The 224,427-nt window shown below is 58.1% G+C and carries 222 protein-coding genes, 3 tRNA genes, 2 pseudogenes and 1 riboswitch (2 of these 228 running past the window's edge); of the genes and pseudogenes, 138 read left to right on the top strand and 89 right to left on the bottom strand.

Annotated features, from left to right (window positions below; genetic code table 11):
* The 11 genes in view from ctaD to F8B91_RS13870 are tightly spaced (at most 60 nt apart) and all read left to right on the top strand, a layout consistent with a single transcriptional unit that may run on beyond the window.
* Positions 1–418 carry the final stretch of a cytochrome c oxidase subunit I gene (ctaD, locus tag F8B91_RS13920; RefSeq protein ID WP_196504452.1) on the top strand. Its footprint begins 1,241 nt before the window's first position, so 418 of the gene's 1,659 nt are visible here — the last part of the coding sequence; its start codon lies beyond the left edge, outside the window; its stop codon occupies positions 416–418.
* Between the two features lie 9 nt (positions 419–427).
* Positions 428–1,369, top strand: a complete 942-nt coding sequence (locus tag F8B91_RS13915; protein ID WP_196504451.1) for a heme o synthase — start codon at positions 428–430, stop codon at positions 1,367–1,369.
* Entirely contained in the window at positions 1,369–1,518 is a 150-nt protein-coding gene (locus F8B91_RS13910) for a hypothetical protein (RefSeq protein WP_196504450.1), read from the top strand. Before F8B91_RS13915 ends, F8B91_RS13910 begins: the two co-directional genes overlap by 1 nt.
* Positions 1,515–2,087 (top strand): cytochrome c oxidase assembly protein, encoded by a 573-nt coding sequence (locus tag F8B91_RS13905; RefSeq protein ID WP_196504449.1) that lies wholly within the window; start codon positions 1,515–1,517, stop codon positions 2,085–2,087. Before F8B91_RS13910 ends, F8B91_RS13905 begins: the two co-directional genes overlap by 4 nt.
* A 19-nt stretch (positions 2,088–2,106) precedes the next feature.
* On the top strand, positions 2,107–2,958 hold the full coding sequence (locus F8B91_RS13900) for a cytochrome c oxidase subunit 3 (RefSeq protein WP_196504448.1): 852 nt from the start codon (positions 2,107–2,109) through the stop codon (positions 2,956–2,958).
* A gap of 60 nt (positions 2,959–3,018) precedes the next feature.
* Positions 3,019–3,390, top strand: a complete 372-nt coding sequence (locus F8B91_RS13895; RefSeq protein ID WP_246715265.1) for a DUF983 domain-containing protein — start codon at positions 3,019–3,021, stop codon at positions 3,388–3,390.
* Complete coding sequence (locus tag F8B91_RS13890) at positions 3,387–4,073, top strand: SURF1 family protein (protein ID WP_196504447.1); 687 nt, start codon at positions 3,387–3,389, stop codon at positions 4,071–4,073. Before F8B91_RS13895 ends, F8B91_RS13890 begins: the two co-directional genes overlap by 4 nt.
* A gap of 41 nt (positions 4,074–4,114) precedes the next feature.
* Entirely contained in the window at positions 4,115–5,506 is a 1,392-nt protein-coding gene (thrC, locus tag F8B91_RS13885) for a threonine synthase (RefSeq protein WP_196504446.1), read from the top strand.
* An 11-nt stretch (positions 5,507–5,517) separates the two neighbouring features.
* On the top strand, positions 5,518–6,786 hold the full coding sequence (locus F8B91_RS13880) for a M16 family metallopeptidase (RefSeq protein WP_196504445.1): 1,269 nt from the start codon (positions 5,518–5,520) through the stop codon (positions 6,784–6,786).
* Positions 6,783–7,361, top strand: a complete 579-nt coding sequence (locus tag F8B91_RS13875; protein ID WP_348641802.1) for a GNAT family N-acetyltransferase — start codon at positions 6,783–6,785, stop codon at positions 7,359–7,361. The genes F8B91_RS13880 and F8B91_RS13875 overlap by 4 nt, the downstream gene beginning before the upstream one ends.
* Entirely contained in the window at positions 7,362–10,529 is a 3,168-nt protein-coding gene (locus tag F8B91_RS13870; protein WP_196504444.1) for a putative bifunctional diguanylate cyclase/phosphodiesterase, read from the top strand. It abuts the gene before it with no gap.
* Positions 10,530–10,535: 6 nt separating this feature from the next.
* Here the strand turns inward: F8B91_RS13870 and F8B91_RS13865 are convergent, their stop codons facing one another.
* Positions 10,536–11,432 carry an NAD(P)-dependent oxidoreductase gene (locus F8B91_RS13865; RefSeq protein WP_196504443.1) on the bottom strand — a complete coding sequence of 299 codons (897 nt, stop codon included), beginning with the start codon at positions 11,430–11,432 and terminating at the stop codon, positions 10,536–10,538.
* Positions 11,433–11,465: 33 nt separating this feature from the next.
* Between F8B91_RS13865 and F8B91_RS13860 the strand changes: the two genes are divergently transcribed.
* From F8B91_RS13860 to F8B91_RS13850, 3 genes are all read left to right on the top strand, one after another.
* Positions 11,466–12,788, top strand: a complete 1,323-nt coding sequence (locus F8B91_RS13860) for an aspartate aminotransferase family protein (protein ID WP_196504442.1) — start codon at positions 11,466–11,468, stop codon at positions 12,786–12,788.
* Positions 12,789–12,790: 2 nt separating this feature from the next.
* Complete coding sequence (locus F8B91_RS13855; RefSeq protein ID WP_196504441.1) at positions 12,791–13,384, top strand: DUF1989 domain-containing protein; 594 nt, start codon at positions 12,791–12,793, stop codon at positions 13,382–13,384.
* Positions 13,385–13,413: 29 nt separating this feature from the next.
* Positions 13,414–13,490: transfer RNA gene (locus F8B91_RS13850), tRNA-Arg, on the top strand.
* A gap of 16 nt (positions 13,491–13,506) precedes the next feature.
* On the opposite strand, the pseudogene F8B91_RS13845 reads toward F8B91_RS13850, so the two are convergent.
* Positions 13,507–14,175: pseudogene (locus F8B91_RS13845) on the bottom strand (HPP family protein); the annotation flags it as partial.
* 80 nt (positions 14,176–14,255) lie between these two features.
* Here F8B91_RS13845 and F8B91_RS13840 point away from each other — a divergent pair.
* The 12 genes from F8B91_RS13840 to F8B91_RS13785 all read left to right on the top strand — a co-directional run bounded on the left by F8B91_RS13840 (position 14,256) and on the right by F8B91_RS13785 (position 26,520).
* The gene (locus F8B91_RS13840; protein ID WP_196504439.1) at positions 14,256–14,849 is read left to right on the top strand and encodes a 5-formyltetrahydrofolate cyclo-ligase; all 594 of its coding nucleotides are present in this window, start codon (positions 14,256–14,258) and stop codon (positions 14,847–14,849) included.
* Between the two features lie 41 nt (positions 14,850–14,890).
* The gene (locus tag F8B91_RS13835) at positions 14,891–15,343 is read left to right on the top strand and encodes an RbsD/FucU family protein (RefSeq protein WP_196504438.1); all 453 of its coding nucleotides are present in this window, start codon (positions 14,891–14,893) and stop codon (positions 15,341–15,343) included.
* A 33-nt stretch (positions 15,344–15,376) separates the two neighbouring features.
* The gene (locus F8B91_RS13830) at positions 15,377–16,354 is read left to right on the top strand and encodes a sugar phosphate isomerase/epimerase family protein (protein WP_196504437.1); all 978 of its coding nucleotides are present in this window, start codon (positions 15,377–15,379) and stop codon (positions 16,352–16,354) included.
* 6 nt (positions 16,355–16,360) lie between these two features.
* Complete coding sequence (locus F8B91_RS13825) at positions 16,361–17,257, top strand: PfkB family carbohydrate kinase (protein ID WP_196504436.1); 897 nt, start codon at positions 16,361–16,363, stop codon at positions 17,255–17,257.
* 5 nt (positions 17,258–17,262) lie between these two features.
* Positions 17,263–18,324, top strand: coding sequence for an ABC transporter ATP-binding protein (locus F8B91_RS13820; protein ID WP_196504435.1), 1,062 nt, complete (start codon positions 17,263–17,265; stop codon positions 18,322–18,324).
* Positions 18,325–18,328: 4 nt separating this feature from the next.
* Positions 18,329–19,138: a BtpA/SgcQ family protein gene (locus F8B91_RS13815; protein WP_196504434.1), complete on the top strand. Its 810-nt coding sequence runs from the start codon at positions 18,329–18,331 to the stop codon at positions 19,136–19,138.
* Positions 19,138–20,247 (top strand): M42 family metallopeptidase, encoded by a 1,110-nt coding sequence (locus tag F8B91_RS13810; RefSeq protein WP_196504433.1) that lies wholly within the window; start codon positions 19,138–19,140, stop codon positions 20,245–20,247. Before F8B91_RS13815 ends, F8B91_RS13810 begins: the two co-directional genes overlap by 1 nt.
* Positions 20,244–21,737, top strand: coding sequence for an FGGY-family carbohydrate kinase (locus tag F8B91_RS13805; protein WP_196504432.1), 1,494 nt, complete (start codon positions 20,244–20,246; stop codon positions 21,735–21,737). Before F8B91_RS13810 ends, F8B91_RS13805 begins: the two co-directional genes overlap by 4 nt.
* Before the next feature lie 147 nt (positions 21,738–21,884).
* On the top strand, positions 21,885–23,525 hold the full coding sequence (locus tag F8B91_RS13800) for an extracellular solute-binding protein (protein WP_196504431.1): 1,641 nt from the start codon (positions 21,885–21,887) through the stop codon (positions 23,523–23,525).
* Between the two features lie 48 nt (positions 23,526–23,573).
* Positions 23,574–24,680, top strand: a complete 1,107-nt coding sequence (locus tag F8B91_RS13795) for a carbohydrate ABC transporter permease (protein ID WP_196504430.1) — start codon at positions 23,574–23,576, stop codon at positions 24,678–24,680.
* Between the two features lie 3 nt (positions 24,681–24,683).
* Positions 24,684–25,553 carry a carbohydrate ABC transporter permease gene (locus F8B91_RS13790; protein WP_196504429.1) on the top strand — a complete coding sequence of 290 codons (870 nt, stop codon included), beginning with the start codon at positions 24,684–24,686 and terminating at the stop codon, positions 25,551–25,553.
* 13 nt (positions 25,554–25,566) lie between these two features.
* A complete protein-coding gene (locus tag F8B91_RS13785) occupies positions 25,567–26,520 on the top strand; it encodes an aldo/keto reductase (protein WP_196504428.1) in 954 nt (317 codons plus the stop codon).
* A 2-nt stretch (positions 26,521–26,522) separates the two neighbouring features.
* Here F8B91_RS13785 and ligD read toward each other — a convergent pair whose 3' ends face one another.
* Together ligD and F8B91_RS13775 are read right to left on the bottom strand one after the other, a co-directional pair.
* On the bottom strand, positions 26,523–28,961 hold the full coding sequence (ligD, locus tag F8B91_RS13780; RefSeq protein ID WP_196504427.1) for a DNA ligase D: 2,439 nt from the start codon (positions 28,959–28,961) through the stop codon (positions 26,523–26,525).
* Positions 28,961–29,797, bottom strand: a complete 837-nt coding sequence (locus F8B91_RS13775; protein ID WP_196504426.1) for a Ku protein — start codon at positions 29,795–29,797, stop codon at positions 28,961–28,963. The genes ligD and F8B91_RS13775 overlap by 1 nt, the downstream gene beginning before the upstream one ends.
* Positions 29,798–29,907: 110 nt before the next feature.
* Between F8B91_RS13775 and F8B91_RS13770 the strand changes: the two genes are divergently transcribed.
* Complete coding sequence (locus tag F8B91_RS13770; protein ID WP_196504987.1) at positions 29,908–30,063, top strand: DUF3309 family protein; 156 nt, start codon at positions 29,908–29,910, stop codon at positions 30,061–30,063.
* A 41-nt stretch (positions 30,064–30,104) separates the two neighbouring features.
* Here the strand turns inward: F8B91_RS13770 and F8B91_RS13765 are convergent, their stop codons facing one another.
* Together F8B91_RS13765 and F8B91_RS13760 are read right to left on the bottom strand one after the other, a co-directional pair.
* Positions 30,105–30,299, bottom strand: a complete 195-nt coding sequence (locus tag F8B91_RS13765) for a hypothetical protein (RefSeq protein WP_196504425.1) — start codon at positions 30,297–30,299, stop codon at positions 30,105–30,107.
* Positions 30,300–30,477: 178 nt separating this feature from the next.
* On the bottom strand, positions 30,478–31,113 hold the full coding sequence (locus F8B91_RS13760) for a ferritin-like domain-containing protein (RefSeq protein WP_196504424.1): 636 nt from the start codon (positions 31,111–31,113) through the stop codon (positions 30,478–30,480).
* A 591-nt stretch (positions 31,114–31,704) separates the two neighbouring features.
* Here F8B91_RS13760 and efeU point away from each other — a divergent pair.
* The 6 genes from efeU to rnhA all read left to right on the top strand — a co-directional run bounded on the left by efeU (position 31,705) and on the right by rnhA (position 36,966).
* Entirely contained in the window at positions 31,705–32,538 is an 834-nt protein-coding gene (gene efeU / locus F8B91_RS13755) for an iron uptake transporter permease EfeU (protein ID WP_196504423.1), read from the top strand.
* Between the two features lie 25 nt (positions 32,539–32,563).
* Positions 32,564–33,682, top strand: coding sequence for an iron uptake system protein EfeO (gene efeO / locus F8B91_RS13750; protein WP_196504422.1), 1,119 nt, complete (start codon positions 32,564–32,566; stop codon positions 33,680–33,682).
* A complete protein-coding gene (gene efeB, locus F8B91_RS13745; RefSeq protein ID WP_196504421.1) occupies positions 33,683–34,930 on the top strand; it encodes an iron uptake transporter deferrochelatase/peroxidase subunit in 1,248 nt (415 codons plus the stop codon).
* Between the two features lie 201 nt (positions 34,931–35,131).
* Positions 35,132–35,509 carry a hypothetical protein gene (locus F8B91_RS13740; RefSeq protein WP_196504420.1) on the top strand — a complete coding sequence of 126 codons (378 nt, stop codon included), beginning with the start codon at positions 35,132–35,134 and terminating at the stop codon, positions 35,507–35,509.
* A 27-nt stretch (positions 35,510–35,536) separates the two neighbouring features.
* On the top strand, positions 35,537–36,526 hold the full coding sequence (gene ispH / locus F8B91_RS13735; protein ID WP_246715263.1) for a 4-hydroxy-3-methylbut-2-enyl diphosphate reductase: 990 nt from the start codon (positions 35,537–35,539) through the stop codon (positions 36,524–36,526).
* Positions 36,523–36,966, top strand: a complete 444-nt coding sequence (gene rnhA, locus F8B91_RS13730; RefSeq protein ID WP_196504419.1) for a ribonuclease HI — start codon at positions 36,523–36,525, stop codon at positions 36,964–36,966. The genes ispH and rnhA overlap by 4 nt, the downstream gene beginning before the upstream one ends.
* On the opposite strand, the gene F8B91_RS13725 is transcribed toward rnhA, so the two are convergent.
* The 3 genes from F8B91_RS13725 to F8B91_RS13715 all read right to left on the bottom strand — a co-directional run bounded on the left by F8B91_RS13725 (position 36,956) and on the right by F8B91_RS13715 (position 38,613).
* Positions 36,956–37,195 carry a hypothetical protein gene (locus tag F8B91_RS13725; RefSeq protein WP_196504418.1) on the bottom strand — a complete coding sequence of 80 codons (240 nt, stop codon included), beginning with the start codon at positions 37,193–37,195 and terminating at the stop codon, positions 36,956–36,958. The genes rnhA and F8B91_RS13725 overlap by 11 nt on opposite strands.
* A 192-nt stretch (positions 37,196–37,387) precedes the next feature.
* Positions 37,388–37,861 (bottom strand): peroxiredoxin, encoded by a 474-nt coding sequence (locus F8B91_RS13720; RefSeq protein WP_196504417.1) that lies wholly within the window; start codon positions 37,859–37,861, stop codon positions 37,388–37,390.
* 23 nt (positions 37,862–37,884) lie between these two features.
* Positions 37,885–38,613 (bottom strand): protein-disulfide reductase DsbD domain-containing protein, encoded by a 729-nt coding sequence (locus tag F8B91_RS13715; protein ID WP_196504416.1) that lies wholly within the window; start codon positions 38,611–38,613, stop codon positions 37,885–37,887.
* Positions 38,614–38,689: 76 nt separating this feature from the next.
* Here F8B91_RS13715 and F8B91_RS13710 point away from each other — a divergent pair, with 76 nt between their 5' ends.
* A complete protein-coding gene (locus tag F8B91_RS13710; protein ID WP_196504415.1) occupies positions 38,690–39,256 on the top strand; it encodes a YqgE/AlgH family protein in 567 nt (188 codons plus the stop codon).
* Positions 39,256–40,335 carry a P1 family peptidase gene (locus F8B91_RS13705; protein WP_196504414.1) on the top strand — a complete coding sequence of 360 codons (1,080 nt, stop codon included), beginning with the start codon at positions 39,256–39,258 and terminating at the stop codon, positions 40,333–40,335. Before F8B91_RS13710 ends, F8B91_RS13705 begins: the two co-directional genes overlap by 1 nt.
* Here F8B91_RS13705 and efp read toward each other — a convergent pair.
* Positions 40,332–40,904: an elongation factor P gene (gene efp / locus F8B91_RS13700; RefSeq protein WP_196504413.1), complete on the bottom strand. Its 573-nt coding sequence runs from the start codon at positions 40,902–40,904 to the stop codon at positions 40,332–40,334. The two genes, F8B91_RS13705 and efp, sit on opposite strands and share 4 nt — an antisense overlap.
* Before the next feature lie 61 nt (positions 40,905–40,965).
* On the opposite strand from efp, the gene epmA reads away from it, so the two are divergent.
* The 5 genes from epmA (at position 40,966) to F8B91_RS13675 (ending at position 45,743) form a co-directional block, all read left to right on the top strand.
* On the top strand, positions 40,966–41,985 hold the full coding sequence (gene epmA, locus F8B91_RS13695; protein WP_196504412.1) for an EF-P lysine aminoacylase EpmA: 1,020 nt from the start codon (positions 40,966–40,968) through the stop codon (positions 41,983–41,985).
* A gap of 90 nt (positions 41,986–42,075) precedes the next feature.
* Entirely contained in the window at positions 42,076–42,438 is a 363-nt protein-coding gene (locus F8B91_RS13690; protein ID WP_196504411.1) for a VOC family protein, read from the top strand.
* Positions 42,435–42,857, top strand: a complete 423-nt coding sequence (locus F8B91_RS13685) for an EVE domain-containing protein (RefSeq protein ID WP_196504410.1) — start codon at positions 42,435–42,437, stop codon at positions 42,855–42,857. Before F8B91_RS13690 ends, F8B91_RS13685 begins: the two co-directional genes overlap by 4 nt.
* A 741-nt stretch (positions 42,858–43,598) precedes the next feature.
* Positions 43,599–45,368, top strand: a complete 1,770-nt coding sequence (gene xsc, locus F8B91_RS13680; protein WP_196504409.1) for a sulfoacetaldehyde acetyltransferase — start codon at positions 43,599–43,601, stop codon at positions 45,366–45,368.
* 57 nt (positions 45,369–45,425) lie between these two features.
* Complete coding sequence (locus tag F8B91_RS13675) at positions 45,426–45,743, top strand: hypothetical protein (RefSeq protein ID WP_196504408.1); 318 nt, start codon at positions 45,426–45,428, stop codon at positions 45,741–45,743.
* 10 nt (positions 45,744–45,753) lie between these two features.
* On the opposite strand, the gene F8B91_RS13670 is transcribed toward F8B91_RS13675, so the two are convergent.
* The 5 genes from F8B91_RS13670 to F8B91_RS13650 form a co-directional block, all read right to left on the bottom strand.
* A complete protein-coding gene (locus tag F8B91_RS13670; protein WP_196504407.1) occupies positions 45,754–46,086 on the bottom strand; it encodes a hypothetical protein in 333 nt (110 codons plus the stop codon).
* Positions 46,087–46,226: 140 nt separating this feature from the next.
* Positions 46,227–47,051, bottom strand: a complete 825-nt coding sequence (locus tag F8B91_RS13665) for a CarD family transcriptional regulator (protein WP_196504406.1) — start codon at positions 47,049–47,051, stop codon at positions 46,227–46,229.
* A gap of 241 nt (positions 47,052–47,292) precedes the next feature.
* Positions 47,293–47,628, bottom strand: coding sequence for a ferredoxin FdxA (gene fdxA / locus F8B91_RS13660; protein WP_196504405.1), 336 nt, complete (start codon positions 47,626–47,628; stop codon positions 47,293–47,295).
* Between the two features lie 51 nt (positions 47,629–47,679).
* Positions 47,680–47,964, bottom strand: a complete 285-nt coding sequence (locus F8B91_RS13655) for an RNA-binding S4 domain-containing protein (protein WP_281432949.1) — start codon at positions 47,962–47,964, stop codon at positions 47,680–47,682.
* Positions 47,965–47,977: 13 nt separating this feature from the next.
* Positions 47,978–50,920, bottom strand: coding sequence for a helicase-related protein (locus F8B91_RS13650; RefSeq protein WP_246715261.1), 2,943 nt, complete (start codon positions 50,918–50,920; stop codon positions 47,978–47,980).
* A 552-nt stretch (positions 50,921–51,472) separates the two neighbouring features.
* On the opposite strand from F8B91_RS13650, the gene rpmB reads away from it, so the two are divergent.
* The 3 genes from rpmB (at position 51,473) to F8B91_RS13635 (ending at position 53,190) form a co-directional block, all read left to right on the top strand.
* Positions 51,473–51,772, top strand: coding sequence for a 50S ribosomal protein L28 (gene rpmB / locus F8B91_RS13645; protein WP_196504404.1), 300 nt, complete (start codon positions 51,473–51,475; stop codon positions 51,770–51,772).
* 63 nt (positions 51,773–51,835) lie between these two features.
* A complete protein-coding gene (locus F8B91_RS13640; RefSeq protein ID WP_196504403.1) occupies positions 51,836–52,480 on the top strand; it encodes a DapH/DapD/GlmU-related protein in 645 nt (214 codons plus the stop codon).
* A 77-nt stretch (positions 52,481–52,557) separates the two neighbouring features.
* Positions 52,558–53,190 (top strand): NAD(P)H-dependent oxidoreductase, encoded by a 633-nt coding sequence (locus tag F8B91_RS13635; RefSeq protein WP_196504402.1) that lies wholly within the window; start codon positions 52,558–52,560, stop codon positions 53,188–53,190.
* A 49-nt stretch (positions 53,191–53,239) separates the two neighbouring features.
* Here the strand turns inward: F8B91_RS13635 and F8B91_RS13630 are convergent, their stop codons facing one another.
* The 5 genes from F8B91_RS13630 to F8B91_RS13610 all read right to left on the bottom strand — a co-directional run bounded on the left by F8B91_RS13630 (position 53,240) and on the right by F8B91_RS13610 (position 57,819).
* On the bottom strand, positions 53,240–53,773 hold the full coding sequence (locus F8B91_RS13630; protein ID WP_196504401.1) for a GNAT family N-acetyltransferase: 534 nt from the start codon (positions 53,771–53,773) through the stop codon (positions 53,240–53,242).
* Entirely contained in the window at positions 53,770–54,324 is a 555-nt protein-coding gene (locus F8B91_RS13625; protein WP_196504400.1) for a GNAT family N-acetyltransferase, read from the bottom strand. The genes F8B91_RS13630 and F8B91_RS13625 overlap by 4 nt, the downstream gene beginning before the upstream one ends.
* Positions 54,287–56,152, bottom strand: a complete 1,866-nt coding sequence (gene cobT, locus F8B91_RS13620; RefSeq protein ID WP_196504399.1) for a cobaltochelatase subunit CobT — start codon at positions 56,150–56,152, stop codon at positions 54,287–54,289. The genes F8B91_RS13625 and cobT overlap by 38 nt, the downstream gene beginning before the upstream one ends.
* Before the next feature lie 6 nt (positions 56,153–56,158).
* Entirely contained in the window at positions 56,159–57,142 is a 984-nt protein-coding gene (gene cobS, locus F8B91_RS13615) for a cobaltochelatase subunit CobS (RefSeq protein ID WP_196504398.1), read from the bottom strand.
* Positions 57,143–57,216: 74 nt separating this feature from the next.
* Positions 57,217–57,819, bottom strand: coding sequence for a J domain-containing protein (locus tag F8B91_RS13610; protein WP_196504397.1), 603 nt, complete (start codon positions 57,817–57,819; stop codon positions 57,217–57,219).
* A gap of 68 nt (positions 57,820–57,887) precedes the next feature.
* Here F8B91_RS13610 and F8B91_RS13605 point away from each other — a divergent pair, with 68 nt between their 5' ends.
* Positions 57,888–58,145, top strand: coding sequence for a BolA family protein (locus F8B91_RS13605; protein ID WP_196504396.1), 258 nt, complete (start codon positions 57,888–57,890; stop codon positions 58,143–58,145).
* A 6-nt stretch (positions 58,146–58,151) separates the two neighbouring features.
* On the opposite strand, the gene F8B91_RS13600 is transcribed toward F8B91_RS13605, so the two are convergent.
* Genes F8B91_RS13600 through F8B91_RS13590 form a run of 3 tightly spaced genes read right to left on the bottom strand, consistent with a single transcriptional unit; the run spans position 58,152 to position 61,157 of the window.
* The gene (locus F8B91_RS13600) at positions 58,152–59,450 is read right to left on the bottom strand and encodes an HlyC/CorC family transporter (RefSeq protein WP_196504395.1); all 1,299 of its coding nucleotides are present in this window, start codon (positions 59,448–59,450) and stop codon (positions 58,152–58,154) included.
* Positions 59,447–60,577 carry a 3-dehydroquinate synthase gene (gene aroB / locus F8B91_RS13595; RefSeq protein WP_196504394.1) on the bottom strand — a complete coding sequence of 377 codons (1,131 nt, stop codon included), beginning with the start codon at positions 60,575–60,577 and terminating at the stop codon, positions 59,447–59,449. Before aroB ends, F8B91_RS13600 begins: the two co-directional genes overlap by 4 nt.
* Positions 60,567–61,157, bottom strand: coding sequence for a shikimate kinase (locus F8B91_RS13590; RefSeq protein ID WP_196504393.1), 591 nt, complete (start codon positions 61,155–61,157; stop codon positions 60,567–60,569). The genes aroB and F8B91_RS13590 overlap by 11 nt, the downstream gene beginning before the upstream one ends.
* Before the next feature lie 88 nt (positions 61,158–61,245).
* Here F8B91_RS13590 and F8B91_RS13585 point away from each other — a divergent pair, with 88 nt between their 5' ends.
* From F8B91_RS13585 to F8B91_RS13570, 4 genes are read left to right on the top strand one after another with little or no spacing between them, the layout of a single operon-like run.
* Entirely contained in the window at positions 61,246–61,389 is a 144-nt protein-coding gene (locus F8B91_RS13585) for a histidine kinase (RefSeq protein WP_196504392.1), read from the top strand.
* On the top strand, positions 61,367–62,326 hold the full coding sequence (locus tag F8B91_RS13580) for a tyrosine recombinase (RefSeq protein ID WP_196504391.1): 960 nt from the start codon (positions 61,367–61,369) through the stop codon (positions 62,324–62,326). Before F8B91_RS13585 ends, F8B91_RS13580 begins: the two co-directional genes overlap by 23 nt.
* A gap of 54 nt (positions 62,327–62,380) precedes the next feature.
* The gene (locus F8B91_RS13575; protein ID WP_196504390.1) at positions 62,381–63,334 is read left to right on the top strand and encodes an acetyl-CoA carboxylase carboxyltransferase subunit alpha; all 954 of its coding nucleotides are present in this window, start codon (positions 62,381–62,383) and stop codon (positions 63,332–63,334) included.
* A gap of 41 nt (positions 63,335–63,375) precedes the next feature.
* Positions 63,376–64,776 carry a multicopper oxidase family protein gene (locus tag F8B91_RS13570; protein ID WP_196504389.1) on the top strand — a complete coding sequence of 467 codons (1,401 nt, stop codon included), beginning with the start codon at positions 63,376–63,378 and terminating at the stop codon, positions 64,774–64,776.
* Here F8B91_RS13570 and ggt read toward each other — a convergent pair.
* From ggt to F8B91_RS13550, 4 genes are read right to left on the bottom strand one after another with little or no spacing between them, the layout of a single operon-like run.
* Positions 64,773–66,350 carry a gamma-glutamyltransferase gene (gene ggt / locus F8B91_RS13565; protein ID WP_196504388.1) on the bottom strand — a complete coding sequence of 526 codons (1,578 nt, stop codon included), beginning with the start codon at positions 66,348–66,350 and terminating at the stop codon, positions 64,773–64,775. The two genes, F8B91_RS13570 and ggt, sit on opposite strands and share 4 nt — an antisense overlap.
* Before the next feature lie 27 nt (positions 66,351–66,377).
* Positions 66,378–66,776 carry a (deoxy)nucleoside triphosphate pyrophosphohydrolase gene (locus F8B91_RS13560; protein ID WP_196504387.1) on the bottom strand — a complete coding sequence of 133 codons (399 nt, stop codon included), beginning with the start codon at positions 66,774–66,776 and terminating at the stop codon, positions 66,378–66,380.
* Positions 66,777–66,780: 4 nt separating this feature from the next.
* The gene (gene argJ, locus F8B91_RS13555; protein ID WP_196504386.1) at positions 66,781–68,001 is read right to left on the bottom strand and encodes a bifunctional glutamate N-acetyltransferase/amino-acid acetyltransferase ArgJ; all 1,221 of its coding nucleotides are present in this window, start codon (positions 67,999–68,001) and stop codon (positions 66,781–66,783) included.
* 16 nt (positions 68,002–68,017) lie between these two features.
* Positions 68,018–69,031, bottom strand: a complete 1,014-nt coding sequence (locus F8B91_RS13550) for a peptidylprolyl isomerase (RefSeq protein ID WP_281432941.1) — start codon at positions 69,029–69,031, stop codon at positions 68,018–68,020.
* Positions 69,032–69,275: 244 nt separating this feature from the next.
* Between F8B91_RS13550 and secA the strand changes: the two genes are divergently transcribed.
* Positions 69,276–72,053, top strand: coding sequence for a preprotein translocase subunit SecA (gene secA / locus F8B91_RS13545; protein WP_196504385.1), 2,778 nt, complete (start codon positions 69,276–69,278; stop codon positions 72,051–72,053).
* 31 nt (positions 72,054–72,084) lie between these two features.
* On the opposite strand, the gene F8B91_RS13540 is transcribed toward secA, so the two are convergent.
* Both F8B91_RS13540 and F8B91_RS13535 read right to left on the bottom strand, forming a co-directional pair.
* A complete protein-coding gene (locus F8B91_RS13540; RefSeq protein ID WP_196504384.1) occupies positions 72,085–72,546 on the bottom strand; it encodes a DUF6790 family protein in 462 nt (153 codons plus the stop codon).
* A 5-nt stretch (positions 72,547–72,551) separates the two neighbouring features.
* Positions 72,552–73,472 carry an SMP-30/gluconolactonase/LRE family protein gene (locus tag F8B91_RS13535; RefSeq protein ID WP_196504383.1) on the bottom strand — a complete coding sequence of 307 codons (921 nt, stop codon included), beginning with the start codon at positions 73,470–73,472 and terminating at the stop codon, positions 72,552–72,554.
* Between the two features lie 62 nt (positions 73,473–73,534).
* A riboswitch (glycine riboswitch) is annotated at positions 73,535–73,624 on the top strand.
* 154 nt (positions 73,625–73,778) lie between these two features.
* Between F8B91_RS13535 and gcvT the strand changes: the two genes are divergently transcribed.
* Genes gcvT through gcvP form a run of 3 tightly spaced genes read left to right on the top strand, consistent with a single transcriptional unit; the run spans position 73,779 to position 78,101 of the window.
* Positions 73,779–74,906, top strand: coding sequence for a glycine cleavage system aminomethyltransferase GcvT (gene gcvT, locus F8B91_RS13530; protein ID WP_196504382.1), 1,128 nt, complete (start codon positions 73,779–73,781; stop codon positions 74,904–74,906).
* Positions 74,907–74,922: 16 nt separating this feature from the next.
* Positions 74,923–75,282 carry a glycine cleavage system protein GcvH gene (gene gcvH, locus F8B91_RS13525; RefSeq protein WP_196504381.1) on the top strand — a complete coding sequence of 120 codons (360 nt, stop codon included), beginning with the start codon at positions 74,923–74,925 and terminating at the stop codon, positions 75,280–75,282.
* Between the two features lie 5 nt (positions 75,283–75,287).
* Entirely contained in the window at positions 75,288–78,101 is a 2,814-nt protein-coding gene (gcvP, locus tag F8B91_RS13520) for an aminomethyl-transferring glycine dehydrogenase (RefSeq protein WP_246715259.1), read from the top strand.
* Between the two features lie 55 nt (positions 78,102–78,156).
* Here gcvP and F8B91_RS13515 read toward each other — a convergent pair whose 3' ends face one another.
* The 9 genes from F8B91_RS13515 to F8B91_RS13475 form a co-directional block, all read right to left on the bottom strand.
* The gene (locus tag F8B91_RS13515; RefSeq protein WP_246715258.1) at positions 78,157–78,636 is read right to left on the bottom strand and encodes an ATP F0F1 synthase subunit B; all 480 of its coding nucleotides are present in this window, start codon (positions 78,634–78,636) and stop codon (positions 78,157–78,159) included.
* 10 nt (positions 78,637–78,646) lie between these two features.
* Positions 78,647–79,186, bottom strand: a complete 540-nt coding sequence (locus tag F8B91_RS13510) for an ATP F0F1 synthase subunit B (RefSeq protein ID WP_196504379.1) — start codon at positions 79,184–79,186, stop codon at positions 78,647–78,649.
* A 68-nt stretch (positions 79,187–79,254) separates the two neighbouring features.
* Entirely contained in the window at positions 79,255–79,482 is a 228-nt protein-coding gene (locus tag F8B91_RS13505) for a F0F1 ATP synthase subunit C (protein ID WP_196504378.1), read from the bottom strand.
* Positions 79,483–79,524: 42 nt separating this feature from the next.
* Positions 79,525–80,277 carry a F0F1 ATP synthase subunit A gene (locus F8B91_RS13500; RefSeq protein WP_196504377.1) on the bottom strand — a complete coding sequence of 251 codons (753 nt, stop codon included), beginning with the start codon at positions 80,275–80,277 and terminating at the stop codon, positions 79,525–79,527.
* Entirely contained in the window at positions 80,277–80,678 is a 402-nt protein-coding gene (locus F8B91_RS13495) for an AtpZ/AtpI family protein (RefSeq protein WP_196504376.1), read from the bottom strand. Before F8B91_RS13495 ends, F8B91_RS13500 begins: the two co-directional genes overlap by 1 nt.
* A 166-nt stretch (positions 80,679–80,844) precedes the next feature.
* Positions 80,845–81,441, bottom strand: a complete 597-nt coding sequence (locus tag F8B91_RS13490) for an HAD family hydrolase (protein WP_196504375.1) — start codon at positions 81,439–81,441, stop codon at positions 80,845–80,847.
* On the bottom strand, positions 81,438–84,893 hold the full coding sequence (smc, locus tag F8B91_RS13485) for a chromosome segregation protein SMC (RefSeq protein ID WP_196504374.1): 3,456 nt from the start codon (positions 84,891–84,893) through the stop codon (positions 81,438–81,440). The genes F8B91_RS13490 and smc overlap by 4 nt, the downstream gene beginning before the upstream one ends.
* 20 nt (positions 84,894–84,913) lie before the next feature.
* Entirely contained in the window at positions 84,914–85,579 is a 666-nt protein-coding gene (locus F8B91_RS13480; RefSeq protein ID WP_196504373.1) for a DsbA family protein, read from the bottom strand.
* Positions 85,576–86,112 (bottom strand): DUF721 domain-containing protein, encoded by a 537-nt coding sequence (locus F8B91_RS13475; protein WP_196504372.1) that lies wholly within the window; start codon positions 86,110–86,112, stop codon positions 85,576–85,578. Before F8B91_RS13475 ends, F8B91_RS13480 begins: the two co-directional genes overlap by 4 nt.
* 58 nt (positions 86,113–86,170) lie before the next feature.
* Between F8B91_RS13475 and mutY the strand changes: the two genes are divergently transcribed.
* On the top strand, positions 86,171–87,178 hold the full coding sequence (gene mutY / locus F8B91_RS13470) for an A/G-specific adenine glycosylase (protein WP_196504371.1): 1,008 nt from the start codon (positions 86,171–86,173) through the stop codon (positions 87,176–87,178).
* On the opposite strand, the gene F8B91_RS13465 is transcribed toward mutY, so the two are convergent.
* The 4 genes from F8B91_RS13465 to F8B91_RS13450 all read right to left on the bottom strand — a co-directional run bounded on the left by F8B91_RS13465 (position 87,165) and on the right by F8B91_RS13450 (position 91,435).
* Complete coding sequence (locus F8B91_RS13465) at positions 87,165–88,826, bottom strand: vWA domain-containing protein (RefSeq protein ID WP_196504370.1); 1,662 nt, start codon at positions 88,824–88,826, stop codon at positions 87,165–87,167. The two genes, mutY and F8B91_RS13465, sit on opposite strands and share 14 nt — an antisense overlap.
* Positions 88,827–88,891: 65 nt before the next feature.
* Positions 88,892–89,572 carry an HAD family hydrolase gene (locus F8B91_RS13460; RefSeq protein ID WP_196504369.1) on the bottom strand — a complete coding sequence of 227 codons (681 nt, stop codon included), beginning with the start codon at positions 89,570–89,572 and terminating at the stop codon, positions 88,892–88,894.
* A 52-nt stretch (positions 89,573–89,624) separates the two neighbouring features.
* Positions 89,625–90,734, bottom strand: a complete 1,110-nt coding sequence (locus F8B91_RS13455) for a site-specific DNA-methyltransferase (RefSeq protein WP_196504368.1) — start codon at positions 90,732–90,734, stop codon at positions 89,625–89,627.
* A gap of 92 nt (positions 90,735–90,826) precedes the next feature.
* The gene (locus tag F8B91_RS13450; protein WP_196504367.1) at positions 90,827–91,435 is read right to left on the bottom strand and encodes a ribonuclease HII; all 609 of its coding nucleotides are present in this window, start codon (positions 91,433–91,435) and stop codon (positions 90,827–90,829) included.
* Between the two features lie 44 nt (positions 91,436–91,479).
* On the opposite strand from F8B91_RS13450, the gene F8B91_RS13445 reads away from it, so the two are divergent.
* The gene (locus tag F8B91_RS13445) at positions 91,480–91,905 is read left to right on the top strand and encodes a hypothetical protein (protein WP_196504366.1); all 426 of its coding nucleotides are present in this window, start codon (positions 91,480–91,482) and stop codon (positions 91,903–91,905) included.
* Here the strand turns inward: F8B91_RS13445 and glyS are convergent.
* Genes glyS through F8B91_RS13415 form a run of 6 tightly spaced genes read right to left on the bottom strand, consistent with a single transcriptional unit; the run spans position 91,902 to position 97,362 of the window.
* Positions 91,902–93,911 carry a glycine--tRNA ligase subunit beta gene (gene glyS, locus F8B91_RS13440; protein WP_196504365.1) on the bottom strand — a complete coding sequence of 670 codons (2,010 nt, stop codon included), beginning with the start codon at positions 93,909–93,911 and terminating at the stop codon, positions 91,902–91,904. The genes F8B91_RS13445 and glyS overlap by 4 nt on opposite strands.
* Positions 93,904–94,815, bottom strand: a complete 912-nt coding sequence (locus F8B91_RS13435) for a glycine--tRNA ligase subunit alpha (protein ID WP_196504364.1) — start codon at positions 94,813–94,815, stop codon at positions 93,904–93,906. The genes glyS and F8B91_RS13435 overlap by 8 nt, the downstream gene beginning before the upstream one ends.
* 32 nt (positions 94,816–94,847) lie before the next feature.
* Positions 94,848–95,486, bottom strand: a complete 639-nt coding sequence (locus F8B91_RS13430; RefSeq protein ID WP_196504363.1) for a methyltransferase domain-containing protein — start codon at positions 95,484–95,486, stop codon at positions 94,848–94,850.
* Positions 95,483–95,668, bottom strand: a complete 186-nt coding sequence (locus F8B91_RS13425; RefSeq protein ID WP_196504362.1) for a hypothetical protein — start codon at positions 95,666–95,668, stop codon at positions 95,483–95,485. Before F8B91_RS13425 ends, F8B91_RS13430 begins: the two co-directional genes overlap by 4 nt.
* Positions 95,669–95,694: 26 nt before the next feature.
* Entirely contained in the window at positions 95,695–96,531 is an 837-nt protein-coding gene (locus F8B91_RS13420; protein WP_196504361.1) for a S49 family peptidase, read from the bottom strand.
* A gap of 36 nt (positions 96,532–96,567) precedes the next feature.
* Complete coding sequence (locus F8B91_RS13415) at positions 96,568–97,362, bottom strand: tRNA1(Val) (adenine(37)-N6)-methyltransferase (RefSeq protein ID WP_196504360.1); 795 nt, start codon at positions 97,360–97,362, stop codon at positions 96,568–96,570.
* A 138-nt stretch (positions 97,363–97,500) separates the two neighbouring features.
* Between F8B91_RS13415 and F8B91_RS13410 the strand changes: the two genes are divergently transcribed.
* Positions 97,501–98,520, top strand: coding sequence for a polyprenyl synthetase family protein (locus tag F8B91_RS13410; RefSeq protein WP_196504359.1), 1,020 nt, complete (start codon positions 97,501–97,503; stop codon positions 98,518–98,520).
* Between the two features lie 140 nt (positions 98,521–98,660).
* Here F8B91_RS13410 and F8B91_RS13405 read toward each other — a convergent pair whose 3' ends face one another.
* Both F8B91_RS13405 and ppa read right to left on the bottom strand, forming a co-directional pair.
* The gene (locus F8B91_RS13405) at positions 98,661–99,008 is read right to left on the bottom strand and encodes a hypothetical protein (protein WP_196504358.1); all 348 of its coding nucleotides are present in this window, start codon (positions 99,006–99,008) and stop codon (positions 98,661–98,663) included.
* Between the two features lie 116 nt (positions 99,009–99,124).
* Complete coding sequence (ppa, locus tag F8B91_RS13400; RefSeq protein ID WP_196504357.1) at positions 99,125–99,676, bottom strand: inorganic diphosphatase; 552 nt, start codon at positions 99,674–99,676, stop codon at positions 99,125–99,127.
* Between the two features lie 90 nt (positions 99,677–99,766).
* On the opposite strand from ppa, the gene F8B91_RS13395 reads away from it, so the two are divergent.
* The 3 genes from F8B91_RS13395 to F8B91_RS13385 are packed head-to-tail and all read left to right on the top strand — an operon-like array spanning position 99,767 to position 102,522.
* The gene (locus F8B91_RS13395) at positions 99,767–100,222 is read left to right on the top strand and encodes an RbsD/FucU family protein (protein ID WP_196504356.1); all 456 of its coding nucleotides are present in this window, start codon (positions 99,767–99,769) and stop codon (positions 100,220–100,222) included.
* Positions 100,223–100,225: 3 nt separating this feature from the next.
* Complete coding sequence (rbsK, locus tag F8B91_RS13390) at positions 100,226–101,149, top strand: ribokinase (protein WP_196504355.1); 924 nt, start codon at positions 100,226–100,228, stop codon at positions 101,147–101,149.
* Positions 101,146–102,522, top strand: a complete 1,377-nt coding sequence (locus tag F8B91_RS13385) for an AMP-binding protein (protein ID WP_196504354.1) — start codon at positions 101,146–101,148, stop codon at positions 102,520–102,522. Before rbsK ends, F8B91_RS13385 begins: the two co-directional genes overlap by 4 nt.
* Here F8B91_RS13385 and F8B91_RS13380 read toward each other — a convergent pair.
* Complete coding sequence (locus F8B91_RS13380) at positions 102,507–102,731, bottom strand: hypothetical protein (protein ID WP_196504353.1); 225 nt, start codon at positions 102,729–102,731, stop codon at positions 102,507–102,509. The two genes, F8B91_RS13385 and F8B91_RS13380, sit on opposite strands and share 16 nt — an antisense overlap.
* 98 nt (positions 102,732–102,829) lie before the next feature.
* Between F8B91_RS13380 and ykgO the strand changes: the two genes are divergently transcribed.
* Both ykgO and F8B91_RS13370 read left to right on the top strand, forming a co-directional pair.
* Positions 102,830–102,955 (top strand): type B 50S ribosomal protein L36, encoded by a 126-nt coding sequence (gene ykgO / locus F8B91_RS13375; RefSeq protein WP_196504352.1) that lies wholly within the window; start codon positions 102,830–102,832, stop codon positions 102,953–102,955.
* An 85-nt stretch (positions 102,956–103,040) separates the two neighbouring features.
* Positions 103,041–103,643 (top strand): tetratricopeptide repeat protein, encoded by a 603-nt coding sequence (locus tag F8B91_RS13370; RefSeq protein ID WP_196504351.1) that lies wholly within the window; start codon positions 103,041–103,043, stop codon positions 103,641–103,643.
* A 55-nt stretch (positions 103,644–103,698) separates the two neighbouring features.
* Here the strand turns inward: F8B91_RS13370 and F8B91_RS13365 are convergent, their stop codons facing one another.
* The 3 genes from F8B91_RS13365 to F8B91_RS13355 form a co-directional block, all read right to left on the bottom strand.
* A complete protein-coding gene (locus F8B91_RS13365; protein WP_196504350.1) occupies positions 103,699–105,240 on the bottom strand; it encodes a DUF882 domain-containing protein in 1,542 nt (513 codons plus the stop codon).
* Between the two features lie 342 nt (positions 105,241–105,582).
* Positions 105,583–107,535 (bottom strand): L,D-transpeptidase family protein, encoded by a 1,953-nt coding sequence (locus F8B91_RS13360; protein ID WP_196504349.1) that lies wholly within the window; start codon positions 107,533–107,535, stop codon positions 105,583–105,585.
* Positions 107,536–107,632: 97 nt separating this feature from the next.
* Positions 107,633–109,102, bottom strand: a complete 1,470-nt coding sequence (locus F8B91_RS13355; RefSeq protein WP_196504348.1) for a sigma-54-dependent transcriptional regulator — start codon at positions 109,100–109,102, stop codon at positions 107,633–107,635.
* Positions 109,103–109,366: 264 nt separating this feature from the next.
* Between F8B91_RS13355 and F8B91_RS13350 the strand changes: the two genes are divergently transcribed.
* The 4 genes and pseudogenes from F8B91_RS13350 to F8B91_RS13335 all read left to right on the top strand — a co-directional run bounded on the left by F8B91_RS13350 (position 109,367) and on the right by F8B91_RS13335 (position 112,928).
* Positions 109,367–111,142, top strand: coding sequence for a M3 family oligoendopeptidase (locus F8B91_RS13350; RefSeq protein WP_196504347.1), 1,776 nt, complete (start codon positions 109,367–109,369; stop codon positions 111,140–111,142).
* A 36-nt stretch (positions 111,143–111,178) separates the two neighbouring features.
* On the top strand, positions 111,179–112,147 hold the full coding sequence (locus tag F8B91_RS13345) for a S1C family serine protease (protein WP_196504346.1): 969 nt from the start codon (positions 111,179–111,181) through the stop codon (positions 112,145–112,147).
* Positions 112,148–112,215: 68 nt separating this feature from the next.
* Positions 112,216–112,341 (top strand): annotated as a pseudogene (locus F8B91_RS13340) (ribbon-helix-helix domain-containing protein); the annotation flags it as partial.
* Positions 112,342–112,373: 32 nt separating this feature from the next.
* On the top strand, positions 112,374–112,928 hold the full coding sequence (locus F8B91_RS13335; RefSeq protein ID WP_196504344.1) for a GNAT family N-acetyltransferase: 555 nt from the start codon (positions 112,374–112,376) through the stop codon (positions 112,926–112,928).
* Here F8B91_RS13335 and F8B91_RS13330 read toward each other — a convergent pair whose 3' ends face one another.
* Positions 112,929–113,681: an SDR family NAD(P)-dependent oxidoreductase gene (locus F8B91_RS13330; protein WP_196504343.1), complete on the bottom strand. Its 753-nt coding sequence runs from the start codon at positions 113,679–113,681 to the stop codon at positions 112,929–112,931.
* Positions 113,682–113,777: 96 nt separating this feature from the next.
* Here F8B91_RS13330 and F8B91_RS13325 point away from each other — a divergent pair, with 96 nt between their 5' ends.
* The gene (locus F8B91_RS13325) at positions 113,778–114,203 is read left to right on the top strand and encodes a winged helix-turn-helix transcriptional regulator (protein WP_196504342.1); all 426 of its coding nucleotides are present in this window, start codon (positions 113,778–113,780) and stop codon (positions 114,201–114,203) included.
* Here F8B91_RS13325 and F8B91_RS13320 read toward each other — a convergent pair.
* On the bottom strand, positions 114,193–115,056 hold the full coding sequence (locus F8B91_RS13320; protein ID WP_196504341.1) for an MBL fold metallo-hydrolase: 864 nt from the start codon (positions 115,054–115,056) through the stop codon (positions 114,193–114,195). The genes F8B91_RS13325 and F8B91_RS13320 overlap by 11 nt on opposite strands.
* A gap of 75 nt (positions 115,057–115,131) precedes the next feature.
* Between F8B91_RS13320 and F8B91_RS13315 the strand changes: the two genes are divergently transcribed.
* The 8 genes from F8B91_RS13315 to F8B91_RS13280 all read left to right on the top strand — a co-directional run bounded on the left by F8B91_RS13315 (position 115,132) and on the right by F8B91_RS13280 (position 125,571).
* Positions 115,132–115,446: an ArsR/SmtB family transcription factor gene (locus tag F8B91_RS13315; protein WP_196504340.1), complete on the top strand. Its 315-nt coding sequence runs from the start codon at positions 115,132–115,134 to the stop codon at positions 115,444–115,446.
* Positions 115,447–115,453: 7 nt separating this feature from the next.
* A complete protein-coding gene (locus tag F8B91_RS13310) occupies positions 115,454–115,966 on the top strand; it encodes a rhodanese family protein (RefSeq protein WP_196504339.1) in 513 nt (170 codons plus the stop codon).
* Entirely contained in the window at positions 115,963–116,748 is a 786-nt protein-coding gene (locus tag F8B91_RS13305) for a sulfite exporter TauE/SafE family protein (protein ID WP_348641800.1), read from the top strand. The genes F8B91_RS13310 and F8B91_RS13305 overlap by 4 nt, the downstream gene beginning before the upstream one ends.
* 117 nt (positions 116,749–116,865) lie before the next feature.
* Positions 116,866–121,563: a glutamate synthase large subunit gene (gene gltB / locus F8B91_RS13300; RefSeq protein ID WP_196504338.1), complete on the top strand. Its 4,698-nt coding sequence runs from the start codon at positions 116,866–116,868 to the stop codon at positions 121,561–121,563.
* Positions 121,564–121,565: 2 nt separating this feature from the next.
* Positions 121,566–122,984, top strand: a complete 1,419-nt coding sequence (locus F8B91_RS13295; protein ID WP_196504337.1) for a glutamate synthase subunit beta — start codon at positions 121,566–121,568, stop codon at positions 122,982–122,984.
* A 24-nt stretch (positions 122,985–123,008) separates the two neighbouring features.
* Positions 123,009–124,127 carry a hypothetical protein gene (locus F8B91_RS13290; protein ID WP_196504336.1) on the top strand — a complete coding sequence of 373 codons (1,119 nt, stop codon included), beginning with the start codon at positions 123,009–123,011 and terminating at the stop codon, positions 124,125–124,127.
* A gap of 15 nt (positions 124,128–124,142) precedes the next feature.
* Positions 124,143–125,264: a hypothetical protein gene (locus tag F8B91_RS13285; RefSeq protein WP_196504335.1), complete on the top strand. Its 1,122-nt coding sequence runs from the start codon at positions 124,143–124,145 to the stop codon at positions 125,262–125,264.
* Positions 125,251–125,571 (top strand): DUF1272 domain-containing protein, encoded by a 321-nt coding sequence (locus F8B91_RS13280; protein WP_196504334.1) that lies wholly within the window; start codon positions 125,251–125,253, stop codon positions 125,569–125,571. Before F8B91_RS13285 ends, F8B91_RS13280 begins: the two co-directional genes overlap by 14 nt.
* Before the next feature lie 7 nt (positions 125,572–125,578).
* Here the strand turns inward: F8B91_RS13280 and F8B91_RS13275 are convergent, their stop codons facing one another.
* Genes F8B91_RS13275 through gabT form a run of 3 tightly spaced genes read right to left on the bottom strand, consistent with a single transcriptional unit; the run spans position 125,579 to position 128,256 of the window.
* The gene (locus F8B91_RS13275; protein ID WP_196504333.1) at positions 125,579–126,280 is read right to left on the bottom strand and encodes a polysaccharide deacetylase family protein; all 702 of its coding nucleotides are present in this window, start codon (positions 126,278–126,280) and stop codon (positions 125,579–125,581) included.
* Positions 126,281–126,312: 32 nt separating this feature from the next.
* Entirely contained in the window at positions 126,313–126,945 is a 633-nt protein-coding gene (locus F8B91_RS13270) for a glutathione S-transferase family protein (RefSeq protein ID WP_196504332.1), read from the bottom strand.
* A gap of 3 nt (positions 126,946–126,948) precedes the next feature.
* A complete protein-coding gene (gene gabT, locus F8B91_RS13265) occupies positions 126,949–128,256 on the bottom strand; it encodes a 4-aminobutyrate--2-oxoglutarate transaminase (RefSeq protein WP_196504331.1) in 1,308 nt (435 codons plus the stop codon).
* A 100-nt stretch (positions 128,257–128,356) separates the two neighbouring features.
* Between gabT and F8B91_RS13260 the strand changes: the two genes are divergently transcribed.
* From F8B91_RS13260 to F8B91_RS13245, 4 genes are read left to right on the top strand one after another with little or no spacing between them, the layout of a single operon-like run.
* Complete coding sequence (locus tag F8B91_RS13260; RefSeq protein WP_196504330.1) at positions 128,357–129,748, top strand: aminopeptidase P family N-terminal domain-containing protein; 1,392 nt, start codon at positions 128,357–128,359, stop codon at positions 129,746–129,748.
* Entirely contained in the window at positions 129,741–131,159 is a 1,419-nt protein-coding gene (locus F8B91_RS13255) for an amidase (protein WP_196504329.1), read from the top strand. Before F8B91_RS13260 ends, F8B91_RS13255 begins: the two co-directional genes overlap by 8 nt.
* A gap of 3 nt (positions 131,160–131,162) precedes the next feature.
* Positions 131,163–131,993 carry an alpha/beta hydrolase gene (locus F8B91_RS13250; RefSeq protein WP_196504328.1) on the top strand — a complete coding sequence of 277 codons (831 nt, stop codon included), beginning with the start codon at positions 131,163–131,165 and terminating at the stop codon, positions 131,991–131,993.
* Between the two features lie 30 nt (positions 131,994–132,023).
* Positions 132,024–132,629 (top strand): biotin transporter BioY, encoded by a 606-nt coding sequence (locus F8B91_RS13245; RefSeq protein WP_196504327.1) that lies wholly within the window; start codon positions 132,024–132,026, stop codon positions 132,627–132,629.
* 69 nt (positions 132,630–132,698) lie between these two features.
* Here the strand turns inward: F8B91_RS13245 and F8B91_RS13240 are convergent.
* Positions 132,699–132,775: transfer RNA gene (locus F8B91_RS13240), tRNA-Pro, on the bottom strand.
* Positions 132,776–132,920: 145 nt separating this feature from the next.
* On the opposite strand from F8B91_RS13240, the gene F8B91_RS13235 reads away from it, so the two are divergent.
* The 12 genes from F8B91_RS13235 to F8B91_RS13180 all read left to right on the top strand — a co-directional run bounded on the left by F8B91_RS13235 (position 132,921) and on the right by F8B91_RS13180 (position 143,357).
* Positions 132,921–132,995: transfer RNA gene (locus F8B91_RS13235), tRNA-Gln, on the top strand.
* Between the two features lie 94 nt (positions 132,996–133,089).
* Positions 133,090–133,854, top strand: a complete 765-nt coding sequence (locus tag F8B91_RS13230) for an SDR family NAD(P)-dependent oxidoreductase (RefSeq protein WP_196504326.1) — start codon at positions 133,090–133,092, stop codon at positions 133,852–133,854.
* Positions 133,855–133,988: 134 nt separating this feature from the next.
* Entirely contained in the window at positions 133,989–134,987 is a 999-nt protein-coding gene (locus tag F8B91_RS13225; protein ID WP_196504980.1) for a LacI family DNA-binding transcriptional regulator, read from the top strand.
* A 61-nt stretch (positions 134,988–135,048) separates the two neighbouring features.
* Positions 135,049–135,996, top strand: a complete 948-nt coding sequence (locus tag F8B91_RS13220; RefSeq protein ID WP_196504325.1) for a 2-hydroxyacid dehydrogenase — start codon at positions 135,049–135,051, stop codon at positions 135,994–135,996.
* Position 135,997: 1 nt separating this feature from the next.
* Positions 135,998–137,029: an L-idonate 5-dehydrogenase gene (locus F8B91_RS13215; protein ID WP_196504324.1), complete on the top strand. Its 1,032-nt coding sequence runs from the start codon at positions 135,998–136,000 to the stop codon at positions 137,027–137,029.
* A 10-nt stretch (positions 137,030–137,039) separates the two neighbouring features.
* Positions 137,040–137,807 (top strand): SDR family oxidoreductase, encoded by a 768-nt coding sequence (locus F8B91_RS13210; RefSeq protein WP_196504323.1) that lies wholly within the window; start codon positions 137,040–137,042, stop codon positions 137,805–137,807.
* Positions 137,808–137,831: 24 nt separating this feature from the next.
* Complete coding sequence (locus F8B91_RS13205) at positions 137,832–138,317, top strand: gluconokinase (RefSeq protein ID WP_246715257.1); 486 nt, start codon at positions 137,832–137,834, stop codon at positions 138,315–138,317.
* Positions 138,310–139,182, top strand: coding sequence for an NAD(P)-dependent oxidoreductase (locus tag F8B91_RS13200; protein WP_196504321.1), 873 nt, complete (start codon positions 138,310–138,312; stop codon positions 139,180–139,182). The genes F8B91_RS13205 and F8B91_RS13200 overlap by 8 nt, the downstream gene beginning before the upstream one ends.
* Positions 139,183–139,275: 93 nt before the next feature.
* Positions 139,276–140,769 carry a sugar ABC transporter ATP-binding protein gene (locus F8B91_RS13195; RefSeq protein WP_196504320.1) on the top strand — a complete coding sequence of 498 codons (1,494 nt, stop codon included), beginning with the start codon at positions 139,276–139,278 and terminating at the stop codon, positions 140,767–140,769.
* A complete protein-coding gene (locus F8B91_RS13190) occupies positions 140,766–141,824 on the top strand; it encodes an ABC transporter permease (RefSeq protein WP_196504319.1) in 1,059 nt (352 codons plus the stop codon). The genes F8B91_RS13195 and F8B91_RS13190 overlap by 4 nt, the downstream gene beginning before the upstream one ends.
* Before the next feature lie 24 nt (positions 141,825–141,848).
* Positions 141,849–142,958, top strand: a complete 1,110-nt coding sequence (locus tag F8B91_RS13185) for a substrate-binding domain-containing protein (protein ID WP_196504318.1) — start codon at positions 141,849–141,851, stop codon at positions 142,956–142,958.
* Positions 142,959–143,018: 60 nt separating this feature from the next.
* Positions 143,019–143,357 (top strand): hypothetical protein, encoded by a 339-nt coding sequence (locus F8B91_RS13180; protein WP_196504317.1) that lies wholly within the window; start codon positions 143,019–143,021, stop codon positions 143,355–143,357.
* A 12-nt stretch (positions 143,358–143,369) separates the two neighbouring features.
* On the opposite strand, the gene F8B91_RS13175 is transcribed toward F8B91_RS13180, so the two are convergent.
* The 4 genes from F8B91_RS13175 to F8B91_RS13160 are packed head-to-tail and all read right to left on the bottom strand — an operon-like array spanning position 143,370 to position 148,946.
* Positions 143,370–144,065 (bottom strand): ROK family protein, encoded by a 696-nt coding sequence (locus F8B91_RS13175; RefSeq protein WP_196504316.1) that lies wholly within the window; start codon positions 144,063–144,065, stop codon positions 143,370–143,372.
* Between the two features lie 20 nt (positions 144,066–144,085).
* Positions 144,086–145,462: a glucose-6-phosphate dehydrogenase gene (gene zwf / locus F8B91_RS13170; RefSeq protein WP_196504315.1), complete on the bottom strand. Its 1,377-nt coding sequence runs from the start codon at positions 145,460–145,462 to the stop codon at positions 144,086–144,088.
* Entirely contained in the window at positions 145,459–146,472 is a 1,014-nt protein-coding gene (gene gnd / locus F8B91_RS13165; protein WP_196504314.1) for a phosphogluconate dehydrogenase (NAD(+)-dependent, decarboxylating), read from the bottom strand. The genes zwf and gnd overlap by 4 nt, the downstream gene beginning before the upstream one ends.
* A 17-nt stretch (positions 146,473–146,489) precedes the next feature.
* Positions 146,490–148,946 (bottom strand): glucan 1,4-alpha-glucosidase, encoded by a 2,457-nt coding sequence (locus F8B91_RS13160; protein ID WP_196504313.1) that lies wholly within the window; start codon positions 148,944–148,946, stop codon positions 146,490–146,492.
* A gap of 136 nt (positions 148,947–149,082) precedes the next feature.
* On the opposite strand from F8B91_RS13160, the gene F8B91_RS13155 reads away from it, so the two are divergent.
* Complete coding sequence (locus tag F8B91_RS13155) at positions 149,083–150,456, top strand: MFS transporter (RefSeq protein WP_196504312.1); 1,374 nt, start codon at positions 149,083–149,085, stop codon at positions 150,454–150,456.
* Here the strand turns inward: F8B91_RS13155 and F8B91_RS13150 are convergent.
* Complete coding sequence (locus tag F8B91_RS13150) at positions 150,443–151,198, bottom strand: IclR family transcriptional regulator (RefSeq protein WP_196504311.1); 756 nt, start codon at positions 151,196–151,198, stop codon at positions 150,443–150,445. The genes F8B91_RS13155 and F8B91_RS13150 overlap by 14 nt on opposite strands.
* A gap of 92 nt (positions 151,199–151,290) precedes the next feature.
* On the opposite strand from F8B91_RS13150, the gene F8B91_RS13145 reads away from it, so the two are divergent.
* The 3 genes from F8B91_RS13145 to F8B91_RS13135 are packed head-to-tail and all read left to right on the top strand — an operon-like array spanning position 151,291 to position 153,271.
* Complete coding sequence (locus tag F8B91_RS13145) at positions 151,291–152,130, top strand: cyclase family protein (RefSeq protein ID WP_196504310.1); 840 nt, start codon at positions 151,291–151,293, stop codon at positions 152,128–152,130.
* The gene (locus F8B91_RS13140) at positions 152,130–152,480 is read left to right on the top strand and encodes a cupin domain-containing protein (protein WP_196504309.1); all 351 of its coding nucleotides are present in this window, start codon (positions 152,130–152,132) and stop codon (positions 152,478–152,480) included. The genes F8B91_RS13145 and F8B91_RS13140 overlap by 1 nt, the downstream gene beginning before the upstream one ends.
* Positions 152,477–153,271 carry an SDR family NAD(P)-dependent oxidoreductase gene (locus F8B91_RS13135; protein WP_196504308.1) on the top strand — a complete coding sequence of 265 codons (795 nt, stop codon included), beginning with the start codon at positions 152,477–152,479 and terminating at the stop codon, positions 153,269–153,271. Before F8B91_RS13140 ends, F8B91_RS13135 begins: the two co-directional genes overlap by 4 nt.
* A gap of 11 nt (positions 153,272–153,282) precedes the next feature.
* Here the strand turns inward: F8B91_RS13135 and F8B91_RS13130 are convergent, their stop codons facing one another.
* Positions 153,283–154,260, bottom strand: a complete 978-nt coding sequence (locus F8B91_RS13130) for a LysR family transcriptional regulator (RefSeq protein WP_196504307.1) — start codon at positions 154,258–154,260, stop codon at positions 153,283–153,285.
* Positions 154,261–154,376: 116 nt separating this feature from the next.
* Here F8B91_RS13130 and F8B91_RS13125 point away from each other — a divergent pair, with 116 nt between their 5' ends.
* The 14 genes from F8B91_RS13125 (at position 154,377) to F8B91_RS13060 (ending at position 167,704) form a co-directional block, all read left to right on the top strand.
* Entirely contained in the window at positions 154,377–155,339 is a 963-nt protein-coding gene (locus tag F8B91_RS13125) for a VOC family protein (RefSeq protein WP_196504306.1), read from the top strand.
* Complete coding sequence (locus F8B91_RS13120; RefSeq protein WP_196504305.1) at positions 155,336–155,974, top strand: alpha/beta hydrolase; 639 nt, start codon at positions 155,336–155,338, stop codon at positions 155,972–155,974. The genes F8B91_RS13125 and F8B91_RS13120 overlap by 4 nt, the downstream gene beginning before the upstream one ends.
* Complete coding sequence (locus F8B91_RS13115; protein WP_196504304.1) at positions 155,968–156,885, top strand: 3-hydroxyacyl-CoA dehydrogenase family protein; 918 nt, start codon at positions 155,968–155,970, stop codon at positions 156,883–156,885. Before F8B91_RS13120 ends, F8B91_RS13115 begins: the two co-directional genes overlap by 7 nt.
* Entirely contained in the window at positions 156,875–157,537 is a 663-nt protein-coding gene (locus F8B91_RS13110; RefSeq protein WP_196504303.1) for a DAPG hydrolase family protein, read from the top strand. The genes F8B91_RS13115 and F8B91_RS13110 overlap by 11 nt, the downstream gene beginning before the upstream one ends.
* Positions 157,538–157,605: 68 nt before the next feature.
* A complete protein-coding gene (locus F8B91_RS13105; RefSeq protein WP_196504302.1) occupies positions 157,606–158,874 on the top strand; it encodes an ABC transporter substrate-binding protein in 1,269 nt (422 codons plus the stop codon).
* Positions 158,875–158,918: 44 nt separating this feature from the next.
* Entirely contained in the window at positions 158,919–159,638 is a 720-nt protein-coding gene (locus tag F8B91_RS13100) for an ABC transporter ATP-binding protein (RefSeq protein ID WP_196504301.1), read from the top strand.
* Entirely contained in the window at positions 159,631–160,335 is a 705-nt protein-coding gene (locus F8B91_RS13095) for an ABC transporter ATP-binding protein (protein WP_196504300.1), read from the top strand. Before F8B91_RS13100 ends, F8B91_RS13095 begins: the two co-directional genes overlap by 8 nt.
* Positions 160,336–160,339: 4 nt before the next feature.
* A complete protein-coding gene (locus tag F8B91_RS13090; RefSeq protein ID WP_196504299.1) occupies positions 160,340–161,203 on the top strand; it encodes a branched-chain amino acid ABC transporter permease in 864 nt (287 codons plus the stop codon).
* Positions 161,203–162,207, top strand: a complete 1,005-nt coding sequence (locus F8B91_RS13085) for a branched-chain amino acid ABC transporter permease (protein ID WP_196504298.1) — start codon at positions 161,203–161,205, stop codon at positions 162,205–162,207. Before F8B91_RS13090 ends, F8B91_RS13085 begins: the two co-directional genes overlap by 1 nt.
* Positions 162,208–162,210: 3 nt before the next feature.
* Positions 162,211–163,140: a 3-keto-5-aminohexanoate cleavage protein gene (locus F8B91_RS13080; protein ID WP_196504297.1), complete on the top strand. Its 930-nt coding sequence runs from the start codon at positions 162,211–162,213 to the stop codon at positions 163,138–163,140.
* A gap of 1 nt (position 163,141) precedes the next feature.
* The gene (locus F8B91_RS13075; protein ID WP_196504296.1) at positions 163,142–164,173 is read left to right on the top strand and encodes a maleylacetate reductase; all 1,032 of its coding nucleotides are present in this window, start codon (positions 163,142–163,144) and stop codon (positions 164,171–164,173) included.
* 11 nt (positions 164,174–164,184) lie between these two features.
* Positions 164,185–165,939, top strand: coding sequence for an FAD-dependent oxidoreductase (locus F8B91_RS13070; protein WP_196504295.1), 1,755 nt, complete (start codon positions 164,185–164,187; stop codon positions 165,937–165,939).
* 2 nt (positions 165,940–165,941) lie between these two features.
* Positions 165,942–166,874: an intradiol ring-cleavage dioxygenase gene (locus tag F8B91_RS13065; protein ID WP_246715256.1), complete on the top strand. Its 933-nt coding sequence runs from the start codon at positions 165,942–165,944 to the stop codon at positions 166,872–166,874.
* Complete coding sequence (locus tag F8B91_RS13060; RefSeq protein WP_196504294.1) at positions 166,871–167,704, top strand: 3-keto-5-aminohexanoate cleavage protein; 834 nt, start codon at positions 166,871–166,873, stop codon at positions 167,702–167,704. The genes F8B91_RS13065 and F8B91_RS13060 overlap by 4 nt, the downstream gene beginning before the upstream one ends.
* 3 nt (positions 167,705–167,707) lie before the next feature.
* On the opposite strand, the gene psbQ is transcribed toward F8B91_RS13060, so the two are convergent.
* Together psbQ and F8B91_RS13050 are read right to left on the bottom strand one after the other, a co-directional pair.
* Positions 167,708–168,523, bottom strand: a complete 816-nt coding sequence (psbQ, locus tag F8B91_RS13055) for a photosystem II protein PsbQ (protein ID WP_196504293.1) — start codon at positions 168,521–168,523, stop codon at positions 167,708–167,710.
* A 132-nt stretch (positions 168,524–168,655) separates the two neighbouring features.
* Positions 168,656–169,663 carry a LacI family DNA-binding transcriptional regulator gene (locus F8B91_RS13050; protein WP_196504292.1) on the bottom strand — a complete coding sequence of 336 codons (1,008 nt, stop codon included), beginning with the start codon at positions 169,661–169,663 and terminating at the stop codon, positions 168,656–168,658.
* 178 nt (positions 169,664–169,841) lie between these two features.
* On the opposite strand from F8B91_RS13050, the gene F8B91_RS13045 reads away from it, so the two are divergent.
* The 6 genes from F8B91_RS13045 (at position 169,842) to F8B91_RS13020 (ending at position 177,333) form a co-directional block, all read left to right on the top strand.
* Positions 169,842–171,113, top strand: a complete 1,272-nt coding sequence (locus F8B91_RS13045; RefSeq protein ID WP_196504291.1) for an extracellular solute-binding protein — start codon at positions 169,842–169,844, stop codon at positions 171,111–171,113.
* Positions 171,114–171,221: 108 nt separating this feature from the next.
* Positions 171,222–172,085 (top strand): carbohydrate ABC transporter permease, encoded by an 864-nt coding sequence (locus F8B91_RS13040; RefSeq protein WP_246715255.1) that lies wholly within the window; start codon positions 171,222–171,224, stop codon positions 172,083–172,085.
* The gene (locus F8B91_RS13035; protein WP_196504289.1) at positions 172,085–172,924 is read left to right on the top strand and encodes a carbohydrate ABC transporter permease; all 840 of its coding nucleotides are present in this window, start codon (positions 172,085–172,087) and stop codon (positions 172,922–172,924) included. The genes F8B91_RS13040 and F8B91_RS13035 overlap by 1 nt, the downstream gene beginning before the upstream one ends.
* 26 nt (positions 172,925–172,950) lie before the next feature.
* Entirely contained in the window at positions 172,951–175,521 is a 2,571-nt protein-coding gene (locus tag F8B91_RS13030) for a GH116 family glycosyl-hydrolase (protein ID WP_196504288.1), read from the top strand.
* Complete coding sequence (locus tag F8B91_RS13025; protein WP_196504287.1) at positions 175,521–176,555, top strand: ABC transporter ATP-binding protein; 1,035 nt, start codon at positions 175,521–175,523, stop codon at positions 176,553–176,555. Before F8B91_RS13030 ends, F8B91_RS13025 begins: the two co-directional genes overlap by 1 nt.
* Positions 176,556–176,577: 22 nt before the next feature.
* The gene (locus F8B91_RS13020) at positions 176,578–177,333 is read left to right on the top strand and encodes a DeoR/GlpR family DNA-binding transcription regulator (protein ID WP_196504286.1); all 756 of its coding nucleotides are present in this window, start codon (positions 176,578–176,580) and stop codon (positions 177,331–177,333) included.
* Here the strand turns inward: F8B91_RS13020 and F8B91_RS13015 are convergent, their stop codons facing one another.
* From F8B91_RS13015 to F8B91_RS13000, 4 genes are read right to left on the bottom strand one after another with little or no spacing between them, the layout of a single operon-like run.
* Positions 177,334–179,778: a GcvT family protein gene (locus F8B91_RS13015; RefSeq protein WP_196504285.1), complete on the bottom strand. Its 2,445-nt coding sequence runs from the start codon at positions 179,776–179,778 to the stop codon at positions 177,334–177,336.
* 9 nt (positions 179,779–179,787) lie between these two features.
* Positions 179,788–180,714 carry a phosphotransferase family protein gene (locus F8B91_RS13010; protein WP_196504284.1) on the bottom strand — a complete coding sequence of 309 codons (927 nt, stop codon included), beginning with the start codon at positions 180,712–180,714 and terminating at the stop codon, positions 179,788–179,790.
* The gene (locus tag F8B91_RS13005) at positions 180,711–183,134 is read right to left on the bottom strand and encodes a GcvT family protein (RefSeq protein ID WP_196504283.1); all 2,424 of its coding nucleotides are present in this window, start codon (positions 183,132–183,134) and stop codon (positions 180,711–180,713) included. The genes F8B91_RS13010 and F8B91_RS13005 overlap by 4 nt, the downstream gene beginning before the upstream one ends.
* 51 nt (positions 183,135–183,185) lie before the next feature.
* Positions 183,186–184,442 carry a DUF3422 family protein gene (locus F8B91_RS13000; protein WP_196504282.1) on the bottom strand — a complete coding sequence of 419 codons (1,257 nt, stop codon included), beginning with the start codon at positions 184,440–184,442 and terminating at the stop codon, positions 183,186–183,188.
* A gap of 108 nt (positions 184,443–184,550) precedes the next feature.
* Here F8B91_RS13000 and F8B91_RS12995 point away from each other — a divergent pair, with 108 nt between their 5' ends.
* The 3 genes from F8B91_RS12995 to F8B91_RS12985 are packed head-to-tail and all read left to right on the top strand — an operon-like array spanning position 184,551 to position 186,545.
* On the top strand, positions 184,551–184,787 hold the full coding sequence (locus F8B91_RS12995; protein WP_196504978.1) for a hypothetical protein: 237 nt from the start codon (positions 184,551–184,553) through the stop codon (positions 184,785–184,787).
* Between the two features lie 4 nt (positions 184,788–184,791).
* Positions 184,792–186,084: a flavin monoamine oxidase family protein gene (locus F8B91_RS12990; RefSeq protein ID WP_196504281.1), complete on the top strand. Its 1,293-nt coding sequence runs from the start codon at positions 184,792–184,794 to the stop codon at positions 186,082–186,084.
* A gap of 2 nt (positions 186,085–186,086) precedes the next feature.
* The gene (locus F8B91_RS12985; RefSeq protein WP_196504280.1) at positions 186,087–186,545 is read left to right on the top strand and encodes a DoxX family protein; all 459 of its coding nucleotides are present in this window, start codon (positions 186,087–186,089) and stop codon (positions 186,543–186,545) included.
* Here F8B91_RS12985 and F8B91_RS12980 read toward each other — a convergent pair.
* A complete protein-coding gene (locus F8B91_RS12980) occupies positions 186,532–187,650 on the bottom strand; it encodes a glycosyltransferase family 4 protein (protein ID WP_196504279.1) in 1,119 nt (372 codons plus the stop codon). The genes F8B91_RS12985 and F8B91_RS12980 overlap by 14 nt on opposite strands.
* Positions 187,651–187,824: 174 nt before the next feature.
* Here F8B91_RS12980 and asnB point away from each other — a divergent pair, with 174 nt between their 5' ends.
* The 3 genes from asnB to F8B91_RS12965 are packed head-to-tail and all read left to right on the top strand — an operon-like array spanning position 187,825 to position 192,087.
* On the top strand, positions 187,825–189,747 hold the full coding sequence (gene asnB / locus F8B91_RS12975; protein WP_196504278.1) for an asparagine synthase (glutamine-hydrolyzing): 1,923 nt from the start codon (positions 187,825–187,827) through the stop codon (positions 189,745–189,747).
* The gene (locus F8B91_RS12970; protein WP_196504277.1) at positions 189,731–190,804 is read left to right on the top strand and encodes a glycosyltransferase family 4 protein; all 1,074 of its coding nucleotides are present in this window, start codon (positions 189,731–189,733) and stop codon (positions 190,802–190,804) included. Before asnB ends, F8B91_RS12970 begins: the two co-directional genes overlap by 17 nt.
* Positions 190,801–192,087: a hypothetical protein gene (locus tag F8B91_RS12965; protein WP_196504276.1), complete on the top strand. Its 1,287-nt coding sequence runs from the start codon at positions 190,801–190,803 to the stop codon at positions 192,085–192,087. The genes F8B91_RS12970 and F8B91_RS12965 overlap by 4 nt, the downstream gene beginning before the upstream one ends.
* Here the strand turns inward: F8B91_RS12965 and F8B91_RS12960 are convergent.
* The 3 genes from F8B91_RS12960 to F8B91_RS12950 are packed head-to-tail and all read right to left on the bottom strand — an operon-like array spanning position 192,033 to position 194,269.
* Positions 192,033–192,665 carry a class I SAM-dependent methyltransferase gene (locus F8B91_RS12960; RefSeq protein ID WP_196504275.1) on the bottom strand — a complete coding sequence of 211 codons (633 nt, stop codon included), beginning with the start codon at positions 192,663–192,665 and terminating at the stop codon, positions 192,033–192,035. The two genes, F8B91_RS12965 and F8B91_RS12960, sit on opposite strands and share 55 nt — an antisense overlap.
* Positions 192,665–193,972: a lipopolysaccharide biosynthesis protein gene (locus tag F8B91_RS12955; RefSeq protein ID WP_196504274.1), complete on the bottom strand. Its 1,308-nt coding sequence runs from the start codon at positions 193,970–193,972 to the stop codon at positions 192,665–192,667. Before F8B91_RS12955 ends, F8B91_RS12960 begins: the two co-directional genes overlap by 1 nt.
* Positions 193,973–194,005: 33 nt before the next feature.
* A complete protein-coding gene (locus F8B91_RS12950; RefSeq protein ID WP_196504273.1) occupies positions 194,006–194,269 on the bottom strand; it encodes a hypothetical protein in 264 nt (87 codons plus the stop codon).
* Here F8B91_RS12950 and F8B91_RS12945 point away from each other — a divergent pair.
* Genes F8B91_RS12945 through F8B91_RS12930 form a run of 4 tightly spaced genes read left to right on the top strand, consistent with a single transcriptional unit; the run spans position 194,256 to position 198,603 of the window.
* Positions 194,256–196,175, top strand: coding sequence for a polysaccharide biosynthesis protein (locus F8B91_RS12945; protein WP_196504272.1), 1,920 nt, complete (start codon positions 194,256–194,258; stop codon positions 196,173–196,175). The two genes, F8B91_RS12950 and F8B91_RS12945, sit on opposite strands and share 14 nt — an antisense overlap.
* Positions 196,175–196,774: a sugar transferase gene (locus tag F8B91_RS12940; protein WP_196504271.1), complete on the top strand. Its 600-nt coding sequence runs from the start codon at positions 196,175–196,177 to the stop codon at positions 196,772–196,774. Before F8B91_RS12945 ends, F8B91_RS12940 begins: the two co-directional genes overlap by 1 nt.
* Positions 196,771–197,406: an acetyltransferase gene (locus F8B91_RS12935; protein WP_196504270.1), complete on the top strand. Its 636-nt coding sequence runs from the start codon at positions 196,771–196,773 to the stop codon at positions 197,404–197,406. Before F8B91_RS12940 ends, F8B91_RS12935 begins: the two co-directional genes overlap by 4 nt.
* A gap of 3 nt (positions 197,407–197,409) precedes the next feature.
* Positions 197,410–198,603 (top strand): DegT/DnrJ/EryC1/StrS family aminotransferase, encoded by a 1,194-nt coding sequence (locus F8B91_RS12930; RefSeq protein WP_196504269.1) that lies wholly within the window; start codon positions 197,410–197,412, stop codon positions 198,601–198,603.
* Here the strand turns inward: F8B91_RS12930 and F8B91_RS12925 are convergent.
* From F8B91_RS12925 to F8B91_RS12890, 8 genes are all read right to left on the bottom strand, one after another.
* Positions 198,600–199,718 (bottom strand): glycosyltransferase family 4 protein, encoded by a 1,119-nt coding sequence (locus F8B91_RS12925; protein ID WP_348641813.1) that lies wholly within the window; start codon positions 199,716–199,718, stop codon positions 198,600–198,602. The genes F8B91_RS12930 and F8B91_RS12925 overlap by 4 nt on opposite strands.
* Entirely contained in the window at positions 199,715–201,052 is a 1,338-nt protein-coding gene (locus tag F8B91_RS12920; RefSeq protein ID WP_196504267.1) for a nucleotide sugar dehydrogenase, read from the bottom strand. The genes F8B91_RS12925 and F8B91_RS12920 overlap by 4 nt, the downstream gene beginning before the upstream one ends.
* Positions 201,012–202,040, bottom strand: a complete 1,029-nt coding sequence (locus F8B91_RS12915) for an SDR family oxidoreductase (protein ID WP_196504266.1) — start codon at positions 202,038–202,040, stop codon at positions 201,012–201,014. The genes F8B91_RS12920 and F8B91_RS12915 overlap by 41 nt, the downstream gene beginning before the upstream one ends.
* Entirely contained in the window at positions 202,041–203,261 is a 1,221-nt protein-coding gene (locus F8B91_RS12910; RefSeq protein ID WP_196504265.1) for a hypothetical protein, read from the bottom strand.
* Position 203,262: 1 nt separating this feature from the next.
* Positions 203,263–203,940, bottom strand: coding sequence for a J domain-containing protein (locus tag F8B91_RS12905; RefSeq protein WP_196504264.1), 678 nt, complete (start codon positions 203,938–203,940; stop codon positions 203,263–203,265).
* A 3-nt stretch (positions 203,941–203,943) separates the two neighbouring features.
* Positions 203,944–206,232 (bottom strand): GumC family protein, encoded by a 2,289-nt coding sequence (locus F8B91_RS12900; protein ID WP_196504263.1) that lies wholly within the window; start codon positions 206,230–206,232, stop codon positions 203,944–203,946.
* A gap of 167 nt (positions 206,233–206,399) precedes the next feature.
* A complete protein-coding gene (locus F8B91_RS12895) occupies positions 206,400–207,878 on the bottom strand; it encodes an O-antigen ligase family protein (protein ID WP_196504258.1) in 1,479 nt (492 codons plus the stop codon).
* A gap of 76 nt (positions 207,879–207,954) precedes the next feature.
* Positions 207,955–208,452 carry a hypothetical protein gene (locus F8B91_RS12890; protein WP_196504257.1) on the bottom strand — a complete coding sequence of 166 codons (498 nt, stop codon included), beginning with the start codon at positions 208,450–208,452 and terminating at the stop codon, positions 207,955–207,957.
* A 344-nt stretch (positions 208,453–208,796) separates the two neighbouring features.
* Here F8B91_RS12890 and F8B91_RS12885 point away from each other — a divergent pair, with 344 nt between their 5' ends.
* Genes F8B91_RS12885 through F8B91_RS12845 form a run of 9 tightly spaced genes read left to right on the top strand, consistent with a single transcriptional unit; the run spans position 208,797 to position 215,312 of the window.
* On the top strand, positions 208,797–209,078 hold the full coding sequence (locus F8B91_RS12885) for an STAS domain-containing protein (RefSeq protein WP_196504255.1): 282 nt from the start codon (positions 208,797–208,799) through the stop codon (positions 209,076–209,078).
* A gap of 3 nt (positions 209,079–209,081) precedes the next feature.
* The gene (locus tag F8B91_RS12880) at positions 209,082–209,447 is read left to right on the top strand and encodes a response regulator (RefSeq protein WP_196504253.1); all 366 of its coding nucleotides are present in this window, start codon (positions 209,082–209,084) and stop codon (positions 209,445–209,447) included.
* A 10-nt stretch (positions 209,448–209,457) separates the two neighbouring features.
* The gene (locus tag F8B91_RS12875; protein ID WP_196504251.1) at positions 209,458–211,671 is read left to right on the top strand and encodes a chemotaxis protein CheA; all 2,214 of its coding nucleotides are present in this window, start codon (positions 209,458–209,460) and stop codon (positions 211,669–211,671) included.
* A gap of 8 nt (positions 211,672–211,679) precedes the next feature.
* The gene (locus F8B91_RS12870; RefSeq protein ID WP_196504250.1) at positions 211,680–212,138 is read left to right on the top strand and encodes a chemotaxis protein CheW; all 459 of its coding nucleotides are present in this window, start codon (positions 211,680–211,682) and stop codon (positions 212,136–212,138) included.
* Complete coding sequence (locus tag F8B91_RS12865) at positions 212,138–212,992, top strand: CheR family methyltransferase (protein ID WP_196504249.1); 855 nt, start codon at positions 212,138–212,140, stop codon at positions 212,990–212,992. The genes F8B91_RS12870 and F8B91_RS12865 overlap by 1 nt, the downstream gene beginning before the upstream one ends.
* Complete coding sequence (locus F8B91_RS12860; protein WP_196504248.1) at positions 212,989–214,029, top strand: protein-glutamate methylesterase/protein-glutamine glutaminase; 1,041 nt, start codon at positions 212,989–212,991, stop codon at positions 214,027–214,029. Before F8B91_RS12865 ends, F8B91_RS12860 begins: the two co-directional genes overlap by 4 nt.
* Positions 214,029–214,418: a response regulator gene (locus tag F8B91_RS12855; RefSeq protein ID WP_196504246.1), complete on the top strand. Its 390-nt coding sequence runs from the start codon at positions 214,029–214,031 to the stop codon at positions 214,416–214,418. The genes F8B91_RS12860 and F8B91_RS12855 overlap by 1 nt, the downstream gene beginning before the upstream one ends.
* Positions 214,415–214,942, top strand: a complete 528-nt coding sequence (locus F8B91_RS12850; protein ID WP_196504241.1) for a chemotaxis protein CheD — start codon at positions 214,415–214,417, stop codon at positions 214,940–214,942. The genes F8B91_RS12855 and F8B91_RS12850 overlap by 4 nt, the downstream gene beginning before the upstream one ends.
* A complete protein-coding gene (locus tag F8B91_RS12845) occupies positions 214,929–215,312 on the top strand; it encodes a hypothetical protein (RefSeq protein ID WP_196504240.1) in 384 nt (127 codons plus the stop codon). Before F8B91_RS12850 ends, F8B91_RS12845 begins: the two co-directional genes overlap by 14 nt.
* Positions 215,313–215,322: 10 nt before the next feature.
* Here F8B91_RS12845 and F8B91_RS12840 read toward each other — a convergent pair whose 3' ends face one another.
* Positions 215,323–216,306 carry a diguanylate cyclase domain-containing protein gene (locus F8B91_RS12840; RefSeq protein ID WP_196504239.1) on the bottom strand — a complete coding sequence of 328 codons (984 nt, stop codon included), beginning with the start codon at positions 216,304–216,306 and terminating at the stop codon, positions 215,323–215,325.
* Between the two features lie 122 nt (positions 216,307–216,428).
* Positions 216,429–216,647: a hypothetical protein gene (locus F8B91_RS12835; protein WP_196504235.1), complete on the bottom strand. Its 219-nt coding sequence runs from the start codon at positions 216,645–216,647 to the stop codon at positions 216,429–216,431.
* A gap of 382 nt (positions 216,648–217,029) precedes the next feature.
* Between F8B91_RS12835 and F8B91_RS12830 the strand changes: the two genes are divergently transcribed.
* On the top strand, positions 217,030–217,734 hold the full coding sequence (locus F8B91_RS12830; protein ID WP_196504233.1) for a response regulator transcription factor: 705 nt from the start codon (positions 217,030–217,032) through the stop codon (positions 217,732–217,734).
* A gap of 54 nt (positions 217,735–217,788) precedes the next feature.
* Here the strand turns inward: F8B91_RS12830 and F8B91_RS12825 are convergent, their stop codons facing one another.
* Genes F8B91_RS12825 through F8B91_RS12815 form a run of 3 tightly spaced genes read right to left on the bottom strand, consistent with a single transcriptional unit; the run spans position 217,789 to position 220,671 of the window.
* Complete coding sequence (locus tag F8B91_RS12825) at positions 217,789–219,126, bottom strand: FliI/YscN family ATPase (protein ID WP_196504232.1); 1,338 nt, start codon at positions 219,124–219,126, stop codon at positions 217,789–217,791.
* A 31-nt stretch (positions 219,127–219,157) separates the two neighbouring features.
* The gene (locus tag F8B91_RS12820) at positions 219,158–219,886 is read right to left on the bottom strand and encodes a flagellar hook-basal body complex protein (protein WP_196504230.1); all 729 of its coding nucleotides are present in this window, start codon (positions 219,884–219,886) and stop codon (positions 219,158–219,160) included.
* Complete coding sequence (locus tag F8B91_RS12815; RefSeq protein ID WP_196504229.1) at positions 219,886–220,671, bottom strand: DUF1217 domain-containing protein; 786 nt, start codon at positions 220,669–220,671, stop codon at positions 219,886–219,888. The genes F8B91_RS12820 and F8B91_RS12815 overlap by 1 nt, the downstream gene beginning before the upstream one ends.
* Before the next feature lie 134 nt (positions 220,672–220,805).
* Between F8B91_RS12815 and motA the strand changes: the two genes are divergently transcribed.
* The 5 genes in view from motA to flhB are tightly spaced (at most 36 nt apart) and all read left to right on the top strand, a layout consistent with a single transcriptional unit that may run on beyond the window.
* On the top strand, positions 220,806–221,675 hold the full coding sequence (motA, locus tag F8B91_RS12810; RefSeq protein WP_196504228.1) for a flagellar motor stator protein MotA: 870 nt from the start codon (positions 220,806–220,808) through the stop codon (positions 221,673–221,675).
* Positions 221,676–221,711: 36 nt separating this feature from the next.
* Positions 221,712–222,599, top strand: a complete 888-nt coding sequence (locus F8B91_RS12805; protein WP_196504222.1) for a FliM/FliN family flagellar motor C-terminal domain-containing protein — start codon at positions 221,712–221,714, stop codon at positions 222,597–222,599.
* A 12-nt stretch (positions 222,600–222,611) separates the two neighbouring features.
* Positions 222,612–223,013, top strand: coding sequence for a FliM/FliN family flagellar motor switch protein (locus tag F8B91_RS12800; RefSeq protein ID WP_196504221.1), 402 nt, complete (start codon positions 222,612–222,614; stop codon positions 223,011–223,013).
* A gap of 2 nt (positions 223,014–223,015) precedes the next feature.
* Complete coding sequence (locus tag F8B91_RS12795) at positions 223,016–224,128, top strand: FliG C-terminal domain-containing protein (protein ID WP_196504220.1); 1,113 nt, start codon at positions 223,016–223,018, stop codon at positions 224,126–224,128.
* Positions 224,125–224,427: the beginning of a flagellar biosynthesis protein FlhB gene (gene flhB / locus F8B91_RS12790; protein ID WP_196504219.1), read on the top strand. The gene runs 780 nt beyond the window's last position; the window shows 303 of its 1,083 coding nt (coding positions 1–303); it begins with the start codon at positions 224,125–224,127; the stop codon falls past the right edge of the window. Before F8B91_RS12795 ends, flhB begins: the two co-directional genes overlap by 4 nt.

Below are 224,427 nucleotides of genomic sequence, written 5' to 3'. Positions count from 1 at the left end.
CTTCCACTACGTGCTGTCGCTCGGTGCCGTGTTCGCCATCTTCGGCGGTTGGTATTTCTGGTTCCCGAAGATCACCGGCTATATGTATAGCGAGGCGATTGCCAAGACGCATTTCTGGGTCACCTTCGTTGGTGTGAACCTGGTGTTCTTCCCGCAGCATTTCCTCGGCCTGGCCGGCATGCCGCGCCGCTATATCGACTATCCGGAAGTGTTTGCGGGCTGGAACATGGTGTCGTCGATCGGCTCCTTCATTTCTGGTTTTGCCGTGCTGATCTTCCTGTTCGGCATGATCATGGCATTCGTGCGCCGTGTGCCGGCTCCGGCCAATCCCTGGGGCGTGGGTGCCACGACTTTGGAATGGACGCTGCCTTCGCCGCCGCCCTTCCATCAGTTCAATGAACTGCCGGTCATCAAGTAAGAGGGCCGCTTGAGCCTCAACCAAACATATCACGCGCTGAACGAGGCCGAAGGCGGCCAGGGTTCGGCGCGTGATTATTTCGAGCTGCTGAAACCGCGCGTCATGTCGCTGGTGATTTTCACCGCCATTGTCGGGCTGTTTGCAGCACCGGTACATATTCATCCGTGGTTCGGCTTCATCACCATCCTGTGCATCTCGATGGGGGCAGGTGCGTCGGGTGCGCTGAACATGTGGTACGATGCTGATATCGACGCTGTGATGCAGCGCACGATGAAGCGCCCGGTGCCCTCGGGCAGCATTCTGCCGAGCGAAGCCTTTGGCTTTGGCCTGGTGCTGTCGCTGCTTTCGGTCGCCATGCTGGGGCTGTTCGTCAACATGCAGTCGGCGGCTTTGCTGGCCTTCACGATTTTCTTCTATGTCGTCATTTACACGATGGGGCTGAAGCGCCGCACCTCGCAGAACATTGTGATCGGGGGTGCCGCCGGTGCCTTCCCGCCGATGATTTCGTGGGTGGCTGCGACTGGCCGCATTGACCTCGGCGCGATTGCTTTGTTCCTGCTGATTTTCGTGTGGACGCCGCCGCATTTCTGGGCGCTGGCCCTCTGGCGCGAGGGTGATTATCACAAGGCGGGCGTGCCCATGCTGCCCAATGTTCATGGCCGCGCTGAAACCCGCAAACAGATTTTGATCTATGCGCTGCTGTGCATTCCGGTGGCTGCGCTTCCGGCTATGGTCGGTGTTGCGGGTTGGCTCTATACCGTTGGTGCTGCGGCGATGACTTTGGTGTTCGTGGCCAAGGCCGTGAAGCTTTACCGGCTTGGTGAGAATGATTTGAACAACAAGGTGGCCAAGGGCCTGTTCGGCTTTTCGATCATCTGGCTGTTTGCGCTGTTTGCCCTGATCCTGGTTGAAAAGATTTTGGGCCTCGCCGCCTTTGCAGGTGTGTTCTGATGGCTGACAATCGCAAGGTGCCGGCCTTCTCCGCGCAGGACATGAAGCGCCGCAAGACGCGCAACCTGATCATGGCGCTCGGGCTCGTCGCCTTCATCGTGATCGTCTTCGTCACCACGATCTTCAAGATCAAGGCGGGGATTCAATGATCAAGTATGTGAAGCCTGATGCCAAAAAGAACCGCCGCGTGGCGATTTCCGCCGCCTTGGTTTTCGCCGGCATGGTCGGCATGGCCTATGCTTCGGTGCCGCTGTACAAAGTGTTCTGCCAGCAGACGGGTTTTGGCGGCACCACCCAGCGCGCCGAAAAGGCGCCGGACAAGGCCACCGATCAATTTATCTCGGTGCGGTTTGACAGCAATTCTGCTTCCGAACTGAACTGGCGCTTCAAACCAAAGCAGACCTCCATGCGCGTGCGCATCGGCGAGCAGAACATGGCCTATTTCGAAGCCACCAATCTTTCCGACAAGGTGAAGACGGGCAGCGCCGTTTACAATGTGGCGCCGCCGCTGGCTGGCGCCTTCTTCAACAAGATCCAGTGTTTCTGCTTTACCAAGCAAACACTGAAGCCGGGCGAGAGCGCTGAATTCCCGGTGGTGTTCTTTGTTGACCCATCGATCCTGCAGGATGCCGACGCCAAGGGCACGCAGGAAATCACCCTGTCATACACTTTCTATCCTGCTGACGCGGATGCGCCCAAGCAGGTGAGCACGAATTGAGAATTTGAGGAGCGACACCATGGCTGACCCGCACGGCAAACATCACGATTATCACCTGGTCAATCCCAGCTGGTGGCCCTTTGTAGGCGCCATCGCCGCCTTTGTGACCGCCGTGGGCGCCATCACCTGGATGCATGGCGCGCCGTCCTACGTTCTGGTCATCGGCTTTGCCATGGTGCTCTACACCATGTTCATGTGGTGGCGCGATATCATCATCGAAGCCCATGCGGGAGATCACACGCCTGTTGTGTCGCTGCATCTGCGCTACGGCATGTTGCTGTTCATCGTGTCGGAAGTGATGTTCTTCGTGGCCTGGTTCTGGGCCTTCTTTGACGCATCGCTGTTTGCGGGTGAAGCCAATCTGGCGGCACGCGTTGCGGCCACCGGTGGCATCTGGCCGCCGAAGGGAACGACCGTGTTCGATCCGTTCCACCTGCCGCTGCTCAACACCATGATCCTGCTGACCTCGGGCACCACTGTCACCTGGGCGCATCACGCGCTGCTGGGCAATGACCGCAAGGGCCTCGTCTGGGGCCTTGGCATCACCATCATCCTTGGCATGATCTTCACCTGCGTGCAGGCCTATGAATATGCCCATGCAGCCTTTGCCTTCTCCAATGCCAATGGCGGCAATATCTATGGCTCAACCTTCTTCATGGCTACCGGCTTCCATGGCTTCCATGTGGTGGTCGGCACGATCTTCCTGTTCATCTGCTGGCTGCGCGCCCTGAAGGGTGACTTCACCCCGAAGCAGCATTTCGGCTTTGAAGCGGCCGCCTGGTATTGGCACTTTGTGGACGTGGTCTGGCTGTTCCTGTTTGTCTGCATTTACATCTGGGGCAATCACGGCGGAATGATGCCGCTGGAATAAACCGAGCATTTTTTGAGGCCCTCGCCATTGGCGGGGGCCTTTTTCTTTGAGGGCACTGCGTTGGACGAAAACTACTACCCCGATTTTTCAGCCGCCAAGACCGGCATGTTGGGCAAGTGCCCGCGCTGCGCGCGTGGCAAGCTGTTTTCCAGCTATCTTAAAGTGGCCAAGGAATGCTCCAATTGCGGGCTGTCCTATGACTTTGCCGATGCGGGTGATGGTGCGGTCTGGTTTGTCGGGCTGTTTGCCTGTGTGGTCGGTGTCGGCAGTATTTTTGCAGCCGAAGCGATCTGGCAACCGGCTTACTGGGTGCATGCACTGCTTGGCATCACGCTGATCATCGTTGCGCCCTTGCTGCTGTTGCAGCCGGTGAAGGGCTGGCTGATTGCCCAGCAATGGCGGCACAATGCCCATGAGGGGCAGCTGCATTGATCAAGAAGCGCCGCCTTTGGCCGGTGCTGCTGGCGGCGGCTTTGGGCCTCATCGTGCTGTGCTCTCTAGGCACCTGGCAGATGAAGCGGCTGGCCTGGAAGCAAGGGCTGATCGCTACTCTCCATGAACGCATGGCGCAGGAGGCCATTCCACTTGCCGATGCACTGAAGCGTTATCAGGCCGGCGAGGATGTGGAATATCTCAAGGTTTCGGCCAAGGGCACATTTGATCCCGCGCATGTTCAGCTGAAGCAGACCACTTTCAAGGGCCTGGCGGCCTGGGAAGGGCTGGCCGGTTTCCATGCTGAAGATGGGCAGGATGTACTGGTCGATCTGGGCGCTGCGCCGGCGCGTGACGTGGCGGTTAAGCCCGTTATGGAAGTCACCGGCATTATCCGCCTCCACAATCTGGGCCGGGGCACTTTCGATCCGACCAACAATCCCGCAGCCAATGAATGGTACTGGTGGGATGTTCCTGCTTTGCAGCAGGCCGCAGGGCTGAAAGCCGGCACGCCGCCGGTGATCCTGCAGGCGTTTGAGAATGCATCCGGCTTTACGGCTGCGGAGGCGAAGGTGGAATTGCGCAACAACCATCTCGGCTATGCCATCACCTGGTATGGTCTGGCTTGTGCCCTGGTGGGCGTGACCTTGGCCTTTGTGTTGAGAAAGGCTGACTTGCAGTGATTTTGCAGGAGCAGTAAGGCACCGCCCAAAGAGATGAAAAAATGAAATACATTTCCACACGCGGTGAAGCCCCGAAGCTCAATTTTGAAGGTGCCATGTTGTCTGGCCTGGCACGCGATGGCGGGCTTTACGTTCCTGAGAAATTTCCAAAATTCTCAAAATCTGAAATCAAGGCGCTGCGCGGCAAATCCTATGCCGATGTGGCTTTTGCGGTGTGTTCGCGCTTCACCGAAGGCTCCATTCCTGCAAAGGAATTGAAGCGGATGATCGGCGAGGCTTATGCCACCTTCGATCACAGCGCCACCACGCCGCTGAAGCAGCTCGATGCCAACCAATTCCTGCTGGAGCTTTTCCACGGGCCCACCATCGCCTTCAAGGATGTGGCGATGCAATTGCTGGCGCGGCTGATGGATTGGTCGCTGGCCAAGAACAAGCGCAGAGCGGTGATCGTGGCTGCCACGTCAGGTGATACGGGCGGTGCGGCGGTGGCCGGGTTTGAACACAGCCAGCATGCATCGCTTTTCGTGCTGCATCCCCATGGCCGCGTTTCTGACGTGCAGCGCCGGCAGATGACCACGGTGAAAAGCCCCTCGGTTCACAACATCGCCATTGAAGGCAATTTCGACGATTGCCAGGCCATCGTGAAGGCGCTGTTCAATGACCATGCCTTCCGTGACCGCGTGGGTCTTGCCGGTGTGAACTCGATCAACTGGGGCCGGATCATGGCCCAGATCGTCTATTACTTTTATGCCGCCCTGCAGCTCGGTGCGCCCGACCGCGAAGTGAGCTTCACCGTGCCCACGGGCAATTTCGGCAATATCTTTGCCGGACTGGCGGCCAAGCGCATGGGCCTGCCAATCGAGAAGTTGGTGATCGCCACCAACAGCAATGATATCTTGGACCGCACGCTGAAATCCGGCCGCTATGAAATTACCGGCGTGGTGCCGACCACCAGCCCGTCGATGGACATTCAGCTGTCGAGTAATTTTGAGCGGCTGGTCTATCTGGCCAATGACCGCGACACGGCGGCAGTGCGCGCGGCGATGGCGAGTCTCGCGCAATCGCAGAGCTTCACGTTAAAGTCAGCGGCCTTGAAAGACATTCGCTCAGAGTTTACGTCAGGCGCAGTGAATGAGCGCGAGACTGCGGAAACCATGGCCAAAATGCTGAAGGATACCGGCGAATTGCTTGATCCGCATACGGCGATTGCGGTGCATGTTGCGCTGCAGCAGAAAGTGAAATCACCGATGGTTTCGTTGGCCACTGCGCATCCGGCGAAATTCCCTGATGCGGTCAAGTCAGCAACCGGTCAGACACCGCGTTTACCATACAGGCTTGAGCACTTGATGAGTGCCACGGAAAGTTTCAAGGTGCTCCCCAACAGTGCCGCAGCCGTCAAGGATTTCATCCTGCAGCAGCAGGACAGGCGCTGAGTGGGAGGATCATGACGGTCGAAATCAGCAAGCTGGACAATGGGCTGACCGTCATCACGCAGACGATGCCGCATCTTGAATCGGTGGCTCAAGGCATCTGGGTGAAAGCCGGCGCGCGCGATGAGATGCCGCAAGAAAATGGTGTGGCGCATTTTCTCGAACATATGGCCTTCAAGGGCACGCTGCGCCGCCGCGCCAAGGACATTGCTGAAGAAATTGAAAGTGCCGGCGGCGAAATCAATGCCGCGACCGGCATGGAAAGCACCACTTATTATGCCCGCACTTTGAAGGGCGATTGGCCGCTGGCCATGGATATCCTGGCCGACATTTTCACCGCCTCTACGCTCGATGAAGAAGAGCTGGAGCGTGAGCGCGATGTGATCCTGCAGGAAATCGCCGCCGCCAAGGACCAGCCGGATGATCTGGTGTTTGAGCTGGCGCAATCGGCCTCTTACGGCCAGCACCCGCTGGGCCGCAGCATTCTTGGCACGGAAGAACTCGTGCAGAACATGACACGCGAGCAGATGCTGACCTGGCGCGACCGCAATTACTGGGCGTCGCGCATGGTGGTTTGCGCTGTTGGTAATGTTGACCACACCGAATTCGTCGCTGCAGCGAATGAGCATTATGGCAAGATCCCGCGCGGGCACATGCCGCAGCGCCAGCCGCCGGCCTTTGGCGCCGAGTCCCTCACCGAGCAGAAGCCGCTGGACCAGACGCATCTGGTTCTTTCGTTCCCTGCCCCCAATTACCGTGACCCGCGCATTTATCAGCTGCAGGTTCTGGCCTCGATCCTGGGGGGCGGCATGTCTTCGCGCCTGTTCCAGGAAGTGCGCGAAAAACGCGGGCTGTGCTACAGCGTATTCGCCTTCGGCACGACTTATGAAGATACCGGGCAGCTTGGCGTCTATGCCGCCACCTCGCCGGATCATACGCCGGAACTGATCGATGTGACGGCAGCCGTGATGCATTCGATGATGGATGAAATCACGCCCAAGGAACTCGAGCGCGCCAAGGCGCAGCTGAAAACTTCGATTGTGATGAATCTCGAAAGTGCATCTTCACGCGCTGACCAGATTGCGCGGCAATATCTGGCCTTTGGTGAAGTGCCGGATATCAAGAAATTGATCGCCCGCATCGAAGCGGTGACCGTTGAAGAGGTCTGTGCGCTTGCATCCGACATTTTTGGCGAAACCATTCCTTCGATGAGTGCTGTCGGCCAGCTTTCCTCGCTGGAAAGCCACACGGCTTTGGCGGCACGCTTCAAACGCGTACGGTGAGACGGCTGTTTTCGTTCGCGCGTGAAGAAGAGCAGGTGATCACCGGCAAACGGGTTTTCCTGCGCCCGCCGCGCTTATCCGATCAATCCGAATGGGCCCTCTTGCGGCAGAACAGCCGCGCGCATCTGGAGCGCTGGGAACCCACCTGGTCGCCCGATGAATTCACGCGTTCGGCGTTTCGCTTCCGCCTGCGCGTCTATGCGCAGCGGGCGCAGGATGACCAGAGCTATTCCTTCTTCATTTTCAACCGCGAGACGGGTGCGATGATGGGCGGGCTGACGATCAGCCATGTGCGGCGCGGTGTATCGCAATCGGCGTCGTTGGGTTACTGGATGGGGCTGCCCTTTGCGGGCCAGGGCCTGATGAAGGATGCGCTGCTGGCGGTGGTCCAGGCGGCCTATCCGGTGTTTGGCTTGCACCGGCTGGAGGCAGCCTGCATTCCACATAATCATCGCTCGCGGCAATTGCTGCTCTCTTGCGGCTTTGACCAAGAAGGCTATGCACGTTCTTACGTCAAAATCGCCGGGCGCTGGGAAGATCATCTGCTGTTTGGCCGGGTTGTGGACGGCGCGTGAATGGCGGCCTTTCTCCTTTCCGGCACAAGGCGCGGGCCTGATAATCCGCCGATGATTCGAAGGCTGTTCCTCGCCTCATTAATGGCCGTGCTTCTGGGCCTCATCAGCACCTTGCGGCCTGCTGTGGCGCAGGAGGCTTTGACAGTTAATGACAAAACACTGAGCACCTATATTTCCGACCAGCGGCAGCTTGTCGCCACCGATGGCCCGATGGCGAGCCTGCTGGGCATGCGCGAGAAGGAAGCCGTGGTGGTCAAGGCTGCAGGCGCGGGCCCGCGCCATTACTGGTCGGTGTTTTCCTTCAAGAACAGCAGCGACAAACCGCTGAATTTCGTCATGTCGTTCCAGCCGCAGAATTTCTCTGGCGCTGGTCTGCTCAAGCCCACCATGACGGTGCAGGACGTGTTGAGCGTGGCCAACCTGCATGACGGCTCGGCACTCAATGTGATTGATGCAGGCGCTTTGCAATATACCTATGTAGCCGTGGCGCCAGATGCCGTGACCAGTGTGGGTGTTGAGACCGATGGCCCGGCAATCCGCGCCATTCTTTGGAGGGCGGCGGATTTCGGATCGGCCAATGCAGGGCCATTATTCTTGACCGGGCTGATGCAAGGCATGGCCGTGCTGTCTCTGGTGGGCCTGTTCGGTCTCTACACATTCAATCCGCAGCGGGTGACGCTGGCGGGCGTGTTGTTTGGCTGCAGCCTGCTGCTGTTCGTGGAAGGTGACCTCGGTCTGTTCGGCATGCCGTTGGCTGGCGGGCGGATCAGTGCAGATACTTTGCGCGCCGGCACTGAAACGCTGATGGCAGGTTCGTTGATGCTGTGCGTCATCAGTTTTCATGGCGCGCTGATCCGGCGGCGTGGCGCATTTCTGGCTTTCGGTGGCGCCATCCTCGCTGCGGGCCTTGCCAATCTGGCTTACAGCCTGGTGGAGCCCATGAATGCCAGCGCTGCGGCGCGCGTGGTGTTTGTGGCTGCGGTGATTGCTGGTGGGTTGCTCAGCACGCAGATGAGGCGGCGCAAGGGAAGGCTGGGTTTTGCCTGGTTGTTCTGGCCCGTGCTGACGCTGTGGACGGCATTGGCGATCTACATTGCCGGCTGGGGCAATGCCATTCTCAATGGCCATCTCTGGATGGCGGCGGCCACCTTGCTGTTGCTGCTGGTGCTGGCTCTGGTTCTCATCCGCCATGTCACGGATTCACGCCGCAATGAAACACCGGCTCTGTTCCGCACCGAGTTGCGCAGCCTGGCTTTGGCGGCAGGGCAGCACATCATGTTTGAATGGATGCCTGCGCGGGGCCGCTTGCATGTCGGCCACGAATTGCCGCGCCGCCTGAACCTTGATCCCGCAGCCTGGGACGGCGATGCGCGGCGGCATTTCCACGCCGTGTTGCATCCGTTTGATCTCGCCTCCTATCAGAGCCTGGCGGAACGCAGCGATTTCAAACCGGGCGAAGCAGTTTCAATTGAGCTGCGCATGCGTGGACAGGACGGCGTGTATCACTGGTTTGAATTGCAGGCGCGCGCGGTGCGCGGCGCCAACCAGGGGGCCACGCGGCTGATCGGCACTCTGACTGATATAGACCGGTTGAAAAGTGCCACCGAACAACTGGCGACGGATTCGGTTCAGGATGCGATCACGGGCCTGCCCAACAAGGCGCTGTTCATGGACCGTCTGGAGCGTGTGCTGGGTCAATTGGGTGGCCTGCCGTTCCGGGTGATCATGCTCGACATTGACCGGTTCAAGGCCCTGAATGAGGGCCTGGGCCAGGAGGCCGGCGATAAGATTTTGAAGACGGTGGCTGATCGCATTTCCGGTTTGCTTGAACCAGATGAAAGCTTGGCGCGCCTGAATGGCGGGCAGTTCGTGCTTCATTGCACCGAGAGCCTGGCGCGTGGCGATTTCGCCAGCTTCCTTGCTGGGTTGGAAGAGACGGTCGCCGCACCCATCAAGCATGGATCGCAGGAAGTGGTGATCAGCGCATCGACCGGCGTTTCGGATTCCGGCTCGCATGGCATGGCGGCGCAGGACCTGCTGGATCAATCCATGGTGGCGATGCTGGAAGCGCGCAAGGAAGGCGGCGCGCGCACGGTATTCTACCGCGCGGATCTGACCGATGACCGGGCCAAATTGTTCTCGCTGGAGTCTGATTTGCGCCGCGCCTTGGCGCGCAATGAAATTGAGATTCACTATCAGCCGATTGTTGATCTGCTGACCTTGCAGGTGCGGGGCTTTGAAGCCTTGGCGCGCTGGCGGCATGGCACGCTGGGGCTTCTGCCGCCGGCTGATTTCATGGATATTGCCGAAACATCCGGCCTGATGGCGGAGATCACCCAGTTCATGCTGGCGGGTGCTGCGCGGCAGCTCGGCATCTGGCACCGGGTGCATGTGCGTGGGCAGCCGTTCTTTGTTTCGGTGAATGTGTCGGCCTCGCAGATCATCGATCCGCAATTCGTTGCGCGCGTGCAACAGGTGCTGGAGCGTGAGCAACCGGAACCGGGCAGCCTGAAGATCGAGATCACCGAAACCGTGATCATGCGGCAGCCGGAGCGCAGCGCCAAGGTGTTGCGGCAGCTGCGTAGCTTGGGTCTGGGTCTTGCCTGTGATGATTTCGGCACGGGTTTTTCCAGCCTCGCCTCGCTGCGTGACCTGCCCTTTGATATGCTGAAGATTGACCGCTCCTTCATTGCCGGTGGCGATTTTGAGGAGCGCAATGCCAAGATCATTGGCTCGATCACCGCACTGGCCGCAGGCCTGGGCATGGGAGTTGTTGCGGAGGGGATTGAGACCCAGGCGCAGATCGATGCGTTGGCGGCACTGGGCTGCACTTTGGGGCAGGGCTATCTGCTGGGCATGCCGGAAAATGCCGAGGCGGCAACGTTGTTGTTGAGCCGGCCGGTTTTAAGCGTGGTGCCGCCGGTTGAAGAGGCTGAGCCTGAAATCGAAGAGCCCGTAGTTGAGGAGGAAGAGCCAATTTCGGTCCTGGCAATGCCGTCAGATGTTCCGGCTGCGCCAGAGGTTGAAGCGGTGACTGAGGCGGAAGTGCTGCCACCGGTCATTGAGGTAAAGGATGAGCTGGAGGCAGTTGTTCAGCCTGAGCCAGAAACGCCAAAGCCTGTACGCAAGCGCAAGCCACGGAAGAAGAAGGTTGAGCAGACAGCTTAAGGGCTCTTACTTCTTCGCCAATCCGGCATTCTGCATCATCATCGTGATCAACCTGGGCACATAGCGTTCGCCGAAGCCCAGTGTGTCGGCCAGCACATAAGTTTGATGCACCTGTTCTGCGAGGTAGGACGCCACCGGCATGTTCTCGGTCATGTTGGTGTAGTAGCGCAGATCCTTCCGGGCATTACGGATGGCGAATTTGGCGTGGCTGTCATCATCCGACAAAGGCACATTGATCAACCTCCCGAACATCACTGAAGCGCCGCCGCCGCCCATGATCACTTCACGCAGCGATTCCATGTTCACATTGGCCTTGGCGGCCACGGTGATGGCTTCCGCCGCGATGGCTGCATGGCTGAGCGAGAGGAAATTGTTGATCAGCTTCACCTGATGCGCGGTGCCGACAGCGCCAGTGCGTACGATCAAATCAGAAAAGCATTTCAGCACGGGATCAATCTTGTCGAGGATGGCGGCATCACCACCCACCATCAGGCCCAGCTTTCCGGCCTCGGCTTCCTTGGGCGTGCGGGTCATCGGCGTGTCCACATAATGCATGCCCTTTTCCGCTGCCGCTGCGGCCAGCTTGATTGTCGAATGCGGCTCGGCGGTGGAGCAATCAGCGATGATCAGGCCTTTCTTGGCGTTGGCCAGAAGGCCGCCTTCGCCCAGCATGATTTCTTCGATCTGCGGCGAACCGGTGACGCAGAGGATCAGCATATCTGATGCCTTGACCAGATCGGCCATGCTGGCCGCTTCCTGCGCGCCAAAGGATTTCAAGCTTTCAATGGGTGCGCGGTTCTTGCGGGCCAGAACAGTGAGCGCAAAACCCTTGGTCACGATATTCTTGCCGATGCCATGGCCCATGAGGCCGGGGCCGATAAGGCCCACACTTTTGATGCTCATTGTTCTTCTCCCTGATGTTGATAGAGTAATCCGATGAGCACCCCCTTGCCAACTTCAATCCATGCCGTTTCCAACATGCCCAAGGTTTCCCACGGCATGGGGAGTTACCTTCACGATGTGGAGGGCAAGATTTATATCGACGGTTCGGGCGGCCCGGCCGTCTATGCCATCGGCCATGGCAATGAGGAAGTGAATGCTGCGATCACCGATCAGCTTTCGCGGCTGGCGCATGGCTACAGATTCCAGTTCACCACCGATGCGCTGGAAGAGCTGACCGAAATCATCGCAGCGCGTTGCGGTGGGACGCTCAAGCATATGGTGTTTGTGACCGGCGGGTCCGAGGCGGTGGAAAGCTGCCTGAAACTGGCGCTGCAATATCAAACCGGCATCGGGCAGAAATCACGCCGCAAATTCATCGCGCGTGAACGCAGCTGGCATGGCAACACGCTGGGGGCCTTGTCGGTCTCGGGCTTCCTTGAACGCAAGGCGGCCTTTGAAGGCTCACTTCTTGATGTGATCCGTATTTCTCCGGCGAATGCCTATCGTCCCATCGCTGGCGCCACGCCGGACACGCTGGCCGAAGTTGCGGCGCAGGAATTGGAGCAGGCCATTCTGAAAGCTGGCGCTGACAAAGTGGCGGCTTTCATTTTCGAACCTGTGGTGGGCGCAGCAGGTGGCTGCGTGCCGGCCCCGCCGACTTACGCCAAGCGGGTGCGCGAGATTTGTGACCGGCATGGCGTGGTGATGATCTCCGATGAAGTGATGTGCGGCGCGGGCCGCACCGGCACCTGGCGCGCGCTGGAGAAAGACGGCGTGTGGCCCGACATCATGTCCGTCGCCAAGGGGCTGGCGGCGGGTTATCTGCCACTGGGTGCTGCGATTTATTCCGACAGGATCAGCGAAGGCATCAGCCACGCGCCGCAAACCGGGCATACTTTCACCGGCCACACCGCCTGCTGCGCGGCGGGCGTTGCCGTGCAGAAAATCGTAACGCGCGAAAAGCTGGTGGAGCGCGTGGCGGCGCAGGAAGGCAAGCTGCGGGCGCTGATCGCCGAAGCTGTGAGCGGCATCGAGCATGTGGGCGATATTCGCGGGCGCGGCTATTTCCAGGCGATTGAACTGGTGCAGGACCGCGCCACCAAAACACCGTTTCCAGCCGCGCAGAAAGTATTCATGCAGGTGCGGCAGAAGGCGTTTGAAAACGGGCTGATCTGCTATCCGGTGGGTGGCAATGCCGATGGTGTGAATGGCGATGTGGTGATCATCTCACCGCCTTATAATGCCAGCGACGCAGAACTTTCCGAAATTTGCGACAAGCTGGGCAAATCCGTGCGGCAAGTTCTGGCGGGGCTGTGAGCATGGAGCTGATCGAAGTCCCCGGCGGCCATGGCAAGGCCGTGGCGATCAGGAAGGGGCAGCGCCTCAAGCTGATTAATACATTCGGCGGCCAGACGGTGGATTTCTGGGCGCTGAGCTGGAATGACACCAGCGAGTTCATGTCGGTTGAACATTCGCGCCGGCTTCTGGGCAAACTGTTCCCGCAACAGGGCGATATTCTCCTCACCAACCGCCGCGCGCAGATGCTGTTGATCGAGGAAGACACATCAGGCGCCATCCATGACACGCTGTGCCCGGCTTGCGACAAGTGGATGTACAAATATTACGGCTGCGCGCCTGGGCACCGGAACTGCCGCGACAATTTCATGGAAGCCCTGTTCGAAGCGGGCTTTGACGCGACAGCTGTGCCCAACCCGCTCAACATCTGGATGAATGTTGCAATCACCCATGACAGCGCCATGGAACTGAAGCGGCCAACGACCAAGCCCGGCGATACCATGGTGCTGAAAGCCTTGATGGATTGCATCCTGATCATGTCGGCCTGCCCGATGGATATCACGCCGGTCAATGGCGGCGACGGCACGCCAAGGCCTGTCCACTACACTTTGATTTGACACGAAACCCGTGCTAGCTCTCGCTCCACGTCTCGGTAGCTCAGCAGGATAGAGCACAGGTTTCCTAAACCTGGGGTCAGGGGTTCGAATCCCTTCCGGGACGCCATCCCTTATTTGGTTGTGCGCTGGGCGGCGCGTTGCTCGATGAGGCGCAGCAGGGCCTCAAGGTCACCGCGGTCGATATCGAAAGTTTCATGCATGTCGGCCAGTGCGCCGTCGATGTCTTGGGATGTGAAGCCGAGGCTTGGCGTGGGCGCCTTTACCGGCTTGTGCGGATAGCTGTGCTGCGAGAATTTGTGGAACATAAATCCCAACCCGACCAGAATAATGGAATTGAGCGCCACCGGCACAAACGGAAATACAAAGCCGCCGTCCCTGATCGCAGCGCCGCCGATCACCGCAGTCAGCGCCGCAGCCCCGCCGGGCGGATGCAGCGAGCGGGTGAAGGACATGGCGAGGATCGCCAGGCACACGGCGATGCCGGTGGCGTAAAGCGGATCGGGCACCAGTTGCACGGTGGCGACGCCGACAAGTGCGGAAATGGTATTGCCGCCGATCACCGGCCAGGGCTGGGCCAAGGGGCTGGCGGGCACGGCGAAGACCAGAACGGCTGAAGCGCCAATGGGCGCCACGATCAAGGGCAGCAGAAATCCATGGCCCAGCAAAAAGGCCGAGATTGATCCAGTCACGCAAATCGCCAGCAATGCACCGAAGCAGGCCCAGAGGCGCTCATCCAGCGATGCACCGGCAAGGATGGGGGAGAAGAATTTGAACTGTTTGGGCTCGGCCATGATGTCTCTGCTTTTGAATGCGGGCAGGCATGCCGGATTGTGCGTGGGCATTCAAGGGGCGACGGGCGTAAGTTGACCCTATGGCACTATCTGCTGAACTCGCGCAGTGGCGTTCGGGTGAACGCCAGAGGCTGAAGGCCGAACGGCTTGCTTTGACGGCTGACGCACGGGCAGCCCAGGCGCATGCTTTGGCGCGGCATCTTGATGCGCTGCTTGGCCAGAAATACGGTGATGTTTCAGGCCTCATCGTTTCTGCCTATTGGCCGATCAAGGCTGAATATGACTTGCGCTTCTGGATGCACCGGCTGCATCAGCGGGGCGCTGTCGTGGCGCTGCCAGTGGTCGAGACAGTGAAAGCGCCGCTGGTGTTCAGGCATTGGACGCCAGACACGAAAATGGAAAAGGGCTTCTGGAATATTCCGGTGCCGCCGGCATCGGCGGGGATTGTTTATCCTGAGATTTCACTCGCGCCACTCGTCGGCTGGGACGCTGCTTGCTACCGGCTGGGTTATGGCGGCGGGTATTTTGACCGGACGCTGGCGGCCGCATCGCCCAGACCATTTGTGATCGGCGTGGGTGCGCAATCCGCGCAGATCGCATCCATCCAGCCGCAGCCGCATGACATCAGGCTCGATGCCATCGTCACCGAGCAGGGCGTACAGGTTTTGCGGTAGCGGGCATTTGATGTAGGCTCCGCCGAAAAGGAAAGCCCGCCTTGCTCAAGAATGTCTCCTCCGCGCTCAGCCCCGATCTTTTGTGGTGCCTCGCTTCCATGGGCCATGCTGAAAAGCTGGTTCTGGTGGACCGCAATTTCCCGGCCCATGACGTGGCGCGCCATACCAGCACGGGCAAGCTGATCGAGCTGCCGGGGCTGGATATCCCGCAGGCTACCGAGGCGATCCTTTCAGTGATGCCGCTGGATGATTTTATCGAGCACCCGGTTTCCTGCATGCAGGTGGTGGGCAAGCCAGAGGAAATCCTGCCGATGCAGAGTGAGGTTCATGCGATTGCGAAAGCGGCGGAAGGCCGTGAGGTGGGCATGGAGCGGCTGGAGCGTTTTGCCTTTTACGAGGCGGCGAAGAAAGGCTTCTGCGTGGTGCGCACATCCGAGTTTCGGCCTTACGGCTGTTTCATTTTCACCATGGGTGTGATTTTCGACAAACGTTGATGTAAGGTCCCAGCGAAATCCAGGGAGAGAGATTTGGCATTCCGCTATCACTACGCCTCACGGCTCAATTCATTCCGCAATGGTGATTGGGGCGGCAAGAAGCCGACGACACTTGATCTCATCACGCGCGCTGCGAAGGTGAAGGGGCTGACGGCGGTGGACCTCAACTATCCCGATCATCTGCAGAACCATAAGCCGGCTGAAATCGCCGCTTGCCTCAAGGATAACGGCATCGCGCTCAACGGTTTTGCCATGCGCTATTATACCGAGGTGGGTTTCAAGCTGGGTGCCTTCACGCATCCGGATGCAAAAGTACGGCGTGCCGCGATTGATCTGACCAAGAAGGGCATTGATGAAATGCGCGGGCTTGGCGGTAATCTGATGACGCTGTGGATGGGCAATGATGGGTTCGATTATTCCTTCCAAGCCGATTACGCCGCGCAGTGGCAGCACACGATTGAAGCAATGGTGGAAGTGGCGGACCATGACAAGGCCGTCGATATCAGCATTGAATACAAGCCCAATGAGCCACGCTCCTACGCCTTGATGCCGGATGCCGCGACCACGTTGCTGGCGATCAAGGATATTGCCCGGCCGAATCTGGGCGTGACGCTGGATTTTGCCCATGTGCTTTATGCCGAGGAAATGCCGGCCTTCGCGGCCATGCTGATTGCGCGGCATTCACGGCTGCTGGGCATTCACCTCAATGATGGTTACGGCAAGCGCGATGATGGCTTGATGGTGGGATCGGTGCATCCGCTGCAGACGCTGGAATTGCTGCTGGCTTTGCGCAAGATGGATTACAGCGCCGCGATTTATTTCGACACCTTCCCCGATATCACCAATCTTGATCCGGTGGCGGAATGCGCGGCCAATATCGCCACGGTGGAAGCACTGGCGGCGATTGCCGAGAAGCTTGAAAAGCATAATGGCCTGGCCGAAGCGACGGCGAAGCAGGATGCCGTTGCGGCGCAAGGCATCATCACCCAGATGCTCTATGCGGCGCGTTAGAAGCTGATGGCGGGCGGGTTCGACATTGTCGTGGTGGGCAGCCTGCATCTCGACATTGTGGTGGAAGCGCAAAGCCTGCCGATGATTGATGAGACGGCGCGCGGCTCATCCTGGCGCATGGTGTGCGGCGGCAAGGGTGGCAACCAGGCCTGCATGGCAGCAAGGCTGGGTGCGCGGACGGCGATGATCTCTCAAGTGGGTGCGGATGATTTCGGGCAGCGGCTGCTGACCAATTTGAAAACCTGCGGTGTTGATTCCAGCGCCGTGACCACTGATCCCAAAATAGGCAGCGGCATGAGCGTGGCCATTCTCAATGCTCAGGGTGATTATGGCGCGGTGATTGTGTCGGGCTCGAACCTCACGCTGAGACAAGATCAGGTTTCAGCCGCACTCAGCAAGGTCGGTAAGTTTTCCGTTCTGGTGCTGCAAAATGAAATCGACGAGGCGATCAATATTGAAGCGGCGCGGTTGGCCAAGGCCGCAGGGGCGAAAGTGATCCTCAATGCCGCCCCAGCGCGGGCGCAGCCTGCCGCATTGGCTGCGTTCACGGATGTGCTGGTGGTCAACCGGGTAGAAGCGGCGATGATGTCGGGCCTTGAAGTCAATGATGCCGCCTCGACCATCAAGGCTTTGTCAAAACTCAAAGCGCTTGGGCGCGAAATCGTTATCACTCTGGGTGGCGATGGATTGGTGGTGGCACCGGCGCAAGGCGACCCTGTGATCATTGCACCCATTCCCATTCAGGTTGCATCAACCCATGGCGCGGGTGACTGCTTTATTGGCCAATTGGCACTCGCTCTTGCCCAAAAGCAAAATTTGATTGAAGCTGCCCGCGCCGCAAACCAAACAGCGGCGGCCTATGTCAGCGGCAAGCTGGTCATGGGACCACAAGGAAACGGGTGAGTGAAATGGCGCAAGTCGCAATCAATGCTGTGAAGAAATCCTATGGGTCGCATCAGGTGATCCACGGTGTTTCAATTGATATTCGCGACGGCGAATTCGTCACGCTCGTCGGGCCATCGGGCTGCGGCAAGTCTACGCTTTTGCGGATGATCGCGGGGCTGGAGCCGATCAGCGACGGTGAAATCAGCATCGGCACGCGGGTGGTGAACAATCTGCCGCCAAAAGACCGCGACATCGCGATGGTGTTCCAGACCTATGCGCTTTATCCGCATAAAACTGTGCGCCAGAATATGGGTTTCGCGCTGAAGATGCGCAACGCGCCCAATAGCGAGATCGACACGCGTGTCGGCAAGGCCGCCGACATTCTGGATCTGAAACCCTATCTCGACCGTTATCCGCGCCAGCTTTCGGGCGGGCAGCGCCAGCGCGTGGCGATGGGCCGCGCCATTGTGCGCGACCCGGCGGTGTTTCTGTTTGATGAGCCGCTGTCCAACCTTGATGCGAAACTGCGCGTGCAGATGCGCGCCGAAATCAAGGAGCTTCACCAGCGCCTGAAAACCACCACCGTCTATGTCACGCATGATCAGGTGGAAGCGATGACCATGGCCGACCGCATCGTAGTGATGAATGCCGGTGTCGTTGAACAATCCGGCACGCCGCTGGAGCTTTATGACAAGCCGGCCAATATTTTCGTGGCCAGCTTCATCGGCTCGCCTTCGATGAACCTGTTCAAGGGCAAAATCACCGGCGGAGCTACGCCCCGCTTTGTGACGGATGACGGCGCCGTGCTGCCGCTTGCTTCCGCGCCTGCGGGCTCTGAAGGCAAGGCGGCCATCTATGGCATTCGCCCGGAAAACCTGACCATCGGCAGCGAAGGTTTTGCGATGGACTTGAATGTGGTGGAACCGATGGGTTCGGAAACGCAATTGTTCGGCAAACTGGGCGAGCAGAAATGCGTGGCCCTGTTCCGCGAGCGTTTGAGCCTGAAGCCGGGGACGAAGATTCATTTGATGCCTGACTTGGCCACCGTGCATCTGTTCGATGCTGAAACCGGCAAGCGTTTCTGATCCCATGCAACGCTTTGGAAAAATCTTCGGCGGCACCAAGCCGGTCATCGCCATGGTGCATCTGGGTGCGCTGCCCGGCACGCCGCTTTATGATGCGGCGGGTGGAGTAGATGCCATCATCGAAGGCGCGCGCAAGGACCTGCGCGCCTTACAGGCAGCAGGCGTGGATGCCGTGATGTTCGGCAATGAAAATGACCGGCCTTATGAATTCGAAGTGGACACAGCCTCCACCGCCACCATGGCGCATGTGATCGGCGTGCTGAAATCCGAAATCAAAGTGCCCTTCGGTGTGAATGTGCTGTGGGATGGCATGGCCAGTGTGGCGCTGGCGGCGGCCACGGGTGCGGCTTTCGTGCGCGAAATCTATACCGGGCTTTATGCCTCGGACATGGGCTTGTGGCAGACCAATGCGGGCAAGGCGATGCGCTACCGCTCGCGATTGCAGCGCGATGATCTGGCTATGTTGTTCAATGTGTCGGCAGAATTTGCGGCGTCACTCGATGCGCGCAGCCTGCCGGACCGGGCGCGCAGTGCGGTGTTTTCCTCGATCCCCGATGCCATTCTGGTTTCCGGTGCGATCACTGGTGAAGCGCCGGCCATGTCTGATCTGGGCTCGGTGAAGCGCGTGTTGCCAGATACTCCGGTGCTGGCCAATACAGGCGTGAAAGCTGAAACCGTGGGTGAGGTGTTGAAGCTGGCCGATGGTTGCATCGTCGGCTCATCGTTGAAAGTTGATGGCAATACCTGGAACGCGGTGGATGGTGACCGTGCCGCGCGCTTCATGGCGGAAGCCCGCAAGGCGAGGGGGCACTAATGGCGCTGGCCAAGCGACTGACCGACCTCACTGTTGACCTGATGATGATCCCCGGCCTCTCCGGTTATGAAACGCGGGTGCGCAAGCGCCTTGCGGCTGAACTGAAAGTGCTGGGGCTGGACAGCCATTCGGATCGCACCGGTAATTTGATCTGCACGCTGAAGGGCGACGACAAGCGGCCTTCGGTGATGCTGTTCGCGCATATGGACCAGTTGGGGTTCGTGGTGCGCAAGATTGAAGCCAATGGGCTGATCCGGCTGGAGCGTCTCGGTGGCGTGCCCGAGCGGGCGCTGGCGGCGCAGGAAGTTTTAATCTGCGTGGGCGAGGGACGCGATGTGCCGGGCGTCATCGCCAACAAGAGCCATCACGCCACGACGCCCGATGAAAAATACAAAGTGCTGCCCTATGCCGAGCTTTATGTGGATGCAGGCTTTGGTTCTGCCGCTGCCGTGCGGGCGGCGGGCGTGGATGTCGGCTCGCCGGTTGTCTATGCGCCGCGTGCGTTTGAAATGGGCGATGGCAGATTATGCGGCACCAGCATTGATGATCGTGGCGCTTGCGCCGTGATGGTCGAAGTGGCGCGCGCGCTGCAATCAGTGGCGGCCAAACCGACGATCCATCTGGTGTTTTCGGTGCAGGAGGAATTCAACCTGCGTGGTGCTGTGACGGCAGCGCAAGTGTTGCGGCCTGATATCGCTATCCAGCTTGATCTCGTCCTTGCCACTGATACGCCTGACATGACGGCGCGCGGTGATGTGGCTCTGGGCGGCGGCCCGGCGATGAGCCTGTTCAGCTTTCATGGGCGAGGCACATTGAATGGCACCATTCCACATCCCGCACTCGTGAAGCTGTTTGATGGCACGGCTGCCAAAGCGAAGATCAACCTGCAGCGCAGCGCGCATATCGGTGCGCTGACGGATTCATCTTACGTGCAGCTGGTCGGGCAGGGCGTGGCTTCGATCGATATCGGCTTTCCCTGCCGCTATACGCATTCCGCGCTGGAAGTTTGCGCCATTGATGATCTGGTGAAATTGACCGAGCTGCTTAACGCGGCGATGCCCGCCATCGGTGCAGATTTCAGCTTGAACCGGGACGACTATCCGCAATGAGCCTCTATCTCGGCATCGATATCGGCACCTTTGAATCAAAGGGTGTGCTGGTCGATGGCTCGGGTGAGATCGTGGCGACGGCGGCGCATCAACACAAGATGCTGGTGCCGCAACCAGGCTGGGCCGAGCATGATGCTGAAGCTGACTGGTGGGGTGATTTCAAGCGCCTGACGCAAAGCCTGCTGGCGCAATCCAATGCCGATCCGAAAAGCATCAAGGCCATCGGCGCATCGGCCATCGGGCCCTGCATGCTGCCGGTGGACAAGGCCGGCAACCCGCTGATGAATGGCGTGCTCTATGGCGTGGATACACGCGCGGCGGAGGAAATCCGCGCGCTCACCGCTGAATATGGTGAGGCCGTGCTGCTGTCGGAAACCGGCAATGCGCTCACCAGCCAATCGGTGGGGCCCAAAATCCAATGGCTGAAGAACAAGCGGCCAGAGCTTTATGCCAAGGCCGACAAGTTCATCACTTCCACCACCTTTATCGTACACCGGCTTACGGGTAAGCATGTGATTGATCACTATTCCGCCGGATCGTGGCAGCCGCTTTACAGCCCGGCTGAAGAGAAATGGAGCCCGCGCTTTGCCAAAGGCATTTGCAGTCAGGACAAGCTCGCGGACGTGATGTGGACCACCGAGATTGCGGGCGAAGTCACAGCAAAGGCTGCGGCGGAAACCGGATTGGCCGCCGGAACGCCTGTCATCGCCGGCACCATTGATGCCGCAGCCGAAGCAGTGAGCGTGGGCGTGCTGGCACCCGGCCAGATGATGTTGATGTACGGCTCTACCATTTTCATTATTCTGGTCACCGCTGCACGCGGGCAGGATGCGCGGCTGTGGTATGCGCCCTGGCTGTTTCCGGGCCAGCATGCGTCGATGTCGGGCCTCGCCACCAGCGGCACGCTTACACATTGGTTCCGCGACCAGTTCAGCCATGAGTTTACAGACGCCAAGCAGGGTGCCATTGCGCTGGCGCAGGAAGCAGCTCTGTCGCCGCCCGGTGCCAAGGGACTTGTCGCGCTGCCTTACTTCTCTGGCGAACGCACGCCCATCCATGATCCTGATGCCAAGGGCATGATCTTCGGGCTGAACCTCACGCATACGCGCGGCGATGTATATCGTTCGCTGCTCGAAGGTATCGGCCACGGCACGCGGCATGTAATGGAGACCTATGCCAATGCCGGCCAGCAGGTGTCGCATATCGAAGCGGTGGGCGGCGGCACCAATAATGATGTGTGGCTGCAGGCCACATCCGATATTGGGGGCTTTGCCCAGGCGGTGCGTGCCAAGACGATGGGCGCGTCTTACGGTGATGCCTTCCTCGCCGCACTTGGTGTGGGCGCGGTGAAGGCTTCGGACATCAATGAATGGAACAAGGCGGCGCGTAATGTTGCGCCGAACCCGGCCGTCAAACCGCTTTATGATCGGCAGCATGCCACCTTCCGCGCGCTCTATGAGCGCAACCGGGACTTGATGCGCAGTGTGTGATCAGCCATTCGCGTTGCAGCATTTTTGAGCAGCAAAAACTGGTATGATCACGTTTGACGAAACGCTTCAAAGGTGTAACGTATCCACTGACTTTGAAGCCGAGAGAGGATGCAAAATTTCTCCGGGCACAGTCATTGGGAGAGAAAAATGAAAGTTCAAGAATACAATCTGATCATGAATCGCCGCGAATTGCTGGGCACAGCAGCGGCGGCCGGTGCGGTTGCCGTGACCGGTGCAGCCACCACCACCCCTGCAGCGGCAGCCGATGATCTGCGCGCTGCCATCCTGAAAATTCCGGGCGTTGGCAAAGGCCAGCCTACGGATGCCGATTGGCAAAAGGTTGGTGAAATGTGCCTTGGGCCGACGAAGGAAATGTTCAAGCAGGGCGAATTTGCCGGCGTGGAACTTTCCTTCATGGGTCTCAACAACCAGAACGTCCACAACGTGCTGTTCCGCGGTCTCTCGAAGGCCTGGGCTGACTACACCGGTGTGAAGATCAACTGGATCGATCTTGCCCAGGCCGACTACAATGCCCGCCTGCAGCAATCGATCGCCACCAAGACCGTCGATTTCGACGTGATCGAAATGGGCGCTCCGTTTGAAGGTGACGTGTGCGGCAAGGGCCTTGCCTCGGTCATGCCGGATTGGGTGAAGAAGCAGCTCGATATGGATGACATCGTGAACTATCTCAAGCCGCCGGTCGGCACCTGGGATGGCAAGCAATACCGCGTGACGGTGGACGGTGACTGCCACAATTTCAATTATCGTTCCGATGTGTTCGCCGACAAGGGCCTGGCTGATGAATGGGCCAAGGCCGGCAACAAGGAACCATGGGGCGTGCCGAAGACCTGGCAGCAGGTCAATGCCGCCACCAAGTTCCTCAAGGGCAAGAAGATCGGCGGCCAGGATGCCTATGGCTATCTCGACCCGTGCAAGGGCTGGGGCGGCTTCGGCTTCTACTTCCTCGAGTCGCGCGCCACCGCCTATGCCAAGCATCCAGACGACAAGGCCTGGCTGTTCGATGCCGACACGATGAAGCCGCGCGTCAACAACCCGGCCTTCGTGCGCGCCATTCAGGACGTGGTGGATTGCCTGCCTTCGGAACCGGCTGACCAGCTCAATGCTGATCCGGGCACGACGGGCTTCCAGCAATTCCTCGCCGGCACCGGTTCGATGCTGTCGTGGTGGGGTGACATTGGTTCGAACGTCAACACCAATGACTCGTCGGTCATCCAGGGCAAGACCGCATTCGACATCCTGCCGGGTTCGGATGACGTCTATAACGCCAAGACGGGCAAGTGGGACAAGCTGGCCTCGGGCCCGAACTATTCTCCCAACCTGGCCTATCTCGGCTGGGGCGTTTATGTGATGGCGCGTGTCGATGCCGATGAGAAGAAGCATAAGGCGGCCTGGTCGCTGGCTGCCCATCTCGGCGGCAAGGACATCGCGCTGTGGATGGCAGCCTATCCTTCGGGCTTCCAGTGCTACCGCAACAGCCAGCACAATGTGGATGAATGGGTGAATGCCGGTTACGACAAGGCCTTCATCTCGAACTATCTCGACTCGCAGTTCAACTCCTACAACCACCCGAACGGTGCTGTTGAGCCGCGCATTCCCGGCATCTTCCAGTATTACAGCACGGCCGAGGACATCCTCGCCCAGATCTATGCTGGCAAGGTGAAGGTGCAGGAAGGTGCTGACCAGATCGCCGCTGCCTGGGAAAAGATCACGGACCAGCTGGGCCGTGACAGCCAGATCAAGCTCTATAAAGCTTCTCTGGGCTTGTAATCGACACGCCCCTTCGCTCATAGTGAGCGGAGGGGCATTTTTGTTTCGATGAGCAACGACATCACTTCAGGCCGCGATGCAGTCATCGCATCCGTCTCTGCCAGCCGCCAAGCCCTCGGGACCTGGGCGATGCGGGTAGGGACATTTGTGTTCTTCGTTGCCGTGGCGCTGCAGACTTTGTTTGCCGCCGGCCTTACCAGTTTTGGTTTTGAGACCTGGTTTCCGATTTTCGTCGGTTTCGGGTTGTGGAGCGTGCTGCTCTGCGCCGGGAATATCCTGCGCTACGGCGAGGTGGGCTGGCGCGCGCTGTTTGTCTTGCCGGCGGTGTTTTTCACCGTGGCGATGGTGATCTTCCCGACATTCTTCGGACTCTATATTGCCTTCAGTGACTGGAACTTGGCGTCGGCCAGCGGCCAGCATTTCAACGGGCTTACCAATTTTTACCAAATGATCGGCGATGAGCGCGTGTGGAACGCGCTATTCAACATGATCTTCTATGTGGGCACTGTGCTGGTGCAATATGTCATCGCCTTTGGCCTGGCACTGCTGCTGAATGCCGACATCAAGGGCCAGCGGTTTTTCCGCGTGGCCTTCCTTCTGCCCTTCATGCTTTCGCCTGTGGCGGTGAGCTGGATGATCGGCAAGTCGATGCTGGAATTCCGCTTCGGGCCGGTCACCAATTTCCTGCGGCATCTGGGCTGGGAAAATCCCTCGTTGCTCACCACGCCGTGGCTGGCCAAAGCCACGCTGGCGGCGATGGATGCCTGGGTGTGGATTCCCTTCATGATGATCCTGATCCTCGCTGGCCTGCAGGCGCTGTCGAAAGAAGTGCAGGAGGCGGCGAAGGTGGATGGGGCTGGCGCATGGTCGGGCTTCTGGGAGATCACTTTCCCGCTGATGCTGCCGGTGAGTGTCACCACGATCATCCTGCGCATCATTTTCCAGCTGAAGCTGGCAGACATTGTGATCAACACCACATCCGGCGGGCCGGGTGGTGCGACTGATACTGTGTCCAGCTTCATCTTCCGCGAATATAAGGACCGGTCGAATGTAGGTTACGGCACGATGGTGGCCGAAGCCTATCTGATCTTCATCATCATTTTCATCATGCTTCTGTTGAAGCTGGCCTCGCGCTACATGCAGCGGCAGGAATAGGCGATGCCATCAGCCCTCAAGAAAGCGCTCATCTACGCCGCCCTTCTGGTCTGGACGCTGATTGCCTTGTTCCCGATCTATTGGACCTTCAGCACCACGTTCAAAGTGGCCAAGGATGTGCAACTAGGCAATATCGTGCCTTACTGGCAGTTCACGCCGAGTTGGCTGGGCTTGCGCGCCATCGGGCTTTCGCCGGATACGATCTTCACTGACTCCACGCCGCGCACGGAATTCCTGCTGCGCTTTAAGAATTCGATCCTCGCATCTTTCGGCGGTTCAGCACTGGCGCTGATCATTGGCAGCATGGCGGCTTACGGCCTGTCGCGCTTCCAGTACAAATGGATGATCTGGAAGAACCAGGACATTTCCTTCTTCTTCCTGTCGCAGCTGATCCTGCCACCGGTGGTGTTGGCGATGCCTTTCCTCGTGCTCTACAAGGAACTGGCGCTGCTGGATTCGCTGTTCGGTCTCATCCTGATTTACGCACTCACCGTGCTGCCCATCGTGATCTGGATCATGCGCGACCAGTTTGACTCTATTCCACTGGAGCTGGAGCAGGCCGCACTCGTTGATGGCTGTTCCACTTGGGGTGCCTTCCTCAAGATCATTGTGCCGATCGCACTTCCCGGCATGGTGGCGGCCTTCATCCTGGCGGTGATCCTGTGCTGGAATGAATACTTCTTTGCAGCACTGCTCACCTCCACCCATGCCAAGACATTGCCTGTGATGGTCGCCAGCCAGACGGGCTCGCAAGGCATTTCCTGGTGGTCGATGGCGGCGATTTCATCGGCAGCCATTCTGCCGCTGATCATCATCGGCATTTTCCTTGAGCGCTACATCATCAAGGGCCTCACCGCAGGTGCGGTAAAATAACCGGAGTTTTCTCGTGAGCAATATTGAAATCAAGGTGCCGAAGATTGTCATCGGCGGAAATGTCTTTGGCTGGAGCATTGACGAGGCCACGTCCTTCGCCATTCTTGATGCCGCAGTGGCAGGCGGGCTCAACACGTTTGATACGGCTGATATCTATTCGTACTGGGGCTCCGGCAACAAAGGCGGCGAGTCTGAAACTATAATCGGCAAATGGCTCAAGAAGACGGGCAAGCGCAATGAGGTGGTCATTCACACCAAGGGCGGCGCTCCGGGCGCTCCGGGCGAATTCGCCAATGGCAACGCCACTGCGGCCTATCTGACCAAAGCGGTTGAAGCTTCACTCAAGCGGCTGCAGATCGAGGCGATTGATCTTTACTATGTGCACTACGATGACAACGTCACGCCGCCAGAGGAAACGCTGACAGCGTTCCAGAAACTGATCGCCCAGGGAAAGATCAAGGCCATTGCGGCTTCGAATTATTCGGCCGAGCGGCTGGCGCAAATGCAGGATACGGCCGCGGCCAAGGGTTTGCCGGCGTTCTCCGGGCTGCAGACGCTTTATAATCTTTATGAGCGGGAGCCGTTTGAATCAGAGCTTCTGCCGTTGTGCCAGAAACGCGACATCAAGGTGCTGACTTATTTCTCACTCGCGCATGGTTTCCTCAGCGGCAAATACCGCTCGGCAGCGGATTCTTCCAAGAGTGCGGCGCGTGGTGGTGGCATGGCCAATTATCTCACGCCGCGCGGCTTCCGGATTTTGGATGCGCTGGCTGTTGTGGCCGAAGCGCACAAAGCGACGAGCGCGCAAGTGGCTTTGGCCTGGCTGGTCACGCGGCCCACGGTTGCCGCCGCCATTGCAAGTGCGACCAACCAGAACCAGCTCAGTGATCTCGTGGCGGCCGCGAAATTGAAACTGACGTCGGATGAGTTGGCAGCACTCGATAAGGCTTCGCGTCCTCGCGACTGAGCTTACGGCCAACGGCTTTTCAGGAAGGCAATCGCGCCAGCGGGGATCGCCTGTTTCTTAGTGAAGAAACCACGCCAGGCATTCGTGCTGGGGTGATCCTTGATCGTGTAGCGCGCCGCTGATTTGAAATTCGGCAGCTCCTCCCAAGTGATCGGCACTGCCACACTGGCGGTGGCGCGAGCCCGCAGTGACCAGGGCACAATCGCCGTTGCTGTCATCTTGTTGCGCAGCCAATCGACATAGATCTTGCCGCTGCGTTGCGCTTTTGAAGCGGTGGCGATGAAATGCTTGGGGTCCTGCTCGGCGAGGCCACGGGCGATGCCCTTGGTGAAAGTGCCAATCATGTCCCAGTCCTGCGTGCCATCGAGAGGTGCAATGATATGCACGCCTTTGCCGCCGCTCAGCAGCGGCCAGCTGGCAAGGCCAATCTCCTTCAGCATATCGCGCAATTGCAAGGCGGCGCGTTTCACTTCGGCAAAATCCACATTCTCGTCTGGGTCAAGATCGAAGACTACGCGGTCCGGCTTGTCGAGATGCGGAAGATGCGATCCCCAGCCGTGGAATTCCACGATGCCGAATTGTGCACAGCTGCGCAGGCCGGATTTGTCGGCGATGGCGAGGAAGTCATCATGCTTGCCTTCCGGGTCCGGCACGCGCTCGATGCCGGCGCGCATGCCGTTCAGTGCGTGGCGCTGAAAGAAGGTTTCCTTGGCGATGGATTCGGGTGCGCGCACGAAGCTCACCGGGCGGCCTGCCAGATGCGGCAGGACGAGCTCGGCCACTTCATCATAATAATCGGCGATCTGCTGCTTGGTGATCTTGGCATCGGGAAACACCACGCGGTCACCATGGGTGATCACCAAAGGCGTGGAGGATTTGGAAACGGCTTTCGGTTTCTTCGGTGGTTCAGCTTTCATCACCGGGGCTTTCGTTTCAGGCATTGCGCGCAAAGCCAGATAGCGAGGATGGCGCAATTGATGGTCCGGCGTCCAGCCCGCCATGGCGACTTCAACGCGCAATTCCGGTTGAACCCATTTGGTGCCGCGCGGTGCAAGCTGTGCGTTCCGCAAGGATGGCGGCGGGCCTTTGCGTTCCAAGCCCTTCAGTATTTCAAGAAGGCGCTTCTGTTCCACCACGCTGAAACCGGTTCCGATGCGGCCAGAATAGTCCAATGCCTTCTTGTTCTCCACTGCAGACACCAAAGCCCCAAAGGCCCGGCCTTTGGTCGAAGGCGTGTAACCAACCACCACCACATCTTCGCGCGTACCATGCTTGGCCTTCACCCAACTATCACCGCGCCCGGAAATATATTTTGAATCGAGGCGCTTGGAGACGATGCCTTCGGTCTCGTCCTTCAGGCTTTTGGCGAAACGCTTGGCGCCATCACCCAGAGTGAAGGGCGAGAGATGCAAGTATTTATCCTTCGCGGGCAACAGCTTTTCCAGCACCAGCTTGCGGGCGCTCAGTTTCTCACGGCGCAAATCTGCGCCGTCGTAAAACAGCGCATCGAAGGCCATGTATTCAATCTGCGCTGGAGACTCTTTCAGTGCTGCAACAAATTGTCCAAAGTCACTGACCTTGCTCTTGTTGAACACAACCGCCTCGCCATCGATGATGGCTGAAACCGCCTTCAGCTTGGCAGCGGATTTTGTGATGGAGGGAAATTTCTCCGTCCAGTCCAAACCCTCGCGGCTATAGAGGCGGATCGTGTCGCCATTCTTCACGATCTGGATGCGGTAGCCATCGTACTTGTCTTCATGCAGCCAGGCCGCACCATCGGGCGGCGCGTCCACCAGCTTGCACAGCATCGGCTTCACAAAGGCCGCACGCTCCTTGCTGGCACCTTTGGTCGGCGTGGTCTTCCAGACTTGCGTGCCGCCCGCGATCTCATCGCGGTTGCGGCCAGTCTTTACACTGGTGAGGTGTTCGCCGGGAAGATTACTGCTGCCCACCGCATATTCATCGCGCTCCTTGATCAGCAGCCAATTGTCATGCGACTTGTCGCGCGTATGCATGCGCACAAGTGCGTAGCCGCCCTTCATGCGCTCGCCGTGAAATTCGATTTTCAGCTTACCCCCGCGCAACGCTTCATCGAGATCATCGACCAGCGGGGTGTAATCGCCCCGGTCCCACACCATCACGGTGCCACCACCATATTGGCCCTTGGGGATCGTGCCTTCAAAATCCGAATAGGAAACAGGGTGGTCTTCCACCTTCACCGCCAGGCGTTTGTCGGCCGGGTTGGCGCTGGGGCCGCGTGTCACCGCCCAGCTCACCATCACGCCATTCATCTCAAGGCGTAGATCAAAATGCTCCCGTGTAGCCCAGTGGCGTTGCACGACAAAGCTGCGGCCTTTTTGTTTTTTGTGCGCGGGCTTGGGCTCGGAGGTGGCAGAGAAATTCCGCTTCCGGCCATATTCCGCCAGCATGCCGCCGCGCATCACGACGCCTTGGCGCGTTTCTTGGCTGCAGTTTTTGCGGGTGCCGCCGCTTTCTTCTTCTCGCCTTTGCCGACGGAATTGCGCAGGGCCTCCATGAAGTCGATCACGGGGGCGGATTTTTCTTCATTGTCATCCACCTTCACCTTGCCATGCTTCAGCTTGGCATTGACCAGTTCGCGCAAAGCGGCCGCATAATGGTTCTTGAATTTGGAAGGATCAAAATTAGTCGTGCGTTTGGCGATCAGATCGCGCGCCATTTCGGTGAGTTCGGGTTTCAGTTTGGATTTGCCTATGCCGGCGAACACGTCATCGGCTTCCTTGATCTCACTTTCATAGCGCAACGTTTCCAGCAGCAGGCCCGCACCGCTGGCTTTCAATGAAATCAGGTTTTCCTTACCGCGCAAAGTGAGCTGGCCAATGCCAGCCTTGCCTTCGTCGCGCAGCGCATCGCGGATCACGCGGAAGCCTTCTTCGGCCACATCGCCATCTGGCAGAAGATAATACGGCCGGTCGAAATAAAGCGGATCAATGGCGCAAACATCGACAAATTCAGTGAGCTCAATCGTGTGGCGGGTTTCAAGTTTCAGCGAATCAATCTCGTCATCTTCCAGCAACACATAATTGCCAGGCTCGACTTCAAAACCCTTGACGATGTTTTCATTGGCCACTTCGCCGACGCCCGGTGCGGTCTTTACATATTTGATGCGTTTCTTGCTGTCGCGGTCGATCTGGTGGAAGTGAATTTCAGCATCGGTCTTGGTGGCGGTCACCATTTGCACCGGGATGGTCACCAATGCCAAACGCAAATGGCCTTTCCAGAATGTCCTGCCTGGCATGACGCCCTCACTCACTTGATTGTCCTGTGGGACAACAGCGGGGTGCGGCATTTGTTCCGCCGGAACAAGCGGCTCATGCCTGCGTTGTGATCGAAACACAGGAGTGAAAAATCGTGTCCACCATTCTGATCATCATTGTTGTTCTGGCTCTGCTCGGTGCCTTGCCTACATGGGGTTACAGCCGCGACTGGGGCTACCGTCCATCCGGCGGCGTAGGTCTCATCCTTGTCATTCTGGTGGTCTTGCTGCTCATGGGACGCATCTAATCGACAGAGAGCGGCCCCGATGAAACCGGGGCCGCCGTTCTTCATCGCTTGTCAGAACCTTGCTGCCGGTCGGTGCCGGAATGGCCACCTTGTTGGCCGCCACCATCACGATGCACGCCGCCTTGCTGGCCATCGCCTTGATGCTTCTGCTCTTGCTGTTTGGTGAATTCGCCTTGGTCGTTGCGGCGAACGCCTTCATCCTTTTTTCCGGCGCTTGAATGCTGTTGATTTGGCATTGTGGACTCCTGATTGGGGTTGGTGATGCAAGCGCGGTGTTGCTGCTTGCCTGGGTGAACGACCCCAACGCGCCCTCAGTTCCGAAATAAATCATGAATTCGAGAAGCGCCTGATGGCGCAACAAAAAGGGGATGGAGCTTTCGCCGCATCCCCTGTGTGGTTGCTATCGTTGATCAGTTATTGCCACAGGCGCCAGTTGATCGCGCCCTTTTCCTTGCGTGGCTCACCGTCAGACAGCACGTTGCCATCTTCATATGAGTCGCTGCCGGCAGCTGCATAATCCACCCGGTCTTCGGCAATTTCTGAGAGCTTCTTATCAGCGGCCTTTTCCTGATCCAGGATGGACTGCAGGATGTTCGAGGCCTTGTCATAGCCCAGCACCTCGGCAAAAGTGCGCAGGCTGCCATAGCGGGTGATTTCATAGTGCTCCGCCGCCTGGCCGGAGAAAATGATCGCTGCATCAGCGGCAGAAGTCTTGCCGAAATCCTTCAGGATTTCTTCGGCTTCCGCTACGATGCCATCAATGGCGTCGCATTTCACGGCCTTGGGTGCCATGTCGAGCAATGCAAACACTTGCTCCACTTTCGTGACATGCCCTTCGGTTTCCTTCAGATGGCTGGTGAGAGCGTCGATCAAATCCTGCGACTTTGCCGCCTTGATCATTTTGGGCAGCGCCTTGGTCAACTTCTTTTCGGCGTAATAGATATCCTTGATGCCGTGCAGGAAAAGATCGGCAAGACCTTTGTCCTTGCCTGATGAAGTTTTCTTCGCGGCACCTGCCGCTTTGGTGGAGTGTGTGGATGTTGAGGGCATGGGATGTTTCTCCTGGAAAGTGACGGTTGATGATTTGAAAAGACCATGCTTGCCGTGTCCGCATTGGTCATGGACTCGCAACTCGCTCGCCTTGCAATTGTTCCGGAGGTCACGGGCTGCATGGCGACGAGAGGAACTTCATCTGCGATGTCGCGTTGATTTTTCGAACTGGTTTTTGAAAGGGTGAGCGACATGCTGAATGAGCTGAAAACGAGACCCACACAAAGTGACGGCTCGGAAGATGGCCTCCATTCTACAAGCCAAACCAACCGGGTGCGGCAAGGTGTGACCGGTCATAATGTGCGTTACGTCCTCGGTTTCAGCTTGCTGGCTGTCGTGGTGGCCATGGTTGTCGTGGGTATCTATGTAGCTTGGGCATAGGCGCATTTCACCGCAGAAATGGTCCATCTTTTAAAAAAAGCTATATATTACATGATTTTATGATGTATTTTGAAGTCTGAGTGACGGATATTCTGCGGCTTATGCTGCTCAGTCACCCTTGCCCACTAATGTCGCAGCACTCCAATCCGACTTGACTCCTCGGGAATGAAATAATATCCGAGCTTTATTGTCGGCTTTGCGGGTGTTGCGATGTTCATAGCTTTCCTGATCATGTTGCGTGAGGGTTTTGAAGCCTCACTGATCGTTGGCATCCTATCCAGTTATCTGGTGCAGACGGGCCGCCGCTCCGCACTTCCCTCGGTCATGGCCGGTGTGGCTGCCGCCATCGCGGTTAGCGTAATCATCGGTGTGCTCATCACCATAACTGGCAGCGAATTTCCACAGGCCGAACAGGAATTGTTCGAATCAGCAGTGGGCCTGTTTGCGGTGTTCATGCTGATCTCCATGGTCTTCTGGATGCGCAAAGTGGGCCGCACCATCAAGAAAGAGCTGCATGACAAAGTGGATGCAGCGCTGCAGAAGTCCACTTCCAACTGGAGCTGGCCGCTCGCTGGCACGGCTTTCCTCGTGACCGGCCGCGAAGGATTGGAATCGGTGGTGTTCATGATCGCCATTATCCAGCAAGCATCAGACTGGACGGTTTTTGCCGGGGCTGCCTTGGGCCTGCTGAGTGCTGCTGTACTTGGCTATGCGGTGTTCAAGGGTGGCATGAAACTCAATATGCGTGCCTTCTTCCGCTGGACCGGCGTTTTCATCATCCTCGTGGCGGGCGGCATTCTGGCCAATGTGCTGGTTCACCTGCATGAAGCCGGGATCTGGAACCTATTCCAGGAAACTGCCTTCGATCTTTCCAATGTGCTGCCGTCTGACAGTCTTATCGGTGTCTTGCTGGGTGGCTTCTTCGGTTACCGCGATGCGCCGAAGGTGGGCGAGCTCGGCATCTATTTGCTGTTCACCATTCCAGCACTGATCCTGTTCCTCATGCCGCAGTCCCCGGCGCCTGCGCCCAAGCCTGTTTCATAAATTCATTCAAGGGAAAGTCACCGTCATGAATCGCCACCTGTTTGCCGTGTCTGCTGCGGCCCTCCTCACCGCCGCAGCTTTCATTGCCGAAGTGCGCGCTGAAGATGCGCCCGCGCAGCAGACCATCACGGTGACCGACAAGGGCTGCGAACCCTACGATGTCTCGATCAAGGAAGGCGAAGAAATCTTCACCATCGTCAATGGCAGCAAGAAAGCGCTGGAATGGGAAATTCTTGACGGCGTGAAAGTTGTGTTCGAGCGCGAGAACATTCTCCCCGGCTTCAAGCTGGATTTGAAGCCCAAGCTCAAGGCCGGCACCTACGACATGACATGCGGTCTTCTCTCCAACCCAAAGGGCAAGCTGACCGTCACGGCCGGCACTGCCGCGCCGACAGTCGCCGTTGATCCTGAAATCACCAAGGCCGTGGAAGCCTATCGTGCCTATGCCCAGGGCGAAGCGGACATTCTGGTGAAAAACGTCACCGCTTTCACCGCTGCCATCAAGGGCGGCAAGCTGGAAGAAGCCCAGAAGCTGTTTGGCCCGGTGCGCGTGAATTACGAACGCATCGAACCGGTGGCCGAATTGTTCGGCGATCTCGATCCGGCCATCGACGCGCGCGCCGATGATTTTGAAAAGAAGGAACAGGACCCGACCTGGACCGGCTTCCACCGGATTGAGTTCAGCCTGTTCAGCGAAAAGAAGACTGATGGACTTTCCGATCTGGCCGACAAGCTGCTGGTCGATGTGACCGAGCTGCAGTCGCGCATCGCCGTCATGGACATTCTGCCCGCCACCATGGTGGCCGGTGCCGGTGCCCTGATTGAGGAAGTGTTCAAGTCCAAGATTTCCGGTGAAGAAGACCGTTACAGCGGCACTGATCTCTATGACTTCCAGGCCAATGTGGATGGCTCGAAGAAGATCATGGAACTGATCAAGGCGCCGCTGGAAAAGAAGGACAAGGCTTTGCTTGACGCGACCAGCGCCAACTTTACCAAGGTTGATGCCATTCTTGCCAAGTACAAGGAAGGCGAAGGCTACAAGTCCTACTCCGCCCTGACTGAGGATGATCGCAACGCTCTGAAGGGTGCCCTGACGCCGCTGGCTGAAGACCTGGCCAAGCTGACGGGCGCGCTGGGACTATAATTGAAAAGCTTCGGCACATCACGCCGCCGCCTGCTGCAAGCCGCAACCGCGAGCCTTGCAGCGGTCGCGGGCAGTGCTGTGGCAAACGCACAAACGCCTGATCCCGCCGCGGGTCCCGGCGGTCTTGAAGAGGTGCATGATTGCTTCGGCACTTATCAGGCCGGCATCGTCACGCCGCAGCAGCCTTATGGTGTGCTGGTGGCTTTCAATTGCGTGGCCGAAAACCGGGCCGGGCTTGAGCGCCTGTTCCGCCTGCTCACCACCGAGATCACCACGCTGACCAAGGGCGGCCCGGTGCCGGAAGTGGATGCGAAATTCCCGCCGCCTGACTCAGGCATGCTGGGCAAGACCATGTATCCTGATGGGCTGACCATCACGGTGTCAGTCGGCGCCAGCCTCTTTAATGACCGCTACGGCCTCGCCAATGTCAAGCCCGCCAAGCTGATCCCGATGGAACGTTTCCCGAATGACTCGCCCGATGCGAGCATTTGCCATGGCGATATCTTGCTGCAGTTCTGCGCCAATAGGCAGGAAACGGCGCTGCATGCGCTGCGCGCCATTATCAAGAACACGCCAGATCTTTTGGCTGCGCGCTGGAAGCTGGAAGGCCACCTCGCGCCAAAGGACAAGCGCGCCGTGGGCGAAGAAACCCCGCGCAATCATCTGGGCTTCAAGGATGGTACGGCCAATCCGCCCCACGGTGATGCGAGCCTGATGACCCAGCTGGTCTGGACCAAGGGCGGCCAAAATGGTGAGCCGCAATGGACCGAAGGCGGCAGCTATCAGGTGGTGCGCATCATCCGCAATTTCGTCGAGCGCTGGGACCGCACCGCGCTGAATGAACAAGAACGCATTATCGGCCGGCATAAATATTCCGGAGCACCGCTCGGCAAGACCGGCGAAATGGATGAGCCGGATTTCGTGGCTACGCCCGACAAATCCGCAATCGCGGCGGATGCCCATATCCGCCTCGCCAATCCGCGCGACGCCAAGGCGATGGCGACCCGCATCCTCCGGCGGGGTTACAACTACTCGACAGGCCTCAGCAAATCCGGCCAGATGGATATGGGTTTGCTGTTTGTTTGCTATCAATCAGACCTCGACCAGGGTTTCCGCGCCATTCAGCAGCGCCTCAATGGCGAGGCGCTCGAGGAATATATTAAGCCGGTCGGTGGCGGATATTTCTTTGCCCTTCCGGGGGTTGCCAATAGTGACAGCTTCCTGGGCGAAGCGTTGCTGCAGGCTTAGGCGTGCCAAAAAGCGGTTAACGAAAGCCTTCATCTGCCTCTCAACTTTCAATTGCTATTGAGCTTTTCCATTGCGGCGAAGGTAACCGCAAAAATCGAAGAGACGTGCAATTTGACTGCATATCTGCCAAGGTCATAGCTTCAACTTCTGGTATTTAAATCCACATTGCCTGTCAAAGGTTTCACTGAGGAAGGAGGAGCTATGCAAGTTACCACTGTAAGTCACACGCCCACTATTACTCAGATTCGTCAGGGCCTTGGTGAGTCAGCCCGGAGGAGTGCTGAAAAGCAGGTGCCGCCGGCAGAGTTCAAACCACGCGCCCAGGTGAATACCGACGTGCTTGCGATTGGAAACGGAACAGGTTCGGAAGACCTTCGTGCTGCCCAGGCCGATTGGCAACGCATTCAGTCCACAAAAGCAGTCAATGACCAACGGGCTGAAACCGAGCTTGCCGCCCAACAGCAGGAAACCGCGATGGCCGATGATCTGCGGATGATCGAACGTGCCGCTGGTTCGGGCAATGTCATCGAAGTGCTGGCCGCGCAGCAGCGCCTGGCCAAGCATGTGATGCAGGGCTAGGCCACTTCTTCACGGCTTGACAAGATCATGGCCTCAGCCCATTTCCGGGCGATGGCGAAGCCTGAACTCAAGATCCTGCTTGCAGCGCCGCGCGGCTTTTGCGCCGGTGTCGTGCGGGCCATTGATATTGTGGAACGCGCGCTCGAAATCTATGGCGCGCCCGTCTATGTGCGCCACGAAATCGTTCACAACAAATTCGTCGTTGATGATCTGAAATCCAAGGGCGCCATTTTCGTCGATGAGCTGGATGAGATTCCGCCCGGCGACCATCCGGTGATTTTCTCGGCCCATGGCGTGCCCAAGGCCGTTCCTGCCGAAGCCCAGCGCCGTGCCATGTTCCAGATCGATGCGACCTGCCCGCTGGTCACCAAGGTGCACATGGAAGCCCAGCGGCATTTTGAGCAGGGGTTGGAAATCATCCTCATCGGCCACAAGGGCCATCCGGAAGTGATCGGCACGATGGGGCAATTGCCGCCTGGTGCGGTGAGCCTGATTGAAACGGTTGAAGACGCTGAGGCTGTGCCAGTGCGCGATCCATCAAAGCTGGCCTTCGTCACGCAGACCACGCTTTCGGTGGATGATACGCGCGATGTGATCGTGGCTTTGCAGAAACGCTTCCCGGCCATCAAGGGGCCGACGCGCGAAGACATTTGTTACGCCACGACCAACCGGCAAGAAGCGGTGAAGAGTATCGCGGCCGGCATTGACGCGCTGGTGGTGGTGGGGGCGCCGAATTCATCCAATTCCAAGCGCCTGGTTGAAGTGGGCGTGAAAAGCGGTTGCCCGATTGGGCTGCTGGTGCAGCGCGCCACCGATCTTGATTGGGCGCAGCTGCAGGGCCTGAAAGTAATGGGGCTTTCCGCCGGCGCTTCCGCACCGGAAGTGCTGGTCAATGAAATCATTGATGCCTTCCGCGCGCATTATGAAGTGACGGTCGAGAAAGTCGTGCTGCGCGAGGAGAATGTGTCCTTCAAGCTGCCGCGCGAACTCAGGCCCGCTGCCGCTCCTGCCGCATGACAAAAGACGTTGTTGTTGTTCACACCGATGGCGCCTGCTCCGGCAATCCTGGCCCCGGTGGCTGGGGTGCTATTCTTGATTACAACGGCACCCGCAAGGAGCTTTCCGGCGGCGAGGCGCAGACCACCAATAACCGGATGGAGCTGACGGCGGCGATCGAGGCGCTGAAGGCACTGACGCGCCCGGTGAAGGCCGAGATGCATGTCGATTCGCAATATGTGAAGGACGGCATCACCAAATGGATTCATGGCTGGAAGCGCAATGGCTGGAAAACTGCCGATAAGAAGCCGGTGAAGAATGCCGAGTTGTGGCAGGCGCTGGATGAAGCCATCCAGAAGCACCAGATTTCATGGCATTGGGTGAAGGGTCACGCCGGCCATGATGACAATGAACGCGCCGACGAACTGGCACGCCAGGGCATGGCGCCGTTCAAGAAGTGAAGTCGCAGGCGGCCTCTGTGGGCTTCGGCTTGGATTCCTTGCTGGCCGTCTGATCATCCGGCAGCGGCACGCCATCCACTGAAATGCGGAAGACAAAATTCTGGCCCCCGGCACCGCCAGATACGGAAACCTGGTTTTGCGGGGCGGGCGCTGGCGAGCAAGTCAAAGTCTCCGCCTCCGCCATTGTGGCGAAACAGGCAAACCCCGCGATGACGCAAACTCTCAACACAGCCAAACTCCCGAATGGGAGCCTAGATGCGGGCGGGCCCGAGAGTCTTGGGTGTTAAGGAGTTATGCCTAACGGCCGCGGGACCATTCCGTCATCCCCGCGAAGGCGGGGATCCCGCTTCTTCTCGCGCGTTCAGACGAAGAAGCGGGGCCCCGGCCTTCGCCGGGGTGACGGACGTAAAAAGGGAGTTAGTTACAGCTGCTCGAGAATCGTCTCAGCGCCCGAAACATTCACGCCGGATTTTTCCTCGACATTCAGATGCGTGACCACGCCCTTGTCGACGATCATCGAATAGCGTTTCGAGCGCAGGCCCATGGCGCCCATCACGGCATCAAGGCCCACGGCCTTAGCAAAGTCAGCCGTGCCATCGGCCAGCATAACGATCTTGCCGTCAGCACCGGAAGCCTTGCTCCAGGCCTTCATCACATGCACGTCATTGACCGAGACGCAGGCGATGGTATCTACGCCCTTGGCCTTGATCGCCGCTTCATTGTCCACAAAGCCCGGCATGTGGTTCATCGAGCAGGTGGGGGTAAAGGCGCCGGGCACGGCGAACAGCACGACCTTCTTGCCGGCGAACACATCGTCACTGGTCAGCTTCATCTGGCCTTCGGCATTGAAGCTGAGGAACTCTGCTGCTGGAATCTTGTCGCCGATCTTGATCATGGGTCTCTCCTGTTGGGAGACGCTTATGCGACTGTGATCACCTGCACAAGCCCTTGGCCTTTGTTCGTTGCGGTGAAGGTGAGGCTTTCTCCGCTCAGCTTCTGGCCCTCATCCAGACCGTCTATTTTGAAACGGGCCGTGCTACCGCTGATCACGGGACGACGGAAATACAACCCCACTGGCCCTTCGGCGAGAATATCATCGGCCGGGCCGGTGAAGGTGAGAACAACTTCGTCCTTCTCCTGCGTCACGCCGCTGGCGAAAGTACCCGCTGCCGGCACCTTGGCGCGCCAAGCTTTGAGAAGCTCGGCATCCGCCTTGGCGTCAGACAGTTTGCTTTCGAACTTCGCGGGCGCGCAGATTTCCTTGCACACGCCGAAGAAGGCGGAAAGCGCAGCATCCGGCACTTTGCCTGCATCTTTCACCGAAATGCGGATGGGCAGCAGCACTTCATGGTGATAGCCGATGGCCTCGCCGCTCTCGTCATCAATGCGTTCGGGCAGGGGGAACAGAACTTCAAAGCCGGTGACATCAACGCCTTCCACCTTGATCTCCGGTGGGATGCCCGCCTCGCCCGGCACGCGCCAATAGGTTTTCCAGCCCTCGCCCAAAGCGATATGGAGCCCGGCCCAATAGTCATTGCCGTCAAAGCCGCCGCTGACCAGACGGGCGCGCCAACCGGTGCCATCGGCCTTGGCGGTGGAGGTGAGGGGCAAAAGCCCGAGGCCGATCAGAACATTTCTGCGTTTCATGGGTTTAAAATAGTCTCTGATGGGTTCACTTGCCAATCACCTTCCTGTCAAATTGTTTTGGGATTATGATTCTGCCATGAGCAAGCACATCTCACTGAACGGAAAACTGCTGATCGCCATGCCTTCAATTGAGGGGGATGATTTTGCCAAGTCGGTGGTGTTTCTGTGCGCGCATAGCGAAGACGGGGCGATGGGCCTCGTCATCAACAAGCCCGCACCTCGCATGGTGTTCGCTGATCTGGTCGAAAAGATGAAGCTGGATGAAACCTCCACCGAGATTCTCCAGCTCCCGGTCATGCTAGGCGGGCCGGTGAAGCAATTCCAGGGCTTCGTATTGCATTCCACCGATTACCATTCCGATGAAACACTCAAGGTGGGCACTGACTATGCGCTCACCGCCACGGTGGATGTGTTGCAGGCGATAGCCGATGGCAAGGGGCCTTCGCGCAAGATACTTGCACTTGGTTATGCGGGCTGGAGCCCCGGCCAGTTGGAGAGTGAGATCATGCATAATGGCTGGCTGCATTGCGATGCTGATCCTGGCCTGGTGTTCGGCACGCCGCGCGAGGCATTGCATGAGGCGGCGCTGCACAAGCTGGGGGCTTCCTCCGCCATGCTGTCCACGGAAGCTGGGCGGGCCTGATGAGCAAATTGCGGGCACGGACACTGGGAGTGCCGTTTCTGGGCGAACCCGGCAAGTTCAATACCATCACCGATGTGCCGGGGCTGGAAGTGGGTTACCACACGCTGATCCAGGGCGAGAATGTGCGCACGGGCGTCACCGCCATCCTGCCGCGCGGGCGTGCTGGTTTGGGCAATCCTGTGGCGGCCGGGTTTCATTCCTTCAATGGCAATGGCGAAGTGACGGGTGCGTCGTGGATCAATGAAGCCGGGCAGTTCAATTCCCCGGTGATGATCACCAACACCCATGCGGTGGGGCCGGTGCATCGCGGCGTGATTGATTGGATGGCCAAGCACAAGGCCGATGTGATCCCCGAATGGCTGCTGCCGGTGGTGGCGGAAACCTGGGATGGCTATCTGAATGATGTTTATGGCTCGCATGTCACACCCGAAATGGCGGGGCTGGCGATTGATGCGGCGCAGACGGGTGCGCTCGAGGAAGGCTCGGTCGGTGGCGGCACGGGTATGAATTGCTATGCCTTCAAGGGCGGCAATGGCACCGCCTCTCGCGTGGTGAAGTATGGCGGCAACGAATATATTGTAGGCGTTTTCCTGCAGACCAATTTCGGCGCGCGGCATGAATTGACCATCGCAGGGCATCCAATTGGTCAGCAGCTTCTGGCCGATAATCCGTATGCGGATCATTTTGCCCGCGAGGGAGATGGCTCCTGCATCGGCGTGCTGGCTACTGATGCGCCCTTGCTGCCGGGGCAGTTGCAGGCGCTGGCGCGGCGGCTGATGCTGGGCCTAGCCCGCACTGGCACCACCGGCTCGCATTTCTCCGGCGATATTTTCTTGGCCTTCTCGACGGCCAATGAAGCGGCCTTTTCCAACGGCTATCCGAAAGGCCAGAAGCCTGTTCTGTCAAAACTGGATTTTGTACCCTGGGGCGAGATTAACCCGTTCTATGCGGCAGCGGTTTATGCGGCCGAAGAAGCAGTGATCAATTCCATGGTTGCCAATGAAACGATGACGGGCCGCGATGGTCATCGCAGCCCGGCACTCCCGCATGATGCGGTGAGAAAACTTTTTAAAGCTTAGTCCTTGGCGCGTTCGACGTAGGAACCATCGGTGGTGTCCACCACGATGCGCGTGCCGGAGGTCACATGCGGCGGCACCATGGTGCGCACGCCGTTGGACAGCATGGCCGGCTTGAAGGACGACGACGCCGTCTGGTTCTTGATCGCCGGTTCGGTGTCGGTGATTTCCAGCGTGATGCGCTGGGGAATTTCAATCGAGATCGGGCCATCATTGAACATGGCGATCTGGCATTCCATGCCTTCTTGCAGATAGGGGGCGAAATCACCCACCATGTCGGCGGTCAGCGGGATCTGTTCGAAGGTCGTGGGGTTCATGAAGACGTAATTGTCGCCGTCCTGATACAGATAAGTATGCATGATGGTTTCGACGAAAGCGCGTTCCATCGCATCGGTGGTCTTGTAGCGCACGACCGTCTTCACACCGTCAGAAATGCGGCGCATGTCGATGGTGGTGGTGGGCGTGCCCTTGCCGGGATGCATGCTTTCAGCCTTCAGCACGACATAGAGCTTGCCGTCTTCATGTTCGATCACATTGCCTTTGCGCACGCCAGAGGCGATAACTTTTACCACGGGGATTATCCTGAAATTTGGGATTGAAATGGGTGTTGGCGCGCCTCATAGCAGGGGTGCCATGCAAAGCCAACCCCCGCAGGATACGCCCTGGTTTCACCCCTCGCGCCATGAGGACCGGCGGGGCTTCCTGCTGGCGCGGAACCGGATTCTCGCTGCGGTGCGTGGCTGGTTTGCCGAGCGGGATTTCCTCGAAGTCGATGTGCCCGCCATGCAGGTTTCCCCCGGTAATGAGGCGCATCTGCATGCGTTTGAAACGCGGCTGATCGGGCCGGATGGCAACGCGCATCCGCGCTACCTGCACACCTCACCGGAATTTCACTGCAAGAAGCTGCTGGCGGCGGGCGAGGAGAAGATTTTCTCGCTCGGCCATGTGTTCCGCAACCGTGAGTGCACGGATACGCATGCGCCGGAATTCACCATGCTGGAATGGTACCGCGCCAAGGCGCCGTACAAGGACATCATTGCCGACACGATTGCGCTGGTGCGGTTGGCGGGGCAGGGCGTCACCTTCAACTGGCGCGGCCGTGTGTGTGATCCGGCGATGGAAGTGGAATGGCTGACGGTGGCAGAAGGCTTCCGGAAATATGCAGGCGTTGATCTGTTGGCCACGCTCGACGACAACACGCCCAACCGCGATGCGCTGGCCGCGCAATCGCCCGTGGCGCTTCGCGCCGATGAAAGCTGGAGCGATATTTTCAGCCGCATTCTGGTGGAGAAGGTGGAGCCGCATCTGGGCAATGGCCGCATCACGGTGTTCTACGAGTATCCATCCTGCGAGGCAGCACTGGCCCGCGCCTGCGCGCATGATGCGCGCGTGGCTGAGCGGTTTGAGCTTTATGCATCAGGCGTGGAACTCGCCAATGGCTTTGGCGAATTGACTGATGCAAAAGAGCAGCGCCGGCGCTTCGAGGAAGAGATGGACATCAAAGCCCGCGTCTATGGCGAGCGCTATCCCGTCGACGAAGAATTGCTGCAGGCCTTGGCACTGATGCCCGAAGCCTCCGGCGTGGCGCTGGGCCTCGACCGTCTGATCATGCTGGCCACCGGTGCCACACGCATTGATCAAGTGCAGTGGTAAAACCCTGCTGACACTTTTTGGCACAAGCTGCTGACAGATGCTGACACAGCTGCATGTTACTTCTTTCTCCATCACCAAAGGAGAACTCAAATGCCCACCCATTCCATGATCCTGTATGTCGAAGACCCGATGAAATCGGCAGATTTTTACGAGAAGCTTCTGCGTGCCAAACCCGTGGAAGCCTCGCCCGGATTTGCCATGTTCGCGCTCACGGCACCCACCATGCTGGGCCTGTGGAAGCGTGCCGATGTGAAGCCCGCCGTCACTGCCGCCGCCGGCAGCAACGAGCTTGGCTTCCAGGTGGAGAATGATCCCATCGTCGATCAATTCTTCTCTGCGGCCAAGGGCATTGGTGCCGCCGTGCTGCAGGAACCTACGCATCTTGATTTCGGTTACACCTTCACAGTCGCCGATCCTGATGGAAACCGCCTACGCGTGTTCGCACCTTCGTGACGCACTACTGGATTGGCGTTGCAGCCGCCGACCACATCGCACGCGGTGTGGAAGGCGGCTTCATGCAGGTGAACCACGGCAAACTGGCGCCACTGAAGCGCATGAGCCCCGGCGATGTCGTCGCCTATTATTCGCCTGTCAAAGTGTATGGCGGTGACGAGAAGCTGCAAGCCTTCACCGCCATCGGCGTGGTAAAGGACGCAGCACCCTATGAGGGCGAAATGGGCAGCTTCAAAGCCTTCCGCCGCGACATCGGCTGGCATGACGCGAGCCCCTCGCCGATCCAGCCGCTGCTGGAAGCTCTGTCATTCACTCAGGGCCAGAAAAGCTGGGGCTACAAATTCCGTTTCGGGTTTTTCGAGATCGAGCAGGCGGACATGGAGGTGATTGCAAAGGCGATGGGGCAAACCGATATCTGATCCTTCCCTTCTCCCTCCCCGCTTCAGCGGGGAGGGAGGCATGTGAAGCATGACGGGTGGGGTGTGGCAGGTCGCTGACCTGAATCAATAAACTGGTATCGGGCAACCCCACCCCAGCCCCTCCCCTGTAAACAGGGGAGGGAGAAGGCTATAGAAAATATTCCTTGACAAAGGAATAATTGTTCTGCATACGTTCCTCGTCTTTTTCAAAGGAGGGGACGATGCTGATCACAGAGTTCCAACATTGTGGAAAAGAGAGCAGCGCCTGCAGGATGAAGAATAACTCACTTCATTCCTCCGGGGGCTCCGGTTCTGGACCGCAGGCACTACGACTTGCGCGCCTTCAATGGCTAACCAATATTAGCTCCGGATCTCAAATCGCTGCGCCTGCAAGCGGCTTTCAGCCATTTTGTTTTACTTCAGAAATTTCGCAGAGGCAGACGGCCGTGAACAGGCATTCCCCTCCATTTTCACTTTTGAAAGCGTGCCGATGAATTAGCGGCTGGCTCAGTCCCCTCATCCGCCTGTCGGCACCTTCTCCCCAGAGGGGAGAAGGGCAAAGTTGTGTGCATTCTGCCCTCGCCCCCTGGGAGAGGGACAGGCGCATGTCTTGGCGCCAGGGTGAGGGGATAGTGCGGGCCGCCTACAATCCAACTGCGCGGCGCCTCGCTTTCATCTGGCCCTATCATGGGGCCAGAGACGCGCTATGTTGCGGCAAATCCCACATCCGGAGTTCGCCCCATGAAAATGACCACCGAAGAAGCCTTCGTCAAAGTTTTGCAGATGCATGGCATCGCCGATGTGTTCGGCATCATCGGCTCGGCCTTTATGCCGATCTCCGATATTTTCCCCAAAGCCGGCATCAAGTTCTGGGACTGCGCGCATGAAGGCTCGGGCGGCATGATGGCCGATGGTTATACGCGCGCATCCGGCAAGATGAGCATGATGATCGCTCAAAATGGCCCGGGCATTACCAATTTCGTCACCGCGGTGAAGACGGCTTACTGGAACCACTCACCTGTGCTGCTGGTCACACCGCAGGCGGCCAACAAGACGATTGGCCAAGGCGGCTTCCAGGAAGTGGAGCAGATGGCTCTGTTCAAGGACATGGTCTGCTACCAGGAAGAAGTGCGCGATCCATCACGGATGGCGGAAGTTTTGAACCGGGTGATCATGAATGCCAAGCGCCATTCAGCGCCGGCGCAGATCAACGTGCCGCGCGATTATTTCACCCAAGTGATCGATATTGAACTTCCGGCGATTGTGGATTTCGAGCGCCCGTCAGGTGGTGATGATGCCATTGCCGCTGCGGCGAAGCTGCTGTCTGAAGCCAAGTTCCCGGTCATCCTGAATGGTGCGGGCGTGGTGCTGGGCGGGGCCATTCCGGCGTCCAAAGCGCTGGCTGAAAAACTCGATGCGCCGGTTTGCGTGGGCTATCAGCACAATGATGCCTTCCCCGGCAATCATCCGCTGTTTGCCGGGCCGCTGGGTTACAATGGCTCGAAGGCCGGCATGGAATTGATCCAGCAGGCCGACGTGGTGCTGTGCCTCGGCACGCGGCTCAATCCGTTTTCGACGCTGCCCGGCTACGGCCTCGATTACTGGCCGAAGCAGGCCAAGATCATTCAGGTTGATATCAATCCGGCGCGCATCGGCCTCACCAAGAAGGTGAGCGTGGGGATTGTTGGTGACGCAAAGAAAGTGGCGGAAGGCATTCTCAAGAAGCTTTCCACTTCGGCGGGTGATCACCAGCGCAAGGAACGCAAGGACACGATCGCTCAAACCAAAAGCCGCTGGGCGCAGCAGCTCTCTTCGATGGATCATGAGAATGATGATCCGGGCACCACTTGGAATGAACGCGCCCGCAAGGCCAAGCCGGAATGGATGAGCCCCCGCATGGCCTGGCGCGCCATTCAATCGGCTTTGCCGCGCGAGGCGATCATCTCGTCTGACATCGGCAACAATTGCGCCATCGGCAACGCCTATCCCACCTTCGATGAAGGCCGCAAATATCTGGCGCCCGGCCTGTTCGGTCCCTGCGGTTACGGCCTGCCGTCGGTGGTGGGTGCGAAGATCGCCTGCCCGAATGTGCCGGTGGTCGGCTTCTCGGGTGATGGCGCCTTCGGCATTGCGGTGACCGAACTCACCGCCATTGGCCGCAAGGAATGGCCTGCCGTCACGCAGATCGTGTTCCGCAACTATCAGTGGGGTGCCGAGAAGCGCAATTCGACCCTGTGGTATGATGACAATTTCGTCGGCACAGAACTCGACGAGCAAGTGTCATACGCCGGCATCGCCAAGGCCTGCGGCCTGCAGGGTGTCATCGCGCGCACCATGGACGAGCTGACGGCTGCCCTGCACAAGGCCATCGAAGACCAGATGAAACACGGCAAGACCACGCTGATCGAAGCGATGATCAACCAGGAACTGGGCGAACCGTTCAGGCGCGATGCGATGAAAAAGCCCGTCGAAGTGGCGGGTATCAGTGCTGGGGATATGAAGGCGCAGTGAGGGCTTGAATAAAGCGCCGGCAGGAGTCAACTTCGTCATTCGTGACGGAGTTGCGTGATGCTGAAATACGCCATTGCCTTTGTGTTTCTGTTTCCGGCTGCGGCCTATGCCGACAGGATCGACGGTACGTGGTGCAACGCGGCGGGCGCGCAAGTCACCATCGAAGGTCCCAGGATCACGCTTTCATCCAACACGGTCGTGGACGGTCAATATTCCCGGCATGAATTTCTATACACCGTGCCACCAGGCCGGGATCATGCTGGAGAACAGATTTATATGCGGGTCATGGATGACGAAGACATGACCTCTTTCATTGTCAAGGATGGTAAGGGCATCGACCCGATGGCCTGGACCAAATGTGCGCAGACGAGCTGATTGGCGCTGGCTAGACTTCCCGGCCATGGGCGCGCCAAAGTGCATGGGCCTCGTTCCAGCCCGGTGGCTGATCGGTTTCAAATCCCAGAACGCTGCCGGAAGCGATTGATTTGAAAGTCTTCATTGCTTTGATATGGGCGCCCGTGACCAGAAACGCACGCATCGCTTCCCTGGTCTCCCAAATGGTGAGCGTGTGATGCACACCGTCTATGGTGCGGGCATCGGCACTGATCAGCCCTGGTGCACTCTTGGCCTGTGCCATTGAACGCAGTGCATGCCACCAAAACCGGGGAGCGTGGATCACGCTGGTGAGGCGCAAGCCCGTGATAGAAACATAAGCCATGACTGTAGTACGATTGCGAACCCTACCTGGATCGCATCAGTTCCGGCTTCTCATTGCGAGCGCCCCGCGTCACGATGGATCAAGAAAAAGGCCGGGATTGCTCCCGGCCTTGAAGGGTCTAGTGCTGTAAGTCTAAAATCTTACGCGGCTTCCTCAGCAGAGTCCTCGTCGGACTTGGTGCTTTCGGTGGCGCTGCGCTTGGCGTTGCGGGCCAGGTATTCTTCCAGCTCGCGGATGCACTGGTCTTCATCGACCTTGCGCACGGCAGCGAGTTCACGGGCGAAGCGTTCCAGCGCCTGCTCGAAAAGCTGGCGTTCGGAATAGCTCTGCTCGGGCTGGCGCTCGGAGCGGTAGAGATCGCGGACCACTTCGGCGACCGAAATGAGATCGCCGGAATTGATCTTTGCATCATATTCCTGGGCGCGGCGCGACCACATGGTGCGCTTGATACGGGCACGGCCGCGGATCACCTTCATGGCTGCTTCGACCATGGCGCGATCGGCCAGGTGACGCATGCCCTTCTGTTCTGCGCGGTTGGTCGGCACCTTGAGACGGAGCTTTTCCTTCTCGAAATCGACGATATAGAGTTCCAGCTTCACGCCGGCGATTTCCTGCTCTTCAACGTTGGAAATCTTGCCAACGCCATGGGCCGGATAAACCACCAGTTCGCCGACCTTGAAATTGATCTTCTTCGGGGCAGGCGTGGCAGCGGCCTTGGCGGCCGGAGCAGCTGCAGCAGGCTTAGCAGCAGGAGCAGGCTTGGCGGCAACGGGTTTGGCTGCAGCGGCGGCCTTCTGGGTGGCGGCATGCTTGGCGGCAGCGGTTTTGGCCATCTGCTTGACGGCAGCCTTGTCGATCTTCTTCGGCTCGGGCTTTTTGGCCTTGGCGACAACAGCAGGCTTGGCCTTGGCCTTCACCACGGTCTTCTTGGCTGCTTTGACGGGCTTTTTCTTGGATGTGGGCATATGTGGGTACCGCCTGTTCACGAAAAGTCTGATCAACCCATTGACCGGGCGTTAAAAAATCCGAGCGGCGAGGCCCGGATCGTCAGACTGGTTGGGATTGCTACATGGACCTACATAGCACGGTTTTAAGGAATTTTAAAGACTGGATGCTCCGTACACGGCCTAAAACCGCCGAATTCGGCGCGGCATGGTTAATAGCAGTTAAGAAATAATCTTCAAAAACAGCGGAAAAGCGATCTTGTCAGTCGCCTTGGCCGGGCTTGGGCGAGAGCAGCGGCAGCTTGTCGGGCTTGCCATCCCATTCCTTGGAGTCCGGTTCGTGATCACGCTTGATGGTAATATTGGGCCATTTCACTGCATATTCGGTGTTGATCGCCAACCAGGTTTCGAGGCCAGGCTCAGTGTCTGGCTTGATGGCGTCAGCCGGGCATTCGGGTTCGCACACGCCGCAATCAATGCATTCATCCGGATGGATGACCAGGAAGTTCTCGCCCTCGTAGAAGCAATCCACGGGGCAGACTTCCACGCAGTCCATGTATTTGCACTTGATGCAGTTTTCGGTGACGATATAGGTCATTGCAGCTACTTGTGTGAGTGTTTCCGGGGCCTGATAGCAGGCCTCCTTCGCTTATGCACCCAGATTTTCCGGGGCGCTCGCATGCGAGGGCTGCGGGGCCAGATCTTCATAGAGCTGCTGGGCCTGGGTGGCGGGGCCACGCTTTTCAGCCTCGCCCAGCACGCGGATGACGCGCACTTCGCGCGGCAGATTGAGGGTCAAGATGTCACCCGGCTTCAAAGCATGGGCCGGCTTGGTGATGCGCTGGCTGTTGAGACGCACCAGGCCGTTTTCCACCAGTTCCGTGGCGGTGGAGCGGTGCTTCACGAAACGGGCATAGACCAGCCATTTATCCAGGCGTTGCGTCAGCTCAATTGCCTTTCATCTGCTCTTTGAGAGCCGCCAGCTTGGCGAAGGGCGAATTGGGGTCCAACGGCTTTTCCGGGCGCGGCGGGCGCTCGGGCTGGCGCGGGACTGCAGCATTGGGTTTGCCAGCGAATTTGCGGTCGCCGCGCTGGAACTCCGGACGCGGCCGGCGGGGCTTCTGATGGGCAGCGGGCTTGCCTTCGGGGCGCGGTGCACGTTCTGGCTTGGCGCGGAACGGGCCGGTGTCCTTAGGCCACCAGACATTGACGTCGATGAGTTCCGGAGCAGGATCTGCAGGTACAGCTTCTGCGGCGGGGGTTGCTTCGACCTCAACTGGGCCCGGAACTTCGGTGGCAACGACCTCGGCAGCGGGTGCAGCTTCAACAGGCTCTGCCACAGGTCCTTCCGGAGCAGCAAGTTCAACAACTACTGGTGCCGCAACCTTCGGCGCATGCTGCGGCTTGGGCATCTGGCGGGTTTGCGATTTGAAGCCGAGGCCTTTGAGCATTTCGCTGAACTCATCCGCCGAGGAGCCGACGAGGGACAGCATTTCCGGCACAACGACGAAGCCGCCGCCTTCCACGCTGCCAGCAGGGCGGGTTTCGGTCTCAACGCGCGGCTTCCAGAATACGCGGTCACGGATCAGGTCAGACAGGCGCTCCAGCATGTCCACGCGCACGGCGCGGTGGCCACAGATACGGTAGCCGCAAAGGCGGTAGAAGCCTTCCGGCAGATTGGCATCGGCTGCGACTGAAGTGAGGCCATTGGGCGGAGGGCTTGGGATGATCTCTTCGCCCTTGTGGTTCTGCAGCCACCAAAGCAGCAGACGCAGCTCAGTGGCAGCGGGCTTCAAAAGGGCAGGCAGGAAAATCGTATAGGCACCGAAGCGCACGCCATTGGCGCGCAGGCGGGCGCGGTCTTCCTGGCTCAGCGCCTTGACCTCTTCGGCCACTTGCTCGCGCGGCAGAACGGCAAAGGCTTCAACCAGGCGGAAGGCCATGCCACGGGCACCACCTTCAAAACCTTCAGCCTCTTCCAGCTTGAACAATGGCTCAAGCAGGCCTTGCACATGGCGCTGCAGGAATTTCTGCAGGCGGTCACGCACTTCCTCGCGGGCGGGGCCTTGCAGAACGTCTTCAGCCAGAACATCAGCTTGCGGGCGCAGCGGCTGGTCACCGGCGCGCATACGGCCCACGGCGTGGCCGGCCCACATGATGTAACCGTGGCGGTCCAGCTTCAGCTCAGTATCGGGCGTGGCGGCAAGTGACTTGGCGCGGGCCAGAATCTCGGTGGTGACGGCAGCAATGCTGGCCGTCTTCAAGGCATGAAGTTCGGTGGCGGCGGAGGCGGCATCCAGGCGGAACCCCAAGCCCTCGATACGGCCGACGAATTCGCCCTCAACATGGACTTCGCCGCCTGCATCAATATTCGTCATCAAGCCTTCCTTCTTCGCCAGACGCTGTAACAATACGCTGGTTCTGCGATCAATGAAACGCTGAGTCAACCGCTCATGCAACACATCAGATAAACGATCTTCGATCTCTTTGGTTCGGCTCTGCCAGTAAAGCGGTGCTTCCAACCAATCGGCTCGGTTGGCGATGAATGTCCAGGAGCGTACATGCGAGATGCGGGTGGCCAGCGTGTCGATGCCGCCTTCGAGATTTTCGCTGTGACTCAACTGGCGCGCGAACCAGTCTTCGGAAATGAAGCCATTGCCGGAATGGAGAAATTGAATGAGCCGTGTGACGAGATGCACATGCTCGGCCGGGGAGATATTGCGATAGTCGGGGACCTGGCAGACTTCCCAGGCGCGCATCACATCGGCGCGCGACTTGATGAGATCAGTGATTTCACCATTCCGGCAGATGGCTTCCAGCGCCAGAACGTCGGATGCGTTCTGGGCGCGTGTCAGGCCGTCTTCCTTTGGAAAATACCCCAGGCTTTTGCGCAAGCCATCGAGCGAGCGAAAATCCAGATCACGGTTGCGCCATTGCAGCACGCGCACCGGATCGAATTCATGGTTTTCGAGTTGCTCGATCAGATCCTGATCGAGCGCATCGGCTTCGGCGGAGACACCAAAGGTGCCGTCATTCATGTGGCGGCCGGCACGGCCAGCAATCTGGCCCATTTCAGCGGCGTTCAGATTGCGGAACTGGAAGCCGTCAAACTTTCGCGTGGCGGCGAAGGCCACATGATCGACATCCATGTTGAGGCCCATGCCGATCGCGTCGGTGGCCACCAGGTAATCCACATCGCCGCTTTGATAGAGAGCCACTTGCGCATTGCGGGTGCGGGGGCTGAGCGCGCCCATCACCACGGCGGCGCCACCGCTTTGGCGGCGGATATGCTCGGCCACCGCGTATACCATGTCTGCGGTGAAGGCGACGATGGCGGAGCGGCGCGGCAGGCGGGAGAGCTTTTTCTGGCCGGTATAAGTGAGCTTCGAGAGCCTCGGTCGCGACATGAAGTGAATGCCGGGGATCAGGCGTTCCAGAATGGGCTTCATGGTGCCTGCGCCCAAGAGCAGGGTTTCCTCGGTGCCGCGCCGGTGCAGCACACGCTCAGTAAAGATGTGGCCGCGCTCCAGATCGGCACAGAGCTGCACTTCATCAATGGCGAGGAAGGGCACTTCAATATCCGGCGGCATCGCTTCCACGGTGCATACCCAGTAATTGGGCTTGAGTGGGACGATTTTTTCTTCGCCGGTGATCAGCGCCACCTGGTTGTCGCCGGCACGCAGGCGGATACGGTCATAAATTTCGCGAGCCAGCAGGCGCAGCGGCAGGCCGATCATGCCCTTGCCATGGGCCAGCATGCGCTCAACGGCGTAATGGGTCTTGCCGGTGTTGGTTGGCCCCAGAATGGCAGTCACGGGGCGGCGGTTGGGCATGGAAGTCACTGTGCTGGAAAGATGGAGGATGGAAGCCTGCCATGCAAGACCGCTCATTGTGTGGCCGCGGGCGTGCCATTCTGAAACAAAGGCTTAAGCAATGGATTCAAAGGCGAACATTCCGTGCCCGAATCGCTGATGGGGTCGGATTCATTTTTTGTTCCACAGGGAATGCGAGGGGTGCTGTGGATAACTTCCGGTGCGTATCCAGCGAATAGGCGTGGAGGGGAGGCCCCGGCGTTAAGGCCTGTCTTCAAACCTTAACAGAACCTGCTGCGGCAACCCTCGGAATCATCTCCGATTTTAACAAAGTGTTCTCCGGCGGAACAGACCGCGCCCGAATCGCTGATGGAACGGTTTTCGTGGTTTGTTCACGCCATCCCTTGTGGGTGCAGGCTGATCCGACTACCAGAGCGTTGCCTTGCGCCGGATTTCGGTAGGCATTCGGGCGCTGGCCGTTAACCATTTGTGCCATTTTGGGAATATGGGTTGGAAACAGCCTGTTTTGCCGGGCGGCTCCTAAAGCTTGACAAGCCTGCCTTGGTCCGTTACCTCACGCCCAACATTTGGCCGGAATGCTTTTCCGGCCCATTTTCATTGGAGTATTTCATGTCGCGTCGTTGTGAATTGACTGGCAAGGGCTGGCAGGCCGGTAACAAGGTTTCCCACGCCAACAACAAGACCCGCACCCGTTTCATGCCCAACCTGTGCCAGGTGAGCTTGATGAGCGATGCGATGGGCCTTTCTTATAACCTCCGCGTTTCGGCGATTGCGCTGAAGTCGGTTGAACATGCCGGCGGCCTCGATGCCTTCCTGCTCAAGGCCGACATTGCCAAGATGTCCGACAAGGCCGCCACGCTGAAGCGGTCGGTTGCCAAGAAGGTTGCTGCCCAGAAGGCCGCTGCCTAAGCTTTCTTAATAGCCTTTGAAAAGGCCGCTCCTTTCGGAGCGGCTTTTTTGTTACGCTGAATCATGACAAAACAACCCGGCAATCACGGCAACAACGCACCGCGCGATGGAAGCCCGCGCGTGCATTCATCCGCGCAGTTGCGGGATTGCGTGCTGGGCCAGTTCACAGATGTGGCCGAGCGCGTGGTGATGGCGGAATGCGCGCTTGGCGATTATTCTTACGTCGAGCGGCAGGCTGAGGCGATCTACACGGACATTGGCAAGTTCTGCGCGATTGCCGCCAATGCGCGCATCAACGCGCTGGGCCACCCGATGGACCGCGTGTCGCAGCACAAGATCACCTACCGGCCCAATGAGTATTTTCTTTACGCCAAAGTGGACAAGGATTTCCGCGAAGCCCGCCGCACCAAACGCGTGAGCATTGGCCATGATGTGTGGATCGGCCATGGTGCCATTGTGATGCCGGGGATTTCCATTGGCCACGGCGCAGTTGTGGCAGCAGGTGCTGTGGTGACCAAGGATGTGGCGGCTTACGAAATCGTTGGCGGTGTGCCTGCCAAGCGGATCAAGTGGCGGTTCGAAAAGCCCATCCGCGAGCGGATCGAGAAACTGGCCTGGTGGGATTGGCCGCATGACAGGCTGGGCTTCGCTGTTGAGGATATGAAGAAGCTTTCACCGGAAGAATTTCTCGAGAAGTATTCCGAATAGCTCCCTTGCAAATAATTCATTTGATCATATGTAACTTATACGATTACATATAAATCATTGAAGCAAGGACACCGGATATGAGCCTGATCCCCGACCTGAACTGGCGTTACGCCACCAAGAAATACGACACCGCCAAGAAGGTTTCGCAGAGGCAGCTTGATGAAATCTTGGAGGCGATCAGTCTTGCACCTTCGGGCAGCGGCTATCAACCTTATGACGTGTTGGTTGTCACCAACCCGGAAGTGCGCGAGAAATTGCGCGCTGCAGCCAACAATCAATCACAGGTGACTGAGGCTTCGCATCTTCTGGTCTTCGCGGCCTGGGATAACATCACCGCCGAAAAGCTCGGCAAGGTGTTCGATAACATGGCGCTGATCCGCGGCAAGAGCGACAGCCTGGATGAACGCCGCAAGGGTGCGATTGCCGGATTTGAAGCGAAGTCAGCCGAAGAGAATTTCCACTTTGCCGCACAGCAGGCCTTTATAGGGCTCGGTGTTGGCGTCTCCGCCGCTGCCGCACTGAAGGTTGATGCCACGCCGATGGGTGGATTTGATCCGAAGAAGTTTGACGAGATCCTCGGTCTGAAGGCCAAAGGGTTGCGCAGTGTGGTGATCCTGCCGATTGGCCATCGCCATGCCGACGGTGACTGGCTGGTGAACTTGAAGAAAGTGCGCCGCCCGAAGAATGAAATGTTCATCGAGGTGGCTTGATCCGCGACTGAATTCCAAGAAGGGCGGGGCCGTGGCCTCGCCCTTTTGTTTATGATGGGCGTTGGCGCAGCAGCACCAGATGCGGCACATCATTGTAGGGGCCTTCGGCGATCGTCTTGAAGCCGATCTTCTTGGCGAGATGAATTGAAACCGTGTTGCGCGCGGCGACGATGCAGGACGTTTCGGGCCCAGCTAGTTCCTTGTCGCCCCAGGCTTGAATGGCTGTGACCGCTTCGGTTGAAAGTTTTTTGCCGTGGTATGGGCTGGCCAAAGCCCAGCCGAATTCCGGCTTGCCGGAAATGTCCGGCGTGATGGTGCGGTGAAATTCAGCAAAGCCGGCGATGCCTGCCAAAGTGCCGCTCGCTTTATCTTCCAGCGCCCAATAGCCATAGCCGCTGAGCTCCCACAGGCCAGCAAGGCGCAGCATGCGCGCCCAGGCTTCCTCGCGCGAGAGAGGTTTGCCGGTAAGAAAGTTATAGACCAGCGGATCGGCATACATGGCGTGGAAGGCTGCAAGGTCTGATGCCTTGAGGCCGCGCAAATTGAGGCGCTCAGTTGCAAGCGATGGGGCTGATCTGTTCATGGGGCTAATCGCTTTCGATGGAATAGCTGGATTTCGAGTTCCGGTCTGTCGAGGAAATGAGTGTCGGCGCTATAGGTATAGCCTATCTTGCGGGCGACATTGGCCGAAGCCGTGTTGACGGTGTCGATGATGCAGGCGGTCTTGTCGGCATCGATGTTGGCGTCACCCCAACAGGCGCAGGCGAGTGCGGCTTCGGTGCCAAGACCTCTGCCTTGATGGGTGGTGGTGAGCGCCCAACCCAGTTCAGGTTCTGGCATGGGCACCAGCATTTCGCGTCGTAAAAACAGATAGCCACATTGGCCAAGCAGTTGGCCGGTTTCGCGGTCCGCCACTGCCCAAGTGCCAAAGCCATTCAGCGGCCAATGACCCATCAGGCCGGTGAGGCGGCCCCAATGTACGGATTCAGATTGCGGCTTGCCGGCAATGTGGCGGTAGACACCTTCCTCGTTCCAGATTCGGCAGAAATCAGGGAAGTCTTCCGCCGTGAAACTGCGGAGCGTTAGGCGCTGCGTCTCAATGACGGGCGCGGCGGCGCGGGGAGTGTTGTTCATGTTCTTCAAACAACTCTGCCAACTTCTCGGTCATGGCGCCACCCAATTCCTCGGCATCAATGATTGTGACTGCGCGCTGATAATAGCGCGTCACGTCATGGCCGATGCCGATGGCGATCAGTTCGACGGGTGAGCGGCCTTCAATATCAGTGATCACCTGACGCAGATGTTTTTCCAGATAGTTGCCGGAATTCACGCTGAGCGTTGAATCATCCACTGGTGCGCCATCGGAAATCACCATCATGATGCGGCGCTGCTCTTGCCGCGCCAGCAGGCGGTTATGGGCCCAGATCAGCGCTTCACCGTCGATATTTTCCTTGAGGAGGCCTTCGCGCATCATCAGGCCAAGATTCTTGCGCGCACGGCGCCAGGGCTCATCGGCGGATTTGTAAACGATGTGGCGCAGGTCATTGAGGCGGCCGGGATTGGCCGGTTTGCCATCGGCCAACCATTTCTCGCGCGATTGCCCGCCCTTCCAGGCCTTGGTGGTGAAGCCCAGAATTTCGACCTTCACGCCGCAGCGCTCCAGGGTGCGTGCCAGAATGTCGGCGCAGGTGGCGGCCACGGTGATGGGGCGGCCGCGCATCGAGCCTGAATTGTCGAGCAGCAGGCTGACGACCGTATCGCGGAATTTGGTGTCTTGCTCTTGCTTGAAGGACAAGGCATGCAGCGGGTCAATCACCACGCGGGTCAAACGCGCGGCATCCAGCACGCCTTCTTCGAGATCGAAATCCCAGGAGCGGTTTTGCTGTGCCATCAGGCGGCGCTGCAGGCGGTTGGCGAGGCGCGAGACAACGCCTTGGAGATTGGCAAGCTGCTTGTCGAGATAGGCGCGCAGGCGCGTGAGTTCATCGGGATCACAGAGATCGTCGGCGCTGATCACCTCATCATAGGCATTGGCATAGACCTTGTAGAAGTTATCATTGCTGAGCGACGAGAAGGGCAGCTGCGGGCGCCATGGCTCCTCGCCGTCATCCATTTCCTCGCCTTCCAGATCATCAGGCAAGTCATCGGATTCAGCGGATTGCGCTTCCATTTCGGCGGATTCGGTTTCGCCTTCAGCGGATTCCATTTCCTCGGATGCAGATTGTTCGCTTTCCTGGTCCTCGCCCTGCGGGGTTTCGGATTGCTCGCCCTGATCGTCGGAGGATTCTTCCTCGTCATTCTCCTCGGCCTTGTCGGGGTCATCACCCAACTCATCGGCCATATCGAGCGAGGCAATCAGATCACGCGAGAGGCGGGCAAAGGCCTGCTGGTCGCGTAGGGCATCTTCCAGACCCTTGAATTTCTCGCCGGCGCGTTCTTCCACCCAGTCGCGCCAGAGATCGACATATTGCTTGGCAGCAGGTGGTGGTGCAGCGCCCGTGAGCTTCTCGCGCAGGAGCAGGCCTACGGCTTCTTCGAGCGGCGTGTCCTTGCGGTTGTTGGACGGCCGGTTGACAGTGAGGCGGCCATATTTGTCATCCAGCATCGCGGCCAGATTGTTGGCTACGCCCGGCATGGCGCGCGCGCCGATGGCTTCAATGCGCGCCTGTTCGACCGCATCAAAAATGGCGCGGGCATTCTTGCCTTGCGGCAGATAGTGACCGTGCACTTCATCGGAGTGATTGGCCAGTTTCAGGGTGAAGCTGTCGGCCAGGCCGCGGGTGATGGCGATGTCTTTCTTGGACGCGGCACCCGAAAGCTGCGGCAACTTGGCCTTGTGGCCGACCAGCTGCGGCTGGTCAGTGCCGAAGGACACGACCAGTTCCGGATCAAGCGCCATGGATTTCATGGCCGTGCCGAGCACTTCCTTGAAACGTTCGGCGCGGTCTTCCTTGGCCGCCATCGGCCTTTACGCGATCTGGATGCGGGCTGCGGATTCCGGCAGGTCTTCGCCGAAGCAGCGCTGATAGAATTCCGCCACGATGGAGCGTTCCAGCTCATCACACTTGTTGAGGAAGGTGACACGGAAGGCAAAGCCGACATCGCCGAAAATCTCGGCATTCTGCGCCCAGGTGATCACGGTGCGCGGGCTCATCACGGTGGAGAGGTCACCCTGGATGAACGCATTGCGCGTGTGATCAGCCACGCGGACCATGTTGGCGATGGTCTTCTTGCCCTTTTCGTTCTGGAACGATTTGTTCTTGGCCAGAACGATGCTGACTTCCTCGGCATGCGGCAGATAGTTCAGCGCGGTGACGATCGACCAACGGTCCATCTGGGCCTGGTTGATCTGCTGCGTGCCGTGATAGAGGCCCGTCGTGTCACCAAGGCCAATCGTGTTGGCGGTGGAGAACAGGCGGAAGGCTGCGTGCGGATGCAACACGCGCGACTGGTCGAGCAGCGTGAGCTTGCCGGCAGCTTCGAGAATGCGCTGGATCACGAACATCACGTCCGGGCGGCCGGCATCATATTCGTCGAACACGAGAGCAATGTTGTGCTGGTAGGCCCAAGGCAGGATGCCTTCCTTGAACTCTGTAATCTGCTTGCCATCCTTCAGCACGATGGCGTCCTTGCCGATCAGGTCGATACGGCTGATATGGCTGTCGAGATTGATACGGATGCAAGGCCAGTTCAGGCGTGCGGCCACTTGCTCGATATGGGTGGATTTGCCGGTGCCGTGATAGCCTGTCACCATCACGCGGCGGTTATAGGCAAAGCCCGCGAGGATCGCCATCGTGGTTTCACGGTTGAACAGATAATCCGGATCGACATCCGGCACATGCTCGCTGCGCTCGGAAAACGCACTGACATCCATGTTGGATTCGAAACCGAAGAGCTGGGCGACTGAAACTTTCTTGTCGGGCAAGCCCGTGAGCGTAGGAGATGAGGACATGATTGGTCTTTTTTCTGAGCTTTCGCGCGGCTTGTAAAGGGTTCAGGGCGCCAGGGCAAGTTAGGCCAGTTTGGCTAGCAGAAGCCCGTGGCCCGCAGCGTGTCATAGGCCCGGATCACCGCTTGCAATGCGTCTTCATTGGCGCGGCTGCCCTGGTTGGCATCGGGGTGAAGGCGTTTCACCAGTGTCTTGTATTTGGCCTTCACTTCTTCGGGCTTGGCATCCTCGGTCAGGCCCATGGCACCCAGAGCTTCGATCTCATTGCGGCGCAGCTTCTTGCCATGCTTGGCATGGGTGCTGATCTGCTCCTTGATCATGATGTTCAGCGGATCTTCGATATATTTTGCCGTGCGGCGGCGTGCGCCTGCGAAGGTTGGGCCATTCTGGCCGAGCTTCCAGGTGGGCCTATGGCCCGTCTGTGCGTCCTTCTGGAAGGCCTGTTCGGAGGCATTGTCCATGCCGGCGAAGTAATTATAGGTCTTGTTGTATTGCTGGGTATGCGCCGTGCAATAGTTCCAGAACTGGCCTTCAGCGCCACGGCCCTTTGGCGCCTTGTGGCGCGCGGGCTTGTCGCAGCCGGGCCATTCGCAAGGCTTTACAGCCGCTTCGGCCTTTTCCTTGGCGGTGGGTTCAGGCTTGATACGGATCTTGTCGAAGATTTTTGAATGGCTGGTCATGAGGGACATAAGTATAGTTTTTAATACTGATTTTTTCAACCAAAAGGACGGATGAAGAGGTGAATTCAATGGGGCCAGTCGCCACGATCATGGCAGGCAAATTGCAGGTGGCTTTTGCGCCGCGAAAGCTTCAGCTGATTGATGAATCGAACCAGCATCATGGCCATTCCGGTGCGCATCCTTCTGGCGAGAGCCATTTTCGCCTGCGCATTTCGGCTGAAGCGCTGGACGGAAAATCACGGGTGGCGCAGCACCGGATGATTCATGAGGCGTTGTCGGTTGAACTCAAGAACAGGGTGCATGCCTTGGCGATTGAAGTTTCGTGACGTAATTTACGCCACGCCCTGCACGGGTGGTGCAGGTGTTGTATCCAGGCGTGAGACTTTGATCACCGTCAATTGCTGCTTGCGCTTCTTTAGTACTTCGAAGCGGAAGCCGTAGAAATTGAACACCTGGCCCGCATCTGGGATCATGCGTGCTTCGTGGATCACCATGCCCGCCAGCGTGGTGGCCTCGCGGTCCGGCAGGTCCCAATCCAGGGCACGGTTCAAATCGCGCAGCGGCACAGTGCCGTCCACCATGTAGGAGCCGTCTTTCTGCTTCCTCACGCCGTTGGACACCGCATCGAATTCGTCTTCAATATCGCCGACGATTTCTTCGATAATGTCTTCGAGCGTGACCAGGCCCTGAAGTTCGCCATATTCGTCCACCACGATCGCGAAGTGGCTTTTCCGGCGCAGGAAGGCGGTTAACTGGTCTTCGAGCGGACGCGTGTCGGGCACGAACCAGGGATCAGTGATGATATGATCTATCTTCACTTTGCTCGCATCGCCTTCATGCTGCTGCAGGGCCTGGAACAGCATCTTGGCGTGCAGAATGCCGATAATGTTGTCCTGATTATCTTTCCACACGGGCAGGCGGGTCTTGCCGCTTTTCAGCACGTCTTCGACGATCTGGCTCATCGGGTCTTGAGCATCGATCATGATCATCTTGGTGCGGTGAACCATCACGTCATGGATTTCGAGATCCTTGAGGTCGAGAAGGCCGCCCAGCATGTCGCGATCCTTCTTGACGATTTCACCTTCCTTGTGATGCAGGTCAATCGCGCCACGCAATTCATCATGGGCCGAGAGAATGCTTTCGACATTTTCGACATCGACGCCGAACAGCATCAATGTTTTTTTGACGATGAATTCCACCGCAAGAACAAGCGGGCCCAGAATCGCAGTGATGATGCGCATCAGCGGTGCCACAGCAGTGGCCACCGCTTCGGGATAGGCAATTGCGTAAGTCTTCGGCATCACTTCGGCAAAGACCAGCAGCAGGCTCGCCATGGCGGCGGACGCGATGAAGGCGCCGTATTCGCCGAAAATCTTGGTGAGTGACAACGTGGCCAGCGATGAGGCCGACACCATGGCCAGCGAACTGCCCAGCAGAATGGAACCGATCAGGCGTTCCGGCGCATTGGTCAGGCGCAGCACAAGGTTGGCGCGCTTGGAGCCACGGCGTTCCATTTCCGTCAGTCTGGCGCGAGAGGCAGTAGTGAGGCTGGTTTCCGAAGCAGAAAAAAATGCGGCGATGACAATGCAACTCGTGACCGAGATGATGCCAACCCAGATTTCGTTCGTCATGGTTTTGCGAGGCCCTGTTTGGCCGCGTCCTCTTTCAGGAAGCCAAGAACCTTGGCTTCGTCGATACCTTTAGCAATGAAGGTTTTGCCAATCGCTTCCGCCAGAATGAATGTCAGGCGGCCGCCTTCAGCCTTCTTGTCTTGATACATTAGTTTCACCAAGGCTTCCGGCTCTGGAAGCTTCGCCTTGATCTCGCTCATGTGGGTGGGAAGGCCAGCGCGCTTGAGGTGAGCGGCCACCTTGCGGTTCAGGCCCTGCTGGCAATGGCCCAGCTTTTCCGAAAATCCAAAGGCCTGCACCATGCCGATGGCGACGGCTTCGCCATGCAGCAATTGATCGGAGTAACCCATGGCCGCTTCCAGCGCGTGGCCGAATGTGTGGCCGAGATTGAGAAGGGCGCGAACTCCCGTTTCGGTTTCATCTTCGGTGACGATGCGGGCCTTCATCTCGCAGGAGATTTTCACGGCCTGGGCGGTGGCCTTGATGTCACCTTCCATAATGGCTTCCACATTCTGTTCCAGCCATTCGAAAAACGGCGCGTTGCCGAGCAAGCCATATTTAGCCACTTCGGCATAGCCTGCCGCGCGCTGACGCTGGGGTAGGGTGCCCAGCACATCAAGATCTGCCAGAACCAGAATGGGTTGATGGAAGGCACCGACTAGATTCTTGCCGTGCCTGGAATTGATGCCAGTCTTGCCGCCCACAGAACTATCGACTTGCGCCAGAAGCGAAGTTGGAATCTGGATGAAGTTGACGCCACGGCGCAGGATGGCGGCTGCAAAGCCGGTCAGATCGCCGATCACGCCGCCGCCCAAAGCGATCACCGCGTCCTTGCGTTCCACACCGAAGCCCAGCAAGCCGTCACAGGTTTCAGCCAGATGCGCATAAGCCTTGGTGCTTTCGCCCGGCGGCAGGACCAATGATTTGCTTTCGATGCCAGCGGATTTTAGCGCCGCTTCCAGCGTTTTCAGATGCGCCTTGGCGACATTCTCATCGGTAACGATGGCAGCGAATTTGCGCTTCAGCAGCGGCTGGATATGGGTTGCCGCCTGCGCCAACAGGCCTTGGCCGATTTTGATATCATAGCTGCGGCCCGCCAGATCAACGTGCACGTGGTCAATCGTCATAACGAGAAACCTTCAGGCCAGGCCATTCGCCGATGGCGCGGATCACTTCATTGACCATCTGAGTGTGCTGCACATCGCGGCTTTCCACTGTGACGTCGGCCAGCGAATAGACCGGGTAGCGCAAATTCATCAGTCGGCTCAAAACTGCGGCTGGGTCATCGCGCTTGAGCAAGGGCCGGTCATTGCGCTTGGAGACGCGCTTCAACAGCAGATCAAGATCGGCCTTCAGCCAGACTGATATGCCGTGATCGCGGATGCGCTCGCGGGTTTCGCCATTCATGTAGGCACCGCCTCCAGTGGCCAGAATCTGGCGTCCATTTTCGAGAAGCCGTGTGATGACGCGGCGCTCGCCTTCGCGGAAATAATCTTCGCCATGATCGGCGAAAATTTCTGAAATGGATTTTCCCGCTGCGGCTTCAATTTCGTGATCAGCATCCACAAACGGCATTTCCAGCTTTTCGGCCAGCCTGCGGCCGATTGAGCTTTTGCCAGCACCCATCAAGCCGACAAGCACGATGGCCCGGTTTCCCAGGGCCTCGCTGATATCACTTATGGTTTCACTCACAGATCGTTTCGCCATCTCTAGTCTTTTAGATTATTGCAGCGTCCTCGTGCAATCAATTGCATTTGCCCCCTCGGGCCTTGTATTATGCGCGCCGAGGAGCGTGATGCCGGATACTTTCAAATTCCTGCTGGTGATAGGCGTGTTGGCTGGCCTGGTTTATGGCGGGGCCTTTGCCTTGGCCAGCTATCCACCGTCACAAATAGAAATCACCAAAGCATTGCCGCATGACAGGCTCCGCACCCGCTAGTCACGATCACCGCCATCTCAGCCGGTTTCTGGAGATGATGAGTGCTGAGCGGGGCGCTGCCAAGAATTCGATTGCCGCTTACCGGCGTGACCTGGAGCTTTGGATCGCTTTCCTCAAAGCGCGAGGCACATCAGTGCTGGAAGCTTCCACGCAGAATGTCCGTGATTTCCAGGCTGAGGCCGAAGCGCATGGTTTGGCGCGGGCTACATCGGCGCGGCGGCTTTCGGCGATCAAGCAATTCCATGGCTTTCTGCATGGCGAAGGCAAGGCGAAAGAGAATCCGGCGGCGATTGTCGAAGGGCCGCGCGCCAGCCCACGGCTTCCGAAAATTTTGAGCGATGCTGATATGGCGGCGCTGTTACTCACGGCGAAAGAGCAGGCCAGCAAAGCGGAGGATGCGGCGCGTTTCAAGGCGCTGCGCCTTTATACCTTGTTGATGATTTTGGCCGCTTCGGGCTTGCGCGTTTCGGAACTGATTACGCTGCCCTATCGTGCGCTGTCCGGCGGTGATGAGTTTCTGTTGATCAAGGGCAAGGGTGGGCGCGAAAGATTGGTGCCGCTGTCTCCCGAGGCGCGGCAAGTCGCTGGCACCTATATGAAGCTGCTGCGCGAAACTTATGAGGAGGAGCCGAAATTTCTGTTCCCTTCGCGCGGCGCCCAAGGCTGCCTGACGCGGCAGCATTTCGCGCTGGAGCTGAAAGCGCTGGCGGGGGCGGCCGGGGTTGATGCTGAAAAGGTTTCACCCCATGTGCTCAGGCATGTCTTTGCGTCCGGGCTTCTGGCTGCGGGAGCGGATTTGCGCGCGGTGCAGCAGATGCTGGGCCATGCCGATATTTCGACCACGCAGATCTATACCCATGTGCAGGCCCAGCGGCTGCAAGAAGCGGTTGCAACCTATCATCCGCTTGCGCGCAAACGCAAAAGCCCGGCGGGTTGACTTTGCCGCCGCCAGACGCCAGTAACATGCCGTTCAGGGGATATTTGAGGCCATATGATTGAATTTCTCGATTTTGAAGCTCCGGTCGCCGAGCTGGAAGGCAAGATTGCCGAGCTTCGCGCCATGGCCCAAAGCGATCCCAAGATTTCGATTTCCGACGATGTAAAATCGCTGGAGAAAAAATCCAGTAAGATTCTGTCTGATCTCTATCAAAGCCTCTCGCCCTGGCAGAAGGCGCAAGTGGCGCGCCATTCGCAGCGGCCGCATGCGCTTGATTATATCCATGCATTGATCACCGATTTCGTGCCGATCGCGGGTGACCGCAAATTTGCCGAAGATGAAGCTGTGGTCGGTGGCCTGGGCCGCTTCAACGGCCAGCCCGTCATGGTGATCGGGCAGGAAAAGGGTTCTGACACCGAAAGCCGCCTCAAGCATAATTTTGGCATGGCCAAGCCTGAAGGCTACCGCAAGGCGGTGCGCCTGATGGAAATGGCTGATAAATTTGGTCTGCCCATTATCACTTTCGTTGATACGTCGGGTGCCTATCCGGGTGTGGATGCCGAGGAGCGCGGCCAGGCGGAAGCTATTGCGCGTTCCACCGATTGCTGCCTGCAACTGGGTGTGCCGCTGATTTCGGTCATTATTGGTGAAGGCGGTTCAGGCGGTGCGATTGCCATTGCCACGGCTAATTGCGTTCTCATGATGGAACACGCGATTTACAGCGTGATTTCACCCGAAGGTGCGGCCTCGATCCTGTGGCGTGACCCGGCACGCAACAAGGACGCCGCGACGGCACTCAAGATCACCGCGCAGGATTTGAAAAAATTCGGCGTGATTGATGAAATCATCCCTGAGCCGCTGGGCGGCGCGCACCGATTGCCGGTGGACGCGATCCGCACCACGCGTGATGTGCTGTCGCGCGTGTTGTCGAGCTACAACGGGCTTTCCGGCGAAGTGCTGCGCACGCAGCGGCGCGAGAAATTCCTGGGGATTGGCCGCAGCCTTTAAGGCTGCCGCAGTTCAGTCTTAATTTCCGTGGATCGTTGCGCATGATCAACCGAAGGCATTTTCTGCAGGCGGCGGCGATGCTGCCTTTTACCAATTTGGCGCGCGCTGAAGATGCGCCGCAGAAACTTTTGATCGGCGCGAGAATCCTCGAAGTGAAGGGCAAAGCGGCCAAGGTTTTCGGAATTACCAATGCGCAGAATTCATCTGGCCTCAATGTGCTTTACGGCAAGCCATTCAGTGTTGAACTGACCAACGGCCTTGCCGAAGAGACCGCCATTCACTGGCACGGCCTGACGCCGCCTACCGCGCTTGATGGTGTGCCAGGGCTTTCAGCACCCGCACTCAAAGCTGGCGAAACCCGGCGTTACACATTCGACAACAAGCGCGTTGGCACGCATTGGATGCATTCGCATCTGGGCCTGCAGGAGCAGCTGCTGCTGGCTGCCCCACTCATTGTGCGCGAGACAGAAAAATCTGCAAATGACGAGTTGGAGCATGTGGTGATGCTGCATGATTTTACCTTCCGTGATCCGGCAGAGATTCTGGCCGAGCTTCAGGGCGGAGGCGGCGGCCATGCTGCACATATGAATATGAGCATGGATCACAGCGAGATGGCGATGCCCGGCATGCCCGCGATGCTGAGTGATGTGGCCTATGACGCGATCCTCGCCAATGACCGCACGCTGGATGATCCCGAAATCCTGGATGTGGAGCAGGGCCGCAGCTTGCGCCTGCGCCTGATCAATGGCGCATCCGCCACCAACATGTGGGTTGATCTCGTTGGGCTTGAGGCCGAATTGATTGCGGTGGATGGCAATGTCATTCGCTTCCAGAAGGTGAAGCGGTTTCCGCTGGCCATTGCGCAGCGCGCCGATCTGCGCATCACGTTACCGCGCGAGGCAGGGGCGTGGCCTATATTGTTCCAATCAGAAGGTGCGGCGTTGCGTGGCGGGCTTGTGTTGCGCGTGAAGAATGGCGTGGTGGAAAAACTGAGCGATCAAGGTGAGCCGGGTGCTGCCATTGATCTGGCTTTCGAGACCAGCCTGATCGGCGCTTTTGATTTGCCGAAATGGAAACTGGGCCTGCGCAAGACCATCATGCTGACCGGCGGCGACAGTGGTTATGATTGGGGTTTCAATGGCAAACCCTCGATGATGCATGACGTATTGTTTCGCGTAAAAGCGGGCGAGCAGGTTGAGCTTTCGATGCATAACATGACGGCGATGGCGCATCCGATGCATCTGCATGGGCATTATTTCAAAATGGTGGCTGTGAATGACAAGAAGGTTGAAGGCCCGGTGCGCGACACCGTGCTTGTGCCGCCGGGCATGATGGTGACGCTGCGGTTCAATGCCGATAATCCGGGTGCATGGGCGTTCCACTGCCACCATCTGTACCACATGAATAGCGGCATGATGGCCGCCATGGACTACAAAGCTTAGTAACCCAGCGCGCAACCGTCCTTGCGCGGCTCGGAACCGGCGGTGAGGGTGCCTTTATCCCAATCGATCAGGATGGCTTGCCCGCCGCCCAGGGGCTCTGGGGCCTGGACCACTTTGTGACCCATGCTAGACAAGGCGCTTCGCGTGCTGGACGCGATGCCATCTTCGGCTTCGACTGCGCCTGCCGAAGCGAAAACGCGCGGCGCATCAAGCGCGGCCTGCGGGTCCATCCCGAAATCGAAAATGTTCTGCAGCAAATGCACATGGCCGAAGGGCTGATAATCGCCGCCCATCACACCGTAGGGCATCAACGCCTTGCCATTCCTGGTAACGAAGCCGGGCATGATCGTGTGCAACGGGCGTTTACCCGGCGCGATGCAATTGGGATGCGCGGGATCGATCTTGAAGCCCATGCCGCGGTTCTGCAGCAGCACGCCAGTCTTGGGGCTCATAATGCCGGAACCGAAGGAGTGATAAACCGAGTTGATGAAGCTCACGGCATTGCGGTCGCGGTCTACAATGGTGAGATAGACGGTATCGGATTTTTCCAGCTTGATGGGTTTGATGTCTGTCATCGCGGTGGCGGTATTGATGCGCTTGCGCAAGCTTGCGGCAAAATCCTTGCTGAGCAATTCAGCGGTTTTGATGTCGGCCTGACGCGGGTCTCCGATAAATTGATCGCGGATGTAATAGGCCAGCCTTCCGGCTTCGATTTCAAGATGCAGGCGTTCAGGCGAGAGTGCTGCGAGTTTGGTGAGATCAAAACTCTCCAGCAGGTTCAGCATGACTAAAGCAGTCAGGCCCTGATTGTTCGGCGGGATTTGATGAATTTCGTGGCCGCGATAGCTGGTGCTGATGGGCGCGACATATTCGCCTTTGGCTGCCACGAAATCTTCCACGCTGTGAAGGCCACCGAGCGCGTTCAAATGCTGCACCATGTCTTCGGCCAGTGCGCCCTTATAGAAGGCATCGCGGCCATGTTGCGCCACGGCTTTCAGCGTTTGCGCCAGAACTGGTTGCCGGTGAACATCACCAGCGTTAATCACGGGCGAAAAGACGCGCGCAGAATTGGCATCATGCGAGATGGTTGCGGTTTCGCGGTTCCAGTCGAAGGCCACACGATCCGCAATGACATAGCCTGCTTCAGCATAATGAATGGCGTCTTCCAGCACGCGGCCCAGTTCCATCGTGCCGTGATCGCTGAGCACTTGTGCCCACATGTCGATCAGGCCGGGAATGGTCACGCTATGCGGGCTGTGGCCGCCGATGGAGGTGATACCCTGCGACTGAAACCACTTTACATCCGCTTTCTGCGGCGCCTTGCCGGAGCCGTTGAAGCCGATGATCTTGGCCGACCCCTTTGGCGCGTAGAGCATGAAGCCATCACCACCGATGCCGGTGGATTGCGGTTCAACCACGGCCAGCACGGCACCAGCCGCAACGGCTGCGTCAATCGCGTTGCCGCCGGCGCGCAGAATTTTCAATGCGGCGCTGGTGGCCAAGGGATGTGACGTGGCGGCGGCCGCTTCCGTCACACGAACAGGGGAACGGCCGGGACGCTGGAAATTTCTCATGCCAGTGAAATTGGCAGAAATTGGAATCTAGAGCAAATCCACGAGATGCGGGATCAGCGGCAGGTCTGCGGGCGGCATGGGATATGTGTGCAAATCACGTGGGAAAGCCCATTTCAATTCCTGGCCTTCCAGTGCGGTCGGAATGCCCTTCCAGCGGCGGCAGACATAGAGCGGCATCAGCAGATGGAAGTCGTCATAGGCATGTGAGGCAAAAGTGAGCGGGGCGAGGCAGGATTGCTCGACATTGATGCCCAGCTCTTCCTTGAGTTCACGGATCAAAGCTGTCTCGGGGCGTTCGCCCGCTTCGAGTTTGCCACCGGGAAATTCCCACATCCCGGCCAGCTGTTTGCCCTCCGGCCGCTTGGCGATGAGCACGCGCCCATCAGCATCCACCAGCGCCACCGCGCAAACGAGTGTGACTTTCATCGCGCTAGCTGCGGTAGGAACCATTGATGTCGATATAGCGGTGGGTGAGGTCGCAGGTCCACACGGTGGATTTGCCCTTGCCTACACCAATGTCAGCCTCGATCCTGATGTCGCGGCCTTTCATGTGGGGCATGATGTCGGCTTCCTTGTAGTTCGGATCCTTCATGCCCTTGGCCGCAACAAGAATGCCGCCGATCTTGATGCGGAGCTTGTCGCGGATAGCCTTCTCGCCGGATTTTCCGATGGCCATGACGATGCGGCCCCAATTGGCGTCTTCGCCAGCAATCGCGGTTTTCACCAGGGGTGAATTGGCGATGGTCATGCCAATCTTGTGGGCAGCCTTGTCATTCTCGGCGCCGGTGATCTTGATCTCGATCAGCTTTTCCGCGCCTTCGCCATCCTTGGCGACTTGCAGAGCCAAGTCGAGGCAGAGCGCATCAAGCGCCTTGTTGAAGGCCTTATGGTCGGCGGGTGATTTCACCTCGGCGCCTGCGCCGGTGGCAAACAGCAGCACCGTGTCTGAGGTAGAAGTATCGCCATCCACCGTGATGCAGTTGAAGCTTGGGTTTACTGCGGCCGTCAGTGCCTTTTGCAGCGGCTTGGCTGCCATTTTCGCATCGGTAAAAATGAAGACCAGCATGGTGGCCATGTCGGGTGCAATCATGCCCGAGCCTTTGGCGATGCCGTTGATGGTGATGGTCTTACCGCCGACCTTGGCCTTCACTGTCGCCATCTTGGCGAAGGTGTCGGTGGTCATGATGGCGGAGGCCGCCATGCTCCAGGCGTCTTCCTTCACATCGGCTTTGAGCTGTTCCAGCGCGCCGGTGATGGGGGCGGGGTTCAGCGGTTCGCCGATCACCCCGGTTGAGGCCTGGAAAACTTCGGCAGGCTTGCAGCCGATCAATTTGGCGGTGGCCTGGGCCACGGCCTTTACGGTGGCGATGCCGGCTTTTCCGGTGAAGGCATTGGCATTGCCGGCATTGACGACAAGTGCCCGCGCCTTGCCCTGTTTCAGGCTGGCGACACACCAATCAACTGGGGCCGAGGGAGATTTGGATTTGGTAAGACAGCCGGCCACCGTAGTGCTCTGGGGCACGATTGCCAGCAGGACATCGGGGCGGCCTTTATAGCGGATGCCGGTTGCCGCAGCGGCCAAAGAAATGCCCGCGATTGCGGGCATCTCTGGAAAGCTGGTTGGCGCAAGGGGTGAAACGGCATGCGCCATTATGGATCTCCGTGGATTAGTTTTGCTGCTGGTCGTCGGTGCCGGGCAAGCTCAAGTCGCCCTTGCCGCTCTGGTCGGTGCTTCCATCGCCTTCGCCCTGAACAGCGGCGGCGGCACCATTCTGCTGTTGCTTGTCTCTCAGGGCTTTCTGCTGGGCCTGAGCTTCGGCTTGCGCCTTCTTCAGATCCTCATCGAGAATTTCAACCTTGGCGGTGCCCTGCAGCGAAGCCAGCAAAGCCTGCACCTTGTCGCGCACCAACACATTCTTGATCGCGTCCTTCACCTGGTCGTAAGGCTGGGCCGAACCCATCTTGCGGTCATCGAGGCGGATGATGTGCCAACCGTAATCGGTTTTCACTGGGGCAGAGACTTCACCCACTTTGAGGGCGAAGGCGGCCTTGGAGAAATCCGGCACCATTTCAGGAGCGGTAAAGTAACCGAGGTCGCCACCGTAATCCTTGGAGCCGTCCAGGCTGTATTGCTTGGCCAAGTCTTCGAACTTGGAGCCAGCCTTCAGCTTGGCTTCAATGTCATTGGCTTCTTTTTCGGTGGCCACCAGAATGTGACGAGCGCGGATACGTTCAGTCTGAGAGACTTTTGCGCTTTCCTTGTCATAGGCAGCCTTGATTTCGGCCTCGGTGACAGAGGGGGCGACTTTTTCCGTCAGGTAGGAATCACGCAGCGCCTTGGCCTGATAGGCAGCGAGGCGGCGCTTGTAGTCTTCGCTATCGGCGATGCCTTCCTTGGCGGCAACCTGGGCCAGCAAATGGCGCTCAACCAGGAATTCCACTACGAAGGGGAAACGCAATTTGGCGGGCATGTTGGGAAGCTGGCCCACCACGTCATCAAAGGCCATCCGGACCTCGGACGTCTTGATTTCGTAGCCATTGACCGTGGCAATAACCTTGTCTTCCTTTGGATTGGCGGCGGTTGCGGGTGCAGCGGTCTGAGCCAGGGCCTGGCCCAGAACTGTAAGGCTGAAGAGACCAGCCAACAAAGCGGTTTTCAGGGAAAATTGCATCTGGTTCATGAAATCCATCAAGTCTATGAGGCGGGGTGGCGTTCGTATATTGGGCCCTTGCCCCGCAAACAAGGCAAGAATATGCCTTTTGCAGACCATGTTGCCGCTATGCAACAGGTTGAAACCGTACGGTTCAACCCCTATTTCAATCCAATTGGATGAGAGGCTTTCCCCAAGCCCCATCCCTGGGCTATATGCGGCCCAAATCGCTTAACCATTCTAAGGGCTTTTGCGCCCGCCAGGAACGAATCACATGCTCGGATTGGGAACTCTCGCCGCCAAGGTTTTTGGGACGACGAACGGCCGCAAGTTGGTGACCTACCAGAAGAAGGTGCCGGCCATCAATGCGATGGAGCCGGAGTATGAAGCCCTAAGCGATTCCGAGTTGATGGGTCTGACTGCCAAATTCCGTGCCGAACTGGCCGAAGGCAAGACGCTGGATGATCTGCTGGTGCCGGCCTTTGCTGCCGTGCGCGAAGCCGCCAAGCGTTCTCTTGGTCTGCGCCATTTCGATGTGCAGATGGTGGGCGGCATGGTGCTCAATGCCGGCATGATTGCCGAGATGAAAACCGGTGAAGGCAAGACGCTGGTCTCCACGCTTCCGGTCTATCTCGCCGCCCTTGCTGGCAAGGGTGTTCACGTGGTGACGGTGAATGACTATCTGGCCAAGCGTGACTCGGCCTGGATGGGCAAGGTGTTTGCCACACTTGGGATGACCACCGGCGTGATCGTGCACGGGCTGGATGATAATCAGCGCCGTGCGGCCTACGCTTGCGATGTGACTTACGGCACCAACAACGAGCTGGGTTTCGATTATCTGCGTGACAACATGAAGTATCATCTCGAAGAGATGGTGCAGCGTGAGCACAACTTCGCCATCGTTGACGAAGTGGACTCGATCCTGATCGACGAAGCGCGCACGCCGCTGATCATTTCAGGCCCGGTGGACGACAAGTCTGATCTCTACAACACGCTGGACAAGTTCATTCCGCAGCTTCTGGCGGAAGACTTTGAACTCGATGAAAAGCAGCGCCAGGTGACGCTGACGGAAGCCGGCAATGAACATCTCGAGCAGATGCTGCTGGCGGCTGGCGTGATCAAGGGCGGCACGCTGTATGATGCGGCCAACGTGACCGTGGTGCATCACATCCAGAACGCCCTGCGCGCACACAAGCTATTCACGCTGGACAAGGACTATATCGTCAAGGATGGCGAAGTGGTCATCATTGACGAATTCACTGGCCGCATGATGCCGGGCCGGCGCTATTCGGAAGGCCTGCATCAGGCCATCGAAGCCAAGGAACACGTGCAGGTTCAGCCTGAAAATGTGACGATGGCTTCGATCACTTTCCAGAATTATTTCCGCATGTATGACAAGCTTGCGGGCATGACTGGTACAGCACTCACCGAAGTGGATGAGTTCATCGACATCTATGGGCTTGATGTTCTCGAAGTGCCGACCAACGTGCCGGTGGCACGCCTCGACGAAAGCGATGAAGTTTACCGCACCGAGCGCGAGAAGTTTACCTCGATCATCGAGACGATCCGCGTCGCCACCGCTGGTGGACAACCGGTGCTCGTCGGCACCGCTTCGATTGAAAAATCAGAGCAGCTTTCGGCAGCACTTACCGCTGCAAAAATCCAGCATAACGTTTTGAATGCGCGCTTCCATGAACAGGAAGCCCAGATCATCGCGCAGGCCGGTGCGCCGGGTGCTGTGACCATCGCCACCAACATGGCCGGCCGCGGCACCGACATCAAGCTGGGCGGCAATCTGGACATGCGTGTTGAGCAGGAGCTCGCACATTTGCCGGAAGGACCTGAGCGCAATCGCGCCATCCAGAAAATCGTTGATGAGATTGAATCCAACAAGCGCATCGTGCTCGATGCTGGCGGTCTCTTTGTGATCGGCACCGAACGCCATGAAAGCCGCCGCATCGACAACCAGTTGCGTGGCCGTTCCGGACGCCAGGGCGATCCTGGCCGTTCGCGCTTCTATCTCTCGCTGCAAGATGATCTGATGCGCATCTTCGGCACCGATCGTCTGGATGGCATGTTGCAGAAGCTGGGCCTTAAGGAAGGCGAGGCGATTGTTTCCACCTGGATCAACAAGGCGCTGGAAACGGCGCAGAAGAAAGTGGAAGCGCGCAACTTCGATATCCGCAAAAACCTGCTGAAATTCGACAACGTGATGAACGACCAGCGCAAGGTGATCTTCGACCAGCGCGTCAGCATCATGAAGGGCGAGGAAGTTTCCGAAACCGTTGATGACATGCGCCATGACGTGGTGAGCGAGCTGGTTTCAAAGCATATCCCTGAAAACGCTTATGCGGAATCTTGGGATGCGGTGGGCCTGCGCGAAAAGCTGCGTGACGCAGTGGCGATTGATTTCCCGGTCGATGACTGGGCCAAGGAAGAAGGCATTGCGGAAGAACAGATCCGCGAGCGTGTGCTGGAAACTGTGGACGGCATGTATATCGCCAAGCGCGAGGAATGGAACCAGGCCATGCCCGGCCAGAACCTGCCGCATCAGATTGAAAAATCAGTACTGCTGCAGACATTGGACAAGCTATGGCGCGAGCACATCATTGCCAATGATTACCTGCGCCAGGTGATCCATTTGCGTGGTTATGGCCAGCGCGACCCGCTGAACGAATACAAAACCGAAGGCTACAACATGTTCCAGGACATGGTGTCAAACCTGAAGGAAGCGGTGACCAGCCAGTTGATGCGCGTGCAATTGCAATCACAGCCGCCAGATGGTTTGCCGGATGAAACGCCCTTGCCCCCGATGGAAATGCATCACATCGATGCGACATCGCACCAGGATGAAGGCGGCGATCAAAATGTTGTCGTTGGCCAGATGACGATGGAGGCTGCGGCCCCGGCGAAGAAAAAGGCTGCGCTGAAGAAGGCAGCGGCGAAATTCAATCCGAAGAAGCCGGAAACCTGGGGCAAGGTTGCCCGCAATGACGATTGCCCCTGCGGCTCAGGCAAGAAATACAAGCACTGCCATGGGGCTTTCGTTTGACGCTTTGGGCGTTCAGCGCGCAGTCAGTCAACTATGAAAAGACCGATCCAAGCACGTAGACAGCCAGAATGAGCGCAATGAAAAGATCGCTGATCATGGCGATGTTTTCGTTGAGCAAACGTCCGGGCCGCATGACATGCGCCCATCCTGCATTTGCATAGAAGATCAGCGCATAGATGGCAGCGGGAAGCACGAAGCTGGGCATGACGAGCGAGAGCAGGCCCGTGACGCCGGCGGCAAGATTGGCTGCGCCGAGCTCTTTCACCAAGGGCAAGGCTTCATCGCCTTTCATGTGGAAAATGTTCCGCGCCGTGAATTCAGGGCGGAGATATTGGCGGAAGCCGGCAAGACCTAATCTTGCGCCCACGCCCCAGAACACGAACCAGCGGCCCAGCAGCACTATCCATGGAAGAGACGGCTCCATGCCATGATGAACCAGCATGGAAGCAACCGGAAGAACCAGCATGGTGAGCAAGACGATGGCGAGATACATAAAGTTTATCTTGTGCCGTTGACCGACAGATAGACCGAATAGAGCGATGTGGTGCCGCAGATGAAGAGGCGGTTCAATTTTGCGCCGCCCCAGCTGACATTGGCGACCAGTTCCGGAATCAGCACTTTGCCGATCAGCGTGCCGTCTGGTTCATAGCAGTGCACGCCATCGGCGGCTGAGGTCCAGATGCGGCCATCGCTATCCAGCCGGAAGCCGTCAAACAGGCCGGCCGTGCAGGTGGCGAAAACTTCGCCGCCGCGCAGCCTGGCGCCATCCACCTTGAAACGGCGAATGTGTTTGGGGCCGTTCACCAAATGGCTCGCACCGGTGTCGGCGATATAGAGCAGGCTTTCATCGGGCGAGAAGGCGAGGCCATTGGGCTTTTCGAAATCATCGGCCACCAGCGTGATATCACCGCTCTGGCCATCGATGCGGTAGACATTGCAGCGGCCGATTTCGCTCTCGGCACGGCCACCTTCATAATCGGCGAGGATTCCGTAGCTTGGATCGGTGAACCAGATGGAGCCATCGCTCTTCACCACCACGTCATTGGGCGAGTTGAAGCGCTTACCATCGAGATGCGATGCGAGAACAGTGATCGAACCATCATGCTCGGTGCGCGTGACACGGCGGGCGAGATGCTCGCAGCTGACAAGGCGGCCCTGAAAGTCGCGGGTGTTGCCGTTGGAATTGTTCGAGGGCTGGCGGAAGGTGGAAACGCTGCCATCAGTCTCATCGAAACGCATCATGCGGTTGTTGGGAATATCCGAGAACAGCAAATACCGGCCGGCGGGAAACCACGCAGGGCCTTCGGTCCAGCGCGCACCCGTCCACAGGCGTTCAACGCGGCCATGGCCGGTCTTCAGCTGTTCAAAACGCTTGTCGAGAATTTCGTAACCGGTACCCTCTGGTTCCCCGTAAAACATGGCATTTCCTGCTTTTCTTGACTTAGTTGCTGCAAGTTCTATCATCGGTCCTGTTCTGCGTCACCACTATTGCGGGAGAAATCGGGTTTATTCCCGATGCCGAAGGAGCAACCGCCCCGGAAACTCTCAGGCAAAAGGACCGCGAAGTGGATTGAACTCTGGAGAGCAAAGGCATCCTGCCTTTCACCGAAGGAGAAAGCTTACCCTGTGTCGGAGTGACAGGGCAGGCGGAAACTCTCAGGTTCCTGACAGAGGGGGCAACATGGTTTTTTGAACCGTGTTTGCTTTGCTGTCAGGAGAGTTACAATGGACGAAACCGCGCTGAGGCGCACCCCGCTTTATGATCTGCATGTGGCCCTGGGCGCCAAAATGGTGCCCTTTGCGGGCTATTACATGCCGGTTCAATATCCCACCGGCATCATGGCCGAGCACAAATGGTGCCGCGAGAATGCGGGTCTGTTTGAAGTTTCGCATATGGGCCAATGTTCGATCACCGGGCCGGATTTCCAAACCACCGCGCGGGCGATGGAAATGCTGGTGCCCGCCGATGTGCTGAGCCTAGCTCCCGGCCAGCAGCGCTATTCGCAATTGATGAATGTGCAAGGTGGCATCAGCGATGATCTGATGATTACGCATTCAAATTGGGAAGGGCTGGAAGGCTCGCTCTATGTGGTAGTCAACGCCTCGCGCAAGGGTTTTGACTTTGACCATATCGAGGAAAACCTGCCGCCTGGCTTGAGTTTCAAACGCTATGACTCGCTGGCCCTCATGGCGCTGCAGGGGCCGAAGGCCGAAGGCGTTCTTGCGGCACTCAATCCTGCGGTGAAGCAATTGGCCTTCATGAGTTCGGGGCGCTTCATGCTGGGTGGCATGGAAGTGCATGTGTCGCGCTCCGGCTATACCGGTGAAGACGGCTTTGAGCTTTCGGTTGAGGACAAGGATGCGGCCACGCTGTGGAACAGGCTTCTGGAAAATGCTGATGTGAAGCCGGTCGGTCTGGGTGCTCGCGATTCCCTGCGGCTGGAAGCTGGCTTGTGTCTTTATGGCCATGACATCGACAAGACGACTTCACCCATCGAGGCCGGGCTGCAATGGTCCATCGCCAAGCGACGGCGTGTGGATGGTGGCTTTCCGGGCTCGCGCCGCGTGCAGCGCGAATTGCTGGGTGGCGTATCGCGCAAGCGCATCGGCATCAAGCCGGAAGGTCGCGCCCCGGCGCGCGACGGTACAGAGATTCAGGACGAGACGGGACGTAAGATTGGCGTGATCACCTCGGGCGGCTTCGGCCCCACAGTGAATGGCCCGATTGCCATGGGCTATGTGGAAACCGCCTATGCCACGCCCGGCACGCCCTTGCAGCTGATCGTGCGCGGGCAGGCGATGCCGGCGCAGGCTGTTTCGCTGCCCTTCATTCCCAACCGCTTCAAAAGATAACAGAGGAAATAACAAAATGAAATTCTCCAAAGACCATGAATGGGTGACCGTTGAAGGTGGCGTGGCTACCATCGGTATTTCCGAGCACGCACAATCGCAATTGGGCGACGTGGTGTTTGTCGATCTTCCGAAAATCGGCCGCCAGGTGAAAGCCAATGAAAATGTGGCCACGGTGGAAAGCGTGAAGGCTGCTTCGGATGTCTACGTACCCGTCTCCGGCGAAGTCGTCGCGGTGAATGAGGAGCTTTCCGGTGATCCTGCTCTGGTGAACCGCGCGCCTGAGAGCGACGGCTGGTTCATGAAGGTGAAGCTTTCCAATGAAAGCGAATTGTCCGCGCTGATGGACAAGGCGGCTTACGACAAATTTGTAGGATAATGCCCATGACAGTGCCTTTCTCCTCACGTCATATCGGACCCAATGAAACTGAAACGGCCAGCATGCTGAAACTGCTCGGCTCATCTTCGTTGGATGATTTCATCGCCAAGGCTGTGCCGGAAAAATTGCGAAGCACGCGCGCGCTGGAGATGGAACCGGCGTTGAGCGAGCATGAGGCGCTGGCCAAAATGAAGGCGATGGCGGAGCAGAACAAGGTTCTCACCTCGGCTATCGGCATGGGCTATTACGGCACGCATGTGCCGCCGGTGATCCTGCGCAATGTGCTGGAGAATCCGGGCTGGTACACGGCTTACACGCCTTACCAGGCGGAGGTGAGCCAGGGGCGGCTGGAAGCGCTGCTGAATTACCAGCAGATGGTGATGGACCTGACCGGACTCGATATTGCCAATGCCTCGTTGCTGGATGAGGCAACCGCCGCCGCCGAAGCGATGGCGATGGCCAAGCGCGTGGCGAAGTCCCAAGCCAATGTGTTTTTCATCGACAAGGATACGCATCCGCAGACCATTGGTGTGCTGCAAACGCGCGCCAAGGGTTTTGGTATTGAGCTGCAGATTGCCGATGTGGCGCAGCTGGATGCGGCCAAGGTGTTTGGTGCGCTGCTTTCCTATCCGGGTTCATCGGGCGCGGTGCGGGATATTTCTTCCATCACGGCCAAGCTGCATGAGGCGGGCGCATTGGCGATTGTCGCCACTGATTTACTGGCGCTGACGCTATTGAAATCACCGGGTGAAATGGGAGCTGACATTGCACTGGGTTGTGCGCAACGCTTTGGTGTGCCGATGGGCTTCGGTGGGCCGCATGCCGCTTTCTTTGCGGTGAAGAATGAGTTGAAGCGGGTGATGCCGGGCCGCCTGATCGGTGTGTCGGTCGATGCTGCGGGCCACCGCGCCTTGCGCATGGCGCTGCAAACGCGCGAGCAGCATATCCGCCGCGACAAGGCGACGTCGAATATCTGCACGGCGCAAGTTCTGCTGGCGGTGATGGCCGGGTTCTATGCTTGCTGGCACGGTCCGGAAGGTTTGAAATCCATGGCTGAGGGCATTCACGCCCACGCGCGAAAACTGGCGGGTGCAGTGAAAGCGGCGGGGCATGAGCTGTTGTCAGAGAATTTCTTTGATACCGTGACGATTAAGGTGAAGGGCGGCGCGAAATCTGTTTTTGCAGCGGCGGCCAAGGCTGGAATCAATCTGCGTCTGGTGGATGCAGATCATGTCGGCGTTGCGCTGGATGAAACCACGACGGATGAAACCATCCGTGTACTGATCAAAGTGTTCGGCGGCACTGACGGCGGCAACGCTGGTGGTATTTCGCTGAACCTGCAGCGCCAGTCTGCGTTCCTCACGCATCCGGTTTTCCACCGCCACCGCACGGAAACCGAGATGATGCGCTATATGCGGTTGCTGCAGGGCAAGGATTTGGCGCTGGATCAGGCGATGATTCCACTTGGCTCTTGTACCATGAAGCTGAATGCAGCGGCGGAGATGATCCCGGTGACTTGGCCGGAGATTGGGCAAATCCATCCCTTCGCACCGCCTGCACAGACCAAAGGTTATGCGGCGATGTTTGCCAGCCTGGAAAAGATGCTGTGTGAGATCACCGGTTTTGATGCCGTGTCGCTGCAGCCCAATGCGGGCAGCCAGGGCGAATATGCGGGCCTGATGGCGATCCGCGGTTATCTCGACAAAAACGGCGGCAAGAAGCGTGATGTGTGCCTGATCCCGATTTCAGCACATGGTACCAACCCGGCTTCGGCTGCGATGTGCGGCATGAAGATTGTGGTGGTGGCTTGCGATGCCAAGGGCAATGTGGAAGTGGCTGACCTCGAAGCCAAGGCCAAGCAACACGCGCATGACCTTGCGGCGTTGATGATCACTTATCCGTCGACGCACGGCGTCTATGAGGATTCGATCGTGGATATCTGCCGCATCATTCATGAGAATGGCGGTCAGGTTTATCTCGATGGCGCCAATCTCAATGCACAAGTGGGATTGATGCGGCCTGCCGAGTTGGGTGCTGATGTGTGCCACATGAATTTGCACAAGACGTTCTGCATTCCGCATGGCGGCGGCGGGCCGGGCATGGGGCCTATTGGCGTTCGCGCCCATCTGGCACCGCATCTGCCGGGGCATGCGGTGATCAAGCAGAAGAGTGGTGCCAAGGGGGCTGTGTCTGCTGCACCCTACGGTTCTGCGTCGATCCTGCCGATCTCATGGATGTATATCGCCATGATGGGCGGTAATGGCCTCACGCTGGCCACCAAGATGGCGGTGCTGAATGCCAATTACATGGCGGCGCGGCTGAAGAACTCGTTCCCCATTCTTTACACCGGGCCTGCCGGCACGGTGGCGCATGAATGCATTCTCGATCTGCGCTGGTTGAAGGAGAAGGGCCTGTCGGTGGAAGATGTGGCCAAGCGGTTGGCGGATTATGGCTTCCATGCGCCCACCATGTCTTTCCCGGTGGTTGATACGCTGATGGTGGAACCCACAGAGAGCGAAGCCAAGGGCGAGCTGGACCGGTTCTGCGATGCGATGATCGCCATCCGCAAGGAAATCGATGATGTGATCGCTGGCCGTGCCGACAAGACGGACAATGTACTGAAGAACGCGCCGCATACGCACAAGGATCTACTGGGCGAGTGGAAGCACCCGTATCAGAAGGCGCAGGCCTTCTTCCCGCTGGGCGATCATGGCTTCAAATATTGGCCCCCGGTGAAGCGGGTGGACAATGTTTATGGCGATCGCAACTTGATCTGCGCCTGCCCGCCGATGGAAGATTACCTGCAAGCGGCAGAGTAATAGCGCACAAAAAAGCCCCGCATGAGCGGGGCGTTTTCAATTCAATGTATGAAGCTCAGTACGACTTGGCCTTCACGGCTGCGATTGAGTCCGCGATAAGTTTGGCGTTGCCCTTTTGGGCGCTGATGAGGGAGCCTGCGGCTGCGATCGCCAGGTCAGCGGCGCGGTGGCGGACTTCTTTGGTGGCGGCTTGCTCGGCTTGCGAAATCTTGATCTCGGCCTGTTTGGTGCGGCGGGCCAGGGTTTCCGTCAGCTTGGTCTTGGCTTCCTTGGCGTATTCGCTGGCCTGCGTCTTGGCAGAAGCTATGATGTCGGCGGCTTCCTTTTCGGCGTCCAGCTTGCGCTGCTTGTAATCGGCCAAAAGCTTTTCAGCGTCTTCACGCAGCTTCTTCGCATCGGCCAATTCCTTGGCGATGGTGGCGGCGCGGTCATCCAGTGCCTTGCCGGCTTTCTTGTGGGCACCGGCGTAAAACACAACGCCGAGGAACAGCACCAGAGCGACGAAGGCGTAGAAGGTTTGATCCATGAATTGCATGTTCTTCCCCTTAGCCCTTGGCCGCAGCAGTGACGGCCTTGGCGGCCGCCGTCTTGAGCACTTTGCCGCCGGTGAGCGAGCTTACAATATCAGCGGCGCTATCGGCCGCGATGTCATTCACCGCATCCATCGCCTTGGCTTTGGCCTTGGCGATCTTGTCTTCGGCGGTCTTGATCTTGGTGGCGAGCGAGGCATCCAGCTTGTGCTGTTCAGCCGTCACTTCCGCCGTCACGTCATCACGGGTTTTCTTGGCGATGTCGTTGGCATTGTTGCGGGCATCCGCCAGCGCCTTCTCATAGGACTTGAGTGCGGCTTCGGTTTCATCCTTCAGGGCCTGGGCCCTGGCAATGTCACCGTCGATCTGGCCTTTGCGGGCGCCGAGGATCTTGCCGAAACGTGGCAGGACCAGGCGGCTCAGCAGCAGATAGAGAAGGGCAAAGAAGATCACCAGCCAGAACAGCTGTGACGGAAAGGTGGTCGTATCCAATGGCGGGAACTTACCGCCTTCTTCGTGACCGGTTGATTCCGTTGTTTCAGTGGTGGTTGCCATAATGCCTGATACCCAAATGCCTCAGCCGGCCCGGAATGGGCCGACTGTATCCAAACGTTCTTCTTCGACTACGACACGAAGAGGAGGAGGAGGGCGACAACGAGCGAGAAAATGCCGAGGCCTTCAGCCAGAGCAGCACCGATCAGCGCGTTGGTGAACTGGGCACCAGCAGCAGCCGGGTTGCGCAGGGCGCCCGACAGGAAGTTACCGAAAATAATGCCCACGCCGATGCCTGCACCACCCATGCCAATGCATGCGATACCTGCGCCGATGAGCTTTGCTGCGTTTGCGTCCATTTTAGTTCTCCTTGAAAAAATGTTGGATTGTTGAAGGGGTAATTAGTGATGGGTGTGAAGCGCGTCATTGAGATAGACGCAAGTGAGAATGGCGAAGACGAAGGCCTGCAGGAAGGCCACCAGGAATTCCAATGCAGTGAGGGCAACAGCCATGAGCAATGGGGCCAGAGCGCCGATTATGCCGCCCAGTCCCAGAGCTACGAGGCTGACCACGAAGCCGGCGAACACCTTCAGCACGATATGGCCAGCCAGCATGTTGCCGAACAGACGCAGGCCCAGCGAGATGGGGCGCGACAGGAAGGAAATGATTTCGATCAGCGAGATGAAGGGCAGGATGGCCATGGGCACGCCCGACGGCACGAAGAGTTTGAACCAGCCGAGGCCGTGCTTGTAAATGCCGATCACCACAACAAGGGCGACAACGAAGACAGCGAGCGAGGCGGTCACGATCACCTGGCTGGTGACGGTGAAGAAATACGGGAACATGCCGAGCAGGTTGGCCACCAGCACGAAAGAGAACAGCGAGAAGACCAGCGGGAAGAATTTCGCACCCTCATGGCCCAGCACATTATCCACCATGTTGTGGATCAGATTGTACCAGAGCTCACCCACCGACTGCATGCGGCCCGGCACCATGGCGCGCTTGGCGGAAGCAGCGAGCAGGAAGCCCACGGTGAGCAGCACGATGATGCCCATGAACAGGTTTGAATTGGTGAAGCCGATCTCGTGGCCAAAAATGTTCCACGGGCCGAAAATATTGTGAATGCGGAATTGGTGGATCGGATCGTTTACCACTACTTGTCCTCGTCTTCATCGTCTGCCGGCTTCGGCATTTTGGCCAGCTCTTCAGGCGTTGGTGGCGTTCTATTCGCCGCGCGTGACATGTTGACCATGCCGGCGCCAAAGCCTGCGAGCAAAAATATGATCAGGAACAGCGGAAGCGTGTTGAACAACCGGTCCAACCCATAACCAATGGCCGCACCCACCAGAATGCCAGCAACAAATTCGCTGACCAGGCGGTAACCCTTGGAATAGTCCGAAGCCCCTTGGTAACTCGCCGGCGCCTTTTCTGCCTGGGTTTTGGTGCTCTTTTCAGCCGCGATACGGCTGGTCAGGTCACTCAAACGGGCGGAAATGTCGCCGAGCTTTGCAGGATCCTCGTTGTCCTTGCCCTTCCCGGAAGTCGGTCGTGCCATTGTCCACACCTCTCCCCAGAAAGGCCCGAAAAAGGCCCCTTTCAAAGCGCGCTCCTGATACTTACCGGTCTTTCATGTGTCAAGGCAAGGATTCACCTTGTAAGACGCTGTTTCAATGCTGTTTTTGAGAGCGGTATGGCGGAGCGTCAAGGGATTGGCGGGAATCTCAGAGAATCCCTCGCTTTTGCAAGTCAGTGCGCAGGCTTTCCGGGCCGGTAAAGTGGTGCGCCCGCATGCCGACGGCCTCGGCGCCGTGCACATTTTTGAGATTGTCGTCGATGAAAAGGGAATCTGCGAGGTTTAGGCCATTGCGAGCGGCGAGAAGCTGGAAAATTTCGGGCTGCGGCTTGATCAGCTTTTCATCGCCGGAGACCACGATGTCACGGAACAGCTTCAGGAAGTCGAAGCGTTTCTCGGTGGCGCGGTAGGTGTCGCTGTTCCAGTTGGTAATGGCATAGAGGGGTGTGCCCTTGGCATGCAGTTCCTTCAGGATGGCGACGGAGCCTGGAATGTCGCCCGGCACCATGTCCATCCAGCGGTCGCGGTAGAGGGCGATTTCCTTGGCCAGTTCCGGGTGGCGGGCGGTGGCTTCCTTTACGCCATCGTCGAAGGAGCGGCCACGGTCCTGTTCCAGATTCCAATCGCCGTGGCAGACTTCCGCGAGAAACCATTCCATCTTGGCGTCGTCGTTGAAGACCTGGCGATAGACATGACGCGGGTCCCATTCGATGAGAACCATGCCGAGGTCAAAGACGACGTTCATGCTGCGTCGATCAGTTGCTCGGCTTCTTCGAGGTTCACGGACACCAGCTGCGACACACCGCGTTCCATCATGGTGACGCCGAACAGGCGGTGCATGCGGGCCATGGTGAGCGGATGGTGGGTGATGATGAGGAAGCGGGTTTCCGTCCGCTGCAGCATCGCATCAAGCAGGTTGCAGAAGCGCTCGATATTGTGATCATCGAGCGGTGCGTCCACTTCGTCCATCACGCAGATGGGTGATGGATTGGTGAGGAACACGGCGAAGATCAGCGACAGCGCCGTCAACGTCTGTTCACCGCCGGAGAGCAGCGACAAAGTGGTGGCTTTCTTGCCGGGCGGATTGGCGAGGATTTCGAGGCCGGCTTCCAGCGGATCATCCGACTCGATCAATTGCAGTTCGGCCTTGCCGCCATCAAACAGCGTGGTGAAGAGTTCACTGAATTTGGTGTTCACTGTTTCAAAAGCATCGAGCAGGCGCTGGCGGCCTTCGCGGTTGAGTGAGCCGATACCGCCGCGCAGCTTGGCGATGGCTTGAACCAGTTCGTCCTTTTCGGACTTCATCTTGTCCACTTGCTCGCCGACGGCTTGGGCTTCTTCATCGGCGCGCAGGTTGACGGCACCCAGACGCTCGCGGTCTTCGCGCAATTCGTTCAGGCGCTTTTCGATCACATCGGTGGCGGGCAGGTTTTCTTCGCTGAGTTCAGCCTTGGCGAGAATTTCCTGCGGCTCGCATTGCAGTACTTCGGTGATGCGGGCCACGGATGTGTGATGGCGGGCATTAGTGGATTCGAGCACGGCACCCAAGCGCGCATGGCCTTCACGCGAGGTGGCAGCCTGTTCCTGGGCGACGCGCAATTCCTTGTCGGCCTCGCGCACGGCATTTTCAGCTGTGGCCAGATTGTCGGCGGCGGCGCGACGTTCACCCTCGGCCTCAGCCAAGGTGTTCATCAGCTTCAGGCGTTTGTCAGCCAATGCCTGCGGCATGGCCTGCATTTCAGCGATGGCGGCCTCGGTTTCATCGAGGCGGGTGTTGAGCTGGCCGGCCTGTTCCTGCGCCTTGGCGGCGCGGGTTTTCCAGTCGCGCTGTTCGCCTTCGATGGTGCGCAGACGGTCACCACGGAGTTTGGCTTCGCGTTCCAAACCATCATGGCGGGCGCGGGCCTCGGCATAAATACCGCGCTCACCATTCATCGCGTCACGCAGGCGCTGTACTTCTGCACCGAGACCATCGCTGGCGGGCAGGGCGGCGAACTGGCTGGCAGCACCCTGATGCTGTTCGCGCGCTTCGGCCAATTGAGCGGCAGCGTTGCGGGCGGATTCTTCCAGCGCCGATGTTTGCGCGGCGTTCTCGGCCATGCGGCGCTCATGCGCCTGCAGGGCTTTGCGTGCCACGTCGAGTGCGGCTGTCGCCGTGCGCCAGGCTTCGCGCTTGTCGCGTTCGGCGCGCTGGCCGGATTCGACATTCAGGCGGGCCTGTTCGAATTCGGTCTTGGCAGTTTCGGCATCGGCTGCCGCCTGCTTCATGTTCTCTTCGATTTCAGTGAGGCGGTTGCGCTCGGCCAAGCGCTTGGCAGCGGCACTGGGCGCATCGGCGGCGGAGGTGAAACCATCCCAGCGCCAGACATCGCCTTCGACCGAGACCAGTTTCTGGCCCGGCTTCAATTGCGGCTGCAAGGCAGCGCCCACGGCTTTCGAGACAACGCCGATATGGGCCAGCACGCGTGAGAGTGCGCCGGGGGCGACGACGAAATGGCTGAGTGATTTGGCATCGGCGGGCAAAGCCGCGGTGTGATCCAACGGCGGCAGGCCGCGCCAGAAAACGGGGGCACCCTCATCGGCGGAAGCTTCGATATCTTCGCCCAGGGCTGCACCCAAAGCGGCTTCATAACCGGGCTGCACGGTGATCTGGTCGAGCAGCGACGGCCAGAGATCGCCACCGCTGGCTTTCAGCAAATTGGTGAGGGTGCGGACTTCCGTCTGCAGACGATCAGCCTTGCGGCGTGCTTCATCATGGGCGGCGCGCTTGTCGGTTTCGATATTGCGGGCCACGCGGATCGCGGCTTCGGCATGGCCAGCGGCGTGCTCGGCCTCCGAGACCACGGTTTCGCCGTGCGACACAGCCTGAGCAAGCGTTGCGCCATCTTCGGTGGAGCCGATGCGGGCGCTGAGATCCTGCTGGCGCTGGGCGATTTCGGCAGATTGCTTTTCGATGCGGGCAACGCGGGCCTGATGTTCGCCCACAGCACGCTCGAAGGCGCTGCGCTGGGCGGAGAGTTCGGCCAGCTTGGCACCGGCGGCATCGGCAGCTTCTTGCGCGCGTGCCAGCGATTGCGCGGCGGCCTGCAAGATGGTGGCGGCTTCTTCACGCAACGTTTGATCACCCGACAGGGCTTGGGTGAGCGCCTCCGCTTCGGTGGCCAGCTTGGCGATGACGGCATCGGTGTCGGCTACAAGGCCTTGCTCACGCAGCAAGTCATTGTTGGCTTGCGTGCGGCGCTGCTTCAATTCGTTCAGGCGGGCTTCGACTCGTTTTTCTTCTTCGTCGAGGCTGGTGCGCTCCATATTGATGCGCTGGAGCATGGCGGCCTTATAGGCCTCCTGCTCACGCAGGCCCGGCAATTGCTCGCCCAGCTCATCGCGGATGCGCAGTTTTTCCGAAGCGGAAAGTGTGTGTGAGGCCAGTGTGCGGGTGGCGAGGTTGAGGGCTTCGGTGTCATGTTCCAAAGCCGCCGCCGCTTCGCGCCACGCCACATAGAGGCTGGAGGCTTCGAGCTTGCGGATTTCGGCGGAGACCTGCTTGTATTTGATCGCCTGGCGGGCCTGGCGCTTGAGGCTGGCCAACTGGGTTTCCAACTGCGCCATCACATCATCAAGGCGCGCGACATTGGCTTCAGCAGCCTTGAGCTTGAGCTCTGCTTCATGGCGACGCGTGTGCAGCCCGGTGATGCCGGCGGCTTCTTCGAGAATCAGGCGGCGGGCTTGCGGCTTGGCATTGATCAGTTCAGCGATCTGGCCCTGACGCACAAGTGCTGGCGAGCGCGAGCCGGTCGAGGCATCAGCGAACAGAAGCTGCACGTCACGGGCGCGCACTTCGCCGCCATTGACGCGGTAAGTCGAGCCCTGATCGCGGACGATTTCGCGCGAGATTTCCAGCATCTCGGCGTCGTTGAACGCTGCAGGCGCCGTGCGGTCATCATTCTGCATGGTGACCAGAACTTCAGCCATGTTGCGCGCCGGGCGCTGGGTGGTGCCGGAGAAGATCACATCTTCCATGCCCGACGCGCGCATCGACTTGTATGAGTTTTCACCCATGACCCAGCGTAGCGCTTCCAGCAAATTGGACTTGCCGCAGCCATTGGGGCCGACCACGCCGGTCAGCCCTTTTTCAATGATGAGTTCGGTGGGCTCTACAAAGGACTTGAAACCTGTCAGCCGCAGTTTGGCAAATTTCATGGTGCCCCTTTGAGTAGTGTTTATTTCAGCAGCGGATCGATAACGGCCTTCACAGCGTCATAAGAGGTTTCACCCTCGAACGCCTTGCCATTGATGATGATGTAGGGAATGCCGTTCACGCCGTATTTCTTGGAACCCTTGTCGCGAACATCGAGAATGGCCTTGGCCACTTTCTCGTTTTTCAGGCAGGCATCGAAATCATCCGACGACATGCCAGCTTGCTGAGCGATGTTCTTGAGCTGCACGAGCGCATCCGGCACCCAGACGGCTTGAGTTGTGAAGAACACGTCTAGCAGCGGGAAATACTTTTCCTTCGGCGCGCAGCGGGCCACCATGAAAGCTGCAAGGCCCTGATCATTGTGCGGGAATTCGCGGAAGATGAAGCGCACTTTGCCGGTGTCGATGTAATCGGTCTTCAGCTTCAGATAGGTGTCTTTGTAGAACGCGGCGCAATGCGGGCAAGAGGCAGAGCCATATTCCACGATGGTGACCTTGGCGTCATCGGGGCCTTGCGTCATGTCGCCTTCAGCAGGCGGGGTGAGCAGGTCCGACAGGTCAACCTTGCCTGATCCGCCATCAACAGCGGTGGAAGTATCCTGGGCAAAGGCGAAGGTGCCAAAGCAGGTGGCGCTCAAGGCGACAGTGCTCAAGCCCAACAAAAGCTGGCGACGGGAGAGTTCAATCATGGGAGTTTCCTACTCGAAGTTGGTTGGGTCTCAAATCCCGAATTTCCCCCTGTGGAGAAAGCGGAAGTGGTGGGTCCGGCAGGGCTAACCTCAAGGGCCAGACGCGCCAGGGCGGATTTCAAATCGTCATCTTCAAAGCCATCGATGGCACTGTTCCAGGCCGTGACGGCGGCCTGCGTTTTGGGCTTGGCCGGAAGCTTTGGCATGGGGGGAAGTTCGGAAGACTGCACCACTTTGATCGCCGCAATCGCGCCGTAGCCCAGAAACTGGTTTACACGCTCGATGATACGGGGAATTTCGTAGTGCACTTCAAGGGCGAGGCCGGCGGGTGCGCGCAGCACCAGCGTACCGCCCAGCTTCTGCTTCTGGGCTTCCGCGGTGCGTGGCCATTTGATGCGCTCTGGCCGTGCAGCGGCAGCAATCGCCTCGCCGACAATGGCTGGCCATTGCGCAGCGATCTGATCGCTGGCAAAGCCGTGGCGCTGAAAAGTCTCTTTGGCTATCGCAGCGAAATGTTTGTTCAGGGATTCCATTTTGTCCGGCGATCATTCACCGAAAACCGTGGCGGAACAAGGGCGGGTTGAGGCCGGAATGGCCGCTGCCCTGCTGAAATGGTATGACGCCCATGCGCGTATTTTGCCCTGGCGCGAGAAGCGGCCGGACCCTTACCGTGTATGGCTTTCTGAGATCATGCTGCAGCAAACCACCGTTGCTGCGGTGAAGGATTATTTCCTGAAATTTGTTGCGAAATGGCCGAATGTGCAGGCCTTAGCGGCAGCACCTTTGGATGATGTGCTTAAAGCATGGGCGGGGCTGGGTTATTACGCGAGGGCGCGCAACCTGCATGCCTGCGCCAAAGTGGTGGCGGGGGAGCACAATGGAAGGTTTCCGGAGGCTTTTGGAGGCCTTTTGGAGCTGCCGGGGATAGGGCCTTATACGGCAGGTGCGATAGGGGCGATTGCCTTCGATATTCCCGTCGCGGCGGTGGACGGGAATGTGGAACGGGTGATCAGCCGGTATTACGGAATCGCTGACCCGTTGCCCGGGACCAAGCCGCTGATCAAGAGGCTCACTGAGACTTTGGTGCCGCAAAAGCGCGCCGGGGATTTTGCCCAGGCGATGATGGATCTGGGGGCCACGATCTGCACCCCCAAATCACCCTCGTGTTTGGTTTGCCCCTGGAATGAGGGTTGTGTGGCGCGGGCGCAAGGCATCCAGGCCGAGCTGCCACGCAAGGCGGCGAAGAAGACGGTGCCGACCCGGACCGCGCATGTTTATTGGGTGAGCAACAGCAAGGGCGAAGTGCTGGTGCGGCAGAGGGCGATGAAGGGCCTGCTGGCCGGGATGACGGAGTTTCCCTCCAGCACTTGGCAAGAGGGTGAGCAGGATTTTGTGGCGCCGTTTGCGGCTGAATGGAAGCGCGTGCCCGGCATTGTCGAGCACACATTCACGCATTTTCATTTTGAAATGATCGTGTGGAAGAGCGTGAGCGATCAGCCGGTGCTCGACGGGCGGTTTGTGCCCGTCGAGAGCTTGATGGATGAGGCGCTGCCTTCCGTGATGCGCAAGGTGGCGGCGCATGTGCTCAAGGGAAAGTGACTTCGGACCTTTCCCCGGCTTTCACCTCCACGATCTTTTCGCCGAGCAGCGCGTCATCCTTGAAGGACTGAACCTGATAGCTGCCTTCATTGACGGCGAGGTTGAGCGCTTCGCCATAGATGGTGGTCAAATATTTGCGCTTGCCATCGATACCGGCTTTTCCTGCATTGATGACAAAGCTGGTGGCACCGCTGACATTGGATGCCAGATAACCCGCCTTGGCGTCGATGGTGATCGTGGCGTTCTGGCCGGGTTTGATTTCCACTGGCTGTTCGGCCTGCGCGATGCCGACTTTCATCAGCACGATGTATGGCCCGGCGGGCAGGGTGAATTGCGACTTGGCGTCATAGAGGGTTGCCAGCGAGTCGCTCTTCTGGCCGTCCTTGTCGGGCTTTCGCACTTCGAAGGACATGCCGTTTTCCACCGGATCGCCATTCTCGGCGAAGACGGCTTGCGTAGTAAGTTTGCCTGCGCCGAAACTCAGCAGCTGATCGCGAATCTCGCCAGCTTTCACTTCAACCGGAGCCTCCACCGCAGCACTGCCCAAGCTGAGTTGCACTCTATAGGTGCCAGCACTGAGCAGAAAGGTTTGGACGGCGCTGTAATTATAGGCTGCAGTCTTTCCGTCTGGCTTGGTGACTTCCCAGAAGGCAGCATTGTCGGTGAGCTTGTTGGTATCATCCATCATGGCGGAGAAGGTGATGACGCCTGCATCCAGAACCGGGCTCAGATTGATCTGCTTTCCGGCCTCAACAATCAGCGGCAGTTTGACGGAGGCCGAGCCCACATCAATGGTCAGCACATAGGTGCCGGGCTCGACATGGATTTTGAGATCATCGGAATAGCGATAATCAACGGATTCGCCCGGCGTGCCATCGGCATTGTCGGGCTTTCTGATTTCCCATTTGGGCTGGAACGGCTTGGGAATTTCGACGCCATCCGCCAAGGTGGCGTGGGCTTGAACATTGAGCAGCTCGACGGGTTCGGGGGCAAGTGCTGGCGGGGGCGGCGGCGCTGCGGCGACGGTCTTTTGCAAAGCCTTCAGAAGATCATCGGCATTGTTGGCTTCGGTGAAGGTGCCGCCGGTTTTATCTGCGAGGCATTTGAGCTGGGCGACGGCACCCTTGTTGTCGAGGCCGAAGCCGACGGTGTGGACCTTCAATTCCACGCCCGCTTTTGCGAGATCGGCGGCGACCGCGCACGGGTCGGCGTTGCAGGTTTCGATGCCATCCGAGACGAGAATCACGGTGGCTTTCTTCTCGGTATATTGCAGCGCCTCGGCGGCTTGTTTCACCGCGTCGGTCATCGGTGTCTGGCCCTTGGGCTCAATGGCCTTCACCGCTGCCATGTAGTCTTCGGCGTTTAGCGGGCCTGGTTCCTTCACCGTTTCAATGTCGCTGCATTCGCCCTTTTTTCGGTGGCCATAGACCACAAGGCCCAATTCATCTTCGGGCTGCCAGCCGGCCACGATCTTGCCGACCACTTCCTTGGCGATGTCGATCTTCTGCTTGCCATTGATCTTGGCGCGCATGGAGCCGGAGCCATCGAGCACCAGGATGACGCGCTGGCCGGGCGTGTCTTCGGCCTGGGCGGGAATCAGAAATGCAAACAGGAAAAAGAGCGCGAGCAGGACTGACTGCAGCTTCATGACTACCACCTCATCATCGGCCCACTCTCAGAGTATGAGGTTACACCGCCCTCGCGGGCTGTCAATCAGCGGCGGCCGCCGAGCTCATCGATGTGATCCAGCATGTCGGCCGGGTCCTGGAAGACGCGGTAGGCGCCGGCGCGGATCAGTTCGTCTTCGCCGTAACCGCCAGTCAACAAGCCCACACCAAGGCCATGCGCGCGTTTAGCGGCCAGCATGTCCCAAATCGCATCGCCCACGATGCAGGATTCTTTGATGTCTACGCCCAACTTTTCGGCGGCGGCGAGGAAGAGGTCAGGATCCGGCTTGGCATAGCGCACCAGATCACGCGTGATGACGACGTGCTTGGCCGGGTCAACACCCAGCTTGTGGAGCACAGGACCGGCCGTCTTGATATGGCCGGAGGTGGCGATGGCCCATTGGATGCCATTGGCGCTCAAATATTTCAGCAGTTCGATGGCACCCGGCAGAGTCGGAATTTTAGCGGAGACGGAACTGTAGATTTCGGCATGGCGATCGCGGATGCGGCTTCTCACATCCTCCGGCAGATCGCGGCCCAGTTCGCGCACGAGAGCGGCAGTAAAAAGTCCACCCGACATGCCGATGCGGCGATGGATTTTCCAGACGGGAACTTCGATATTGTTTTCGCGCAGGGCCTGGCCCCAGGCCATGACGTGATCATAAACGCTGTCGAGCAGCGTGCCGTCGAGATCGAAAATGAAAGCGGTTTTGGTGCGGGCTTGCATGATGCTGCTCCCTTACGCTCAACCGCCTATCAGTTCAATGGCGATACCGCGATTAGGCCGCTGCCTGTGCCAGTTCCTGCCGCACTTGCTGGCGCAACAGATCAATCGGCACGAGGTTGGTGCCGCGGCGGATGTGCCAGAAGGTCCAGCCATTGCAGGCTTCCGCACTTTGCACATGAGCCCCCACCTTGTGGATGGAACCCGATTCATTCTTCGAGGCGATGGAACCATCGGCACGCACGATGGCGGCAATGCGCTGGGTGTGATCGAACAGGCGGTCACCGGCTTTCACCAGGCCGCGCTCAATCAGCACACCGAAGGGAATGCGCGGTTCGGCGCGTTTGCTGGTGGTGGTCTTTAAGGCCTCCTCGGTGAGCGGCTCGACATTCTCGATGCGCTCCAAAGCTGCGGCTGCATACACTTCTTCACGCTCGATGCCGATGAAATGGCGGCCCAGAGAACGCGCTACAGCACCCGTGGTGCCCGTGCCGAAGAAAGGATCAAGCACGATGTCGCCCGGATTGGTGGTGGAGAGCAGTACACGCTGCAACAGCGCTTCCGGCTTCTGCGTGGGGTGCAGCTTGTTGCCTTCATCATTCTTCAGGCGCTCGCCGCCGGTGCACAAAGCCAGTGTCCAATCGCTGCGCATCTGCACGTCGTCATTGAACACTTTCATCGCTTCATAATGGAAGGTGTATTTCGAGGTTTGCGACTTCGAGGCCCAGATCAGCGTTTCATGTGCATTGGTGAAGCGGCGGCCGCGGAAATTCGGCATCGGATTGGTCTTGTGCCAGATCACATCATTGAGCAGCCAGAAGCCGAGATCCTGCAGCGTGGTGCCGACGCGGAAAATGTTGTGATAGGAGCCGATGACCCAGAGCGCGCCATTGGGCTTCAGCACGCGGCGGCACTCTGCCAGCCAGGCCTTGCTGAAGGCATCATAGCTGGCCATGGAATCAAACTTGTCCCAGTCATCATCGACAGCGTCGACCTTGCTTTCATCCGGGCGCTTCAACTCGCCACCGAGCTGCAGATTGTAAGGCGGATCGGCGAAGACGAGATCGATGGAGTTGGACGGGATTTTCTTCAGCTGCTCGATGCAATCACCGATCAAAACCTGATCAACCAGCGGCCTGACATCGACTTTGGACTCGAAACCCATAACGCACTCCACACACTTGAAGTGCTGTTATGAGTCCTCGGAGTCACCGTGTGAATCGAATGCTTAAGTCATGGTTAATTGAAGGGCTGGGCTCATGCGAGCAGCGCCCGGATCGGTGCGAAGCTTTTGCGATGTTCTGCACAGGGGCCGTGGGTTTTGAGGGCCTGCGCGTGATCGGCCGTGCCGTAGCCTTTGTGTTTGGCGAAACCGTAATGCGGGAACAACTGATCTAGATCGGTCATCAGGCGGTCCCGCGTAACCTTGGCGATGATTGAGGCGGCGGCGATGGAGAGCGAGATCGCATCCCCACCGATGAGGGTTTGGGTTTTGCAGGCCAGCTTCGGCGCACGGTTGCCATCGATCAGCGCCAGCGTGGGCACGGCCTGCAACGCCATGACGGCGCGGTTCATCGCGAGATAAGTGGCTTGCAGAATGTTGATCTCATCAATCTCGGCGGCAGACGCAAAGCCGATGCCGAAATCCGCCACTGCAATGATTTCGGGATAAAGCTCTTCGCGCCTTTCGTGCGTGAGGGCTTTGCTGTCATTAATCCCCTTCGGGATGCGCTTGGGATCGAGGATGGCGGCGGCGGCATAGACTGGCCCGGCCCAGGGCCCGCGGCCGGCTTCATCCACGCCGCAGACGATTACATGGCCTTCAGCAAAGGCGAATTTTTCGGTGCGGAAATGCGGTTTGGGCATGAGGCTCTGGAATCAGCGAGTGAATTGCGCCAAGTTACGGCGTCATGTTCCAGGATGTAAAGAAGACGCGGCAGATTGTTGGCATCGCAGCACTTGTGCTGTGGCTGGCTTCGCTTGCGCTGCCGGCGGCGGTGACCACGGGTGATGATCAGTTTCCCGGCTTTCTCATTTTGCTAATGGGCTTCTTCGGGCCATTCATTCTGCAGCCCGGCTGGTATGCCAATCCACTGTTTCTGTTCTGCGCGGCATGGCTGATTTTTTGCGGCGGGATTTACCGTTTTGCGGCGGCGATCATCGCGGTGCTGGCGCTGTGGAGTTTCAGCTGGGACAAGATTGTGATGGACAATGGCGATATGCCGATCAGCCATTTCGGGTCTGGGTTTTACGCGTGGGAATTGGCGCTGATGGGGCTCAGCGTCTATGCGTTTGCGGAGCCTTGGTTGGTGAAATCGGGTAGGCTTCGCGCTTAGCCCTCAATCTTGGTGAAATCGGCGACTTCTGCCGTGGCCTCGCGGATGCGGTTCAACAGGCGCAGGCGGTTGGCGCGGTAGTCGCGGTTGGGATCGTTCACCGTGACGGCTTCGAAGAAGGCATCGACGGGCGCGCGCAGCTTGGCGATGGCGCTCATGGCGCTTTCGAAATCTTCTGCTGCGATGGCCTTGTGGGCCAAAGATGCGGCGGCTTCCACGGCGCGGTGCAGGTCTTTCTCCTCGCCCTTCACGAGAATCGACTGGTTGACGGTGCCGGAAATGGTTGCGCCATCTTTCTTTTCTTCGGCGCGCAGGATGTTTGATGCGCGCTTCACGCCGGCGAGGAAATTCTTGCCATCATCAGTGGCGAGGAATTTCGACAAAGCTTCCACACGGCGGGTGACCATCAGCAGATCATCCTGCCCGCCAAGCGAGAACACCGCGTCGATCAGATCGTGCCGCGCGCCCTGGTCCTTGAGATAGACTTTCAGGCGGTCGGCGAAGAAGGCGAGCAAGTCCGGGCCGCCTTTGTCGAGCGGCAGGCGCAGGCCCTTGTCGAGAATGATACGCACAACGCCCAATGCAGCGCGGCGCAAAGCGTAGGGATCCTTCGAACCCGTTGGCTTTTCGTCGATGGCCCAGAAGCCGGTGAGCGTGTCGAGCTTGTCGGCCAGTGCCACGGCCATGCCGATTTTTGAGACGGGGATGGAGTCGCTGGGGCCTTGTGGCTTGTAGTGATCACTCAGCGCCTCGGCCACTTCGGCGTCCATGCCTTCATTCAGTGCGTAGTAGCGGCCCATCAGGCCTTGCAATTCGGGAAACTCGCCGACCATGGCGGTGACGAGATCGGCCTTCGCCAAACGCGCGGCCGCTTGTGCCTTGGCGGGATCAGCACCGATGGTTTTGGCGATTTCGCCGGCCAGTGTTTCGATACGCTTCACGCGCTCGCCTTGCGTGCCGAGCTTGGCGTGGAAGGTGATTTCATCGAGCTTGGGCAGCAGGGTTTCCAGCTTTACCTTGCGGTCCTGGTCCCAGAAGAATTTGGCATCCGACAGGCGCGCGGCGATGACCTTGTTGTTGCCGGCGATGATGGTTTTGCCGCCATCGGTGGCGATCTGGTTCGACACCAGAATGTATTTGCTGGCCAGCTTGCCGTCCTTGGTTTTCAGGCAGAAGCATTTCTGGTTGTTCTTGATGGTGGTGATGATCACTTCCGGCGGCACGCTAAGGAAGCTTTCATCGAAAGAGCCCATCAGCACCACCGGCCATTCCACGAGACCAGCGACTTCCTTAAGCAGCGCTTCATCCTCGATCAGATCGAGGCCCTGCGCCATAGCCAGCGTGCGCGCGTCATGGCGGATGGATTCGAGGCGGGCTTTTTCATCGACGATCACATGCGCCTTGTGAAGGGCGGCATCGTAATCCTCAAAACGCTTCACGCTGAAATCGCCTTTCGACAGGAAACGATGGCCGCGCGTGGTGTTGCCGCTCTTGATGCCATCGACTTCCAGCGGAACGACTTCACCGTCAAAGGTGCAGATGATGGAATGCAGCGGGCGCACCCAGTTCAGCGTGCCGGAACCCCAGCGCATGCTTTTGGGCCAGGGGAAATTGCGGATCACTTTTGGAAGAAGCTCGGCCACGATCTCGGTCGTGGCGCGGCCATTGCGCTTGATCTGGGCGATGTAGAATTTGCCCTTCTTGTCGTCCTGCACGACGAGTTGATCAAGGCTCAAGCCCGTTGATTTCAGGAAGCCGTCAATCGCCTGCTGGGGCGCATCGATGCGTGGGCCTTTGCGTTCTTCCGACACGTCCTGCGCCTTGGCGGCGAGGCCTTCGACCGACAGAACAAGGCGGCGCGGGGTGGCGTGCTGCTGTGCGCCTTCGTAAACAAGACCGGCATCAACCAGACCATTGGTAATCAAGGCGCGCAAGTCTTCCGCCGCCTTCACTTGCATGCGGGCGGGGATTTCGTCGGAGAAAAGTTCAATGAGAAGTTCAGACATTGGCGCGGCCCCCAGCGGTCTTGCTCCAGGCGACACAGCAGGCTTTCGCCAGTTCGCGCACGCGGGCGATGTAATTGGCGCGCTCGGTGACCGAGATCACGCCGCGCGCATCGAGCAGGTTGAAGGCGTGAGACGCCTTGATGCATTGGTCATAAGCGGGCAGGGCGAGTTCATGCTTGCCGTCCTTCTCGCCTGCAGTGAGCAGGGCCGCGCATTCCTGCTCGGCATCCTTGAAATGCTGCAGCAGGATATCGGTGTTGGCGTATTCGAAATTGAAGCGCGAATATTCCTGTTCGGCCTGCAGGAAGACTTCGCCGTAGGAAATTTTCTGCGCGCCTTCGCGGCCGTTGAAGTTCAGGTCATAGACATTGTCCACGCCCTGCACGTACATGGCCAGGCGCTCGAGGCCGTAAGTGAGTTCGCCCGAGACCGGATTGCAGTCGAGGCCGCCGACCTGCTGGAAGTAGGTGAACTGCGAGACTTCCATGCCGTCGCACCAGACTTCCCAGCCGAGGCCCCAGGCGCCCAGAGTCGGGCTTTCCCAATCGTCCTCGACAAAGCGGATGTCATGCAGCGTTTCGTCGATGCCGATGGCCTTGAGGGAGCCGAGATAGAGCTCCTGCAGGTTGGGCGGCGAGGGTTTCATGATGACCTGGTATTGATAATAGTGCTGCAGGCGGTTGGGGTTCTCGCCATAGCGGCCGTCCTTGGGGCGGCGCGAGGGCTGGACGTAAGCGGCGTTCCAGTGGCGGGGCCCGACCGAGCGCAAGGTGGTGGCGGGGTGGAAGGTGCCGGCGCCCACTTCCATATCATAAGGCTGCAAAATCACGCAGCCTTGGGCCGCCCAATATTGATGGAGCGTGAGGATCAGGTCCTGGAAGGATTTGGTGGGCTGCAATGTCATGGCGCGCCAATTAGATGACTGCGCGGGGCCGTTCAAGCCCGCTGATAGACGTGTGCTCTTGTGGTAAAGTGGCTCTCGGTCCTGGAGTGGGGCATGGGATGGTAGGGCGCGCTGACCCAGACCGGGCGCAGCAGGCCCCGCTGGCACAGGCCTTCGAGCTTGGTGGCGAAACCGTTGTCAGCCCAGACCGTGGTGCCCATGGTGAAGATCAGATGGCCGTTCTTGGCCACAAGACGGGTCAATTCGTCAAAACCTGATGCTGGCGCGTGACCGGTGGTGAAGGTGCCCGTTGAGATGATGGCATGGAATTGACCGGTGCCCAGCGCAAGTGTTTCGCCCAGGATTCCCTGATGCAAAGTTTGATAGACGTTGCGCGCCTTGGCCTTGGCCAGCATGCCTTGCGACATGTCGAGCCCATGCAGGCTGCCATAGCCCAAAGCGTTGAGCAGCGTGCCGACATTGCCGGTGCCCACACCTGCATCGAGAATAGGAGATGATAGATCGGGGACGAAGCGCGCCGTCAACCCGCAGATGACAGCGGGGTGCGCATAGCCGGTGGCCAGCATGTCAGCGTCATAGCTTGACGCCCAGTCATCATAGGTTTTGGAAAGGTGTTGAGAAGAGGCGGTGGTGTAAACCTCCGCCAACCTTGCTTCGACGTCTTTGATCACGCTTCCGGGGTGTAAACGCCGGTGATCGGATCAAGCTTCAGGCGGGTGCCCTTGAGAGCCGTGTCAGCCTTTGCCTTCACTTTGACCTTCTGGGCTTCGAGGTTCTGGAGAAAGCGCTTGGCCATTTGAGCCACAAGGAGGCCCACAACCAGCATCATCAAACTGCGCAAGATCATCTTCATGTTCTCCACTATACCACGAAACCGTATCACAAACCAAACCGTGCCCACAAGGCACGTTCTTCAAGCACATTCAGCGCAGCTTCGGTGACCTCTGTGGCCAAACCATGGCGTGAACCGAGGCCCAGCCAACGCGCGCCAAAGCCTTTGCTTTCCTTGATCTCTTTGATTTCCACCTTGTCGCCGAAACGCTGTTTCAGGGTGGGAACCAGATGGCCGATGCCATCGACCAAGCCCAAATCATGGGCACGGATGCCCGTCCAATAGGCACCGGAGAAAAGGTCTGATTCCTTGCCCTTGAGCTTGGCGCCGCGGCGCGTGCGCACCAGATTCTTGAAGCTGGCATGCATGTCTTCCAGCAGCACTTTCAGCTTTTTCACATCTTCCGGCTTTTCCGGCTTGAAGGGATCATTGGTGCTTTTGGAAAGCCCCGCCGTATGCACGCGGCGTTCGACGCCCAGCTTGGACAACGCCTTGGGAAAGCCGAAAGTGGAGGCAATCACCCCAATTGAGCCTACGATGGAATTTTCATCGGCATGGATTTCGTCGGCCGCGCAGGCCAACCAGTAGCCGCCCGATGCGGCCACGTCTTCACAGAAGGCCAGAACCGGCGTGTTGGTTTCCGCCGCCAACGCGCGGATGCGGCTGGCGATGAGGGCCGACTGCACCGGCGAGCCGCCGGGACAATTGATGGCCAGCGCCACGGCGCTTACTTTTTTGGTGAAAGCCTTTTTAAGGATGGACTCAAGGTTTTTGGCATTGAGCGTGGCCTGCAGGCCGCGGCCCGAGGAGATGGCGCCTTCCAGGCGCACCACATGCACCACAGGGTTTGCCTTGCCGAACCAGCCTTTGATACGTTTGATCATCCAGCAGATTTAAGGAGCGAAAGCCTGAATATCAAGTTAGCGCAAACGCCAGGCCGCACCGCCGCGCAAAACGGCCTCAGCTTCGGGGGTGAATGTATTGTCCTGATTGTGCAGATTGAGGCCGGGCAGGATTTGTAGCGGCGCCTTGGACGCCTTGATACCCTGCACGATGATGCGCGAGGCGGGTGCACCCTGGCGCGGAAACAAAGGAGCGATCCGAATGTCACCGAATTTGCCACGCATCGCATCGAGAATGTCACTCAGGCTATCGGCGCGGTGGATCAGGGTGACGGTGCCGCGCGGTGCCACCATGGCATGCAGCAGCTTGACCCAGAGTTCTAGGTCTTCCGGCCCAAAGGCATGGGCCCGGGATTTCATTAAGGTAGGGGACGCTGTAACTTTACCTTCGTCATAGAAGGGCGGATTGGCGAAGGCATGCGCGAAGCTGCCATGCTCCGGCATAGTGGTGAGGTCGCGGCGCAACGCCTCTTTGACATCGGCATGAATGACGCGCAGCGCATTGCCGAAATTGTTGCGCTTGGCATTCTGCTCGCAGAGCAAGGCATACCGTGTGTTGATTTCAATACCGGTGACATGGGCCTGCTTCACGCGGGCAAGCATGCAGAGTGCTGCCACACCCGCGCCTAAACCTACTTCAAACGTGGCCTCGCCGGGCAGAGTTGGAATCGAGGCGGCCAGAAACACGGCATCGATGCCCGCGCGATAGCCTTTTTCAGGCTGCAGGATTTGCAGTTTGCCGCCGAGGAAAGCGTCATCCGTCATTGAAGCTGGGGCGGTGGACGCGCCGGGGTTTACCATTTGTTGAGCCATTTGCATTGCTCCTCAAGCTAGGACGCCAGGGTTACGCAAAGCTTACTTTGTCACGTTCAGCAGCGCGGCAAATCTGCCCCTTCCCGCCTTGTCCTCACTCCGGCATAGTGTTTAGAAAGCGGGGCGAAGGGAAGTTGCATGGGCGTTGTCATAGCATTTGATGGAGCGGGCGAGAAGCCAAAGGCCACACTTGATCAGTTGGTAGGTTTGACTGCAGCCGACATGGCGCGGGTGAATGACCTGATCCTGGAAAAGGCCCAGAGCCATGTGGAGCTGATTCCTGAACTTGCCGGGCATCTGATCAATTCCGGCGGCAAGCGCATTCGCCCGATGATGACGCTGGCCGCCGCGCGGATGTGCGGTTACCAGGGCATGCATCATCTGAAGCTGGCCATGGCAGTTGAATTCATGCACACGGCCACGCTGCTGCATGATGATGTTGTGGACGAAAGCGACATGCGGCGTGGCAAGCAGGCTGCGCGGGTGATCTGGGGCAACCAGGCCTCGGTTCTGGTGGGCGATTATCTTCTGGGCCAGGCCTTCAAGATGATGGTGGAAGCGGGCTCTCTCGATTGCCTGCGCATTCTATCGGAAGCGGCCTGCACCATTGCCGAGGGCGAAGTGCTGCAACTTTCAGCCTCGCAGGATACAGCGACGACGGAAGATTCTTATCTCAAAGTTGTCGGCGCCAAAACGGCTGCCCTGTTCCAGGCGGCTGCACGAGTGGGTGCTGTCATCGCCGGGCGTCCGCGCAATGAGCAGGAAGCTTTGGATTCCTATGGTCGCAATATCGGCATTGCCTTCCAGCTGGTGGATGATGCGCTGGATTATTCCGGCAAGCAGGCCAGCCTGGGCAAGGCGGTTGGCGATGATTTCCGTGAGCGCAAGATTACGCTTCCCGTTGTGCTGTCTTTCCGGCGCGGCAATGACAAGGAGCGCAGTTTCTGGAAGCGGGTGATGGAAGAGGGAAACCAGACGCCCGATGACCTCGTCTATGCGACCAAGCTGATGGAGCGTCATGGTGCGCTGGCCGATACGATCGAGCGGGCGCGCCATTATGGTTCGATTGCCTGTGACGCGCTGGCGATTTTCCCCGAGAGTGAATGGAAAGAGTCACTCATCGAGGCTGTGGCCTTCTGCATTTCACGGGCGCATTAGTTTAGCGCACGCTGCCCCTTTTATCGTCATCCCGGCGAAGGCCGGGACCCCGCTAAAATCACGCATTCCGAGCCAGCCGGAGCGGGCCCCGACCTTTGCCGGGGTGACGAATGAAGTGATGGTGGGCGAGGACGTGAAGCTTACTTCTGCACCTGTACGTTGATGCTATTGGCCCAAAGGCAGCGGCGGCGGCCTTCGTGGTAGGCGCGACGGTAGTCGTGCAGGTTTTCCCAGGCGGTTTTGGGCGCGAAACCCTGAAGTGACGTCTGGCGCTGCGGTATGTAGATTTTCTGGCCAGCGCCAATCATCAGTACCTTGCCGGGCTCTGCTGTATCGAAGGCACCTGCACGCTGCATGTCATCGCCCGTTGCCTCATCGGCATAGGCGGTGGCAAATTCATCGCAGGTGAAAGTTGGCTTCTGGTCAGCAGCTACAGCCGCTGAAGACAGGAGGAGGGCGGCGGTGAAGCCCATAAAAATATTACGCATGACAAACCCAAACAAAGATCAAACCGCACCTGGTTCATCCTGCATTGGCACATGTCGTTAGTAAAGAATTAACTATGGTTAACCGCGTCTTTTGAGGCGCTGGTTTCGTTAAAACTTTATCTTTTTTTCGCCTTGGCCTTGGCCTCATCGTGGCGCTTCAAGCCTTCGAGGATCAGCTGTTCGGCTTCGATGGCATTGCCCCAGCCGGCCATCTTCACCCATTTGCCGTTTTCGAGATCCTTGTAGTGCTCGAAGAAATGCTCGATCTGCTTGATGGTGATTTCCGGCATGTCGAGATAATTGTGGATGCCTTCATAGCGCCGGGTGAGGCGCGGCACCGGAACGGCAATTACCTTTTCATCGCCGCCGGCCTCATCGACCATGCGCAACACGCCGATAGGCTTGCAGGCCACGACAGCGCCCGGAATGATGGCGCGCTGGTTGGCGATCAACACATCCACCGGATCGCCGTCATCCGACAGCGTATGCGGGATAAAACCGTAATTTCCGGGATAGCGCATGGACGTATAGAGGAAACGGTCGACCACCAGGGTGCCAGCCTCCTTGTCCATTTCATACTTGATCGGCTCGCCGCCCACCGGCACTTCAACGATGACGTTGACCTCCTTGGGGACATTGGCGCCGGGGGAAATGGCTTCGATGCGCATGGCTGCTCCTTATGGTTGTTGCCTCCCTATTATCCTGAATTGCCAAATTGATGAAGGCTGAATAGTGTCGATCTCCAGGAGGAAACAAAAATGCTCAAGACCGTACACCCGCTGCTGAATTCAGACCTGCTCTATGCGTTGCGGCAGATGGGCCATGGCGAAGATCTGATCATCTCGGATTCGAATTTCCCCGCAGAAGGCATTGCAGCAGAAACCACTTTTGGCCGGGTGCTGCGCCTGGATGCCGATGCCGCCACGGCGGTGAAAGTGATCCTTTCGCAATTCCCGCTGGATACATTTGTGGACGATGCGGCCTGCCGGATGGAAGTGGTGGGCAAGCCCAATGAGCTTCTGCCGATCCACAATGAAGTGCAGAAGGAAATCGATGCGGCGGAAGGCGGCAAGTTCAAGCTGGTGGGCGTGGAACGCTTTGCGTTTTATGAAAAGGCCAAGAAGGCCTATGCCGTGGTGCAGACGTCTGAGCGCCGCTTCTATGGCTGCTTCATCTTCAAGATGGGCGTGATCTCGCCCGACCAGAAGTTCTAGGCCATGGCAAAATCAGGTGTAGCGATTCTTGGCATTTATGCCGCCGATCTGGCCTTTTCGGCTCCGCGCCAACCCGCGATCGGTGAAACGCTGATCGGTTCCAAATTCGGTTTGGGGCCGGGCGGCAAGGGCTCGAACCAGGCGGTGGCCACTGCGCGGGCTGGCGGCAAGGTCACCTTCATTTCGCGCGTAGGCAAGGATGCCTTTGGTGACATCGCGCTCAACATGTATGCCAAGGAAGGCATCAATGCCTTGGTGCCGCGTGATGAGAACCATGCATCGGGTGCCGCCTATATTTTCGTGCAGGAAGGCACGGGTGCGAATGCCATCATTGTGGTGCCGGGTGCGGCTGGCCAGATCAGCAATGCCGATATTGATGCGGCGCGTGAGGCGATTACATCTTCAGCCGTGTTCATGACGCAGCTCGAAACACCGGTGGCGGTGGGGCATTATGCGCTCAAAATGGCGAAGGAAGCGGGGGTGACCACCATCTTCAACCCGGCACCGGCGATGCCGCTGGATGATTCCATCTATGCTTTGTGTGACTATGCAACGCCGAATGAAACCGAAGCCACGATGCTGACGGGGGTGGAAATCACAGGCGTGGATTCCGCCAGAAAGGCCGGTGATGTGTTGCTCAAGAAAGGCGTGGGCACGGCGTTGATCACTTTGGGCGGGCAGGGTGCTTTGCTGCATGGCAAGGCAGGTTCGTTCCATATTCCGATCTATTCGGCAGGCAAGGTGGTGGATACGGCAGGTGCTGGCGATGCCTTCAATGGCGGCTTTGCGGCGGCCTTGTCCAAGGGCATGGCACCCGAGGATGCGGCGCGCTTTGGCAGTGCGGCAGCTGGCATTTCGGTGACGCGCTATGGTACGGCCCCTTCCACGCCGCATCTGCATGAGATCGAGGCGTTGCTGAAGAAGTGACCTTCTCGCGCGTTGCTGCAGCCCGTGATCCGGATGCGCTGTTCATCCGGGGCGATGATGGGCGGGATTTTACCTATGGTGAATTCTGGGCGCTGGCGGGAAGGCTTGCAGCTGGGCTGGTGGCGGTGGGCGCGAAGCCCGGTGACCGCATCGCCGTGCAGGTGGAAAAATCGGTTGAGGCCGTGGCACTGTTTTATGCCTGCGCGCGCGCCGGGCTTATCTTCCTGCCATTGAACACGGCTTATACGCAAAGCGAGATTGCGTATTTCCTGAGCGATGCTGAGCCTGCCTTGTTCATCAACAGCCAGGCGCAGTTGATGGAACTGGCACAGGGCGGTGAGTTTGACGATGCGGTGACTGATGCCAGCACCATTTGCGCCATTCTCTACACATCAGGCACGACCGGCAAATCCAAGGGTGCCATGCTGTCGCAAGGCAATCTGGTGTCCAATGCTGAGGCTTTGGTATCGGCGTGGCGTTTCACGTCGCAGGACAAGTTGATCCATGCGTTGCCGGTTTATCATACACATGGTCTGTTCGTGGCTACCAACACGATTTTCCTGTCTGGTGGGCAGATGTTCTTTCGTGAGAAGTTTGATGCAAGCGATGTGATCGGGCTGATCCCCAAGGCCACTGCGCTGATGGGTGTGCCGACTTTCTACACACGCCTGTTGCAGCGTGAGGATTTCACCCGTGAGCTTTGTGCTTCGATGCGGTTGTTCATTTCGGGCTCTGCGCCTTTGCTGGCGGAAACGCACCGCGCATTTGAGGCGCGCACGGGCCAAGCCATTCTCGAACGCTATGGCATGACCGAAACCAATATGAACACATCGAACCCTTATGACGGCGCGCGCAAGCCTGGCACGGTGGGCAAGCCGCTGCCGGGTGTTGATCTGCGTATCCGTGATGGGATGATTGAAGTGAAGGGGCCCAATGTGACCAGCGGTTACTGGCGCAATGAGGCGAAGACAAAGGCCTCGTTCACCGACGATGGCTATTTCATCACCGGTGATCTCGGCGCGTTTGATGAAGATGGCTATGTGGTGATTTCGGGCCGGGGCAGTGATCTGATCATTACCGGGGGCTTCAATGTTTATCCGAAGGAAATTGAAGAGAAGATCGATCAACTGCCCGGCGTGGTGGAGAGTGCGGTGATCGGCCTGCCGCATCCGGATTTCGGCGAGGCGGTGACCGCAGTGATCGTGCCGGAAAAGGGCGTGACGCTTGATGCGGCCGCGATCATCGCCAAGCTGCGCGAAACGCTTGCCGCATTCAAAGTGCCGAAGACCTTGCATTTCGTGGATGAGTTGCCGCGCAATGCCATGGGCAAGGTGCAGAAGAAGGCGTTGCGCGAGACTTATGGCGCGCGTTGAGGGATTGTGAAGCCGAAAACCACTGTGAGCAGGTGAACGGCGGCACCCAAGGCGATCAGCATACCGATCAGCAGAAACAAGGTGGTCGGGAAGCGCCTGGGCCTGAAATCCGTGCGTGGGCGTTTTTCCAGCCGGTACATGGTGACGACCAGGCCCAGGCCGATGACCAGCCCTGCTATGCCGATCCAGAATTGCGGGTTTTCCAACATTGGCGGCCTCTTATATGAAAGGTTGACAGCCGAAAAGCCTTCGCCTAAGCGGAAACCCTCTCAAGGGGCCCTTTGGCCCCATATTTTATGGATAGATCATGAAAGTCCGCAACTCGCTGAAATCGCTGGCCAAGCGCCACCGTGACAACAAGCTGATCCGCCGCAAGGGCCGGGTTTACATCATCAACAAGACCAACCCGCGTTTCAAGGCACGCCAGGGCTAATTCTTCCGTCTGGAATTTTAAACCGCGCTGGGCCGAAATGCCCGGCGCGGTTTGTTTTGTTTGAACGCTGCGCTATACTTGCGCCATGCGATTGCTTACCGCTTTTTGTTTGATGCTGGTGCTGACGTCCACTGCGCGCGCCGAAGACGTTGACGCCCAAGCCTCGGCTTCCACCACCCTCAATGCCGCGCCGGAAAAGCCGGAAGTGACCAGGCAGCGCCAGCTGGATGCCCTGCTGGGCAAGCTCCATACGGCGCCGGCCAATGCCGATGTTTCCAAGACCGAGGATGAAATCTGGCAGATTTGGGTGCGCAACGATTCACCCACTGCAGAGGTCCTGCTGCGGCAATCTTCGGCGGCCATTTCAGCAGGCGATTATGATCCGGCTGAACAGATGCTAAGCCAGGCGCTGGAAACCTATCCGAAATATGCCGAAGCGTGGAACCGCCGCGCGGCGCTGTATTACCTGATCAAGCGCTATGATGCGGCGCTGATTGATGCTGATCACGCGCTGGCGTTGGAGCCACGCAATTTTGGCGCCTTGATCGGCAAGGGGTTGATCCTGCAGGCGCAGAAGAAGCATGATGAGGCCAAGGCCGCCTTTGAAGAGGCGCTTCAGATCAACCCGCATCTGGATGCAGTGGCCGCCATGCTGAAGCAGATCGAGCGCGACCGGCCGAATATCTAGCTCCAAAAGAAAATGCCCGCTTTCGCGGGCATGATGGTCTTTGCTTTGGCAGCGATTACATATCGCCCTTGTCTTCTTCGTTGACGGCTTGGATGTCGCCCTTGCCTTCGGCGCTGCGCTGGGTGTCGCTCAGGTCAGCGGCAAAGGCCTGGCTGCCGAAGCCGCCGATTGGATCGAGGGTGGCAGCAACCGGCATTGAATCCTGCGGCTGTGCGCCAATGATCGGCGGCTGGCCGTCACGGCGGATCTGTGCGTCGCCGCGCAGCATGAGTTGCGGCCACCAGTTGATGTCGCTGTCAGCGGCGCTCGCAATCATCGGCTTGATGGTTACCGCCTTGGCGTTTCCGCCGCTCTTGAAGCCGAGCTTGGATTTTGGCTTGGCCTGGCTTGGATCATCAGAGCTGACCGCCAGCATCTTGGCGCTCAGCGCGTCATTGGCCAGAGGCGAAGGAATGTCATAGCCAGACTGGCTGGGGGCCGGGGCGGATGCCGCGTTAACCAGGAATACCTTCGGTGCCGTGTTCATGTTGGCCGCTGCGGCCAGCAGGATGGCATCGGGGCGTTCACGCGGCTTCGGAATGGTGGGGCCGGTTTTCACGTCTGGTGCCGCGTCAGCGACTTCAGCCGCAGGCTTGGCTTTGGGTGTTGCGGCTGCATCCTGGCTCAGATCGCCTAAAGAGGCCATCTGCGCTTCGGGAATGGCAGTGCCAGCCTTGGCGGCACGCTTCTTGGAAGGAGGCGGCGTTGCTGCATCTTCCGACAGATCGGCAATATCGTCCTGGCCGCCATCATAGATGCCGTTGGCAGCCGCGTCATTGGCGACTGGCGCATTGGTGGCAGCGGCAGCGGTTTGTGCAGGTGCCGCATCGTCATCGGTCTGCAGGCCCAGCATCTTGCTGAAGAAGCCCGCAGGACGCTTGCCGGTGCTCGTGGTGCCTGCATCATTCGACGCCACAAGCGTATCGTTGCCGGCATTCAGACGCAGGCGTTTACCCACATATTTCTGTCCGTCACGGAAAATCTGGGCCATTTGCGAAGACGAAATGCCGGGGCCCCAATGGCGCACGCGGCCAGAGTCTGCATGCAGGAAGCCCGTCGGTCCACCGGCAGAGCGGTAATAGCCAACACCGCCCACCTGGCGCACCAGGGCCACGTTGCGGATCTTGATGGTGGGCACGTCAGGGAAATAGAAATCGATGGCCTTGCCGCGGATGTGCTGGCTTTCCTTGGCCACGTGGCGGCCGATGCGGTGCAACAGGGCGTTGGTCTTGGCAGAACGATAGCCGCAGACGATACGGATCGGCTCATGCGAGCCCAAATCTTCGTGAAGCTCCCAGATCAGGTTGATGGTTTCCGGATCAATGGTGATGACTTCGTTCTTGCGCCAGTCGCGCAGCAGGTAATTGATCTGCTTCATGGCCGAAGGAACCAGGCGGCCATCCTTCATATAGGTCACGGTGAGGGTTTCACCGGTGTGGATATGCGACAAGGAAATCGTGCGGTTTTCGCCACCCGCAACCACGGGGGCAAGACCGCCCAATGCTAAAAGACCAGACGCCGCAAAAGCGACGAGCAATTTTCTCAAATTTTTAGACAAGGTTCGATGTTGTCCTGACACGACCACTGCTTTACCCATACTCAACTCACACAAGGACTTTCGCCCTTCCTTTACTGGTCTAGGGTTGGGTGAAACCGGTCTTAACCTTATACCCAAACCGCACATCGAACAAGAATGAGGCCACCTTGAGGCAAACTCATGCTTAATGGACCTTGCCGGAACATGTTTAACGGCACCTTAAGCGAAACTGGATTTCTGCAATGTAATGAATGGCTTCATCGCTGTTATTGCGATGCAGCACCCAGCTAAGTCACTGACCGAAGGCCGGAAAACGGCGACGGTTTAGACATAATTTGCGGGTTTTTGAACCTTTTGACGGTTTCAGTTCTGGGTGACAGTGCCGGACGTGGTTTGAGCCACATTGGCAGGCACCGCGGGTGCCTTGACAGCAGGGGCATAGGCGAAAGCCTTGGCCATCGCTTCATCGCGCCCATAAACATCATCATAATACTGGATGGCACCGTTGCCGTCGGTCCAAGCGGTGAAATAGGTCATATACACTGGAACCTTGTCAGTGAGGGCCACCGACTTGGTCTGGCCGTCAGCCAGGTTCTCGGCCACCTTGTCCTTGTCCCAGCCGAGCAGGATCGAGGCATACTCACGCGGGTTCTGGGTGCGCACGCAGCCGTGGCTGAAGGCGCGGACCTGGCTGTTGAACAGATTCTTGGTCGGCGTGTCATGCATGTAGATGTCATGCGCATTGGGGAAGAGGAATTTCAGCTCGCCCAGCGCATTCCCGTCACCGGCCAATTGCTGCAGGCCGAAATTCGGGTTTTTGCCCACATTGTACCAATCAACCGACTGGGTATCGATCTGGCGGCCGCGCTGATCGACCACGACGAAGCCGTTACGGTCGAGGTAGCCCGGGTCTTTACGCATCTTCGGTGCATATTCATTCACGATGATGGAAGCGGGTACGCCCCATTTCGGATTGAACACCACGGTCTGAATCTGGTTGTAGAACGAATAGGTCTGCTTGGTCGGCTGGCCGATGATGACTTTGGTTTTCCACAGCGGGCCGTCATTGGCCATGACGGTGGCTTCGTAAGCCGGCTGGTTCACGAAGACATATTTGATCCCCATGTCGCGCGGCAGCCAGCGCAACCGTTCCATGCTGGCAATCAAGCGCTGGCGTTTGGTTTTGGTGTCGTCGCGGTTCAGCGCCTTGATCGTATTTGCATCCAGATTGCCGGTGGGTTTCAGCTTGCTAGAGGTCTGGAAGGCCATCAGGCCGATGGCCATGTCTTGGTCCAGCAGATCCGGATGTTCGATGATGGAGTTTTCCGGAAGGAAGTTGAGCTGGATTAAGCGGGCGCGGAGCGCACTCATGCGAGGATCGCTCTTGCCAGACTTGACCGTGGGGCCAGCCTTGATGGGATCAAAATCGACTGTCGTATTGGCGGACAGCTTGGCCAACTCGTCCTTGAACACTTTGTACTGCGGTTGCGGCGGAGCCTGATCTTCGAGATAGGCCACCGGATCCACGCCCGTTGTCATGCCACGGATGGCTTCGTCAGCATCGACCGGGGTAGGCTTGATGTCATTATAAAGCGAAAGGCGGTTGGGCTCGAACTGGCCACCCGACAGCTGGCGGGCGTAATGAAGTGCAGCCAGCGTGATGCCCACTTCAAGGCGCGCCTGCTTGGCCGGATCATCAGCTACCGAGGCATCCATATTGTCCAGATCGGTCAGGACTTCAGGGATGTAATTCTTGGCCACCATGCCCTCTTCCTGAGCGCGGGCCAGAAGCTTCAAGACCTTCAGGCCTTTTTCGGTGACATGACCGCCCTGCACCCAGACGGGTTTGAATTCTGAGGTTTTATAGTAGGCCAGAATGGCCTTCTTCTCAGCGTCCTGGGCCTTGATTGGAGTGGCCTTGTTGGCCAGCAGATCACGGATAGTGCCTGCTTCAGGCGTGGTGGTCGTCAGCGTAGCGAAAGTTGGGTCAAACACCGCCAGAATGGGCGGCGGTGCATAGGTAACAGTGCCCATGCCGAGGCCCGAAACCTGTTCATCGGGCCCTGAACCCGCATCCTTTGGAATAACGACTTGTGCTCGCTTCTTAGGGGTGCCCTGATCGAAGCTGTTGCTGCCATCGTTCTGCCACCACGGACGGTCGCCACCATCATTGTTGTTATTGGCGCGTTGACGATTTGGATTTTGACCAAAAAGCAAATCAAAGAAGTTTGCCTTGCGCTGCTCGGCGCTGGCGGGCGATGCCAACAAGGCCAAAACTGACAACCCGAACAAAAGCTTCGCAGCTTGCTTTGACATTCTATCCGCACCGATCACAAAAAAAGATTGAGCCTGTCTTATAAAGGGCTTTGTGGCGATTCAATGAAAATGCGATTCGTGCTGGAATACCACAGAATTAGACGCTTGCAGCTTCTTCCAGACCCAAATCCCGCATCTTGCGGTACAGCGTCGAACGGCCGATGCCCAGTTTGCGTGCCACTTCCGACATCTGGCCGCGGTAGCGGTGCATGGCCAGCTTGATCATGTCGGCTTCAACTTCTTCCAGCGTACGGATATGGCCACCTTCGGTCACAATCGAAACGCCGATGGCATTGCCGTCGCTGACCTGGCCATTTGCCGGGCGGACGAGTTCGGGTTTCTTGACGGCGGCAGGGGCTGCCGGAATCTTGACTTCATAACCTTCGACCAAAGCAGCGATCTGGGGGAAATCCGCCACGTCGAGCACTTCGGTTTCGCACAGCACGATGGCGCGGAAGATGGTGTTCTCAATCTGGCGCACATTGCCCGGCCAGGCATAGAGCTGCAGCATGGCCAAAGCCTGCGACGTGATACCATGCACCTTGCGGCCTTCTTCAGCCGAAAGCTTGGTGATGAAGTGATTGACCAGAGCCGGAATATCATCCTTGCGGTCGCGCAAAGCAGGCACCATCACCGGATAGACGTTCAGGCGATAATAGAGGTCTTCGCGGAACTGGCCGGCCTTGACCATTTCAATCATGTTCTTGTTGGTGGCCGAGATCAGGCGGATATTGACCTTGGTGGGCTTGCGTGAGCCCACAGCGTCAATCTCGCCTTCCTGGATGGCGCGCAACAGCTTCACTTGGATATCGAGCGGCAGTTCGGCCACTTCATCGAGGAACAATGTGCCGCCATCGGCTTCGGCAAATTTGCCGAGATGCTTGCCGGTGGCGCCGGTGAACGAACCTTTTTCGTGGCCGAAGAGAATCGACTCAACGAGGTTCTGCGGGATGGCGCCGCAATTGACTGCGACGAAGGGTTTGCCGGCACGATCGCTTTCGCCCTGAATGGCGCGGGCGATCATTTCCTTGCCCACACCCGATTCGCCTTCAATCAGAATGGGAATGTTGGATTGCGCGCCGCGGCGGCCGAGGCGCAGCACATTGTTCATGGCTGGCGATGATGCGACAAGATCATCAAAAGTGAGGGCGCCTGAAACTTTTTTGTTGAGGCGCTTCACTTCTTCAGTGAGCGCATTGACCTTCAGCAGGTTCTGGATGGAAACGCGCAAGCGCTCAGGTGCGACCGGTTTCACCACGAAATCATCGGCACCGGCGCGCATGGCCTTGATGACGGTTTCAATCGAGCCTTGCGAGGTTTGCACGATGACCGGCAAGTCACCACGCACCGCTTCGAGTTTTTCAAGGAATTCAAGACCATCCATGCCAGGCATGACGAGATCAAGAATGATCAGATTGATTGAGGAGCCAAGGCTGCCGGAAAGCGCTTCGAGCGCTTTGTGTCCATTGTCGGCTGAGACAACTTCAAAGCCGAAACGCTTTATCATTTCTTCGAGGATGCGACGCTGGGCTGGCTCATCTTCGACGATCAAAACGCGATTGGACATAAAATCTATTTCTCACTCACCAGTTTGAAGCCCCCATCCTGGTAGGACCGGTTGGCTCCGGACCACAGGCTGGGCGTTGGTTGAGATGAGAATGAACTGGATTGGTAAAGTTGCCCTTAACGGCCTAGCCGATTTGGGCACAGTTTTGACCCAGACCGCATGGTATAAGTTGAACGGCCTAATTTAAGGTTGTATCCGCCTTGAAAGCTGTTGATTGCATTGCCCGCTCTCCTATTTAAGGAAGGCATATGGAGACCAAATAAAATGGCCGCGAAGACGAATTCTGTGAAACTGCCGGAATGGAACTTGAACGATTTATATTCCGCACCGGATTCTCCGGCTTTCAAAGCAGATCTCGACAAGGGCGAGAAACTGTCGAATCAATTCGCGGCGGCCCACAAGGGCAAGATTGCACAATATGACGGGGCGAAGCTGGCCGGTGCCATCAAGGAATATGAAGCGCTGTCGGATTTGCTGGGCCGCGTCGGCTCCTATTCGCAGCTTTATTATGTGGGTGACACGACCGATTCTGCGCGCGCCAAATTCTATGGCGATGTGAATGCGCGGATCACTGATATTTCAACCCAGCTGTTGTTTTTTGAACTGGAATTGAACCGCGTTGATGATGCAGCGCTCGCTGCTGCGATCAAGGTGCCGACGCTGGCGCATTACAAGCCGTGGCTCGATAATCTGCGCGCCGAAAAGCCCTATCAGCTCGACGACAAGACCGAGCAGCTGTTTCTGGAGAAATCACAAACGGCTGCGGGTGCGTTCAACCGGTTGTTCGATGAAACCATGGCCGGATTGCGCTTTCATGCCGATGGCCAAGAGCTGTCGCTGGAGCCCACGCTCAACCTTCTGCAGAGCCCCAATGAAGTGACGCGCAAATCCGCTTCAGAAGCACTGGCGCGCACCTTCGGTTCCAACATCAAGCTGTTCACGCTGATCACAAATACCTTGGCCAAGGACAAGGAAATTTCCGACAAGTGGCGCGGCTTTGCTGACATAGCCGCGGCGCGCCATCTCTCCAACCGGGTGGAGCCGGAAGTGGTGGATGCGCTGGTGGCGGCCGTGCGCGAGGCATATCCGAAGCTTTCGCATCGCTATTACAAGATGAAGGCCAAGTGGCTGGGCAAGGACAAGCTGATGCATTGGGACCGCAATGCACCGCTGCCTTCGGAAGACACGCGCGAGATTGAATGGCCGGAAGCAGAAGCCGCCGTTCTGAAGGCCTATGGTGATTTTGCGCCGGAGATGGCAGCCATTGCCAAGGACTTCTTCGACAAGAACTGGATTGATGCGCCGTCACGCCCCGGCAAGGCGCCGGGTGCGTTTGCGCACCCCACTGTGCCATCGGCGCATCCTTATGTGCTGCTCAATTACATGGGCAAGACGCGTGATGTAATGACGCTGGCGCATGAGCTGGGGCATGGTGTGCATCAGGTGTTGGCGGCCAAGCAGGGCGCGCTGATGGCCTCCACGCCGCTCACGCTGGCGGAAACCGCTTCAGTGTTTGGTGAGATGCTCACCTTCCAGTCGCTGCTGTCGGCTACAACCGACAAGAAGAAGCGCAAGATCCTGCTGGCGTCCAAAACCGAAGACATGATCAACACAGTGGTGCGGCAGATCGCGTTCTATCAATTTGAGCGCAAGGTGCACACGGCGCGCAAGGACGGCGAACTGACGCCGGAGCAGCTCAACCAGTTCTGGATGGATGTGCAAAAGGAAAGCCTGGGAGACGGCATCGAGTTCGGGCCGGGCTATGAAGTGTTCTGGACTTATATTGGCCATTTCATCCATTCGCCATTCTATGTTTACGCCTATGCCTTTGGCGATTGCCTGGTGAATTCGCTCTATGCGCGCTACCGCGAAAGCGAGCAGGGATTCCAGGCGAAATATTTCGAGATGCTCAAAGCCGGCGGCACCAAGCATCATTCGGAATTGCTGAAACCGTTCGGGCTCGATGCCACCAATCCGGATTTCTGGCAGAAGGGCCTCTCGGTGATTTCGAGCTTCATTGACGAGCTTGAAACGCTCTAAACCTGCTCCCATCTCGCATGATGGAGAATGACCATCATGTATAATGCAGAAACTGAAGCGGCGGCGCTGGGCAACAGCGAGGCCGAACTTCTCGACGCCTATTCAACCACTGTCATCAATGCCATTGAACGCGCTGGGCCCGCGGTTGTGCAGGTTGCTGTTTCCAAGAATGGCCGACCTTCCGGCATCGGTTCAGGACTGATCCTCGCATCAGACGGCATTGTGATGACCAATAGCCATGTCGTGCATGGTGCGGGAGAGATCACGCTCACCACCGCTGATGGACAGAAGGGGACTGCGCGCATTCTCGGTGATGATCCGCATACGGATATTGCTGTGTTGCGCACGGATTCAGTTTTAACGGCGCCATCGCTCGACTTTTTTGACTCGCGCAAATTGAAACGTGGGCAGATTGCCGTCGCACTCGGCAATCCTCTGGGCTTCGAACAGACGGTGACGAGCGGCATTGTTTCGGCTTTGGGGCGCAGCATGCGCTCTGGTACGGGCCGCCTGATCGATGATGTGGTGCAGACGGATGCCGCCTTGAACCCCGGCAATTCCGGCGGGCCATTGGTGGATGCGGCAGGCCGAGTGATCGGCATCAACACTGCGATCATTCCCGGCGCGCAGGGCATCTGTTTCTCGGTCGCGGCCAATACGGCTTTGGATGTACTCACGCAGATTTTGCGTTACGGCAAGGTGCGGCGTGCCAGCTTGGGCATTGAAGGTGCTTCTACCGAAATTCCGCGCCATGTGGCACGCTTTGCCGGCGTGCAGCAGGCGGCCGGCGTGCGGGTGATGAATGTGATCAAGGATGGCCCGGCGGCTGGTGCCGATATTCGCCCAGGTGATCTGGTGATCGCGCTCGATGGCCAACCGGTTGAGGGTGTTGATGACCTGTTGCGGCTGCTCAACCACCAGCGTACGCGGATGGAAGTGAAAGTTTCACTCTTGCGGCGAGGTGAGCGGCGTGAGCGCTGGGTGATGACCGACGAAAGGCGTTAAGGTTTGATTCATTGTGCAAGGGAATTGGCAGGGTTTGCCAATCTTTGCCATCCGTGGTAGTTCCGGCCATGGCCACGATGAATGTCTCCCTCCCCGATAAAATGCGCGAATGGGTCGATGCCCAGGTTGCCACCGGGCGCTTTGCCAATGCCAGTGATTTGATCCGCGATCTCATTCGCGATGCGCAGTCTCGCGAGGCGATAGCCCCGGCTCCGGCCAAGAAGCCGTGATCACTTACCGCCGCCCGATGCCGGAGGAGGCACAGGCCTTTGCGACATTGCATGTGCAGTGCTGGCGCGAGTCCTATCCCGATTATGTGCCGGCAGAATTGATGGCGGGGTTTTCTGTGGAGAAGCGCCTGCCGATGTGGGAGGGCGTGCTGGCCACAGCGGAGCGCATCGTGATCGGGGCCTATATGGATGATGTGCCAGCGGGGTTCATCATCGCAGGGCCCACGCCGGAAGATCTGATTGAAAAACAGGATGGCCATGTCTGGGCGCTCTACATCGCAAGGGCCGCGCATCGGCAAGGCATTGGTCGCGTTCTGATGAATATGGCAGCGCGCAAATGGCTGGAACGCGGCGGGCATACATTCACTGTCGGCGTTCTGCGCGCCAATGCTCCGGCGCGGGCGTTTTATGAGGCGCTGGGTGCGGTGGCGGTGAAGGAGAGTGTCTATGATTGGGATGGCCACCCGCTCAAGGATTGCACCTACTTTTTGGATACGGCGCAAATGTTGAAGGTGGCGGCTGCAGTGAATCCGCAGCCGCCGAGACCGTAGTCAGAGGAAGAACCCGCCGCTGGCTTCGACGCGCTGACCATTGACCCAGCGGAAATCGTCCGACAGCATGGATGCTCCGATTGCGCCGATATCATCAGGCAGGCCGACGCGGCCCAGGGCCGTCTGGCCAGCGATCATGGCGTTCATGTCCTTGCTGTCACGCACGCGGCCTCCGCCGAAATCGGTTTCAATGGCACCGGGGGCCAACGTGTTGGCGCTGATCTTGCGTGCACCAAGTTCCTTTGCGAGGTAGCGGGTGAAGACTTCGATGCCGCCTTTCATCATGGCGTAAGTGGAAGAGCCGGGCATAGAGAAGCGAGCCAGTCCCGACGACACATTGATGATCTTGCCGCCATCATTCATTACTGGCAGCAGCTTCTGGGTGAGGAAGTAGGGTGACTTCAAATGGATGGTCATGATCTCGTCCCATTTTTCCTCGGTTACATCAACAATCGGCGTGTACATGCCGATGCCTGCATTGTTGACGAGGTGATCGAACTTCTCGGTGTTCCAGGTGGCGCTGAGGGCTTTCTTCACTTCGCCTACGAAAGCATCGAAGCTGGCGGGCTTTGATACATCGAGCTGCAGGGCCACGGCCTTGCGGCCCTTGGCGGTGATTTCGCTGACCACCTTGTCGGCCTCGGTCTTGTTGGTGTTGTAAGTGATGATCGAGTCCTGGCCGCGGTCTGCCGCATGCAAAGCGATTGAGCGGCCAAGGCCGCGGCTGCCGCCGGTAATAATGTTGATTTTCATGTTGTGCACTCCTGTTTGAGGAGCCACATGTAGTTCCATGGATGCCGAACGAAAGTAGGCACCCAAAAAATTCTAAGGCACCGAAAGGATACCGTGATGGATGAGCAGCTTTCCCCTGATCTTAAAGGGACTGAATCGGAAGCCCATGCGCAGATTCCGGAATTTCCGCCGGAAGTTGAGGCACTGACCACCGAGCTGATCGGCCATATCGCCGACAAGTGGACGATGCTGGTGCTGGAAGAGCTGGCTAATGGCAGGCCGCAGCGTTTCACGGCGCTGCGCAAGGCGGTGCCCGGCGTGAGCCAGAAAATGCTGACGCAGACGCTTCGGCAGATGGAGCGTGTTGGGCTTGTCACACGAAAAGTGCATCCGGTCATTCCGCCACGGGTGGAATACCAGCGCACGGAGCTGGGCCATGGGCTGGGCAAGGTGGTTTGCCACCTGTGGAACTGGGTTGCCAACAATTCCGCCGAGATGCAGGCCGCGCGGACGCAGTTTGATGCGGTGAACTTTAAAGGGTGATGGGAACCTTGATGTAGTGCACGCCATTGGCATCGGCTGGCGGCAGTTTGCCGGCGCGCATGTTGACCTGGATTGAGGGCATCAAAAAAGTGGGGGCAGACAGCGTTTTGTCCCGCGCTTCGCGCATTGACACGAAATCGGCTGCACTCACCCCGTCGTGTACATGGATATTGTCCAGGCGCTGGTCGCTCACGGTCGTCTCCCAGGTATATTCTGTGCGGCCGCCCTTGGGCAGATAGTCATGGCACATGAAAAGCCGGGTTTCCGCGGGCATAGCCAGAAGCCTTTTGATGGAATGATAGAGGTCGGCTGCGTTGCCGCCGGGAAAATCGGCGCGCGCTGTGCCGTAGTCGGGCATGAACAACGTGTCGCCGACAAAGACAGCATCGGCAATCTTGTAGGATACGCAAGCCGGCGTATGGCCCGGCGTTGAGATGACTTCGATTTCCAGCGCACCCAGCAAGAGCTTTTCCCCGTCCTTCACGAGGAGGTCAAACTCCGCACCGGAGCCCGACACATCCACCGCGTTGAAGACCGGGCGGAAGATGGCCTGCACTTCCTTGATGCGTTCACCGATCACAACGGCAGCGCCAGTTTTCAGTTTGATATAAGGCGCGCCGGACAGATGATCGGCGTGAACATGGGTTTCGAGAACGTAGCGGATTTTGCAGTTTTCAGCTTCAGCTTTGGCCAATACGGCGTCGGCAGACTTTACCGAGGCTTTGCCCGATGCGTGATCGTAATCGAACACGGGGTCAACAACAGCCGCGTCGCGGGTTTCCGGATCAATAACAAGATAAGTCACGGTCTTGCTCGGTTCGTCGAAAAAAGCGTGAATCAGCGGTACTGTCATGGCGTTCTCCATTTCTATTGACTTTTATATTAGAATTCACTTATATTAGCAATATCTAATGTTTAGGCGAATGCAATGCTGACCAAAACACCACTCTCTGCCATTGGCGGCCTGTCTGAAAAAGCCGCTAGTGTTGCGGAAATCCTGAAGGAGCTCGCGAATGAGAAGCGTCTGCTCATTCTTTGCGGACTGCTTGAAAAAGGCGAAGCGAGTGTGGCCGAACTTTCCGAAATAGCAGGGCTTGGACAATCTGCCATGTCGCAACATCTGGCCCGGTTGCGGGCAATGAATATGGTGAAATTTCGCCGGAATGGCGCTGCCGTTTATTATGCAGTTGCTGATCGTAAGCTGGCAACTTTAATGAAAACCCTGAAAACCCTTTACTGCTGAGGCCGACATGAACATGAAGAATCTGACCGCCCAAGAAGTACGCGCACAGATGGACGGTGGAGCGATGCTCATCGACATCCGCGAGCAGGATGAATTTGCGCGCGAAAGCATACCAGGTGCCAGTAATGTTTCCCTAGCGCGGCTTTGCGATGAGAAGTCAGGCCTGACATCGACCCCGGTTATTTTCCACTGCAAAAGCGGCACCCGCACCCGGATGAATGCCGAGCTTCTGGCCCGGGCAACAGGCGGGAGTTTCGCGGTGCTTGATGGTGGGATTGAGGCCTGGAAATCAGCTGGTTTCGCCACCGTGATCAATCGGAGGAAACCCTTGGAAATGATGCGTCAGGTTCAGATCGCTGCCGGATCGCTTGTGGCGCTCGGCGCTGGTCTGGGATTCGTGGCCAATCCTGGCTTCTACGCGCTGTCAGCCGCAGTGGGCCTTGGGCTTGTCTTTGCGGGCATGAGTGGCACCTGCATGATGGCGCGCCTTCTGCATCTTGCGCCCTGGAACCGCGTGTGAGCGCTGATCTTGTCACGATCGCGGGCGGTGCCATTGTCGGTCTTGTCCTGGGGATTGTTGGCGGTGGCGGCTCTATTCTGGCGGTACCGCTTCTGCTGTATGGTGTGGGCATGCCCTCGGTTCACGCTGCCATCGGAACAAGTGCCGTTGCGGTGGCACTGAATGCCGCTGCAAACTTGCTCATGGCGGCCAAGCGCGGCTTGGTGAAATGGCGCTGCGGGCTGGTCTTTGCAGCTGCAGGGATGAACGGTTCGCTGGCTGGCTCGCATCTGGCGTTGATGATGGATGGCAGGAAACTGCTCGCGCTTTTTGGCGGCTTGATGATCATGGTGGGCGCATTGATGCTTGCCAAGAAAAATGCCGAAGGTGATCCTGATGTGCGCCTCACCTTCTCTAGTGCACGCCACATGGTGCCGTGGCTTGTCGCAGTAGGGATGGTTGTGGGGGTGCTAGCGGGCTTTTTCGGCATCGGTGGCGGTTTCCTGATTGTGCCGGGCCTCATGTTCGCATCCGGCATGCCCATCGGCTTTGCCGTTGCCACATCGCTGGTAGGAGTTGCGGCCTTCGGCGCCAGCACGGCATTCTCCTATGCCCTTGCGGGCGCAATCGATTGGCGGGTGATGGCATTCTTCTTAGGCGGAGGCCTTATCGGCAGTGTAGTCGGGCAGGGCTTTGCTGGCCGCCTGATACTTCACAAATCTGCAATGCAGGCCGTGTTTGCTGCCTTCGTCATCATCGTTGGTGGCTTTATCGTGCATCAAGCTTGGGCAACGCCTGTCTAAGTTCTAATCACGTAATTTTATTTCGTTTTCTGAATCAATCTCATTATTTCCTTGCGCGATAAGTTTCCTGGTGCTTGATAAGGTCAGTACACCTGTCCTTTCCGAGGAGTTCAAGCCATGGCCGATCGTATCGAAGCCACTAGCCCCATCCAGTTCCAGCCGGAAGGGATGCGGCCTGCCCATGGGCTTTATGACCCGCGCAATGAGCATGATGCCTGCGGCATTGGCCTCTATGCCAATATCCATAACAAGAAGAGCCACGAGGTCGTCACCAAGGGTCTCGACATCCTGCGCAATCTTGAACATCGCGGCGCTGTCGGTGCCGACCCGAAGGCGGGCGATGGTGCTGGCATCCTCATTCAGATCCCGCATGACTATTTTGTTGCTGAAGCGAAGAAGAATGGCTTCGAGTTGCCGGGTGCCGGCCAGTATGGCGTGGGCTTTCTGTTTCAGCCGCGCGAAGCGGTGTACCGCCAGGACATTGAACGTATCTGGTGGGAAGCCGCGCGTGACGAAGGCCTAAAGGTTCTGGGCTGGCGCGACGTGCCGGTGGATTCCACCGTGCTGGGCTATTCGGTGAAGGGCACGGAGCCCATCCACCGCCAGGTGTTCATCGGCAAAGGCCCGATGATCCGCGATGAAGCGCATTTCGAGCGCAAGCTTTTTGTGTGCCGCAAGGTGGTGTCCAACCGCATCCATGATGTGCTGGGTTCCAAGGCGCGCGCTTATTATCCGGTTTCAGTCTCCTGCCGTACGGTGGTTTACAAGGGCCTGGTGCTGGGCGTTGACGTGTCGAACTATTATCTCGACCTCAAGGATGAGCGCGTGCAATCGGCCTTCGCGCTGGTGCATCAACGTTTCTCCACCAACACTTTCCCCAGCTGGCCACTGGCGCATCCCTACCGCATGGTTTGCCACAATGGCGAGATCAACACGGTGCGCGGCAATTTCAACTGGATGGCGGCGCGCCAGGCCAATATGTCGTCAGACGTTTTGGGCGAGGATATTTCCAAGCTTTGGCCGATTTCTTACGAGGGCCAATCCGACACCGCGGTGTTCGACAATGCGCTGGAGCTGCTCTGCATGGGCGGCTATTCGCTGCCACATGCGATGATGATGCTGATCCCGGAAGCCTGGGCCGGCAACCCGCTGATGGATGATGATCGTCGTGCTTTCTACGAACATCACGCCGCGATGATGGAACCGTGGGACGGCCCCGCCGCCATGGTGTTCACCGATGGAAAAGTGATCGGCGCCACGCTGGACCGCAACGGCCTGCGCCCGTCGCGCTACCTCGTCACCGATGATGGCCATGTGCTGCTCGCCTCCGAAATGGGCGTACTGCCGTTTGATGAATCAAAGGTCGTCACCAAGTGGCGCCTGCAGCCGGGCAAGATGCTGCTAATTGACCTCGACAAGAAGAAGATCATTTCCGACGAAGATCTTAAGAAGGAACTTTCGACGGCACATCCTTACAAGGAATGGCTGAAGCGCACCCAGGTTGTGCTGCGCGATTTGCCCAAGGCGAAGACGGCGCGGCCGAAGATCACTGTGCCGCTGCTCGACCGGCAGCAGGCCTTTGGTTACACCAAGGAAGACCTGGCGGTGCTGATGGCACCGATGGCATCCACGGGCCAGGAAGCCGTGGGCTCGATGGGCAATGACGCGCCGATTTCCGCACTGTCTGACCGTTCGAAAATGCTGGACACTTATTTCAAGCAGAACTTCGCGCAGGTGACCAATCCGCCGATCGATCCGATCCGCGAAGAACTGGTGATGAGCCTTGTGTCCTTCATCGGGCCACGCCCGAACTTGCTTGATCTCAAGGGCACATCGAAGCATATGCGGCTGGAAGTGTCGCAGCCAATTTTGACGAATGAAGAACTGGAGCGCATTCGCAATATCGGCTCGGTGCGCGAGAACCCGTTCCGCACCGCGACCATCGACATTACTTATGATGTGGCGAATGGCGCCGAATATATGGCTGCGGCTTTGGACAGCGTATGCATGCTGGCCGAGCGCGCGGTGGCGGATGGCTATAACATCATCATCCTGTCGGACCGTGCGGTTTCTGCCGAACGCGTGCCGATCCCGGCGCTGCTGGCAACCTCTGCCACGCATCATCATCTGATCCGTAAGGGCCTGCGCACGCTCGTCGGCCTCGTTGTTGAATCGGGCGAGCCGCGCGAAGTGCATCAATTCTGCATGTTGGCTGGTTATGGTGCGGAAGCGATCAATCCCTATCTGGCGTTTGAAACGCTGGATGCTTTGCTGCCTACGCTGGATGAAAAGATCAGCGCCTATGAAGCGGTGAAGCGTTACATCAAGGCCGTCGACAAGGGCATCATGAAGGTGATGTCGAAGATGGGCATCTCGACCTATCAATCCTATTGCGGCGCGCAGATTTTCGACGCGGTGGGACTCTCAACTGAATTCGTGAAGAAGTATTTCACCGGCACGGTGACCACGATTGAAGGCGTGGGTCTGGTCGAAATCGCTGAGGAAACTTTCAAGCGTCATGAAGATGCGTTTGGGTTGAACCCAGTGCTGACGACTTCGCTGGAAGTGGGCGGCGATTACGCGCAGCGCATCCGTGGTGAAGCGCATGTGTGGACGGCGGAAACAGTGTCTCTGCTGCAGCATTCGGTGCGCGGCAATTCGCTCGACAAGTACAAGGAATATGCGCGCCACATCAATGAACAGAATGAGCGGCTGAAGACCATCCGCGGCCTGTTCCGCATCAAGAGCGCTGAGGAAATGGGCAAGCACCCCATTCCGATTGAAGAAGTGGAAAGCGCCAAGGATATGGTGAAGCGCTTTGCCACGGGTGCGATGTCTTACGGCTCGATTAGCCGTGAGGCACATACCACGCTGGCGATTGCGATGAACCGTATTGGTGGGCGCTCCAACACCGGCGAAGGCGGCGAGGAATCGGATCGCTTCAAGCCACTGCCCAACGGTGACTCGATGCGTTCTGCCATCAAGCAGGTGGCGAGTGGACGCTTCGGCGTGACCACGGAATATCTAGTCAATTCCGACATGATGCAGATCAAGATGGCGCAGGGTGCCAAGCCCGGCGAGGGCGGGCAGCTGCCCGGCCATAAAGTTGACAGCGTGATTGCCAAGGTGCGCCATTCGACGCCGGGTGTGGGCCTGATTTCGCCGCCGCCGCATCACGACATCTATTCGATCGAAGATCTGGCGCAGCTGATTTATGATTTGAAGAACGTCAATCCGCGCGGGCTGGTTTCGGTGAAGCTAGTGTCCGAAGTGGGTGTGGGCACGGTTGCTGCCGGCGTATCGAAGGCGCATGCCGATCACGTCACCATTTCCGGTTACGAAGGTGGTACGGGTGCTTCGCCTTTGACGTCGATCAAGCATGCTGGTTCGCCGTGGGAAATTGGCTTGGCCGAAACCCAGCAGACTCTTGTTGCCAATGATCTGCGTGGCCGCATTACAGTGCAGGCGGATGGCGGCATCCGCTCTGGCCGCGACGTGATGATTGCGGCTTTGCTGGGTGCCGATGAAATCGGCTTTGCCACAGCGCCGCTGATCGCTGCCGGTTGCATCATGATGCGCAAGTGCCATTTGAACACGTGCCCTGTTGGTGTTGCCACGCAAGACCCAGAACTGCGCAAGCGCTTCAAGGGGCAGCCTGAACACGTTATCAATTTCTTCTTCTTCGTGGCGGAAGAGCTGCGTGGCTTGATGGCACATATGGGCATTCGCAAATATGAAGAGCTGATCGGTGCTACCGAATGGCTTGATACCAAGAAGGCTATTTCCCATTGGAAGGCCAAGGGCCTGGATTTCGGCAAACTGTTTGCCAAGGCTGATGTGACCGGGCCGATTGCGACCAAGCATGTGAGCAGCCAGGATCATGGGCTGGAGAAGATTCTCGACCGTGAACTGATTGCCAAAGCTGCGCCCGCACTCACCAAGGGCGAGCCCGTGGTGATCGAAGCCAAGATCCGCAACCGCGACCGCACGGCGGGTGCGATGCTCGCCGGCGAAGTGGCTATGGCTTATGGTCATGACGGTTTGCCGGAAGATACGATCATGGTGAAGCTGACCGGCACATCGGGCCAGAGCTTTGGCGCATGGGCGGCGAAGGGCATGACGCTCGATCTGACCGGCGAAGGCAATGACTATGTGGGCAAGGGGCTTTCGGGCGGCAAGATCATAATCAAGCCTTATGACAATATCGGCTTTGCGCCGGAGCGTTCGATCATCGTGGGCAATACAGTGCTTTATGGCGCGATCACCGGAGAAGCCTATTTCCGCGGTGTGGGTGGCGAGCGGTTTGCGGTTCGCAATTCAGGCGCCATTGCTGTCGTCGAAGGCGTGGGCGACCATGGCTGCGAGTACATGACCGGCGGCTGCGTGCTGGTGATCGGCGAGACGGGGCGCAACTTCGCGGCCGGTATGTCTGGCGGCGTGGCTTACGTTCTGGATGAGGATGGCGGCTTCGAGAAGCGTTGCAACCTCGCCATGGTGGATTTGCAGCCGGTGCCGGCGGAAGAAGAGCTGATCGAAAAGCACCAGCATCATGGGGGTGATCTGGAAGGCCACGGCCTTGTAGATATTACCGGTCAGATGGACCGCAACGATGCCACGCGCATCCATGAACTTCTGGTGCGGCACTACAAATATACAAATTCGAGCAAGGCCAAGGCCATCCTTGATGACTGGGCGAATTACCTGCCAAAATTCGTGAAGGTGATGCCGGTGGAATATGCGCGGGCGCTGGCCGATCTGGAAAAGGCGCAAGCCACAAGCAATGGGCTCACCGTTGGCGTGAAGAGGAGTGCGTAAACATGGGCAAGATCACAGGCTTTCTTGAGATCGACCGGCAGGACCGCAAATATGGTCCGGCGGCAGACCGCGTGCGCAACTATAATGAGTTCGTCATCCCGCTGGGCGATGAAGGCACGAAGAACCAGGCGGCGCGCTGCATGAATTGCGGCATTCCTTATTGCCACAATGGCTGCCCGGTGAATAACCAGATCCCGGATTGGAATGACCTCGTTTATAATAATGCGTGGGAAGAAGCGTCGCGCAATCTTCACTCCACCAACAACTTCCCGGAATTTACGGGCCGCGTTTGCCCGGCCCCTTGTGAGGCGTCCTGCACGCTGAACATTGATGACAACCCGGTCACTATCAAGACGATCGAATGCGCGATCGTGGACAAAGCCTGGGAAAATGGCTGGCTGAAGCCGATTATCGCGCCGGAGAAGACCGGCAAGAAGGTTGCCATTGTGGGCGGCGGGCCGGCTGGCCTTGCGGCTGCGCAGCAACTGGCGCGCGCCGGGCATGAAGTGCATCTGTTCGAGAAGAACGCCAAGGTGGGTGGCCTGATGCGTTATGGCATTCCTGATTTCAAAATGGAGAAGCATCTGATTGACCGGCGCGTCACCCAGATGGAAGGCGAGGGTGTGACCTTCCATTATGGCGCGCATATCGGCGTGACGCAGGATGCCAAACAGCTGGTTGATTCATTTGATGCCGTGCTGCTGACCGGCGGTTCGGAAAAACCGCGCGACCTTCCCATTCCGGGGCGCGAGATGGATGGCGTGCATTTCGCCATGGAATTCCTGCCGCAGCAAAACCGGCGCAATTCCAAGGAAGCGCCGCTCGATAACCGGCCCATTCTGGCCACTGGCAAGCATGTCGTGGTGGTGGGCGGTGGCGACACGGGCTCGGACTGTATCGGCACGTCGATCCGCCAGGGTGCACTGTCTGTCACCCAAATTGAAATCATGCCAAAGCCGCCGGAGAAGGAAAACAAGGCGCTGACCTGGCCGAATTGGCCGATGAAGATGCGTACATCGTCGTCGCATCAGGAAGGCGCAGAGCGCGATTTCGCGGTGGCCACCATGTCGCTTGCGGGCGCTGATGGCAAGGTGACCACACTGAAATGCGCGCGTGCGGGTTCGGATTTCAAGCCGGTGCCCGGCACGGAGTTCGATCTGAAGGCCGATCTGGTTCTTCTGGCCATGGGCTTTGTGCATCCGGTGCATGAAGGCATGTTGCAGACCCTTGGCGTGAAGATCGATCCGCGCGGCAATGTTGATGCGAATGTCCATAATTACAAAACGACGATCGACAAGGTTTTCTCCGCCGGTGACATGCGCCGTGGCCAATCGCTGGTGGTATGGGCCATCCGCGAAGGCCGCCAGGCAGCGCGCGCCGTCGATGAGTTCCTGATGGGTGAAAGCGTTTTGCCGCGGTAAGGCTGGCCCGCAGGGGAAGGCGCGATGAAAGGTCTGAGCAGTTTTGTTCTGCCCGATGATTCGGGCGTTAAGAGAACAATTACGCGTCCCGAAGCTTTCCGGCAGGACGGCTATCTTGCCAACTACGACTTCCGCACAGTGTTTTATGACTGCTTTCGCGAAGGGGACTCGCTGATTTTTGTCGCGCCACCCTTGATTAATTTCAAGGACGAATTGCTGTCTGCGCTGCAGAAGGCCAGCGGAAATGCACAACTCGACTATTATGCGCGTGACCGCACGGTTGAAATTCGGCTGAAGACCGGAGCCGAAGAACTTGAGGTTTCGTTCGCCGGGATCAGGGAAATGATTACGCCGCAACCCAACGAGTCGCATTTGTTTGAAATGCGGCGGGTGATGCTGACGCAATCCAAGAACAATGACCCGCAATGGATCGCTGACTGGTTCCAGTTTCATGCGAAAAGTCACGGCGCTAATGCGTTGCTGCTCTATGACAACAATTCTGACCGCTACGAGACGGCGGAACTGGAAGATGGCCTTCAACGCCGTTTCCCTGCTGCGTTGATCAAAGTAGTGGACTGGCGTTTTCCTTTCGGCGTCACGGGCGGGCCGCAGCAGATGTGGGATTCGGATTTTTCCCAATTCGGTGTGTTGAACCATGCGCGGTTTCGCTTCCTTCGCTCGGCCCGTTCGGTACTCCATGGCGATGTTGATGAGTTGATCGTCGCGGTGGATGGCAGGAGTTCGGTGTTTTCTGCCGCCGAAAATTCACCTTTCGGTGTCATCATCTATAACGGCCATTGGATCAGTGACGCTACTGCGCTGGCAGACGGGCAGGCCCTTCGGCATCGTGATTTTCTGCATCTGGTGCCCAGTCCGAAAAACGTCTGCACGCCGAAATGGTGCACAGTACCGGGGCGAAACCGGCACGACAGCAATTGGGAGATTCATTCCATCTCTGGTTACTCGGGCACGGAGCTGCGCAGTCCAGATTTCAAGATCAGGCATTTTAGCGCGATTACCAGCTGGCGTGCCGTGCGAATGAGCACACGGCCTATTGCTGCGGATGACAAGATTGATGAACCATTGGTGAAGGCGTTGCAGGGCGCAGGATTGTTCCAGGAGTCGAATGATGCTTCGGAATGAGCTGCGGTGCTCGTCATGAAAGGCTTGAGCAGTTTTGTTCTGCCTGATCATTCAGTTGTAAAGAGAGACATCATCCGCCCGGAGGAATTGCGGCAGCCTGACTATCTCAAGAACTATGATCGGCGCACGGTCTTTTACGATTGTTTTCGTGTTGGACGCGAACTGGTTTTCATTGCGCCGCCTCTGCTCAATCTCAAGGATGAGCTGCTGGCTGCGCTGCAGAAGGCGGCGGGCGGTCATGCCCGGTTGAGATATTTCGCGCGCGACCGGACTGCAGAAATCAGGCTGAAGACCCGAGCTGAGCGTCTTGAGGTTCCCTTTGGCGGCGTCACCCAGACCATCATTCCTCAGGTTACCGATTATCCCCTGTTTGCCGGGCGCCGCGTGATGCTGACGCAATCGAAAAACAATGACCCGCAATGGATCGCTGACTCTTTTCAGTTTCATGCGAAGAACCACGGCGCCAATGCGCTGCTGATCTATGACAACAATTCTGACCGCTATACGCCGACCGAACTGGAAGCGGTTCTCAAGAACCGGTTCCCGGGTGATGTTATGAAGGTCGTGGACTGGCAGTTTCCCTTTGGAGCCGTGGGAGGACCCCACAAAAAATGGGACTCTGATTTCTCTCCCTACGGCGTGTTGAATCACGCGCGGTTCCGATATCTCGCCAAGGCGCGGTCTGTGCTGCAAGGCGATATTGATGAACTTGTGCTGGCCGAGGATGGCAATCGCTCAGTGTTTTCTGCGGCAGAGCGTTCCTTGTTCGGCTTCATTATCTTTGGTGGCCATTGGATTTGTGAGGCAACGACGCGTGAAGAAACACAGCCCCGCCGGCATTGCGATTTTGTGCACGTGGCGGCCCAGCCGGATGTTTTCAATACGCCAAAGTGGTGCGCTGCGCCGTGGCGCATCTGGCACGGGAGTCAGTGGAAAATACATTCCATCGCCAATTCCCGCGGGAGCCAACACCATACTCCGAAATTTGGCATCAGGCATTTTCGTGCCATCACCAGCTGGCGTGCCGATCGGGCCATCACGCGCCCCATTCAAACGGATGACCGGATTGATCAGGCGTTGGTTGAGGCGATGGCCCGCGCTGGTTTGTTTCAGGAGGTAAATGATGCCCCGACTTGAACTGCGGCCCAATTGCGAGCTCTGCGACAAAGACCTGCCGCCGCAGAGTGAAGATGCCCGCATTTGCACCTATGAATGCACCTATTGCGCGGACTGCGCCGAGAAAGTGCTGCACAATGTTTGCATTAATTGCGGAGGCAATCTGGTGGTGCGGCCGATGCGGCCGGTGAAGAGTTGGCACCCCGAAGCCAATCTGGGCCTGATCCATCATCCTGCAAGCGACAAGCGGGTGCACACGTCTTTCAGCAACGATGAGATTGCGGCCTTCGTAGCGCGCGTGAGGGATTTGGCGCCGGGACAGCGTTGAGCGGGGGTTAGAACCCTTCGTTCAACCGCACAAAGGTGAAGCCCTCGGCTTTCAGTTTCAGCATACCCTGCACCACGCCGGCGCCTGCGGGTTTCTTCGGTTGATTGATGTGAGCGATGATCACGTCTCCATCCTGGGCGGCGGCCACCGCGTGAGCGGCGTGATCGCTGGTCCAGCTGGCACCACCATCGCCGGACATGGAGAATCCTGCCACTTCGAAGCCGAGTGATTTGATCAGTTCCAGCGACGTTGCAGTGTATTCTGCAGCGGCACCGCGATACCATTTCGGCCAGTGGCCGAAACGGGCCTGCACAGCGGCGGCGCCATTTTCTACTTCTTCGCTCACGGCCTTCGGTGAGCCTGCGGGCACCAGGCCGTAAACCGGTTCCGGCACATCAATGGCTGGCAGATGTTTGGCGCCATGGTTCTCGATCTGGAAAAGTTCGGGATGCGCCTTGAAGGTGGCAATGGCCGCCGGGTTGCGCTTCAGCCAGCGAGCGGTGACGAAAATGGTGGCCTTCACCTCGTCCTTCACCAACGTTTCTAGAATGCGCTCATCCACCTTGCCCGTGCAGGCATCGAAAGTGAGCGCCACGCGCTTCTGGCCTGCAGGCGCCGGCTTCATGTGCATGTGATACTCGATCAGCGGTACGGCATGAGCCGAAGGCGCAAAGGCAATGGCAAAAAGAAGCGCGGACAAGAATTTCATGTCCGCGCCGTTAACGCCTCATCATGTTGAAATCAAGCCGCGCCGAAATGGCTGGCTTGCACTTTGTTGATCTTGGGGCGCGCCTTTACGGCATTGGCAAGCGCAAGAACCTTGGGGCAGTTGCTGACTAACCAGTCCTGGTCCATCCACTGCGCCACCATCCAGATATAGATATCCAGAACCGAGAATTGCTGGCCAAGGAAATATGGCCCCGCGCCGATTTGCTGCTCCAGAATCCCATAATGGCGCTCGACATATTTACCCGCAGCTCCGGCGATCGCCTGAGCGTGGCCAATATCGTCGGAATAACGGTCGGAATAGCCTTTGCGCAATTCCCCTTCGTAGATATTCACGGCAAGGAAGACCAACCAGCGGTCATGCAGGGCACGCGCACTGCTGCCCGGCTTTGGCGCTAGATTTGCAGTAGGGAACGCATCGGCGATGTGCAACAAAATGGCGGCACATTCGGTCACGACAGTTCCATCAAGTAAAATCAACGCCGGAATTTGCTGGCGCGGATTGATGGCGGTGAATTTCGCGTCGAAGTTTTCCTTCTTGTTGGTGTCAATATGCACCAGATCGAAATCGGCCCCAGCTTCTTGCAAAGCAGCTTCAACCGAAACTGAACCAGACCCTGGGCCGCCATAGAGAACATATTTTGCCATGGCTCAGTTTCCGGTGATGGCCGCCTCCAGAATGTCGAGGCCCTCGTTCAGCACCAGATCAGATGCAGTGAGCGGGGTGAGCAGGCGGATGGTGTTGGCGTAAACACCGCAGGACAGAATGAGCAAGCCGCGCTCCAGGCATTTTGCCACGAGGGCTTTGGTGCCTGCCGCGTCGGGCTCATCGGAGTCCTGCTTGGTGACCACTTCAAAGGCACACATGGCGCCCAGGCCGCGGATGTCGCCCATCGGCATGCCCTTGCCCTTGGCCTTGATCGCCTTCAGGCGCTTCATGATGGTTTCGCCCTGCTTCAATGCCTTGTTCAACAAGTCTTCGGTTTCGAAGGCTTCGAACACGCCCAAGGCTGCGGCGCAGGCAATGGCGTTGCCGGCATAGGTGCCGCCGATGCCGCCTGGATCTGGCGCGTCCATGATGGCGGCCTTGCCGACCACGGCGGCGAGCGGGAAGCCGCCGGCCAGGGATTTCGCCGCTGTCATCAAATCAGGCTCCACGCCGAAATGCTCCATCGCGAAAAATTTTCCGGTGCGGCCAAAGCCGGACTGGATTTCATCGGCGATCAGCAAGATGCCATGCTCGTCGCACAGCTTGCGCAGGCGCTGCATCAATTCCTTGGGCGCAACATAGAAACCGCCCTCGCCCTGCACGGGCTCGATGATGATGGCGGCGACGCGCTGCGGCTCCACATCGCATTTGAACAGAAGCTCGATGGCGTGAATGGAATCTTCCACCGTGATGCCGCGATGCTCAACCGGGAATGGCACGTGCCAGATGCCGGCAGGCATGGGGCCGAACTTGGCCTTGTAGGGCTGCACCTTGCCGGTGAGCGCCATGCCCAAAAGTGTACGGCCATGGAAGCCGCCATGGAAGGCGATCACGTCGCTGCGGCCGGTATAGGCGCGCGCATATTTGATGGCATTTTCGACCGCTTCGGCACCGGTGGTGACGAGGGCGGATTTCTTCTCGCCGGAAATCGGCGCCACGGCGTTGAGCTTTTCACACACTTCGATGAAGGGTGCGTAGGGCATCACCATCGCGCATGTATGCGTGACTTTTTCGAGCTGCTCATAAACCCGCTTCATGACCAGCGGGTGGCGGTGGCCGGTATTGACCACGGCGATGCCGCCGCCGAAATCAACGTAACGATTGCCTTCAATATCCCAGATTTCGGAATTCTCGGCCCGCTCAGCCATGACCGCTGCACCCATGCCGATGCCGCGGGAGACGGCTTTGCTGCGGCGCTCCACCCAGGCTTTGTTGGAACCTGCGGGCTCACGGGTGATCGGTGCGTTCATGATGGATCTCCTTGGAATTTGGCGCAGTCTAGCCTGTTCGGTTGAACCCTCTCAACCGGAATCCGTGGCACCAGATTAAGCCGCCTGCTATGAAGCTTTCATGCGACAGCCTCAACTGACCACCATCACCCTTCCCGAATTCGGCCTGCCCAGCACCGAGCCTGCGCTGGGGCGAAGCCTCTACCAAGCCCGTATCGAGCGATTACGCTCGCGCTTTGTGGCGCAGGGGTTGGATGCCGTGGTGATCTATGGCGACCGCGAGCATGTGGCCAATATTTCCTGGGCCAGCGGTTATGATCCGCGCTTTGAAGAAGCGCTGCTGGTCGTCACCAAAGACCGCAAGCCCACGCTGTTTGCCGGCAATGAGGGCTTTCCCTATGCCGAAGTGGCGGAAGGCGATTTTGAGCGCGTGCTGTGGCAGCAATTGAGCCTGATGGGACAGCCGCGCGACCAGGAGCGGCCGCTGGCCACCTTGCTACAGCAGGCAGGATTGAAACCTGGCATGTCGATCGGCCTTGCAGGCTGGAAGGGTTATGAGAACGAGGCGGGGACTTATGACGCGAACTGGTTCGAGACGCCGCATTATCTGGTGAACACGCTGAAGCAATTCGGCCCGGTGCGCAATGTGGCGGATCTTCTGATGAACCCCATTGATGGTTTGCGCATCATCAATGAAGTGGACCAGCTGGCGCGGTTTGAATATGCGGCCTGTCATTCTTCGCAGCGGGTGAAGAATGTGGTGCTGGGATCGAAGCCTGGCATGAATGAATATGAAGCCTGCAGCAAAATGGGCTTCGATGGCTTTCCCATGGCCGTGCATATCAATATGTGTGCGGGGCCGCGCGCGAAATATGGCCTGCCCAGCCCTTCGATGCGGGTGATGCAGCAGGGCGAGCCTATTGTATTGGGCGTTGGCCTGATGGGCGCACTGAATTGCCGCGCTGGATTCCTGGCGCGCGGGCCGGAAGATTTGAAGCCCGGCATTCAGGATTATGTGGCGAAGCTGGTGGCGCCTTACTTTGCTTCCGCCGTGGCCTGGTATGAAACCATCGGCATCGGCGTTTCGGGCGGCGAGGTCTATGACCGCGTGATGGCGCTGGTGGGCGACAAGTTCTTCGGCATCGGGCTCAATCCCGGCCATTATATTCATCTCGATGAATGGGTGCATTCGCCGATGAAGAAGGGCGGCAGTACCAAGCTGCGTTCCGGCATGGCGCTGCAATGTGACATCATCCCGGCCACTGGCACGGATTATTTCATGAGCAATATCGAGGATGGCATTGCGCTGGCGGATGCGAATTTGCGCGCGGCTTTTGCCTCGGCCTATCCGGAAGCCTGGGCGCGCATAGAAGCGCGGCGGGCGTTTATGATGAACACGCTGGGCATTCGATTGAAGCCGGAGGTGCTGCCCTTCAGCAACATGGCGGCGTGGCTGCCGCCGTTCTGGCTGGCACCTGATCAGGCCATGGCGATGCGAGACGCTGATGCATGATCTCATTCGCGCTTCGGCGCGTGATGTTGTGGGGCTGCTGAAATCCGGCAAGATTTCTCCGCTTGAAGTGCTCACTGTGGTTCAGGCGCGGGTAGCCGCGGCCAACCCCGCCACCAATGCACTGGCCACTTTGTGTTTTGATCGCGCCGAAAAGAATGCGCGTGAACTGATGAAGTGCCCGGCGGCGGATCGCGGCCTTCTGGGCGGCCTGCCACTTCCGATCAAGGATCTGACTGATGTGGCCGGCGTTCGGTCCACACAAGGGTCACGCATTTTTGCGAACCGGATCGCAGAGACATCCGACATTCTGGTTGAGCATCTCGAAGCCGCGGGCGGGGTGGTTTTCGCGATGTCGAACACGCCGGAATTTGGTGCGGGCGGCCACACCTTCAACGATGTGTTCCCCGTGACGCGTAACCCGTGGAACACTTCCTTGTCGGCGGCGGGCTCATCGGGTGGTGCGGCAGCGGCACTGGCCAGCGGCATGGCGTGGCTGGCGCATGGTTCGGACATGGGCGGCAGCTTGCGCAGCCCGGCAAGTTTTTGTGGCGTGGTGGGGCTTCGGCCATCGCCAGGCCGGGTGGCTGCATCCGTATTCAGCAAGATTGACGGCACATTGGGCGTGGAAGGCCCCATGGCGCGCAATGTTGCAGATCTGGCGTTGCTGCTTGACGCGATGAGCGGAACGGAGGCGGGTGATCCGCTTTCCATGTTTCGCGAGGCGGAAAGCTTTCAGAGTGCGACCGCCGCGCCGCGTAAGCCACGCCGTGTTGCAGTGAGCCGCAATCTGGGCATCACACCGGTTGATCCTGAAGTTGAAAAGATTGTCATGGCTGCGGCTGCAAAACTTGCAGGCGAAGGCGTGATCGTGGAGGAGGCGCATCCGGACCTCAGCGATGCAATGCATTGTTTCCAGACTTTGCGCGCGCTGGGCTTTGCCACCGGCATGCGCGGGCTGTTGCGCGATCATCGTGACCTGCTGAAGCCGGAAGTGATCTGGAATATCGAAAAGGGCCTGGCGCTCAGTGGCGACGAGATCGCCATTGCAGAAGGCGAGCGCGGCGCGCTGTTCCGGCGCATGCACGAATTTCTGGGCACGTATGATTTGCTGCTGTGCCCCGCCACCATTGTTCCGCCATTTCCGGTGGAGGAGCGTTACGTCACATCCTGCGCTGGTGTTGAATTTGAAACCTATGTGGATTGGCTGCTGATTGCCGGTGTGGCCACGCTGTGTGCTTGCCCGGCGCTTTCACTGCCTTGCGGGTTCACTGCAGCGGGCCTGCCCGTGGGCTTGCAAGTGATCGTACCCAATAGGCAGGAAGCAAAGTTGCTAGGCATGGCGGCATGGATAGAACAGGCGTTGGGGCTTGGGGCATTGACGCCCATTGAGCCGCGCGCGCCCAGGGCTTGATTCATGACACGCGATTCCGAATGGCATGAAGTCCAATATCTCCCGAGCAAGACAGTGGGAAATACCGCGCCGATTTTTGACGGCTGGCGGCAGCGTGCCGCTATCACGCGCGAGAAGTATCAATTCCAGGCCGATATCAAATACGGCCCGCATGCGCGGGAGATTGTGGATTTCTATCCGGCAGTCAATCCACGCGGTTGCGTGGTCTATGTTCATGGTGGCTATTGGACTTGGTATTCGAAATTTGAAACCAGTTGGGTGGTGGATGGATTTGTAGAGCAGGGGCTTTCCGTTGCGCTGATCAATTATCCGCTTTGCCCGGAGGTTGCGATTGGCGACATCCGCACATCATGTGCCAAAGCCTTTGCTTATCTTTACCGTGAAGTGCTGAGCGATGCCGGGCGCAAGGCAATTGTGGTGACGGGGCATTCGGCTGGGGGACATCTAGCAGCAGCGCATCTGGTGGAAGACTGGACGGCGCATGGCTTGCCGGAAAATCCGATCTCCGGCGTGATTGCGCTTTCGGGCATTTTCGATGTGGCGCCGCTGATGAATACGTCGCTGAATCAGAATCTAAAGCTCACGGCGCCGTCTGCCTGCACGCTGAATTTGTGCGCCACACCTTTGGCATCCAAGGCAAAACTGGTGCTGGCCGTGGGTGAGAAAGAACCGGAAGAATTCCACCGCCAATCGGCAGAATTAGCCCAGCATTGGCAGGAACTTTCCCCCCGTGTCGTCAGCGTTGAAAAGGCCAATCACTTTACCGTGGTGGACAGTCTGGCCGCTCCGGGTGCCGTGCTAAACACGCTTGCGATTAGGATGACCCAAGGCTAAACCTGTCGCCATTCGAAGGGAAATCTGACGATGAATAAAACCTTGGCGTTGCGCCTTCTGCCCATCCAAAGCGACATTGTGCGCAATCTGACGCTGGCCATTGCAGGCAGCCTCATTGTGGCAGGTTCGGCCCAAGTGACCGTGCCCTTCTGGCCGGTGCCGCTGACACTGCAGACGCTGGCTGTGCTGCTGGTCGGCGGGGCTTACGGCGCGCGGTTGGGTGCCGCCACGCTGGCACTTTACATGTTTGAAGGTGCGCTCGGCCTTCCCTTCTTTGCTGGCGGCAAGAGCGGGCTTTTTGATAGCAAGTTGGATTATCTATTTCTTTCGCCTTCCATGGGTTACGTGGTCGGCTTCATTTTTGCCGCCGGTATCGTCGGCTGGCTGGCGCAATCGGGCTGGATTTCCTCGTTGCCGCGCATGGTGATTGCCTGTGCCATTGGTGCCGCCATTATCTATATCCCAGGCCTACTGTGGCTGGGCACATGGTTTGTTGAAACCAAGGGCATGGGCGTTGCTAACGCGGCTATTGCCGCCGTTCAGAACGGCTTCCTGCCGTTTGTGCTGGGGGATGTGATCAAGTCCTTCATTGCAGGTTTTGCGCTCTTTGCCAGCTGGTCAAGCAGCAAGGCTTAACGTTCAAAAAGAAACGCAAAAAGGCCGCTGCAAAGCGGCCTTTTTTGTTGGTCGGGATTTAGGAAAGACTGGTCGGAGCGAGAGGATTCGAACCTCCGACCCCCTGCTCCCGAAGCAGGTGCGCTACCAGACTGCGCTACGCTCCGACTGATCTGGTGGGCTCCTATAACCACAGAATTCTCCGGGCGCAAGGCGATTGCTCTTCACCCTTTATCTGGCTATAGAGCGGCACCTTCCAGCGATTTGCAGGCAGTTGGGCCTCAGGCTCTGGCCTTTGGCAAAGCGTTGAATTGGGGCGTCGCCAAGCGGTAAGGCACCGGATTTTGATTCCGGCATTCGGAGGTTCGATCCCTCCCGCCCCAGCCAACCCTTCTCCTCTGAAAATGGTTGTGCAATGCAAGTTGCAGCAGCTTTGGTTTTCATGTTTTCTGATGAAATATTCTAACCCAAGGCAAACATCATGATCCTCGATCGGTTCAAACTTGAATCCAAAACCGCACTCATCACCGGCGGCACCCGCGGCATCGGCCTGGCCATTGCCCAGGCGCTGGGCGAGGCTGGTGCCCATGTGATTGTGAGTGGACGCACCTTGGGCAAGGAGGCTGAGAAAATCCTGTCAAAGCTGAAACCGGGATTTGATTTCATTCCAGCCGAACTAGAAGATGTGAAGGCCGCAGATGCCTTGGTCGCGCAAGCGCTGGCCAAGGCCGGGCGGATTGACATTCTCGTCAACAGCGCTGGCATCGCCATCCATGGTGATAGCGCGGACTATCCGGAAGAAACCTGGCGCCGCATCATGGCTGTCAATGTGGATGCTGTGTTCCGTTGCTGCCGCGCCGTATTGCCGCCCATGCGCAAGCAGGGCGGCGGCGTCATTCTCAATGTGGGCTCCATGTCGGGTATTGTTTCCAACATTCCGCAAAACCAGGTTGCCTATAACAGCTCGAAAGCTGCGGTCCACATGATGACTAAAAGCCTGGCCAGCGAAGTTGCCGCGGAAAACATTCGCGTCAATGCGGTGGCACCCGGCTATATTGAAACAGATCTTTCACGTGGTGGCATTGCCAATCCGGAATGGTTCCCCACCTGGCGGCAAATGACGCCGATGGGCCGGGTGGGTCAACCCGAAGAAGTGGCCGCCGCAGCTTTGTTCCTTTGCTCTGATGCTTCGAGCTATATCACAGGCGAAGTGCTGGTGATCGATGGCGGGTACACGACACGGTAGCGCTGTTCCAAAACTTCATTGTCACGCGCGCCACCCGTCTGCTATGTGTTATCGATAACAGATAAATTGCTCGGGGCGGAACTTTGCGGGCACGGAACCTAAAATCCAAGGAACAGCGCGTCGCAGCGCCCACCATGTCAGACGTGGCGCGCAAGGCGGGCGTTTCGACCATGACGGTGTCCCGCGCCCTGAAGGACGGCGCGTCGATTGCCGAAGAGACGCGTGAACGCATCAAGCGTGCCGTGGATGAGCTTGGCTATGTGCTGGATCAATCGGCGGGAAGCCTCTCATCCAAGCGCACGGGTTTTGTGGCGGCACTTATTCCCTCGATCAACAATTCCAACTTTGCCGATACGGCGCGCGGATTGACGGACGCCTTGAAGGGCACGGGCCTGCAAATTCTTCTCAGCTACACAGATTATTCGGTGGAGAAGGAAGAAGAGCTGATTGAATCCATGCTGCGCCGCAGGCCGGAAGCGATTGTGGTGACCGGTGGCAAGCATACCGAGCGGGGGCGCAGGCTGCTGGAAAATGCCGGCATTCCCGTCATCGAAACCTGGGACCTGCCGGCAAAACCCATCCAGCATGTGGTCGGCTTTTCCAATGCGGAAGCGTCTGCGGCTCTCGTGCGTTATTTGCACAAGCAGGGTTATCGCAAGATCGGTTTTATCGGTGGCACCACCAACCGCGACACGCGCGGCGCTGACCGGCGCATGGGCTACGAGCGTGCCATGGCCGAACTGGGCCTGAAGGAAACGCGTGTCATTTCATTTGGTACGCCGCCGATCAGCATGAAACAGGGCGGCGAGGCGCTGGCGAAGTTGATCGAGCAGTGGCCAGAGGTGGAAGCCGCCATATGCGTGTCTGACCTTTCGGCCTTTGGTGCGCTGATGGAATGCCAGAAGCGCAAATGGGCTGTACCCAAGAGAGTTGCGATTGCGGGCTTCGGCGATTTCGAGATTTCGAGTTGTTCTTATCCTACCATCACCACCGTGGGGGTGCATTGCTACGACATCGGCCGCCGGGCGGGTGAGTTGCTGATGCGCGCCATTGAGGGCGAGCGAACGGGCAAACCGACCGCGCCCGACACGGTGATCACCCGCTATGAAGTGATTGCGCGGGAGAGCACGTAAGTCGGGACTGGACAGGCGATGTTTTCGGTGTTTATGTTATCGATAACATTTGTGGATCAAAATGACCAAGCCAGACATATTGCAAGTGGGGCCATACCCGAATTGGGACCAGGAACCGCTTGAACAAGCTTTCAACGTGCATCGCTATTTTGAAGCGCCCGACAAGGCTGCGTTTCTTGCCAAGATTGGTCCTGTCATTCGCGGCATTGCCACGCGTGGCGAGCTGGGTGCCAACCGAGCGATGATCGAAGCGTGCCCCAAACTCGAAGTGGTTTCAGTTTATGGTGTGGGCACTGATGCGGTTGATCTGATTGCGGCGCGCGAGCATGACGTGCGGGTTTCCAACACACCCGACGTGCTCACCAAGGATTGCGCTGACCTGGGCGTGGCGATGATGATTTGCCTGTCACGCGGCATGATCGGTGCTGAAAAATGGGCCCGTGATGGCAGCTGGATTGAAAAGGGCGGTTATCCGTTGCAGCGCCGCGTATGGGGCAAGCGCGCCGGCATCCTGGGCCTCGGGCGGATTGGTTTTGAGGTTGGCAAAAGGCTCGAAGGCTTTGGAATGGACATCACCTATTCCAGCCGGACGCCCAAGAAAGATGCTGCTCACTGGCGCTATGTTGCAGACCCGGTTGAATTGGCACGTGAGTCCGATTTCCTCTTTGTGACATTGGCCGCCAATGCCCAAACCCGGCACATCGTGAATGGCGGAGTGATCGCGGCGCTTGGCTCCGAAGGGATGCTGATTAATATTTCACGTGCAGCCAATATTGACGAGGAGGCGCTGCTCGCGGCGCTGGAAACTGGCAAGCTTGGCGCCGCTGCACTTGATGTGTTTGAGGGCGAGCCTCGGCTCAATCCGCGCTTTCTGCAGCTCCAGAATGTGTTGTTGCAGCCGCATCATGCATCGGGCACTTTGGAAACCAGAAAGGCCATGGGCCAGTTGCTGCGGGACAATCTCTCAGCGCATTTTGCTGGAAAACCATTGCTCACACCGGTGATCTGAAATGAAGGCCATTGTCATTCACGCACCCAAGGACTTGCGCATCGAGGAGCGCGATGTGGAAGAGCCGGGGCCCGGCCAAGTGCAAGTCAAACTGGCGGCGGGCGGGATCTGCGGATCGGATTTGCATTACTATAATCATGGCGGCTTTGGCACGGTGAAGCTGAAGGAACCGATGATCTTGGGCCATGAAGTGGCCGGGCATATCACCAAACTCGGTGACGGCGTGCAGGGACTTGCGATCGGGCAACTGGTGGCGGTTTCACCATCGCGTCCTTGCTATCAATGCAAATATTGCCGTGAGGGCATGCACAACCAATGTCTGAACATGCGCTTTTATGGTTCGGCCATGCCCTTTCCCCACATTCAGGGCGCGTTCCGCGAAGTGCTGGTGGCTGACACCACGCAATGCGTTGTAGCCGATGGTCTTACTGCCGGTGAGGCTGCGATGGCTGAGCCGCTTTCTGTGACGCTGCATGCTACGCGCCGGGCAGGAGAGTTGCTGGGCAAGTCCGTGCTGGTGACAGGCTGCGGCCCAATCGGGCTTCTGTCCATTATCTGCGCGCGCCGTGCGGGCGCTGATTTGATTGTCGCCACCGACCTCACTGACTTTACGCTCGGCATGGCAAAGCAATTGGGTGCCGATGTCACGCTTAATACGGCTGAGGCGCCGGATGCGTTGGAGAAATACAAAGCCGACAAGGGCGCATTCGATGTGCTTTATGAATGCTCCGGCGCGCAGCGAGCCTTGGTCTCGGCCATTTCCGTCATGCGGCCCGGTGGCACGCTGATGCAACTGGGCATGAGCGGCGACATGACGCTTCCAATGATGCAGGTGACTGCGAAGGAGCTGTCACTCAAAGGCACGTTCCGTTTTCACAGCGAATACAAGACGGCCGTCAGCCTGATGCAAAAGGGGCTTATTGATGTGAAGCCGCTGATCACGCATAGGGTAAGGCTGGATGATGCGCTGTCTGGCTTTAACCTTGCCAATGACCGCGCCCAAGCCATGAAAGTGCAGATCGCATTCGCATGAAGGAAATCTGATGTCGCTGGAACGTTTCAATCTCAAAGGCAAATTGGTTTTAGTCACCGGTTCAAGCCAAGGCATTGGCTATGCCATGGCGGAAGGCTTGGGGCAGGCGGGTGCGAGGTTGGTGCTCAATGGCCGCGACAAGGCCAAGCTTGAAACGGCGCGCAAGGACATGGCGGCAAAGGGGCTTGATGTTGTGGCTGCTGCTTTTGACGTGACGGAAGAGTCGGAGGTGAACGCCGCCATTGCGGACATTGGGAAGAACCATGGCGCGATTGATATTTTGATCAACAATGCCGGGATGCAGTTCCGCACGCCGCTGGAGGATTTTCCGGCGGATAAATTCCGCGAACTGCTGCGCGTCAATATTGAAAGCGCGTTTCTGGTGGGCAAAGCGGTGGCCAAAGGAATGATTGCGCGCAAGGCTGGCAAGATCATCAATATCTGCTCGGTACAGAGCGAACTGGGTCGCCCATCGATTGCGCCTTACACAGCAACCAAAGGTGCCATCAAAATGCTCACGAAGGGCATGTGCGCTGATTGGGCCAAGCATGGCATTCAGGTGAATGCAATTGGCCCGGGTTATTTCAAGACGCCGCTGAACCAGGCCTTGGTCGATAATCCGGAATTTTCATCCTGGCTGGAAAAGCGCACGCCCGCAGGCCGCTGGGGTGATGTGGAAGAACTGATTGGCGCGGCCATCTTCCTGGCTTCACCGGCTTCGTCATTCGTTAACGGCCACATCCTTTATGTGGATGGCGGCATCACGTCGGTGCTCTAGATGTTCAAGGGGGCTGCAGTTGTCATGGGCGTTACCAGCTGTGGCAAGACCACAGTGGGTGAGGGATTGGCGCAGAAGCTTGGGATCAAAGCTTTCGTTGAAGGCGACAGGCTGCATCCAGAGGCGAACATTGCCAAGATGTCGGCTGGCATTGCCTTGACGGATGAAGATCGCTGGCCGTGGCTGAAGCGGATTGGTGCTGAACTGGCCGGCACGGAAGGCGCAATCGCCTCCTGCTCGGCGCTCAAGCGGTCTTACCGCGAATGCATCGTGCGCGCTGCAGGCCGCCCGGTGGCTTTCGTTTTTCTGGATGGCGCGCGCGGCCTGCTGCAGGAGCGTATCGATGCGCGCAAGGGCCATTTCATGCCGCCTTCCTTGCTCGATAGCCAACTTAGAACACTGGAACCTCCCGTGGCTGATGAAGATGCGTTGCGGCTGGATGTTGCGGATGATGTGCCGCATCTGATTTCGCAGGCTGCAACCTGGCTGGAAGAAAAATCTCATGGCTGAGAAGGTCGCCGTCATCGGTGCAGGCATTATGGGGGCGGCCATCACCACGCGTTTCCTCGAACGCGGGCACCACGTCCATGCGTTCGACGTGGATGCTGAAAAGGTGGCTGCATTGGTTGCCAAAGGGGCTCATGCGGCGAAGACGGCGGCTGAAGCCGCGTCAAAATCTGACTTTGTGATCCTGAGTCTCAATCATGCCGACATCGTGCGCAAGGTGGTGTTTGATGAAGGCGGCGTTGCCGAAGCGGCAAGCGCAGACAAGTTGCTGATCGATATGTCGTCGATTGACCCGGCAGCCACTGCGGAAATGGCCGCTTTGTTGAAAGAAAAATTCAACATGGCCTGGGTTGATTGCCCGCTGTCAGGCGGCACGCCCGGTGCCATCAATGGCACGCTGACCATCATGGCAGGTGGCACGCCGCAAGATTTTGAGCGGGCCCGTGCGGTGATGAAAGATCTCTCGGCCAATTATACTTTGATGGGCGGGTCTGGAGCGGGGCAAACCACGAAATTGGTGAACCAGCTGTTCTGCGCCTTGGCCTTCCAGGCCGTGGCGGAAGCCGTGAAGCTGGCGGAAGCAGGTGGTGTGGACCCTGCCAAGATTCCTGCGGCACTCGCTGGTGGCCGGGCTGATGGGCGCATCATGCAGGAGTTCATGGCGAAATTTGCTGCGCGTGATTTCACCGCCACCGGTTCGCTGGGTAACATGTTGAAGGACCTGGATTCCATCCAGGCCTTTGCATTGAAAACCAGAACACCCTTGCCGGTGACGAGTGCCGTCACCGAGATTCACCGCCTGTTGATCGTGATGGGACTGGGCGCAAAGGACAGCGCCGAGGCGATGCGTCTGCTCGACGGAAAGTGATTTTGCAGTTGACTTGACTTTGAAACACGTCCTACGATGTTATCGATAACATTATTCGAGCGGTGAGAACACTGCCGAGCCCGGGAGAGGAATTTGACTGAGCGGTTGCTCGCCTTCGAAAACATCACCAAGCGCTTCGGTGGCACCGTTGCGCTAAATGATGTGTCGCTGCATCTCGATGCCGGCGAGGTGCTGGCACTGCTGGGTGAAAATGGTGCTGGTAAATCCACCCTGATTAAATCTCTTGCCGGAATTCATACCCCCGACCAAGGCCGCATCCTGTTCAAAGGCGAGGCCTATGCGCATCGTCCGCCGCGCCCCAATGAAAAGCAACGCGTGGCCTTCATTCATCAGGATCTGGGCCTGATCGAATGGATGACGGTGGCCGAGAATGTAGGGCTGGGGCAGCGCTATTCAAAGCGCGGTGGACTCATCAGCTGGCGGCAGACGGAGCAGCGTGCCGTCGAGGCGCTGAACATGGTCGGTTGCGATTTCGATCCGACCAAGCGCGTGCATGATTTGAGTCGCACAGAAAAATCTCTCGTCGCCATCGCCCGTGCGCTCGCTGCCGAGGCTGATGTGCTGGTGCTGGACGAGCCAACGGCCAGCCTTCCGGCGGATGAAGTGGAGCGGATGTTCAAGGTGCTCCGTGAACTCCGCGCGCGCGGCGTAGGCATGATTTATGTCTCGCACCGGTTGGATGAAATTTTCCGTATCGCTGACCGTGTGGCCGTGCTGCGAGATGGCCGTCTGGTGGGTTCCAAGAGGGTAAAAGACACGACTCCATCCGAGTTGGTCAACATGATCGTCGGCCGCGAAGTGAAGGATCTCTATGTGCGTGGTGCTGGTAAGCGCGGGCGCGAGACGCTGAAACTTTCCAGCTTTGTAACATTCGGCGGTGGACCGGTGAATTTCGCGGCTCACCAAGGCGAAGTGCTGGGCCTCGTTGGCCTGCGTGGTGCCGGGCACGAGGCGATTGGCCGGGCGCTCTTTGGCGCGCAGGAAAGTGCGGGCACTGCCTATCTTGACGGCAAGCTGCTTGATCTCTCCTCGCCGCAAGCGGCACTGGAGCAGGGCTTGGGGCTTGTCGCGCGTGACCGCACAGAAGAAAGCGTGGCGCTGTCTCTTTCTGTGCGTGAAAACATGTTCCTCAATCCCTTTGCTATCGGGCGCACATTGATGTCGGTGCTATCACCCGCAGCCGAGGGTGAAAAAACTCATGGCATCGGCCTGGAAGTGGGACTGCGCCCCAATGATCCACACCTGCCTGTGGAAGCCCTTTCCGGCGGTAACCAGCAGAAGGTGGTGATCGGGCGTTGGCTGGCCACGGGTCGCAAAGTACTGATCGCGGAGGACCCGACCTCAGGCGTGGACGTTGGCGCAAAGGCCGAAATCTACCGGCTGATCGCGGCTGCGCTGGAGCGCGGACTGACGGTGATTGTAGTCTCCACGGACTTTGAAGAGGTGGCGCATATCTGCCACCGTGCGCTGGTGTTTTCCCGTGGGAGCATTGTTGCCGAAATTCCCGAATCCAAACTTTCGACCGCGGCGCTCATCCACGCCGCATCTGCCAGCGAGGCCGCATGAGCAATTCCATTCAGTCAACCGCGCTTGAGCCCACCCGCAGTGAACTGGCGGGCTTGAGCTTCAGCCAACGCCTGGGGCGTTACCTCCCGACTTATGGCCTTGTGCTGCTGATGGTGCTGCTGGTCCTTCTCTTTTCTGTTCTCTTGCCCGACACATTCCCGACATTGCTGAATGTACGCTCAATCATTTCGGACAAAGCGATCATTCTGATCCTCTCGCTGGGCGTAATGATCCCGATGTCCGCCGGCCGCATCGATTTGACCGTGGGTTACGGCATCGTGCTGTGGCACATCCTGGCGATTTCGCTGCAGACGCTTTATGGCTTTCCTTGGCCGATGGCGGTGCTCACCGTGCTGGTGCTTGGCGCTCTGATGGGCACAATCAACGGGCTGCTTGTGGAAGTGGCGCGCATCGACAGTTTCATCGCCACGCTAGGCACGGGCACCATTCTCTATGCATTGGCGCTTTGGCATTCCGGCGGACGCCAAATCGTCGGCGTGGTGCCTGATTCATTCTACGCCCTGAATTCTACCATGGTACTCGGCCTGCCGATCACCGGCTATTACGTGATCGCCATCGCGATCGCCATGTGGCTGGCTTATGAATACCTGCCGATTGGCCGCTATCTCTACGCAATTGGGGCCAGCCCAAAGGCTGCTGCATTGAACGGCATTCCAGTGCGCAAGTTTGTGATGGGCTCTTTCATTGCATCGGGTTTGTTCACGGCGCTCGCCGGGATTTTACTTGCCGCCAAGCTGCGCATCGGCCAGGCCAGCGTGGGGCTTGAATATCTGCTTCCCGCCCTTGTCGGCGCTTTCCTTGGTTCCACCACCATCAAGCCCGGCCGCGTCAATGTCTGGGGCACGATGGTGGGCATCATCATTCTCGCCGTTGGCATTTCCGGCATTCAGCAATTCGGCGGGTCCTTCTGGGTCGAACCGATGTTCAATGGTGTCACCCTGCTCATCGCCATCGGCATTGCGGGGTATGCCCAGCGCCGTCGCGGTGCCGTGCAAAGGATGCCTTCCGTTCCCACCAATCCACCCAACAACTGAAGCAACAATCAACAGGAGGAAACTATGGATCGTAGACAGTTACTGATGAGGGGCATGGCACTTGGCATGTCCATTCCGGCATTGACCCGCGTGGCCTATGCCGACTCGATGGCTGAAGCTCAAGCCATTGTCGACAAATACGCCGTCAAAGTTGACAAGTGGGATGGCCCCACGACTGGCCCGAAGGCCAAAGAAGGCCAGACCATCGTGAACCTTGCCGGTGACATGAAGAATGGCGGCATCGTGGGTGTGACCAAGGGCCTTGAAGAAGCCGCCGCTGCCATCGGCTGGACGGTGAAGACCATCGACGGTGCCGGTTCTGTGGCCGGTCGTACAGCTGCCATGAACCAGGCCATGGCGCTGAAGCCGAACGGAATCACCATCCTTGGTTTCGATGCTGTTGAACAGGCTCCGGCCATGAAGGCCGCTTTCGACGCCAAGATCCCCTTCGTGTCGTGGCATGCCGGCCCTGTGATCGGCCCGATGGCCGATGCGGGTGTGTTTGCCAACGTAACCACAGATCCGATGCAGGTTTCGACCGCTGCGGCGATGTGGGCCTATATCGATGCCAAGGGCAAGCCGGGCTGCATTTACTTCACAGATTCGACCTATGCCATCGCAGTCGCCAAGGCGAAGAAGATGCAGGAAGTGATCGAGAAGCTGGGCGGCACGACGGTTGAGTGGGTGGATACTCCGATTGCTGAAACTTCGCAGCGCATGCCGCAGCTGACCACAACTTTGCTGCAAAAGCATGGTGCGAAGTGGACGCATTCGCTGGCAATCAACGATCTGTATTTCGACTTCATGGGCCCGTCTCTGGCTGCGGCTGGTATCGCCGGCTCTGGCCAAGCACCGGTGAATGTGTCTGCTGGTGACGGTTCGGAATCCGCCTATCAGCGCATTCGCTCCGGCCAGTTCCAGGCCGCAACAGTGGCTGAGCCGCTGAACCTGCAGGGTTGGCAACTTGTTGATGAACTCAATCGTGCTGTCTCGGGTGAAAAGTGGTCGGGCTATGTTTCGCCGCTGCATGTGGTGACCAAGGCCAATGTTGAATTCGACGGCGGCCCGAAGAACACCTTCGACCCTGGCAACGGCTACCAGGATGCCTACAAGAAGATCTGGGGCAAAGCTTAACCTCCCTGACTGCCGGGCGCGCTGTGATGGCGCGCCCTTTTTATTTCTGAAGGAGCATCCATGTTCATCCGCTGCGCATTTTTCGAAGGCAAGGTGAGGCCGGGTCAGGAAAAAACCTTCCATGAATTCGTATCGGAAAAGCTTGTACCGCTTTGGACGCAGTTTCCAGGTGCCGAAGAAGTGCGCGTGCTGAGCCAGAAGGAAAGCGACACGGAAAGCCCGCACTATGCCATGGTGCTCTCGATAAAATATCCCTCAATGGCCGCGATCGAACGGGCGCTAGCCTCGGATGTGCGTTTCAAGAGCCGCGACGTGACGGGCGAGTTGATCAAGATGTTTGACGGGCGGATTTTTCATACCGTGTTTGACTTGCGGCACGATGTAAAATTGGCCGACTAGTCTCTAGCAAAATCAAACTCGCAAATCCTTGTCTTGCCACACGCGGAACCCGCCAATGAAGGCATTGGCATTGGAACCGGCGCGGCATTTGGGCGGGAGCTCATCAAGCTTTACGACATTCCCGCCACCGATTACGATCTCATCAGGCTCGAGCGCCGCCGTGATGTGCTCGACAATATCGAAAATGTTCTTGCGCCATTTTTTCTTGCCGTATTTTTCCAGACCGCGCTCACCCGCATAATCCTCGAAGGTCTTGCCCTTTTTGTAGGGCAGATGCGCCAGTTCCATCGGTTGCGCGACATTCTCGGCGATCATCGCAGCACCCATGCCGGTGCCCAGACCGAGAAACAGCATACGCCCACCATTATAACTGCCGATGGCTTGCATCAACGCGTCATTGACGATTTTCAGGGGTTTGCCGAAGGCCTTTTCGAAATCGAATTTGACCCAGCCGGGGCCGAGATTATGCGGCTCCGCCAGAATCCGGTTGTGAATGATGGGTCCGGGATAGCCCATGGATACAAGGTCAAACGGCTTTCCCTCGGTCAGCCGCTTGATGATGGCCATCATGGCTTCGGGGGTGAATTGCAGGCCGGAATCATCGCGCAGCACTTCATCAGAATTGCTGAGCTTCAGCTTTACATGCGAACCGCCAATGTCGATGGCCAACACGATCGGATTAGATTTTGTGCGCGGAGCTTCTGGCATTTCATCCTCCTTTTGTGGTCTCAAGGCTTTGGATTGATCCAGCCGCCGGGCGGGCAGAAATCTGTGTCGGACTGCACGGGCCCCCAGGTGCCTGGTTTATAGAGCAGCGGAGGAACTAAGTCCCCAATGATCGGATCAACGATTTTCCACGCGAGTTCGGCGGCGTCCTGACGGGTGAACAATTGGCGGCTGCCATTCATGGCGTCACCGATCAAGCGTTCATAGGGTTCCATGTCTCCTTCATTATTGTCCACAGCTGCCAGTTCAATCGGCTCACCCACCATGGTTTCGCCCGCAGCTTTACGCCTGGCACCGATAGCGGCCACGACTTCCGGGCTAAGGCGGAAACGGACATAGTTGGATTCTTCCAGCTTGATCTCATCGAATACGAAGACGGGCGGCTGCTTGAAGCGCACCACCACTTCAGTCGCGCGCACCGGGAGATTCTTGCCGGCGCGGATATAGAAGGGCACATCCTTCCAGCGCCAGGCATCAATGAAGAGGCGCACCACGGCGAAGGTTTCCATGGTGGAGCCTGGGGCTACACCGGGCTCATCGAGATAGCCTTCAAACTGGCCGCGCAGCACGTTGTCTTTCGTCAGTGGACGGATGGATTTCAGGACTTGGATTTTTTCATCCGCCAGATCGTCGCTTGCCCCCGAAGCCGGTGGCTCCATACCGAGCAGCAGCAGAACCTGGATCAAGTGATTCTGGATCACATCGCGGATGCAGCCCACTTCATCATAGAATTTGCCACGGCCCTTGATGCCGAAATTTTCGGCCATCGTGATTTGCACCGATGAAACACGGTCACGATTCCAGATCGGTTCGAGGATCGCATTGCCGAAGCGCGTGTAGAGGATGTTCTGGATCGACTCTTTGCCAAGATAGTGATCGATGCGGAAAATGGCATCTTCATCAAACACCGCATGCAGCGCGGCGTTGAGGTGGTGTGCCGATTCATAATCATGGCCGAAAGGTTTTTCGACCATCACGCGCGCGCCATCGGAGATTTTTGCCGTTTGCAATGCCTGCGCCACTGTCTCGAACAGAGACGGCGGGATGGCGAGATAGAACAGCGGATTCTTCGCGCCGTTCAATGCGACGCGCAATTTCTCGAATGTATCTGGGGAACGGTAATCGCCTGAAACATATTTCAGAAGGCTCGCGAGTTTCAGGAAGGTGGCTTCGTCGTAACCGGGGATTTGCGTGGCCACCGCATCTCGGGCGCGGGCAATCAGTTGATCCAGCGTCCAGGCGTCAAAGGCTACGCCGATCACCGGCTCGTTCAAATGGCCCGATTTCACCAGCGCGTAGAGCGCTGGAAAAATCATCTTATGGGCAAGGTCTCCGGTAGCGCCGAAAACCACCAGAACATCTGATCTCACTTCACTCATGACTTGGCCGCCGGCTTTTCGAGATGGCCGCCGAAAGCGTGGCGCATGGCGGAGAGAAGCTTGCCGGCGAATTCATCATTGCCCCGTGAAGCGAAGCGTTCGAACAAGGCCGAGGCCAGAACCGGGGCAGGAACGCCCGTATCAATCGCGGCATTCAAGGTCCAGCGGCCTTCACCGGAATCTGAAACGCGGCCACCGAAAGTGGCCAGCTGCGGGTCAGACTTCAAGGCGGCGGCGGTGAGATCCAGCAACCAGGAACTGATCACGCTGGAATGGCGCCACACTTCGGTGATCGCGGGCAAATCAAAATCAAACTGGTAATATTGCGGATCCTTGAGCGGCGTTGTTTCCGCATCAATCTCGCGAGACTCTTTGCCGGCATTCGCTGCGTGCAGCAGGTTGATGCCTTCGGCATAGGCGGCCATGACGCCATATTCGATACCATTATGCACCATCTTCACGAAGTGCCCAGCACCTGTAGGGCCACAATGCAGATAACCGCGCGTGGCGGTGCTGGCGCCGGGATCGGGCGTTACTCCTGCATCCGCACCTGGCGCCAAAGCAGCGAGGAGAGGATCAAGACGCAGCACCGCGGCTTTGGGGCCGCCGATCATCAGGCAATAGCCGCGGTCGAGGCCCCAGACGCCGCCGGAAGTTCCGACGTCGATCATGTCGATGCCCTTTGTTGACAGTTCTTCGGCCAGGTCCATCGCATCGCGATACATGGAGTTTCCACCATCGATGATGGCGTCACCTTTTTGCAAACTGCCGGCCACCTCGTGTGCGATACGGCTGGTGATGGCAGCGGGCAGCATCAGCCATACAGCGCGAGGCGCTGCGAGCTTGGAGGCGAGATCGGCCATCGAGGTGGCGCCGGTGGCACCTTCATTCACCAGTGCTTCTACATTGGCCTTGTTGACGTCGAAGACCACGCATTCATGCCCGGCCTTGAGCAAGCGCCGTACCATGTTGGCACCCATGCGGCCCAGCCCGATCATTCCGATTTGCATTCTATCCTCCTGAAGTCTCAAATGATTTCGATGGTGAAGTTTTCGCCTTCCCACCTGTTGTCATCAGGCCAGAAGATTGTGAACACCACATAATGGCTTTTGGCGGCGATTCCCAAATCTGTGAAATGCGAGCCGAAACTGGTTTCCTGCGTATTGGTATCGGTGGTGGTGTTCCAATCGTCCACGCTCCAGTGGATCATGGCCCTTGCACCCAATTGAATACGAAGGGTTTTTCCTTGTGGAATGGATGACAGCTTGTTGTTGAAACGCCAAATGCGCAGATGCGATGGCGATTGCTTTTTCACGTAACGCGCCAATGTTTGCGGCGGCATGTCGAAGACTCTTCCGTCATGCAGTGAGCGGAGGAGTTTGATGTGTTCGGCATGGGCCCAGGCCAATGGCATGGCACTGCCGGATGGGCGGCCGAAGAAAAGCTCGCGCTCTGGGATATCGGGTGAATCCCAGGTTTGCTCAGGGAGGAGGCCACCTTCATTGCTAGATGCTTCGACGGTGGCGATGAGATTTGCAGCTTTTTTGAGATTGTTAGCGGCGATTTCGTAGTGTGCTCGCTCGGCGGCGAGAAGCGGCCAGAGGCGGCCGCGGCCAGTGCCGTCGAAGGGGGCGCCGTCATCATGTTCGCCGTAACCGTCTTGATTGTAGCGGTACCAGAGAGAGCCTTGGGGGACGTCTTTGCGCAAGACATGATCGATGACTTTTACCGTGTCGGTGATGCGGGGATCATCGGCGGCGCGCAGGCCGAAGCGGACGAGGGCCAAAGCATCCGGGCTGATAATCGTTTCGGATGAAGGGCTTACGAAGTCAGCCGGGCGGTTTTTGATGGCCAAAGTTCCGCGCATCGCGCTGGCTACATCGGTTGGGGAGGTGCCGGACATGCGGACGTAGTAGCTTTTCACACCTGCTGAAACGCAAAGCTCGTCATTGGCGGCCAAGGTCCAGTTTTCGATCTGCTCGTTCCAACAATCGGCGGCTTCGCGCAGATGGGTGGCCGCGCTGTAATCACCTGAATTCTCTATGAAATCTGCTGCGGCGAGGAGGGCTGAGATGACCACAGCCAAGGTGAAGGGGCTATAGCCGCCATCTTCTTCCCAGCGGTCTTCGCCGGTGACGGGGCCGTTCATCAGGACATAGCCGGCGGCCAGGCGGACCATCGGAAGGAAAGATTTAACATTCTGTTGTGAAAGATAATTCTGGCGCCATAGCATATCGGCCAGAAGGATTGGAAAGGCGCATTCATCCATCTGGTCGCCCGACCAATAGGGCTCACCATCCAACCAGAAATTCTGCGGCCAGCGACCGGATGGGGCCTGTACGCCGCGCAAATATTCGAGAATGGCGAGGGCTTCCTTGCTGTCTCCGGCGGCGAGGAAACCGCCAGCAATTTCAACCAGATCGCGCGGCCAAATGAGGTGATAACCACCCAGATCATTGTCGCCTTTGGAGGCGCCCCAGGGGATGGAAAGACTGGCTACAACCGCACCTCTTGGCGCTGTGGCGCGGTGGGTGGCGAGCACTGCCGTGGAGGTGCGGTAGTGGTTCACATTGTTGGCTTTTGCGCGAGGTGTCCGTAGCTTTTTGGAGCCTTTTGGCAGGGTGTCCGGAGGGTCTAGTGGCAGCAGCGTTTGCTGCCAGACGCGCCACTCAGCAAGGTAGCCATCCCACGCATTTTCGAACCCTTCAGCGAGGCTGGCCAGAGCAGCACCCGCCGCTTCGGCATGGGTTGCACCGAAGGCGATGGCTAGGGTGACGGTGGCGTTTTTTTCGCTGAAGGCAATCTCGCCCGTCAGTGCGACATTGCCATGGTCGGCGCGCTGATAGGGGATGAGCGTGCCTTGGTGCTTCAACTGCGTCCAACCATCGGAGGTGCCGGCGAAGCCCGCTGAGGCGTTGCGCCAGCCGAGTGATGATGCGACCGCGAGGAAGCGTGATTGGCCGGAAGCGAAAAGAATCTGGTGGCCCTGATGTTCACTGATCCAGGCCGAATTGTTTTTTCCGGCATTGACCAGATGCGGGGCGATCAATGCGTAGATTTTGTAGTCAGTGGCCTTGCCCTTGAGCGATTTGAAATTCACACGCTGCAGCACGCAGGCGCGGGCGGGATCGGCCACGATCTGCTTGGTGATGATGAAACTTCCATCCTTCGCAGTGTTAGAGAGCGTGAAAGCCGGGATGCCGCCATCCACCGCGCTGCAAGTGGAAACGCAATCGCGCTTCTCTTCCGCCAATGCACCATCAGGACCCAGCACCAGCAATCCGAAGTCGCGCGTGCAGGCGCTGTCCACTGCGGGATAGTAGATTTCATTCAGGATGCCATGGCTGTGGGTGAACCAGACGGGCGATGCATCATTGAGTGCGGTGCCCACGCCGACCTTGGCGCTTGATGTCCAGCGCGGCTCGATGCCGGGGGAGCCTGGTGCTGCATCAAGCCTTGCTGCAGTGTCGTCACTTGCGTTCATGCATCTGATTTAGTCCAGAAGTTTTGATGCGCAAGATATCTTCTCAGTAATGTGATCGAACGGCGTTTTCGGCATGGGCCTCATGTGCGCAGATTGCTTAACGCAGCGCGCAAACGGGTCTAGGTCTCGCGGCACCATGTCTTCTCTAACTCAATCTCAGATCAATACAGAAGAACCCAATCGGCACTATCTGATCGGGTTCATTCCGATTGCGATTGCCATCACAATGGCGGTGCTGGATGGGGCCATTGTCAATGTGGCGTTGCCTTCCATCGCGCGCGACATGGTGCTGAAGCCGGAAGAGGCGATCTGGATCGTCAACATCTATAATCTCGCGGTAACGATTTCACTACTGCCGCTGGCTTCACTGGGTGACAGCCTTGGCTACAAGCGGGTCTATTGGTGGGGGCTGGTGGTGTTCACCATCGCATCCCTGCTGTGCGCCAATGCGGTGAACCTGAACACATTTGTGATCGCGCGCTTTATCCAAGGCCTTGGTGCCGCCGGCATCATGAGCGTGAATATTGCTTTGGTGCGCCATATTTTCCCCGCCAACAAGCTGGGCGTGGGCATGGGCTACACGGCCTTGGTGGTCGGCGTTTCTGCAGCGGCGGGGCCTTCGATCAGTGCGGCCATTCTTTCGGTGGCCAAATGGCATTGGCTGTTCCTCATCAATGTTCCGGCGGGTGTGCTGGCCCTGGTGATGGCCTCACGCTATCTGCCGCAGACAGGCGCATCGGGCGTCAAGATCAGCATCACCAGCATCATCCTCAATGCGCTAACCTTCGGGTTGCTGATTGCGGGGTTGAACAGTTTTTCTACGGCGGGTGATTTCCGCATTGCGGCTCTGATGACGGGCGCAGCCGTGCTGATTGGCGGAGCGTTTGTTCTGCGTGAGCGGCGCATGAAGCTGCCCATCCTGCCAGTGGATCTGTTGCGGATGCCGGTGTTTGCATTGTCTCTCACCACATCGATCACCTGTTTTGCCGCGCAGAATATGGGCTTCGTGGCCTTGCCCTTTATTTTCGCCAACAAGCTTGGCTATTCCGAAGCGATGACCGGATTGCTGATGTCGCCCTGGCCGGTGGTGACGGCATCGATTGCGCCTATCGCGGGCCGTCTGTCGGATCGCTATCCACCGGAGCGTGTTGCGGCAATCGGACTTCTGGTGTTTTCTTGCGGCTGGGTTTCGGTGGCGCTGATGAGTGCCAGCCCGCATCCCTTCGACATTGTGTGGCGCTTGGCTTTGTGCGGGCTGGGCTTTGGCATGATGCAATCGCCTAACAACCGGGTGATCATCAGCAGTGCGCCGCGTGAACGCAGTGGCGGGGCCAGTGGCCTGCAGGCGCTGGGGCGTTTGCTGGGGCAATCTTTTGGCGCGATCATTGTGGCGCTGATCTTTGCGTTCGGCGCCGGCAATGATGTGAGCTTTGTGGCATGGACAGCGGCAGCGCTATCACTACTCGCGGCCGGTGCGAGTGTGATGCGGAGGCCGCCTAGCGCGCAATGATCGCGGCAGAGATTGCTTTCACCGTGGACAGCAACAGTGGTTCACACTTGGCGCGCACCGGCTTGAAGCGCACGGTGGGAATGGGAATCGAGATCGCATAAATCTGGTGTGCGCGGTCCAGAAACGCCGCGCCGATGGCGGCGATGCCCAGCGTGTGCTCCTCATTATCTGTCGCAATCGCACTTTGCCGGATCGATTTGATCTCGCGCAACAAGCGCGCATGATCGGTGATCGTGTTGTGGGTAAAGGCGGCGAGCTTGCTGGCGAGAAGCTTGTGCAGGCGTTGTTCGCTGAGCTTTGCAAGTGCGGCCTTGCCATTGGCGGTGCAGTGAAGCGGGAAAGTATCACCCACGGCTGAGACTGCGCGCAAACGGTGCGCGCCGGGCAATTGGTTGATGAAGACCATGTGATCGCGGCTGAGGCGCGCGAGATCGACTGTCTCGCCGGTTTGCTCGCTGAGCTCCTTCAAATAGGGATGCGCGATTTCAAACACATTGACAGTGGCATCTGCGCCCATGGCGAGAAGATCAGGCCCGAGTGCGATGGATTTCGAGCGGCCACCGGAAATGAGAAAGCCGCCATCGATCAAGGATTGCACGATGCGCTGCACCGTGGAGCGGGGCAGATCGATGTGACGCGCGATGTCGCCCAAGCTCAGGCCCGGGCCCAATTGCTCGCAGGCTTTCAACACGGCCATGGCGCGGGACAAAACCTGGATAGAACCTGTATCTGCAGCTTGCATCACATCGTGATACGAAATTGATGCAGAATGCGCAAGACGGTTCTAATCGTATCATCCAACAAAACAAAAATCATAGTCTGGGAGGACGCCTGATGACGATCAAGATTCGTGGAATCGATTTCCAGGAAAACCTGAACAATGCGATGGGGCTGGAATTCACCAACTTGTCGCATCGCTGGGGCTTTCAATCTCCGAACTGGCCTTACTTCCAGGACGTGAAGATCGAGCGCATTCACTACATGGCGAAATCCGGCGTGCTGTCGCAGCGCATCACCACGTCGATGCATTCGACCACGCATATCGATGCGCCCGCCCACGTGGTGCAGGGCACGCCCTTTATCGATGAAGTGCCGCTGCCGCATTTCTTCGGCTCCGGCATTGTGGTTTCGCTGCCCAAGAAGAAGTGGGAATCGATCACCGCCGATGATCTCGAAAAAGCCTGCGGCAAGGCCATTCGCCCGCATGATGTGCTGATCCTCAACACCGGCTGGCACAAGGTTTATGAAGACGGTGATTACTTCGCGTATTGCCCCGGCTTTGTGCCTTCCGCCGGGCAATGGATGGTGGACAAGCAGGTGAAGGTTGTCGGCCATGATACGCAGGCCAATGACCATCCGCTGGCAACCGCGATTGGCCCGCAGCGCAATGGGCCGCTGCTGCCGCATCTGGAGAAAGAGTACAAGGAATGGTCGGGCGGCAATGACTGGGCCAAGGATTTCCCCGAGTGGGAGCCGGTGCACCAGATCCTGTTCAAGAACGGCATCCTCGGCATTGAGAATGTGGGTGGCGATCTTGATGCGGTGACGGGCAAACGCTGTACCTTCGCGTTCTTCCCATGGAATTGGGACCGGGGTGATGGCTGCATCATCCGCCTGGTTGCGATCACTGATCCTTCGCAGAAATACCGCATCGAAAAAGGCGAGGCGTTCTGATGCTGCTCAAGCGCTTTGCGGACGCGAAGCCCTATGAGGCGCCAAATCACCGTGGGGTGGTGGGTTTGCGTCTGCAGGGCTTTGAAGAGGGTGGCCCCAAAAACCAGTGGGTTGGATTTTCGCAATTCCTGCCCGGTGGTGGCGCGGGGCCTGACGCGACGCCGTTCGAGAAGGTTTATGTGGTGCTTGAGGGTGAGATGACGGTGATCATCGACGGCCAGGAGAGCGTGCTGAAGGCGATGGACAGCTGCACCATTCCGCCGGGCGAAGTGCGCGAGATCGTCAATCGTACCAATGGGGTGTGCAAGATGATCGTGGTGATCCCTTATCCGCCGGGAGTGAAGCCATGAGTGATGACTGGCTGAAAAATCCGCTCTCGCTCTTCGATGTGAACGGCAAGGTGGCGATTATTACTGGGGCTTCAGGCGCGTTTGGTGCGCTGGCGGCACGGGTGCTTGCTGGGGCTGGGTGCAGGCTGGTGCTGACGGCGGGCAAGAAGACTGAGCTGGATGCGATTTCCGCTGAATGCGGTGGGGATGTGCTGGGCATCAATATTCGTCCGTCCACGGAGGAAAATTGCGACAGCATCGTGGCGCAGGCGGTGGCGAAGTTTGGGCGGGTGGATATTCTGGTTGTCGCTTCCGGCAAGAATGACGTGTCGAAGATTCACGAAATGGCGCCTTCGCGCTTTCTGGATGTGATGGACGCCAATGTGACGCAGAGCTGGCTGATGGCGAAGGCTGTCACCGTGCAGATGCAGAAGCAGGGCGAGGGCGGCAAGATCGTGCTGATGTCATCCGCACGCGGGTTGCTGGGCCATCCGGCGGGTTATACCGCCTATTGTGCTTCCAAAGCTGCGATTGACGGCATCACGCGGGCGCTGGGTTGCGAGCTGGGGCCGACTGGCATCACGGTGAATGCGATTGCGCCCACTGTTTTCCGCTCGCCGCTGACCGCGTGGATGTTTGGTGATGACGAAAAGGCCAAGACCACGCGGGCCGGGTTTCTGGCGCGCGTACCGAAGGGCCGGTTGGGTGAGCCTTCCGATCTGGCGGGGCCGTTGCTGTTTCTCTCATCGCGGGCTTCGGATTTCTATACCGGCCATGTGCTTTATGCCGATGGCGGATATACGGCGGGGTGATGATGCAGCAATCAGCTCATCATCGCATGCATGAAGGGGCCGTGCTCCCAGGCGATGGTGGCGTCATGGCGCGCCACCACGCGGCTGAGGTTTTCCAGATTGCTGCGGATGTGGCTGAAGAATTTTCTATTCACCGGATCACGCGCCGATTGGCGGCGGTAGACAATGCCGATCATGCGTTCGGGCTGCGGAATGCTGAGGGGCAGAACAGTGATCTGCGTGTCCTTCGGCAGCGCGTGGATGACCGACAGCGGCATGATGGCCAGTGCCTGGCTTTGCGCCAAGTAGTTGACCACCGAATGCAGCGAGCCACCGGCATAGCGGATGGCGAGTTCATCGATGCCGAGTGTCATCAGGATGTTGGTGAGGTCCAGCATCAGGGGCGAGCCGGGCAGGGGCGCAATCCAGGCGAAGCGCAGGAAATCCTCGCGGCTAAGTTTCTTCTTGGCCAGCAGCGGATGGTTGATCCCGCAGGCCAGAACATTGCGCGAGAGGATCAGCGGTTCGAACACAAGCTCGGCGCTGATCTCATGCGTGCCGGCGGGGGTAACGGCGAGATCGATCTCGTTGGCGATGAGCTGCGAAACGAGTTCATTGTAGTGCCCGTAGGACTGGTCGAAATGGATCGAAGGCTCCTTCATCTGGAAGGACGCGATGAGCCCAGAGACGACGGCATCCATGAAGAAGGGCACGCCGCCGATGCGCACGCGACCCTGGGTGCCGCCGCGGAAACTGTTCACGGTCTCGGACGCCTTGCGGCCAGCCGCGAGAATGGCGCGGCCATGTATGGCGAGCTGCTTGCCAATGGCGGTGGGCTGCAGCGGTTTGCGGCCGGGAATGAAGAGCGGCTCGCCGATGCGGCGTTCCAGCATGGAGAGCGTGCGCGAGATGGCGGGCTGGGACGTGCCGAGCAAAGCCGCTCCTTCGGTGACGCCGCCGGCATCGACCACGGCGGCCAACTGGACCAAGTGACGCTCATCAATCTTCATAACGATATGTTATATTCTTCTTGCGCCTTTTTATCAACAAGCAGGGCAAGCTGGCTTAGCTTCACTGGCAATGAGGCCCCGCAGAATGGGCCCGGATTGCAAGCGGAGGAAAGAGCATGAGCCTGATCAGTGGCTATCATCACCTGACCATGAGCACCGATGGCGCTCAGGAAGATTTCGACTTCTTCACCAAGACGCTGGGGCTGCATTCAGTCAAACGCACAGTGCTGTTTGACGGCGTGCTGCCGGTTTATCACCTGTATTACGGATCGAAGAATGGCGATGCCTCGACCATCTTCACAACCTTCCCGTTCCGCAAGCCCGGTGTGTTTGGCCGGCGCGGCACCAACCAAACCAAGATTATCCAGGCCGCCATTCCGGTTGGGGCTTCGGAGTTCTGGGTGAACCGGCTCAATGAGCGCGGCGTGAAAGCCAAAAAGACAACGCGCTTCGGCATCAACCGCGTGGCGCTGGAACATCCGTGTGGCATTCATTTCGAGCTTGTCGAAAATCCCGGTGACCGGCGCGAGTCGATCACCAATGACAAGCAGGGCATTGGCAAGGATCACGGCATCAAGGGCATTTATGGTGTGGGTGTTTCGGTGGCGGATCGTTCCGCGATGGATGACTTCTTTACGATAGCCATTCCAATGAAGAAGCTGGCCGACAATCACGAGGGCCTCGCCTTCGCGGTGCCGGAAAATAATGGGCTCACTTCGGTTGTTGAAGTTTTGCATGACAACACGACGCCGCAGGGAACGTGGACACTTGCTGGCGGCACCATTCATCATGTTGCGCTCAATACCGGCAATGAAGAAAACCAGATGAAGCTGCGCGCGCATATCGAGGGCCTGGGCTTCACTGATATTTCCGAGCAGAAGGACCGGAACTATTTCAAGTCTTGCTATGTGCGCTCGCCCGGTGGTGCGCTGTTTGAAATCGCATGGACGGTGCCGGAGGGCTGGGCGAAGGATGAGCCTGTGGGCCACACAGGCCAGACGCTGGTATTCCCGCCGTGGTTCGAAGACCGCCGCGCCGAAATGGTAGCCGGGCTGGAGGCCGCGAATTTCGACACATGACGAAGCTTGGCGCCGCAGTGCTGAAAGGCAACGCGCTGGAGAGCGCCAAGGTGATCTGCATTCTGTCGCATGGCCGCGGGCAATCACCCGAAGCGATGGAGGATGATATTTTGCGGCGGCTTGATGCGCCCGGCGTGGCCTTCGTGCTGCCGCGCGCGGCGGGCAAGAGTTGGTATGATGCCAAGGCCGTTGATGCGCTGACGGAGAAAACGAAGGCACAGCTTTCGGATTCGCTTGATGTGCTGCGGGCGCTGGTAGCGGAATTGCCCGCGAAGACGCCGGTGGTGATGGCCGGCTTCAGCCAGGGCGCATGCCTGTCGATCGAATATGCGATGCATTTCGGACCGTGGAATGGTGCGCTTGTTGCCTTCACTGGATGCCGCGTGGGCACACTTGATGATGAGCGACCGGCCAAGGATGTGACCGGGCTTCCGGCTTATATTTCGGGGTCTGATGCTGACAGCTGGATTCCGATTTCGGCGTTCTCTGAAGCGGTGCAGGAACTGGGCGCGGCGCGGGCGCGGGTTCGCGCAGATGTGTTCCCCCTGCGCGGGCATGAAGTGAGTGAAGCCGAAATCAGCGTGTTGCAAAATACGCTGACGCATTTTACCGAAAGTGCGGGGTTGCCATGGTGAGGGTGGCGATCATCGGCGCGGGATTGATGGGGCATGGGCTTGCGCTGGTGTTTGCACAAGGCGGGCATGAGGTTTGGGTGACGGACCCGCAGGCTGATGCGCTCGACTCTTTGCATGTACGCGTAAAGGCTACCCTGGCCTCGCTGGGCAAGACTGACGACTGTGTAAGCCGGATTCATGCGGCTTCTTCTTTGGAAGATGCGGTTTCGCGAGCCGAACTGGTGGTTGAGGCGGCACCCGAGAAGCTTGAGCTGAAACAGGCACTGTTTGAGCGGATCGAGGCTGCGGCTTCGATGTCATGCATTCTGGCCTCCAACACATCCGTCATCCCGATCACGCAGGTGATGGCGAAGGTGAAATACAAAGCGCGCGCGCTGGGCACGCATTGGTGGAACCCGCCTTATCTGGTGCCGCTGGTTGAAGTGATTCAAACGGCAGAGACGGAGCCCAGCATCGTCACGCGGATGATGAAGCTGCTGGCTGACCTGGGCAAAGTGCCGGTGCATGTGAAGAAAGATGTGCCGGGCTTTGTGGGCAACCGCTTGCAGCATGCCTTGTGGCGCGAGGCGATTTCGCTGATCGAACATGGCGTGTGCGATGCCGAGACGGTGGACCTTGTGGTGAAGAACAGTTTCGGGCGTCGGCTAGCTGTGCTGGGGCCGATTGAGAATGCTGATCTGGTCGGCACTGATCTGACGCTTGATATTCACAACCAGGTTCTGGCCTCGCTGGAAGATGCGCATCAGCCCAGCCCCTATCTGCAGAAGCTCGTTGCTGATGGGCAGCTGGGTTTCAAGACAGACCGTGGGTTCAAGATTTGGGACACATCCAAGAAAGACAAATTGCGCAAGAAGGTGACGGAACACCTCAAAGCCATCTCGGCACTGTTGGAGGAACAGAATGCGATATGAAGAAATCAATGATCTATTGAAGCCGGGTTATCTGCCGATTGAATCCGGCGTTGTGTCTTATGATGATGGCTTCAAGACGGTGTGTGCCTTGGCGCGCATGCCGCGCTGCAAGGCCAAGATGATTGAATGGTGGTTCCGCTATCTGGGCGGCACGGAGCAATACAAGCTGTGGCACCCTGTCGATCATCTATTCAGCGATTGGGAAGGCCGCGTGCCCGGCACGCATGTGGGATCGAGCCATCTGGTGCATGAATATCTCGCGGGGCCGGACGGCCCGGTTTACAAGCTGCGCATCAATTTCCGCGACCCGCTGGAATTTTTCGACAAGAAGCAATACGGCAACTTCACCGGCGCTGCGATCTGTGCGCGGATTGGTGATCTCGATCACCCAATCAACTTTGGCAAGATGGTGCATTTTGTGCGCAACACTGATCAGGGCTGCGAGATGCGCTCGCGGTTTTTCCTTGGGATTTTCGAAAGCCGCGTGGAAGGTGAGACCTTCAGCGAGGAACAGAAACTGGCGATGCGCAAGGAGATGGTGACGCCGGAATTGGCGCGGCGGCTGCATCAGCATTGCACTGAAGAGATGGCCTATCTCGCCGAGATTTTGCCGATCATGTACCGCCAGGTGACAGGAGATATCGCGGCCTGACGTTGCTTGCGGGAGACTAGAAACTGAGCTTTCATACTAGAAAAAAGAAAGGGCTAAGGGAGGAAACCATGCCACTTTACAAAGTCAATCGTAGAACACTTCTGAAATCCGCTGGTGCGGCACTTGCCGTGCCGGCCTATCTGCGCGGGCGCGCCTTTGCTGCCGATGACACGTTCAAGATCGGGCTTGTCTCGCCGCTGACCGGGCCGCTGGCTGGCTTCGGCGAAGCGCAGGACTGGATCCTCGCTGGCATCAAGGATGCCGTTGCTGGTGCGCAGAACAATGCCAAGCCGGTGAAGATTGAAATCATCACCAAGGATTCGCAATCGAGCCCAAACCGTGCGGCGGAAGTTGCTGCCGAGTTGATCAACAAGGACCAAGTGAATTTGTTGTTGGCGAAGGATACGCCGGACACGACCAACCCGGCGGCTGATCAGGCCGAACTGGCGGGCGTGCCTTGCATCTCCACCAATTGCCCGTGGCAGCCCTACTTCTTTGGCCGCAAGGGCGACCCGGCCAAGGGCTTCGATTGGACCTATCATTTCTTCTGGGGCTTGGAAGACATCATCGCCAATTTCGTCAACATCTGGGACCAATCGGGTGCGGCGAAAGTTGTTGGCGGCTTGTTCCCGAACGACGCCGATGGCAATGCCTGGGGCGATGCCGAGCATGGCTTGCCCGGCCCGGTGACGGCTGCGGGTTACAAGCTGGTGGACCCCGGCCGCTACCAGCCGCTGAACAATGATTTCTCCGCGCAGATTTCGGCGTTCAAGGCGGCGGGTGTGGAGATCGTGACCGGCGTGATGATCCCGCCGGATTTTGCGACCTTCTGGGCGCAGGCGGCACAGCAGGGCTTCAAGCCCAAGGTTGTGACCATCGGCAAGGCGCTGCTGTTCCCGGCCACGTTGGACTCGCTGGGTGATCGTGGTGATGGCCTCACCACCGAAGTGTGGTGGACGCCGACCTATCCCTACAAGTCCAGCCTGACTGGCATGTCTGCTGCTGATCTGGGATCTTCCTATGAAAAGGCTTCCGGCAAGCAGTGGACGGCCACGCTGGGCTTCAGCCATGCGATCTGGGAAGTGGCACTCGATGTGGTGAAGCGTTCGAAGGATTTGTCTGATCCGAAGGCGATCATTGAAGCGATTGCGGCCACCGATCTGCAGACGATTGTTGGCCCGGTGAAATGGGATGGCAAGCCGGTGAAGAATGTGTCGAAGACACCGCTGGCTGGGGGCCAATGGGTGCGCAAGGATGGCAAGTATGAACTCACCGTTGTTGCCAATCCGGTTGCGCCGCAAGTGCCGATCGGCGGCAAGCTGAAATTGTTGAACTGATAGAAACGAAAAGGGAGGCTGAGATTCAGCCTCCCTGATTTTCCATGACTTTGCTTTCGCTCTCGTCTCTCTCGAAAAAATACGGCGCGCTGGTGGTGACCGACGCGGTGAGCCTTGACGTGGGCAAGGGCGAAATCCTCGGCATTCTCGGCCCCAATGGTGCGGGCAAGACTACGCTGTTCAATCTGATCGCTGGAACTGTGCGGCCTGATGCGGGCAATGTGCAATTCGAGGGTGCTGATATTTCTGCACTCGGCGCATCGGAGCGTTGCCGCATGGGTATCTCGCGCTCGTTCCAGGTGCCGCAGCCGTTCAATGGCATGAGCGTGTTTGAAAATGTTCTGGTGGGCGCCACATTCGGGCGCGAACCGAAAGATCCTGAGGCGCGTGCGCTTGCTGTGCTGGAACAGACCGGCATGAAGGCCAAGGCGAATACATTGGCTGGCGGGCTTACGCTGCTGGACCGCAAGCGGCTGGAACTGGCGCGGGCGCTGGCGGCCAATCCGAAATTGTTGCTGCTCGATGAAATCGCGGGTGGGCTGACCGATAGTGAATGCGCGGCCTTGCTGGCGGCCATCAAGGATGTGCATGCGTCGGGCGTGACTATCGTGTGGATCGAGCATGTGGTGCATGCACTTTTGTCGGTAGCGCAACGATTAGTGGTGCTAAATTTCGGCAAGCTGATCGTGGATGGCGTGCCGCATGAGGTGATGAACAGCCGCGAAGTGAAATCCGTTTATCTGGGTGAGGATGCGCATGCCTGAGGTGCTGCTGGCGATTGACGACCTCAAAGCGGCCTATGGTGGCGCCAAGGCGCTGCATGGCGTGTCGTTCAGCGTTGCCAAGGGCGAGACACTGGCATTGATCGGGGCAAATGGTGCGGGGAAATCCACACTGCTGAAATCGATCTGCGGGCTGGTGGCTGACACGCAGGGGCACATCAGTTTCAAGGGCGAAGATATTTCGCGGCTGCCGGGCAATGAGATTGTGAAGCGCGGCATTGCTTTGGTGCCGGAGGGGCGGCGATTGTTTCCTTCGCTTTCGGTGGAAGAGAATCTGGTGCTCGGCGGCAAGGTGGCGCGCAATGGTGAGTGGAATCTGGCGGCGATCTATGGGTTGTTTCCCATTTTGAAAGAGAAGCGGCATCAACCTTCCACCTCGCTGTCTGGCGGGCAACAGCAGATGGTGGCGATTGGGCGCGCGCTGATGTCGAATCCTGAACTGCTGCTGCTGGATGAATTGAGCCTGGGCCTGGCGCCCATCGTGATCAAGGACATTTACGATCTTCTGCCACGCATCACTGGTGGCGGGCTTTCGGCCATTCTGGTGGAGCAGGATGTGACGCGCGCGCTGAATTCAGCCTCGCGGTTTCTTTGCCTGCAAGAAGGCCATGTGTCATTGGCGGGGGAACCTGCGGCCCATTCGCGCGAGGCGATTACGCGCGCCTATTTCGGGACCTGAAGGCATGGATTGGATCAACGCCATCATGCAGGGGATTCTGGTCGGCGGGCTTTATGCTTTGTTCGCGGCCGGCCTGTCACTGATTTTCGGCGTGATGCGGCTGGTGAATATTGCGCATGGCGATTTCATTGTGGCGGGTTCGTATCTGGCGTGGAGCATCGTGCATGCGACGGGTTTGAACCCGCTGGTGAGCCTGGTGCTGGTGATCCCGATTGCGGCTGTGTTCGGCTATGTTTTGCAGATGGTGATTTTCAATCACACGCTGGGCAAGGATATTCTGCCGCCGCTGTTGGTTTCTTTTGGATTGTCGGTGATTTTGCAAAATGGATTGCTGCAAATCTTTACCGCCGACAGCCGCAAGCTGGATGCGGGTGCGCTGGAGACGGCGAGTTTTTCGCTGCTGCCCGGCGTGTCGCTCGGACATTTTCCGCTGCTGATGTTTGCCACTTCCGTCGCGGTGATCGCGGGGTTGCAATATATGTTCTACCGCACTTCTCTAGGCCGCGCCTTCCGCGCCACCAGCGACGACAAGGAAGTGGCTTTGCTGATGGGCCTCGATAATCGCAAGGTCTATGCTGCTGCGATGGCGCTGTGCATGGCGGTGGTGGCACTGGCCGGTGTGTTCCTCGCCATCCGTTCCAACTTTGATCCGTTCATGGGGCCGGGGCGTTTGATCTTTGGGTTTGAAGCGGTGATCATCGGCGGGCTGGGCAATCTGTGGGGCACGCTGGTGGGCGGCGTGATCCTCGGCGTGGCGCAGGGTATCGGCGCCGAGATCGATCCGGGCTGGCAAGTGCTGGCCGGGCATATTGCGTTTCTCCTCGTGCTGGCTTTCAGGCCGCGCGGCCTGTTCCCGAGGATGAATTGATGGCCGAGATGATTTCACGGTCCACCCGCGCCTCGCGTATTGCCGGGATGGTTGCGATTGCTGTTGCGGCGGCGCTGGTAGCTGCGCCGTGGTGGGGATCGATTGCGACCGAGCGGTTGCTTGGCGAATTCATGATCTATATGGCGCTGGCGACTTTGTGGAATTTGCTGGCTGGCTATACTGGACTCGTCTCAGTCGGGCAGCAGGCCTATGTGGGCTTTGGCGCTTACATTCTGATTTCTCTGGCGCTGCTAGCGGGTTGGCATCCGCTGCTGGCCGTGCCAGTCGCGGGAATTGCGGCGGCGCTGATTGCGGTGCCTGTGGCGATGCTGGTGTTCCGTTTGCAGGGCGCTTATTTCGCGATCGGCACCTGGGTGGTGGCGGAAGTGTTCCGGCTGCTGTGCGCGCAGATTGCGGTTCTCGGTGGCGGCTCCGGTATCAGTCTTCCCGCTGCCACGATGAAGCTGCTGGGTGAATCAAAATTCTGGCGCGAGGCGACGATCTATTGGTTGGCACTGGCGCTGGGCGTGGGTGCGGTGGTGATTGTGTACGCTCTGCTGCGCTCACGCGTGGGGCTGGCGCTCACTGCCATCCGTGACAATGAAACGGCTTCAGTCAGTCTTGGCATCCGCATCGAGCGAGTGAAGTTTGCGGTTTATGTTCTGGTGGCGGGGTTGACCGCGATGATTGGCTGCCTGATCGAATTGCAGAAGGTGCGCATGTCGCCCGATGCCGCTTTCAGCGTGAATGACTGGACGGCCTTTGTGATTTTCATCGTGGTGATCGGCGGCATCGGCACCATCGAAGGGCCGATCATTGGCACGATCATCTATTTCCTACTGCGCGAATTCCTCGCTGATCTGGGCAGCATCTATCTAATGATTTTGGGGGCGCTGGCGATTGCCATCATGCTGCTGGCGCCGCAGGGTATCTGGGGCTTTATCAAAAACCGTTTCGGGCTTTCACTGTTCCCGACGGGTTACCGCGTCGTTTCGAAGGAGTAGAACATGGCAGGCAAAGTTATCATTTCCGTGGCGATCACCGGTGGCATTCACACGCCCACCATGTCGCCGCATTTGCCGGTGACGCCGGATGAAATCGCCACTGCATCCATCGATGCGGCGAAAGCTGGTGCTGCAATCATTCACTTGCATGCGCGTGACCCGCAAACCGGCAAGCCCACGCCAGACCCAGATGTGTTCATGCAGTTTCTGCCGCGCATCAAGCAGAATTGCGATGCGGTGATCAACATCACCACGGGTGGCGGGTTGAACATGAGTGTGGAGCAGCGTCTCGCTGCGCCGCTACAGGCCAAGCCAGAAATGTGTTCGCTGAATATGGGCTCAATGAATTTCGGCATTTTCGGTTTGGCCGACCGTTACAAAGAATGGAAGCATGAATGGGAAGAAGCGTATCTGCGCGGCACCGATGATTTCATCTTCCGCAACACCTTCAAGGATATTACCCGCATCCTGAAAGACCTCGGCGAGGCGCATGGCACGCGGTTCGAGCATGAATGCTATGATGTGGGGCATCTCTATAACCTTGCGTATTTCGTGGACAAGGGATTGGTGAAGCCGCCGTTCTTTGTGCAGATGATTTTCGGCATCTTGGGCGGCATCGGCGCTGACATGCGCAATCTGATGTTCATGAAGGAAACCGCCGACAAGTTGTTCGGCAAGGATTACCAATGGTCGGTGCTCGCTGCGGGCAAGAACCAGATGGCGTTTTGCACGCAGGCCGCAATGATGGGCGGCAATGTGCGCGTGGGGCTGGAGGATTCGCTCTATATCGGCAAGGGCAAGCTGGCCACCAGCAATGCCGAGCAAGTGCGTAAGATCCGGACGATTGTTGAAGAGCTGGGGCTGGAAATTGCCACGCCGCAGGAAGCGCGTGAAATTCTGGCGCTGAAGGGCGGAGACAGGGTAGGCTTCTAGAATGATCCAGCCCTTCATTTATCAGGCCCTGCCGACGCGCGTGATCTTTGGGCGCGGCAAGCAACAGGCTGTGAAGGCGGGGGCTGAGCGGCTGGGGCTGAAGCGGCCGCTGGTGATTACCGGCAAGCAGCAATCGGCTTTGGGCAAGGCTCTGGCTGCGCAAAACGGCTGGCCGCATTGGGACGGGGCGAAGATGCATACGCCCGTCGATGTGACGGATACGGCGCTTGCAGTTTTCAAATCTGAAGGCGCTGATGGCGTGATCGCGCTGGGTGGCGGTTCTGCCATCGGGCTGGGCAAGGCGATTGCTCTACGTACCGATTGCGCGCAGCTGTGTTTGCCGACGACCTTTGCGGGTTCCGAGATGACGAACATCCTAGGCGAAACGGCGGCGGGGACGAAGACCACCAAGCGTGATGCGAAGATCCAGCCGGAGACGGTGATTTATGATCCTGATCTTGTCGGCACGCTGCCGCCGCTGATGGCGGCGACTTCCGGCATGAATGCTATCGCCCATGCGGTGGAAGGGCTTTATGCGGTGGATGGCAATCCGATTATTGCGCTGATGGCGGAAGAGGGGATTGTGGCTTTGGCTGCGGCCTTGCCGGCAGGTGATACCGAGAAGGCGCTTTATGGTGCGTGGCTGTGCGGCACAGTGCTGGGCAGTGTTTCGATGGCGCTGCATCACAAGCTTTGCCATGTGCTCGGCGGAACGTTCAATCTGCCGCATTCGGAAACGCACACGGTGGTTCTGCCACAGGCCACGGCTTACAACGCGTCTGCTGCGCCGGATGCTATGCTGCGCATTGCGCGTGCGCTGAATGCCAAGTCTGCGGCGGCGGGGCTTTTTGATTTGGCCAAGAATTTGAATGCGCCTACTTCGCTGAAGGAATTGGGGATGCCGGAGGATGGATTGGACAAGGCGGCCGACATGGCAGTGGCGGCACCCTATCCCAATCCGAAGCCTTTGGAGCGCGCGGCGCTGCGGCAGCTTTTACAGAATGCATATGACGGGCGAAGACCCGCTGAATAGGGAGAATTTCAATGGCGGATATTACCACAGATGTGTTGATCGTGGGCACCGGCCCGGCGGGTTCGGCGACGGCGGCGCTGCTGGCGTCCTACGGCATCGATAATCTGATCATCAACCGCTATCGCTGGCTGGCCACTACGCCGCGCGCGCACATCACCAATCAGCGCACGATGGAAGTGCTGCGCGACCTGGGCCGCGAGGTGGAAGACGAAGCTTACATGCAGGCCACCGAGCAGGATTTGATGGGCGAGAATGTGTTTTGCGTTTCACTCGCCGGTGAAGAACTGGGGCGGATGAAAAGCTGGGGCAAGGGTGCGCTGTCGCGCGCCGAGCATTATCTCTCTTCGCCCTGCCACATGAATGATCTACCGCAGACTTTCATGGAGCCGCTGTTGTTCAAGACGGCGGGTTCGCGCGGATCGCAGTCGCGCATGTCGTGCGAATATCTCTCGCATGTTCAAGACAAGGATGGCGTTGTTGCCACCGTCAAGGACCGGTTGACCGGCAAGGATTTCACAGTCGCTTGCAAATATCTGGTGGGGGCCGATGGCGGCAATTCGCTGGTGGCGGAAGCGGAGAAGCTGCCTTTCGAAGGCAAGATGGGCGTAGGCGGCTCGATGAACATTCTGTTCCGTGCTGATCTTTCCAAATATGTCGCGCACCGGCCCTCGGTGCTTTACTGGGTGATGCAGCCCGGTGCTGATGTGGGCGGCATTGGCATGGGCTTGGTACGCATGGTACGGCCGTGGAATGAATGGCTGATTGTGTGGGGCTATGACATCAACCAGCCGCCGCCGAAGGTGGATGCGGCGATGGCCACGCAAGTGGCGCGACAATTGGTGGGCGACCCAGCGCTGGAGATTGATCTGATCTCGGCCAGCGTATGGACGGTGAACAACATGTATGCCACGCACATGCAGAAAGACCGCGTGTTCATCATGGGCGATGCGGCGCATCGGCATCCGCCGTCTAACGGCTTGGGCTCCAACACATCGATTCAGGACGCGTTTAATCTCGCGTGGAAACTGGCGGCGGTGATCAAGGGGCAGGCGACGCCGAAGTTGCTGGATTCCTATTCCGTCGAGCGTGCGCCGATTGCCAAGCAGATCGTGACGCGGGCCAATCAATCGATTGCCGAATTCGGGCCGATCTTTGAAGCCTTGGGCATGGATGGCGGCGTGGACCATGGCAAGATCCAGCGCAACATGGATGCGCGTTGTGATGCCACGCCTGCGGCTGAGAAGCAGCGCGAGGCGCTGCGCAAGGCAATTGAATTCAAGAAATATGAATTCGACTGCCACGGCGTGGAGATGAACCAGCGCTATGTGTCTTCCGCTGCGGTGACCGATGGGCAGAAGGAACCGGCTTTCGAAAAAGACAAGGAGCTGCATTACGCGCCGACCACCTGGCCGGGCGCGCGGTTGCCGCATGTCTGGGTGTTTGACAGTTTGGGCAAGCAACATTCGACGCTGGATTTGTGCGGGCATGGCACATTCACGCTAATCACCGGCATTGGTGGTGAGGCTTGGGTTGATGCAGCGAAGAAACTAGCCGCTGAGATGAAGCTGGATCTGGTCACGCGGGTGATTGGACCGCGGCGTGATTTCGAAGACCATGCCGGTGACTGGGCGCGGATGCGCGAGATCAGCGATGGCGGCTGCCTGCTGGTGCGGCCTGATCATCATGTGGGCTGGCGCGCGATGAATGCGAGCAAGAGTGCAGAGAAAGATCTCGGCGCTGCGCTCAAGAAAATTCTGGGGCATTGATCATGGCCAAGGCTGCGAAGAAAGTTGCGAAGAAAAGGCCTGCCAAGAAGCCGGCGCGCAAGATGAGCTATTATTTCACGGTGAAAGATTCCGTGAAGGTGGTCCAGGATCGCAGCGGTCCAAAGGCCGACAAGCGGGTGAAGTATCTGACCGATACGCTGGTCAAGCATCTGCATGCTTTCATCAAGGAAGCGCGGCCCTCGATGAATGAGTGGATGTATGGCATCAATTTTCTGACGCGCACCGGGCATCTTTCCACCGACTGGCGACAGGAATTCATTTTGCTGTCGGACACGCTGGGTGTTTCGATGCTGGTGGAAAGCCTCAACCACTCCAAGATGTCGGGTGAGACTGAGAGCACGGTTTTGGGACCTTTCTATATTGCCAACGCGCCGCATTATCCGAATGGTGCAAACATTTGTCTTGATGGCAAGGGCGCACCGGTCTGGGTGCATGGCCGCGTGCTGGACAGCAAGCGCAGGCCTATTCCTGGAGCCAAGCTTGATGTGTGGCAGGCCAATGAAGATGGCTTCTATGACGTGCAGCAGAAGGGCGTGCAGCCCGACATGAATCTGCGCGGCGTGTTTGAGTCTGATGACAAGGGGCGGTATTATTTCCGCTCGGCCTATCCGAAATTCTATCCCATTCCTTATGATGGCTCGGTGGGTGACATGCTGAAGGCGCTGGACCGCAACCCCAACCGCCCGGCGCATTTGCATTTCATCGTTTCTGCGCCCGGTTATGAAACGGTGACCACGCATATTTTCACGCCCGATTGCCCGTGGCTGAAGGACGATGCGGTGTTCGGCGTGAAGGAAAGCCTGATCGCGGATTTCAAGGATGTGAATGACGCGAAGAAGGCGGCGGAGCTGGGCATGCCCAACCCATTCAAGAGCGTGGAATGGAATTTCGTTCTGAGCAAAGAAAAGAAATGAGCGATCCCTGCATCATCTGCGTGGCGATCACTGGTTCGCTGCCGACCAAGGCGAACAACCCGGCGGTGCCGATTACCATTGCCGAGCAGATCGAAAGCACGCAGGCGGCGTTTGAAGCGGGGGCGAGCATTGCGCATTGCCATGTGCGCGATGATGAGGGCAAGCCGACATCCGATCCGGAGCGGTTTGCGCGGCTTAAGGAAGGGCTGGAGAAACATTGCCCCGGCATGATCGTGCAGCTTTCAACCGGTGGGCGTTCTGGGGCGGGAAAGGCGCGCGGGGGGATGCTTCCGTTAAGGCCTGATATGGCCTCGCTGACGGTGGGCTCCAATAATTTCCCGACACGGGTTTATGAGAACCCGCCTGATCTGGTGGATTGGCTGGCGTCTGAAATGCTGGCCTATGATGTGAAGCCGGAGCTGGAATGTTTTGATCTCTCGCACATCGTGCAGGCTTCGATCATGCAGAAGGATGGGCGGCTGAAAGGCCCGCTCTATGTGCAATTCGTGATGGGCGTGAAAAATGCCATGCCGGCGGATGAGCCGATTTTTGATTTCTATATCGAGACTCTCAAGCGGCTTTCACCTGATGCACAATGGTGCGCGGCGGGCATTGGCCCGGCGCAAATCCTGATCAATGAATGGTGCATCAAGAAGGATGGCCATACGCGGACAGGCATGGAAGACAATGTGCGCTTCGACAAGAACACGCTGGCACCTTCCAATGCCGCTTTAGTGAAGCGCGCGGTGGAGCTTTGCGAAAAGTACGAGCGGCCAGTAGCGACGTGGCAGCAGGCCCGCGCTGTGCTGGGCCTGCCGCTCAGACAATAGAGTTTAGCTGGTGGTTTCAGCGCTGGTGGCGGTCGCTTCAGCTGACAGAAGCGTTGCCGCCGTGCTTGCCGATGTGGTCTGGCTGCTGGCGGTGGCAGCGGGCGGTGGTGGGCCGCCGTGATGATGGTGATGCGCGTGTTCAGTGCCTGATGCTTGCTCAGTGTCATGCATATCCTGCTGCAGCTTCTGCTCAGCCGCCTGTGCGGATGTGGTATCGCCAGATTGTGCGGCTTTGATCAGTGCCTTTAGATCATCAATCAGCGGATTGCCGGTGCTTGATGTGCTTGACGTTTGATCGGTGCTTGACGATGTGCCGAGCAGGCTTTCGAGATCCTTGGCGAAGGCGGTGGCCGATGTCTTCATGCTGTCGGTATCACCCGACTGAACCGCATTGAGCAGCGACGTCAGGTCGTTGGTCGCTGTGTCTGTGCTGCTGTCGTCAGAGTTCTTGTCGGTAGGTGGTGGGCCGTGCGGGGGCGGCGGGCCGTGTGGCTTCATGCCTTGCGCCATGTCGGATTGCATCTGACTCCAGGCGGTTTGCGCGCTGGCGAGATCCCCCGACTGCACGGCTGACATCATCGCGGTGAGATCGGTCTTCATGCTGCTGAGTCCGGCGCTGGCTGACACAGGCGACGATGAGCTGCTGCTAGTAGTGTCATCAATGCCGAGCGACTGATCGGCCTGCTGCACCTGGCCGAGGGCCTGTTGTGCTGTGCCGATATTTCCGGCCTGGATGCTTTGCGCCATCTCGAGGATGGCTTTGTTTCTCTGGCTGAGAAGTTGATAGAGTTGCGACCGGCTGCTCGAACTGACTTGCATTTTCTGCTCCTTATGACGGAGCAAGAGTGAGGGCGCGCACTTGCCCGGAACTGTAAATAAGCCTGTTAACGCCTTACCTTTTCGTCATTGAGGAATTTGTCAGTGTACTGTCAAATATCCGTCAGCGGCTTGTCAGCCTGTGGGCGCCGTTGAGTTCCGCTGCAGCAGTTTTGGCTTCCATAATTCCCATTTTCCCGCTGGAGGTTCACCACCTTCGATCTCTGCCAGCAACATTTCGATGGTGCGGCGGGCCATGTCGATGACGGGTGTGGCCACCACTGTTGGCACAGGATCGAGAAGCTCGGAGAAATCCAACTCATCAATGCCGATGATGGACAGCTGCTCGGGCACCCTGATCTTCTTTTCCTTAAGGGCGAACAGGAGCCCGGTGGTCATCAGGTTTGAAATGGTGACGATGGCGGTGGGCGGATTGGGCCGCGCCAGAAGTTCCAGCGCCGCTTCATGCGCGCCTGCCGTATCGAACTGGCCAGCGATGACAAGATCATTGTCCACTTCAAGGCCCGCACTGGCATGGGCGCGGATGAAGCCTTCAAAGCGATCATCGCTGGTGGCGAGGCCGGGAATGCCGACGATGATGCCGATGCGGCGGTGACCGAGGCTCAGCAAATGTTCGGTGGCGATGCGGCCGGCTTCTACATTGTCGGTTTTCACCACATCAAAGGGCAGGCCCTCGACGAACATATCCAGCAGCACGGTGGGCACGTGAATCATCGCGCGCAGTTTGGCGCCGTGCTGTGCATCAGAGCGGGTTGGAATGATGACGAGGCCACCCACGCGGTGCATGCGCATCATCTTCAAGATTTGCGCCTCGCGGTCTGCGTCCTGGCCCGTCGAGAACACCACGGATGTGTAGCCGCGTTCAAAGCAGAAATGCTCCACCTCGCGCGCTACGGCGGAAAAAATCGGGTTGGCGACATTGGGCACCAGCAGGCCGATGAGGCTGGATTTGCCGCTTCGCAGGGAACGCGCAGCACCATTTGGGATATAGCCCACGGCCTCCACGGCCTTCTCCACGCGCTTGATCGCGTCTTCGCTGACAGGGGCGGAACGGTTGATCACGGCAGACACGGTCGAGATGGCCAGCCCTGCAGCTTTTGCAACATCCCTGATGGTTGCCATGTTTCGATCCTTGCCAGAAATTCCAATATATGCATTACTAGGCGAAACGTTTCGTGGCAAGAAGGGCGAAGGGATGTGCAGAAATGCACGTTTCGGCCCTTTATAAAAGCAAAAACAACGAAACGTTTCGTTTAAGGTGGGACTCATCCTGAGTTGCTGCCAATCATGGGAGGAAGACATGAAACTGACCAGGCGCGACCTGTTGAAATCAACCAGTGCGGTAGCTGCGACAGCACTCGTGGGCTCAAAAGCCTTTGCGGCCGACAAGGAAGGCACGCTGAAAGTGCTGAGCTTCGGCGGCGATGCGCAGACCACGGCGATCAATCACGCCATCGAGCGCTTCAACAAGAAATTCCCCAAGGTGAAGGTTGAGCTCGCCATGGATCCGATCGCTACCGGCTGGGGCGATTATGTGACCAAGGTGCTGGGCCAGTTCACTTCCGGCGACACCGCCGACGTTTATGGCACCGCCATCGAAACCTTCCAGGCTTTCGCCTCGCGCGATTTGTGGATGCCGCTGGATGACTACGTGAAGGCCAATGCCGATTTCTCGGACTTCGCGCCGAGCTTGCTGGAGCAAGGCTCCTACAAGGGAAAGAAGCTTTATATCCCGATCGGCTGGAACAACATCATGATCAATTGCAATCTTGATCTGTTCGCCAAGGCCGGCGTGACAAAGCCGGCTGATTGGACCTGGGACCAGTTCCGCGAAGCCGCCAAGAAGCTGACAGTGAAGGACGCTTCCGGCAACGTTTCGCAATATGGCTATGAAGTGCCGAACCAGAACTTCTTCGTGCAGCCGTGGTTCTTCTCCAACGGCACATCGACACTGTCGGCTGATTGGTCTGGCTCCAACATGCTGGACCCCAAAGTGGCCGAGAGCCTGCAGTTCCTGCATGACCTCATTCATGTCGACGGTGTATCACCCGTTCCGGGCAGCGACACGATGGACAACCAGTTTGTCGGCGGGCAAGTGGCGATGATTTCACGCGGCCACTGGATCGTTGAAAACTGCAAGAAGGCAAACCTGAAAATGGATATTGCCAATGTGCCGTCGAAAGCCACGCCGAACACAGTGATCGGCTTTGGCGCCTATGCGATCAACAAGAACACCAAGGACGCTGAGCTGGCGCAAGCTTTGGTGACGGAACTGACTTCTGTTGAAACGCAGAAGGAAGAAGGTGTTGGCGGTGGCGGTGTGCCCGGCCGTGCCTCTGCTGCGGCAACGCCGGAATTCCTGGCCTTCCCGCCGAGTGCTGCACTTTATTACGCATCGCTGCCACATACGCAGCCGGTGCCTTCACCTGCCAATTTCCAGGAAGTGGAAAAGATCTTCATGCGTTATTACACAGCGATGATGAGCGATGCAGTGTCGATTGCCGATGGCTGCAAGCAGGCGCATGATGAGCTGACGGCATCGTTTGATCGCCTGAAGAAACAGCAGGGCTAAGGGCCACCACAGCAGGCATGGCCCTGGCTCCCTGGGGCCATGCCGAGCGGGAGCAATTGTATGGCGACGACAGCCCTTCCTCCACGGACTGAGATGGAGCGTGCGCAAATGCTAAGCGCGTATAGCTTCATCCTTCCGGCCTATGTGCTGTATGTCAGCTTTGTGCTTGCTCCCGTGCTGCTCACAGTTGTGTTGAGCTTCATGTATTACGACCCGCAGCTGGGCTCGCGGTTTGTCGGGTTTGAGAATTTCACCCGGTTTTTCACTGATGACCGTTCGATCAAGATTTTCTGGAACACGCTGCGCTTCACCGCCTTGGCGGTCACCGGCAATGTGAGTGTGGGCCTTCTGCTGGCGCTGGCGCTGAACCGCGCGATGCCGGAATGGGTGCGCTATCTGTTTCGGTTGGCGTTTTTTCTGCCGGTGATCATTGCTGCGGCTTTCGTTTCCATCGTGTGGGGCTATTTCCTGCACGACAATGGCATCTTCAATTATTATCTCGGCCATATGGGCCTTCCCGCCGTGCATTGGCTGACCAATGCGAACACGGCGATGTATTCCATCGTGTTCATGGATGTGTGGAAGAATACCGGCTTCTTCATGATCATTTTCATTGCCGCTCTTCAGGGCGTGCCGAAGACTTTGGTTGAGGCCGCGATCATGGATGGCACATCGGGCTGGCGGCGCTTCTGGCGCATCACGCTGCCATGGATTTCGCCGGTGGTGTTTTTCTGCATCGTCTATGCCTCGATCGGTGCGCTGCAGGTTTACGAATCGATCTGGATTCTCACCAAGGGTGGGCCGGGCGATGCGACGCGCTCGATGTCGATCAACATTGTGGAAGAGGCGTTTGGCAGTTTCCAGATCGGCTATGGCGCATCGGTCGCGGTGGTGATGACGCTGGTGATCCTGCTGATCACGGCGGCGCAGATGCTGCTGTCGCGCTGGCTGGTGCAGGAGCAGGTGCGCTGATGCAGACGCAAAGTGCGAGCCGCTGGATCGACCGCGCCATACTTTCAGTGATGGCGGTGTTGGGCTTTTTCATGGTGATGCCGTTTTTCTGGCTGTTCTCCATGTCGTTCCGATCGGTGGCGGACGCATATAAAATGCCGCCGAGTTTCTTTCCGCCCAATCTGGATTTCAAGAATTACTGGACGGTGCTGCATACATCCGTGCCGTTCGGACAGATCTATTTGAACTCGATTGAAATCGCGCTGCTGGTTACCATTGGCCAATTGGTCACATGCACGCTGGCCGCCTTTGCATTCGCACGGCTGAGTTTTCCTGGCCGTGACAGCTTGTTCTTCATCCTGCTGGTGGGCCTGATGTTCCCGGCACAAGTGACCATCCTGCCGATTTATCTTGGCTATGCGCAGATCGGCCTACTGAACAAGCCCATGGGGCTGGCGCTGATGTATCTCACCTCCAGCTTCGGCGTGTTCATGATGCGGCAATTCATGTTGAGCCAGCCGCGCGCACTGGAGGAAGCGGCGCTGATGGATGGTGCGGGCTATTTCAAAATCTTCTGGCGGATTTCGCTGCCGCAATTGCGGCCTGCACTTTCGGCCCTTGGCATCATCACGTTCACGCAGACCTGGAATTATTATTTCCAGGCCAAGGTTTTGCTGCAGGCACAGAATTCGATGAACCTGCCGCTCGCGATGGATGCGCTGCGCGGCTACATGCAATCCGGCAATCTCTCGCTCGTCATGGCGGCAATGAGCATGGCGGTGGCGCCCGTCATCCTGCTTTTTCTCATCGCGCAAAAGATGATCATTGAAGGCGTCACCATGTCGGGCATCCGCGGGTGAAAATTATTTCTCGAAAGGTATGTTAGATGTCGAAGGACTTGTCGAAGATCAATCCGCGATTCAAATATAATGGGGAGCGCGCGCGCTATGTGCGCTTTCCGCTGGGCGGCATTGGCTCTGGCGGATTTTCGATTTCGGGTTCGGGGCGCTTCACCGATTGGTCGATCCGCAACAAGCCCAATATGCAAAGCTGGAACGGCTATTCGCATTTCGCCATCAAGGCTGAGGCCAGAGGCAAGCTGGTTGACGCGCGCGTGTTGAACGGGCCCTATGATGAAAATCCGGCGGGTGGATTGGGGCTGCGGCCGATGTTTGACGGCTTCGGCCATGGTGCCATGCGCCAGAGCCTCGTGGGCTTGCCACATTGTGAGAAGGTGGATTTCTACGGGCGGTTTCCATCGGCTGATCTGGTGTTCAGTGACAAGAACATGCCGGCGCGGGTGCGGCTGACGGCGTTCTCGCCTTTCATTCCGCATGATGATCGCTCGTCTTCGATGCCGGTGGCGATGCTGGCTTATGAGATCACCAACACGACAAAGCAGAAGCTTGATTACACGCTGGCTGGCACGCTGGCCAATCATGGTGCGAATTCCGGCTTGCATGATTTCCATCAAGAGAACGGCATTTCCACGCTGATGCTGGCCAGTGCCGATCAGGTGAAGGAAGCTGATCGCGGCAATCTCACCATCGCGACTGATGCCGCGCAAGTTGAGCATCAGGATTATCACTTCCGCGGCCAGTGGTTTGATGATCTCACCGTGTTCTGGAAAGATTTTGCCAAGGCAGGTGCGTTGCCGAAGCGGCGCTATGATGCGCCACGCAAGAGCATGCATATGGCGAAGCAGCCGGAGCACGCCACGCTGGCGGCGCGCATTACGCTGGCGCCGGATGAGAGCAAGATTGTGCGCTTCGTGATTTCATGGAGCTTCCCGAGAGGTGATATTTATTGGGCCTTCCGCCGCTCGCCCGATTCACCCATTCCACCTGATCCGACGCCGCTGTGGACCAACTATTACGGCACACAGTGGAAGGATTCGCAGGCCAGTGCGCGCGATGCGATGAATGATTGGGATTCGCTGCAGGGCCGCACTTTTGCGTTCCGTGATGCGCTGTTTGGGTCTTCGCAGCCAGCTGAGATTACCGATGCGGCTTCTGGCACTTTGGCCTTGCTGCGAACAGCGACTGTGATCCGCCTTGAAGACGGCACATTGTGGGGCTGGGAAGGGCAGCACACCAAGGATGGGTCTTGCGAGGGTTCCTGCACGCATGTGTGGAATTATCAGCAGGCTTTGTCGCATCTGTTCCCGGCGCTGGAACGTTCACTGCGCGATTCCGAGTGGCGCTATAATCAGCTGCCGCATGGTGGTTTGACCTTCCGGCAGAAATTGCCGCTGGGCTCGGCCTTCGATGTGATTGGTCCGTGTGCGGACGGTCATTTTGGTGCGCTGATCAAGACCTATCGCGAATGGCGGCTTTCGGGCGATACCGAATGGCTGAAGCGCAATTGGGGTTTTGTGAAGAAGGGCCTCGACTATGTTTGGTCGAAGGACAATCCCGACAAGTGGGACCCGGAACAGACCGGCATTCTCTCCGGTCGCCAGCATCAGACACTTGATATGGAATTGTTCGGCCCCAATAGTTGGCTGGCCAGCATGTATGTGGCCGCGTTGATGGCCAGCTCACATATGGCCGAGGCGATGAGCGATGCGGCGCTTGCAGCGAAGTGCGCGAAGATGGCGAATACCGGTGCCGCTTACATCGACAAGGAACTCTATAACGGCAAATATTATTTCCAGGCGATTGATTTGGGTGACAAGTCGATCCTTGAACCTTTCGATACGGGTTTGAAAGCCGGTGTGCTGGCCGATGATTTCATGGCGGCCTATTGGTCGGATGAACACCAAGAAGTTAAGTATCAATTCGGCGAGGGCTGCATTGCCGACCAGATGCTGGGCGTGTGGCATGCTGAAGTGGCGGGCCTCGGCACATTCCTCGACAAGAAGAAAGTGAAGACGGCATTGAAATCAGTGTTCACTCATAATTTCCGTGCCAGCTTGCGAGACTATGCCAATCCCTGCCGCAATTATGGGTTCGAGGATGAGGGTGGTTTGCTGATTGCCACATACCCGAAGGGCACGCGCCAACCTTATGTGGCGGCACCCTATGCCGAGGAAGTGTGGACGGGGATTGAATATGCTTCGGCTTCGCACATGATTGCGCATGGCTTGGTGAAAGAGGGCTTGGCCGTGGTGCAGGCGGTGCGTGACCGTTATGATGGCAGTAACCGCAATCCGTTCAATGAAATCGAATGTGGATCATATTATGCGCGCTCGATGTCAGCATGGCAGCTGGTGAATGCGTGGAATGGCTTTCATGCCGATGCGGTGGCGAAGACGCTGTCTTTCGATCCGCAGGACAAGGGTGATTACCGCCTGTTCTGGTCCAGCGGCACGGGCTGGGGCGAACTCATCTCCAAGAAGGGCAAGCTGAAGCTCAGCGTGATTGAAGGCGCGCTCGATGCCGAGACTGTTCATGTCTCGGGCAAGCGCTATGCTGGCGCCAGGTTGAAAGGCGGCGGGGCGCTGGATCTGAAATAATGGCGAGCATTGAACTTAAAAACCTGCGCAAAAGTTTTCAAACCGCCGAGGTGATCCACGGTGTTGATCTGAAAATCGATGATGGGGCGTTCACGGTTTTTGTCGGTCCCTCGGGCTGCGGCAAATCCACTTTGTTACGGATGATGGCCGGGCTTGAACCTGTCACCAACGGCGAGATTCACATTGATGGCGCGCGCTGCGATCATCTGATGCCGGCGGCACGTGGCATGGCGATGGTGTTTCAATCCTACGCGCTTTATCCGCATATGAATGTGGAACAGAATCTGCGCTTCGGTTTGGAAAACCAGAAGCTGCCCAAGGCAGAGATTTCAGCCCGCGTGAAAGCGGCGGCGGATATTCTGCAGATTCAGCATCTGTTGCAGCGGCGGCCGCATCAGCTGTCCGGCGGGCAGAGCCAGCGCGTGGCCATCGGCCGTGCGATTGTGAAAGAGCCGAAGGCGTTTCTGTTTGATGAACCGCTTTCGAATCTTGATGCCGAATTGCGGTTGAAGATGCGCGGCGAATTAGTGGCGCTGCATCACCGCCTGAAGGCCACGATGGTTTATGTGACGCATGATCAGGTGGAAGCCATGACCATGGCCGACAAGATTGTGGTGCTGCGCGATGGCATCATCGAACAGACGGGCTCGCCGATTGAGCTTTATACCAAGCCTGCAAATATGTTCGTGGCCGGGTTTCTCGGCACGCCGCAGATGAATTTTCTCGATCTGAGCAAGGACGCATTCAAGCTGCCGAAGAGTGTTGCTGTTCCGCAGGGAAAAGCCGTGGCTACGATTGGCATCCGGCCTGAGCATGTGAGCCTGGGTGGCAAAAGCGGGCTTGTGGCGAAAGTCATCCAGTGTGAAGTGCTGGGATCGGAGACGATTGCCAAGGCGGAGCTGACTACTGGTGAGGCAGTGGCTTTTTCGCTGCGCGGCATCAACCCGCTGGCGCTGGGCAGCAAGATTGCACTGGATTTTGATCTCGATCATTTGCATCTGTTCGACGACAAAGGCTTGGCCTTGCGCAAGTGAACCGGGCGGCTAGAATGCCGCAATGACGAAGTATTCCCACAAGATCGAAAATGCCGTGGCCTTGCGCGGATCGATCTCGGTTGGCGAATTGTCTGATCTTCTGGGTGTCTCCGACCAGACCATTCGCCGCGTGGTGAAGCCACTGGTGGACGAAGGCAAAGTCATCAAGGTGCATGGCGCGATTGTCAGCACCGAGCGGCTGGCCGACCCGCCATTTCATGCCCGCATGCAAATCATGCGCGCCGAGAAGACGGCGATTGCAGCACGGGTTGTGGCGCAGATTGCAGATGGCGCATCGCTGGCGATTGATACCGGTTCCACATCCGGCTTCATCGCGCAGGCCTTGCAGATCCGGAAGAATCTCGTCGTCGTCACCAATTCTGCTTATGTGGCGAGCACGCTGGCCACTGTGCCGGGCAACCGCGTTTACATGGCGGGCAGCCAGTTGCGCGATCATGATGGCGCGGCGTTTGATCGGCTGGCCTTCACCACCATCGAGCGGATGCGGGCTGATCATTGCATCCTGTCGGCTTCGAGTGTCGATCCTGCGCGCGGGTTTCTCACCTATGAGCAATGCGAGGCCGATATTGTCGAGGCGATGCAGGGGATTTCCGACCGCACCATCATGGCGGTGGATCATTCGAAATTCCGCCCCACTCAGAAGCCCGGGATGGTGGCGATGATGACACTGAAGGCGCAGTCACGCGTGGTGACTGACAAAGCTCCTGCATCCGATTATGCCGGATTGCTCAAGCCCTTCAAAGTCGAAGTGGCCTGATCAGGCCTTGATGCGTTCCATTTTCGGATCGTAGAGCGGCGAGAGTGTTACCTCGCAAGGTACCCGCTCACCTGCCACTTCCAGCTCGTAAGTGCCGGAGAGTACATAATCCGCGGTGACGCCTTCGGGGTTGCGCACATAGCCGAGGCCGATGGATTTTCTGATGGTGTGGCCGAAGCCGCCTGAGGTGAGCCAGCCGGCGCGCTTGCCATTGCGGTAAATGGTTTCGCGGCCATAGAGGATCACTTCTGGTGCGGCCGTGAAAGTGGCCAGCATTTTTTTCACGCCTTTGGCGCGCTGGTTGGTGACAGCTTCGCGGCCCTTGAAGGCGATGTTCTTTTTCAGCTTCACCGCCCAGCCGAGGCCTGCTTCATCCGGTGTGTGATCGGGGCCGATGTCAGAGGCCCAGGCGCGGTACCCTTTTTCAAGACGCAAAGTTTCAATCGCGCGGTAGCCGGCATTGCGCAGGCCGAATTTTTCGCCGGCTTCATGCAGGGCGGCATAGACCGCCGTTGCATATTCAATCGGCACATGCAGCTCCCAGCCCAGCTCACCCACATAAGTGACGCGCAGTGCATTGACCGGGCAACCGGCAATGCCGATGGTCTTGAATGTACCGAAGGGGAAGGCAGCCTTGGAGAAATCCGCATGCGTTACGGCTTGCAAAATCTCGCGAGACTTCGGGCCCATCAGCACCAACACGGAGGACGCGCTGGTCACGTCGAACAATTGCGCATTCATGCCCTTGGGGATGTTGCGGGCGATCCAGTCAAAATCATGGGTGGCATAGCCGGTGCCGGTGACGATGTAATATTCGTCCGGCTTCACGCGCACCACGGTCACATCGGCTTCGATGCCGCCCTTGTCGTTCAGCATCTGGGTATAGACCAGCGCGCCTACTGGCTTGGCCACGTCATTGGCGGCGATCCAGCTCAAGGCTGCTTCTGCGTCCGGGCCCTTCAGTGCAAATTTGGCGAAGGAGGTTTGATCGAACAGCACGGCGGCTTCCCGGCAGACCTTGTGTTCGCGGCCCACGGCGGCGTGCCAGTTGGGGCGCTGGTAGGTGTAGATATCGTGTTGCGCTTCGCCAGCTTTCACATCGGCAAACCAGTTGGGCCGTTCCCAACCCAGTTTTTCGCCGAAGACTGCGCCATCATTCTTCAACGTTTCATAGAGTGGTGACTTGCGCGCGGGGCGGCCGGAGTGATGTTCTTCCGATGGCCAGGCCATGGTGTAGTGCTTGCCGTAAGCTTCATACGTGCGGCGGCGGATCCAGTCGTCATCGAAATGCGGGCGGCCGAAGCGGCGGATATCGGCGGGCCACAGGTCGAAGGGCGCTTCGCCTTTGGCCACCCATTCCGCGAGGCACATGCCGGCACCGCCGCCAGAGGCGATGCCGAAGGCGTTGAAGCCCGCGCCAACGAAAAAGTTCTTCAGCTCCGGTGCTTCGCCCAGAATGAACATGCCATCGGGCGTGAAGCTTTCAGGACCGTTGATCATCTGCTTGATGCCGGCATTGGCGAGGGTTGGCACGCGGCCCAAAGCCAGTTCCATGATCGGTTCGAAATGATCGAAATTGTTTTCGAGCAAAGTGAAGTGGAAGCCTTCCGGGATTCCATCCTTGGCCCAATAGACCGGGTTCGGCTCATAGCCGCCCATGACGAGGCCGCCGACATCTTCCTTGTAATAGGTGAGGCGGTCGGGGTCGCGCAAAGTGGGCAGGTTTGGCGTGACGCCTTCGATCTTTTCGGTAACGATATATTGGTGCTGCATCGGCACCAGCGGCACATTCACGCCGACAGACTTGGCAAAAGCGCGGGTCCACAGGCCACAGCAGGCCACGACTTTTCCACAAGCGATGCGGCCTTGATTGGTGATCACGGCTTTGATCACGCCATTCTCGATCTCGACGGAGGTGACCGACACGCCTTCGACGATCTTGGCGCCGGCCATGCGGGCACCTTTGGCGAGGCCGGCGGCGATGTCTGCCGGGTTGGCCTGGCCGTCGGTGGGCAGGAAGGCGGCGCCGACCACATCATCCACATTCATCAGCGGCCAGAGCGCCTGCGCTTCCTTCGGCGTGAGCAGCTGCATGTCGAGGCCGAAAGAATGCGCCGTGGTGGCCTGGCGCTTCACCTCGGTCCAGCGTTCCTGATTGCAGGCGAGGCGCATGCCGCCATTCATTTTCCAGCCCGTCGCCTGGCCAGTTTCGGCTTCGAGTTTCTTGTAGAGATCGACGGAGTAACCCAGCAACTGGGTGATGTTGGCGCTGGTGCGTAACTGGCCAACGAGGCCGGCGGCATGCCAAGTGGAGCCAGAGGTGAGCTTGTTCTGCTCCAGCAAAGTCACTTCAACGCCGAGTTTGGCCAGGTGATAGGCAGTTGAGCAACCGACGATGCCACCGCCGACAATGACGACTTTGGATGAGGCGGGAAGATCAGTCATGGAAACTCCTCAAGCCGAAATGGCGGCTGCGTGGCCGGCGAAGGCCGGGCTGTTCATCAAGGCGCGGCAGCGGGCGAAGCGGCCATCGGCATAGGCACGGAAATCGAGGGCCGGATTTTTGTCGGCGAGCTGGATGAGGCCCCACAGCGTCCACAGCAAATCGCACATGGCCTTGTAAATCACCACGCGGCCCATTTCGGCGGGCGTCGGTGTGCGGCCGAAATAGCCGTGCAGCAATTCGGCTTCTTGTGCGTCATCCATTTCAGCTTCGACGGAAAGATCGCCGATATCCCAATGCGGATCATTCATGCCGGAATATTCCCAATCGACCATCCACATCCTGGCGCCATCATCGAGGAAGTTTTCGCTCAGCGGATCGCAATGGCAGGGCGCGAGCGGCACCGCGCTTTTCTCCAGTGCTTCGCGGATGGGTTTCGCGGCGGCGACCACATTATGATAGCCCTCTGGCAATGCGACATCCTTGGTGGCGAGCACTTTGAGATAATCATCGATCATCGCAAAGAGTTCAAAACGGAAATCGAAGCTTTGGCCAGAGCGATGCAGCTTGGCCAGTGCCGCCCCGGCGCGTGCAGGGGAGCCGGGGCGGGACTTGAACAGGGCAGGGGTCATCGTTTCGATATTATCAAGCGCGCGGGTGACCAAAGCTCCGGAAGCTGCATCGGCCCACAACACATTGGGTGCCACGCCCGCCTTCTCGGCCGCGCGGGCATTATGCACTTCGACCGCGCGGTTGATGTAGCTCTCGGTGCCGTCACCTGGAATGCGCACGACGACTCTCTGTCCACGTGCTTCGACCCGATGCACCAGATTGGTGAGGCCGCCGAGGCGGGTGAGTTTTATTTCAGATGCCTTCACATCGGCAAAGCCCGGCACATTCTGCAGGATGGAAATGACTTTCGGGAGATATTCGCTCATGCCTTGAGATTCCGATTTTCAGGATCATAGAGTGGGCCATCAACGCGAGTCACGTTGTGGCGGTCGCCGAAGACTTCGATTTCGAAATTTCTGTTTTTCGCTTCGCTGGCGTCGAGATAGCCGAAGATGATGGTTTTCTGCACCGTATTGCCGAACCCGGCGGAACTGGCGAGGGAGACAACCTTGTCGCCTTGCAGGATTGTTTCGCCACCATAGAGCGGCAGTTCCTTGTCGGTAACGAAAGTGCAAAGCTTGCGCTTCGGCCCGTTGGCTGCTTGTGCTTCCAACGCCTTGCGGCCGCGGAAGTCACCCTTCGATTTCAGATGGACGCGGAAGCCGAGGCCGGCTTCGTAGGGCGTGTAATCGGGCGAAATGTCGGAGGACCAATAGAGGTAGCCCTTTTCGAGGCGCATGGTTTCGATGGCGCGGTAGCCCACATCGCGGATACTGAATTCCTCGCCGGCTTCACGCAGCGTATCGTAGACATGCAGGCCGAATTCAGTGGGGACGTGGAGTTCGTAGCCCAGTTCACCGACAAAGCCGATGCGTGCGGCGCGCACCGGTGCTGTGCCGATGGTGATGTTGCGGGCCGTGCCGAAGGGGAAGGCTGCGTTGCTGACATCCTGTTCCACGACCTGTTCCAGAACGGCGCGCGCTTTAGGGCCGCAGATATTGATGACGGCGCGCGACGAAGTGACGTCGATCAGATGCACGCTGCCATCCTCCGGCATCTGGCGGCGTATCCAATCTGAGTCATGCGTGCCGAAGGCTGAGCCAGTGACGATGTAGAAATGGTCCTTGGCCAGGCGGGTGATCGTAAGATCGGCTTCGATGCCGCCCCAGTCGTTGCACATCTGGGTGTAGATCACCGAACCTGCGGGCTTGTCCATGTTGGAGACGCAGATTTTCTGCAGCAAAGGCAGCGCGCCGGTGCCGATCAGTTCGAATTTCGAGAAGCTGGTTTGATCGATCAATACCACGCCTTCGCGGGTGGCCTTGTGTTCCTCGGCCACGTATTTGTGCCAGCCGGGATTGAGGAAATCGAGCTGGTCTTTCTGCTCCACGCCTTTGGGCGCAAACCACAGCGGGCGCTCCCAGCCATTGCGCGAGCCGTAGATGGCGCCGTTCTCGTTCAGCCGCTGATAAAGCGGTGACAGGCGGAGCTGGCGGACAGTCTGATGTTCCTGGCCGGGATAACGCATCTTGTAGTGATGCGCGTAATGTTCAACAGCGCGGGGATACATGAAGGCGCGTGCACCGTGATGCGGGCCGAAGCGGCGCACATCCAAAGGCCAGAGATTGAGTGAGGGCTGGCCCTTGATGATCCATTCGGCGATCATCTCGCCCGCGCCACCGCCCGCGGCGATGCCGTAGAGGAAGCCGGTGGCCATCATCAGGTTCTTGAAGCCGGGCATCCAGCCGAGGACGAAATCGCCGTCGGCCGAGTAAGGGATGGGGCCGTTGATCATCCGGCGGATGCCGACCTCGTTGACGATCGGTGTGACCTTGCCGGCCAGTTCCGCAAGCGGTGCGAAGCGCTCCATATTGTCGGGCAGCAATTCGCGCACGAAGCTGCCGGGGATGCCATTGTTGCCGAAGGGCAGCGTGTCGTCCTCATAGCCGCCAATGACGAGGCGGCCGCCGGCATCCGGCTTGTAATAGACCAGGCGTTCGGGGTCTCGCAAAGTGGGCAGGCGTTTGACCAGTTCGATATCGGGCAAGGGTTCGGTGACGATATATTGATGCTCGACTGCGCAGGCGGGCACCTGGATGCTGAGCTTCTGGCCGAGTTCGCGGCTCCACATGCCGGCGGCGAGGACGACATTATCTGCGGTCCAGATGCCTTCCGAGGTGTGCATCTCGGTGATGCGGCCTTCTTCGATTTTGAAATCGGTGACTTCAATGCCCTGCTTGATCTGCGCGCCGTGCTTCCTCGCACCGGCGGCCACGGCCTGACACAGGCTGGCGGGATCGACATGGCCATCAGACGGGATGAAGGCGGCGCCGAGCAAATCTTTCTCATTGATATAGGGGAATAGCGCCTTGGCTTCGGCGGGCGTGATCATGCGCATTTCAAGATCGAAGCTGCGCGCCATGGTGGTGAGGCGCTTGGCTTCCAGCATGCGGTCGCTCGTGGCGCACAACCGCAAGCTGCCGACTTTTTTCCAGTCGAAGGCCATGCCGGTTTCGGCTTCCAGCTGGTCATACATGGCGACCGAGCGCTTCAACATGCGGGTGGTGTTGCGGGACGAGCGGAGCTGGCCAACCAGTCCCGCGGCATGCCAGGTGGCACCTTCGGTCAAGGAAGCGCGTTCGAGCAGGACAACGTCCTTTTCGCCATTCTTTGCAAGGTGATAGGCGATAGAGCAGCCAATGATGCCGCCACCGATGATGAGGTGTTTGGTTGAGAATTGAGTCATGGCTCAAAATTCAACATATTCGAGCATAATTCAACAGAATTGTGGGGGCGTCTAACTCCCTGCGCGCTTCCGCAGGCTACGGATGGCGAGCCAGACGCCGAGCATCAGGACCGGGATACCGATGAGCTTGATCAGGCCTTCATGGGCGGCCACCCATTCGCCGCCGGCGGCTTCGAACATTTTCTGCAAAATGCTGATCAGATAATAGCTGATGGCGACGACCGAGAGGCCTTCCACTGTCTCTTGCAGCAACAGCTGTTGCCGTGCGCGCCTGTCCATCGAGCGGAGCAGTGCCTGGTTCTGGCCTTCAAGTGCTATGTCCACGCGGGTGCGCAGCAAATTGTTGGCGCGTTCGGAACGTTGCGCCAGGCCTTCGATGCGCGCGGTGACGGCATTGCAGGTGGCGACTGCCGGGCTAAAGCGCCGATCCAGAAACACGCCGATGCGTTGATAGTTGCGCAGCTTGGTTTCGTTGAGTTCGGTCACGCGCTTTTCGACCAATGCCGCATAGGCGCGGGTGGCGGCGAAGCGGTAATTGGTGCGGTTGGAAAGCTCCTCCACTTTGCGCGCTACGACCGAAAGGCGCGCCAGCAGAGTGGCGTCATGCTCGGCAGATTTTTCCTCGGTCATGCTGGCGATCACGTCATGCAATTCCTGCTCCAGCGGGCGCAATTCCTTCTGCGCGGCGCGGGCCAGTGGCAGCGCGAGAAGCGCCATCATGCGGTAGGTTTCAATCTCATGGATGCGGCGGATGACGCGGCCGAGGCGCAAGGGCGGCAGGCCCTTGTCCTGCACCAGCCAGCGCGAAAAGCTATCAGGCCCGATGCGAAAATCCGTCCAGATCTGCGCATCGCCATGCGCCACGCTGGCTGCCGCCAGATCATCATGGCCGAACAGGCGCATCAGCTCAGCATCGTCAGGCGATTTCGTCCGTGCACTGATGAGATGAGTGTGGATGGCGACCAGACGTTGCCCAGGTAATCCTTCGACCCAGGCGGGCGGCAACAGGTCAATCGCTTCGCTGCCGGAGGGCTGCTTGCCTTCGGCAATCACCGCGAGGCGGTAGAACTCGCCATGTCGCTCAAAGCGCACCAAACCACCGGGGATTTTCATGTGGAGATGAAGTGCCGCTTCCTGCGGCGGCGGCAGGCCGAGAAGGGCGGTCAAGGCCACCAGATGTTCCCAGGGGGCAGCGTCGCCCTCGTCAATGGTGAAGGCCAGATGGGTGATGCGCGTGGGCGCAGTGATCGCCAGGCCGGTGCGGCCGTGCAGCTCATCGTTCAGGGACTGGCGGAGATCATGGTCCATCGCAGAAGCTTGGCACGAGATTTTGCGCAGACAAGTGCTTTAGATGACGCAGTGTTGCATCTCTGCCTCGAAAATGTGGTAAGCGCTTGGCCACCGAACAGGAGTGTTATCGTGAGCGAACCGACCGTGGAAGAGGCAACAAACCGCATTTATGAATCCTTCAAGGCGGACAATGACGAGATCGACTTGCATATCGCAGCGCTCAAGGCGGCCTTGGTGCGGGCGGGCTTGAAAGAAGCGGTGTTCGATCCGGCCAAGCTGGCGCAGAGCAATCGCGCTGGTAGAAAGCTGATGGAGTCCTATTTTCGGAAGCGCGGTGTGACGGTGAAGTTCTCGGCTTCGTGACGAGATGAAGTCCGTTGTCATCATCGGAGCTGGAATGGCTGGGGCCGCCGCTGCGCTGAAGCTTGGCAAGGCCGGCATTAAATGTGTGGTGCTAGAAGCGCAGGACCGGATTGGTGGGCGGGCGTTCAGCAAGGCCTATGCGGGCGCGCCAAATGATGCGTTGCTGGAATATGGCGGGTCGTGGATCACGCCTTATCATGATCGCATTCGCGCGCTGGTGGCTGAACTGGGGCTTTCTCTGCGGCCACGTGCGGCGCTGACGCAGCGGTTCAGTCTGCGGGAGGGCAATGTGCGTGCCGCACATATGCTTTCTGCTGAGGAACGGCGCGCACATGAGAAAGCGCTGACGCGGGTGGCGGCTGATGCAGTGCTTTGCAAAAAGGGCATGGCGGAAGATGAGCTGGGGCGGCCTCTGCTAGGCATTACCTATGCTGCCTATATGGAGCGCGTTGCCCCGCCACCTGCCACGCGGCACATGTTCGACGCATGGTGGTCAGTTTCTGGCAATGGTGCGCATGACAGTGTTGCTGCTTCGGAATTTTTGTCGAGCTGCGCCTATGGCGGCGGGCTGGCTGAAAACATGATCGACAATTGGAGCGACACGGTGGTGCCGGGCATGGCCTTGCTGGCGCAGCTGATGCTGGAGGCTTCGGGAGCTGATTTGCGCCTGTCCTGCCCTGTGGTGGGCATCACGCAGGATGAGCACAAGGTCTCCGTCACACTGGTCAGTGGCGAACTTTTGCAGGCGGAGCGTGTGATCCTTGCGGCCAGCATCAACGTAATGAATGCGATGACCTTCTCTCCCGCTTTGCCATCTCCGCGCGCACTGGCGATTGCACAGAAGCATGGCGGTTGCTCTTTCAAAGTATGGATCAAGGCACGCGGTGTTCCACTGGGCACGCTGATCACCGGCGATGGTCAGGGGATTGAGTTACTGCTGGCCGAGCGTGCAGGGCCGGATGGCAGCGTGATGCTGATTGGCTTTGGATTGCAGCTGAATGATGCGAATCCCGGTGATGCAGATTGGGTGCGCGGGCAATTGCAGAAGCTGGCGCCCAATGCTGAATTCATCTCGTATGATTGGCACGACTGGGTGAGCGATCCCTATGCGCGCGGCACCTGGGTGGCTATGCCTGCTGATCTGGGTCCGGCATTTGAACCTGCGGCATGGCAGCCGTTTGGCCGGCTGGCCTTTGCGTCATCAGATTATGCCCCTGATCAAGCGGGCTGGTTTGAGGGGGCCGTGAAATCCGGCGAGGCGGCGGCGGATTGGGTTCTGCTGCAGAGCGCAAAATAGCCATGAAGCGCGCGCCTCCTGGAGTTGTGACAGATACGGTGCAAACGGATTCGACTGGCGCACAGCGGCGGCGGCTGGGGTTTCGCATTTTTCTTTCGTTGTTCTATTTGACCGCTGGCGTGTTTCACATTCTGCTGCCTGCACCCTTTATCATGATCACGCCGGATTGGGTGCCTTGGCCCTCTGCGGTGATCCTGTTCACCGGACTGTGCGAATTGGCAGGCGCTGTGGGCCTGTGGGTGCCGCGCCTGCGCAAGTCAGCGGGCATCGGGCTGGCGCTTTATGCGGTTGCGGTTTATCCGGCCAATATTCACCATGCGTTTCTGGATATGGCGCTGGCGCAACCGCAACTGGGGCTGGCCTATCATATTCCGCGCTTGCTGGCGCAGCCGGTTCTGGTGTGGGTGACGCTTTATGCGGTGGGGCTTGAGCGTTGGCGGCTTTGGTTCAAATCGTTCTAGCTGCAGCGCGCAAGGTTGCTTCCAGTTGCGGCAGCACGGCGGCTATTGAAAATTTCTGTTCCACCACGGCGCGCCCGGCCATGCCGAGGCTTGCCGCGCGTTTTGGATTTTCCTTCAGGCTGCGCAGGGCTTCGAACCATTCATCCGGTGTTGAGGCCATCAGGCCGGTTTTGCCATGGTCCACAATGCCGGTATTGGCGCCCACTGGCGATGCCACGGTGGGCAGGCCGCTGGCCATGTATTGAATGAGCTTGTAGCCGCATTTGCCGCGTTCCCACGGCGTATCATCCAGCGGCATGATGCCGACCGAGAGTTTCGCAAGTTCAGCGGCCTCAGTTTCCTCCGTCCACGGAATATTTGTCGGATGCGTGCCCTCGATCTCGACCTTGCCTGGGCCTATGGTGACGATTTCAGCACCCAGCTCACGCTCGGCGCGGGCCAGGACTGGTGCCAGAGCTCTAAGATATTTCGTCGTGGTCTTGCTGCCGATCCAGCCAATGCGGAACTCCGGAGCCGCCGAAAACTTGGCGTTCGTCACATAGCGTGCCGCATCCACCACGGTGGGTATGGTGACGATGGTTTTTGCCCCCGCCGTGCATGCGCGCGCCGCGAGATAGTCATTGCCGGCCACCACGGTGGCCGCGGCCCTCATCACTCGGTCAATCTTTGTCTTAAGCAGCGCCCGCACCTTGGGATTGGGGTGCATGTCGTAATAATGGAAGGTGGCGTCATCATAATCGACGACGACCGGTGGCAGGCCTGCCCAAGCCAGGCGTTCGAGCGGCCAGGGCAGATAGGTGAAGGCCTCCTTTTGCAGCCAGATCGCGTCATAGTGTCCGGCCCGCCACATGCGCGCCAACCGCTGCAGGCTTGGAACGATCACATCGCGCAGGCCATAACGCGCGCCCGAAGCATAATGCCGGGCCAATTGCGCATCACTAAGCCAGGGCGAATGATCGACATGGATCCCGGCATCGGCCAATGGCTGCTGGAACTGCATCATGCGCAAGCGGCTGCTGGCCGCGAGGCGGCCATAGGACGTCAAAGCCAGTATTTTCAGATCTCGCACAACAGGTGGTTCCGATGCCGCGTCGGGAAGTCGCAATCAGGAATTGCGCCAAACCATTTTAAAACAAGATGAAGGAAATTTCATCCATTTACGATGACGGTACAGCGGTGCAATACCGGCGCAACTGACGATTGTTTTTATGGCGCGGGCTTTGGCCCGGCGCAAGCTCCGCTGGCTAAAAGAATCAGCTGAAGAGGTTTGAGACTTGAAATGTGCGGTATTGCGGGCTTGATCGCCGGGCGGACGGGAACGCGGCTTGCCGGCGCCAGAAAGATGATCGAGCGCCTCAGCCATCGTGGGCCCGACAGCGAAGGCCATTGGGAGCAGGACGGGGTTTATTTCGGCCACAAGCGACTGGCCGTGGTGGACCTGACTGCGGCGGGCCATCAGCCGATGCTTTCTGCCGATGGGCACCATGCCGTCACCTATAATGGTGAAATCTATAATCATCTCGATCTCCGCGCCGCCTTGCTGCGCGAGAAAAAAGTGAAGTGGCGCGGGCATTCCGATACTGAAACTTTAGTGGAAGCGATTGCCCATTGGGGCGTTGCGGCGGTTCTGCCGAAGCTCAACGGCATGTTTGCCTTTGGGCATTGGGAGATGCGCGCGCAGGAGCTGACTTTGGCTCGTGATCCGTTCGGTGAGAAGCCGTTGCTCTATGGATTGCAGGACGGCATGTTCGGCTTTGCATCAGAGCTTGGCGCGCTGACTTCGGTGCGGGCCTTGCGCGGCGAAGTGGACCGGGCTGCAGTAGCCGCTTACTTGCGGGAAGGCTATGTGCCCGCCGCGCATTCCATCATTGCCGGTGTGAAGAAATTGCCTCCTGGATGCATGTTGCAGTGGAAGCGCGGAGCGGCGCCGGTGGTGACGCCTTATTTTCATTTGCATCAAGTGGCGGAAGCCGGGCTTGCCAACAAGTTCACTGATGATGATGCGGCACTAGAAGAATTGGACGCGCTGTTCAAGGATGCGGTGCGGGTACGGCTGATGTCCGATGTGCCGTTGGGCGCGTTTCTCTCCGGCGGGATCGATTCATCCTTGGTGGTCGCCTATATGCAGGAGTTGCTTTCAAAGCCGGTGCATACATTCTGCATCGGGCATACTGACAAGTCCGTCGACGAGGCTGAACATGCGAGTGCCGTGGCCCGGCATCTGGGCACCCGGCATGAAACGCTGCTGTTGACGGATGCGATGGCCCTGGATGCCGCACAGCGCATGGGCGAAATTTACGACGAGCCTTTCTCCGATGCCTCGCAGGTGCCGACCTTTCTGGTGAGCCAGTTTGCCCGGAAAAAAGTGACAATGGCTTTATCAGGTGATGGTTGTGATGAATTGTTCTCCGGTTATGCCCGGCATGTTTTGGCGCAGAAGGCCTGGGCTTCGATGAAACGCATTCCGATGCGCCATTCATTGGCCAAACTGGTGCCGCATCTGCCGGATTTTGTGGTGGGGGCTGCGGCGAAAGTACTTTCGCCCTTGGTGCCACAAGGCGTGAACCCCGAAAGCCTGCGGCGCAAGTTGCGCCATTCCAGCCATTTGCTGCGGGCGGAAAATGCCGAGGAGATTTTTTCATCCTATCTGGCGCGGTGGCGGCAGCCGCTGTCGCTGATGAAGGATGGAACGGAAATTGCCGAAAGCTGGGCGCCGCAGAAACCTGCCTTTACCGACAGCCTCGATCAATTCGTCTGGTCTGATACAGTGAATTATCTACCCGGTGATATTCTCACCAAGGTGGACCGCGCTTCCATGGCAGTGAGTCTCGAAACGCGCATCCCGGCCCTTGACCCGCGCATTGCCGTCTTTGCCTGGCGCTTGCCGCAGCATATGCGTTGGCGCGATGGGCGCGGAAAATGGATCCTGCGGCAGTTGCTTTACAAGAAAGTGCCGCAAGATTTGGTGGACCGGCCCAAGCGCGGTTTTGCCGTCCCATTGGATACCTGGTTGCGCGGGCCGCTGAAAACTTGGGCCGAAGATCTGTTGAGCGAAGCGCGGTTGAAGCGCGACGGGCTTCTCAACGTGCAGGAAGTGCGGCGCATCTGGGCCGGCTTTCAAAACGATGCGGCTGGGGTAACCGGCACGCATATCTGGACACTTCTGATGTTGCAGAGCTGGATCAATGCGCAAGGCCTCTAAGCGCATTGCCGTGTTTGCCAAGTATGGCGACCTTGCTGCATCCACGCGGCAAAGGTTGCTGCAATATTTTCCCCAGCTGGAAGCGGCGGGCTTTGAGCTTGAGGTTTTCTCGTTGATCGAGAATGCGCAATTGCAGGCGCGCTTCGAGGGCCGTGGCTCTGCGGCGGCGAAAATGATCAGCCGCTATGGCGTGCGCGTGGCGCAAGTGTTGGCCAGCCGCAGGCATGATCTGATCTGGATTTATTGCGAGTTGTTTCCGTACCTGCCGGGCTTTGTCGAGCGGCTGGCGCGGTTGAGCGGGGTGCCGCTGGTTTATGATTATGACGATGCGATTTTCCATCAGTATGACGGACATGCTTCTTCAGCCGTTCGCGCTCTGCTGGGCCGCAAGTTGCAGCCGGTGATGCGCCAGGCCAGTCTTGTGGTGGCGGGCAATGATTACTTGGCCTCATATGCAAGGCAGTTCTGCGACAATGTTGCCGTGATCCCCACGGTAATTGATGCGGATGAATATCAGCTTGATCTTTCGCGGCAACCGGAGCGCAAGACGATTGGCTGGATCGGCTCGCCTTCCACCTGGAATTTCGTCAAGCAAAAGCTGGATGTTTTGGAAAATGCCTGTGCCGCGCATGATGCCACGTTGAAAGTGGTGGGCGCTGGTGCGCAGGCCGATGGCATTGACTTCATCTGTAATGCGCGCTGGCGCGAGAGCGAAGAAGTGGCGGATATTCAGGCGATGCATGTGGGCATCATGCCGCTGGATGACAGCCCGTTTGCGCGTGGCAAATGCGGCTATAAGCTGATTCAATATATGGCCTGCGGGTTGCCCGTGGTGGCATCACCCGTGGGTGTGAACCGCAGCATTGTGGAACATGGCGTGAATGGCTTTCTGGCAGAGACGCCGCAGGAATGGCGCGATGCCTTGGGCACGATCCTGAAAGACCGAGCTCTCGCCAAACGCATGGGCGCTGCGGGGCGCAAGAAGGTGGCGCGTGAATATTCAGTGCAAGTGACGGGACCGCGGCTGGTGGCGCTGATGCGGGGGCTGACGTCATGAACAGACCCGGCATCGCACAGGGGCCGGTGCGCTTTGACTCTTACGAGTCCGGCGGCACCAAGCCTTCGCTGGTGCCGATCGTTTTCAAATGGCTGTTCCTGGCCTTCTGGATTCCGTGCCTGGCGTTTCCTTTCGCCTTTGTATGGGTGAAGCTGTTTGGCGGCACGGCATTGATCGCATTGATCTGGATGCGCGGCATCCGCCAAGTTGATGCTTCCGATCTGGCCGTCGTCGTGATCCTGGTATTGGGCGCGATTTATTTGGGTATTCCCTATTCGAATGGTGCCATAGGTCAGTTTGAACTGGGCTATCTGGTGCCGCTGCATATCGTGTTTCCGCTTTACTGGTGGCTGATGCTGCGCAATCTGCGCTGGCAAGATTTGAACCTGCTGAGCGATGCGACTTTTGCGGCGGCGTGGCTTAGTCTAGCATATTCGATGGGGCTGTTGCTGGAATCTGCCGGCCTGCTGCCGGTTCCCATGCCGCATTTCTACGAAGTGGAAAATACCGATCTCAATTCGTTGCGCGTTGCCTCCAGCGCGGTGAGCGGCCTGCTGTTTTCGGCACCGGTTGTTGCCATCCACTTGCTCGAGCGTAAATCCATGCTGGCCAATGCGGTGCTGTTGATTTTCGCGGTGGGCATTCTTGCCACTGGGCGGCGCTCGATCCTGTTTGGCATTGTGATTGCGGTTGTCATCAACCAGCTGGTTTTCGTATCCAACATGAAGGCGCGCATTGCCGCGCTGGTTTCATTGTGTGCTTTGCTGGTGGCCGGCTCCATCATGTATGCATTTGATTATCTGTCGCTGCAAAGCATGCTGTCGGAACGCTGGGACACGCTTTCGCTTTATGACGAAATGGCGCGCGTGGACCAGACTTATTCCTTGCTGGAAGGATTCTGGAAACACCCCGTGATCGGCAATGGGCTGGGAAGTTCCGTCGCGGTGATCCGCGATGAGGTCACGCCGTGGCGCTATGAGCTTTCCTATATTGCGGCGCTGTTTCGTTATGGCGTGCTGGCCTGCGGCCTGTTGCTCTGGCTCTATGTCACGCCGGTGATCCGCGTGTTCAGTCATTATAGCCAACTTCAACCGAAGCAGCGCGCGCTCATCGTGGGCGTGCTGGGTGCCTATATTGCCTATGCTTTCAATCCAGTGCTGGATGCTTTTGATGCCGTGTGGATCAGCTTCCTGCCATTCCTGATGTCAAGCTTGCTGCGTGAACGGGCTCAGACCGCCGGTGCGGATGATGGCCGGCGCGTGAGGAAATATTCCACTTCATAACAGGGGATGAGGTAACACAGGTTTTCCTCATGAAATTCCCGCAGATAGTTCGTGGCATTGAAAATGTAATGCCACATGCGCTTCAATGCATAACGCACCGGGAAGGCGCTGGATGATTTAAAGCCGAGCTTCACATCCGTCACCGTGAAACGCAGTTCGCGTTTGTAATTGGGCACAGTGCGCTTGAACAGTTTGCATTCCGCCAGATAGCAGAACGTGTAGAGACCGAAATAGGTCTTGTGGGTGGGGTCGGAATAGAAATACGGGTTGGAGAAATGGGGTGCGATAAAATGCAGCGTGCCGCCGGGTTTCACGATGCGCTCCAGCTCATCGAGCAGCATGATCACGTCCGGCACATGTTCAATGAAATGGCGGGCATAGACTGAATCCACCGATGACGCGGGAAAAGCCTTCAGCACCTCATAGACATCACCGATCAAATCCACGCCGGGATAATCAAGAATGTCGATACCCAGGGCATCCTTGTCCTGCTTGGTGGGGCCGCAGCCGAGTTCGATTTTGACTTCGGCTCGCTGCTTCAGATCTTTCAGAACCTTATTCTTGTCAGTGATCGCCATCAGACTTTCCTCGCATGGGGCAGTTCAATTGCTTTGCTGCCGAAAGCACCGTCGCGCAGCAACTGGCGGATGAAGCTTCCGGCGCAGAGCAGGTTTCCAATGAGCAAAGAAAGGCCGGCACCGAGTGCTGCACCTTCAAGCCCCGCGAGGCTATAGCCTGCCACCAGCAACAGGCCCTTCAGCACGAAGGCCACACCATTGATGCGCGACAGCTCGCGTTCCAATCCCATCACGGCGATGAGTTGGCCGGGCAAAGCGAGGAACAGCTGCAAGATCTGGAAGGCCGCATAAATCATGAAGGCGGTGGACGCGCTGGTGACTTCGCCACCCCAAATTTTCAGGACATTCTGTGGCCAGATCAGAAACAAAGCTGCGATGGGAATGGCAGAAGCCGCGAACAGCGCCTGGTAGGTGATGAAGGTGCTGATGAATCGCTTCATGTCTTTCTGCGCGTAGAGCATGGCGAGTTTGGGTACTGCCGGGTTTGCCACCAACATGATGAAGGTGCCGATCAACGCGCCGGTGCGGATGATGGCGGCATAGATGCCAACATCAGTGGCTCCCGCAATGAGGCCGAGTACCAGAATATCAATCCAGGCGGTGCCTGCATTGAGGCATGCGGCGAGCCAGAAGTGCCGTCCATCAGCCCAGGCCTGCTGCGTCGCGCGGAACACGCCGCCGCTTTTGGCATGTGCGAGTGTGGGCCAGAAGGCGAACGTGGCCAGCACGCTGGCGGCGAAGGAGGCCGCATAAGCCGCACCAATCCAGGCACTGCGCACGCCGCCCCATTGCACCAGCGCGTAGAGTGCAGCGAGAAACAGCGCTTGCGGCAGGAAAGATTGCAGGAACATTGACGCTTCGACACGCTGCGCGCCGCGCATGGTTTCACTGGTCACCATCAATATGCCGAGCGGCAAGATGGTGAGCGCCATTACGATCTGCATCGCCACGCGGCCAGGTGCCGCCGGCTGCATCACAAGCAACCAAGCGATCAGCGCCAGCGTTGCCGCAGCCAGTGGCAAAGCAAGCGCTGTGAGAGAGGAGGCCAGTTTTACGGTAATGGAGTTTGCATCGCCCTGCGCCTTGGCTTGTGCTGCCGCGCGCAGCAGAAACTGATCCTGGCCCAAGCGGCCTACAGTGCTGAGGATCATGACGAGGGCGAGGCAATATTGAAACTGGCCCAGTACATCGACGCCGAAACTGCGTGAGATGATCACATTGGCGAGAAACAGAAACAGCAATCCGCCGGCGCGTATAACGAGCAGCCGAAGTAGCTGGATGGTCGAATTGATCAAGTCACGGAGCATTTTTTAAAGGCTTCAAGAGGGAGACGCAGGAACTTACACGGCTGCAACTTTTAAGCGGTTTTCAACTAGATGCAATCCAGGATTGAACCGCTTTGGTGCAAGCTTGCGGTTGTAATCCAAAGCCGGTGCCGCCGAATCGACCAAGTGAATCATACGCATGGTTGGCGCCAGGTTGAACGCAAAAACGCCGACGGGCCACTTGACGATGAGCAGATTTGAAAATTTTTCTGGGCCGCGGAATGGCAAGCCATCGCCGCCTTTAATGCGTATTGGGAAAGCCTGAATGCCGCGCCGCATTCCGAAGTTGCTTGTCTATCTGACGCTGCTGCCGACGCCGCTGAAGATCAGTGTTATCCTTGCTGCGGATGTTGCGGCCGTGTTGGCCGCCATCATGGCCGCGCGCTTCCTGCGCGTGCCGTTTGATATGTGGCCGCCGGATGGCACGATGCATCTGCATCTTTCGGGCCCAATGTTTTCGATTTTTTCACTGGCGTTGATGGGCTTTTACAAAACAGCTTCACGCGGGCATTCGATGCGCAGCGAGCAAGGCATCCTGGCTTCGCAAGTTCTCGCTGCTGCCCTGTGGTTCATGTATCTGCATGTTTTCGATCTCGGCGGATTGCCGCGGTCGATGCTGGGCATCTATCCGGTTTTTGCCACGCTGGGCTTGGTGGCGACGCGGCGCCTTGCAGTTTATCTGCTGCAGACGCCGGTATCGCCGCTGCGCGACCAAGAGCGGATTCCGGTTTTCATTTATGGCGCGGGCCGCGAAGGCCTGCAGCTTGTTGATGCGTTGCGCCAGGGCGGGCGTTATGTGCCGGTGGCCTTCATCACCACCGACTATACACTGGTTGGGCGCAAGCTGGCGGGCTTGCGTGTCTATGACACTGTCGAAGTGGGCGAGGCCAAGCGCCGCCATGGCGCACGCCAGATTCTGATTTCCAATCCCGATATGCCGGGCCAAAGCCTGCGCAGCCTTTTTGAAATGATGGTGGGGCAGGGGCTTTCCACCAAGCTGGTGCCCAATGTGAATGATCTCGCCGCAGGCCGTTCCGCCGCGCGCGCCATCCGCGAATTGAAGATCGAAGATCTGCTGGGGCGCGAGCAAGTGTCGCCCGATCTGGCCACGATTGCACTCGCTGTTGGTGGCAAGACCATTCTGGTGACGGGGGCTGGTGGGTCGATCGGTTCAGAACTGGTGCGGCAATGCCTGAAGCACCGGCCGCGGCATCTGGTGCTGCTGGACGCATCAGAATTTGCGCTGTTTGAAATTCATCGCGAGATCGAGAAGCTGCTACCGCAGCATCCGGGCCTGCAGGTGACGGCTGTTTTGGGTGATGTGAAATCAGCACCGCAGATTGAGGCCCTGTTCCGCAGCATCGCTATCGACATTGTGTTTCATGCTGCCGCCTACAAGCATGTGCGCATGGTGCAGGAGAATGCCAAGGCCGGTATCCGCAACAATGTGAACGGCACGCGCATTCTGGCCGAGGCCGCGATGAAAGCGCAGGTGCAGCGCTTCATCCTGATCTCCACCGACAAGGCGGTGCGCCCCACCAGTGTGATGGGTGCGAGCAAGCGGCTGGGTGAACTCACCGTGCAGGCGCTTGCAGCACGGCGCGATTCCAAGACGCTGTTCTGCATGGTGCGCTTCGGCAATGTGCTGGGATCCAATGGTTCCGTGGTGCCGATCTTCCGCGACCAGATTGCCAAGGGCGGCCCGGTGACGGTGACGCATCCTGACGTGACGCGTTATTTCATGGCGATCCCTGAAGCCGCACAACTGGTGCTGCAAGCCGCGGGTCTGGCGCGCAGCGGCGAAGTGCTGGTGCTCGACATGGGAGAGCCGATCAAGATTTCCAAACTGGCGCGCACGATGATCGAACTGGCCGGCCACACGGTGAAAACACCTGAGATGCCGGATGGCGATATTGAAATCCGATATACCGGCCTGCGTGACGGCGAGAAAATGTATGAGGAGCTGGAGATCGGGCATGATCTTTCGCCCACCACGCACCGCCGTATCCTGCGCAGCAAAGAATATTTCATGCCTTATTCCGCGTTGGCCGCGCAATTGAAGAAGCTGAATGCACTTCTCGATGCCGAACGCATTGATGATGCGGTGATCCTAACCATGGAACTGGCGTGGCGCGCGGGCGATGATGTGCGCGAGATTCAACCTTCCGTGATGGAAGCGGCGTGATGCCTGCCGGGAGCTATCGCGGCAAACGCGTTTTCGATCTTGTTGTTGCGGGTGTGCTTCTCGCGTTGCTTTGCCCGGTGCTGCTGGTCGTGGCGCTGTTGGTTGCAATGAAGTTGGGCCGCCCGGTTCTTTTCCGCCAAGCGCGACCCGGACGCGGTGGCCAAGTGTTCACGCTGATCAAATTCCGCAGCATGAAGAATGGCGATGGCAGCGATGCGGAGCGCCTTACGCGCTTCGGCAAAATGTTGCGTGCATCGAGCCTGGATGAATTGCCGGAACTTTGGAATATTTTGCGCGGCGACATGAGCCTGGTTGGCCCGCGGCCCTTACTGGTTTCCTATCTTCCGCTTTATTCTGCACGGCAGGCACTGCGCCACAATGTGCGCCCCGGCATTACCGGACTTGCGCAAGTGAATGGCCGCAATGCGTTGGGCTGGGATGAAAAGCTGGAACTTGATGTGCGCTATGTCGAGACGCAAGGCTTCTGGCTCGATCTGCGCATCCTGGTGAAGACGTTTACCTCAGTTCTACTCAGCAAGGATGTGGCGGCGGAGGGCCATGCCACCATGCCGGCTTTCAAGGGAAGTGCACGCCCATGACCGAACGCATTGCGATTTACGGTGCGGATGGCGGGCGCGAAGTGCTGCCTTTCGTCAAGCAGGCCTTCCCTGCGGCCGACATCGTATATGTCGATGATGATGGCGATAAGCAGGGCCGCACGGTGAATGGCAGCCTGGTGATGAGCTTTGAAGACGCTTTGGATCAGGGCCGCAAATTTTCCATTGCGATCGCCAGCAGCGTGGTGCGCCGCAAGCTCGCCGCCAAGATCAACGCGGCGGGCGCAAGTTTCATTTCAATCCATGCGCCGACTTCGATGACCTATGACGATGTGGAATTGGGTGAAGGCGCACTCATCTATACCCAGGCGCTGATGACCGCGAATATCCGTGTCGGACAGCAATTCCATCTCAACATCTATTCTTATGTGGGGCACGATTGCCGCATCGGTGATTTCGTCACCTTCGGGCCGCGGGTGAATTGCAATGGCCGGGTGATCATTGGTGATGATGTCTATATCGGCACGGGCGCTGTGTTGCGGCAAGGCTCGCATGACAAGCCATTGGTGATTGGTGCCGGCGCTGTAATCGGCATGGGTGCGGTGGTAACGAAAGACGTGGCACCCGGTGTGACCGTGGTGGGCAATCCGGCGCGGCCAATGGAACGCAAATAAAAAATGCTCAATAGTGGATTTTCAGTCTGGCCAAATTTCACGCAAGATGAAGCGCAAGCCGTTTCGCGCGTGTTGATGTCAAACAAGGTGAATTACTGGACGGGCGAAGAAGGCCGCCTGTTCGAAAAGGAATTCGCATCCTGGATGGGTGCGAAGCATGCCATCGCTCTGTCCAATGGAACGCTGGCGCTGGATCTGGCGCTGCATGGATTGAAAGTGGGCCGCGTCAATGGCGGTGCTGCCGATGATGAAGTGATCGTCACGCCGCGCAGTTTCATTGCTTCTGTATCCTGCGTGGTGAATGCTGGTGCCGCGCCGGTGTTTGTCGATGTTGATCCTACCAGCGGCAATCTTTCCGCCGCCTCGATCAAGCCGGTGCTCAGCCCGCGCACCAAAGCGATCATTGTGGTGCATCTGGCGGGGCAGCCTTGCGACATGGACGCGATCATGGCGCTGGCGCGGCCACGTGGCATCAAGGTGATTGAAGATTGCGCGCAGGCCCATGGTGGTGCGATCAACGGCAAATCGCTGGGCACTTTCGGTGATGTGGCGGCGTGGTCGTTCTGCCAGGACAAGATCATGACCACCGGCGGCGAAGGCGGCATGGTGACCTGCGATGACGAGGGCCTGTGGCAGCGCATGTGGTCATTCAAGGATCACGGCAAGAGCTGGGATTCGGTTTACGACACGCAGCATCCGCGGGGCTTTCGCTGGGTGCATGATTCGATCGGCACCAACTGGCGCATGCTGGAAATGCAGGCGGTGCTGGGGCGCATTCAACTCACGCTGATGGATGAGTGGCATGCCAAGCGCAAAGAAAATGCGCTGCGCATCTGGGATGCGGCATCACGCTTTTCATGCGTGGATGTTCCGCACCTTCCTGATGGCCACGAGCATGCCTTCTACAAAGCTTATATTCATGTGAATCCTGAGCGTTTGAAACCCAGCTGGAGCCGCGATCGCATTGTATCGGAAATCAATGCGTTTAAAGTGCCCTGCTATCATGGCAGCTGCAGCGAGATTTATCTGGAGAATGCCTTTGATGGCACGCCTTGGCGTCCTGCACAACGCTTGCCACATGCGCGACGTTTGGGCGAGACAAGCCTGATGTTCCTGGTGCATCCGACTTTGACAGAGCGTGAGATCGACAAGACTTGCGGCGCACTCGCGCAAGTGTTGTCGGAAGCGCAGGCCTAGAACCCTAATCCATCTGCTGTTGCGATGGCGACGGCGTGGCTTTCATAGAGCGCTTCAACGCGCTGGCGCGAGGCCTTGCCCATGGTGCTGCGCAACTTCTTGTCTTGCGCGAGTTTCAACATCGCTTGCGTCAGTGGTGCCACTTCGCGCGGTGCGACCTTGAATCCGTTCACGCCCTCTGCGACAGTGCCACGGCAGCCGGGGGCATCGGTGGTGATGATGGCGCGGCCCATGGCCATGCCTTCCAGCACGCTGCGCGGCGTGCCTTCACGGTAGGACGGCAGCACTACGACATTGGCATTTTTGATCGCGGGGCGCACATCGCTCATCTTACCGAAAAAGTTCATTCCGCCTTTGCACCACTGATCAAGCTCGGCCTGCGCAACGGAATCAGGCCCGCCATCCAACCAGCCAACGAGACTGGTGGTGGCCTCAGGATATGCGGCACGTAATTGCTTCGAGGCCTCGGCGTATTCGCGCACGCCCTTGGCACCGAGCAGGCGACCAATCATCAGGAAGTGAGGTGGCGCGGGCAGCGGCGCTGAAGCAAAATCATCGAGATTGACGCCGGAGCCGTTGACGATGGTGAGCTTTTGCGTTTCGTCCAGAAATCCATTGGCCTTGAACAGCGATAAGTCATCATCATTCTGGAAGACGACATGGCTGGCGCCGGGAAGGGCTAGGCGGTAGAGCGCGCTGGCGGCCACGCGCGCCAGTTTGCGGCGAATGCCAGGGCCGGGTGTGAAAGCAAAGCCCAAACCGGTGATCATCGCTGTTGCATGCTTGAGACCGCAGAGGCGCGCGGCGAGCAGGCCATAGATGACTGGTTTGGCGGTGTAGGCGATGAGGGCATCAGGCTTTTCTGCGCGCAAAAACGCCAGCAGCCGCGCGATGCCTTTCAGGTCTGAAAACGGGTTCATACCGGTGCGTGAGAAGCTCACGCACTTTCCCTCCACGCCCAACGCCTTCAGCCTTGCGGCTGTGGCATCTTCCATATCTGGCGCGACGGCGATGACGCGGTGGCCGCGCTTCACCAGTTCGAGGATCAGGTCTTTGCGGAAATTGATCAGGGATTCGGCCAGCGACCCCAGAAGAATGACTTTCTTGCCGTTCACAGCGACCAATAAACGATATCGCTGCGGCGCTGGGATGGCGCGATGACGGATTTCACATCGACGAGAATGCCGCCGGGTTTGAGTTTTTTCTGCAGGCCCGCAAGATCACCCGCATATTCAAGGTGCGGCACGGCGAACAGCAGCACATCCAGATCATCGAGCAGATGGGCCTCGCTCACTTCCTCGCCATATTCATGCATGGTGTGGCTGGATTGCGCCAGCGGATCAGTCAGCAGCGGCGTGAGGCCATAGGATTTGAACTCGCGCACGATGTCGAAAACTTTTGAATTGCGGATATCCGGCACGTTTTCCTTGAAGGTGACGCCGAAGATTCCGATTTTCGCGGTTTTGGGGTTGAGGCCTTGCTGCAGCATCAGCTTCACGGATTTCTCAGCAATGAAAGCGCCCATGCCGTCATTGACGCGACGGCCGGCAAGGATCACTTCGGGCCGGTAGCCCAGGCCTTCGGCGGCAGCGGTAAGGTAGTAGGGATCAACGCCGATGCAATGACCGCCCACAAGACCCGGCGAAAATTTCAGGAAGTTCCATTTGGTGCCTGCGGCTGCCAGCACTTCGCGCGTGCTGATGCCCATGCGGTCCAGGATCAGCGACAATTCATTCATCAAGGCGATGTTGAGATCGCGCTGGGTGTTCTCCAGCACCTTGGCGGCTTCGGCGACCTTGATGGAACTGGCCTCAAAGAGCCCGGCTTCAACGATCGAACCATAGACATGGCGCACGCGGGCGAGGGATTCTGCGTCTTCAGCGGAAATCACTTTCAGGATTTTTTCGAAACGGTGTTCCTTGTCGCCGGGATTGATGCGTTCAGGCGAATAGCCGAGCTTGAAGCCGCTGCCGCGCTTGAGACCGGAATACTTTTCCAAACGGGGCGCACAGTAATCTTCGGTGACACCAGGATAGACGGTGGATTCAAACACCACAATGCTGCCCGGCGTGAGCGCGGGGCCGACCAGTTCGCAGGCCTTGTCGAGGGGCGAGAGGTCTGGGCGGTTCTGATTGTCGATCGGCGTAGGAACAGTGACGATGAAGAAGGTGCAGCCCTTCATCGCGTCCGGCATGGTGCTGAAGGTGAGGCCGCTCGCTTTCAAACGCTCAGGCTCGATCTCGCCAGTGGCGTCCTCGCCTTTCAACAATGCGTCGATGCGGCGCGTTGAAATATCGAAGCCGATGGCGCCGGGAAATTTTGCGGCGGCCGCGACTGCGACGGGAAGACCGACATAGCCCAAACCCACAACGGCGATTTTTTCCGCCGTGACGTACTCGGTCGATGGCCTAATGGCTGCGTGTGTTTTGTTTTGAAAAGTATTCAACATAGGACGGCAGGGCCTCCTTGATTCCTGTTTGCAAATTGTGAGTGGGCGCATAGCCCAGTAGCGTCTGTGCTTTGCTGACATCGGCCTGGCTATGGCGCACATCGCCGGCGCGGAAGTCGGCATAGACCGGATCACGTGTATAAATGATGCCGATCTTGTGAAGCTCTTCCTTCAGTGTGGTGAAAAGCTGGTTGAGCGTTGTACGGCCACCCACTGCCATGTTGTATACTTCAGCCTTGGCTTCGTCCTTCGCGGTGGCGGCGAGAATATTGGCCTGCACGGCATTGGCGACGAAGGAGAAGTCGCGGCTGGTTTCACCATCGCCATTGATGGTGATGGGCTCACCCTTCATCATCGCGAGAATCCATTTCGGAATGACGGCGGCGTATGCACCATCGGGATCCTGCCTTGGCCCAAACACATTGAAATATCTGAGGCCGATGCATCTGAAGCCGTAGACCAGCGCGTAGTTTTGTGCGTAAAGCTCATTCACATATTTGGTGACAGCGTAAGGCGAGAGCGGTTTGCCGATGCGGCTTTCAATCTTCGGCAGGTTCGGTTCATCGCCATAGGTTGAGCTGGAGGCGGCGTAAGTGAAGCTTTGCACCTTGGCGAGGCGTGCCGATTCCAGTACGTTGAGGAAGCCGGTGATGTTGACGCTATTGGTGGCGACCGGATCTTTCAGCGAGCGTGGCACCGAGCCGAGGCCGGCCTGATGCAGCACATGGGTGATGCCCTGCGCCGCCTTGTGGCAGGTGGCGTAGTCGCGAATATCACCGTCGATGATTTCGAGTTTTTGCTCGGCGGCGAGGCCCAGCTTGTTCACCACAGCATCGAGATTGTCACGGTAGCCGGTGGAGAAATCGTCGAGGCAACGCACGCTTTGGCTATGAGCCAGCAGGGTTTCGATGATGTTGGAACCAATGAAGCCCGCCCCACCGGTGACCAGCCAGGGGCCTTTGTCTTTACTGAGCAGCGTGGCGAGCATCTAATTCTGCTCCGCGATGGTCAGGTTGCTGAATTCAAGGTCGCCGTCGATCTTGGCATCCAGTGCCGCGCTGCTGGCGTTGACGAGGCGCAGAATTTGGAAGTTGCAGGCATCAGGCAGAACGGTAACAGCTTGAGAGAAGCCGGTATGCGGTGATGCGCTGTTGAAGCTCTGGGTGGCCGCAATCTGTGTGGTGCTTTCGAGGCAGGAAATTGTCCAGGTCAGGCCAGCGGGACTGGTCAAGCGGCTGGAAGACCATTCGCCTGCGAGCGTGTAATTGCCTGGGCGCAGATGGAGCACCTGATAGACGTGCTCGAAACTTTGTGTGTTGTTGTAGAAGGTCAGATGCAGGGCGTTGGATTTCTGCGGATCATTGCGCGGCACCAAAGTGATTTCGGCATTGGGCAGTGGAAGGATGTTCCAGCCAAAATACTGGTTGTGCGGTTCCAGCGTGAAGCTGCCGTCGAAAATGTTGCCGAGCTTCAGAAGCTCGTTCTGTGACAGACCATCCAGCCAGTAGAAGTAGGCCTTGTCGTAATTTTCCTGGGTGAATTGCCGGGTGACGAAAGCGCGCGTCTCGGAGGGTTCAACAGTGCCGTCTACCTTGCGCAAGGCATTGAACAGAGCGAAGGCGGTTTCACCGCTGGTATCGTTCTGGATCAGCCATGAGGTGAAAGCGGCGCGCCAGGGTGGCTGACGGTTCAGGATGTCGGCCAGTGCAGCAACGGCCTTCTGGTCGTTCAACAATGCGGGCAAGCTGCTGAACATTTTTTCCGCCATGTCGGGGCGGCTGGTGAAAAGACCATCCAGATGGGTGAAGGCGTTCTTATAGTCCTTGGCGTTCAGATAGCTGGTGATGGCGCTGAGCTGGGTGACGGAATCGCGCTGTGAACGGCTAGCCGCTTCCAGCGAAATGGCTTTGGATGCAGCGGCGTTGCCGGCGAGATCATTCAGCACTGTGAGATTGGAGAGTGCGAGGAGATCAAGCGGCTCGGCCAGCAGGCGCTGCTTTTCGCGCAATGTGAGTTGGGCGACTTGATCCGGCGTGAGGGCTTTGAGGGCGCCGACAGGATCGGCCTCCATGAGAACGGGATCTGTCAAGGTGCGGTCGGCGCGCAGCGGGCCGAGCGCCAGCGTGGCGGCGAGTGCCAGCGTGGTTGCAGCGGCCATGCTGACCGGCAGAAGATTGGATAAGCGGGACGTTTGTGTGCGCGCGCTCATGTCAACCGCGCCACAGAATGTTGGCGAAGGTGAAGTCGCCATGCGCGCCGAGGCTGAGGCGGCTGATGGTGAACAGGCCGATCGACCCGATCACCGCGATGGTGGCTATAGTGGCGAAGCGCAAACGCTTCTTTGGCTTCGTGACGGGAAAATCCGCCGTGTGGCGCGCAGTGCTTCGCTGCTGCATGCGCTGCATGTGGGTGAAGCGCGCGCGTTTGTGATCGAAGACCGGCTTGCGCTCAACGCTGGTGGTTACGATGGGAGCAGCACCGGGCTCAGTTTTCAAATGCCTTTCCAGCGTGCGGGCCGCCGTGGCGACGCGGGTGAAAAGACCCGATTCCCAGGCGCTGCCATTGCGGTCCGGATGCAACCAGCGCAAGAGCCAGCGTTTGTGGATGTTTACATCTTCCAACGTCGCGCCGGGCTTGAGGCACAATAATTTGTATGGATCGGAACCCGCAGCGGCGATCATGCTGCGCAGGTAGAAGACCGAGGCTTCCAGCAGCGTGGCTTCGGGGATGGCGTAATGCGCTGCCCAATGTGTGGTGGCTTCGGCATCGCCGGCGGCGATCTTGATCAGCATCAGAATATCGGGACCGGCAGCCTGGCTCTGCAGCAGGCGCAGGCGCGCCGGCTGTTGATAGGCCGCAAGGGCCAGATCAATGGAGGTGGCCGACACGGATCATGCCTCGCTTTCGGTGAGCTGCGGCGTGTCGTTGCCATAGCCGTAATAGCCATATTCGCCGTAGCCATAGCCATAACCGGAATGCTTCAGATCAAACTTGTTCAGGATCGCGCCGATGACATTGGCGCGTGCCTGGCCGAGGCGGCGCAGCGCCGTCTTGGCGGTATCGCGTGTGGTTTCATTGGCGGCCACCACCATCAGCGTGGCCTGCATCATGTTGGAAATGATCGGCGCATCGGCAAGGCCCATGACCGGTGGGCCATCGACGATCACCACATCAAAGGATTCGGCGGCGAGCGTGAGCAGCGCGGGGAATTTCGGCCCGATGAGCAGCTCTGCCGGATTGGGCGGCAGCATGCCCGATGTCATGATCACCAGCTTTTCATTGGCGGTGGCTTGCACAACTTCCTCGGGTGGTTTGTTGCCGGTGAGGTAATTGGTGAGACCCATTTCATTCGAAATGCCGAGGCGCTTGTGCACCGAGGCGTTGCGCAGATCGGCATCGATCAGCAGCACGCTGAGGCCGATATGAGACAAAGCTTCAGCAATGTTGATCGACGTGGTGGTCTTGCCTTCCGAAGGCTTGCTTGACGTCATCAGCAGCGTGCGGGGCAGGCCTTCGCTGGTGGAGAATTGCAGGCCGGTGCGCAAGCTGCGGTAGGCTTCCGCCATGCCGGAGCGCGGGTCAGCCATTTCCTGTTCGATGGACGAGCCGGGGCCGGGCGTGGGCACAATACCGATGACCGCGATGCCCAGTTCACGTTCCAGATCTTCCGGTGACTTGAAGCTGTCATCGAGGTGATCGAGGCCTAATGCGATCAGGCCGCCGAGAACGAGGCCGCCCAAGGCCGCAATGGCGATGTTGAGCCAGAGCACGGGTGAGCGCGGGTCTTTCGGCTGGGTGGCGCGGTCCACCACCGAGACATTGTTGGTACCGATGCCGCCGGCCACGCCGATTTCCTTGTAGCGCTGCAACAGGCCATCATAGAGTGCGCGGTTAGTATCCACTTCGCGCTTCAGGATGTTGTATTGGATGGAGCGGTTGCGCTGGTCCACCACTTCGTTCTTGCTGGCATCGAGTTGGGCCTGCAGGCGTTCTTCCTCGCCCTTAGAGGCCAGATAGGAGGCTTCGATGGATTGCTTGATGGCGCTGGCGGCGTTGCCGATCTGACGGTCCAGTTCCTTGATGCGGCTTTTCAGTTCCAGCATGGCCGGGAAGGCGGGTTTGAAGGTGGAGAGTTTTTCCTGATATTCGCTTTCCAGCTGGGCTTTCTGCTTCAGGTTTTCCTGAATGGCGGGGCTGTCGAGAATTTCCTTGAGGCCGATGCCGTCGGTTGCTTGCGCCTGCTTCCACAGCAGTTCCTTCTTGATGCGTTCGGTGCGGATGTCGCCCAGCTTGCCATTGATCGCTTCGAGATCAGAAGACGACAGGGACTTGCCATCGTCAATGCTGATGATGCCCTGGTCCTGGGCATATTTGACCATCTGCTTTTCAGAATCCTCGAGCTTGACCTTCAGTTGCTGCAAACGGTCTTCGAGGAATTTGCGCGCGTAAGAAGTGGCATCATAGCGCCGGTCCAGATTATCGGCGATGAAAGCTTCGGCGTAACCATTGGCCAATTTCTGCGCGGTGGCGGGATTGGGATGATCAATGCTGATCTTTACGATCTTGGAGCCGCGCACCGGAGAAATCGAAAGCACTTTCAACAGCCGGTCAGTGACCTGACGGGATTTTGTGTCAGCGGCGCCATCGGCATCTGCGTCAGAATCCGATAGATGAAGCAGGCCCATGACGGATCCCACCAGCGACTTCTTGGGCTTGGTGAAAGTCGGATCGTTAAGCAGGCTCATGGAGGAGACGACGCGGCCAGCGAGTGAGCGGCTGCCCAGAAGCTCATACTGCGTCTGGTAGAATTCCATGCTGCCAACCTGCGCGTCATCGAGCTGCAGGCCATCAACTTTCATGACGTTCATCGCTTCACGATCAATCTGGATCGATGCGGTGGCGCGGTAGATGGGCGTCATCAGAAAGGTGATCACAGCGGCGGCCACGACGGCGGCACCGGTGATGCCCGCGATCATGCGGCGGTGCTTGTTGAAGATGCGGTAGTATTTCTGCAGGTCAAAGCCCGCAGATTCCTGCAGTTGTTCCTGGCCTGGATAATTGGTGTTGGCGTGAACCTGCATCTCGCGCAGATAGTCAAGCGCACTTCCCTGTTGTGCATCGGCGCTTAACGCCCGTTGATCGGGGGCGGGCATTTTTCCGAGAGAGTTCATTTGTGCCATTTCGTTTTCCAGCCACTGACTTGAACGCGAATGCAACAAACGGGAGAGCCGCGGCAAATGCGCGGCAGAATCACAGACCTACTTCTATCGCGGGGGGCCGTTAACCTTAGTTAACGGGGTGGGTTTTGGGCTCTCTTTTCAGACGCGCGCGCAACCCTGAGGCAGGGTCAGCGTGACTTGGGACCGAAGGGCGCGTCTGGCCGGCGGAAGGGTGCGGGTGTTGCTGGTGTATGGCCCGGTTTGGGCGGCGTTTTTGAACCGGTGCGGGTGCGATTTGGCTTCGTCATCGGCGGGGCCACATCGGGCGGCAGGGTGAGCAATGCTACACAAAAGGCAAAGAGGCTGAGCAAGGCCGGGGTGCGCAGCGGAAAATCGACCAGCGCGTGCAGCAGCAGCAAAGGCAGTGCGAGTGAAGCTGCGCGCTGGAAAATGGCGGTGGTGCCGCCACGGCCATAACGCCAGACGCGGATGATGCCGAAGACCATGAAGATCACAAAGAACGCTTCTAGGAGGAGCGCTGGTGCGCCGCCTTCGATGGCCAATTCAAGCCAGTCATTGTGCACGTGATTGATGAATTGCGATTGCAGCATCGCTGGCGTTTCGATCATTTGATAGAGCGGCACAAAACTACCGAAACCCGAACCCAGCGGCAGCGTGTTTTTCAGCAGTGACAATGAAGCCCGCGCGACACCAGCACGCGCATCGGAGAAGGGATCGCCGCTGGCCAGGCGCAACAGGCCCAGCATGCTGCTCTGGCCGATGACAAAGAGGCTGGCGATGACGGCCACAAGAGTGACCGCTGATGTCTTGAGGTTGAGGGCCGCTGTGCCGCCGTACAGCAGGAGCAAGGCGAAGACGATGGCCGGCATGGCAAGCACGATGCCGCTGCGCGAACCGGCAAGCGCCAGGCTGACCAGCAGCAGCGCCATGCCTCCCGCTGCAAAAAGTGCGACGAGGCCGCCGTGCCAGCGATATTTCTGCTTTAGGTGTGCGGCAAGAGCCCCGATAAAAACCAGGGCGATATAGGCTTGGGCTGCGAAGAAGTTGCGGTTGCTGAAAGTGCCCGTGCCGGTGCCGGGCTCTGCACCATAAAGATAGAAGGGCGAAAGCTCGCCCTGTGCCACTTGCAGCAAGGCCAAGACCAGGCTGACGAGCGCGCAGGCCAAGATGACCCAAATGGCAGACGGGATCCGGCGCAGGGGAATGCTGAGTGTGCCGAAAAAACTGGCTAGCGCCGGAAGCAAAGCGATGGCATCAAGCCTTGTTTGCTCAGGTGCGAGGCTCAAAGGCATGAAAGACGGGACGGCACCGAGCAAGGCGATGTTCTTGAGGGCCACTTGATGGGTGGCAAGCTGGCTCCAGACTGAAGGAGGCAGCGGAATGAGCTGCAGCAGCGGCAAGGCTGCGCTGAAAATGGCCAGCCAGCTTGCATAGACGGCCAATTTCGAAGGGAGACCACGTGCGGCAAGTTGCGACAAAGCAGCTACCAGAACCGCAAGGCTCAAGGCCGATTGCAGATAAATCACCGTATCGCTGGGCAAAGATGTGCCGCCACTGACCAGCATGAAGCACAGATAGGCTGAAAAAGCGAGAGGCCAGAGGCTCTGCGTGATGGCGGCAGAGGGCGGTTTGAGATTCGAATCCATGTCAGCCATCACATTAGACATAAAAAAAGCACTGCCAAAGCAGTGCTTGATTCATAACTCGTTTTAGGCGTTCAGATCAGGGTGCACTCACTGGGCCGCAGTTGCAATCGCCATTATGTACGCCGGGGCGGAACACGCCGACATAGATGGCACCACTCACGATGGCAGCGCCTGCGGCGTAGAATATTGCGGAGCCACCAGAGAAGAAGGAGGCGCCGCCACCGCCAGCTGCACCCCAATTGGCCGGGGTGATGACCACATTGCCATCATCTTGCAGGGAAGCCGTCTTTTCATTCTTGGCGCAAGGTGCTGCGGCAGCGACGGAGTAAACCGTGGCCTTCTTGATCATCAGGCTGCAAGAGCCGTAATTGATGGTGGCCGAGCTGTTCTGGCCGACAAATACGCGGTCGCCCTGATGCAGTTCGATTGTACCTGAAGCAGGAGCGAAGCCTGAACCCTGGTCAACCAGGACCTTGCCGGCAACGGGGCCCAAGCCAGCGACCGACGTGGCAGCGGCAGCCGATACGATTGTGAACGCCGTGGCGCAGGCGAGAGAAACGACAAACTTACCCATGTGAACCCCATCTGATTGGTGCAAGGATTGATCCCCTGCGTATTTCAGCAACAGGATTTAGGTGAGATCGGTTAATTTCTTGATAAAAATTTTAAGTTGTTCCTGTCGGTTGCGTTGTTTGTGCTGGTTTTTCAAAATGCCGCATGAAGATTTGAGCGCGATGGATTTGAAGCGACTCGCGAGCCAAGTGAGAATGCGACTTAAAAATGTAATCAGCAAAGCGCCGCAACTCTACAGCTTCACAACAGGTTAATCTGCGAGTTTACGGCCCAATATTGGAAGGGCACCCGCATGACTCCACAGGCATCCATGCTGGCTTTTGCCCAGGACGCAAAGGCTGTGACATGACCGACATCAACACACTTACCATCGACGATACGCATGGCACCGCCCAGCTTGAGCAATTGCTGGGTCGCATCCAGACCCAGATTGGCAAGGCCTTGCGCATCGACCTGGCAGGCGTGAGCAAGCCTTCAACACTGTTCATGCAGTTGCTGATGGTCACCCAAGCGGAATGGCAGAGGCACCAGATGCCCTTCACCCTATCCGGCGTTTCAGAGCATCTTCGCGAAGCTTTCAATTCCGCCGGTGCCGACACGCTCGTCACCAGCATCATGGAGGGATAAAATATGACGCTTACGGTTCTGACCGTCGATGATTCGCGTACAATGCGCGACATGCTGCGCCTGGCGCTCACCGCTGCCGGCATGAATGTGGTGCAGGCTGAAGACGGCGTGCATGGCGTTGAAGTGCTAGCCACCTGCCAGCCCGATTGTATCATCACCGACATCAACATGCCGCGCATGGATGGCTTTGGCTTTATCGAAGCGGTGCGCGCGGATGCTTCAAAGCAGATGGTGCCGATCCTGGTTCTGACCACTGAAAGTGATGCCGAGAAAAAACAGAAGGCACGCACCGCCGGTGCGACGGGCTGGATCACCAAGCCGTTTGAGCCGGAAAAGCTTGTCTCAGTTGTGAAACGCGTGGTGGCCTGAGGTTTCTCCCATGGATCAAATGGCAAGCATCAGGGATACGTTCTTCCAGGAATGCGAAGAACAAATGCAGGCTCTCGAGCAGGGCCTGATGACGATGGAGGAAGGGGATCACTCTTCCGAAACCGTCAACGCCGTGTTCCGCGCCGTGCACTCCGTCAAGGGTGGTGCGGGCGCGTTCAAACTGGCCGAGCTTGTGTCCTTTGCACATGCCTTTGAAACGGTGCTGGATAAAATTCGCAGCAACCAGCTTGTGCCGGAGCCGGAGGTCATGCGGCTGTTGCTGCGCTCGGCTGATATTCTTTCTGATCTCGTGTCGTTGTGCCGCGAGGGCGCGGAGATTGACGCCAGCAAATATGCTGCTGTTTTAGGCGAACTCAACAACACTGCTGCCAGTGTTGAGAGCGAGCCTGAGGAGGATTTCGGCAGTTTTGATTTTGCGCCCACGCTGATTTCAATTGATTTGCCCTTGGACCTGCCGGGCGATGCACCGGCGGGAGGAGCGATGCTGCCTGAAGTGTCGCGTGGATTCCGCATCCAATTCCGCCCGCATGCCGATCTGTATCGCAATGCCAACGAGCCGTTGCTCCTGTTCCGTCAGTTGAAGCAACTGGGCACGATGAAGATCACCTGTGACGCGTCGCGGCTGCCGGATCTGGCCTCATATCAAGTGAGCGAATCCTATCTTGCCTTCACCATTGAGCTGGAGACGGAGGCCTCCGTACAAGATGTGTCTGATGTTTTCGAATTTGTGGATGGCACGTGTGATCTCGATATCCAGCCGTTGCTGAATGGCTCAGGCGGTGCTCTCCCTTTTGTTCCCCTGACGGAGGCGCCCATGTTTGATCCAGCTGTGATCATGCCCGCCGAGGCCGCACCCGCTCCGGCGGCGTTTGCACCCCTGCCAGAACTCCCGGCTTTTGTAGCGCCAGAAATACGCGCGTCTGTTGCAGCCGAAATTGTTCCGCCTGTAGTGGCAGCACCAGCTACGCAAAAGGACAAGCCTGCACCATCAGGCCCGGCACCGACCATTCGTGTCGAATTGGACCGTGTGGACCGGCTGATCAACCTGGTTGGCGAGTTGGTCATCAACCAGGCGATGCTGGCGCAGCGTATCAGCCCGGCTGTTGCGGCCACGGGAACTGAAGCCATTGCTTCGCTTGAAGAACTTGAACGCCTGACCCGCGACCTGCAGGACAGCGTGATGGCCATTCGTGCCCAGCCGGTGAAATCGCTGTTCCAGCGCATGCAGCGTATTGTGCGCGAAGTGGCCGACTCCACCGGAAAAAATGTGCGCCTGCGGACCGAGGGCGAAGCTGCCGAAGTGGACAAGACGGTGATTGAATCACTGGCGGACCCGCTGACCCACATGATCCGCAATGCGGTGGACCATGGGCTTGAATCCCCCGCCGACCGATTGGCTGCAGGCAAGCCTGAAGAAGGCACCATCCGGCTGACGGCAGCGCATCAATCCGGCAAGGTGGTGATCACCGTGCAGGATGATGGCGCAGGCATCAACCGCCCCAAGGTGCTGGAAATTGCCAAGCGCAAGAATCTGGTGCCGCAGGACGCGCAGTTTACTGATAGCGAAATCGACAATCTTCTATTTCTGCCCGGCTTCTCTACCGCCACCACTGTTTCGGCGATTTCCGGCCGTGGCGTGGGCATGGATGTGGTACGCCGCTCGATCCAGGCGCTGGGGGGTAGAATAAATATCAGTTCAACGCCTGGAAAGGGTTCCTCCTTCACACTCAGCCTGCCACTGACGCTGGCAGTTCTGGACGGCATCGTGGTTTCCGTGGCGAATGAGATTTTCATCATTCCGCTGACTTCCGTGGTGGAAACGTTGCAACCCGAAAGCAGCATGATCCTGGATCTCGGCCAAGGCAGCTATGCCATGCGCGTGCGCGAGCGTCTGGTGCCGCTGGTGGATGTGGGGCGTGCGCTGAATGTGCGCGCTGAAGCGGTGAAGCCGACAGGTTGTGTTGCCATTCTGGTTGATACGGAAAGCCATTCGCGCAGCGCCCTGTTGGTGGACCGCATCCTTGACCAGCGCCAAGTGGTGATCAAGAGCTTCGAGCACAATTACGGCCCGGTGCCGGGTGTGGCCGCCGCAACCATCCTGGGCGATGGGCGTGTGGCGATGATCCTCGATGTTGAAACAATCGCAGATTCCAAGCAGCGCGAGCGCATGGAAGCTGGATCGAAATGGGCAAAGGCAAGCTGAGAGTACGAATGACTAAAGACCAAACCATACCGGCCCGCGAGTTGATCGTTTTCATGGTCGGCGAAATGGAATTCTGCGTGGACATCATCCAGGTGCGCGAAATCCGCGGCTGGACACCGGCCACGCCGGTTCCGCATTCGCCGCCGTTCGTGATCGGGGTGATCAATCTGCGCGGCACTGTGTTGCCGGTGATTGATCTACCGGCCCGGTTGGCCAAGGGCAAGTCTGAACCTTCGGCCCGCCACGCCGTAATCGTGGTGCAGGATCAGGACCGGATGACGGGGCTTCTCGTGGATATGGTGTCGGACATCATTTCAGTTGATGCCGCCTTGATCCATCCGACGCCGGATGTGAGCTCCGCGGTTGCCCGCAGCTTTGTCAGCGGCATTGTCACACTGGAAGGCAGGATGATCAGCCTGCTTTCCTTGCAGGATGTTCTGCCCAGCCATGAACGGAAGGCCGCCTGATGAGCGCAGCTGAAACAACCAATCCGGAGTTTCGTTTTACGCAGACGCATTTCCGCCAGATTGCAAGCACTGTGGAAAAAATCACTGGGAACAACTTTCCCGATTCCAAGCAGACACTGGTCTATTCGCGCCTGGTGAGGCGCCTGCGTGCTCTCAATCTGCAGAACTTCGATGACTATATAAAATTGGTGAATTCGGCGAATGGCCAAAACGAGCTGCACCAGATGGCGGAAGCCCTGACGACAAATGTCACCAAGTTTTTTCGCGAAGATCATCACTTCACCCATTTGAAGAACAAGATTCTTGCATCGCTGGTTGCGCGGGCCAAGGAAGGCGGTCGGGTGCGCATCTGGTCGGCCGGCTGTTCCTCCGGACAGGAGCCCTATTCGATTGCACTGCAAATTCTGCAAGCGCTGCCTGATGCACGTGCGCATAATGTTCGCATTCTTGCCACCGACTTCAACACCAAGGTTTTGAGCATCGCAAAGCGAGGCTGTTATCCCCTGGAAGAGCTTTCTGGTATCCCGGCCGACATGCGTAATGCATGGACCGAGAAACATTCCGAACATTTTGAGATTGATGATGCCGCCAAGAACATGATCGAGTACCGGCCGCTCAATCTCATGGAGAGCTGGCCGATGAAGGGCCCGTTCGATGCGATTTTCTGCCGGAACGTGATGATCTATTTCACACAGGACATCCAGGCCAAGCTGTGGAGCCGCATGGTGGCGCTGCTGCCGACCAATGCGGTGCTATATATCGGCCATTCCGAGCGCATTTCGGGCGATGCCACGAAGCTTCTGGCGTTGGACGGCATTACCACCTACCGCAAAGTGGAGCGCGCTTCCGCATGAGCAAGGTTCGCGTTCTCATCGTTGATGACAGCAAGACGATGCAACTCATCATCCGGCAACATCTGCTGGCGGATTCCGACATTGAGGTTGTGGGAACTGCCGATGGCGCTTTGGTGGCGCGGCAGATGATCAAGCAACTCAACCCTGATGTGATCACCCTTGATGTTGAAATGCCTGACATGAATGGCATCGATTTCCTTGACCGGATCATGAAACTTCGACCCATGCCAGTGGTGATGGTTTCTACTCTCACTGCAAAAGGCGGTGAAGTTGCGATTGAAGCCCTCAGTCTTGGTGCCGTGGACTGCGTTGTGAAGCCTTCCCCTGAGCATCCGGATACCTTTCAGACGCTGGCATTGAGGGTAAAGGCGGCGGCGAGAGCAAGAGTGCAACCGTCTGTTCCGGAAACCGTGTCCAGAGATAGCGCCGTGCATGCGAACCACGCTCCGGATGACAAAATCGTCGCCATTGGTTCCTCCACTGGAGGCGTTGAAGCCATCCAGGCGATCCTGACGAAGCTTCCGGCAAATTGCCCGCCCATCGTCATCACCCAACATATGCCGCCTACTTTTACTCGTACGCTGGCCAACCGGCTGGACCGGATTTGTGCTCCGAGCATTCAAGAGGCTGAGAATGGCGCCATGTTGCGGCCCGGCCATGTCTACATCGCACCCGGAGGCAATCTGCACCTGGAAGTTATTGGCCGCGGCACATTACAATGCCGTCTCGTCGCGGGCGAATTGGTCAATGGCCACTGCCCCTCGGTTGATGTTTTGTTTGGTTCCGTGGCCCGCTTTGCCGGAGCCAAAGCTGTTGGCGTTATTCTCACGGGCATGGGCACTGACGGTGCCGCAGGTCTCCTTAAAATGCGCCAGGCCGGGGCCTCTACCATTGGGCAGAACGAAGCAACCTGTGTTGTTTACGGCATGCCCAAAGCAGCCCATCAAATCGGAGCCGTCCAAATCCAGAAGCCGATCAATTCAATCGCCGCCGAAATCATGGGCATGACGAATGCCCGAGCTCAAGGAGCAGCATAATGCCATTCGCACAGCAATTGAGGGTAATGGTTGCCGATGATACGACGGTCAGCCGGATGCTGATCTGCGACGGACTTTGGTCTTTTGGGATCAAGGATGTCCAGGTCGCGCAGGATGGCGAGCAGGCATTGAAACTGATGATGACATCACCATGCCATCTGGTGATTTCGGATTACAACATGCCGAAGATGGACGGCATCCAGCTTTTGCAAGCACTACGCCAAAATGCGCCGACGAAGAGTGTGGGATTCATTCTGGTGACCGGGCGCGGCGATCGTGCGCTTATTGAATCCGGCAAACGCTTCGGGCTCAATAATTTTCTGCCCAAGCCTTTTACCAATGAAAGCCTGCGCCTTTGCGTGGAGCAGGTGGTAGGCAAGCTTACATGACGGAAAGTCGTATCAATATCGTGCAAGGCGAGTTCGCCGTGAGCGAAGATCCGGGCGCGGTGATTTCCACCTTGCTGGGCAGTTGCGTTTCCGTTTGCATGTTTGACACCAAACGCGCGGTGGGCGGAATGAATCATTTTTTGCTGCCCGGCGATAATGACGGGACGGGCGGTATCGTGCAGCGGCACGGTGTCTATCTCATGGAGCTTCTGATTAACGGCCTGCTTAAAAAAGGCGTGGACAAGCGGGACCTCAACGCCAAGATTTTTGGTGGCGCCAACACCGTGGCCGGCATCGTTGAACAAATTGGCGAAAAGAATATCCAATTTGCCAAGCGCTTCCTGCAAGCTGAGGGCATCCCCATCGTAGGCGAAAGTGTCGGCGGAAATTCTGGCCGACGCATTCAGTTCTGGCCGTCGAGCGGCCGCGCAAGGCAGGCCTTTATCGCAGCGCCTGCTGATGAGATGAAAATTCAAAAGGCATTGGCGGCAACGCCAGTGGGAGGCGACGTTGAGCTTTTCTGACAATAGCGCGAAAGCCGATAGCGTTTCGCTGCGGCTGGCGATCAGCCGTGTGGCTGAAGTGCAAGGCGCGCTGGCGCTCTCGGCAGGACGTATTGAAAACGCCGTTTCGTTGCTGGTGTCGTCGCTGGGGCCAGAGCAAAAGACTTTTCCAGATTTGCAGGAACTGGATCTGGCGCGTCAGTCGCTGGAAAATCTGGGGCGGTTGCTCACCACTTTGGCAGAGCATGTGCCGGAGCACGTGAATGTGCCGACGTCACGTGTCAAAGACAGCATGAATTTGGGCGCCCTTATCGGCTCAATCCTGCAAGGCACTGTGGTCGAAGAGAAGCAGGCCGCAGACAGCGAAGTGCATCTCTTCGATTTCGGTTAGACTCTGCCGGTCACACGCGTTTCATGCGCAATTGTTCACTGGCGGGCTGGTTGAGCGTCACACCATTGCGACCGTTGCGCTTGCTTTGATAAAGCGCGTGATCCGCCAATTTCATCAAGTCATCCAGTGTTGAATTGCCATCGCTAGATACCGTCACGCCGATGCTCGACGTGACATTCAAGACCTGATCTTCGAAAAGAATGGGCAATGAAATGGCGCTGGCCAGCCGTCCGGCCAGAAGCCTTGCTGACTTTCCGGCATTGGCACTGGATTGCAGCACAACGAATTCATCACCGCCGATGCGCGCGACCGTGTCAGTCTCGCGGGTGGCGGATTTCAACCTTTTGGCTACTTCAAGCAGCACCGCGTCGCCGGCCTTGTGGCCATGCTTGTCATTGATCGGCTTGAAGTGGTCGAGATCAAGATAGTGAACGGCGAAGCTTTCGCCGCGTTTGGCGCGCGCACATGCCTGTTCAAAGCGGTCCATCAGCAAGCGGCGGTTGGCCAGACCTGTCAAAGGATCGGTCAGTGCCAAGTCGGCCACCAAGGCCTGATGCCGACGATTTTCCGTGACATCCATATAGCTGGTGACGAAGCCACCCGCCTTGAGCGGAACGCCGCGCACTTCCACCACATTTCCATTTGGGCGGGTGCGCTCGTAATGATGCGCTTCATGTTTTGCGGCGAGCGCCATTTTCTCGGCGATTATTTCCTCGGTATTGCAATCGCCATATTCCCCCCGTTCGGCGTTGAAGCGGAACAGATCTGACAACGTGAGATTATTATTCTCGAACAGGGCTTCGGGATAATCCTGCAGACTGCGCTGATAGTCGTTGCAGATGAGCACATTCAGGTCCTTGTCAGTCAACAAGATGCCGCCCGGGAAGTTGTTGATCACTTCCTCCAGCAGTGCAATGCGCTGGCGCAATGCGGTGTTTTCGGCGTGCAAATCCGGCTCGCCAAGGTTTTCGACCAATTTCAATCGGACGGACATGGTTGAAGTTTCCTGTCTTCACTGATGTGAAAAGACATTCAAGCCTTCATCCCTTATTAGGTACTTAATTTCGCCGGGACGCAGTTGGAGATGGTTTCCCGCCGGTTAACTTGCTGGGGAACCTAAAGGTTGGCTGACGGAAGGAGCGCGAAGCTCAACAGAGCGCAATCCACCAAAGTCAGGATGGAAACAACCATCAACGGAATCAGCGTGCGGGCCCTGGCATTGAAGCGCAAAGCGTGGGCAGCAGGTGATTTGCTTTGATGCGAAGCGCGCCAAACGGCAATGCCCGTGGAAAAATCCTGGGCGGCGGCAATGGCCGCATAGTCTTGATCAATCATGCTTATTACTCACACACAAACGATATGGATGCTGCAGTTATACGCCGACAAGCTTTCGTGAAGCTGGGGCAGATTGCTAATAAATTCCTAATGGCGACTGGTATGATTTCCGCACCCTCCTTTAGAGTTGTGGAAAGGGTGCCCAAAAGGTCTTGCTGGCAATGATTTGCTCTGACGGCATAAAGTTCCTGCCTTGGGCTGGCGAAATGGGGCATTTATTTGGAAAAAACATTTTCCATCTTTTTACAGTTAGTTAGACCTTGCGTTTCTGAACAAACTGGCACGTTTTGGGACGTTTCTGGAGCTCGTTAACCAATGGTTTACCATGTTGGCCACATCCTGCCCTCACTTGGACATGATTTCCAAGGCCACAGGGGTAAAAATGATAGTTGTTGTTGATCACCGTTCCGAAGTGGCCGAGGCCTATAAGACAACCATAGGTCGTGAGGGCTATTCCGCCATTTCATTTGACCCGGATGATTTCATCTCCTGGTTCCAGACCTGCCCGGACATTGATCTGGCTTCGGTTGAAGGTATCGTGCTGGGAGAGTTCGACTCCCGCGAGAGCATGACCCGCTCGATCAAGAGCCGCAGCCAGGTTCCAGCCATCGCGCTGAGCGATGCTGCCGCCCTTGAAACCACCCTGAAGCTTTTCCAGGCCGGCGCTGACGACGTGGTGCGCAAGCCCGTTCACGCCAAGGAAATCATTGCCCGCCTCGGCGCTATCCGCCGCCGCATCCAGCAAGACCAAATCAGCCAGGAACAATCGGCTCTTTGGGGTGAAGATGGCCTGACCATTTATGGCGATGGCCGCGACCCGCAAGTGAACGGCGCCAATCTTGATTTGCCGCGCCGCGAACGCCGCATTCTCGATTATCTTGCCATCAACAAGGGCCGCCGCCTGACGCGCGCACAAATCTTCGCCGCCATCTACGGTGTTCTCGAAGAGAACGTCGAAGAATGTGTGGTGGAAAGCCATATCTCGAAGCTGCGCAAGAAGCTGCGCCAGCATCTGGGTTATGATCCGATCGATACGCAGCGTTTCCTCGGCTACCAGCTGGTGGGCCGGGTGGCCGTGGCCGCCTAAACTTTTCGAAATTCGAATGCAGAGCAGGGAGCAGAAATGCTCCCTTCTTTTTTGCTATTGCTTGGGCGGCGGCTGCAAGGCCAAAGCTATCGTGGAGAAGGCATCAGTAAAAGTACCATCGCCCGGGGTTTGCATCAGCGTGGTGTAAAGCTTTGGCACGATGTTCAATGCGCGGTCCAGATCAGGATCCTTGCCCGGCGTGTAGCCGCCCAGTGCGCGCAAGTCGCGCGAATCTTCATAGCGATGCACCAGTTTGCGCAGTTCCGAAGCGGTTTTGGCTTGTTCCGGCGTGTGGGCCTTCTGCTGAAGACGCGAGATCGATTGCAGCAAATCCATCGCGGGGAAGCGGCCTTGGCCACCGATCCGGCGATCGAGAATGATATGGCCGTCCAGCGTACCGCGCACGGCATCTGCAATTGGCTCATTGTGATTGTCGCCTTCCACGAGCACCGAGAAAATGCCGGTGATGGTGCCGGAACCATGCAAGCCAGGGCCGGAGCGTTCGAGAATCTGCGGGATCGCCGAGAAAACCGATGGCGGAAAACCACGCGAGACGGGTGGTTCACCACCGGCGAGGGCAAGTTCGCGCAATGCCTGGGCATAACGCGTGAGGCTGTCCATCATCAGCAGGACATTCTGACCTTCATCGCGGTACCATTCGGCCAGAGACGTTGCGAGAAGTGCGGCGCGTTTGCGCATTGATGCTGATTCATCACCGGTCGCAATGATGACAATGGATTTCTGCAGCGTATCGCCCAGCACTTCATGGATGAATTCGGTGACTTCACGGCCGCGTTCGCCGACCAGTGCGATGATGGCGACATCAAATCCGGGGGAGGCGGCCAGCATGCCCATCAGCGTGGATTTGCCTACGCCGGAGCCAGCAAAGATACCCATGCGCTGGCCGTAACAAATAGGCGTGAACACATCGACGGCCTTCACACCGGTTACCAGCTTTCTGGTGATCGGCGCGCGGTCCACTGCGGCGACAGGTTTACCTGCATAGGAAATGCGGCGGGGGCCCAAAGGCAAGGGGCCCTTGCCATCCAAAGGTTCTGCAATCGCGTTGATCAGGCGGCCCTTCCATTCATTGGTCGGGAAGAAGCGCGGCTTGCCGATGGCACGCACCGTGTCGCCCAGATAAATCTGCGCATCGGCATCGAGCGGCTTGGCGATGATCTGGTCCTGATCGACGAAAACCACTTCGGCGGTGAAGTCGCCAGCCTTGCCCTTGATCGAAACGAAATCTTCAAGGCCCGTCACATGCGACAGACCGGTGGCGATGAGCCCCTTGGGACCAATCGACGTGAGCTTGCCTTCTATGGAGACCAGCGAATCCGCGGCTTTCATCTCGGCGAAGAAATCTTCAATTTTGACGGCGTTGATGGCCAAGGCGATTTACCTGAAAGGAGGCAGCGTCAGATCAGCGGGCTGATCCAAGAGTTTCAATGGCCGATTTCTGCACGTCGCTGGCCTTCTCGGACAGCGAGCTGATGGCTTCAAAGGCGCGGGTGATCTGGATCAGGCTAGTCATCGCAGTGGCGGCGTTGACATTGGAGTCCTCGACGTAACCCTGGATTACGCCATTGGTGTTGAAATCTGTAAGGACGGCAGCAGGCTTGGTTGGCGTGAAGGCTGCGCCTTGGGCACGCTGAAAGCCGCCGCTGAAATCCACATCATAAAGAGCAACCTGCGCCTTCTTGACGCCAGCCTGCATGATCGAACCATCGGGACCGATGGCGATATCAGGGTGATTGGGATCAAGAGCCACGGCAGAGCCTTGGGCATCAACCAGTGCATCGCCATTGCCATTGATCAGGCGGCCATCGCTGGCCAGCGTGAGCCGGCCATCACGCGAATAAGTGACATTGCCATTGGCATCCTGATAACCGAAAAAGCCATCGCCTTTGACGGCGATATCGAGCGGGTTCTTGGTCATGGTCAGGCCGCCGACCGAACGGTCAATATGCGAGCCGCCGGGAAGAGCGAATTTGGTGATTGATGGGCCAGTTGCAGAACTGACCGCCTTGAAATCCAACACTTCGGCGCGGTAGCCCGATGTGTTGGCATTGGCGATGTTCTGCGCCAGCGTGGCCATGCGCCGTTCCAGCGACAACTGGCCTGAAAGTGCGACGTAGGTGCTGGTATCCATCAGAAGCTATAGCGCTTGTAGGATTGCAGGGAGAGCAGGGTGCTCTGGCTGACACCTGTGGCCGTGGTGTCACCGGACAGGATGGACACCGCTGGATTGGATGCCGCAGATGTATTGTTCGTCATGTCATAAACCGCAAGATAGCGCTTCACGAAGTTGTCGAGCTTCTTGGGGTCTTTCATGTCATCAAGGTTGAACTTGGCGCTGATGAACTTGGCCTGCTGGTCGATATCGATGTTCGACATGGCTGCCGGAAGACCCAGCGTGGTCTGCACCATCTGATACAGCGCCTTGTTGCCCATGATGCCGTAAATACTGGTGACGCTGTTGATGTTATCCTTGAAATACATCGCGATTTTCAGGCTGGGATCCTGCTGGCCGGCAGAGTCTTCCAGCAAAGCCTGCTTGTATTTATCCACGGTGGTGGTTTTCAGCGTTTCGGATGATGTGGTGGCGGTGCCATTGGCAGCGAAATTGAAAGCGGTGACGAAAGCCTTGAAGCGCGGGTCTGACAGCTTCATGGCGAAGGTGTCGCTGGTGGCCACGCCGTCTTTCAGGGCCTTTTTGAGGAAGGCCTTGGCATAGGTCATGTCATCCAGGCCGTAAGCCTTCATGGCGAAATTGAAAATGCGGGTATTGCCGACAAAATCGTCAACCGTCTTGATGGTACCGATATTGGCCTGGAAGTAGGCGATGTCGCGTGCCGCCTGCGGCTGCTTGGCCAGATTGGTCAGCGTCCGGTCCGTATTGGCGGTCATCATTGTGTAGTTGGAAATGAGGCTCATCGTTCCACCATCGTATCACGTGGCGGAAAGCTTAAGCACAGCAACTTGCCGGTGCCTTACCAAAGCCTGAAGCCAAAGGTTAAAAGCCTGGCGCAAGTTTAGGATTCTAGGTTTCACCGGGAAGGGTGAACTCCATGAATTTTATACTCGGTATTGTGATTCTCTTTGGCTGCCTGTTGGGTGGTTTCACGATGATGGGCGGCCATGTTTTCGTTTTGTGGCAGCCATATGAATATGTGGTCATTCTGGGTGCTGCAGTCGGCACCTTCATGATTGGCAACACGATGAAGATCGTGAAAGAGGCCGGCAAGGCCATGGTGGAAGCCATCACGGAATCGATGCCGAAGCCGAAGGATTACGTTGACGTTCTCGCCCTTCTGTTCGTGCTGCTGCGCGAGCTCAAGGCCAAGACCAAATCCGAAATGGAAGCGCATATCGATGCGCCCGGTGAATCGGACATTTTCAAAGCCTACCCAACCGTCTTGAAGAACACCGAGCTGGTGACCTTCATCTGCGATTATTGCCGCCTGGTTCTGATTGGCAGTGCCCGCCCGCACGAAATTGAATCGCTGATGGAAGAAGAAATTGACACCATCATGCGCGACAAGCTGAAGGTTTACCAAGCCGTCACCACCATGTCTGACGCGCTGCCTGCTCTGGGCATCGTGGCTGCCGTTCTTGGCGTTATTCACGCCATGGGCGCCATTGACCAGCCGCCGGAAATCCTGGGCGAGCTGATCGGTTCAGCCCTCGTCGGCACATTCGCAGGCATTCTTTTCTCTTACGGCGTGTTCGGGCCTATCTCGGCCAAGATCAAGACCGTGCGTGAAAAGAAAGTACGCATTTACATGATCGTGAAGCAGACCATTATTGCCTTCATGAACGGTTCGATGCCGCAAGTGGCGGTGGAACATGGCCGCAAGGCTGTGTCTGCCTATGAACGCCCGACTGCCAACGAACTCGAACAGGCCACCATCGAAGCGGCTTCCAAGAAGGCCGCGTAAAGTTTCGACTTGAACTGATTGGACTGAAGAACGCGAATGTCTGTTGCTAAGCCACTGACCGCCGACATGATCAGGGCCCGGGCCAAAGCCCAGGCCCAGGCGGTCGGCCTTGCGGCTTACGAACTGTTCTTCAAGGCGCTGGCCAAGAATTTCGCCAATGAGTTGCAGGGCTTCAATGCAGCGCCGGTGAAATGCTCGGTCGCTGGGGTATCGGTGGAAAGCCTGCCAGCGTCACGCCAGTCAGGCAATCTTTTCCGGTTTTCTTCGCCCAGGGGCTTGCTGCGCGTATGGAGCGACGCTGACCGGGCTTTTGACTATCTGCTGGCCGAGCTTTGCCTGGGCGGCACCGGCACTGCCAATTTGGAAAGTGAAGAACAACGGCCACTTTCGAAGTTCGAGCGCCGCTTGCGCGACACGGTCTTGAAAACGCTGGTCTTCACCATTCCTGCCGCAACGGAAACTGCGCATAACGTTGTCCTGGTGGAGGCCGAGCCGGAGACTGAAGATCAGAAGCTGATCGAGCCCAAAGTCGAGGCTTGTATTGCGCTTCGCTTGCTCGTCAACGTTTTCACGCTGGCCGGTGAAATTACCCTTTATATCAATAGCGAAGAACTCTCCAGGACGCTCAATGTTGTGGCGGTAGACGCGGATATTGATGACCAGCGCACACTGAAGACGCTGGAAAATTGCCCATTTGAACTCACGGTGTTCCTGAAGCCGCAGATGTTCCCGCTGGCCAAAGTGCTGGCAATGAAGCCCGGCGAAGTTTTTCCACTTTCGATCAACATGGCTTCGCCTGTGTCAGTGTTCTTTGAAAGCAAGCATATTTCTGAAGGCCGCCTTGATGTGGCCGGTGATGGCATCAACGTTTCGCTTGAGCCGCATGACAATCCTGATTTCAACCCTCCTTCCCCTCTTTTGTAAGTTGATTGAGCCATGACACCCGAACTTGATCAGATCGAAACTCAAAATGCCGGGCAGGAGCCTTTCGCGGCCGCATCGCCGATGGGCATGGACGCACCTGCAGGTTTGGGAATGGTAGAAGCTTCTGTCGGGCAGGCTTCGGCGGCAACGCCGTTTACCGGCATGGCCGCTTCTTTCGCCAAGGTTCCGGTGACGGTGCAGGTGATGCTGGGTACGGCGCGCATTCCGCTTTCCGAATTGTTGTCGCTCAAGGCGGGCTCATTGCTGGGGCTTGACCAGAAATTGGGCGAGCCCGTTACCGTGATCGTCAATGGCTGCAAGGTGGCTACGGGTGAGCTGTTCGTGCTGGAAGGCGAAGACGAAAAGCTTGCCGTGAAGATCAAGGAAGTCGTTTCCAGCCCGGCAGGCATGTAACGATGGATACGCAACGCATGCTGGCGCCGCTGGGCGACGCGCTGGATTTCGGTGGCAGCGGGACTTACCGCACGCAGGCCGAGAAGGTCGCCATTCTTCTTGCTTCACTGGAAAATACCATCGCGGTTGACCTGCTCAAGCAATTTGCACCGGAAGATGTGAAGCAGATCGTTGCGTCCTCAGGCAATCTGGGCACGCTGAAAAACGGCGATGTCGCGCCGCTGATTGACGAATTCACCGCGCAATTTGCCGAGGCGCTGGGTATTTCTGCAGGCTCCAAGGAAATCATCTCGCTGCTGGAATCGGCCTTCCCCGCCAGCCAACTTGCCAAAATGATGGGCAAGGAAGTTATCGAAGAAGGTGAAAAGGTCTGGCCCAAGTTCAAGACTGGTGCCGAAGAAAACCTGGTGCCCTATCTCCTTGATGAAGGTGAGCAGACGGTTGCACTCGTGCTTTCGAAATTGGCGCCTGACCTTGCGGCGAAATGCATTGCGCTTCTGCCGCGTGGTGTTTCCAAGAATGTGGTTTCGCGCATGCTGGGGCTGAATGATGCCACGCCATTGGCAGTGAAGGCGCTGGAAGAAGTGCTTGCTGAGGATTTCTTCACCAAGGCCGGCACGACCGACCGCGGGCCCAAGATCGACAAGATGGCCGCCGTGGTCAACAAGCTGGACCGCGAGCAATCCACCAATCTGCTGGAAGATCTGGGACAGACCAATCCGGATGATACCAAGCTTCTGCGCCGGCTGATTTTCATGTTCGAAGACGTGGAACGCCTGACCCCGAAGGACCGCACCAAGCTGATGGACAAGGTGCCAGCCGAGCTGGTGATCCCTGCTTTGTTCAGTGCCAGCGACGCGTTGAAAGAAGGTATCCTGTCTTCTCTCAGCGCGCGCGGACGCCGCATGGTGGAAAGCGAATTGCAAGGCGATACGTCTCAGCCGCGCAAGGATACCGCCCCGGCCCGCCGCAAGATTGCTGACATGGCCGCCCAGATGGTGCGCAATGGAGACATTGTGCCGCCGGTCTATAATCCACTGGCGGAAGCTGATGAAGAAGCGGCCAAGGCCGCCGCCACTGAAGGCGCTGCACCCGCGGCTGACGCATCGCAATGAGCGATGCGGCAGACCACGAAAGTAAAACAGAAGAACCCTCCCAAAAACGCATCCAGGACACGATCGAGAAGGGCAATGTGCCGTTCTCGAAAGAAGTTGTTACCTTCATCTCGCTCGGTGGCGCATTGCTGGCCATTTCCCTTACAGGTGCCGCCTCCACGCGGCGGCTTTTTGAAATCCTCTATGGCAGTTTCGATCACCTGGAAGATATTTCCTTCGAAAACGGTGCTGATGCAGCGCAGATTCTGAGCCGGTATTTCCAAGGCGTGTTTCTGGTGCTGCTGCCCTTCGTGGCGGTG

It is taken from the genome of Aestuariivirga litoralis, from assembly GCF_015714715.1.
In the GTDB taxonomy this organism is placed as follows: domain Bacteria; phylum Pseudomonadota; class Alphaproteobacteria; order Rhizobiales; family Aestuariivirgaceae; genus Aestuariivirga; species Aestuariivirga litoralis_A.
This window is presented reverse-complemented; position numbering and strand designations above follow the sequence as displayed.

What these genes read in the sequence shown, in the direction of transcription:
- cobS (WP_196504398.1), bottom strand. Translation starts at nt 57,142, where the DNA reads ATGTCCTCATCTCCTACGCTCACGGGCTTGCCCGACAAGAAAGTTTCA.
- F8B91_RS13095 (WP_196504300.1), top strand. Translation starts at nt 159,631, where the DNA reads ATGCCTGAGGTGCTGCTGGCGATTGACGACCTCAAAGCGGCCTATGGT.
- ppa (WP_196504357.1), bottom strand. Translation starts at nt 99,676, where the DNA reads ATGCGCATCGAAGCCATTTCCCCCGGCGCCAATGTCCCCAAGGAGGTC.
- F8B91_RS13230 (WP_196504326.1), top strand. Translation starts at nt 133,090, where the DNA reads ATGATCCTCGATCGGTTCAAACTTGAATCCAAAACCGCACTCATCACC.
- gabT (WP_196504331.1), bottom strand. Translation starts at nt 128,256, where the DNA reads ATGAACGCACCGATCACCCGTGAGCCCGCAGGTTCCAACAAAGCCTGG.
- fdxA (WP_196504405.1), bottom strand. Translation starts at nt 47,628, where the DNA reads ATGACCTATATCGTCACCGAAAACTGCATCAAGTGCAAATACATGGAC.
- F8B91_RS13740 (WP_196504420.1), top strand. Translation starts at nt 35,132, where the DNA reads ATGCAAGTTACCACTGTAAGTCACACGCCCACTATTACTCAGATTCGT.
- F8B91_RS13260 (WP_196504330.1), top strand. Translation starts at nt 128,357, where the DNA reads ATGCGACAGCCTCAACTGACCACCATCACCCTTCCCGAATTCGGCCTG.
- rpmB (WP_196504404.1), top strand. Translation starts at nt 51,473, where the DNA reads ATGTCGCGTCGTTGTGAATTGACTGGCAAGGGCTGGCAGGCCGGTAAC.
- F8B91_RS13550 (WP_281432941.1), bottom strand. Translation starts at nt 69,031, where the DNA reads ATGAACCAGATGCAATTTTCCCTGAAAACCGCTTTGTTGGCTGGTCTC.
- F8B91_RS13490 (WP_196504375.1), bottom strand. Translation starts at nt 81,441, where the DNA reads ATGAACGTCGTCTTTGACCTCGGCATGGTTCTCATCGAATGGGACCCG.
- F8B91_RS13690 (WP_196504411.1), top strand. Translation starts at nt 42,076, where the DNA reads ATGCCCACCCATTCCATGATCCTGTATGTCGAAGACCCGATGAAATCG.
- F8B91_RS12840 (WP_196504239.1), bottom strand. Translation starts at nt 216,306, where the DNA reads ATGTCCGTCCGATTGAAATTGGTCGAAAACCTTGGCGAGCCGGATTTG.
- F8B91_RS13670 (WP_196504407.1), bottom strand. Translation starts at nt 46,086, where the DNA reads ATGGCTTATGTTTCTATCACGGGCTTGCGCCTCACCAGCGTGATCCAC.
- F8B91_RS13030 (WP_196504288.1), top strand. Translation starts at nt 172,951, where the DNA reads ATGTCGAAGGACTTGTCGAAGATCAATCCGCGATTCAAATATAATGGG.
- F8B91_RS12990 (WP_196504281.1), top strand. Translation starts at nt 184,792, where the DNA reads ATGAAGTCCGTTGTCATCATCGGAGCTGGAATGGCTGGGGCCGCCGCT.
- F8B91_RS13880 (WP_196504445.1), top strand. Translation starts at nt 5,518, where the DNA reads ATGACGGTCGAAATCAGCAAGCTGGACAATGGGCTGACCGTCATCACG.
- F8B91_RS13775 (WP_196504426.1), bottom strand. Translation starts at nt 29,797, where the DNA reads ATGCCAGGCAGGACATTCTGGAAAGGCCATTTGCGTTTGGCATTGGTG.
- F8B91_RS13000 (WP_196504282.1), bottom strand. Translation starts at nt 184,442, where the DNA reads ATGGACCATGATCTCCGCCAGTCCCTGAACGATGAGCTGCACGGCCGC.
- F8B91_RS12850 (WP_196504241.1), top strand. Translation starts at nt 214,415, where the DNA reads ATGACGGAAAGTCGTATCAATATCGTGCAAGGCGAGTTCGCCGTGAGC.
- F8B91_RS13570 (WP_196504389.1), top strand. Translation starts at nt 63,376, where the DNA reads ATGATCAACCGAAGGCATTTTCTGCAGGCGGCGGCGATGCTGCCTTTT.
- F8B91_RS13590 (WP_196504393.1), bottom strand. Translation starts at nt 61,157, where the DNA reads ATGGCGAAACGATCTGTGAGTGAAACCATAAGTGATATCAGCGAGGCC.
- F8B91_RS12940 (WP_196504271.1), top strand. Translation starts at nt 196,175, where the DNA reads ATGCCTGCCGGGAGCTATCGCGGCAAACGCGTTTTCGATCTTGTTGTT.
- ispH (WP_246715263.1), top strand. Translation starts at nt 35,537, where the DNA reads ATGGCCTCAGCCCATTTCCGGGCGATGGCGAAGCCTGAACTCAAGATC.
- thrC (WP_196504446.1), top strand. Translation starts at nt 4,115, where the DNA reads ATGAAATACATTTCCACACGCGGTGAAGCCCCGAAGCTCAATTTTGAA.
- F8B91_RS12890 (WP_196504257.1), bottom strand. Translation starts at nt 208,452, where the DNA reads ATGGGTAAGTTTGTCGTTTCTCTCGCCTGCGCCACGGCGTTCACAATC.
- F8B91_RS12885 (WP_196504255.1), top strand. Translation starts at nt 208,797, where the DNA reads ATGACCGACATCAACACACTTACCATCGACGATACGCATGGCACCGCC.
- F8B91_RS13810 (WP_196504433.1), top strand. Translation starts at nt 19,138, where the DNA reads ATGGCGCTGGCCAAGCGACTGACCGACCTCACTGTTGACCTGATGATG.
- F8B91_RS13410 (WP_196504359.1), top strand. Translation starts at nt 97,501, where the DNA reads ATGGGCGTTGTCATAGCATTTGATGGAGCGGGCGAGAAGCCAAAGGCC.
- ligD (WP_196504427.1), bottom strand. Translation starts at nt 28,961, where the DNA reads ATGCGCGGCGGCATGCTGGCGGAATATGGCCGGAAGCGGAATTTCTCT.
- F8B91_RS13315 (WP_196504340.1), top strand. Translation starts at nt 115,132, where the DNA reads ATGCTGACCAAAACACCACTCTCTGCCATTGGCGGCCTGTCTGAAAAA.
- F8B91_RS13465 (WP_196504370.1), bottom strand. Translation starts at nt 88,826, where the DNA reads ATGAAGCTGCAGTCAGTCCTGCTCGCGCTCTTTTTCCTGTTTGCATTT.
- F8B91_RS13420 (WP_196504361.1), bottom strand. Translation starts at nt 96,531, where the DNA reads ATGATCAAACGTATCAAAGGCTGGTTCGGCAAGGCAAACCCTGTGGTG.
- F8B91_RS13665 (WP_196504406.1), bottom strand. Translation starts at nt 47,051, where the DNA reads ATGCCCACATCCAAGAAAAAGCCCGTCAAAGCAGCCAAGAAGACCGTG.
- F8B91_RS12795 (WP_196504220.1), top strand. Translation starts at nt 223,016, where the DNA reads ATGGATACGCAACGCATGCTGGCGCCGCTGGGCGACGCGCTGGATTTC.
- F8B91_RS13650 (WP_246715261.1), bottom strand. Translation starts at nt 50,920, where the DNA reads ATGAGCGGTCTTGCATGGCAGGCTTCCATCCTCCATCTTTCCAGCACA.
- epmA (WP_196504412.1), top strand. Translation starts at nt 40,966, where the DNA reads ATGCAAAGCCAACCCCCGCAGGATACGCCCTGGTTTCACCCCTCGCGC.
- F8B91_RS13455 (WP_196504368.1), bottom strand. Translation starts at nt 90,734, where the DNA reads ATGGGTTTCGAGTCCAAAGTCGATGTCAGGCCGCTGGTTGATCAGGTT.
- F8B91_RS13510 (WP_196504379.1), bottom strand. Translation starts at nt 79,186, where the DNA reads ATGGCAACCACCACTGAAACAACGGAATCAACCGGTCACGAAGAAGGC.
- F8B91_RS13010 (WP_196504284.1), bottom strand. Translation starts at nt 180,714, where the DNA reads ATGAGCGAATATCTCCCGAAAGTCATTTCCATCCTGCAGAATGTGCCG.
- F8B91_RS13435 (WP_196504364.1), bottom strand. Translation starts at nt 94,815, where the DNA reads ATGACATTGCAGCCCACCAAATCCTTCCAGGACCTGATCCTCACGCTC.
- F8B91_RS13600 (WP_196504395.1), bottom strand. Translation starts at nt 59,450, where the DNA reads ATGACGAACGAAATCTGGGTTGGCATCATCTCGGTCACGAGTTGCATT.
- F8B91_RS13060 (WP_196504294.1), top strand. Translation starts at nt 166,871, where the DNA reads ATGAGCGATCCCTGCATCATCTGCGTGGCGATCACTGGTTCGCTGCCG.
- F8B91_RS12875 (WP_196504251.1), top strand. Translation starts at nt 209,458, where the DNA reads ATGGATCAAATGGCAAGCATCAGGGATACGTTCTTCCAGGAATGCGAA.
- F8B91_RS13015 (WP_196504285.1), bottom strand. Translation starts at nt 179,778, where the DNA reads ATGACTGATCTTCCCGCCTCATCCAAAGTCGTCATTGTCGGCGGTGGC.
- F8B91_RS13815 (WP_196504434.1), top strand. Translation starts at nt 18,329, where the DNA reads ATGCAACGCTTTGGAAAAATCTTCGGCGGCACCAAGCCGGTCATCGCC.
- F8B91_RS13275 (WP_196504333.1), bottom strand. Translation starts at nt 126,280, where the DNA reads ATGAAATTCTTGTCCGCGCTTCTTTTTGCCATTGCCTTTGCGCCTTCG.
- F8B91_RS13245 (WP_196504327.1), top strand. Translation starts at nt 132,024, where the DNA reads ATGAATAAAACCTTGGCGTTGCGCCTTCTGCCCATCCAAAGCGACATT.
- F8B91_RS13445 (WP_196504366.1), top strand. Translation starts at nt 91,480, where the DNA reads ATGTTCCAGGATGTAAAGAAGACGCGGCAGATTGTTGGCATCGCAGCA.
- mutY (WP_196504371.1), top strand. Translation starts at nt 86,171, where the DNA reads ATGGCCGCTGCCCTGCTGAAATGGTATGACGCCCATGCGCGTATTTTG.
- F8B91_RS13450 (WP_196504367.1), bottom strand. Translation starts at nt 91,435, where the DNA reads ATGCCCAAACCGCATTTCCGCACCGAAAAATTCGCCTTTGCTGAAGGC.
- F8B91_RS13540 (WP_196504384.1), bottom strand. Translation starts at nt 72,546, where the DNA reads ATGTATCTCGCCATCGTCTTGCTCACCATGCTGGTTCTTCCGGTTGCT.
- efeO (WP_196504422.1), top strand. Translation starts at nt 32,564, where the DNA reads ATGAATCGCCACCTGTTTGCCGTGTCTGCTGCGGCCCTCCTCACCGCC.
- F8B91_RS13255 (WP_196504329.1), top strand. Translation starts at nt 129,741, where the DNA reads ATGCATGATCTCATTCGCGCTTCGGCGCGTGATGTTGTGGGGCTGCTG.
- F8B91_RS13325 (WP_196504342.1), top strand. Translation starts at nt 113,778, where the DNA reads ATGGATGAGCAGCTTTCCCCTGATCTTAAAGGGACTGAATCGGAAGCC.
- F8B91_RS12835 (WP_196504235.1), bottom strand. Translation starts at nt 216,647, where the DNA reads ATGATTGATCAAGACTATGCGGCCATTGCCGCCGCCCAGGATTTTTCC.
- F8B91_RS13200 (WP_196504321.1), top strand. Translation starts at nt 138,310, where the DNA reads ATGGCTGAGAAGGTCGCCGTCATCGGTGCAGGCATTATGGGGGCGGCC.
- rnhA (WP_196504419.1), top strand. Translation starts at nt 36,523, where the DNA reads ATGACAAAAGACGTTGTTGTTGTTCACACCGATGGCGCCTGCTCCGGC.
- F8B91_RS12945 (WP_196504272.1), top strand. Translation starts at nt 194,256, where the DNA reads ATGCCGCGCCGCATTCCGAAGTTGCTTGTCTATCTGACGCTGCTGCCG.
- xsc (WP_196504409.1), top strand. Translation starts at nt 43,599, where the DNA reads ATGAAAATGACCACCGAAGAAGCCTTCGTCAAAGTTTTGCAGATGCAT.
- F8B91_RS13205 (WP_246715257.1), top strand. Translation starts at nt 137,832, where the DNA reads ATGGGCGTTACCAGCTGTGGCAAGACCACAGTGGGTGAGGGATTGGCG.
- F8B91_RS13480 (WP_196504373.1), bottom strand. Translation starts at nt 85,579, where the DNA reads ATGATTGAACTCTCCCGTCGCCAGCTTTTGTTGGGCTTGAGCACTGTC.
- F8B91_RS13405 (WP_196504358.1), bottom strand. Translation starts at nt 99,008, where the DNA reads ATGCGTAATATTTTTATGGGCTTCACCGCCGCCCTCCTCCTGTCTTCA.
- F8B91_RS13715 (WP_196504416.1), bottom strand. Translation starts at nt 38,613, where the DNA reads ATGAAACGCAGAAATGTTCTGATCGGCCTCGGGCTTTTGCCCCTCACC.
- F8B91_RS13210 (WP_196504323.1), top strand. Translation starts at nt 137,040, where the DNA reads ATGTCGCTGGAACGTTTCAATCTCAAAGGCAAATTGGTTTTAGTCACC.
- F8B91_RS13120 (WP_196504305.1), top strand. Translation starts at nt 155,336, where the DNA reads ATGACGAAGCTTGGCGCCGCAGTGCTGAAAGGCAACGCGCTGGAGAGC.
- F8B91_RS13475 (WP_196504372.1), bottom strand. Translation starts at nt 86,112, where the DNA reads ATGGAATCCCTGAACAAACATTTCGCTGCGATAGCCAAAGAGACTTTT.
- F8B91_RS12950 (WP_196504273.1), bottom strand. Translation starts at nt 194,269, where the DNA reads ATGCGGCGCGGCATTCAGGCTTTCCCAATACGCATTAAAGGCGGCGAT.
- F8B91_RS13180 (WP_196504317.1), top strand. Translation starts at nt 143,019, where the DNA reads ATGTTCATCCGCTGCGCATTTTTCGAAGGCAAGGTGAGGCCGGGTCAG.
- F8B91_RS13705 (WP_196504414.1), top strand. Translation starts at nt 39,256, where the DNA reads ATGAGCAAATTGCGGGCACGGACACTGGGAGTGCCGTTTCTGGGCGAA.
- F8B91_RS13290 (WP_196504336.1), top strand. Translation starts at nt 123,009, where the DNA reads ATGAAAGGTCTGAGCAGTTTTGTTCTGCCCGATGATTCGGGCGTTAAG.
- F8B91_RS13045 (WP_196504291.1), top strand. Translation starts at nt 169,842, where the DNA reads ATGAAACTGACCAGGCGCGACCTGTTGAAATCAACCAGTGCGGTAGCT.
- F8B91_RS13185 (WP_196504318.1), top strand. Translation starts at nt 141,849, where the DNA reads ATGGATCGTAGACAGTTACTGATGAGGGGCATGGCACTTGGCATGTCC.
- F8B91_RS12960 (WP_196504275.1), bottom strand. Translation starts at nt 192,665, where the DNA reads ATGGCGATCACTGACAAGAATAAGGTTCTGAAAGATCTGAAGCAGCGA.
- F8B91_RS12860 (WP_196504248.1), top strand. Translation starts at nt 212,989, where the DNA reads ATGAGCAAGGTTCGCGTTCTCATCGTTGATGACAGCAAGACGATGCAA.
- F8B91_RS13105 (WP_196504302.1), top strand. Translation starts at nt 157,606, where the DNA reads ATGCCACTTTACAAAGTCAATCGTAGAACACTTCTGAAATCCGCTGGT.
- F8B91_RS12910 (WP_196504265.1), bottom strand. Translation starts at nt 203,261, where the DNA reads ATGAGCGCGCGCACACAAACGTCCCGCTTATCCAATCTTCTGCCGGTC.
- F8B91_RS13355 (WP_196504348.1), bottom strand. Translation starts at nt 109,102, where the DNA reads ATGTCCAATCGCGTTTTGATCGTCGAAGATGAGCCAGCCCAGCGTCGC.
- F8B91_RS13605 (WP_196504396.1), top strand. Translation starts at nt 57,888, where the DNA reads ATGGGGCCAGTCGCCACGATCATGGCAGGCAAATTGCAGGTGGCTTTT.
- smc (WP_196504374.1), bottom strand. Translation starts at nt 84,893, where the DNA reads ATGAAATTTGCCAAACTGCGGCTGACAGGTTTCAAGTCCTTTGTAGAG.
- F8B91_RS13380 (WP_196504353.1), bottom strand. Translation starts at nt 102,731, where the DNA reads ATGTTGGAAAACCCGCAATTCTGGATCGGCATAGCAGGGCTGGTCATC.
- F8B91_RS12805 (WP_196504222.1), top strand. Translation starts at nt 221,712, where the DNA reads ATGTCTGTTGCTAAGCCACTGACCGCCGACATGATCAGGGCCCGGGCC.
- F8B91_RS13800 (WP_196504431.1), top strand. Translation starts at nt 21,885, where the DNA reads ATGAAAGTTCAAGAATACAATCTGATCATGAATCGCCGCGAATTGCTG.
- F8B91_RS13110 (WP_196504303.1), top strand. Translation starts at nt 156,875, where the DNA reads ATGCGATATGAAGAAATCAATGATCTATTGAAGCCGGGTTATCTGCCG.
- F8B91_RS13085 (WP_196504298.1), top strand. Translation starts at nt 161,203, where the DNA reads ATGGCCGAGATGATTTCACGGTCCACCCGCGCCTCGCGTATTGCCGGG.
- motA (WP_196504228.1), top strand. Translation starts at nt 220,806, where the DNA reads ATGAATTTTATACTCGGTATTGTGATTCTCTTTGGCTGCCTGTTGGGT.
- F8B91_RS13905 (WP_196504449.1), top strand. Translation starts at nt 1,515, where the DNA reads ATGATCAAGTATGTGAAGCCTGATGCCAAAAAGAACCGCCGCGTGGCG.
- F8B91_RS13790 (WP_196504429.1), top strand. Translation starts at nt 24,684, where the DNA reads ATGCCATCAGCCCTCAAGAAAGCGCTCATCTACGCCGCCCTTCTGGTC.
- F8B91_RS13145 (WP_196504310.1), top strand. Translation starts at nt 151,291, where the DNA reads ATGACGATCAAGATTCGTGGAATCGATTTCCAGGAAAACCTGAACAAT.
- F8B91_RS13840 (WP_196504439.1), top strand. Translation starts at nt 14,256, where the DNA reads ATGGCACTATCTGCTGAACTCGCGCAGTGGCGTTCGGGTGAACGCCAG.
- F8B91_RS12820 (WP_196504230.1), bottom strand. Translation starts at nt 219,886, where the DNA reads ATGGATACCAGCACCTACGTCGCACTTTCAGGCCAGTTGTCGCTGGAA.
- F8B91_RS13640 (WP_196504403.1), top strand. Translation starts at nt 51,836, where the DNA reads ATGACAAAACAACCCGGCAATCACGGCAACAACGCACCGCGCGATGGA.
- F8B91_RS13190 (WP_196504319.1), top strand. Translation starts at nt 140,766, where the DNA reads ATGAGCAATTCCATTCAGTCAACCGCGCTTGAGCCCACCCGCAGTGAA.
- F8B91_RS13270 (WP_196504332.1), bottom strand. Translation starts at nt 126,945, where the DNA reads ATGGCAAAATATGTTCTCTATGGCGGCCCAGGGTCTGGTTCAGTTTCG.
- F8B91_RS12985 (WP_196504280.1), top strand. Translation starts at nt 186,087, where the DNA reads ATGAAGCGCGCGCCTCCTGGAGTTGTGACAGATACGGTGCAAACGGAT.
- glyS (WP_196504365.1), bottom strand. Translation starts at nt 93,911, where the DNA reads ATGTCTGAACTTCTCATTGAACTTTTCTCCGACGAAATCCCCGCCCGC.
- F8B91_RS13250 (WP_196504328.1), top strand. Translation starts at nt 131,163, where the DNA reads ATGACACGCGATTCCGAATGGCATGAAGTCCAATATCTCCCGAGCAAG.
- F8B91_RS13395 (WP_196504356.1), top strand. Translation starts at nt 99,767, where the DNA reads ATGCTCAAGACCGTACACCCGCTGCTGAATTCAGACCTGCTCTATGCG.
- F8B91_RS13350 (WP_196504347.1), top strand. Translation starts at nt 109,367, where the DNA reads ATGGCCGCGAAGACGAATTCTGTGAAACTGCCGGAATGGAACTTGAAC.
- gltB (WP_196504338.1), top strand. Translation starts at nt 116,866, where the DNA reads ATGGCCGATCGTATCGAAGCCACTAGCCCCATCCAGTTCCAGCCGGAA.
- F8B91_RS13580 (WP_196504391.1), top strand. Translation starts at nt 61,367, where the DNA reads ATGACAGGCTCCGCACCCGCTAGTCACGATCACCGCCATCTCAGCCGG.
- F8B91_RS13370 (WP_196504351.1), top strand. Translation starts at nt 103,041, where the DNA reads ATGCGATTGCTTACCGCTTTTTGTTTGATGCTGGTGCTGACGTCCACT.
- F8B91_RS12865 (WP_196504249.1), top strand. Translation starts at nt 212,138, where the DNA reads ATGAGCGCAGCTGAAACAACCAATCCGGAGTTTCGTTTTACGCAGACG.
- F8B91_RS12955 (WP_196504274.1), bottom strand. Translation starts at nt 193,972, where the DNA reads ATGCTCCGTGACTTGATCAATTCGACCATCCAGCTACTTCGGCTGCTC.
- F8B91_RS13090 (WP_196504299.1), top strand. Translation starts at nt 160,340, where the DNA reads ATGGATTGGATCAACGCCATCATGCAGGGGATTCTGGTCGGCGGGCTT.
- F8B91_RS13115 (WP_196504304.1), top strand. Translation starts at nt 155,968, where the DNA reads ATGGTGAGGGTGGCGATCATCGGCGCGGGATTGATGGGGCATGGGCTT.
- F8B91_RS12930 (WP_196504269.1), top strand. Translation starts at nt 197,410, where the DNA reads ATGCTCAATAGTGGATTTTCAGTCTGGCCAAATTTCACGCAAGATGAA.
- F8B91_RS13720 (WP_196504417.1), bottom strand. Translation starts at nt 37,861, where the DNA reads ATGATCAAGATCGGCGACAAGATTCCAGCAGCAGAGTTCCTCAGCTTC.
- F8B91_RS13100 (WP_196504301.1), top strand. Translation starts at nt 158,919, where the DNA reads ATGACTTTGCTTTCGCTCTCGTCTCTCTCGAAAAAATACGGCGCGCTG.
- F8B91_RS13225 (WP_196504980.1), top strand. Translation starts at nt 133,989, where the DNA reads ATGTCAGACGTGGCGCGCAAGGCGGGCGTTTCGACCATGACGGTGTCC.
- zwf (WP_196504315.1), bottom strand. Translation starts at nt 145,462, where the DNA reads ATGAGTGAAGTGAGATCAGATGTTCTGGTGGTTTTCGGCGCTACCGGA.
- F8B91_RS13855 (WP_196504441.1), top strand. Translation starts at nt 12,791, where the DNA reads ATGGAGCTGATCGAAGTCCCCGGCGGCCATGGCAAGGCCGTGGCGATC.
- argJ (WP_196504386.1), bottom strand. Translation starts at nt 68,001, where the DNA reads ATGGCGCATGCCGTTTCACCCCTTGCGCCAACCAGCTTTCCAGAGATG.
- F8B91_RS12900 (WP_196504263.1), bottom strand. Translation starts at nt 206,232, where the DNA reads ATGGCACAAATGAACTCTCTCGGAAAAATGCCCGCCCCCGATCAACGG.
- secA (WP_196504385.1), top strand. Translation starts at nt 69,276, where the DNA reads ATGCTCGGATTGGGAACTCTCGCCGCCAAGGTTTTTGGGACGACGAAC.
- F8B91_RS13560 (WP_196504387.1), bottom strand. Translation starts at nt 66,776, where the DNA reads ATGAAAGTCACACTCGTTTGCGCGGTGGCGCTGGTGGATGCTGATGGG.
- F8B91_RS13535 (WP_196504383.1), bottom strand. Translation starts at nt 73,472, where the DNA reads ATGTTTTACGGGGAACCAGAGGGTACCGGTTACGAAATTCTCGACAAG.
- psbQ (WP_196504293.1), bottom strand. Translation starts at nt 168,523, where the DNA reads ATGCAAGTCAGTTCGAGCAGCCGGTCGCAACTCTATCAACTTCTCAGC.
- F8B91_RS13625 (WP_196504400.1), bottom strand. Translation starts at nt 54,324, where the DNA reads ATGAACAACACTCCCCGCGCCGCCGCGCCCGTCATTGAGACGCAGCGC.
- F8B91_RS12965 (WP_196504276.1), top strand. Translation starts at nt 190,801, where the DNA reads ATGAACAGACCCGGCATCGCACAGGGGCCGGTGCGCTTTGACTCTTAC.
- F8B91_RS13415 (WP_196504360.1), bottom strand. Translation starts at nt 97,362, where the DNA reads ATGGCTCAACAAATGGTAAACCCCGGCGCGTCCACCGCCCCAGCTTCA.
- F8B91_RS12880 (WP_196504253.1), top strand. Translation starts at nt 209,082, where the DNA reads ATGACGCTTACGGTTCTGACCGTCGATGATTCGCGTACAATGCGCGAC.
- F8B91_RS13035 (WP_196504289.1), top strand. Translation starts at nt 172,085, where the DNA reads ATGCAGACGCAAAGTGCGAGCCGCTGGATCGACCGCGCCATACTTTCA.
- F8B91_RS12935 (WP_196504270.1), top strand. Translation starts at nt 196,771, where the DNA reads ATGACCGAACGCATTGCGATTTACGGTGCGGATGGCGGGCGCGAAGTG.
- F8B91_RS12870 (WP_196504250.1), top strand. Translation starts at nt 211,680, where the DNA reads ATGACTAAAGACCAAACCATACCGGCCCGCGAGTTGATCGTTTTCATG.
- F8B91_RS12855 (WP_196504246.1), top strand. Translation starts at nt 214,029, where the DNA reads ATGCCATTCGCACAGCAATTGAGGGTAATGGTTGCCGATGATACGACG.
- F8B91_RS13505 (WP_196504378.1), bottom strand. Translation starts at nt 79,482, where the DNA reads ATGGACGCAAACGCAGCAAAGCTCATCGGCGCAGGTATCGCATGCATT.
- cobT (WP_196504399.1), bottom strand. Translation starts at nt 56,152, where the DNA reads ATGGCGGCCAAGGAAGACCGCGCCGAACGTTTCAAGGAAGTGCTCGGC.
- F8B91_RS13515 (WP_246715258.1), bottom strand. Translation starts at nt 78,636, where the DNA reads ATGCAATTCATGGATCAAACCTTCTACGCCTTCGTCGCTCTGGTGCTG.
- F8B91_RS12915 (WP_196504266.1), bottom strand. Translation starts at nt 202,040, where the DNA reads ATGCTCGCCACGCTGCTCAGTAAAGACAAAGGCCCCTGGCTGGTCACC.
- F8B91_RS12970 (WP_196504277.1), top strand. Translation starts at nt 189,731, where the DNA reads ATGCGCAAGGCCTCTAAGCGCATTGCCGTGTTTGCCAAGTATGGCGAC.
- F8B91_RS13135 (WP_196504308.1), top strand. Translation starts at nt 152,477, where the DNA reads ATGAGTGATGACTGGCTGAAAAATCCGCTCTCGCTCTTCGATGTGAAC.
- F8B91_RS12895 (WP_196504258.1), bottom strand. Translation starts at nt 207,878, where the DNA reads ATGGATTCGAATCTCAAACCGCCCTCTGCCGCCATCACGCAGAGCCTC.
- F8B91_RS13140 (WP_196504309.1), top strand. Translation starts at nt 152,130, where the DNA reads ATGCTGCTCAAGCGCTTTGCGGACGCGAAGCCCTATGAGGCGCCAAAT.
- F8B91_RS13150 (WP_196504311.1), bottom strand. Translation starts at nt 151,198, where the DNA reads ATGCAAGCTGCAGATACAGGTTCTATCCAGGTTTTGTCCCGCGCCATG.
- F8B91_RS13865 (WP_196504443.1), bottom strand. Translation starts at nt 11,432, where the DNA reads ATGAGCATCAAAAGTGTGGGCCTTATCGGCCCCGGCCTCATGGGCCAT.
- F8B91_RS13155 (WP_196504312.1), top strand. Translation starts at nt 149,083, where the DNA reads ATGTCTTCTCTAACTCAATCTCAGATCAATACAGAAGAACCCAATCGG.
- F8B91_RS13870 (WP_196504444.1), top strand. Translation starts at nt 7,362, where the DNA reads ATGGCGGCCTTTCTCCTTTCCGGCACAAGGCGCGGGCCTGATAATCCG.
- F8B91_RS13280 (WP_196504334.1), top strand. Translation starts at nt 125,251, where the DNA reads ATGCCCCGACTTGAACTGCGGCCCAATTGCGAGCTCTGCGACAAAGAC.
- F8B91_RS13075 (WP_196504296.1), top strand. Translation starts at nt 163,142, where the DNA reads ATGATCCAGCCCTTCATTTATCAGGCCCTGCCGACGCGCGTGATCTTT.
- F8B91_RS13040 (WP_246715255.1), top strand. Translation starts at nt 171,222, where the DNA reads ATGCTAAGCGCGTATAGCTTCATCCTTCCGGCCTATGTGCTGTATGTC.
- F8B91_RS13050 (WP_196504292.1), bottom strand. Translation starts at nt 169,663, where the DNA reads ATGGCAACCATCAGGGATGTTGCAAAAGCTGCAGGGCTGGCCATCTCG.
- F8B91_RS13130 (WP_196504307.1), bottom strand. Translation starts at nt 154,260, where the DNA reads ATGAAGATTGATGAGCGTCACTTGGTCCAGTTGGCCGCCGTGGTCGAT.
- F8B91_RS13065 (WP_246715256.1), top strand. Translation starts at nt 165,942, where the DNA reads ATGGCCAAGGCTGCGAAGAAAGTTGCGAAGAAAAGGCCTGCCAAGAAG.
- F8B91_RS13175 (WP_196504316.1), bottom strand. Translation starts at nt 144,065, where the DNA reads ATGCCAGAAGCTCCGCGCACAAAATCTAATCCGATCGTGTTGGCCATC.
- F8B91_RS13630 (WP_196504401.1), bottom strand. Translation starts at nt 53,773, where the DNA reads ATGAACAGATCAGCCCCATCGCTTGCAACTGAGCGCCTCAATTTGCGC.
- gnd (WP_196504314.1), bottom strand. Translation starts at nt 146,472, where the DNA reads ATGCAAATCGGAATGATCGGGCTGGGCCGCATGGGTGCCAACATGGTA.
- F8B91_RS13070 (WP_196504295.1), top strand. Translation starts at nt 164,185, where the DNA reads ATGGCGGATATTACCACAGATGTGTTGATCGTGGGCACCGGCCCGGCG.
- F8B91_RS13460 (WP_196504369.1), bottom strand. Translation starts at nt 89,572, where the DNA reads ATGCAAGCCCGCACCAAAACCGCTTTCATTTTCGATCTCGACGGCACG.
- gcvP (WP_246715259.1), top strand. Translation starts at nt 75,288, where the DNA reads ATGACAGTGCCTTTCTCCTCACGTCATATCGGACCCAATGAAACTGAA.
- F8B91_RS13310 (WP_196504339.1), top strand. Translation starts at nt 115,454, where the DNA reads ATGAACATGAAGAATCTGACCGCCCAAGAAGTACGCGCACAGATGGAC.
- F8B91_RS12830 (WP_196504233.1), top strand. Translation starts at nt 217,030, where the DNA reads ATGATAGTTGTTGTTGATCACCGTTCCGAAGTGGCCGAGGCCTATAAG.
- F8B91_RS13675 (WP_196504408.1), top strand. Translation starts at nt 45,426, where the DNA reads ATGCTGAAATACGCCATTGCCTTTGTGTTTCTGTTTCCGGCTGCGGCC.
- F8B91_RS13125 (WP_196504306.1), top strand. Translation starts at nt 154,377, where the DNA reads ATGAGCCTGATCAGTGGCTATCATCACCTGACCATGAGCACCGATGGC.
- F8B91_RS12800 (WP_196504221.1), top strand. Translation starts at nt 222,612, where the DNA reads ATGACACCCGAACTTGATCAGATCGAAACTCAAAATGCCGGGCAGGAG.
- F8B91_RS13765 (WP_196504425.1), bottom strand. Translation starts at nt 30,299, where the DNA reads ATGCCAAATCAACAGCATTCAAGCGCCGGAAAAAAGGATGAAGGCGTT.
- F8B91_RS13910 (WP_196504450.1), top strand. Translation starts at nt 1,369, where the DNA reads ATGGCTGACAATCGCAAGGTGCCGGCCTTCTCCGCGCAGGACATGAAG.
- F8B91_RS13360 (WP_196504349.1), bottom strand. Translation starts at nt 107,535, where the DNA reads ATGTCAAAGCAAGCTGCGAAGCTTTTGTTCGGGTTGTCAGTTTTGGCC.
- F8B91_RS13320 (WP_196504341.1), bottom strand. Translation starts at nt 115,056, where the DNA reads ATGACAGTACCGCTGATTCACGCTTTTTTCGACGAACCGAGCAAGACC.
- F8B91_RS13760 (WP_196504424.1), bottom strand. Translation starts at nt 31,113, where the DNA reads ATGCCCTCAACATCCACACACTCCACCAAAGCGGCAGGTGCCGCGAAG.
- F8B91_RS13020 (WP_196504286.1), top strand. Translation starts at nt 176,578, where the DNA reads ATGACGAAGTATTCCCACAAGATCGAAAATGCCGTGGCCTTGCGCGGA.
- F8B91_RS13295 (WP_196504337.1), top strand. Translation starts at nt 121,566, where the DNA reads ATGGGCAAGATCACAGGCTTTCTTGAGATCGACCGGCAGGACCGCAAA.
- ykgO (WP_196504352.1), top strand. Translation starts at nt 102,830, where the DNA reads ATGAAAGTCCGCAACTCGCTGAAATCGCTGGCCAAGCGCCACCGTGAC.
- F8B91_RS13820 (WP_196504435.1), top strand. Translation starts at nt 17,263, where the DNA reads ATGGCGCAAGTCGCAATCAATGCTGTGAAGAAATCCTATGGGTCGCAT.
- F8B91_RS13220 (WP_196504325.1), top strand. Translation starts at nt 135,049, where the DNA reads ATGACCAAGCCAGACATATTGCAAGTGGGGCCATACCCGAATTGGGAC.
- F8B91_RS13805 (WP_196504432.1), top strand. Translation starts at nt 20,244, where the DNA reads ATGAGCCTCTATCTCGGCATCGATATCGGCACCTTTGAATCAAAGGGT.
- F8B91_RS12815 (WP_196504229.1), bottom strand. Translation starts at nt 220,671, where the DNA reads ATGAGCCTCATTTCCAACTACACAATGATGACCGCCAATACGGACCGG.
- aroB (WP_196504394.1), bottom strand. Translation starts at nt 60,577, where the DNA reads ATGACGATTGACCACGTGCACGTTGATCTGGCGGGCCGCAGCTATGAT.
- F8B91_RS13425 (WP_196504362.1), bottom strand. Translation starts at nt 95,668, where the DNA reads ATGAAGATGATCTTGCGCAGTTTGATGATGCTGGTTGTGGGCCTCCTT.
- F8B91_RS13575 (WP_196504390.1), top strand. Translation starts at nt 62,381, where the DNA reads ATGATTGAATTTCTCGATTTTGAAGCTCCGGTCGCCGAGCTGGAAGGC.
- efeU (WP_196504423.1), top strand. Translation starts at nt 31,705, where the DNA reads ATGTTCATAGCTTTCCTGATCATGTTGCGTGAGGGTTTTGAAGCCTCA.
- F8B91_RS13330 (WP_196504343.1), bottom strand. Translation starts at nt 113,681, where the DNA reads ATGAAAATCAACATTATTACCGGCGGCAGCCGCGGCCTTGGCCGCTCA.
- gcvT (WP_196504382.1), top strand. Translation starts at nt 73,779, where the DNA reads ATGGACGAAACCGCGCTGAGGCGCACCCCGCTTTATGATCTGCATGTG.
- F8B91_RS13160 (WP_196504313.1), bottom strand. Translation starts at nt 148,946, where the DNA reads ATGAACGCAAGTGACGACACTGCAGCAAGGCTTGATGCAGCACCAGGC.
- F8B91_RS13610 (WP_196504397.1), bottom strand. Translation starts at nt 57,819, where the DNA reads ATGACCAGCCATTCAAAAATCTTCGACAAGATCCGTATCAAGCCTGAA.
- F8B91_RS13005 (WP_196504283.1), bottom strand. Translation starts at nt 183,134, where the DNA reads ATGACTCAATTCTCAACCAAACACCTCATCATCGGTGGCGGCATCATT.
- F8B91_RS13215 (WP_196504324.1), top strand. Translation starts at nt 135,998, where the DNA reads ATGAAGGCCATTGTCATTCACGCACCCAAGGACTTGCGCATCGAGGAG.
- F8B91_RS13860 (WP_196504442.1), top strand. Translation starts at nt 11,466, where the DNA reads ATGAGCACCCCCTTGCCAACTTCAATCCATGCCGTTTCCAACATGCCC.
- F8B91_RS13345 (WP_196504346.1), top strand. Translation starts at nt 111,179, where the DNA reads ATGTATAATGCAGAAACTGAAGCGGCGGCGCTGGGCAACAGCGAGGCC.
- F8B91_RS13710 (WP_196504415.1), top strand. Translation starts at nt 38,690, where the DNA reads ATGAGCAAGCACATCTCACTGAACGGAAAACTGCTGATCGCCATGCCT.
- F8B91_RS13025 (WP_196504287.1), top strand. Translation starts at nt 175,521, where the DNA reads ATGGCGAGCATTGAACTTAAAAACCTGCGCAAAAGTTTTCAAACCGCC.
- rbsK (WP_196504355.1), top strand. Translation starts at nt 100,226, where the DNA reads ATGGCAAAATCAGGTGTAGCGATTCTTGGCATTTATGCCGCCGATCTG.
- F8B91_RS13585 (WP_196504392.1), top strand. Translation starts at nt 61,246, where the DNA reads ATGCCGGATACTTTCAAATTCCTGCTGGTGATAGGCGTGTTGGCTGGC.
- F8B91_RS13635 (WP_196504402.1), top strand. Translation starts at nt 52,558, where the DNA reads ATGAGCCTGATCCCCGACCTGAACTGGCGTTACGCCACCAAGAAATAC.
- F8B91_RS13495 (WP_196504376.1), bottom strand. Translation starts at nt 80,678, where the DNA reads ATGGCACGACCGACTTCCGGGAAGGGCAAGGACAACGAGGATCCTGCA.
- F8B91_RS13900 (WP_196504448.1), top strand. Translation starts at nt 2,107, where the DNA reads ATGGCTGACCCGCACGGCAAACATCACGATTATCACCTGGTCAATCCC.
- asnB (WP_196504278.1), top strand. Translation starts at nt 187,825, where the DNA reads ATGTGCGGTATTGCGGGCTTGATCGCCGGGCGGACGGGAACGCGGCTT.
- F8B91_RS13285 (WP_196504335.1), top strand. Translation starts at nt 124,143, where the DNA reads ATGAAAGGCTTGAGCAGTTTTGTTCTGCCTGATCATTCAGTTGTAAAG.
- gcvH (WP_196504381.1), top strand. Translation starts at nt 74,923, where the DNA reads ATGAAATTCTCCAAAGACCATGAATGGGTGACCGTTGAAGGTGGCGTG.
- ggt (WP_196504388.1), bottom strand. Translation starts at nt 66,350, where the DNA reads ATGAGAAATTTCCAGCGTCCCGGCCGTTCCCCTGTTCGTGTGACGGAA.
- F8B91_RS12920 (WP_196504267.1), bottom strand. Translation starts at nt 201,052, where the DNA reads ATGTTGAATACTTTTCAAAACAAAACACACGCAGCCATTAGGCCATCG.
- F8B91_RS13795 (WP_196504430.1), top strand. Translation starts at nt 23,574, where the DNA reads ATGAGCAACGACATCACTTCAGGCCGCGATGCAGTCATCGCATCCGTC.
- F8B91_RS13080 (WP_196504297.1), top strand. Translation starts at nt 162,211, where the DNA reads ATGGCAGGCAAAGTTATCATTTCCGTGGCGATCACCGGTGGCATTCAC.
- F8B91_RS13825 (WP_196504436.1), top strand. Translation starts at nt 16,361, where the DNA reads ATGGCGGGCGGGTTCGACATTGTCGTGGTGGGCAGCCTGCATCTCGAC.